At 73.2% G+C, this 228,371-nt stretch carries 215 protein-coding genes, 1 tRNA gene and 1 other RNA gene; 130 read left to right on the top strand and 87 right to left on the bottom strand.

The window, feature by feature from the left end; all coding sequences use genetic code 11:
* Window positions 1-32 precede the first annotated feature (32 nt).
* Together M8C11_RS13825 and M8C11_RS13820 are read right to left on the bottom strand one after the other, a co-directional pair.
* On the bottom strand, window positions 33-845 hold the full coding sequence (locus tag M8C11_RS13825) for an SGNH/GDSL hydrolase family protein (protein WP_120571586.1): 813 nt from the start codon (window positions 843-845) through the stop codon (window positions 33-35).
* 156 nt (window positions 846-1,001) lie between these two features.
* Entirely contained in the window at window positions 1,002-2,048 is a 1,047-nt protein-coding gene (locus M8C11_RS13820; RefSeq protein WP_252449809.1) for an SGNH/GDSL hydrolase family protein, read from the bottom strand.
* A gap of 140 nt (window positions 2,049-2,188) precedes the next feature.
* On the opposite strand from M8C11_RS13820, the gene M8C11_RS13815 reads away from it, so the two are divergent.
* Together M8C11_RS13815 and M8C11_RS13810 are read left to right on the top strand one after the other, a co-directional pair.
* A complete protein-coding gene (locus M8C11_RS13815) occupies window positions 2,189-2,545 on the top strand; it encodes a YkvA family protein (RefSeq protein WP_120571584.1) in 357 nt (118 codons plus the stop codon).
* A 78-nt stretch (window positions 2,546-2,623) separates the two neighbouring features.
* Window positions 2,624-3,994: a cystathionine beta-synthase gene (locus tag M8C11_RS13810; RefSeq protein ID WP_120571583.1), complete on the top strand. Its 1,371-nt coding sequence runs from the start codon at window positions 2,624-2,626 to the stop codon at window positions 3,992-3,994.
* Between the two features lie 37 nt (window positions 3,995-4,031).
* On the opposite strand, the gene M8C11_RS13805 is transcribed toward M8C11_RS13810, so the two are convergent.
* From M8C11_RS13805 to M8C11_RS13785, 5 genes are all read right to left on the bottom strand, one after another.
* Window positions 4,032-4,541 (bottom strand): GNAT family N-acetyltransferase, encoded by a 510-nt coding sequence (locus M8C11_RS13805; RefSeq protein WP_252449808.1) that lies wholly within the window; start codon window positions 4,539-4,541, stop codon window positions 4,032-4,034.
* Window positions 4,538-5,467, bottom strand: a complete 930-nt coding sequence (locus M8C11_RS13800; protein ID WP_252449807.1) for a ribonuclease Z — start codon at window positions 5,465-5,467, stop codon at window positions 4,538-4,540. Before M8C11_RS13800 ends, M8C11_RS13805 begins: the two co-directional genes overlap by 4 nt.
* A gap of 305 nt (window positions 5,468-5,772) precedes the next feature.
* Entirely contained in the window at window positions 5,773-6,957 is a 1,185-nt protein-coding gene (locus tag M8C11_RS13795; protein ID WP_128138800.1) for an osmoprotectant NAGGN system M42 family peptidase, read from the bottom strand.
* Complete coding sequence (gene ngg, locus M8C11_RS13790; protein WP_252449806.1) at window positions 6,954-8,792, bottom strand: N-acetylglutaminylglutamine synthetase; 1,839 nt, start codon at window positions 8,790-8,792, stop codon at window positions 6,954-6,956. The genes M8C11_RS13795 and ngg overlap by 4 nt, the downstream gene beginning before the upstream one ends.
* A 2-nt stretch (window positions 8,793-8,794) precedes the next feature.
* Entirely contained in the window at window positions 8,795-10,585 is a 1,791-nt protein-coding gene (locus M8C11_RS13785; RefSeq protein ID WP_252449805.1) for an N-acetylglutaminylglutamine amidotransferase, read from the bottom strand.
* Between the two features lie 205 nt (window positions 10,586-10,790).
* Here M8C11_RS13785 and M8C11_RS13780 point away from each other — a divergent pair, with 205 nt between their 5' ends.
* The gene (locus tag M8C11_RS13780) at window positions 10,791-11,258 is read left to right on the top strand and encodes a hypothetical protein (protein WP_013474063.1); all 468 of its coding nucleotides are present in this window, start codon (window positions 10,791-10,793) and stop codon (window positions 11,256-11,258) included.
* Window positions 11,255-11,608, top strand: coding sequence for a hypothetical protein (locus M8C11_RS13775; protein ID WP_030271227.1), 354 nt, complete (start codon window positions 11,255-11,257; stop codon window positions 11,606-11,608). Before M8C11_RS13780 ends, M8C11_RS13775 begins: the two co-directional genes overlap by 4 nt.
* Window positions 11,609-11,674: 66 nt before the next feature.
* Here M8C11_RS13775 and msrA read toward each other — a convergent pair whose 3' ends face one another.
* The 4 genes from msrA to M8C11_RS13755 form a co-directional block, all read right to left on the bottom strand.
* Window positions 11,675-12,334, bottom strand: coding sequence for a peptide-methionine (S)-S-oxide reductase MsrA (msrA, locus tag M8C11_RS13770; RefSeq protein WP_013474064.1), 660 nt, complete (start codon window positions 12,332-12,334; stop codon window positions 11,675-11,677).
* Between the two features lie 76 nt (window positions 12,335-12,410).
* Complete coding sequence (locus M8C11_RS13765; RefSeq protein ID WP_013474065.1) at window positions 12,411-12,824, bottom strand: HIT family protein; 414 nt, start codon at window positions 12,822-12,824, stop codon at window positions 12,411-12,413.
* Window positions 12,825-12,946: 122 nt separating this feature from the next.
* A complete protein-coding gene (locus tag M8C11_RS13760; protein ID WP_252449804.1) occupies window positions 12,947-13,642 on the bottom strand; it encodes a nucleotidyl transferase AbiEii/AbiGii toxin family protein in 696 nt (231 codons plus the stop codon).
* Complete coding sequence (locus tag M8C11_RS13755) at window positions 13,639-13,962, bottom strand: hypothetical protein (RefSeq protein ID WP_252449831.1); 324 nt, start codon at window positions 13,960-13,962, stop codon at window positions 13,639-13,641. Before M8C11_RS13755 ends, M8C11_RS13760 begins: the two co-directional genes overlap by 4 nt.
* 106 nt (window positions 13,963-14,068) lie before the next feature.
* Between M8C11_RS13755 and M8C11_RS13750 the strand changes: the two genes are divergently transcribed.
* The 4 genes from M8C11_RS13750 to ilvA all read left to right on the top strand — a co-directional run bounded on the left by M8C11_RS13750 (window position 14,069) and on the right by ilvA (window position 18,812).
* Complete coding sequence (locus M8C11_RS13750) at window positions 14,069-15,211, top strand: cystathionine gamma-synthase (RefSeq protein ID WP_120571574.1); 1,143 nt, start codon at window positions 14,069-14,071, stop codon at window positions 15,209-15,211.
* A gap of 16 nt (window positions 15,212-15,227) precedes the next feature.
* Window positions 15,228-16,640: an amidase gene (locus tag M8C11_RS13745; protein ID WP_121684810.1), complete on the top strand. Its 1,413-nt coding sequence runs from the start codon at window positions 15,228-15,230 to the stop codon at window positions 16,638-16,640.
* Between the two features lie 148 nt (window positions 16,641-16,788).
* Entirely contained in the window at window positions 16,789-17,496 is a 708-nt protein-coding gene (locus M8C11_RS13740; RefSeq protein ID WP_252449803.1) for a DUF4328 domain-containing protein, read from the top strand.
* A gap of 95 nt (window positions 17,497-17,591) precedes the next feature.
* The gene (ilvA, locus tag M8C11_RS13735; protein ID WP_121684808.1) at window positions 17,592-18,812 is read left to right on the top strand and encodes a threonine ammonia-lyase; all 1,221 of its coding nucleotides are present in this window, start codon (window positions 17,592-17,594) and stop codon (window positions 18,810-18,812) included.
* Between the two features lie 173 nt (window positions 18,813-18,985).
* Here ilvA and greA read toward each other — a convergent pair whose 3' ends face one another.
* Window positions 18,986-19,486, bottom strand: coding sequence for a transcription elongation factor GreA (gene greA / locus M8C11_RS13730; RefSeq protein WP_013284133.1), 501 nt, complete (start codon window positions 19,484-19,486; stop codon window positions 18,986-18,988).
* A gap of 144 nt (window positions 19,487-19,630) precedes the next feature.
* On the bottom strand, window positions 19,631-20,065 hold the full coding sequence (locus M8C11_RS13725) for a DUF4307 domain-containing protein (RefSeq protein ID WP_121684807.1): 435 nt from the start codon (window positions 20,063-20,065) through the stop codon (window positions 19,631-19,633).
* A gap of 242 nt (window positions 20,066-20,307) precedes the next feature.
* Here M8C11_RS13725 and mca point away from each other — a divergent pair, with 242 nt between their 5' ends.
* The 6 genes from mca (at window position 20,308) to purE (ending at window position 28,034) form a co-directional block, all read left to right on the top strand.
* Window positions 20,308-21,189, top strand: coding sequence for a mycothiol conjugate amidase Mca (gene mca / locus M8C11_RS13720; protein WP_252449802.1), 882 nt, complete (start codon window positions 20,308-20,310; stop codon window positions 21,187-21,189).
* 48 nt (window positions 21,190-21,237) lie between these two features.
* Window positions 21,238-21,522 carry a hypothetical protein gene (locus tag M8C11_RS13715; protein WP_120571568.1) on the top strand — a complete coding sequence of 95 codons (285 nt, stop codon included), beginning with the start codon at window positions 21,238-21,240 and terminating at the stop codon, window positions 21,520-21,522.
* Window positions 21,523-21,738: 216 nt separating this feature from the next.
* A complete protein-coding gene (locus tag M8C11_RS13710; protein ID WP_252449830.1) occupies window positions 21,739-24,234 on the top strand; it encodes an EAL domain-containing protein in 2,496 nt (831 codons plus the stop codon).
* A 50-nt stretch (window positions 24,235-24,284) separates the two neighbouring features.
* A complete protein-coding gene (locus M8C11_RS13705) occupies window positions 24,285-26,321 on the top strand; it encodes a thioredoxin domain-containing protein (protein ID WP_252449801.1) in 2,037 nt (678 codons plus the stop codon).
* Between the two features lie 64 nt (window positions 26,322-26,385).
* Window positions 26,386-27,543, top strand: a complete 1,158-nt coding sequence (locus M8C11_RS13700; RefSeq protein WP_252449800.1) for a 5-(carboxyamino)imidazole ribonucleotide synthase — start codon at window positions 26,386-26,388, stop codon at window positions 27,541-27,543.
* Window positions 27,543-28,034 carry a 5-(carboxyamino)imidazole ribonucleotide mutase gene (gene purE / locus M8C11_RS13695; protein WP_252449799.1) on the top strand — a complete coding sequence of 164 codons (492 nt, stop codon included), beginning with the start codon at window positions 27,543-27,545 and terminating at the stop codon, window positions 28,032-28,034. Before M8C11_RS13700 ends, purE begins: the two co-directional genes overlap by 1 nt.
* A 386-nt stretch (window positions 28,035-28,420) precedes the next feature.
* Here purE and M8C11_RS13690 read toward each other — a convergent pair whose 3' ends face one another.
* The gene (locus M8C11_RS13690) at window positions 28,421-33,334 is read right to left on the bottom strand and encodes an SCO7613 C-terminal domain-containing membrane protein (RefSeq protein WP_252449798.1); all 4,914 of its coding nucleotides are present in this window, start codon (window positions 33,332-33,334) and stop codon (window positions 28,421-28,423) included.
* Window positions 33,335-33,496: 162 nt separating this feature from the next.
* Window positions 33,497-34,924 (bottom strand): UDP-glucose/GDP-mannose dehydrogenase family protein, encoded by a 1,428-nt coding sequence (locus M8C11_RS13685; RefSeq protein WP_252449796.1) that lies wholly within the window; start codon window positions 34,922-34,924, stop codon window positions 33,497-33,499.
* 246 nt (window positions 34,925-35,170) lie between these two features.
* Between M8C11_RS13685 and M8C11_RS13680 the strand changes: the two genes are divergently transcribed.
* Window positions 35,171-36,334, top strand: coding sequence for an acyl-CoA dehydrogenase family protein (locus M8C11_RS13680; protein WP_252449795.1), 1,164 nt, complete (start codon window positions 35,171-35,173; stop codon window positions 36,332-36,334).
* Between the two features lie 54 nt (window positions 36,335-36,388).
* Here M8C11_RS13680 and M8C11_RS13675 read toward each other — a convergent pair whose 3' ends face one another.
* The gene (locus M8C11_RS13675) at window positions 36,389-37,042 is read right to left on the bottom strand and encodes a hypothetical protein (protein WP_252449794.1); all 654 of its coding nucleotides are present in this window, start codon (window positions 37,040-37,042) and stop codon (window positions 36,389-36,391) included.
* 23 nt (window positions 37,043-37,065) lie between these two features.
* Between M8C11_RS13675 and M8C11_RS13670 the strand changes: the two genes are divergently transcribed.
* Together M8C11_RS13670 and M8C11_RS13665 are read left to right on the top strand one after the other, a co-directional pair.
* Window positions 37,066-37,581 (top strand): acyl-CoA thioesterase, encoded by a 516-nt coding sequence (locus tag M8C11_RS13670; RefSeq protein WP_091418577.1) that lies wholly within the window; start codon window positions 37,066-37,068, stop codon window positions 37,579-37,581.
* Window positions 37,582-37,734: 153 nt separating this feature from the next.
* Window positions 37,735-39,726 carry an acetoacetate--CoA ligase gene (locus M8C11_RS13665; protein WP_252449793.1) on the top strand — a complete coding sequence of 664 codons (1,992 nt, stop codon included), beginning with the start codon at window positions 37,735-37,737 and terminating at the stop codon, window positions 39,724-39,726.
* Between the two features lie 89 nt (window positions 39,727-39,815).
* On the opposite strand, the gene M8C11_RS13660 is transcribed toward M8C11_RS13665, so the two are convergent.
* The gene (locus tag M8C11_RS13660) at window positions 39,816-40,505 is read right to left on the bottom strand and encodes a TIGR03089 family protein (protein ID WP_252449792.1); all 690 of its coding nucleotides are present in this window, start codon (window positions 40,503-40,505) and stop codon (window positions 39,816-39,818) included.
* A gap of 150 nt (window positions 40,506-40,655) precedes the next feature.
* On the opposite strand from M8C11_RS13660, the gene M8C11_RS13655 reads away from it, so the two are divergent.
* Both M8C11_RS13655 and M8C11_RS13650 read left to right on the top strand, forming a co-directional pair.
* The gene (locus M8C11_RS13655; protein WP_091418585.1) at window positions 40,656-41,801 is read left to right on the top strand and encodes a glycosyltransferase family 1 protein; all 1,146 of its coding nucleotides are present in this window, start codon (window positions 40,656-40,658) and stop codon (window positions 41,799-41,801) included.
* A 64-nt stretch (window positions 41,802-41,865) separates the two neighbouring features.
* Window positions 41,866-42,957, top strand: coding sequence for a mannose-1-phosphate guanylyltransferase (locus tag M8C11_RS13650; protein ID WP_252449791.1), 1,092 nt, complete (start codon window positions 41,866-41,868; stop codon window positions 42,955-42,957).
* A 55-nt stretch (window positions 42,958-43,012) separates the two neighbouring features.
* Here the strand turns inward: M8C11_RS13650 and M8C11_RS13645 are convergent, their stop codons facing one another.
* Entirely contained in the window at window positions 43,013-43,582 is a 570-nt protein-coding gene (locus tag M8C11_RS13645; protein ID WP_121683628.1) for an NUDIX hydrolase, read from the bottom strand.
* A 39-nt stretch (window positions 43,583-43,621) separates the two neighbouring features.
* Between M8C11_RS13645 and M8C11_RS13640 the strand changes: the two genes are divergently transcribed.
* Complete coding sequence (locus tag M8C11_RS13640; protein WP_252449790.1) at window positions 43,622-44,665, top strand: DUF4185 domain-containing protein; 1,044 nt, start codon at window positions 43,622-43,624, stop codon at window positions 44,663-44,665.
* Between the two features lie 245 nt (window positions 44,666-44,910).
* A complete protein-coding gene (locus tag M8C11_RS13635) occupies window positions 44,911-45,900 on the top strand; it encodes a helix-turn-helix transcriptional regulator (RefSeq protein WP_120571556.1) in 990 nt (329 codons plus the stop codon).
* A gap of 16 nt (window positions 45,901-45,916) precedes the next feature.
* Here the strand turns inward: M8C11_RS13635 and M8C11_RS13630 are convergent, their stop codons facing one another.
* Both M8C11_RS13630 and cofD read right to left on the bottom strand, forming a co-directional pair.
* Entirely contained in the window at window positions 45,917-47,002 is a 1,086-nt protein-coding gene (locus M8C11_RS13630; protein ID WP_252449789.1) for a coenzyme F420-0:L-glutamate ligase, read from the bottom strand.
* A complete protein-coding gene (gene cofD, locus M8C11_RS13625; RefSeq protein WP_252449788.1) occupies window positions 46,999-47,946 on the bottom strand; it encodes a 2-phospho-L-lactate transferase in 948 nt (315 codons plus the stop codon). Before cofD ends, M8C11_RS13630 begins: the two co-directional genes overlap by 4 nt.
* Window positions 47,947-48,045: 99 nt before the next feature.
* Here cofD and M8C11_RS13620 point away from each other — a divergent pair, with 99 nt between their 5' ends.
* The 6 genes from M8C11_RS13620 (at window position 48,046) to M8C11_RS13595 (ending at window position 54,657) form a co-directional block, all read left to right on the top strand.
* Window positions 48,046-48,987 (top strand): hypothetical protein, encoded by a 942-nt coding sequence (locus M8C11_RS13620; protein ID WP_252449787.1) that lies wholly within the window; start codon window positions 48,046-48,048, stop codon window positions 48,985-48,987.
* A gap of 158 nt (window positions 48,988-49,145) precedes the next feature.
* Complete coding sequence (locus M8C11_RS13615) at window positions 49,146-51,671, top strand: bifunctional FO biosynthesis protein CofGH (protein ID WP_252449786.1); 2,526 nt, start codon at window positions 49,146-49,148, stop codon at window positions 51,669-51,671.
* Between the two features lie 150 nt (window positions 51,672-51,821).
* Window positions 51,822-52,115, top strand: a complete 294-nt coding sequence (locus tag M8C11_RS13610) for a hypothetical protein (RefSeq protein WP_252449785.1) — start codon at window positions 51,822-51,824, stop codon at window positions 52,113-52,115.
* A 72-nt stretch (window positions 52,116-52,187) separates the two neighbouring features.
* Complete coding sequence (locus M8C11_RS13605; protein ID WP_252449784.1) at window positions 52,188-53,585, top strand: DUF4331 domain-containing protein; 1,398 nt, start codon at window positions 52,188-52,190, stop codon at window positions 53,583-53,585.
* 13 nt (window positions 53,586-53,598) lie between these two features.
* Window positions 53,599-53,937: a phospholipase gene (locus M8C11_RS13600; RefSeq protein WP_252449783.1), complete on the top strand. Its 339-nt coding sequence runs from the start codon at window positions 53,599-53,601 to the stop codon at window positions 53,935-53,937.
* Between the two features lie 459 nt (window positions 53,938-54,396).
* The gene (locus tag M8C11_RS13595) at window positions 54,397-54,657 is read left to right on the top strand and encodes a WhiB family transcriptional regulator (protein WP_013284161.1); all 261 of its coding nucleotides are present in this window, start codon (window positions 54,397-54,399) and stop codon (window positions 54,655-54,657) included.
* A gap of 102 nt (window positions 54,658-54,759) precedes the next feature.
* On the opposite strand, the gene M8C11_RS13590 is transcribed toward M8C11_RS13595, so the two are convergent.
* Complete coding sequence (locus M8C11_RS13590) at window positions 54,760-55,209, bottom strand: metallopeptidase family protein (RefSeq protein ID WP_018787548.1); 450 nt, start codon at window positions 55,207-55,209, stop codon at window positions 54,760-54,762.
* Between the two features lie 153 nt (window positions 55,210-55,362).
* Here M8C11_RS13590 and M8C11_RS13585 point away from each other — a divergent pair, with 153 nt between their 5' ends.
* Window positions 55,363-55,731, top strand: coding sequence for a DUF3499 domain-containing protein (locus M8C11_RS13585; RefSeq protein WP_120571551.1), 369 nt, complete (start codon window positions 55,363-55,365; stop codon window positions 55,729-55,731).
* A 117-nt stretch (window positions 55,732-55,848) separates the two neighbouring features.
* On the opposite strand, the gene M8C11_RS13580 is transcribed toward M8C11_RS13585, so the two are convergent.
* The 3 genes from M8C11_RS13580 to M8C11_RS13570 form a co-directional block, all read right to left on the bottom strand.
* Entirely contained in the window at window positions 55,849-57,228 is a 1,380-nt protein-coding gene (locus M8C11_RS13580; RefSeq protein WP_252449829.1) for an FAD-binding oxidoreductase, read from the bottom strand.
* 5 nt (window positions 57,229-57,233) lie between these two features.
* The gene (locus tag M8C11_RS13575) at window positions 57,234-58,580 is read right to left on the bottom strand and encodes an aspartate aminotransferase family protein (RefSeq protein WP_135243415.1); all 1,347 of its coding nucleotides are present in this window, start codon (window positions 58,578-58,580) and stop codon (window positions 57,234-57,236) included.
* A 148-nt stretch (window positions 58,581-58,728) separates the two neighbouring features.
* Window positions 58,729-59,241, bottom strand: coding sequence for an Lrp/AsnC family transcriptional regulator (locus M8C11_RS13570; RefSeq protein ID WP_018787551.1), 513 nt, complete (start codon window positions 59,239-59,241; stop codon window positions 58,729-58,731).
* Window positions 59,242-59,446: 205 nt separating this feature from the next.
* On the opposite strand from M8C11_RS13570, the gene M8C11_RS13565 reads away from it, so the two are divergent.
* The 8 genes from M8C11_RS13565 to M8C11_RS13530 are packed head-to-tail and all read left to right on the top strand — an operon-like array spanning window position 59,447 to window position 67,554.
* Window positions 59,447-60,631, top strand: a complete 1,185-nt coding sequence (locus M8C11_RS13565; RefSeq protein ID WP_120571549.1) for a spermidine/putrescine ABC transporter substrate-binding protein — start codon at window positions 59,447-59,449, stop codon at window positions 60,629-60,631.
* Window positions 60,628-61,785: an ABC transporter ATP-binding protein gene (locus M8C11_RS13560; protein ID WP_252449782.1), complete on the top strand. Its 1,158-nt coding sequence runs from the start codon at window positions 60,628-60,630 to the stop codon at window positions 61,783-61,785. Before M8C11_RS13565 ends, M8C11_RS13560 begins: the two co-directional genes overlap by 4 nt.
* Complete coding sequence (locus tag M8C11_RS13555) at window positions 61,782-62,690, top strand: ABC transporter permease (RefSeq protein ID WP_135243417.1); 909 nt, start codon at window positions 61,782-61,784, stop codon at window positions 62,688-62,690. Before M8C11_RS13560 ends, M8C11_RS13555 begins: the two co-directional genes overlap by 4 nt.
* Window positions 62,691-62,748: 58 nt before the next feature.
* Window positions 62,749-63,573 (top strand): ABC transporter permease, encoded by an 825-nt coding sequence (locus M8C11_RS13550; RefSeq protein ID WP_135243418.1) that lies wholly within the window; start codon window positions 62,749-62,751, stop codon window positions 63,571-63,573.
* The gene (locus M8C11_RS13545) at window positions 63,570-64,991 is read left to right on the top strand and encodes an FAD-binding oxidoreductase (protein ID WP_135243419.1); all 1,422 of its coding nucleotides are present in this window, start codon (window positions 63,570-63,572) and stop codon (window positions 64,989-64,991) included. Before M8C11_RS13550 ends, M8C11_RS13545 begins: the two co-directional genes overlap by 4 nt.
* Entirely contained in the window at window positions 64,991-66,193 is a 1,203-nt protein-coding gene (locus tag M8C11_RS13540; RefSeq protein ID WP_252449781.1) for a saccharopine dehydrogenase family protein, read from the top strand. The genes M8C11_RS13545 and M8C11_RS13540 overlap by 1 nt, the downstream gene beginning before the upstream one ends.
* The gene (gene speB / locus M8C11_RS13535; RefSeq protein ID WP_252449780.1) at window positions 66,190-67,203 is read left to right on the top strand and encodes an agmatinase; all 1,014 of its coding nucleotides are present in this window, start codon (window positions 66,190-66,192) and stop codon (window positions 67,201-67,203) included. Before M8C11_RS13540 ends, speB begins: the two co-directional genes overlap by 4 nt.
* 39 nt (window positions 67,204-67,242) lie before the next feature.
* On the top strand, window positions 67,243-67,554 hold the full coding sequence (locus M8C11_RS13530) for a helix-turn-helix domain-containing protein (protein WP_252449779.1): 312 nt from the start codon (window positions 67,243-67,245) through the stop codon (window positions 67,552-67,554).
* A gap of 19 nt (window positions 67,555-67,573) precedes the next feature.
* Here the strand turns inward: M8C11_RS13530 and M8C11_RS13525 are convergent, their stop codons facing one another.
* The 4 genes from M8C11_RS13525 to M8C11_RS13510 form a co-directional block, all read right to left on the bottom strand.
* Complete coding sequence (locus tag M8C11_RS13525) at window positions 67,574-68,023, bottom strand: hypothetical protein (RefSeq protein WP_252449778.1); 450 nt, start codon at window positions 68,021-68,023, stop codon at window positions 67,574-67,576.
* A 101-nt stretch (window positions 68,024-68,124) separates the two neighbouring features.
* Window positions 68,125-68,472, bottom strand: a complete 348-nt coding sequence (locus M8C11_RS13520; RefSeq protein WP_121685212.1) for a DUF779 domain-containing protein — start codon at window positions 68,470-68,472, stop codon at window positions 68,125-68,127.
* Entirely contained in the window at window positions 68,472-69,977 is a 1,506-nt protein-coding gene (gene adh / locus M8C11_RS13515) for an aldehyde dehydrogenase (RefSeq protein WP_252449777.1), read from the bottom strand. The genes M8C11_RS13520 and adh overlap by 1 nt, the downstream gene beginning before the upstream one ends.
* A 40-nt stretch (window positions 69,978-70,017) precedes the next feature.
* Window positions 70,018-71,298, bottom strand: a complete 1,281-nt coding sequence (locus tag M8C11_RS13510) for a transcriptional regulator (RefSeq protein ID WP_252449776.1) — start codon at window positions 71,296-71,298, stop codon at window positions 70,018-70,020.
* A 237-nt stretch (window positions 71,299-71,535) separates the two neighbouring features.
* Here M8C11_RS13510 and M8C11_RS13505 point away from each other — a divergent pair, with 237 nt between their 5' ends.
* From M8C11_RS13505 to M8C11_RS13480, 6 genes are all read left to right on the top strand, one after another.
* Entirely contained in the window at window positions 71,536-72,201 is a 666-nt protein-coding gene (locus tag M8C11_RS13505; protein ID WP_120571538.1) for a response regulator transcription factor, read from the top strand.
* Complete coding sequence (locus tag M8C11_RS13500; RefSeq protein ID WP_252449775.1) at window positions 72,198-73,250, top strand: HAMP domain-containing sensor histidine kinase; 1,053 nt, start codon at window positions 72,198-72,200, stop codon at window positions 73,248-73,250. The genes M8C11_RS13505 and M8C11_RS13500 overlap by 4 nt, the downstream gene beginning before the upstream one ends.
* 114 nt (window positions 73,251-73,364) lie before the next feature.
* The gene (locus M8C11_RS13495) at window positions 73,365-75,464 is read left to right on the top strand and encodes a pyridoxal-phosphate dependent enzyme (protein ID WP_252449774.1); all 2,100 of its coding nucleotides are present in this window, start codon (window positions 73,365-73,367) and stop codon (window positions 75,462-75,464) included.
* A complete protein-coding gene (locus M8C11_RS13490) occupies window positions 75,461-76,594 on the top strand; it encodes a D-alanine--D-alanine ligase family protein (protein ID WP_252449773.1) in 1,134 nt (377 codons plus the stop codon). The genes M8C11_RS13495 and M8C11_RS13490 overlap by 4 nt, the downstream gene beginning before the upstream one ends.
* Entirely contained in the window at window positions 76,591-77,226 is a 636-nt protein-coding gene (locus tag M8C11_RS13485; protein ID WP_252449772.1) for a M15 family metallopeptidase, read from the top strand. The genes M8C11_RS13490 and M8C11_RS13485 overlap by 4 nt, the downstream gene beginning before the upstream one ends.
* Window positions 77,227-77,301: 75 nt before the next feature.
* Entirely contained in the window at window positions 77,302-77,961 is a 660-nt protein-coding gene (locus M8C11_RS13480; protein WP_252449771.1) for a septal ring lytic transglycosylase RlpA family protein, read from the top strand.
* A 67-nt stretch (window positions 77,962-78,028) separates the two neighbouring features.
* On the opposite strand, the gene gabT is transcribed toward M8C11_RS13480, so the two are convergent.
* Both gabT and M8C11_RS13470 read right to left on the bottom strand, forming a co-directional pair.
* Window positions 78,029-79,300, bottom strand: a complete 1,272-nt coding sequence (gene gabT / locus M8C11_RS13475) for a 4-aminobutyrate--2-oxoglutarate transaminase (RefSeq protein WP_252449770.1) — start codon at window positions 79,298-79,300, stop codon at window positions 78,029-78,031.
* Between the two features lie 6 nt (window positions 79,301-79,306).
* Entirely contained in the window at window positions 79,307-80,743 is a 1,437-nt protein-coding gene (locus M8C11_RS13470) for a gamma-aminobutyraldehyde dehydrogenase (RefSeq protein WP_252449769.1), read from the bottom strand.
* 142 nt (window positions 80,744-80,885) lie between these two features.
* On the opposite strand from M8C11_RS13470, the gene M8C11_RS13465 reads away from it, so the two are divergent.
* A complete protein-coding gene (locus M8C11_RS13465) occupies window positions 80,886-82,325 on the top strand; it encodes an aldehyde dehydrogenase family protein (RefSeq protein ID WP_252449768.1) in 1,440 nt (479 codons plus the stop codon).
* Window positions 82,326-82,355: 30 nt separating this feature from the next.
* Here M8C11_RS13465 and M8C11_RS13460 read toward each other — a convergent pair whose 3' ends face one another.
* Window positions 82,356-83,591, bottom strand: coding sequence for an SUKH-3 domain-containing protein (locus M8C11_RS13460; RefSeq protein ID WP_374668089.1), 1,236 nt, complete (start codon window positions 83,589-83,591; stop codon window positions 82,356-82,358).
* A 156-nt stretch (window positions 83,592-83,747) separates the two neighbouring features.
* Here M8C11_RS13460 and M8C11_RS13455 point away from each other — a divergent pair, with 156 nt between their 5' ends.
* The 14 genes from M8C11_RS13455 to efeB all read left to right on the top strand — a co-directional run bounded on the left by M8C11_RS13455 (window position 83,748) and on the right by efeB (window position 100,126).
* Window positions 83,748-84,083 (top strand): YbaB/EbfC family nucleoid-associated protein, encoded by a 336-nt coding sequence (locus M8C11_RS13455; RefSeq protein WP_252449766.1) that lies wholly within the window; start codon window positions 83,748-83,750, stop codon window positions 84,081-84,083.
* Window positions 84,080-84,442: a hypothetical protein gene (locus M8C11_RS13450; protein WP_252449765.1), complete on the top strand. Its 363-nt coding sequence runs from the start codon at window positions 84,080-84,082 to the stop codon at window positions 84,440-84,442. Before M8C11_RS13455 ends, M8C11_RS13450 begins: the two co-directional genes overlap by 4 nt.
* A gap of 174 nt (window positions 84,443-84,616) precedes the next feature.
* A complete protein-coding gene (locus tag M8C11_RS13445) occupies window positions 84,617-88,693 on the top strand; it encodes a toxin glutamine deamidase domain-containing protein (RefSeq protein WP_252449764.1) in 4,077 nt (1,358 codons plus the stop codon).
* A complete protein-coding gene (locus M8C11_RS13440) occupies window positions 88,690-89,133 on the top strand; it encodes a hypothetical protein (RefSeq protein WP_252449763.1) in 444 nt (147 codons plus the stop codon). Before M8C11_RS13445 ends, M8C11_RS13440 begins: the two co-directional genes overlap by 4 nt.
* 17 nt (window positions 89,134-89,150) lie before the next feature.
* Window positions 89,151-89,870 carry a deoxyribonuclease V gene (gene nfi / locus M8C11_RS13435; RefSeq protein WP_252449762.1) on the top strand — a complete coding sequence of 240 codons (720 nt, stop codon included), beginning with the start codon at window positions 89,151-89,153 and terminating at the stop codon, window positions 89,868-89,870.
* Between the two features lie 105 nt (window positions 89,871-89,975).
* Window positions 89,976-90,968 carry a hypothetical protein gene (locus tag M8C11_RS13430; protein ID WP_252449761.1) on the top strand — a complete coding sequence of 331 codons (993 nt, stop codon included), beginning with the start codon at window positions 89,976-89,978 and terminating at the stop codon, window positions 90,966-90,968.
* A gap of 199 nt (window positions 90,969-91,167) precedes the next feature.
* Window positions 91,168-91,374, top strand: coding sequence for a Trm112 family protein (locus M8C11_RS13425; RefSeq protein ID WP_091418686.1), 207 nt, complete (start codon window positions 91,168-91,170; stop codon window positions 91,372-91,374).
* Complete coding sequence (locus M8C11_RS13420; RefSeq protein WP_252449760.1) at window positions 91,371-92,567, top strand: SIS domain-containing protein; 1,197 nt, start codon at window positions 91,371-91,373, stop codon at window positions 92,565-92,567. The genes M8C11_RS13425 and M8C11_RS13420 overlap by 4 nt, the downstream gene beginning before the upstream one ends.
* Window positions 92,568-92,595: 28 nt before the next feature.
* Complete coding sequence (locus M8C11_RS13415; protein WP_252449759.1) at window positions 92,596-93,618, top strand: cation diffusion facilitator family transporter; 1,023 nt, start codon at window positions 92,596-92,598, stop codon at window positions 93,616-93,618.
* A 3-nt stretch (window positions 93,619-93,621) separates the two neighbouring features.
* Complete coding sequence (gene manA, locus M8C11_RS13410) at window positions 93,622-94,782, top strand: mannose-6-phosphate isomerase, class I (protein ID WP_252449758.1); 1,161 nt, start codon at window positions 93,622-93,624, stop codon at window positions 94,780-94,782.
* A 288-nt stretch (window positions 94,783-95,070) separates the two neighbouring features.
* Window positions 95,071-96,570, top strand: a complete 1,500-nt coding sequence (ahcY, locus tag M8C11_RS13405) for an adenosylhomocysteinase (protein ID WP_128137827.1) — start codon at window positions 95,071-95,073, stop codon at window positions 96,568-96,570.
* A 177-nt stretch (window positions 96,571-96,747) separates the two neighbouring features.
* Window positions 96,748-97,647 (top strand): iron uptake transporter permease EfeU, encoded by a 900-nt coding sequence (efeU, locus tag M8C11_RS13400; protein ID WP_252449757.1) that lies wholly within the window; start codon window positions 96,748-96,750, stop codon window positions 97,645-97,647.
* Between the two features lie 29 nt (window positions 97,648-97,676).
* A complete protein-coding gene (gene efeO, locus M8C11_RS13395) occupies window positions 97,677-98,807 on the top strand; it encodes an iron uptake system protein EfeO (protein WP_252449756.1) in 1,131 nt (376 codons plus the stop codon).
* The gene (gene efeB, locus M8C11_RS13390) at window positions 98,804-100,126 is read left to right on the top strand and encodes an iron uptake transporter deferrochelatase/peroxidase subunit (protein ID WP_252449755.1); all 1,323 of its coding nucleotides are present in this window, start codon (window positions 98,804-98,806) and stop codon (window positions 100,124-100,126) included. The genes efeO and efeB overlap by 4 nt, the downstream gene beginning before the upstream one ends.
* A gap of 7 nt (window positions 100,127-100,133) precedes the next feature.
* Here the strand turns inward: efeB and M8C11_RS13385 are convergent, their stop codons facing one another.
* Window positions 100,134-101,102 carry an RDD family protein gene (locus M8C11_RS13385; RefSeq protein ID WP_252449754.1) on the bottom strand — a complete coding sequence of 323 codons (969 nt, stop codon included), beginning with the start codon at window positions 101,100-101,102 and terminating at the stop codon, window positions 100,134-100,136.
* Between the two features lie 41 nt (window positions 101,103-101,143).
* Between M8C11_RS13385 and M8C11_RS13380 the strand changes: the two genes are divergently transcribed.
* The gene (locus M8C11_RS13380) at window positions 101,144-102,097 is read left to right on the top strand and encodes a stage II sporulation protein M (protein ID WP_252449753.1); all 954 of its coding nucleotides are present in this window, start codon (window positions 101,144-101,146) and stop codon (window positions 102,095-102,097) included.
* On the opposite strand, the gene M8C11_RS13375 is transcribed toward M8C11_RS13380, so the two are convergent.
* The 5 genes from M8C11_RS13375 to M8C11_RS13355 are packed head-to-tail and all read right to left on the bottom strand — an operon-like array spanning window position 102,075 to window position 107,098.
* A complete protein-coding gene (locus tag M8C11_RS13375; RefSeq protein WP_121685188.1) occupies window positions 102,075-103,385 on the bottom strand; it encodes a DUF58 domain-containing protein in 1,311 nt (436 codons plus the stop codon). The genes M8C11_RS13380 and M8C11_RS13375 overlap by 23 nt on opposite strands.
* Window positions 103,382-104,359, bottom strand: coding sequence for a MoxR family ATPase (locus M8C11_RS13370; protein ID WP_252449752.1), 978 nt, complete (start codon window positions 104,357-104,359; stop codon window positions 103,382-103,384). The genes M8C11_RS13375 and M8C11_RS13370 overlap by 4 nt, the downstream gene beginning before the upstream one ends.
* Complete coding sequence (locus M8C11_RS13365) at window positions 104,356-105,660, bottom strand: DUF4350 domain-containing protein (protein ID WP_252449751.1); 1,305 nt, start codon at window positions 105,658-105,660, stop codon at window positions 104,356-104,358. The genes M8C11_RS13370 and M8C11_RS13365 overlap by 4 nt, the downstream gene beginning before the upstream one ends.
* Window positions 105,657-106,256, bottom strand: a complete 600-nt coding sequence (locus M8C11_RS13360; RefSeq protein ID WP_252449750.1) for a DUF4129 domain-containing protein — start codon at window positions 106,254-106,256, stop codon at window positions 105,657-105,659. The genes M8C11_RS13365 and M8C11_RS13360 overlap by 4 nt, the downstream gene beginning before the upstream one ends.
* On the bottom strand, window positions 106,253-107,098 hold the full coding sequence (locus M8C11_RS13355; protein ID WP_121685185.1) for a hypothetical protein: 846 nt from the start codon (window positions 107,096-107,098) through the stop codon (window positions 106,253-106,255). Before M8C11_RS13355 ends, M8C11_RS13360 begins: the two co-directional genes overlap by 4 nt.
* Window positions 107,099-107,313: 215 nt before the next feature.
* Here M8C11_RS13355 and mtrA point away from each other — a divergent pair, with 215 nt between their 5' ends.
* From mtrA to hpf, 5 genes are all read left to right on the top strand, one after another.
* A complete protein-coding gene (mtrA, locus tag M8C11_RS13350; protein ID WP_013284210.1) occupies window positions 107,314-108,003 on the top strand; it encodes an MtrAB system response regulator MtrA in 690 nt (229 codons plus the stop codon).
* 16 nt (window positions 108,004-108,019) lie between these two features.
* On the top strand, window positions 108,020-109,765 hold the full coding sequence (gene mtrB / locus M8C11_RS13345) for an MtrAB system histidine kinase MtrB (protein ID WP_374668075.1): 1,746 nt from the start codon (window positions 108,020-108,022) through the stop codon (window positions 109,763-109,765).
* On the top strand, window positions 109,762-111,561 hold the full coding sequence (locus tag M8C11_RS13340; protein WP_252449748.1) for an LpqB family beta-propeller domain-containing protein: 1,800 nt from the start codon (window positions 109,762-109,764) through the stop codon (window positions 111,559-111,561). Before mtrB ends, M8C11_RS13340 begins: the two co-directional genes overlap by 4 nt.
* A 4-nt stretch (window positions 111,562-111,565) precedes the next feature.
* Window positions 111,566-112,270 carry a ComF family protein gene (locus tag M8C11_RS13335; RefSeq protein WP_252449747.1) on the top strand — a complete coding sequence of 235 codons (705 nt, stop codon included), beginning with the start codon at window positions 111,566-111,568 and terminating at the stop codon, window positions 112,268-112,270.
* 251 nt (window positions 112,271-112,521) lie between these two features.
* Window positions 112,522-113,166 carry a ribosome hibernation-promoting factor, HPF/YfiA family gene (gene hpf, locus M8C11_RS13330; protein ID WP_120571508.1) on the top strand — a complete coding sequence of 215 codons (645 nt, stop codon included), beginning with the start codon at window positions 112,522-112,524 and terminating at the stop codon, window positions 113,164-113,166.
* Between the two features lie 42 nt (window positions 113,167-113,208).
* Here hpf and M8C11_RS13325 read toward each other — a convergent pair whose 3' ends face one another.
* Both M8C11_RS13325 and M8C11_RS13320 read right to left on the bottom strand, forming a co-directional pair.
* Entirely contained in the window at window positions 113,209-114,315 is a 1,107-nt protein-coding gene (locus tag M8C11_RS13325; RefSeq protein WP_252449746.1) for a GNAT family N-acetyltransferase, read from the bottom strand.
* A complete protein-coding gene (locus tag M8C11_RS13320; RefSeq protein ID WP_121686372.1) occupies window positions 114,312-115,469 on the bottom strand; it encodes a GNAT family N-acetyltransferase in 1,158 nt (385 codons plus the stop codon). The genes M8C11_RS13325 and M8C11_RS13320 overlap by 4 nt, the downstream gene beginning before the upstream one ends.
* 169 nt (window positions 115,470-115,638) lie before the next feature.
* Here M8C11_RS13320 and secA point away from each other — a divergent pair, with 169 nt between their 5' ends.
* On the top strand, window positions 115,639-118,548 hold the full coding sequence (secA, locus tag M8C11_RS13315) for a preprotein translocase subunit SecA (protein ID WP_252449745.1): 2,910 nt from the start codon (window positions 115,639-115,641) through the stop codon (window positions 118,546-118,548).
* A gap of 458 nt (window positions 118,549-119,006) precedes the next feature.
* On the opposite strand, the gene M8C11_RS13310 is transcribed toward secA, so the two are convergent.
* Together M8C11_RS13310 and M8C11_RS13305 are read right to left on the bottom strand one after the other, a co-directional pair.
* Window positions 119,007-119,585 (bottom strand): Rv3235 family protein, encoded by a 579-nt coding sequence (locus M8C11_RS13310; protein WP_120571504.1) that lies wholly within the window; start codon window positions 119,583-119,585, stop codon window positions 119,007-119,009.
* A 95-nt stretch (window positions 119,586-119,680) separates the two neighbouring features.
* The gene (locus M8C11_RS13305; RefSeq protein WP_256486374.1) at window positions 119,681-119,962 is read right to left on the bottom strand and encodes a helix-turn-helix domain-containing protein; all 282 of its coding nucleotides are present in this window, start codon (window positions 119,960-119,962) and stop codon (window positions 119,681-119,683) included.
* Window positions 119,963-120,103: 141 nt separating this feature from the next.
* On the opposite strand from M8C11_RS13305, the gene M8C11_RS13300 reads away from it, so the two are divergent.
* Window positions 120,104-120,613, top strand: coding sequence for a hypothetical protein (locus M8C11_RS13300; RefSeq protein ID WP_120571502.1), 510 nt, complete (start codon window positions 120,104-120,106; stop codon window positions 120,611-120,613).
* 7 nt (window positions 120,614-120,620) lie between these two features.
* Here the strand turns inward: M8C11_RS13300 and M8C11_RS13295 are convergent, their stop codons facing one another.
* Window positions 120,621-121,646: a hypothetical protein gene (locus tag M8C11_RS13295; protein ID WP_120573960.1), complete on the bottom strand. Its 1,026-nt coding sequence runs from the start codon at window positions 121,644-121,646 to the stop codon at window positions 120,621-120,623.
* A 542-nt stretch (window positions 121,647-122,188) separates the two neighbouring features.
* On the opposite strand from M8C11_RS13295, the gene pruA reads away from it, so the two are divergent.
* The 9 genes from pruA (at window position 122,189) to M8C11_RS13250 (ending at window position 130,059) form a co-directional block, all read left to right on the top strand.
* Window positions 122,189-123,817, top strand: a complete 1,629-nt coding sequence (gene pruA / locus M8C11_RS13290) for an L-glutamate gamma-semialdehyde dehydrogenase (RefSeq protein WP_252449744.1) — start codon at window positions 122,189-122,191, stop codon at window positions 123,815-123,817.
* A 134-nt stretch (window positions 123,818-123,951) separates the two neighbouring features.
* Window positions 123,952-124,467 carry a PadR family transcriptional regulator gene (locus M8C11_RS13285; protein ID WP_120571501.1) on the top strand — a complete coding sequence of 172 codons (516 nt, stop codon included), beginning with the start codon at window positions 123,952-123,954 and terminating at the stop codon, window positions 124,465-124,467.
* Window positions 124,468-124,512: 45 nt separating this feature from the next.
* Window positions 124,513-125,634 (top strand): peptide chain release factor 2, encoded by a 1,122-nt coding sequence (gene prfB / locus M8C11_RS13280; protein WP_252449743.1) that lies wholly within the window; start codon window positions 124,513-124,515, stop codon window positions 125,632-125,634.
* Window positions 125,635-125,752: 118 nt separating this feature from the next.
* Window positions 125,753-126,433 (top strand): cell division ATP-binding protein FtsE, encoded by a 681-nt coding sequence (gene ftsE / locus M8C11_RS13275; protein ID WP_013284225.1) that lies wholly within the window; start codon window positions 125,753-125,755, stop codon window positions 126,431-126,433.
* Between the two features lie 65 nt (window positions 126,434-126,498).
* Window positions 126,499-127,374, top strand: a complete 876-nt coding sequence (gene ftsX / locus M8C11_RS13270) for a permease-like cell division protein FtsX (RefSeq protein ID WP_091418746.1) — start codon at window positions 126,499-126,501, stop codon at window positions 127,372-127,374.
* 133 nt (window positions 127,375-127,507) lie between these two features.
* On the top strand, window positions 127,508-127,987 hold the full coding sequence (gene smpB / locus M8C11_RS13265) for an SsrA-binding protein SmpB (protein ID WP_030271124.1): 480 nt from the start codon (window positions 127,508-127,510) through the stop codon (window positions 127,985-127,987).
* 103 nt (window positions 127,988-128,090) lie between these two features.
* Window positions 128,091-128,466, top strand: a transfer-messenger RNA (tmRNA) gene (ssrA, locus tag M8C11_RS13260).
* A gap of 180 nt (window positions 128,467-128,646) precedes the next feature.
* Window positions 128,647-129,072, top strand: coding sequence for a hypothetical protein (locus M8C11_RS13255; RefSeq protein ID WP_252449742.1), 426 nt, complete (start codon window positions 128,647-128,649; stop codon window positions 129,070-129,072).
* Between the two features lie 42 nt (window positions 129,073-129,114).
* Window positions 129,115-130,059 carry a hypothetical protein gene (locus M8C11_RS13250; protein ID WP_252449741.1) on the top strand — a complete coding sequence of 315 codons (945 nt, stop codon included), beginning with the start codon at window positions 129,115-129,117 and terminating at the stop codon, window positions 130,057-130,059.
* A gap of 3 nt (window positions 130,060-130,062) precedes the next feature.
* Here the strand turns inward: M8C11_RS13250 and mdlC are convergent, their stop codons facing one another.
* On the bottom strand, window positions 130,063-131,655 hold the full coding sequence (gene mdlC / locus M8C11_RS13245; protein WP_252449740.1) for a benzoylformate decarboxylase: 1,593 nt from the start codon (window positions 131,653-131,655) through the stop codon (window positions 130,063-130,065).
* 109 nt (window positions 131,656-131,764) lie between these two features.
* Window positions 131,765-132,565: an S-methyl-5'-thioadenosine phosphorylase gene (locus M8C11_RS13240; protein WP_121683839.1), complete on the bottom strand. Its 801-nt coding sequence runs from the start codon at window positions 132,563-132,565 to the stop codon at window positions 131,765-131,767.
* A 149-nt stretch (window positions 132,566-132,714) separates the two neighbouring features.
* Between M8C11_RS13240 and M8C11_RS13235 the strand changes: the two genes are divergently transcribed.
* Together M8C11_RS13235 and M8C11_RS13230 are read left to right on the top strand one after the other, a co-directional pair.
* Complete coding sequence (locus M8C11_RS13235; protein ID WP_091418814.1) at window positions 132,715-133,305, top strand: YqgE/AlgH family protein; 591 nt, start codon at window positions 132,715-132,717, stop codon at window positions 133,303-133,305.
* Window positions 133,306-133,394: 89 nt separating this feature from the next.
* Window positions 133,395-133,467 (top strand) — tRNA-Ala (locus tag M8C11_RS13230).
* Window positions 133,468-134,133: 666 nt separating this feature from the next.
* On the opposite strand, the gene M8C11_RS13225 is transcribed toward M8C11_RS13230, so the two are convergent.
* Window positions 134,134-135,180: an ice-binding family protein gene (locus M8C11_RS13225; protein WP_252449739.1), complete on the bottom strand. Its 1,047-nt coding sequence runs from the start codon at window positions 135,178-135,180 to the stop codon at window positions 134,134-134,136.
* 264 nt (window positions 135,181-135,444) lie between these two features.
* Complete coding sequence (locus M8C11_RS13220; protein ID WP_252449738.1) at window positions 135,445-135,945, bottom strand: DUF1772 domain-containing protein; 501 nt, start codon at window positions 135,943-135,945, stop codon at window positions 135,445-135,447.
* Window positions 135,946-136,016: 71 nt separating this feature from the next.
* Here M8C11_RS13220 and M8C11_RS13215 point away from each other — a divergent pair, with 71 nt between their 5' ends.
* Complete coding sequence (locus M8C11_RS13215) at window positions 136,017-136,961, top strand: AraC family transcriptional regulator (protein WP_252449737.1); 945 nt, start codon at window positions 136,017-136,019, stop codon at window positions 136,959-136,961.
* Window positions 136,958-137,299 carry a VOC family protein gene (locus tag M8C11_RS13210; protein WP_252449736.1) on the top strand — a complete coding sequence of 114 codons (342 nt, stop codon included), beginning with the start codon at window positions 136,958-136,960 and terminating at the stop codon, window positions 137,297-137,299. The genes M8C11_RS13215 and M8C11_RS13210 overlap by 4 nt, the downstream gene beginning before the upstream one ends.
* 43 nt (window positions 137,300-137,342) lie before the next feature.
* Here the strand turns inward: M8C11_RS13210 and M8C11_RS13205 are convergent, their stop codons facing one another.
* Window positions 137,343-138,857, bottom strand: coding sequence for a DUF4173 domain-containing protein (locus M8C11_RS13205; RefSeq protein WP_252449735.1), 1,515 nt, complete (start codon window positions 138,855-138,857; stop codon window positions 137,343-137,345).
* A gap of 1,175 nt (window positions 138,858-140,032) precedes the next feature.
* Between M8C11_RS13205 and M8C11_RS13200 the strand changes: the two genes are divergently transcribed.
* A complete protein-coding gene (locus M8C11_RS13200; RefSeq protein WP_252449734.1) occupies window positions 140,033-140,938 on the top strand; it encodes a lytic polysaccharide monooxygenase in 906 nt (301 codons plus the stop codon).
* 1 nt (window position 140,939) lies between these two features.
* Here the strand turns inward: M8C11_RS13200 and mgrA are convergent, their stop codons facing one another.
* A complete protein-coding gene (mgrA, locus tag M8C11_RS13195) occupies window positions 140,940-141,929 on the bottom strand; it encodes an L-glyceraldehyde 3-phosphate reductase (RefSeq protein WP_252449733.1) in 990 nt (329 codons plus the stop codon).
* 57 nt (window positions 141,930-141,986) lie between these two features.
* Here mgrA and M8C11_RS13190 point away from each other — a divergent pair, with 57 nt between their 5' ends.
* From M8C11_RS13190 to M8C11_RS13170, 5 genes are all read left to right on the top strand, one after another.
* On the top strand, window positions 141,987-142,955 hold the full coding sequence (locus M8C11_RS13190) for an aldo/keto reductase (protein ID WP_252449732.1): 969 nt from the start codon (window positions 141,987-141,989) through the stop codon (window positions 142,953-142,955).
* Between the two features lie 70 nt (window positions 142,956-143,025).
* A complete protein-coding gene (locus tag M8C11_RS13185) occupies window positions 143,026-144,531 on the top strand; it encodes a magnesium chelatase (protein ID WP_252449731.1) in 1,506 nt (501 codons plus the stop codon).
* Window positions 144,532-144,533: 2 nt separating this feature from the next.
* Window positions 144,534-146,489, top strand: coding sequence for a VWA domain-containing protein (locus M8C11_RS13180; RefSeq protein WP_252449730.1), 1,956 nt, complete (start codon window positions 144,534-144,536; stop codon window positions 146,487-146,489).
* Window positions 146,490-147,363: 874 nt separating this feature from the next.
* A complete protein-coding gene (locus tag M8C11_RS13175) occupies window positions 147,364-147,939 on the top strand; it encodes a hypothetical protein (RefSeq protein ID WP_252449729.1) in 576 nt (191 codons plus the stop codon).
* A 104-nt stretch (window positions 147,940-148,043) separates the two neighbouring features.
* Window positions 148,044-148,538, top strand: a complete 495-nt coding sequence (locus M8C11_RS13170) for a hypothetical protein (RefSeq protein ID WP_013284249.1) — start codon at window positions 148,044-148,046, stop codon at window positions 148,536-148,538.
* A gap of 23 nt (window positions 148,539-148,561) precedes the next feature.
* Here the strand turns inward: M8C11_RS13170 and M8C11_RS13165 are convergent, their stop codons facing one another.
* The gene (locus M8C11_RS13165; RefSeq protein ID WP_252449728.1) at window positions 148,562-149,617 is read right to left on the bottom strand and encodes a GlxA family transcriptional regulator; all 1,056 of its coding nucleotides are present in this window, start codon (window positions 149,615-149,617) and stop codon (window positions 148,562-148,564) included.
* Between the two features lie 70 nt (window positions 149,618-149,687).
* On the opposite strand from M8C11_RS13165, the gene M8C11_RS13160 reads away from it, so the two are divergent.
* Complete coding sequence (locus M8C11_RS13160; RefSeq protein ID WP_252449727.1) at window positions 149,688-150,986, top strand: MFS transporter; 1,299 nt, start codon at window positions 149,688-149,690, stop codon at window positions 150,984-150,986.
* A 41-nt stretch (window positions 150,987-151,027) separates the two neighbouring features.
* Here the strand turns inward: M8C11_RS13160 and M8C11_RS13155 are convergent, their stop codons facing one another.
* Genes M8C11_RS13155 through M8C11_RS13145 form a run of 3 tightly spaced genes read right to left on the bottom strand, consistent with a single transcriptional unit; the run spans window position 151,028 to window position 152,604 of the window.
* A complete protein-coding gene (locus M8C11_RS13155; RefSeq protein WP_252449726.1) occupies window positions 151,028-151,750 on the bottom strand; it encodes an RICIN domain-containing protein in 723 nt (240 codons plus the stop codon).
* A 58-nt stretch (window positions 151,751-151,808) separates the two neighbouring features.
* A complete protein-coding gene (locus M8C11_RS13150; RefSeq protein WP_120573956.1) occupies window positions 151,809-152,093 on the bottom strand; it encodes a DUF427 domain-containing protein in 285 nt (94 codons plus the stop codon).
* A 40-nt stretch (window positions 152,094-152,133) separates the two neighbouring features.
* On the bottom strand, window positions 152,134-152,604 hold the full coding sequence (locus M8C11_RS13145) for an aminoacyl-tRNA deacylase (RefSeq protein WP_120571486.1): 471 nt from the start codon (window positions 152,602-152,604) through the stop codon (window positions 152,134-152,136).
* Between the two features lie 91 nt (window positions 152,605-152,695).
* Between M8C11_RS13145 and M8C11_RS13140 the strand changes: the two genes are divergently transcribed.
* The 7 genes from M8C11_RS13140 to M8C11_RS13110 all read left to right on the top strand — a co-directional run bounded on the left by M8C11_RS13140 (window position 152,696) and on the right by M8C11_RS13110 (window position 159,998).
* Entirely contained in the window at window positions 152,696-154,081 is a 1,386-nt protein-coding gene (locus tag M8C11_RS13140) for an FAD-binding oxidoreductase (RefSeq protein ID WP_252449725.1), read from the top strand.
* Window positions 154,078-155,421 (top strand): class I SAM-dependent methyltransferase, encoded by a 1,344-nt coding sequence (locus M8C11_RS13135; RefSeq protein WP_252449724.1) that lies wholly within the window; start codon window positions 154,078-154,080, stop codon window positions 155,419-155,421. The genes M8C11_RS13140 and M8C11_RS13135 overlap by 4 nt, the downstream gene beginning before the upstream one ends.
* A gap of 91 nt (window positions 155,422-155,512) precedes the next feature.
* On the top strand, window positions 155,513-156,073 hold the full coding sequence (locus tag M8C11_RS13130; protein ID WP_252449723.1) for a helix-turn-helix domain-containing protein: 561 nt from the start codon (window positions 155,513-155,515) through the stop codon (window positions 156,071-156,073).
* Entirely contained in the window at window positions 156,066-156,911 is an 846-nt protein-coding gene (locus M8C11_RS13125) for an SRPBCC family protein (RefSeq protein ID WP_252449722.1), read from the top strand. Before M8C11_RS13130 ends, M8C11_RS13125 begins: the two co-directional genes overlap by 8 nt.
* A gap of 60 nt (window positions 156,912-156,971) precedes the next feature.
* On the top strand, window positions 156,972-157,205 hold the full coding sequence (locus tag M8C11_RS13120) for a zinc-ribbon domain-containing protein (protein WP_120571482.1): 234 nt from the start codon (window positions 156,972-156,974) through the stop codon (window positions 157,203-157,205).
* A 211-nt stretch (window positions 157,206-157,416) separates the two neighbouring features.
* The gene (locus tag M8C11_RS13115; RefSeq protein WP_256486363.1) at window positions 157,417-158,496 is read left to right on the top strand and encodes a hypothetical protein; all 1,080 of its coding nucleotides are present in this window, start codon (window positions 157,417-157,419) and stop codon (window positions 158,494-158,496) included.
* A complete protein-coding gene (locus M8C11_RS13110; protein ID WP_252449721.1) occupies window positions 158,493-159,998 on the top strand; it encodes a hypothetical protein in 1,506 nt (501 codons plus the stop codon). The genes M8C11_RS13115 and M8C11_RS13110 overlap by 4 nt, the downstream gene beginning before the upstream one ends.
* Window positions 159,999-160,008: 10 nt before the next feature.
* Here the strand turns inward: M8C11_RS13110 and M8C11_RS13105 are convergent, their stop codons facing one another.
* Window positions 160,009-160,962: a S41 family peptidase gene (locus M8C11_RS13105; protein WP_252449720.1), complete on the bottom strand. Its 954-nt coding sequence runs from the start codon at window positions 160,960-160,962 to the stop codon at window positions 160,009-160,011.
* A 77-nt stretch (window positions 160,963-161,039) separates the two neighbouring features.
* On the opposite strand from M8C11_RS13105, the gene M8C11_RS13100 reads away from it, so the two are divergent.
* The 5 genes from M8C11_RS13100 to M8C11_RS13080 all read left to right on the top strand — a co-directional run bounded on the left by M8C11_RS13100 (window position 161,040) and on the right by M8C11_RS13080 (window position 165,884).
* Window positions 161,040-161,534 (top strand): transcriptional regulator, encoded by a 495-nt coding sequence (locus M8C11_RS13100; RefSeq protein WP_252449719.1) that lies wholly within the window; start codon window positions 161,040-161,042, stop codon window positions 161,532-161,534.
* A gap of 129 nt (window positions 161,535-161,663) precedes the next feature.
* On the top strand, window positions 161,664-163,943 hold the full coding sequence (locus tag M8C11_RS13095) for an EAL domain-containing protein (RefSeq protein WP_252449718.1): 2,280 nt from the start codon (window positions 161,664-161,666) through the stop codon (window positions 163,941-163,943).
* 130 nt (window positions 163,944-164,073) lie between these two features.
* Window positions 164,074-164,706, top strand: coding sequence for a hypothetical protein (locus M8C11_RS13090; protein WP_252449717.1), 633 nt, complete (start codon window positions 164,074-164,076; stop codon window positions 164,704-164,706).
* 107 nt (window positions 164,707-164,813) lie between these two features.
* Complete coding sequence (locus M8C11_RS13085; RefSeq protein WP_252449716.1) at window positions 164,814-165,572, top strand: MerR family transcriptional regulator; 759 nt, start codon at window positions 164,814-164,816, stop codon at window positions 165,570-165,572.
* Between the two features lie 27 nt (window positions 165,573-165,599).
* Window positions 165,600-165,884, top strand: coding sequence for a putative quinol monooxygenase (locus tag M8C11_RS13080; protein ID WP_091418876.1), 285 nt, complete (start codon window positions 165,600-165,602; stop codon window positions 165,882-165,884).
* Between the two features lie 6 nt (window positions 165,885-165,890).
* On the opposite strand, the gene M8C11_RS13075 is transcribed toward M8C11_RS13080, so the two are convergent.
* Entirely contained in the window at window positions 165,891-167,402 is a 1,512-nt protein-coding gene (locus M8C11_RS13075) for an SLC13 family permease (RefSeq protein WP_252449715.1), read from the bottom strand.
* Window positions 167,403-167,423: 21 nt separating this feature from the next.
* On the bottom strand, window positions 167,424-168,965 hold the full coding sequence (locus M8C11_RS13070; RefSeq protein WP_252449714.1) for a gluconokinase: 1,542 nt from the start codon (window positions 168,963-168,965) through the stop codon (window positions 167,424-167,426).
* A gap of 266 nt (window positions 168,966-169,231) precedes the next feature.
* Here M8C11_RS13070 and M8C11_RS13065 point away from each other — a divergent pair, with 266 nt between their 5' ends.
* A complete protein-coding gene (locus M8C11_RS13065) occupies window positions 169,232-170,389 on the top strand; it encodes a hypothetical protein (protein ID WP_252449713.1) in 1,158 nt (385 codons plus the stop codon).
* A 6-nt stretch (window positions 170,390-170,395) separates the two neighbouring features.
* Here the strand turns inward: M8C11_RS13065 and M8C11_RS13060 are convergent, their stop codons facing one another.
* Window positions 170,396-170,968 (bottom strand): hypothetical protein, encoded by a 573-nt coding sequence (locus tag M8C11_RS13060; protein WP_252449712.1) that lies wholly within the window; start codon window positions 170,966-170,968, stop codon window positions 170,396-170,398.
* A 108-nt stretch (window positions 170,969-171,076) separates the two neighbouring features.
* Here M8C11_RS13060 and M8C11_RS13055 point away from each other — a divergent pair, with 108 nt between their 5' ends.
* Window positions 171,077-172,291 carry a phosphotransferase gene (locus tag M8C11_RS13055; protein ID WP_252449711.1) on the top strand — a complete coding sequence of 405 codons (1,215 nt, stop codon included), beginning with the start codon at window positions 171,077-171,079 and terminating at the stop codon, window positions 172,289-172,291.
* On the opposite strand, the gene M8C11_RS13050 is transcribed toward M8C11_RS13055, so the two are convergent.
* A complete protein-coding gene (locus M8C11_RS13050; RefSeq protein ID WP_252449710.1) occupies window positions 172,288-173,148 on the bottom strand; it encodes an AraC family transcriptional regulator in 861 nt (286 codons plus the stop codon). The genes M8C11_RS13055 and M8C11_RS13050 overlap by 4 nt on opposite strands.
* A gap of 121 nt (window positions 173,149-173,269) precedes the next feature.
* Between M8C11_RS13050 and yidD the strand changes: the two genes are divergently transcribed.
* On the top strand, window positions 173,270-173,641 hold the full coding sequence (gene yidD / locus M8C11_RS13045; protein ID WP_252449709.1) for a membrane protein insertion efficiency factor YidD: 372 nt from the start codon (window positions 173,270-173,272) through the stop codon (window positions 173,639-173,641).
* Between the two features lie 110 nt (window positions 173,642-173,751).
* Here the strand turns inward: yidD and M8C11_RS13040 are convergent, their stop codons facing one another.
* The 4 genes from M8C11_RS13040 to M8C11_RS13025 are packed head-to-tail and all read right to left on the bottom strand — an operon-like array spanning window position 173,752 to window position 176,275.
* Window positions 173,752-174,486: a YqjF family protein gene (locus tag M8C11_RS13040; RefSeq protein WP_252449708.1), complete on the bottom strand. Its 735-nt coding sequence runs from the start codon at window positions 174,484-174,486 to the stop codon at window positions 173,752-173,754.
* A 31-nt stretch (window positions 174,487-174,517) separates the two neighbouring features.
* Window positions 174,518-174,883: a VOC family protein gene (locus M8C11_RS13035; RefSeq protein ID WP_252449707.1), complete on the bottom strand. Its 366-nt coding sequence runs from the start codon at window positions 174,881-174,883 to the stop codon at window positions 174,518-174,520.
* A 46-nt stretch (window positions 174,884-174,929) separates the two neighbouring features.
* A complete protein-coding gene (locus M8C11_RS13030) occupies window positions 174,930-175,328 on the bottom strand; it encodes a hypothetical protein (RefSeq protein ID WP_120571469.1) in 399 nt (132 codons plus the stop codon).
* Window positions 175,325-176,275 carry a hypothetical protein gene (locus tag M8C11_RS13025; RefSeq protein WP_252449706.1) on the bottom strand — a complete coding sequence of 317 codons (951 nt, stop codon included), beginning with the start codon at window positions 176,273-176,275 and terminating at the stop codon, window positions 175,325-175,327. The genes M8C11_RS13030 and M8C11_RS13025 overlap by 4 nt, the downstream gene beginning before the upstream one ends.
* 112 nt (window positions 176,276-176,387) lie before the next feature.
* Between M8C11_RS13025 and M8C11_RS13020 the strand changes: the two genes are divergently transcribed.
* On the top strand, window positions 176,388-178,547 hold the full coding sequence (locus M8C11_RS13020; RefSeq protein WP_252449705.1) for an MMPL family transporter: 2,160 nt from the start codon (window positions 176,388-176,390) through the stop codon (window positions 178,545-178,547).
* A 22-nt stretch (window positions 178,548-178,569) separates the two neighbouring features.
* Here M8C11_RS13020 and M8C11_RS13015 read toward each other — a convergent pair whose 3' ends face one another.
* Together M8C11_RS13015 and M8C11_RS13010 are read right to left on the bottom strand one after the other, a co-directional pair.
* Complete coding sequence (locus M8C11_RS13015; protein ID WP_120571467.1) at window positions 178,570-179,232, bottom strand: response regulator transcription factor; 663 nt, start codon at window positions 179,230-179,232, stop codon at window positions 178,570-178,572.
* Complete coding sequence (locus tag M8C11_RS13010) at window positions 179,229-180,476, bottom strand: sensor histidine kinase (RefSeq protein WP_252449704.1); 1,248 nt, start codon at window positions 180,474-180,476, stop codon at window positions 179,229-179,231. Before M8C11_RS13010 ends, M8C11_RS13015 begins: the two co-directional genes overlap by 4 nt.
* A 209-nt stretch (window positions 180,477-180,685) precedes the next feature.
* Between M8C11_RS13010 and M8C11_RS13005 the strand changes: the two genes are divergently transcribed.
* Both M8C11_RS13005 and M8C11_RS13000 read left to right on the top strand, forming a co-directional pair.
* Window positions 180,686-181,201, top strand: coding sequence for a DUF1772 domain-containing protein (locus tag M8C11_RS13005; RefSeq protein WP_252449703.1), 516 nt, complete (start codon window positions 180,686-180,688; stop codon window positions 181,199-181,201).
* On the top strand, window positions 181,198-181,671 hold the full coding sequence (locus tag M8C11_RS13000) for a hypothetical protein (RefSeq protein ID WP_252449702.1): 474 nt from the start codon (window positions 181,198-181,200) through the stop codon (window positions 181,669-181,671). The genes M8C11_RS13005 and M8C11_RS13000 overlap by 4 nt, the downstream gene beginning before the upstream one ends.
* Before the next feature lie 50 nt (window positions 181,672-181,721).
* Here the strand turns inward: M8C11_RS13000 and M8C11_RS12995 are convergent, their stop codons facing one another.
* The 5 genes from M8C11_RS12995 to M8C11_RS12975 all read right to left on the bottom strand — a co-directional run bounded on the left by M8C11_RS12995 (window position 181,722) and on the right by M8C11_RS12975 (window position 185,732).
* A complete protein-coding gene (locus tag M8C11_RS12995; RefSeq protein WP_252449701.1) occupies window positions 181,722-182,270 on the bottom strand; it encodes a GNAT family N-acetyltransferase in 549 nt (182 codons plus the stop codon).
* A 26-nt stretch (window positions 182,271-182,296) separates the two neighbouring features.
* Window positions 182,297-183,100: an inositol monophosphatase family protein gene (locus M8C11_RS12990; protein ID WP_308212740.1), complete on the bottom strand. Its 804-nt coding sequence runs from the start codon at window positions 183,098-183,100 to the stop codon at window positions 182,297-182,299.
* Window positions 183,097-183,300: a DUF5919 domain-containing protein gene (locus M8C11_RS12985; protein WP_252449699.1), complete on the bottom strand. Its 204-nt coding sequence runs from the start codon at window positions 183,298-183,300 to the stop codon at window positions 183,097-183,099. Before M8C11_RS12985 ends, M8C11_RS12990 begins: the two co-directional genes overlap by 4 nt.
* Window positions 183,301-183,399: 99 nt before the next feature.
* Window positions 183,400-184,299, bottom strand: coding sequence for a phosphotransferase family protein (locus M8C11_RS12980; RefSeq protein WP_252449698.1), 900 nt, complete (start codon window positions 184,297-184,299; stop codon window positions 183,400-183,402).
* Window positions 184,296-185,732, bottom strand: a complete 1,437-nt coding sequence (locus M8C11_RS12975; protein ID WP_252449697.1) for a helix-turn-helix domain-containing protein — start codon at window positions 185,730-185,732, stop codon at window positions 184,296-184,298. The genes M8C11_RS12980 and M8C11_RS12975 overlap by 4 nt, the downstream gene beginning before the upstream one ends.
* A 311-nt stretch (window positions 185,733-186,043) precedes the next feature.
* Here M8C11_RS12975 and M8C11_RS12970 point away from each other — a divergent pair, with 311 nt between their 5' ends.
* The 9 genes from M8C11_RS12970 (at window position 186,044) to M8C11_RS12930 (ending at window position 192,166) form a co-directional block, all read left to right on the top strand.
* A complete protein-coding gene (locus M8C11_RS12970) occupies window positions 186,044-186,274 on the top strand; it encodes a hypothetical protein (protein ID WP_252449696.1) in 231 nt (76 codons plus the stop codon).
* Window positions 186,271-186,513: a DivIVA domain-containing protein gene (locus M8C11_RS12965; RefSeq protein WP_091418926.1), complete on the top strand. Its 243-nt coding sequence runs from the start codon at window positions 186,271-186,273 to the stop codon at window positions 186,511-186,513. Before M8C11_RS12970 ends, M8C11_RS12965 begins: the two co-directional genes overlap by 4 nt.
* Window positions 186,506-186,760, top strand: coding sequence for a hypothetical protein (locus M8C11_RS12960; protein ID WP_252449695.1), 255 nt, complete (start codon window positions 186,506-186,508; stop codon window positions 186,758-186,760). The genes M8C11_RS12965 and M8C11_RS12960 overlap by 8 nt, the downstream gene beginning before the upstream one ends.
* Before the next feature lie 150 nt (window positions 186,761-186,910).
* A complete protein-coding gene (locus tag M8C11_RS12955; RefSeq protein ID WP_121684531.1) occupies window positions 186,911-187,738 on the top strand; it encodes an SAM-dependent methyltransferase in 828 nt (275 codons plus the stop codon).
* Between the two features lie 121 nt (window positions 187,739-187,859).
* The gene (locus M8C11_RS12950; protein WP_252449693.1) at window positions 187,860-189,152 is read left to right on the top strand and encodes an AAA family ATPase; all 1,293 of its coding nucleotides are present in this window, start codon (window positions 187,860-187,862) and stop codon (window positions 189,150-189,152) included.
* Between the two features lie 75 nt (window positions 189,153-189,227).
* Window positions 189,228-189,482, top strand: coding sequence for a hypothetical protein (locus tag M8C11_RS12945; protein WP_120571454.1), 255 nt, complete (start codon window positions 189,228-189,230; stop codon window positions 189,480-189,482).
* Window positions 189,483-189,537: 55 nt separating this feature from the next.
* Window positions 189,538-189,843 (top strand): DUF6403 family protein, encoded by a 306-nt coding sequence (locus M8C11_RS12940; protein WP_252449692.1) that lies wholly within the window; start codon window positions 189,538-189,540, stop codon window positions 189,841-189,843.
* Window positions 189,840-191,189, top strand: coding sequence for a hypothetical protein (locus M8C11_RS12935; protein ID WP_120573949.1), 1,350 nt, complete (start codon window positions 189,840-189,842; stop codon window positions 191,187-191,189). The genes M8C11_RS12940 and M8C11_RS12935 overlap by 4 nt, the downstream gene beginning before the upstream one ends.
* Window positions 191,186-192,166, top strand: coding sequence for a hypothetical protein (locus tag M8C11_RS12930; RefSeq protein ID WP_252449691.1), 981 nt, complete (start codon window positions 191,186-191,188; stop codon window positions 192,164-192,166). Before M8C11_RS12935 ends, M8C11_RS12930 begins: the two co-directional genes overlap by 4 nt.
* 27 nt (window positions 192,167-192,193) lie before the next feature.
* On the opposite strand, the gene M8C11_RS12925 is transcribed toward M8C11_RS12930, so the two are convergent.
* Window positions 192,194-192,760, bottom strand: a complete 567-nt coding sequence (locus tag M8C11_RS12925) for a snapalysin family zinc-dependent metalloprotease (protein ID WP_091418947.1) — start codon at window positions 192,758-192,760, stop codon at window positions 192,194-192,196.
* Between the two features lie 67 nt (window positions 192,761-192,827).
* Window positions 192,828-193,598: an SDR family oxidoreductase gene (locus tag M8C11_RS12920; RefSeq protein WP_252449690.1), complete on the bottom strand. Its 771-nt coding sequence runs from the start codon at window positions 193,596-193,598 to the stop codon at window positions 192,828-192,830.
* A gap of 99 nt (window positions 193,599-193,697) precedes the next feature.
* On the opposite strand from M8C11_RS12920, the gene M8C11_RS12915 reads away from it, so the two are divergent.
* From M8C11_RS12915 to M8C11_RS12895, 5 genes are all read left to right on the top strand, one after another.
* Window positions 193,698-194,546 carry a helix-turn-helix transcriptional regulator gene (locus tag M8C11_RS12915; RefSeq protein WP_252449689.1) on the top strand — a complete coding sequence of 283 codons (849 nt, stop codon included), beginning with the start codon at window positions 193,698-193,700 and terminating at the stop codon, window positions 194,544-194,546.
* Window positions 194,547-194,679: 133 nt separating this feature from the next.
* A complete protein-coding gene (locus M8C11_RS12910; RefSeq protein WP_252449688.1) occupies window positions 194,680-195,393 on the top strand; it encodes a hypothetical protein in 714 nt (237 codons plus the stop codon).
* Window positions 195,394-195,406: 13 nt separating this feature from the next.
* On the top strand, window positions 195,407-195,667 hold the full coding sequence (locus M8C11_RS12905; protein ID WP_091418956.1) for a hypothetical protein: 261 nt from the start codon (window positions 195,407-195,409) through the stop codon (window positions 195,665-195,667).
* A complete protein-coding gene (locus M8C11_RS12900; protein ID WP_091418959.1) occupies window positions 195,664-196,071 on the top strand; it encodes a hypothetical protein in 408 nt (135 codons plus the stop codon). The genes M8C11_RS12905 and M8C11_RS12900 overlap by 4 nt, the downstream gene beginning before the upstream one ends.
* 44 nt (window positions 196,072-196,115) lie before the next feature.
* A complete protein-coding gene (locus tag M8C11_RS12895) occupies window positions 196,116-199,496 on the top strand; it encodes an AAA family ATPase (RefSeq protein WP_252449687.1) in 3,381 nt (1,126 codons plus the stop codon).
* Window positions 199,497-199,541: 45 nt separating this feature from the next.
* Here the strand turns inward: M8C11_RS12895 and M8C11_RS12890 are convergent, their stop codons facing one another.
* The 3 genes from M8C11_RS12890 to M8C11_RS12880 all read right to left on the bottom strand — a co-directional run bounded on the left by M8C11_RS12890 (window position 199,542) and on the right by M8C11_RS12880 (window position 201,765).
* Window positions 199,542-200,396: an ABC transporter permease gene (locus M8C11_RS12890; RefSeq protein ID WP_252449686.1), complete on the bottom strand. Its 855-nt coding sequence runs from the start codon at window positions 200,394-200,396 to the stop codon at window positions 199,542-199,544.
* Window positions 200,393-201,406, bottom strand: a complete 1,014-nt coding sequence (locus M8C11_RS12885) for an ATP-binding cassette domain-containing protein (protein WP_120571448.1) — start codon at window positions 201,404-201,406, stop codon at window positions 200,393-200,395. The genes M8C11_RS12890 and M8C11_RS12885 overlap by 4 nt, the downstream gene beginning before the upstream one ends.
* A 185-nt stretch (window positions 201,407-201,591) precedes the next feature.
* Window positions 201,592-201,765, bottom strand: coding sequence for a hypothetical protein (locus tag M8C11_RS12880; RefSeq protein WP_252449827.1), 174 nt, complete (start codon window positions 201,763-201,765; stop codon window positions 201,592-201,594).
* Window positions 201,766-202,430: 665 nt separating this feature from the next.
* On the opposite strand from M8C11_RS12880, the gene M8C11_RS12875 reads away from it, so the two are divergent.
* On the top strand, window positions 202,431-204,215 hold the full coding sequence (locus M8C11_RS12875; protein WP_252449685.1) for a hypothetical protein: 1,785 nt from the start codon (window positions 202,431-202,433) through the stop codon (window positions 204,213-204,215).
* The gene (locus tag M8C11_RS12870) at window positions 204,206-204,676 is read left to right on the top strand and encodes a hypothetical protein (protein WP_252449684.1); all 471 of its coding nucleotides are present in this window, start codon (window positions 204,206-204,208) and stop codon (window positions 204,674-204,676) included. Before M8C11_RS12875 ends, M8C11_RS12870 begins: the two co-directional genes overlap by 10 nt.
* Window positions 204,677-204,727: 51 nt before the next feature.
* On the opposite strand, the gene M8C11_RS12865 is transcribed toward M8C11_RS12870, so the two are convergent.
* The 4 genes from M8C11_RS12865 to M8C11_RS12850 form a co-directional block, all read right to left on the bottom strand.
* Window positions 204,728-205,711 (bottom strand): aldo/keto reductase, encoded by a 984-nt coding sequence (locus M8C11_RS12865; RefSeq protein WP_252449683.1) that lies wholly within the window; start codon window positions 205,709-205,711, stop codon window positions 204,728-204,730.
* 109 nt (window positions 205,712-205,820) lie between these two features.
* Window positions 205,821-206,675 (bottom strand): aldo/keto reductase, encoded by an 855-nt coding sequence (locus M8C11_RS12860; protein WP_252449682.1) that lies wholly within the window; start codon window positions 206,673-206,675, stop codon window positions 205,821-205,823.
* Between the two features lie 118 nt (window positions 206,676-206,793).
* The gene (locus tag M8C11_RS12855) at window positions 206,794-207,969 is read right to left on the bottom strand and encodes an endonuclease (RefSeq protein ID WP_252449681.1); all 1,176 of its coding nucleotides are present in this window, start codon (window positions 207,967-207,969) and stop codon (window positions 206,794-206,796) included.
* 40 nt (window positions 207,970-208,009) lie between these two features.
* Window positions 208,010-208,987: a LysR substrate-binding domain-containing protein gene (locus M8C11_RS12850; protein WP_252449680.1), complete on the bottom strand. Its 978-nt coding sequence runs from the start codon at window positions 208,985-208,987 to the stop codon at window positions 208,010-208,012.
* 38 nt (window positions 208,988-209,025) lie between these two features.
* On the opposite strand from M8C11_RS12850, the gene M8C11_RS12845 reads away from it, so the two are divergent.
* Both M8C11_RS12845 and M8C11_RS12840 read left to right on the top strand, forming a co-directional pair.
* Window positions 209,026-209,907 carry a serine hydrolase gene (locus M8C11_RS12845; RefSeq protein WP_252449679.1) on the top strand — a complete coding sequence of 294 codons (882 nt, stop codon included), beginning with the start codon at window positions 209,026-209,028 and terminating at the stop codon, window positions 209,905-209,907.
* Between the two features lie 141 nt (window positions 209,908-210,048).
* Entirely contained in the window at window positions 210,049-211,050 is a 1,002-nt protein-coding gene (locus tag M8C11_RS12840; RefSeq protein WP_252449678.1) for an MBL fold metallo-hydrolase, read from the top strand.
* 9 nt (window positions 211,051-211,059) lie between these two features.
* Here M8C11_RS12840 and M8C11_RS12835 read toward each other — a convergent pair whose 3' ends face one another.
* From M8C11_RS12835 to M8C11_RS12825, 3 genes are read right to left on the bottom strand one after another with little or no spacing between them, the layout of a single operon-like run.
* Entirely contained in the window at window positions 211,060-211,815 is a 756-nt protein-coding gene (locus M8C11_RS12835; RefSeq protein WP_252449826.1) for an FkbM family methyltransferase, read from the bottom strand.
* Between the two features lie 13 nt (window positions 211,816-211,828).
* Entirely contained in the window at window positions 211,829-213,544 is a 1,716-nt protein-coding gene (locus M8C11_RS12830) for a sulfatase (RefSeq protein ID WP_252449677.1), read from the bottom strand.
* Entirely contained in the window at window positions 213,541-214,356 is an 816-nt protein-coding gene (locus M8C11_RS12825) for a CDP-alcohol phosphatidyltransferase family protein (RefSeq protein WP_252449676.1), read from the bottom strand. The genes M8C11_RS12830 and M8C11_RS12825 overlap by 4 nt, the downstream gene beginning before the upstream one ends.
* Window positions 214,357-214,514: 158 nt before the next feature.
* On the opposite strand from M8C11_RS12825, the gene M8C11_RS12820 reads away from it, so the two are divergent.
* Both M8C11_RS12820 and M8C11_RS12815 read left to right on the top strand, forming a co-directional pair.
* Window positions 214,515-215,027, top strand: a complete 513-nt coding sequence (locus M8C11_RS12820) for a helix-turn-helix transcriptional regulator (protein WP_252449675.1) — start codon at window positions 214,515-214,517, stop codon at window positions 215,025-215,027.
* 32 nt (window positions 215,028-215,059) lie between these two features.
* On the top strand, window positions 215,060-216,151 hold the full coding sequence (locus M8C11_RS12815) for a serine hydrolase (RefSeq protein WP_252449674.1): 1,092 nt from the start codon (window positions 215,060-215,062) through the stop codon (window positions 216,149-216,151).
* Between the two features lie 13 nt (window positions 216,152-216,164).
* Here the strand turns inward: M8C11_RS12815 and M8C11_RS12810 are convergent, their stop codons facing one another.
* The 4 genes from M8C11_RS12810 to M8C11_RS12795 form a co-directional block, all read right to left on the bottom strand.
* The gene (locus M8C11_RS12810) at window positions 216,165-217,586 is read right to left on the bottom strand and encodes an amino acid permease (RefSeq protein WP_252449673.1); all 1,422 of its coding nucleotides are present in this window, start codon (window positions 217,584-217,586) and stop codon (window positions 216,165-216,167) included.
* A 120-nt stretch (window positions 217,587-217,706) separates the two neighbouring features.
* Window positions 217,707-218,411 carry a hypothetical protein gene (locus M8C11_RS12805; protein ID WP_252449672.1) on the bottom strand — a complete coding sequence of 235 codons (705 nt, stop codon included), beginning with the start codon at window positions 218,409-218,411 and terminating at the stop codon, window positions 217,707-217,709.
* 2 nt (window positions 218,412-218,413) lie between these two features.
* Complete coding sequence (locus M8C11_RS12800; RefSeq protein ID WP_252449671.1) at window positions 218,414-219,199, bottom strand: ABC transporter permease; 786 nt, start codon at window positions 219,197-219,199, stop codon at window positions 218,414-218,416.
* A complete protein-coding gene (locus tag M8C11_RS12795; protein ID WP_091419001.1) occupies window positions 219,196-220,095 on the bottom strand; it encodes an ABC transporter ATP-binding protein in 900 nt (299 codons plus the stop codon). Before M8C11_RS12795 ends, M8C11_RS12800 begins: the two co-directional genes overlap by 4 nt.
* 132 nt (window positions 220,096-220,227) lie before the next feature.
* On the opposite strand from M8C11_RS12795, the gene M8C11_RS12790 reads away from it, so the two are divergent.
* From M8C11_RS12790 to M8C11_RS12780, 3 genes are all read left to right on the top strand, one after another.
* Window positions 220,228-221,466, top strand: coding sequence for a sensor histidine kinase (locus M8C11_RS12790; RefSeq protein WP_252449670.1), 1,239 nt, complete (start codon window positions 220,228-220,230; stop codon window positions 221,464-221,466).
* The gene (locus M8C11_RS12785) at window positions 221,463-222,134 is read left to right on the top strand and encodes a response regulator transcription factor (RefSeq protein WP_252449669.1); all 672 of its coding nucleotides are present in this window, start codon (window positions 221,463-221,465) and stop codon (window positions 222,132-222,134) included. The genes M8C11_RS12790 and M8C11_RS12785 overlap by 4 nt, the downstream gene beginning before the upstream one ends.
* Window positions 222,135-222,242: 108 nt before the next feature.
* Window positions 222,243-222,836: a hypothetical protein gene (locus tag M8C11_RS12780; protein ID WP_252449668.1), complete on the top strand. Its 594-nt coding sequence runs from the start codon at window positions 222,243-222,245 to the stop codon at window positions 222,834-222,836.
* Window positions 222,837-223,018: 182 nt separating this feature from the next.
* On the opposite strand, the gene M8C11_RS12775 is transcribed toward M8C11_RS12780, so the two are convergent.
* Window positions 223,019-223,798, bottom strand: coding sequence for a D-Ala-D-Ala carboxypeptidase family metallohydrolase (locus tag M8C11_RS12775; RefSeq protein WP_120571431.1), 780 nt, complete (start codon window positions 223,796-223,798; stop codon window positions 223,019-223,021).
* Window positions 223,799-224,055: 257 nt separating this feature from the next.
* On the opposite strand from M8C11_RS12775, the gene M8C11_RS12770 reads away from it, so the two are divergent.
* Window positions 224,056-224,697: a DUF6642 family protein gene (locus M8C11_RS12770; protein ID WP_091419014.1), complete on the top strand. Its 642-nt coding sequence runs from the start codon at window positions 224,056-224,058 to the stop codon at window positions 224,695-224,697.
* Between the two features lie 32 nt (window positions 224,698-224,729).
* Complete coding sequence (locus tag M8C11_RS12765; protein ID WP_030272926.1) at window positions 224,730-225,194, top strand: PPOX class F420-dependent oxidoreductase; 465 nt, start codon at window positions 224,730-224,732, stop codon at window positions 225,192-225,194.
* A gap of 16 nt (window positions 225,195-225,210) precedes the next feature.
* On the opposite strand, the gene M8C11_RS12760 is transcribed toward M8C11_RS12765, so the two are convergent.
* Both M8C11_RS12760 and M8C11_RS12755 read right to left on the bottom strand, forming a co-directional pair.
* Window positions 225,211-225,852, bottom strand: a complete 642-nt coding sequence (locus M8C11_RS12760) for an NAD(P)-dependent oxidoreductase (RefSeq protein WP_120571428.1) — start codon at window positions 225,850-225,852, stop codon at window positions 225,211-225,213.
* Between the two features lie 55 nt (window positions 225,853-225,907).
* Window positions 225,908-227,140, bottom strand: a complete 1,233-nt coding sequence (locus tag M8C11_RS12755) for a serine hydrolase (protein WP_252449667.1) — start codon at window positions 227,138-227,140, stop codon at window positions 225,908-225,910.
* A 55-nt stretch (window positions 227,141-227,195) separates the two neighbouring features.
* Between M8C11_RS12755 and M8C11_RS12750 the strand changes: the two genes are divergently transcribed.
* Complete coding sequence (locus tag M8C11_RS12750; protein ID WP_252449666.1) at window positions 227,196-227,789, top strand: pentapeptide repeat-containing protein; 594 nt, start codon at window positions 227,196-227,198, stop codon at window positions 227,787-227,789.
* A gap of 54 nt (window positions 227,790-227,843) precedes the next feature.
* Entirely contained in the window at window positions 227,844-228,296 is a 453-nt protein-coding gene (locus M8C11_RS12745) for a pyridoxamine 5'-phosphate oxidase family protein (RefSeq protein ID WP_252449665.1), read from the top strand.
* Window positions 228,297-228,371 lie beyond the last annotated feature (75 nt).

Here is a 228,371-nt window from a genome sequence, read left to right as displayed (position 1 = left end):
TGCCCGGGAAGCCGCGAGGCGGGCGGGAAATGTCACCCCGTGGGCGGCTGCCGGTGGTGCCGGAACGCGACGGCCGCCGCCGCCTCGACCGCGGGGAGCAGGGCGTGCGCCCACACCCGGTAGCCGTCGGCCGACGGGTGGAAGCCGTCGTGGCAGAGCGTCCCCGCGTCCGCGCGGAACACCGGACCGGTCTCGGTGCCCAGGTCGACAACGGTGCCGCCGGCGTCCAGCACGGCGGCCGTCTGGGCCCGCGCCATCCGCCGCCCGGACCAGCCGAGCACCTGGCGCAGCGGCGTGGCGACCGCGCGTACCGCGCCGAGATCCGGACACGTGCCCACGACCACCTCGACGTGCGCCTCCCGCAGCCGGCGTACCGCCGAGCCGAGATAGGCCGCCGCGTCACCGGGCCGCGACATCGCGGTGGCGTCGTTCGCCCCGATCAGCACCACCGCCACGTCCGGCCGCTCGCCCAGCAGCGCCCGGGCCACCTGGGTGGCCAGGTCGGTGGCACGCGAGCCGGAGACCCCCACGCTCGACAACTGCACCCGGCGGCCGGTCGGCCCCTCGGCGAGCAGGTTGGCGAGCTGACCGCCGATGGTGTCCTCGAACCGGTCGACGCCCACGCCGAGCGCCGACGAGTCACCCAGCAGCACCAGCCGCAACGGCGGCGCGTCCGCACGGCCGACCGTCGCGCGCAGCACCAGACCCAGCTCGGGCTGGGCGTACTCGCGGGTGCGGGCGGCGATGGCCTGGCCGGCGAGGACCGCCGCGCCGCCCACCGTGCCGGCCAGCAGCGACAGGGCCGCCGCCCGGCCCCACCGGGCCACCTCGTTCCGCTCGCTCATGACAGCACTCCGCTTCGCTCCGTGCCGTCATGAGGCACCTTTGCGCTGAGCCGGCCGATTCGCTCGCTGCGCTCGCTCATGACGTCACTCCGCTTCGCTCCGTGCCGTCATGAGGCACCTTTGCGCTGAGCCGGCCGATTCGCTCGCTGCGCTCGCTCATGCCGTTCCCTCCAGCGTTGCCGAGTCGGCGGCGCTGCCGGTCGGGGGCACCGCGCCGACGCCGAAGAAGGCCCGCCGGCGAAGCTGCGCCCACCGTCCGCCCGGCCCGCGGTCGCGACCCCGGAGCTGGGCGCCGCTGACCTCCGTGCCGGCGTGCCGGGCCGCCTGGTGGGCGGCCTCCGGGAGCGACCGTACGCCTTCCACGCCGGGCAGGACAGGCCTGCGTTCCGGGACGGCGCCCAGCGCGGACAGCACGGTGGGCAGCAACGCCGCCGCGGCTATCGCGTACCCCTCGGCGGAGGGGTGGAACCGGTCCCAGGCGAACATCCGCCCGGGGTCGGCGGCGAAGCGCGGCCCGAGCATGTCGCCGAGCGAGACGGCACGGCCGCCGGCCTCGACCACGCCCACCGTCTGCGCGGCGGCGAGCTGGCGGCTCCAGCGCCGGGCCAGCCAGCGCAGCGGCGGCTGGATGGGCCGGATGGTGCCCAGGTCGGGACAGGTGCCGACGACCACCTCACAGCCGGCCGCCCGCAGCGTGCGGACCGCGTCGACCAGATAGCGCACCGCCACCGAGAACGGTGAGCGGTTGGTGACGTCGTTGCCGCCGACCAGGATCACCGCGACGTCCGGCTCGACCTCCAGGGCGGACTCGACCTGCGGCTTCAGCCCGGACGACAGCGCGCCGACCACGGCGAACCGGTGCAGCCGGACCGGCCGGTGCAGGCGGCGGGACAGCCCGGTGGCGAGCAGCGAGCCCGGCGTCTCCCGGCGCCTGTGCACGCCGTACCCGGCCGCCGAGGAGTCGCCCAGGATGACCATGGTGATCGGCGGGCCGGGCAGTCTCGCGCCGTAGACGCCGTCGCAGCGCGGAGGCGGGGCCTGAGCCATCGGGATGGTGCGGCGGGCCTGCCGGGCCTGGCCGAGCAGCACCCCGCCGGTGGCGGCGGTGGCCGCCACCGTGGCGCCCGTGCCGATCGCCGCGAGGCGGGCGATCTGCCGGGCGCGCTGCCGGCGGACCGGCGCGACGGAACCAGCGTCCCCCATGAACCGACAGTATCGCGCCGGTACGACCACTGCTGTCCGTGATCGGATGGCTGGGCGGTGCCCGAATCGGGTACCGATGGGGGCAGCGGACGCGGGCTTGCCACCGGGCCGCACCATGTCGGGCGGAGAGGGGCGACATCATGGGGAAGACGTTGAAGCGCAGCGCCGCGTTCGCCGCGCTGGCCCGGGCGCTGGCGGCGGGTACGCGGGGCGGGCCGTCGCTCGGGGCACGGCTGGCGGCGCTGCCGCGGATGATCCGCGCGACCAGCAGGGGCGAGTACGACGGCGGCCTGCGCCTGGCGCTCATGGCCGGGGCGACGGCGTACATCGTCTCGCCGATCGACCTGCTGCCGGAGATCCCGCTGGCGATCTTCGGGCTGGCCGACGACGCGGTCATGGTCACCTGGCTGGCGGGCAGCGTGCTCGCCGAGACCGAGCGGTTCCTGGAGTGGGAGGCACGTCGCAGCTCCGTCATCCCCGGGCATGTGGTGCCCTGACGGCACGTACGCTGGTCGGCGAACTGAGGGCTGACCGGCCGCCGGAACCGACGGCGGCGCGACGAAGGGCACAACGAGGTGCAGTACTACGACAACGTCGTCGAGCTGATCGGCAACACCCCGCTGGTACGCCTGCGCAACGTCACCGAGGGCATCCAGGCCACCGTGCTGGCGAAGGTGGAGTACGTCAACCCGGGCGGCTCGGTCAAGGACCGGATCGCGCTGCGCATGGTCGAGGACGCCGAGAAGGCGGGCATCCTGCGGCCGGGCGGCACGATCGTGGAGCCGACCAGCGGCAACACGGGCGTCGGGCTGGCCCTGGTGGCCCAGCTCAAGGGCTACCGCTGCGTGTTCGTGTGCCCGGACAAGGTCAGCCAGGACAAGCAGGACGTGCTGCGCGCGTACGGCGCCGAGGTGGTGGTCTGCCCGACCGCCGTCGCGCCGGAGGACCCGCGCTCCTACTACAACGTCTCCGACCGGCTGGCCCGGGAGATCCCCGGCGCGTGGAAGCCCAACCAGTACAGCAACCCGGCCAACCCGCGCTCGCACTACGAGACCACCGGCCCGGAGCTGTGGCGGCAGACCGAGGGGAAGATCACCCACTTCGTCACGGGCGTCGGCACCGGCGGCACCATCTCCGGCATCGGCCGCTACCTCAAGGAGGCGTCCGAGGGCCGGGTCAAGGTGATCGGCGCGGACCCGGAGGGCTCGGTCTACTCCGGCGGTACCGGCCGGCCGTACCTGGTCGAGGGCGTCGGTGAGGACTTCTGGCCGGAGACGTACGACCGGTCGGTCGCCGACGAGATCGTCGAGGTGTCGGACAAGGAGTCGTTCGAGATGACCCGCCGGCTGGCCCGCGAGGAGGGGCTGCTGGTCGGCGGCTCCTGCGGCATGGCCGTGGTGGGCGCGCTGGAGGTGGCCCGTAAGGCCGGCCCGGACGACGTGATCGTGGTGCTGCTGCCGGACGGCGGCCGGGGCTACCTGTCGAAGATCTTCAACGACAAGTGGATGGCCCGGTACGGCTTCCTGGACGACTCGGGCACCGAGCCGACGGTCGCCGACGCGCTCGCCGGCAAGCCCGGTGGGCTGCCCGAACTGGTGCACGTGCACCCGACCGAGACGGTCCGCGACGCGATCGACTACATGCGCGAGTACGGCGTCTCCCAGCTCCCGGTGCTCAAGGCCGAGCCGCCGGTGGTGACCGGCGAGGTGGCCGGCTCGATCGCCGAGAAGGACCTGCTCGACGCGCTGTTCACCGGCCAGGCCCACCTGCACGACACGATCGAGCGGCACATGGGCGAGCCGCTGCCGATGATCGGCGGCGGGCAGCCGGTGAGCGAGGCGGTCGGGCTGCTGGAGAAGGCGGACGCGGCGCTGGTGCTGGTCGACGGCAAGCCCAAGGGCGTGCTGACCCGGCAGGACCTGCTCGCCCACCTCGGCGCGCGCTGAGCGGGGCGGGGCCCCGGCACTCCGGGGCCCCGCCCGTTCACAGCTCCCGGCCGTAGCGCAGTTGCGGCACCAGCGCCGAGCCGATGTGCTCGTCCCGCTGCAGACCGGTCAGGACCCAGCCCCCGCGCTCGTAGAACCGGCGCGCGTGGGTGTTCTCCCGCAGCACCCAGAGCGCGGCCCGGGTCCATCCCCGGGCCCGCATCGCGTCCAGCGCGTCCACCATCAGCGCCCGGCCGGTGCCCCGGCCCCGCTCGGACGGCTCCAGGTGGATCGCGTTGAGCAGCCCGGTCGCCGGGTCGCCCTCGTCGTCCGGCCCGAGATAGCTGAAGCCCACCAGCCGGCCGTCCCGCTCGGCCACCGTCATCCGGTGGTCCGCGCCCTCCCAGGTCAGCCGCTCCACCCAGTAACGGCCCATCGCCTCCGGCGTCGGGTCGGCGAGCGCCTCGGGCGGCAGGAACGACGAGTACGCCGCCACCCGTGAGCGCTGGTGCAGGGCGCCGACCGCCATCAGGTCGGCCTCGGTCGCGGAACGTAGGGAGATCGTCACCCGGGCGACGGTACCCGCCGGGGCGGCACCTGCACCGTCTGGAGATCCTCGGCGATCACCAGATCACCGGTGAAGTGCTCCCGGGCCTCGTCGTGGAAGCGGCGCGGGTCGGCGTACCGCTGGGAGAAGTGGGTGAGCACGAGCGTCCGTACCCCCGACTCGGCCGCCACCCGCGCGGCCTGGCCGGCGGTGAGGTGCCCGACCTCGGCGGCGAGCGCCGCCTCCGACTCCAGGAACGTCGACTCGATCACCAGCAGGTCGGCGTGCTCGGCCAGCGCGTACACGCCGTCGCAGAGCCCGGTGTCCATCACGAACGCGAACCGCTGCCCCGGCCGGGTCACGCTCACCTCGTCGCCGGTCACGCGGCGTCCGTCGCGGTCCAGGTGCCCGTCGCGCAGCAGCCGCCCCACGTCCGGACCGGCGATGCCGTACGCGGCCAGCCGCTCCGGCAGCATCCGGCAGCCGTCCGGCTCGACCAGGCGGTATCCGTACGTCTCGATCGGGTGCCGCAGCCGGCGGGCCTCCAGCGTGCCGATGCCCAGCGTGATCCGCTGCCCGTCGGCGTCGATCGGCTCGACGGACAGCTCGGCGGTCTCGTAGAAGCTGGACGCGTGGCGCAGCCGGGCGAAGTACTCGGCGCCGCCGGCCGGGAAGTGCACCGCCACCGGGTGCGGTACGCGGTCCAGCGAGAGCCGCTGGATCGTGCCGGGCAGGCCGAGGCAGTGGTCGCCGTGGAAGTGGGTGACGCAGATCCGGGTCAGGTCGGTGGCGGTGATCCCGGTGTGCAGCATCTGCCGCTGGCTGCCCTCGCCCGGGTCGAAGAGGATCACCTCGTCGTCCCAGCGCAGCAGGTAGCCGTTGTGGTTGCGCTGCCGGGTCGGGGCCTGGCTGGCCGTACCGAGCACCACCAGCTCACGCATGGACACGGCATCCTCCGGAGCGCATAAAGCGACCCCCGGGGCTTCCGCGCTCGCGCGCGGGCCGGCTGGACTGGGCCGGCACCCCGGGGGTCGGGTGGCTGTCGTGGTTTCGCCGCACCGCTGCCACACGGTCTCGACGATCATGCAGTGCCCGCCTCGCGGCGGACGAGTTCTCACTGTCGAGGACAGCGGCTAGCGGACAGCCACCTCACGAGTCCGATTGCTATACAAGTCTGGACCACCTCCTTTCCCGTGTACCGCCACGCTATCCACTTCCCCGCGGCCGCGGCAACGGATTTCGATCACAGGCGTCAGTCCAGGCCGATCGGGCCCTCGCGCGGGCCCTCCTCGTTCGCCGGCTGCACCGCCAGCGACGGGAAGTCGGCCAGGTCGCCCTCCGGCTCGGCGTCCCACTCGGGGAACACCAGCGGGCTCTGGAGGTAGAGGCAGAGCAGCTGGGTGAGCTGGTGCAGGCCGTCGAGGTGGGTGCGCTCGTGGCCGTGCGTGGCGTCCACGCCGAACCCGAGCAGCGCCACCCGGGCGTGCGCCCCGGCCTCGACCGCCGCGGCCACGTCCGAGCGGTAGTAGTCGAACACGTCCCGGACCAGGTCGACGCCGTGCTCCTTGGCGATCGAGGCCAGGTTGCGGGTCAGGTGGTAGTCGAACGGGCCGACCCCGTCGCCCATCGCCAGCGTGGCAGCGGTCTCCCGGGACTGCTGGCCCGGCGCGACCACCGCCGCGTCCACCGAGACGATCTCCGCGACATCCGGGTCCAGCCCGTGGCTGGCGCCGTGGCCGATCTCCTCGGTGACGGTGACCAGCAGGTGCGCGGTGACCGCCGGGGTGACCCCGGCGTCGACCATCGCCTTGAACGCGGTCAGCACCGCCGCCACGCCCGCCTTGTCGTCCAGGTGCCGGGACTTGACGTACCCGTTCGGGGTGATGGTCGGGTTGGGCAGGAACGCGACGAAGTCCCCGGCGTCGATGCCGAGCGCCCGCAGCCCGGCCTCGTCGTGCACCGGCTCGTCCACCCGCACCTCGACCAGTTCCCAGCCGACGCCCTGGAGGTCGACCGCCTCGTTGTAGCGGTGCCCGCTCGCCTTCAGCGGCAGCACCTGGCCGGTGACGACCCGCTCCAGGTCGTCGGTGAAGATCCGCACGTGGGCGCCCTCGGCGAAGCGGGCGCTGTGCGTGCCGATCGGGTTGACCTCCAGCCGGCCGTTCTCCTTCAGCCGCTTCACCATGCCGCCGATGGTGTCGGTGTGCACCACGATCGCCCGGTCGGCGCCGGTCGACCGGGGGCCGGGCAGACAGGCGCTCAGCGCCCCGCGACGGGTCAGCGTGGAGCTGATCCCGATCGCGGAGAGCCGCTCGCCCACGTACTGCTGGATGTGGTCGGTGCGCCCCGACGGGCTGGGGATCTCCAGCAGCTCCACCAGCACCTGGCGGAGGTAGTCGAGGTCGAGCTTGAGCGGTTGGGGTTTGCGTGCGGTCATGCCCCAGAGCCTGCCGCACCGGCAGGCGACCAGAGTCGCTGCGGTGCCCGGGTACCCGGGAAGAGCAGGTCGACGAAGCGTTCGGCGGTCGGCTGCGGCTCGTGGTTGGCCAGTCCGGGGCGCTCGTTCGCCTCGATGAAGACGTGTTCCGGCTGGTCCGGGGCGGGAACCAGCAGGTCCAGCCCGGTGACCGGGATGTCCAGCGCCCGGCTCGCAGTGACGCACGCCTCGGCGATCGCCGGGTGCAGCTCGGCTGTCACGTCGTGGATCGTGCCGCCGGTGTGCAGGTTGGCCGTCCGGCGGACCGCCAGCACCTCGCCCTCCGGCAGCACGTCGTGCATCCGGTACCCGGCCTCCGCCACCACCTCGCGGGTCATGTCGTCGACCGGGATGCGGGACTCGCCGCCGGTGGCTGCCGCCCGCCGCCGGCTCTGCCGCTCGATCAGCTCGGTGATGTCGTGCACACCGTCGCCGGTGATCTGCGCCGGGCGGCGTACCGCGGCGGCGACGACCTCGTGGTCGATCACCACGACCCGCAGGTCCTCGCCCGCGCGCAGCTCCTCGATCAGCACGTCCGGGCAGAACCGGCGGGCCAGCTCGACGGCCGCGGTCAGAGCCTCCGGCGTACGCACGCCGACGGTGATGCCGTTGCCCTGCTCGCCGCGCGCCGGCTTGACCACCACCGGACCCACGTCGTCGAGGAACGCGATGTCGTCGGGCTCGCCGGTCGCGGTGCGCCCGCGCGGCACCGACAGCCCCGCCTCGGTGAGGATGCGCCGGGTCACCCGCTTGTCGTCGCAGCGGCTCATCGCCACCGCCGAGGTCAGCTCCGACAGCGACTCGCGGGTGTGGATGGTCCGGCCGCCGGTGGTCAGCTTCAGCTCACCCCAGTGCGGGTCGGTCACCTCCACCCGGATGCCGCGCCGCATCGCCTCGTCCGCGACGATCTTCGCGTACGGGTTCAGCTCGTCGTACCCCTGCGGCATGGCGGGCAGGAACAGGCGCTCGTTGATCGGGTTCTTCCGCTTCACGCAGAGCGTGCCGGTGCGGTGGAAGCCGAGACGCTCGTACAGCCGGATCGCACCCGAGTTCTCGGCCAGCACGGACAGGTCCACGAACGCCCGGCCGCGCCCGTCGAGCCGGTCGGCGAGCGCGGTGAGCAGCGCCTGGCCGGTGCCGGGCGGGGCGGTGTTGAAGTCCACGGTCAGGCACCACAGGCTGGCGCCGTTCTCCGGGTCGCCGAACACCGCGACGTGGTCCACGCCGGTGATGGTGCCGACCACCTCACCGGTGGCGTCCTCGGCCACCAGGTGCAGGAACCGGTCCGTGCCGGCGTTGTCCACCAGCACCTCGACCGGGGCGGTGACCATGCCGTTGCGCGCGTAGATCCGGTTCACCGCCTCGGCGTCGGCGGCGTCCCGCAACGGCCGGATGGTCAGCCCGGGCACCTCGCCGCCCTCGGTGGCGGCGGGCCGCTTCTCACCCAGCGGCAGCCGGTAGGTCAGCGACGGGTCGATGAACAGCTCGTCCGGCAGCCGGGACACCAGCACGTGCGGGTCACGCAGGTAGATGCAGATGTCCCGGGCGCCGACCGCCTCGGAGCGCAGCACGTCGGCCACGTGCACCTGGTCGTCGAACGTCTGCCCGAACACCAGCCGGCCCCAGCCGCAGTCGAGCACCACGCCCGAGGCGTCGGTGGACGCGGTCTCCGGCTTTCGAGGCTCCGGCGTACCCGGTGCGACCGGGTCACCGCCGGGCCCGATGCGTTCCCGGCGGCGCCCCAGCACCCGTTCCCGGTCGGTACGCGCCGTTCCGGTGGCGAGGGTGTCGGTCACGCTCAGTCGATTCCGTGGCTCTGGAGCCACATTTCCAGGAGTCCCAGTTGCCACAGCTTGTTTCCGTTCAACGGGGTCAGTTCGGCATTCGGGTCGGCGAGCAGCGCGTCGACGTAGTCGGCGCGGAACAGGTCACGGCGGCGGGCCTCCGGCGAGGTGAGCGCGTCGCGTACCCGGTCGAGGAGCTTGCCCTCCAGGTGGGTGAGACCGGGCACCGGGAAGTAGCCCTTGGGCCGGTCGATGACCTCGTGCGGCAGGACGCGGCGGCCGATCTCCTTGAGCACGCCCTTGCCACCCTGGGCCAGCTTCAGCTCCGGCGGGCAGCTCGCGGCCAGCTCGACGAACTCGTGGTCGAGGAACGGCACCCGGGCCTCCAGCCCGTGCGCCATGGTCATGTTGTCGACCCGCTTCACCGGGTCGTCGGTCAGCATGACCTGGGTGTCGATCCGCAGGCCCGCGTCGACGGCGGTCTGCGCCCCCGCGCGGCCCAGGTGCGCGGCCACGAACTCCCGCGCCGGGTCGCCGTCGGCCAGCCACGCCGGGTTGAGCACCCGGGCCAGTCCGGCCGCGTCGCGGTCGAAGAACGCCTTCGCGTACGTCTCGAGCGCCTGCTCCCGGTCCACCCCGGCGAGCGGCGGGTACCAGTGGTAGCCGCCCAGGATCTCGTCCGCGCCCTGGCCCGACTGCACCACCTTGACGTGCTTCGCGACCTCCTGGCTGAGCAGCCAGAACGCCACGCAGTCGTGGCTGACCATGGGCTCGCTCATGGACGCGACGGCGGCCTCCAGCGGCGGCAGCAGGTCGCCGGTGGGCACCCGGATCTGGTGGTGGTCGGTGCCGAACGTCTTCGCCACCAGGTCGGAGTAGACGAACTCGTCGCCCTCCCGGCCACCCACCGCGTCGAAGCCGATGGAGAACGTGGCCAGGCCGGACTGCGCCTGCCCCTCGCCGGCGAGCAGCGCGACCACCAGGCTGGAGTCGAGGCCGCCGGAGAGCAGCACGCCCACCGGCACGTCGGCCACCATGCGGCGGCGTACGGCGGTGGTCAGCGAGTCGAGCAGCGCGTCCTGCCAGTCCCGCTCGGACCAGCCGGCCCGCTCGGCGGCACGGCTGAACGCCGGATCCCAGTACACCCGCTCGTGGGTGGAGCCGTCCGCCTCGTACACCCGGACCGTGGCCGGGGGCAGCTTGGTGACGCCGGCCAGGATGGTGCGCGGCGGCGGCACGATGCTGTGGAAGCTCAGGTAGTGGGCGAGCGCCACCCGGTCGATCGTGGTGTCGACGCCGCCGCCGGCAAGCAGCGCCGGCAGGGTGGAGGCGAACCGCACCACGCCGGGGCTCTCGGCCAGGTAGAGCGGCTTGATGCCGAGGCGGTCCCGGGCCAGCACCAGGCGGCCGGTGTCGCGCTCGCTGATCGCTACGGCGAACATGCCGATCAGGTGGTCGACGAAGTCGAGCCCCCACTCGGCGTACGCCTTGATCACGACCTCGCTGTCGCCGGACGAGAAGAACCGGTGGCCCTTGGCCTGGAGTTCGGCGCGCAGCTCCCGATAGTTGTAGATGCAGCCGTTGAAGACACCGGTGAGCCCGGCGGCGGCGTCCACGATGGGTTGGCCGCTCGCCGCGGACAGGTCGATGATCTTCAGGCGCCGGTGTCCCAGCGCGGTCGGGCCCTGCGACCAGACGCCGCTGTCGTCGGGCCCTCGGTCACTCATCGTGGCCGCCATCCGCTCCACGGCCGAGACGTCGGCGCGTGAACCGTCACGGCGGAACTCTCCCGCAAGTCCGCACATACGAGCCAATGCTGCCAGAGCTTGTTGCAGTTCGCCTGTTGAGACGATGACGAACGTGTGACAGCTTGCTACGATGCGCCGTCACGCAGGGTGGTTGCCTGTCACGCCTTCGGTTCCTGCCTCGCTCCACCCGATGTCGGGATTCGACTCCCGCAAGGGTGTGAGGAACGCCGCAGCGCGACACTTCTGAAGTAGTGTTGATGTCATGTCGATGCCCTTGGAGTCCGTGCCGTTCTCCGAGTTGCTGCGCCAGCCGACGGAAACCGCGGAGCGGCTGGCCCGTACTCGGGCACTGCGGCTACGTCGCCGCGACGCCGCCGACCTGGTGCTGATGTCCGCCGAACGGGCAGAGGCCGAGGGGGAGGTGGTCGACCTGACCGCGCGGCTGCTGGCCGGCCTGGCGCGGCGAGAGCCGGCCCTGGTCCGTGAGACGCTTCCGACCGTGCTGCCCTGGATGCGGTTCCTGCCGCAGGGGGACGCCGAGCAGATGACCGACGAGTTCATCGCCACGGCCGAGGCCGCAGCGGCCGTCGGCAGCACCGCGGCGGTGTCCCAGCTGCTCGCGGAATGGCGGCACACCGCCGAGGTGCACGCCGATCCCGATCTGCATCGGATCCTGGCCGCGCCCAGCGCCGACGACTTCGGGCCGGTCACGCGCCCGACCGACGAGTGAGCGCGAAGCGCGGCGACCGCGCCGCCCCGCCACCCCGGCCAGGTGGGTACACCCTGCGTTTCGCCACCAATGACGCGGCCAAGGGCTGGGAGGAGCTGTGCCGGCAGGCTGCGGCCAACACTCGCGGCGCGTTCGACGCGATCGAGGCGCACCCCTGCCCGTCCCCGCCGACCAGCCGCCAGCACCCCCTCAAGGGTTCCCTCGCCACTGCGGTGCACAACGGCAGAGCCCTGCCGCAGTGGCAGTACGAGGTCACCGCCGGCGGCCGCGTCTGGTACCTGGTCGACGACCAGACCCGGACCTGCTGGATCAAGCACGCAGGCACCGGCCATCCCCGAGCCACCGATTGACCGCAGTGCGTTCGGGCCCTCGTCCCTGGAGGACGAGGGCCCGAGTGGGGCAGTGCTCGGGTCTGGCTACGCGGTGCGGGCCACGCCGACCGGGCAGCTCAGCCCGTTCGGTCCGTGGTTGCAGTAGCCGTTCGGGTTCTTCGTCGGAGCCAGGTACTGCTGGTGGTAGTCCTCGGCGAAGTAGTAGTCGCCGAGCGGCGCGATCTCGGTGGTGATCTCACCCTTGCCGGCCCGCTCCACGATCGGCGCGAACGCGTCCCGCGACGCCTTGGCGGCGGCGAGCTGCTCGTCGGTCGTGGTGTAGATCGCCGAGCGGTACTGGGTGCCCACGTCGTTGCCCTGGCGCATGCCCTGGGTCGGGTCGTGGTTCTCCCAGAAGACCTTGAGCAGGTCCTCGTAGGCGATCTTCGACGGGTCGTAGACCACCTGGACCACCTCGGCGTGCCCGGTCATGCCGGAGCAGACCTCCTCGTACGTCGGGTTGGTGGTGTACCCGCCCGCGTAACCGGCGGACGTGGTGATCACGCCGGGGAGGGTCCAGAACAGCCGCTCGGCGCCCCAGAAGCAGCCCATGCCGAAGACAGCGACCTGCGCGCCCTCGGGGAACGGGCCCTTCAGCGAGGACGGCAGCACCTCGTGCCGGTCGGCGATCGGCATCGCGATCGGACGGCCCGGCAGGGCCTGGTCAGGAGAGATCATTTCGGCCTTCATGCGGCGGAGGAACACGGTGGGACTCCTCTCTTGGCTTTCCCAGCGTGTGCAACAGCGTCGCCCCCCGGTTCCTTACCCGCCCACGCCGGCGTCAGGCCAGCGCCGCCGAGATCCGCCCGGCGAACTCCGTCGCCTCGGCGTCGTCGGCGTACCGGGTACGCGGCCAGAAGAAGCCGCGCAGCCCGTCGCCCTTGGTCCGGGGCACCACGTGGGTGTGCAGGTGCGGTACCGACTGGGACACCCGGTTGTTCATGGCCACGAACGTCCCACCGGAGCCCAGACCGGACTCCACCGCCACGGCGATGCGCTGCACCAGCCGGAAGTAGCCGGGCAGCGCGTCGGCGGGCAGGTCGGACAGGGTGACCAGGTGGGTGCGGGGCACCACCAGCACGTGGCCCTTGAACACCGGCCGGGTGTCGAGGAACGCGACCCCGTCCGGCTCGTCGGTCACCCGGAAGGCCGGCACCTCGCCCGCCACGATCCCGCAGAACACACACCCGCTCACCCGCCCACCCTAGGCCCGGCCCCGCCATCCCAGCTCCGGGCGAGCATGATCATGAGGTTGGCGGCGACAAATCGGACCGCCGGCACCGTCAACCTCATGATCAGCGCAAAACCGGGCGGGGGTCAGGAGCGGTCGAGGTAGGCGTCCCAGTCGTCTTCGGGGATGCCGGTGGGGCCGGTCTCGCCGTTGGCGAGGCGCGCCCGGATGTCCGCCTCCCACCGCAGCGCCCATCCGCGCAACTCGTCGACCTGCTGCTCGGTGAGCCCGTACGAACGGAAGGTCCGACCGTCCCGCTCCGTCACACCACCCAGCCGGTCGGCCAGTTCGTCCAACGAGAACCCGGCGGTGTGACGGGCGCCGAGGTGCTCCAACTCCGACCAGGTGAGCCGCTCGGAGGCCGCGCGGACGTCGATGTAGTCCCGGTGCGCAGCACGGTCGTGTAGCGCGCGGACCTTCAGCCCGACCGCGTCCTCGAAGGCCAGCACCGGGCCCATCGCCATGCGGGCCGGCGGCGCGAGTGCCTCCTTGAGCAGATCGACCTCACATGAAGAGGTGTCGTCCGAGATCAGCAGGCGAGCCATGCGCGGCGTCGACTCGATGATCCGGGCGGAGAACCCGGCCGCGGCGTAGGCGGCGGCGAGGCGATCCGCCACGGCACCGAGCGGAATCGCGGCGGCCGTGGCGAAGTCGAGGTCCTGAGAGGGCCGGTCGACCAGATCGTGGGCACACATGGCGTAGCCACCGGCGAGCATCAGTCCTAGGTCGTCACCAGCGGTGAAACCGATCTCCAGCAGGCGACGGTGCAGTGCGTCCATCATCCGGCGACGAGGTCGGGCAGTTGCCGCTCCCAGAGTCGGGTCACCCGGCGCGCGGTCAAGCGCCGAATACGTGGCCAGTCCTGGCGGAGCAGCGCGGCGTCGACGTATCTGATGATGTCGTCCCGCTGGCCGCAGTCCAGCAGGAGGCAGTAGAGGGTCAGCCGCTCACCCGGGTCACCCACGTCATAGTCGCCGGGGCCCGACCAGGCGAGGCGCACGGGCAGCTTGACCCGCCCCGACCGCGGCCCGCTCAGGAGGCCCAGCGAGACCGGGATCCGGTCGGCGACGCCGTGCAGGCGGGAGGGGAGTGCCTCGGTCATACTCACCGGCCCAGTATGGCCGACCACCCCGACAGACTCCTGGTTGTGACAGGCGCGCCCGGCCTACCGGGAGCAAAGGGGAAGCGGGCGGGCTAACGTCTGCGGCATGAGCCACGGCTTCGAGACACTCGCCATCCACGCCGGTCAGGACCCGGAGGCCCGCACCGGTGCGGTGATCCCGCCGATCTACCAGACCAGCACGTACGCCCAGGACGCCGTCGGAGCGCCCCGCGAGGGCTACGAGTACAGCCGCTCCGGCAACCCGACCCGGGACGCGCTCCAGGAGTGCCTGGCCGCGCTGGAGGGCGGCCCGGTGGCGCTCGCCTTCGCCAGCGGCCTGGCCGCCGAGGACGCGCTGCTGCGGACCGTCTGCAAGCCGGGCGACCACGTGGTGATCCCGGACGACGCGTACGGCGGCACGTACCGGCTGTTCGCCAAGGTGGCCGAGCGCTGGGGCCTGGCGTACACCCCGGCGAAGGTCTCCGACCCGGACGCCGTGCGCGCCGCGATCCGCCCGGGCACCACCCGGATCGTGTGGGTGGAGACGCCGACCAATCCGCTGCTCGGCATCGCCGACATCGCGGCACTGGCCGCTGTGGCGCACGACGCCGGCGCGCTGCTGGTGGTCGACAACACGTTCGCCTCGCCGTACCTCCAGCAGCCGATCGCGTTCGGCGCGGACGTGGTGGTGCACTCCACCACCAAGTACGTCGGCGGGCACTCCGACGTGGTCGGCGGCGCGCTCGTCGCGGCGGACCGCACGCTCGGCGAGGAGCTGCGCTACCACCAGAACGCGATGGGCGCGGTGAACGGCCCGTTCGACGCCTGGCTCACCCTGCGCGGCATCAAGACCCTCGGGGTACGGATGGACCGGCACTGCGACAACGCCGAGCGGATCGCCGCCTACCTGGACGGACACGCCAAGGTCGCCCAGGTTCTCTACCCGGGCCTGCCGTCGCACCCCGGCCACGAGGTGGCCGCCAAGCAGATGCGCCGGTTCGGCGGCATGATCTCGTTCCGCGCGGCGGGCGGCGAGGAGCATGCTGTGGAGATCTGCAACCGGGCCCGGCTGTTCGTGCTCGCCGAGTCGCTGGGCGGCGTGGAGTCCCTGATCGAGCACCCCGGCCGGATGACACACGCGAGCGCCGCGGGCTCGCCGCTTGAAGTTCCCGGCGATCTCGTGCGACTGTCTGTCGGCATCGAGACGGTCGACGACCTGCTCGCCGATCTGGAGCAGGCCCTGGGCTGACCGCTGGCTGGGGAGGGTGGCAGTGCCGGAGATCTTGCCGACGACCTGGGTCGGGACGACCGCGAAACAGATCGCCCGGGCGGTACGCCGTGGCGACGTCTCCGCCACCCAGGTCGTCGCCGACCACCTGGACCACGTCGCCCGGGTCGACGCCGAGCTGGGCGCGTTCCGCACGGTACGCGGCGGCGAGGCGATCACCGAGGCGGAGAAGGTCGACGAGCAGGAGGAACTGGCGAACCTGCCGCTGGCCGGCGTGCCGGTGGCGGTCAAGGAGAACACGCCGGTGGCCGGCCTGCCCACCTGGAACGGGTCGGCGGCGATGCGTACCGAGGTGGCGGAGGCCGACCACGAGGTGGTCCGGCGGCTGCGCGGCGCGGGCGCTGTCATCCTCGGCGTGACCCGGATGCCGGAGCTGGGCCTGTGGGCGCTCACCGACGACGACACCGCCGTCACCCGCAACCCGTGGGACCTGGCGCGTACCCCCGGCGGCTCGTCCGGCGGCGCGGCCGCCGCGGTGGCCGCCGGGCTGGTGCCGATGGCCCACGGCAACGACGGTCTCGGCTCGATCCGCATCCCGGCGGCCTGCTGCGGCCTGGTCGGGCTCAAGCCCGGCCGGGGCGTGGTGCCCTGCCAGCTCGGCGCGGACGACTGGTTCGGGCTCACCGAGCACGGCATGCTGACCAGCACCGTCGCCGACGCGGTGGTCGGCTTCTCGGTGCTGGCCGGCCGCCGGCCGGACAAGCTGGTCCCGCCGGAGCGGCTGCGGGTGGGCGTCTCGCTGCGGTCGCCGGTACGCGGCGTCTCGCCGGACGCGCCGAACCGGGACGCGGTCGCCGCCGCCGGCCGGCTGCTCGCCGCCGCCGGCCACGACACCGTGCCCGCCGACCCGGTCTACCCGACCCGGCTCGGCCTCCAGGGCATCGCAACCTGGTTCGCGGCCGCGGCCGCCGACGTGCGCGCCGCCGGGGTGGCGCCGCGTCAACTCCAGCGACGCAGCCGCCGGCACGTCGCGCTCGGCGAGTGGGCGCAGCGCCGGGGGTACGTGCGGGAGGCCGACCGGGCCGCCTGGCGCGAACGGTCCGTGCACTTCTTCGCGGACAACTCGATCGACCTGCTGCTCACCCCGGCGCTGGCCGGGCCGCCGCCGGAGGCCGCCGGGTGGTCCGGCCGCTCCTGGCTCGCGAACATGTCGACCAACATCAGGTACGCCCCGTACGCGGCGCCGTGGAACATCGCCGGGCTCCCGTCGATCGTGGTGCCGGTCGGGCGCCGCCCGGACGGCCTGCCGGTGGGCGTGCAGTTCGTCGGCCCGCCCGGCTCCGAACTGCTGCTGCTCGGGGTGGCCGGCCAGTTCGAGATGCAGGCGCCGTGGGCCCGGCACGCACCCGGCTATCCCCGCGTCGGAACGGGGTCGCCGGCCACCGCGTGATCGTCTAGCGTGTGCGCACCCCTGTCGCGCACACCACCTCGGACGGTCCCCGATGCACTGCCAGACCTGCGGGGACCCCACGTCCCCGGCCTATGAGGAGTGCCGGCGCTGCGGCACCCGCGTCGGTCAGCCCGCCGTGAGTCCCGGCATGCCCACGTACGGCGTGCGTGGCCTGGCCGTGGCCGGCGCGTTCGCGGTCGGCGCCGCCACCCTGTGCTACCTGCTCACGGCGCTGTTCCCGATCGTGGGTGTGCGGATGGCCCGTTCGGCCGCCGAGCAGCTCGACCGGGACGTGCTGCTCGGCGCGGTGCTGGCCGAGGTGCTGTTCTCGCTGCCCTACCTGCTCGCCCTGCTGACCGCGGGGACGCTCGTGGTGATCTGGACCTGGCGGGCCCGCAAGAACCTGGACGCGTTCCCGGGCGCGGTGCCGAACCTCAGCCCGGCGTGGGCCATCGCCGGCTGGCTGGTGCCGTTCGCCAACTTCGTCGTACCGGCCCGGGTGCTCGCCGACCTGCTCCGCAACAGCGTCTGGCGACGCCGCCAGTCGTGGCTCGTCGGGGTGTGGTGGGCGAGCTGGCTGGTGTTCCTGATCGGTGACCGGTTCGTCGCCCGGGCCGAGCAGCAGCGCTACGACCGGCTGACCGAGCTGCCCCGCAACGACGCGGAGTTCGGCACGTACGTGCGCTTCTACGAGGACGCGCTCGCGCCCCGGCTGGTGCCGGCGGTGGCCTGCCTGGTCGCCGGGATCGCGTTCGTCGTGCTGATCCGCCGGATCTCCGCCGCCCAGCAGGACCGGCTCGCGCGGGCCGTCCCCGCGTGGCCGGGACAGCCGGTCCGGCCCGGCCAGTCCGCCTGACCCGGTCAACCGGGTTGGCCCGCGCCCGCCGCGCCGATGCCGGTCGCGCCGACGTCGCCGCAGGTTCCGCCCGCCCCGGGTGGCACGATCGGGGCATGACGGAACTGGTCGGTCTCGCCGACGTACAGGCCGCGCGGGAACTGCTCGCCGGTGTCACCCGTACCACCCCGCTGGAGCCGTCCCGGCCGCTCAGCGCCGCGCTCGACGGGCCGGTCTGGCTCAAGTGCGAGAACCTCCAGCGCGCCGGGTCGTACAAGGTGCGCGGCGCGTACGTGCGGATCTCCCGGCTCTCGGCCGAGGAGCGGGCCCGCGGCGTGGTCGCGGCGAGCGCCGGCAACCACGCCCAGGGGGTGGCACTCGCCGCCGGGCTGGTCGGCGCGCACGCCACCGTCTTCATGCCGGTGAACGCGCCGCTGCCGAAGGTCGCCGCGACGAAGGGGTACGGCGCGCAGATCGAGCTGGTCGGCAACACGGTGGACGAGTCGCTCGTCGCGGCGCAGACCTTCGCCGAGCGGACCGGCGCGGTGTTCATCCACCCGTTCGACCACGCGGACGTCATCGCCGGGCAGGGCACCGTGGCGCTGGAGATCCTCGAACAGTGCCCGGACGTGCGCACCATCGTGACCGGGGTGGGCGGCGGCGGGCTGGTCTCGGGCATGGCGGTGGCGGCCAAGGCGCTGCGTCCCGACGTACGCGTGATCGGGGTCCAGGCGGCGAGCGCCGCCGCCTTCCCGCCCTCGCTGCGGGCCGGCGAGCCGATGCGGCTGCCCTCGTTCGCGACGATCGCCGACGGGATCGCCGTCGGCCGTCCGGGCGAGCTGACCTTCACCCATGTCCGCAAGCTCGTCGACGAGGTCGTCACGGTCTCCGAGGAGGACATCTCCCGGGCGCTGCTGATGCTGCTGGAACGCGGCAAGCAGGTCGTCGAGCCGGCCGGCGCGGTCGGCGTGGCGGCGCTGCTGGCCGGCGCGGTGGAGGTGACCGCGCCGGTCGTCGCGGTGCTGTCCGGCGGCAACATCGACCCGCTGCTGATGCTCCGGGTGATCGAGCACGGCCTGGCGGCGGCCGGCCGGTTCCTGCGGATCACCGTGCGCTGCACGGACCGGCCCGGCCAGCTCGCCTCCCTGCTCGGCGAGATCGCCGAGCACCGGGCCAACGTGGTGGACGTGGTGCACCAGCGCGCCAACCCGCACCTGCGCCTCGGCGAGGTGGAGGTGGCCCTGTCCGTGGAGACCCGCGGGGTGGAGCACTCGGACACGCTGATCAGCGCGTTGCGTGCGAGCGGCTACCAGGTGGTCTTCACCGGCGAGGGCTGAGCCCTCGGCGGAATCGCGACGCCCGAGCGGAACGGGAACACCACAGCGGAACGCGAACGCCCCGGCCGGATGATCCGGTCGGGGCGTTCGGGTGTGCGGCTCGGGTCCGAGGAGGGCCTGTCAGCCTCGGTCGGGTTCGGGACCCGAGCCATCCGGCGCGGGTCCGGAAGGGGTCAGCCGCTGTACGGCTCGAAGGAGACGATGGTCACCTTGATATCGGCGCCGCTCGGCGCGGTGTAGGTGCAGGTCTGCCCCGCCTTGCCACCGAGGATCGCCTTGCCGAGCGCGGACTCGGGGCTGTAGACCGTGAGGTCGGTGGTGGAGGCGATCTCCCGGGAGCCGAGCAGGAAGGTCTCGCTGTCGTCGGCGTCGTCGTCGAAGTAGATCTTCACGACCATGCCCGGCGACACCGCGTCGGTGTCCGGCGCCTCACCGACCTTGGCGGTGCGCAGCAGCTCCTTGAGGTAGAGAATGCGGCCCTCGGCCTTGCCCTGCTCCTCACGGGCGGCGTGGTAGCCACCGTTCTCCCGCAGGTCGCCCTCCTCGCGACGGGCGTTGATCTCGGCGGCGATGACCGGCCGGTTGGCGATCAGCTCGTCGAGCTCGGCCTGCAGACGGTCGTAGGCGTCCTGGGACAGCCAGGTGGCGGGCGCCTCGTTTCCATTTGTGGACACAGGCGGTCTCCTCGATTGGTGCGGACTGGCTGACAGGTGAACTTGCAAGGCTACCAGTGCGGGTCGCGTCGAGGTGTGATCAATCACCCCGGGTGCCGGTGGCGGGCCGGGGTGCGGTGGCCGGCGACTCGCCGGCGGTCCGGCTCAGCCGGCGGGCCGGCAGCGCAGGACCTCGCCGATGAACGGCCGGGCGCTCGTGGGCACCTCCTGCCGGGTGCGGATGTGGCGCTGGCCGGGCTCCGCGGTCACGGTGGTCTCGGCGCTGCCCACCTGTGCCCCGTCGTGCGAGCGGGCCCGCAGCAGACAGGTGGCGGAGCCGCCCGGCGGCACGGTGACCCGGAAGTCGACCACCACCCGGGAGTCGGTGATGTCGGTGTAGCTGATCATCTCGCCCTGGTACTGCGGGTCGCCGTACTGGTAGTAGAGCTTCGCCGCGCCCAGCCCGAGGACGGCGAGGAGGACCGTCACAGTGAGGGCGAGCAGGAGTGGCCGGCGGCGTCCCGGCTCCCGGCGGCGGCCGTAGCGGCCCGGCGGGAAGGCCGGCGCCTCCGCGGCGACTGTGGCGTGCGTCTCGCTCACCGGCGGGTATCTCCTGGCGTTGTTGTCGGCGGCATCGGCAAGAATGGCTAGGTCCATCTTCCCAGCCCGGCGCTGAGTCAAGGATGGCAGGTCGGCCTGGACCGGCGGGCGTGGCCCTGGCCACTCCGGTGGCGGGCCCGGCCGGCCGTCACGGGGGCTTTCGCGGGCGCGGGGGGAGATTCCGGCAGGTCAGCCGGTCGGCCCGGGGGCCGGTCGGCGGGCACAGACGAGGAGCGCCGAAGGTGGCAGAACAGCTGCGTCTCATGGCGGTGCACGCCCATCCCGACGACGAGTCGAGCAAGGGCGCCGCCATGATGGCGAAATACGTCGCCGAGGGGGTGGACGTCCTGGTCGTCACCGCCACCGGTGGCGAGCGGGGCAGTGTGCTCAACCCCAAGATGGACCGCCCCGACGTCTGGGCGAACATCGGTGACATCCGGCGCGCCGAGATGGACGCCGCCCGGGCCATCCTCGGCGTCGAGCAGGCGTGGCTCGGCTTCGTCGACTCCGGGCTGCCCGAGGGCGACCCGCTGCCGCCGCTGCCCGAGGGCTGCTTCGCCCTCCAGGACGTGGACGTCGCCGCCGCGCCGCTGGTGCGCCTGATGCGGCAGTTCCGCCCGCACGTCGTCACCACGTACGACGAGGAGGGCGGCTACCCGCACCCCGACCACATCATGACCCACAAGATCACCGTGGCGGCGTTCGACGCGGCCGGTGACCCCGAGCGCCACCCCGAGGTGGGCGAGCCGTGGCAGCCGCTGAAGCTCTACTACGACGTGGGCTTCTCCCGCGCCAAGATCATGAGTCTGCACGAGGCGGTGCTCGCCGCCGGGCTCGAATCGCCGTACGGCGAGTGGATGAAGCGCTGGGACGAGCGCCCCGACAAGGGCGCCCGGATCACCACCCGGGTCGAGTGCGCCGACTACTTCCCGGTCCGCGACGACGCGCTGCGCGCGCACGCCACCCAGATCGACCCGGACGGCTTCTGGTTCCAGGTGCCGATGGAGCTGCAGAAGCGCGCCTGGCCGACGGAGGACTTCCAACTCGCCCGTTCGCTGGTCGACAGCCCGCTGCCCGAGTCCGACCTGTTCGCGGGCGTACGTGAGGCGTGCCGTGCCCACTGACCGGGCCGGGGGCTACCCTGGTGCTCAGTCGCACATCGGAGGAACACCATGCTGACCACCGTCGAGGTGCTCGCGCAGAACAACTTCGGTGACACCCGCACGGGTGGTCTGGCCGGTCCGATGGGCCTCTTCCTGATCGTCGCGCTGGCCACCGTCACCGTCCTGCTGATCCGCAACATGAACGCCCGGCTGCGCCGGCTGCCCGACCGCTTCCCGCAGCAGGGCGCCCCGGGCCGGGCCGATTCCGCAGTCGCCGATCCGACAGACGGGCTCGTCGAGCAGGATTCACCGACGAACGCGCCCAACGGCTCCCAGCAGCACCGGAACAGCTGAACACCGCGTGAATCACGTCGAAGCCGGTCGTCGCCCCCTGTTGCGACCACCGGCTTTGGCTTAGCCTTCCGCCGGGGGGACCGTCAGGCCCCGGACCCTGCGCGGAAGGGGGACGCCGATGTCGAAGACAGCACCGGCCCCCGACCATGCCCCGGCCCGACCCGTTGACGGGGCGGCCCCGTGACCACCGAGCCGGCCGACCGTTCCCCCGACCGGATCGGCCTGCGCGGGACACCGGTGGGCGTCGTCCTGCTCACCGTCGCGGTCGCGCTGACCGGTCTGCTCGCCGCCGCGCTCGGCCTCACCGTCCCGTCGCACCTGCCGGCCGGCGAGGCACTGCCCGGTCCGGCGCGCTTCGGCATCGCCGCCGCCGCGTTCGCGGTGGCCCAGCTCGCCCGGCTGCGCTTCCGCAGCGCCTCGGGCATGGTGAGCATCACCTGGGGCGAGGCCGCGCTCGTGGTCTGCCTCTGGCTGGTGCCGGCCGGCTGGCTCCCGGCCGCCGCCCTGCTGGGCGTGGGCGCCGCCTGGACCGCGATGTCGGTGGTCTCCGACCGCCGTCCCGCACTGGAACTGGTCGGGATCGCCGGTACGCTCACCGCCGCCACCGCGCTCGCCGCGGCCGTGGCCACCGCGCTCGGCCCGCCGCTGCTCGCCGCGCCCACCCCGGAGCTGGCGCTCACGCTCACCGCCGCCGCGGTCGCGTACCTGCTGACCACCGCCTTCCTGGGCGCCGTCACGCTCGCCCTGCGGCACGGCATCGCGATCGGGCCGCCGCTGCTCGCCGCGCTGCGCGGCAAGCTGCTCATGTTCGTCGGCAACGTGGCGGTCGGCCTGGTGGTCGTCGCGCTGCTCGAACTCGACGCGCGCTGGCTGCTGCTCCTGCCGCCACCGCTCTGGCTGCTCCAGCAGACCTACCGGCACCGGCTCCGCGCCGACCAGGAGCGGCGCACCTGGCGGGCGTTCGCCGAGGCCACCGCCGCGCTCAACCAGCTCGACGAGCGCGGCGTGGCGACCGCCGCGGTGACCGGCGCGCTCACCCTGTTCGGCGCGGAACTGGTCGAGGTCGACGTGGCCCGGGGCGAGGGCCGCTGGCGCCGCTACCGGGCCGACCGCGGCGGGCAGGTCCGCGACCGGGAGGTGGAGCCGTCCGCCGGCGCCGACCCGGGGGAGCACGAACTGGTGCGGCGCCTCGCGGTGGGATCGGCCGAGGTCGGGCACCTGCGGGTGCGGTTCGCCCGGTCCGCCCCGCCGAGCGCCCGGGAACGCGACGGCGTGGCGGCCTTCGGCGACGCCCTGGCCGCCGCCCTGCACGACGCCGCCACGCACCGGGAGCTTCGTCTGGTCACCGCCCGCTCGTCGTACGACGCGGTGCACGACCAGCTCACCGGACTGCTCAACCGGGCGGCGCTGCTGGCCAAGGGGGACCAGGCGCTGCGGCAGCGCGCGCACGACCACCCGGTGGCCCTGCTGCTGCTCGACGTGAACCAGTTCAAGGAGGTCAACGACACGCTCGGGCACTCGGCGGGCGACCAGTTGCTGCGGCTCACCTCCAACCGTCTCGCCGCGCTGACCCGGCCGGGTGACCTGCTCGGGCGCCTCGGCGGCGACGAGTTCGCCCTGCTGCTGACCTCGGTTCCGCTGGTCGAGGACCGGACGGCCCCGCTGGCGTACGCGCTGCGCCAGGCCCGGGAGGTCGCCGAGCGCCTCGCCGCTCCGACCGAGGTGGCCGGGGTACGGATGTCCGTCGAGGTGGCGGTGGGCGTGGTGGTCGCCGACGCGGGCGCGGCCGACCTGACCGAGCTGCTGCGGCGCGCCGACATCGCCATGTACCAGGCGAAGGAGGGCGGCGGCAGCGTCGCCGCGTACGACAGTTCCCGCGACGCGGCGAGCACCGACCACCTGGCGTTGCTCGCGGAGATGCGGGAGGCCCTGGCCGCCGACGACCAGCTGGTGCTGGCGTTGCAACCGGCGGTGGACCTGGCGACCGGCGCGCCGACCGGGGTGGAGGCGCTGATCCGGTGGCGGCATCCGCGCCGGGGCTGGCTCGGCCCGGCCGACTTCATCCGCCCGGTGGAGAACAGCGAGCAGCTCGGCAGCTTCACCCGGTACGTGCTGGACAAGGCGCTGGCGGTCGCCTCCGGCTGGGCGCGGGACGGCCTGGACGTCCCGATCTCGGTGAACCTGTCCGCGCGCAGCCTGCTCGACCCGCGGCTGCCCGCCGAGATCGAGGAGGCGCTGCGTCGCCACCAGGTGCCGCCGCACCGGCTGGTCCTGGAGATCACCGAGACGGTGGTGATGAGCGAGCTGGAGGTCATCGACGAGGTGCTGGCCACGCTGCGCGGCATGGGCGTGCAGCTCGCCGTGGACGACTTCGGCACCGGGTTCTCGTCGCTGACGTTCCTCACCCGGATCGCCGTGGACGAGTTGAAGGTGGACCGCTCGTTCGTGCTCCGGATGGCCGACTCACCGGAGGCGGCGGCGATCGTCCGGACCACCGTCGGGCTGGCCCACGAGCTGGGGCTGCGGGTGGTGGCCGAGGGCGTGGAGACCGCCGAGCAACGCACCGCGCTGGCCGAGCTGGGCTGCACCGCCGCCCAGGGCTACCACTTCTTCAAGCCGATGCCGGCCGACAAGATCGCCGCGGTGCTGGGGTCGCTGCGCGACGCCGCTCCGGGCAACGTCTTCCCGCTGCGCGCCGACGGCGCCTCCTGACCCCTGCCGCACCGGCGGCGTCGGAAGGCGATGGTGGATAGGGTCGGGTGGTGAACCGACTCGCCAAGGCCACCTCGCCCTATCTGCTCCAGCACGCCGACAACCCGGTCGACTGGTGGCCGTGGTGCGACGAGGCGTTCGCCGAGGCGAAGCGGCGCGACGTGCCGGTGCTGATCTCGGTCGGCTACGCGGCCTGCCACTGGTGCCACGTGATGGCCCACGAGTCGTTCGAGAACGAGGCAGTGGCCCGGCTGATGAACGACGACTTCGTCTGCGTCAAGGTCGACCGCGAGGAGCGCCCCGACGTCGATGCGGTCTACATGACCGCCACCCAGGCGATGACCGGGCAGGGCGGCTGGCCGATGACCGTCTTCGCCACGCCGGACGGCACCCCGTTCTTCTGCGGCACGTACTTCCCCCGCGCCAACTTCGTCCGCCTGCTCGGCTCGGTCGCCACCGCCTGGCGCGACCAGCGCGAGGCGGTGCTGCGGCAGGGTGCCGCCGTGGTCGAGGCGATCGGCGGCGCGCAGGCAGTCGGCGGCGTCACCGCCCCGCTCACCGCCGAACTGCTCGACGCCGCCGCCGGTCAGCTCGCCCGGGAGTACGACGAGACGAACGGCGGTTTCGGCGGCGCGCCGAAGTTCCCGCCGCACATGAACCTGCTGTTCCTGCTCCGGCACCACCAGCGCACCGGCTCGGCGCGCAGCCTGGAGATCGTCCGGCACACCTGCGAGGCGATGGCTCGCGGCGGCCTCAACGACCAGCTCGCGGGCGGCTTCGCCCGCTATTCGGTGGACGGCCACTGGACCGTGCCGCACTTCGAGAAGATGCTCTACGACAACGCGCTGCTGCTGCGGGTCTACACCCAGCTCTGGCGGCTCACCGGCGACCGGCTGGCCCGCCGGGTGGCCCGCGACACCGCCCGGTTCCTCGCCGACGAGCTGCACCGCGCCGGTGAGGGCTTCGCCTCGGCGCTCGACGCGGACACCGAGGGCGTCGAGGGGCTCACCTACGTCTGGACGCCCGACCAGCTCGCCGAGGTGCTGGGGGAGGACGACGGCCGGTTCGCCGCGGACCTGTTCGGCGTCACCGCCGACGGCACGTTCGAGCACGGCACCAGCGTGCTGCGGCTGGCGCGGGACGTCGACGACGCCGACCCCGAGGTGCGGGCCCGCTGGCAGGACGTGGTGGGCCGGCTGCTGGCCGCTCGCGACACCCGCCCTCAGCCGGCCCGCGACGACAAGGTGGTGGCCGCCTGGAACGGGCTCGCGATCACCGCCATCGCGGAGTTCCAGCAGGTCGCCGCGCTGCTCGTGTCGTCCGACGACGAGGACGCGAACCTGATGGACGGCGTCCTCATCGTCTCCGACGGCGCGATGCGGGACGCCGCCGAGCACCTGGCCGCCGCGCACCTGGTGGACGGCCGGCTGCGCCGGGTCTCCCGGGACAAGGTCGTGGGTCAGCCGGCCGGCGTGCTGGAGGACTACGGCTGCGTGGCCGAGGCGTTCTGCGCGATGCACCAGCTCACCGGCGAGGGGCGGTGGCTGAGCCTGGCCGGCGAGCTGCTCGACGTGGCGCTGGCCCGGTTCGCCGGCCCGGACGGCGCCTTCTACGACACCGCCGACGACGCCGAGCGCCTGGTCACCCGGCCCGCCGACCCGACCGACAACGCGACCCCGTCGGGCCGGTCGGCGATCGTCGCGGCGCTCGTGGCGTACGCGGCGCTGACCGGGGAGACCCGCTACCGGGAGGCGGCCGAGAAGACGCTGTCGACTGTCGCGCCGATCGTCGACCGGCACGCCCGGTTCACCGGGTACGCGGCCACCGTCGGCGAGGCGCTGCTGTCCGGGCCGTACGAGATCGCGGTGGCGACCGGCGACCCGGAGGGCGACCCGCTGGTGGCCGCGGCGCGGCGCCACGCCCCGCCCGGCGCGGTGGTGGTGGCCGGCGCCCCGGACCAGCCCGGCGTGCCGCTGCTGGCCGGGCGGCCGTTCGTCGACGGGCGGCCCGCCGCGTACGTCTGCCGGGGCTTCGTCTGCCAGCGGCCGGTGACCGGCGTCGACGAGCTGATCGCGCAGCTCGGCTGAGCGGGGCGGGCCGGGCCGCCCTCACGGTCCGGCCCGGTACCGGCCCTTATAGGCTGGCGGCGCTATGGACTCCCGTACCGGTCTCCCCGTCGTGGGCATGGTGGGTGGCGGCCAGCTCGCCCGGATGACCCACCAGGCCGCCATCGCTCTCGGCCAGTCGCTGCGCGTGCTGGCGCAAGCCCCGGATGACGGCGCCGCGCTGGTCGCCGCCGACGTCCAGTACGGCGACCACACCGACCTGGCCGCGCTGCGTACGTTCGCCAAGGGCTGCGACGTGGTCACCTTCGACCACGAGCACGTCCCCAACGAGCACATCCGCGCCCTGACCGACGAGGGCGTGAAGCTGTTCCCGCCGGCCGAGGCGCTGGTGCACGCGCAGGACAAGCGGGTGATGCGGGAACGGCTCGGCGAGCTGGGCGCGCCGAACCCGGCCTGGCGTCCGGTGGAGTCCCCGGCCGACCTGATCGCCTTCGGCGAGGAGACCGGCTGGCCGGTGGTGCTCAAGGCCGCCCGGGGCGGCTACGACGGTCGCGGCGTCTGGATGGTCGACGACGCCGGCCAGGCCGGCGAGCTGGCCGCCACCCTGCTCGCCGGTGGCACCCCGCTGCTGGTCGAGGAGCGGGTGGCGCTGCGCCGGGAGTTGGCCGTGCAGGTGGCCCGCTCGCCGTTCGGGCAGGTGGCCGCGTACCCGGTGGTGGAGACCGTGCAGCGCGACGGCATCTGCGTCGAGGTGCTGGCGCCCGCGCCCGACCTGCCGGAGGAGCAGGCCGTCGCCGCGCAGCAGCTCGCCATCGACCTGGCCACCGCGCTCGGCGTGGTCGGTCTGCTCGCGGTGGAGCTGTTCGACACGCCCTCCGGGCTGGTCGTCAACGAGCTGGCGATGCGGCCGCACAACTCCGGGCACTGGACCATCGAGGGGGCCCGGACCTCGCAGTTCGAGCAGCACCTGCGGGCGGTGCTCGACTACCCGATGGGGGACACCTCGCTGACCGCGCCGGTCGTGGTGATGGCGAACGTGCTGGGCGGCGAGCCGGGCGGCATGTCCGTCGACGAGCGGCTGCACCACCTGTTCGCCGCCGAGCCCGGGGCCAAGGTCCACCTGTACGGCAAGCAGGTCCGCCCGGGCCGCAAGATCGGGCACGTCACCGTGCTCGGCAACGACCTCGACGACGTACGGGCCCGGGCCGCGCGTGCCGCCCGCTGGCTCCAGGAGGGGCAGTGATGAGCACCGTCGGGCTGATCATGGGCAGCGACTCGGACTGGCCGGTCATGAAGGCCGCCGCCGAGGCGCTCGACGAGTTCGGCGTGCCGTACGAGGTGGGCGTGGTCTCCGCACACCGCACCCCGGACAAGATGATCGAGTACGGCCGCGCCGCCGCCGGCCGTGGTGTCCAGGTGATCATCGCGGGGGCGGGCGGAGCGGCCCACCTGCCCGGCATGGTCGCCTCGGTCACCCCGCTGCCGGTCATCGGCGTCCCGGTGCCGCTGAAGTACCTGGACGGCATGGACTCGCTGCTGTCCATCGTGCAGATGCCGGCGGGCGTGCCGGTCGCCACCGTGTCGATCGGCAACGCCCGCAACGCCGGCCTGCTGGCGGTACGCATCCTGGGCGCTTCCGACCCCGTGCTGCGCGACAGGATGGCCGCCTACCAGGCGAGCCTGGAGGATCTGGTCGCCGAGAAGGAAGCCGCGCTGCGCGCCTCCCTGATCTGACCACTCGTCACCCTGCGTGCTCAACCCCGCTCGGTTGCTCTGCGTGACCAACCTGGTGGGCGAGGGTTGCTGCCCTCCGCCGCCTTTGCTCTGCAGCCATCGACGCACCATGGCCCTGAACTGCGACGCGGCATTTCGACGCCGACGGCTCGGCGACGGCGACTGTCACGTCGGGTAACTGCTGCGTCGGTGGGTGCAGAGCAAAGGCGGCTGAGGGGAATGCTCCCGCCGCGCCCGGCCGGCACGGAGCGTGACCGGGTTGAGGGCGGTCTCGCAGGGTGCCGCAGACCTGGGCGTGAGCCGGCTAGGCCGACCAGTCACAGCCAGGCGGGGTCACAGCCCGGGCCAGTCACAGCCCGGGTCAGTCGCGGCCCGGGCCGGACGGCTCACCGCATGCCGCGCAGCGCGGTCTGGAGGCGTTCCTGGGCGCGACGGCGACGTTCGTTGCTCGCACCGAGCACCAGCAGCACGATGCCGACCGGGATCAGCACCAGCCACGGGCCGAGGCTGAACAACGCGTGCACGGCCGCGATCGCGGTCACCGTCGCGCCGACGATCACCGGGGCCTGCTGCCGGCTGGTCGAGCCGAAGATCAGCACCGCGACGGCGCCGAGCAGCAGCAGCACCTGACGCAGCATGCTCGATTCGGTCGCGATGACGATCGCCAGCGTGGGCAGGAACGCGGTGACCAGCGCCGGCCCGTACGCCACCCAGCTCGACAGGTCGGGCCGGTGCCGCAGTTGCAGGACGCCGACCAGCAGGGCGAGCGCGGCGAACGGCAGCGTGTACGCCTCCGGCAGCGCCACGTCGGCCACCCGCATCAGGATCCACCAGGCGCTGATCTCGCAGGCCACCACCGCCCAGAACAGAAGGTTGCGCTCCATCGGCCGGCGTCCCGGACGGCTGGCCGCCACCCCGAGGACCGCGCCCCATGCGGCCAGCAGCGCGGCGATGTGCCGGGGCGAGTCGTACGCCAGCGCCAGCGCGATGAGCGCCGCCCCGTAGCCGCTCCACTCGACTGTGGCCGCCTCCCGGTACGCCTCGGGGCGGCGCAGCCGGGGCAGCGTGGCGGCGAACACCTGCAACGCCGCGCCGACCGCGAGCACCCCGAACGCGGACCAGACGGCCGCCAGCCCGGACTTCAGGCCGATCGTGAGCACGAACAGCTGAGCCATCACCGAGCCGAACAACCAGCCCAGGATGCGCGCCCGCTGGGTGGTGCCGAACAGCGCGGCGACGGCACCCACGCCGACCGCCCCGCCGAGCGTGAACACGGTCAGGTCGCTCGTGGCGAGGCTGCCGGCGAGCCCGGCGCCACCGGCGGCCAGCCCGAGCGCGAAGACCAGCACCCGGGCCACCCGGATCGACCGGCCCGGCTCGGCGATCGCCGGCGGCGGGGTGAGCGCCAGCCCGAGCATCGAGATGGTGAACACCGCGAGCGCGGCCAGTGCGGTCACCGGCCAGCCCTTGCCGAGCGCCACCGGCGTGATCAGCAGCGTGATCGCCGCGCCGGGCAGGATCACCGGCACCGCCCGGGACCGGCGCCCGCCGCTGAATCCGGTGGCGGCGAGTGCCGCGGTCACTGTCAGCAGCAGTGCGGTGAGCACGTGCGTGGGGTTGACCGCCTCCGGCGGCGGGGTCAGCAACTCCGGTGGCGGGCCCTGCCACACCCGGCTCAGCACCGCGAAGGGCGAGAACAGCGCCACCACGAGCGACGGCGCCAGGGTGGCCAGGGCCAGCGCGGTGGGCAGCGCCGCGGCGGCGAGCGCACCGGCGGCCGGGCTGACCCGCCAGCGCAGCTCGGGGTCGTCCGGGGCACGCCGTAGCGCGCCGTTGAGCAGCACGGTCCAGCGGCGTACCGGCCGACCCGAACCGGCGGGCGGGACGGTGGCGGCCCGCACCAGCTCGGCGAGCACACCGAGCAGCGCGGCGGCGGCGGCGAACACGCCCGCCGGCAGGCCGACAGCGAGCGCCGCGGCGGCGGTGACGGTGGCCGCGCCGACCACCGCGACGCTGGCGTACGGAAGGTACTGCGGCACCTGCCGGCGTACCGCCGCGATCGCGGCCAGACCGATGCTGGCGGCGGCGAGCGCGGCGGTGAGCACCACCTGGGGCGGGCGGCCGTACTCGACTGCCAGCGCGGCCACCGCGCCGGGCAGCGCGAGCACTGCGGCTCCGGCACCCGCGCCGCCCACCTGCACCAGGTACGGCGGCATGCCCTCGGTGCGGATGTCGTCGACGAGCGACGGCGCGAGCGTGCGGGCCACTGCGGCCACCGTCGCGCCGATCAGCGCGATGCTGCCGAGCGCCAGCGCGGTGGTCCACGGCCGTACCAGCCCGGCCCCGGCCGCGTGCAGCGCCACCACCCCGGCCACGGTGGCCCGGGACAGCGCGGCCCGGGGATCGACAGCGGCCGCGGCGGCCATGCCGTAGACGGTGGCGACCATGCAGCCGACCAGCACCGGGGACCACCAGGGCAGGTCGAACGCGGCGGGGGCGCCCACCGTGGCGAGCACGGCGGCCAGGCCGGAGACGTCGTACTTCCACGGTGGCGGCAGCAGGATGGCCGCTGTCACCGCCAGCAGCGCCAGCGCCACCGGGGCCTGCCAGGTCGAGCCGCCGGTCGGCGCGGCCGGCCAGCCGGTCAGGTCGCCGGCCCAGATCGGACCGGGCGTGGCGAGCACGCCGAGCCCGCCGCGCAAGGCGCTCCAGGCGGCGATCAACCCGATCAACGTGCCACCGGCGGCGATGCCGAGGATCGGGCCGCGCCGCCACTCGTCGGGCAGCGCCCGGGCGGCCACCGCGACCAGCAGCACCAGCGCGGAGGCCACCACGAGCTGGCCGCCGGGGGCGAGCACCGCGGCGATCCGGGCCAGCGTGGCGACGAGCGCCACCGTGGTGGCGGCCAGCGCCAGGTCGGACCCGTCGAGAGACATGTCGGCGCGGCGCCCGGCGTCGATGCGCGGAGCGAGCGCCAGCAGCGCGGCGGCGACCAGGAGCAGGCTGCCCACCCAGGCGTCGGCCGAGGTCGCACCAGGCGCGCCGAACGCGGCGGCGGCGACTGCCACCGCACCGAGCACCGTACCGAGCGCGTGCGGCATGCTCAGATGCCGCTGCGCCACCTGCACCAGGGCGGCGTAGCCGAGCGTGACGCAGACGGCGAGGAAGCTCGCCGCGAGGATCGGCACGGTGATCTCGCGCAGGTTCGCCGGTGTGGCGACCGGCGGCGTCGGCACCGTGGCCGCCACGAACGCGGCGACGGCGCCGGGCAGGGCGAACGCCGCGCCACCCGCGGCCCAGGCGCAGACCGTCTCCGTCGCGGCGGCGGCGAGCCGGACCCGTGGGGCGAGGGACACCAGCGCCCCGGCCAGGAACAGCACCGTCAGCGCGGCGGCGGTGAGCGCCGGGCGGGCGAGCGCCGCGCCCGCGCCGATCAGGCCCAGCCCGCCCGCTGTCACGGCGTGCGCCACCGCGGCCCGTTCGGTGCGTGCGGTCAGCCCGAGCACGCCGACCGCGACAGCGGTCAGCAGCATCGGCCAGCAGGCCGCCGCCCAGCCCAGACCGAGCGACGCGGGTACGGCGAGCGCGGTGAGCGCCGCACCGACCACGGCGAACTCGCGCCGGATCTCGGCCGGCAACGCGATCACGGCGGCGACGGTAAGCAGCAACGCGCTGGCCGCGAGCTGCCAGCCGGTCGGGCCGACCGCCCGGGCCAGCTCGGCGTGCCACCCGCTCAGGTCCGCCGACCACGCGGGCAGCGCGGCCCGGACCGGGGCCAGCCCGGCGCGCAGCGCGCCACCGGCCACCACCAGGCCGCTGACCGTGAGCGCCACCGCGGAGGCGATCTGCGGACCACGCCGGGCCGTCTCCGGTACGGCCCGGACGGCGAGCCCGGTCAGCGCTATGACGGCGGAGATGAGCAGCAGGGACCGGCCGGGCAGGGCCACCGAGGCGACCCGCCCGAGCGCGCCGATGACCGCCAGCGTGAGGATGCCGGCGCCCACGTCCGGCAGCGGCGGCCGGCGCAGCACCAGCGTCCCGGCCAGCGCGACCAGGGCGGCGAGCAGCAGCACCGTGCCCGCGGCTGCGGCCGGCGGCACCGTGGTGGCGCGCAGCAGGCCGGTGACCGCGTACGCCAGCGCGAACGCGACCGCCACGCCGTGCAGCAGCCAGGTCAGCTCGGGCAGCCAGGGCACCGGCCGGGCGGTGGCGGTGGCGGCCGGACCCGGCGGCGTCTCACCGCCCAGCACCTCGGCGGACTCCTCCGGCGCCGACTCGGGCCGGTCGTCGTCGGCGCGTTGCCGGGGCGGGACGGGCGGGGCCGGCTCGGTGGCGGGCAGGTCACGCCGGACGGGGCGCTCGCGTACCACCGCCGAGCGGGCGAGCGCCAGGTCGAGCACGGCCACCACGGTCAGCACCAGCGCCCAGCCGACCGGCCCGGTGATCCGCTCGTACGCCAGCAGGGGCAGCACCGGCTGGGCGGCCAGCACAGTGGCGAAGCGCGGTGCGCGCAGACCGGTCCCGTACGCGTACCCGAGGGCGACGAGCGTGGTGACCAGGAAGATCGCCCCGGCGAACGCGGCGCCCGACGAGCCGCCGCCGATCCGGTCCACGGCCCAGAGCGCGTACCCGGCCAGCGGCACCAGCAGCAACCCGACCGCGGCGATGGTCTCGGCGGTGGAGGTGAGCCCGCGCCGGGCCAGCACCGGCGGGGCGAGCAGCATCAGCGCCGTCGCCACGAGCAGTACGCCGAGGCGGGCCAGCGCGTCCATCGAGCTGGTGGCGACCGCGGCGAAGACCACGGCGGCGACGCCGAGCAGGAGCGCGCCCAGCCCGAGCGGGATGTTCTGCACCTCGCGCGAGGACGCCTCGGGCGGGTGCTCCGGGTCGTCCGCGTCGAGCCAGCGCGGGCGACCGCGCGGCGGCGACGGGGGCAGGTCCTCCGGTGGGCCGGGCGGCGGGGTGCCCTGGCGGGGCACCCGGGGCGGCGCGCCGGTGGCGGCGGTGGGCGGGCGGCGGCCGGGCCGGCGGCGCAGGACCCGGCGCGGCCGGGTGGCCTGCCGGATCCGTTCCTCACCGGCGTGCGCCAGGATGTCCCGCTGGAAGAGGGCGGCCTGCATCTTGGCGGCGATCTGCCGCTGTTCCCGGGCGATCTCGGCGTCGCGGGCCTTCATCTCGGCGATCGAGCGCTCGATGTCGGCCAGGTGCTCGGCCCACTGGGGCTGGTGCGCGCCGCAGTGCGGGCAGACGACGGCGGGCTTGATGTCCTGCCCGCACGAGGCGCACCTGAAGCTCTCCACGACAGTCTCCCGTCCGCCCGTGCCCCCGCACTGTGGACCTCCCAGAGGCAGCATGCCTTGAGTGGGCCGGGATTTCGACAGTTGCCGCCGCGTTCCGGACAACAAAAACGGACCGGCCGCCGGGAAGACGTTCCCCGGCGGCCGGTCCGCACGGTCAGCGGGTCAGGGGCGGCCCATGCCGCGGTACTCCCAGCCGGCCTGCGTCCACAGTGTCGAGTCGAGGCAGTTGCGCCCGTCGACCACCTTGCGGCCGTTCGCCAGCTCGCCCAAGGCGACCGGGTCGGCGTTGCGGAACTCGGCCCACTCGGTGAGCACGCAGACCAGGTCGGCGCCGCGGACGGCGTCGTTCATGGTCTCCTCGTACGTCAGCTCGGGCACCGCCCGGCGCGCGTTCTCGATCCCCTGCGGGTCGAACACGTGCACGTCGGCGCCGGCCTTGCCGAGCAGCGAGGCGACCGCGAGCGCCGGCGCGTCGCGTACGTCGTCGGTGTTGGGTTTGAACGTGGCGCCGAGCACCGCGACCCGGGTGCCGGACAGGTCCGGGCCGGCCGGGCCGGAGCGGCGGCCGAGCAGTTCGGCGGCGAGCTGCACCACGCGGCTGCGGCGGCGCTGGTTGATCAGGTCGACCTCGTGCAGGAAGCGCAGCGCCTCACCGGCGCCCAGCTCCTGCGCCCGGGCCTGGAAGGCGCGGATGTCCTTGGGCAGGCAGGCGCCGCCGAAGCCCAGCCCGGCCTGGAGGAAGCGGTTGCCGATACGCGGGTCGTAGCCGATCGAGCGGGCGAGCTGGGTGACGTCGCCGCCGGCCGCCTCGCAGACCTCGGCCATCGCGTTGATGAAGGAGATCTTGGTGGCGAGGAACGCGTTCGCGGCGACCTTGACCAGCTCGGCGGTGGCGAAGTCGGTGACCACCAGCGGCACCTCGCGGTCCTCGGTGGCGGCGAGGTCGAAGACGCCTTTGTGGGCGGCGAAGAGCATGCCGTTGGCCCACTCGCTCTTGACGCCGACCACGATGCGGTTCGGACGGAGCACGTCGTCGACGGCGAAGCCCTCCTGGAGGAACTCGGGGCTCCACGCCACCTCGACGCCGAGATCGGCCGGGGTGTGCTTGCCGACGAGCTGCTCCACCCACTCGGCGGTGCCCACCGGCACGGTGGACTTGCCGACGATCAGCGCCTTGCGGGTCAGGTGCTGGGCGAGGCTGGTCACGGACGCCTCGACGTACGACAGGTCGGCGCCCATCCCGTCGGCCCGCTGCGGGGTGCCGACGCAGATGAAGTGGACGTCGCCGAAGTCGGCGGTCTCCTGGATGTCGGTGCTGAACCGCAGCCGGCCGGCGGCCAGGTTGCGCCGCAGCAGCTCGTCGAGGCCCGGCTCGTGAATCGGCACCTCGCCCGCGTTCAGCTTGGCGATCTTGTCCGTGTCGACGTCGAAGCCGAGCACCTCGTAGCCCAGTTCGGCGTAGCAGATGGCGTAGGTCGCACCGAGGTAGCCGGTGCCGAGGAAGGTCACCCGCGGGCGGGCGGCGCCGGACGGCGGGGTCACCGCGGCGATGGCGGGCATCGGCTGGGTGTTCGGGTACGGAATCGTCACGCCTGTCTTCTCCGCTCGCACTGGCGGCGCTTCCACGCGTCGCATTCTGCTGGGGCGCCGAGCCGGGCACCGAGGGAACTGGATGTCTGCTGTGAGGGTAATCGGGTCGGGCGGGCGAGGCTCGGGCGCGAGCCTACCCGCCGGTAAGGTTCGGCCGGGGCCGGTGGCTATCCTTCAGTTTGCGGCAGTCGTCGGCCCCCGGGCGGCACAGACTGCGCATGATAGCGGTGAAAGGGGAGGGCCGACATGGCCGCAGAGCAGTCGTTCGACGTCTACCGGTTGCCGGAGGAGCACGAGGCGATCCGGGAGGCGGTCCGTGAGGTCTGTGCGGCCAAGGTGGCTCCGCACGCCGCCGAGGCGGACGAGACAGGTGAGTTCCCCAAGGCGTCGTACGAGGCCCTGCGCGCGGCCGACTTCCACGCCCCGCACATCCCGGTCGAGTACGGCGGCGCCGGCGCGGATGCGCTGGCCACGGCCATCGTGATCGAGGAGGTGGCCCGGGCCTGCGCGTCGTCCTCGCTGATCCCGGCGGTGAACAAGCTGGGCACCATGCCGCTGCTGCTGGCCGGCTCCGAGGAGCTGAAGCGCAAGTACCTCACCCCGGTCGCGGCCGGGGAGGGCATGTTCTCCTACTGCCTCTCCGAGCCGGAGGCGGGCAGCGACGCCGCCTCGATGACCACCAAGGCGGTACGTGACGGAGACCACTGGGTGCTCAACGGCGTGAAGCGGTGGATCACCAACGCGGGCGTGTCCGAGTACTACACCGTGTTCGCCGTGACCGATTCCACAGCCCGGTCGAAGGGCATCTCCGCGTTCGTGGTGGAGAAGTCCGACCCGGGCGTCAGCTTCGGCGCCCCGGAGAAGAAGCTCGGCATCAAGGGCTCGCCCACCCGCGAGGTCTACTTCGACAACGTCCGGATCCCGGCCGACCGCATGATCGGCGCCGAGGGCACCGGCTTCGCCACCGCCATGAAGACGCTGGACCACACCCGGGTCACCATCGCCGCCCAGGCGGTCGGCATCGCGCAGGGCGCGCTGGACTACGCCAAGGGCTACGTCCAGGAGCGCAAGCAGTTCGGCAAGGCGGTCGCCGACTTCCAGGGCATCCAGTTCATGCTCGCCGACATGGGCATGAAGCTGGAGGCGGCGCGGCAGCTCACGTACACCGCCGCCGGCAAGTCCGAGCGCGGCGACGCGGATCTGACCTACTTCGGCGCCGCCGCGAAGTGCTTCGCGTCGGACGCCGCCATGGAGATCACCACGGACGCGGTCCAGCTGCTCGGCGGCTACGGCTATACCCGCGACTACCCGGTCGAGCGGATGATGCGGGACGCCAAGATCACCCAGATCTACGAGGGCACCAACCAGGTGCAGCGCATCGTGATGGCGCGTCAGCTGCTCAAGGGCTGACCGCAGGGCGTTCGGGCGGGCGGGCCGGTTGCGTACCGGCCCGCCCGCGCTCGTTCAACGGCTCTCGGTGCCCTCCGGCCGGCCCGCGCCGCGCGGGGGCGCGGACCACGGCGACTCGCCGCCGGTGCGGCGGGGCAGAGGTTCGGTGGGGGCCTCGGGGTACGCCAGCGTGAGCGGCGGCGTGTCCGGGTCCTTCGCCGGCGCCGGGGGCCAGTCGGTGAGCGCCGGCTTGTGCTCCACCGGTGTGACGGCCGGGGTCAGCTCCGCCTCGGCCGTCGCGGGTGTGGCGGGGCGCCGCCAGCGGCTCGTGCTGAACACGGCCATCAGCAGCAGCACGCCGATGAGGAACAGCGTGCCGTTGTCGAGCGGGCCGCGCAGCGGCAGCGGGTCACCGAGCAGCTTCAGGTCGTCCGGCACCCGGTCCCGCACGCTGAACGGCGCGACGAACAGTCCGAGGTACGGGACCGCGAGCAGCAGGCCGGCCACCAGCGGGCCGAACGGCGAGAAGCGCAACGTGCCGAGCAGGCCGAGCAGGATGCCGGCGACGCCCAGATAGACGGCCGGCTCGATCAGGTTCGGCGTGCTGTACGTCCCGATCTCCACCCAGCGGTCGACGGTCCGCTCAGATCCGTCCTGACCGAGCGTGACGAGCACCCAGGTGACGGGTGCCACCGCCAACCCGGCGAGGAAGCTCCAGAGATGTCGCATCCGCGCACCGTACCGTTTCCGGCATGACAGATCATCCCGCGGTCCCGCCGGGTAAGCCGACCTCGTACTCCCGCGTCACGCTCAGTCGCATCATGACCGCGGTCGATGTCAATCTGTACGGGACCGTGCACGGTGGGGTACTGATGAAATTCGTGGACGACGTTGCCGGTGCGGCGGCTGCGCGGCACAGCGGCGGCACCGCGGTGACCGCGTCCATCGACGAGATCGTCTTCTCCGAGCCGGTCCGGGTGGGCGACCTCGTGCACGCGCACGCACAGATCAACTGGACCGGCCAGACCTCGATGGAGGTCGGGGTGCGGGTGGTCGCCGAGCGCTGGGACTCGGCCGAGGAGGAGCCGGTCCGGGTCGCCACCGCGTACCTGGTCTTCGTGGGCGTCGACGTGGGCGGCTCGCCCCGCCCGGTCCGCCCGGTGCTGCCCGAGACGCCGGAGGACGAGCGCCGCTTCCGGGAGGCCGAGATCCGGCGTGCGCACCGGCTCGCCCGGCGCCGCGCGATCCAGGCCCACCGGGCCGGCTGACCGGTGCCCGCCCACACCGGCGCGGGGTGCGGGGTGTGGGCGGGGCACGCCCCGTACGGCGCACCCGGCGCGGACAATGGCGGCACGAGGTAGGGCAAGATGGCGCCACGGCTCCGGCACACCGTCGTGGCGGGCCCAGGGGAGGGTGGAACAGTGGCTGACGTGCTGTGGACGCCGCCGGCGGACGTGCGGGAGCGGTCCCGGATCGGTGACTACCTGCGCTGGCTGGCCGAGCACCGCGGGCTGGAGTTCGCCGACTACGACGCGCTGTGGCAGTGGTCGGTGACCGACCTGGACGCTTTCTGGCGCTCGATCTGGGACTGGTTCGACGTCGTCGCGCACACCCCGCCGAGTGCCACCCTCACCGACCGGGCCATGCCGGGCGCCCGCTGGTTCCCCGGCGCGACGCTCAACTACGCCGAGAACGTGCTGCGGATGCCGGGGCTGGGCGACGAGGACCCGGCGGTGATCGCGCACGGGCAGACCCGCGCACCGGAGACGCTCACCGCGGCCGGGCTGCGTGAGCGGGTCCGCCGGGTGGCCGCCGGGCTGCGCCGCCTCGGCGTGGGGCCGGGCGACCGGGTGGCCGCGTACGCGCCGAACATCCCCGAGACGTACGTGCTGCTGCTCGCCACCGCCAGCCTCGGCGCGATCTTCTCCTCCTGCGCGCCCGAGTTCGGCACCCGCAGCGTCACCGACCGCTGGCAGCAGATCGAGCCCACGGTGCTGGTCGCCGTGGACGGCTACCGGTACGGCGACAAGCCGGTCGACCGGCGCGCCGAGGTGGCCGCGATCCGGGCCGCGCTGCCGTCGCTGCGGCACACGGTCGCCATCGCGTACCTCGATCCGGACGGCCCGGCGCCCGACGGCGCGCTGCCGTGGGCGGAGCTGGCGGCGGACACCGACGAGCCGCTGACGTTCACGCCTGTCGCCTTCGACCACCCGCTGTACGTGCTCTACTCCTCCGGCACCACCGGCCTGCCCAAGCCGATCGTGCACGGCCACGGCGGCATCCTGCTGGAACACCTCAAGATGCTGGCGCTGCACCACGACCTGGGTCCGTCCGACCGGTTCCTGTGGTTCACCACGACCGGCTGGATGATGTGGAACTTCCTGGTCTCCGGCCCGGCGGTGGGCGCGGCGATCGTGCTGTTCGACGGCAACCCGGGCCACCCCGACCTGGGCGCGCTGTGGCGGCTGGCCGCCGACACCGGCACCACGTACTTCGGCACGTCCGCGCCGTTCCTGCTGGCCTGCCGCAAGGCCGGGCTGGTGCCGCGGGACATCGCCGACCTGTCCGCGGTGCGCGGCCTCGGCTCGACCGGCGCGCCGCTGCCGGCCGAGGGCTTCACATGGGTGTACGAAAACGTCAGCGACCGCCTCCAGCTCCAGTCGCTGTCCGGCGGCACTGACGTGTGCACCGGGTTCGTCGGCGGCGTGCCGCTGCTGCCGGTGTACGCCGGTGAGATCGCCTGCCGGGCGCTCGGCGCGAAGGTGGAGGCCCGCTCCGCCGACGGCAGCGCCGTGATCGGGCAGCTCGGCGAGCTGGTGATCACCGAGCCGATGCCGAGCATGCCGGTCGGGTTCTGGAACGACCCGGACGGCGCCCGCTACCGGGAGGCGTACTTCGAGGTCTATCCCGGCGTGTGGCGCCACGGCGACTGGATCACCGTGAACGAGCGCGGCGGGTGCGTGATCACCGGCCGGTCCGACGCCACGCTCAACCGGGGCGGCGTACGGCTGGGCACCGCCGAGTTCTACTCCGTGGTCGAGGGACTGGACGAGGTGGTCGACTCGGTGGTCGTGCACCTGGAGGACGACGAGGGCGGCGCGGGCGAGCTGCTGCTGTTCGTGGTGCTCGCCGACGGCCTGGAACTCGACGACGAGATGCGGCGCAAGATCTGCCGGGAGCTGCGTACCGCCCTGTCGCCGCGGCACGTGCCGGACGAGATCCACCAGGTCCGGGCCGTGCCGCGCACGCTGAGCGCGAAGAAGCTGGAGGTGCCGGTGAAGAAGATCCTGACGGGCACCCCGGTGGACAGCGCGGCGGCCAAGGGCGCCCTCGCCAATCCCGAGTCCCTGACGGCGTTCGCCGCCCTGGCCCAGCGCCGGGCCGCCACCGACAGCCCTGTCTCCCCTCGCTGATCTTGCACTTTCCGCCCCGGCGAAAGGGGCGAATGCCCCGCGCCGAGGACCGAAAGTGCAAGATCGACGGGGAGGGGGAGGGCGGCGGCTCAGGCCAGGGTGTGCGTGGTCTGCTCGGTTGTGGAGCGCGCCTCAAGGCGGGTCGGGTCGGGGTGGGCGCAGGCGACCACGCTGGCTCCTGCGGTGAGCGGGGTGAGCAGCCAGTCGACCGGGTCGGGGTGGGCGGTCACGTCGACCAGGAGGCGGTCGCCCTGAGTCAGGCCCAGCTCGGTGGCGCGGGCCGCCGCCCGGGCCAGCAGCGCCGCGTCCGCCTCGCCGCCGGCCGGGTCCGGCGTGAAGTGGTCGCCGTGCCCGCGTACCGCCGAGACGAAGTCGGTGCAGCCCGCCGGCACCTGCCGCATCGGCAGCGCGAACGGGTCGAGCGCCAGCGCGTACCGCTCGCCGGCCGGCCACCCGGCCGCCTCGTCCACCCGGTCGGTGGCCACGAACAGCGCCTCCACCGGGCCCGGCGTGCCGGCCACCGTCAGCTTCGCCGACCAGCAGCCGAGCAGCACGGCGGCGGTCTGCCAGTGCGGCGGCAGCAGCACCCCGGCCGCGTCGCCGGGCGCGGCGCCCACCTCGTCGGTGAGCAGGTTGGCGGTCTTCGCCACCCAGTTCGCGAGCGTCGCCCCGGACAGTTCGGTGCGCTCGCCGGTGGCGTCGTCGTACCAGGTCAGCAGCGGTCGGGTGGGGTCGGGCGCGATCGCGTCGGCGAACACCCGGGCAATGTTGTCGGCCATCGGCGCGAACGATACGCGCCCCGCGTGCGTACTCGATGACAACGACAAGTCGGCGTACCGTCGGGTCGCGGTCAGCGCCTTGCGTCCGGCCCGGCGTAGGCTTGCCGAGAGTGTTCTTCCCCACAACTGCGCCACCTGAGGAGTCGCCCCGTGACCGCCGGTCGCCCGCCCCGCGTTCTCATCGACGCCACGAGTGTCCCCGCCGACCGTGGCGGCGTCGGTAGATACGTCGACGGACTGCTCGGCGCGCTGGGCCGGGTCTGCGGCACCGGCGTCGACCTGGCCGTGGTGAGTCTCCGCACCGACCTGGAGCGCTACACCCGGATGCTGCCCGGCGCCGAGGTGATCCCCGCCCCGGCGGCGGTGGCGCACCGGCCGGCGCGGCTGGCCTGGGAGCAGACCGGCCTGCCGCTGCTGGCCCAGCAGGTCGGCGCCGAGGTGCTGCACTCGCCGTTCTACACCTGCCCGTTGCGGGCGGGTTGTCCGGTGACTGTCACCGTGCACGACGCGACGTTCTTCACCGAGCCGGAGCACTACGACAAGTCGCGCCGGACGTTCTTCCGCAGCGCGATCAAGACGTCGCTGCGCCGGGCCGGCCGGGTGATCGTGCCGAGCAAGGCCACCCGCGACGAGCTGATCCGGCTGCTGGACGCCGACCCGACCCGGATCGATGTCGCCTACCACGGCGTCGACCAGGACGCGTTCCACGCGCCGGGCGACGAGGAGAAGGCACGTGTCCGGGCCCGGCTGGGTCTCGGCGACAGCAGCTACATCGCGTTCCTCGGGGCCAAGGAGCCGCGCAAGAACGTACCCAACCTGATCCGCGGCTGGGCCCGGGCGGTGGCCGACCGGCCGAACCCGCCCGCGCTGGTGGTGGCCGGCGGCCAGGGGCACGACGACGACATCGACCGCGCGGTGGCCGAGGTCCCGTCGCACCTGCGGCTGCTGCGCCCGGGTTACCTGCGCTACGCCGACCTGCCCGGCTTCCTCGGCGGTGCGCTGGTGGCGGCATACCCGTCCTACGGCGAGGGCTTCGGCCTGCCGATCCTGGAGGCGATGGCGTGCGCCGCCCCGGTGCTCACCACGCCGCGCCTGTCCCTGCCCGAGGTGGGCGGCGACGCGGTCGCCTACACCAGCGAGGACCCGGACCAGATCGCCACCGACCTCGGCGCCCTGCTGGACGACGAGCAGCGGCGGCTGTCCCTGGCCAAGGCCGGTTTCGACCGGGCCAAGGAGTTCACCTGGGAGTCCAGCGCGGAGGTCCACATCGCGGCGTGGCGACGGGCCCGGTCCTGAGCGCCGGTCGCCGGTCCCGGGCGACCGACCGTGACGGCTCGCCCGCTTCGGGCATGATGTGCTGATGTTCTACGCCGTCATCCCGGCGGGCGGCAGCGGCACGAGGTTGTGGCCGTTGTCCCGTGCCGGCCATCCCAAGTTCCTCCACCCGCTGACCGGCACCCCCGCCTCGCTGCTGCAGGCCACTGTCGACCGGTTGTCGCCGTTGACCACCCCGGAGCGCACGCTCGTGGTCACCGGGGCCGCGCACGCCGCGGCGGTGGCTCGGCAACTGGCCGGCCTGCCGGAGGAGAACATCCTGGTCGAGCCGTCGCCGCGGGACTCCTGCGCGGCGATCGCGCTGGCCGCCGCGGTGATCGCCGCCCGGACCCCGGACGCGGTGATGGGCTCGTTCGCCGCCGACCACCTGATCGGCGACCCGGCCCGGCTGGCCGAGGTGGTTCGCCAGGCCATCCGGGGCGCGGAGCAGGGGCTGCTGATGACTGTGGGCATCACCCCGACGCGTCCGGAGACCGGCTACGGCTACCTGGAGACCGGCGACCCGGTGGGTGACGGCCCGCTGCGCCCGGTCCGCGAGTTCAAGGAGAAGCCGGCCGCCGAGGTGGCCGAGGTGTACGTCCGCTCCGGCCGGCACCTCTGGAACGCCAGCATGTTCGTCTGGCGGGTGGACGTCTTCCTGTCCGAGCTGGCCCGCCAGCAGCCGGAGCTGCACGCCGGGATCACCGCCATCGCGGCGGCCTGGGGCACCCCGGAGCAGGACGACGTGCTCGGCCGGATCTGGCCGACGCTGCCCCGGATCTCGGTCGACTACGCGGTGATGGAGGGCGCGGCGACGGCCGGCCGGGTGGCCACGGTGCCCGGCGACTTCGGCTGGAACGACGTGGGCGACTTCCACACGCTCGGCGAGGTGCTGCCCGCCGACGGCGCCGGCAACGTGGTGCTGGGCGGGGACGCGAAGCCGGGCGTGCTGCTGCACGACACCACCGGCACCGTGGTGGTGCCGCACTCCGGCCGGCTGGTGGCGACCGTCGGGGTGCACGACCTGATCGTCGTGGACACCCCTGATGCGCTGCTGGTCTGCCCCCGCGACCGCGCGCAGGACGTGAAGAAGATCGTGGACGAGCTGAAGGAACGCGGCGAGGAGGGCCTGGTCTGATCCGCCGGGCCGCCGGAGTGGCGACGCGTCCGGCGGCGCGGCGTGGTACCGCCGCTCAGCCGCCGGCGTGGCGGGCCAGCACCGCGAGCGCCGGCGGCACGAGCTGGGCGGTGGCGTGGGCGAGCGGCTCGGGCAGCCGGTCCGGCGGGAACCAGCCGAGCGCCTCGGACTCCGCGCTGACCCGCTCGACCGCCCCGGCCGGGGCCAGGACGGCGTACCGGACGTCGTAGTGGAACGACCCGCCCTGGCAGGCGACCTGGTGGATGTCCACGTCGATCGGGTCCGGCTCGACGGTCAGGCCGGTGATGCCGGACTCCTCGGTGGCCTCGCGCAGCGCGGCGGCCACCAGGGTCCGGTCGCCGGGCTCGCAGTGCCCGCCGAGCTGCACCCACCTGCGGATCTTGCCGTGCAGGCAGAGCAGCACCCGGCCGTCCGGGTCGAGCACCAGCGCGCTCGCCGTGACGTGCCCGGCCCGGTGCGTCCGGCTCATCGCCACCGGTCCGTCGGCCAGCAGCGCCAGCGTCCGGTCCCGGGCGGCGTCGGCGGCGGGGCTGGTCGCCGTCCAGCGGCTCAGCGTCGCGACGGCATCGGCGTGCAACTCGGTGTACGGGATGAGATCGGGCACCCGGACACTCTACGAGCGCCGCCTCCGTACCCTGGCGCGGTGACCCTGCGACTCGTCGAGTTCCTGGTGGCCGGTAACGAGGCGAGCGACCTCCTGCCGGTGCGGTCGGCCGCGCTGCTGCGGGCGCACGGCGCGCGCCGCGGCTTCTGGACGGTGCTGGACGAGGGGCCGGTCGAGCAGTGCCTGGCGCTGCTGCTGGAGCGCGACGACGGCCACTGGGAGGCGCACCACGTGGCCGCCGACGCCGGCCGGGAGAACGGCCGGACCGAGGACGGCGAGGCGCTGGCCCACCACGACGGCTGGGTGTACGTCTTCGGCTCGCACTTCGGGTTTAAGGGCGGCCCGCTGCGGCCCCGGCGCGCGTTCGTGGCCCGGTTCCGGGAGGACGACGCGGTGGCCGGGCCGCTGCCGGTACGCGTGGTGCGCAACCGCTTCCGGCTGCACCGGGCGGTGAACGACGCGCTCGCCGCCGCTCCGTTGACGCTGCTGCCGCCCGGTGACCGGGTCCGGCAGCGGTTCATCGTGGAGACGCTGGCCCGGGGCACCGCCCGGGCGAAGAGCTGGGTGACCCGGCTGGCCGCGGACGACCTGCCGATCAACGTCGAGGCGGCGGCGTTCACCCCGGCCGGTACGGCGCTGCTGGGCCTGCGTTTCCCGGTGACCGCCGAGGGAGAGCCGGTCTACGTCGAGCTGGCCGGTGTACCGGAGATGTTCGACGATCCGGAGCGGCCGGGTGAGCTGCTGGCGCTCGGGGCGTACGCGCTGACCGGCGTGACGCCGCCCGGGGCGCTGGCCGGCTTCCGCGCGATCACCCCGACGGGCGACGGCGGCTACGCGGCGGTGACCGGGTCGATCGACGCGCTGGGCAAGGGTTCGGTGCTGCTGGACGACCACCCGCACGGCGGCGAGGTGACCTCCCGGCACGTGCGGTTCCGGCACGACGCGGGCGGGGGTGCGCTGGTGGCCGGGGAGGTGGTGGCGGAGCTGGCGCCGTTCCGTCACGTGGAGGGGCTGGCCGAGCTGGCGGGGCGCTGCTACTACGTCACCGACGAGGACCATCGGGTGGCGCTCTGGATCGGATGAGCGAGGGCCGGGCGGCACCCCTGCGACTGCTGTCGCAGACCCTCGTGGTGCCACCCGGCCACGCCCGTCAGCCGGCGTCCGGGTCGACGTTGCACCCCGGCGTCGGCGGGCAACAGAGAGTTTGCCGAACCGGCCCGTCCAGCGTCGAGGTTTTTCACCTGACGCTTAAAGATGGAGATTAGTACCGGCGGGTACAGTGCGAGGTGTGGCGGGCACCCCCGCCGTCCGCACGGGAGCAGCAACCCATGTTGAAGATCATTTTCTCGGGCGAGGACGTCCTGCGGACCCGGGTCGCACCGGCCGCGGACCCGCTCTGGGAGCTGGTCCTCAGCCTGCACCTGCTCCAGGGGCGCAGCCGGGACCCGATGATGACCACGTGGCGGCGCACCGTGGCGCACGGCCTGCGGACCGACACCGACGCCGAGCAGTACCGTCTGCTGCTCGCGCTCAACCCGCCGCGCGGCTACTTCCCGGACTTCCTCACCCCGTCCGCCAGTCGCGAGGGCATCGAGGCCGGGCTGGACGCGGTCCGGGGCACCCCTGTGGACATGCTGCGCCGCGACCTGACGCGGCTGGCCGGGGAAACAGCGCTGCCGTCGTCGGCCGGCGCGCTCGCACGCGGTGAGCCCGCGACGCTGCACCACCTCACCGACGCCATGGCCCGCTACCAGTCGCTGGCGGTCACGCCCTACTGGGCTCGGGTGCAGGCGGCGGTCGAGGCGGACCGGGCCCGGCGTGCGCGCGCCATGCTCGACGGTGGCGCCGAAGGGCTGCTGGCCAGCCTGCGGCCGAACATGCGCTGGGTCTCGGGCGTGCTGGAGGTGCTCGACTACCCGGACACCCGCGAACTGCACCTGGACGGCCGGGGGCTGCTGCTCGTGCCGTCGTTCTTCTGCTCGCGTACCCCGGTGGCGCTCGTCGACCCGACGCTGCCCCCGGTGCTGGTCTACCCGGTCGACCGGCTGGCCGGCCTGACGCCCGCGTCCGGCCCCGCCGCGTCACCGCAGGGCGAGGCGCTCGCCGCCCTGCTCGGCCGCACCCGCTCCCGGGTGCTCCAGGCCGCCGACGAGGGCTGCACCACCGGCGAGATGGCCCGCCGGCTGCGCATCTCCGCCGCCGCGGCCAGCCAGCACACCACGGTGCTGCGCAACGCGGGACTGCTGGTCAGCCAGCGTGACCGCAACACCGTCCTGCACACGCTGACCCCGCTGGGCCGGGCCGTCCTCGACGCCTGAGCGTCGCCCGCCGGAGTCAGAGCGCCAGCGTGGCGCTCGCGGCGCTGCCGGACGGGGGTGGGAGCAACGTCGAGTCGATCCCCTCCGCGGCCAGCGCGGCGCGCAGGCGTTGCAGGTCCGCGCCGAACCGGACCAGGTCCGCCGGGTCGACCGGGGCGGGCGCCGCGCCGAGCAGCAGGCCGGTGGCCGAGGCGGGCCAGCCGGGCACCGTGGCGGCGAGCCCGGCGCGTACCTCGTCGTCGGTGACGTGGGTGAAGACGGTGCCCGGGGCGACCACCTGGGCGACCGCGTCGATCGCCCGTCGCACCGCGGCCGGGTCGGCGGGCTCGGTGCCGGTCCGGTCCGCCAGCGTCGCCGCCGCCCGCAGACCGGCCGCGTGCGCCTCGGCCGTGCCGAGCGAGAACAGGTCCATCGAGGCGTCGCGCACCAGCGTGCGGGCGCCCTCGTCGTCGTCCCGGGTGGCGGCGAGGTAACCCCGCACCACGGCGACCGGCACCTGGTCGCACTTGCCCTTGATCAGCTCACCGGCGGCGGCGAGTTCGTCGACCACCGCCATCTGGGTGACGAACAGCTCGTTGCCGTACGGGTCGACCTCGCCCCGGTGGTCGCGGATCGCCGGCATGCCGGCCACCCCGAGCGCCACGTCGGTGAGCCCGTTGCGCCACGGGCGGCCCATGGTGTCGCTGACGATCACGGCGACGTCGAGGCCGTACCGCTCGCGCAGATCGGCGCGCAGCGCCCGGGCGGACGCGTCCGGGTCGACCGGCAGCAGCACCAGCCGGGTCTTGTCCACGTTCGAGGCGTCGATGCCGGCGGAGGCCATCACGAACCCGTGGTGGGTCTGCACGATCCGGGTCGCGCCCCGGGTCGCCACCACCCGGGCGGTCTCCCCGGCCAGGATGCGGTCCCGCTCGGCGAGCCGTTCCGGGCCGTCGGCCGGCACGTCGACCAGCCGGCCCTCCGCCTTCGACACGATCTTGCTGGTGACCACGAGCACGTCGTGGTCGCGCAGCCAGGGCGCCGCGCCGGTGATCAGCGCCGCCAGGTCGTCGCCCTCGGTCACGTCGCCGATGCCCGGCACCGGCAGGATCTCCAGCCTCACATCAACTCCAGCGCGGCGCGCACCATCGCGGCGGTCGCCGTCTCGTCGGTCATCCGCAGCGGCGCCGCGCGGACCGTCACGTCCGGCACCACGGTGCCCTCGTCCTCCGGCGCGACCAGCCAGCCGTCGAGCAGCCCGCCCGCCGTCCGGGCGCCGTAGAGGCCGCCCACGCCGGCCGCGCTGCACTCCACGCCGAGCACGGCGAGGCAGCGGTCGGCCATGCCGCGCACCGGCGCGCCGCCGATGATCGGCGACACCCCGACCACCGGGGCCGGGCCGCCGGTCACCGCGTCGCGCAGACCGGGCACGGCCAGCACCGGGGCGATGCTCACCACCGGGTTGCTCGGCGCGATCAGCACCACGTCCGCGGCGGCGATCGCCTCCACCACGCCGGGCGCGGGCTTCGCCGCGTCGGCGCCCACGAAGACGAACCGGTCGGTGGGTACGTCCGCCCGATGGCGCACCCACCACTCCTGGAAGTGGATCGCCCGCCGGCCCTGCTCGTCGGTGACGACGGCATGGGTCTCCAGGCGGTCGTCGGTGGCCGGCAGCAGCCGTACGCCCGGCTGCCAGCGGGCCGCCAGCGCCTCGGTGACCTGGGACAGCGGGTAGCCGGCGTTGATCATCTGGGTGCGCACCAGGTGGGTGGCGACGTCCTTGTCGCCCAGGCCGAACCAGCTCGGCTCCGCGCCGTACGCGGCCAGCTCGTTCTTCACCGTCCAGGTCTCGCCCGCCCGGCCCCAGCCGCGCTCCGGGTCGGCGCCGCCGCCGAGCGTGTAGAGCACGCTGTCCAGGTCGGGGCAGACCTTCAGCCCGTGCAGCAGCAGATCGTCGCCGACGTTGACCACGGCGGTCACCTCGGCGCCCACCTCGCGGGCGTACGCCCGCACGCCGAGCAGGAAACGGGCGCCCCCGATGCCGCCGGTCAGTACCACGATGCGCATGGCGTCCATCCTTCCGCACGCGCCGCCGTCGATCGTCCGGTGGCCGGAGAGACTACGCTCACTTCGGCAACTGTCCGCTTTCGTCCCCTGGGGGAGTCCGTGACCAGCCCCGCCGAGCCCGCGTCCGGCGACGCCACGCAGGCCAGCCAGTTGATCAAGCCGTTGCGCGAACTGGCCGCGCTCGTCCTTCTCGGCGCCAACGCCGTGCTTCTCTTCGTCGGCCTGGTGCGTCTGCTGCCGGTCGACGACTACAGCACGGCCAGCGGCCGGGCCGGGAGCACGTACTTCACCTTCATCGGCCTGGAGTCGACGGTCCTGCCGCTGCTCGCGGTCCTGATCGCCACCGTGATCCTCCCGGTCGTGCCGAAGGCCAAGCTGATCACGCAGGTGGCGCTGGTCGAGTACGCCGTGTCCGCCGTGTTCGGCGCGCTGACGTTCCTGATCTGGCTGGTCGGCCGGCTGGCCGACGGTGAGGTGCTGGACGCGTTCCTCGGCCTGCTGACCCGCGCCGCCTGGCTGGCGATCTTCGCGGTCGCCGCGTTCGTGGTGTTCAAGATCTGGCGCACGCTCTACTACGTGCCGAAGCCCAAGGCGCAGCCCGGCGTGTACGGCCAGGCCCAGCCCGGCTGGCCGCAGCAGCCGGGTCAGCCCGGTGGCTACCCCGGTCCGGGCGGCTACCCGCAGCAGCCCGGCCAGGGCTACCCGCAGGCCGGCTCGCCGCCGCCCGGCTGGCCGCAGCAGCCCGGCCCGTACGGCCAGCCGCAGTCGGCGCCGCCGTTCAACACGGCCCCGCCGCACGCCCCGCAGTCCGGTCCGCCGTCCGTCGACCCGCAGTCGGCGCCGCAGGCCGGCTCGCCGTACGCCGGTCCGCAGCAGGCGCCGCAGTACGGCTCGCCGCAGCCCGCGCCGTTCGGCCAGCCGCCGTCGGCCGACCCGACGCAGGCGATCCCGCGCCAGTCCGCCGAGCCGGGCGCGCCGTCGCCCGCCGACGACGAGCGCACCCAGCGGTTCGACCGCGAGGACCCGAACCAGCCCCGCTGAGACCCGCGCGGCGGGCGACGGAGAGGCGTCGCCCGCCGCCATCTCGGCCCGCTGCCGTCGCGGCGGCCACTGTGCGGCGGCTCACCCGGGCCGTCCCGGTGCCCGGACCGCGACCGGGGGCGGGCATCCTGCGCTCCGGCAGCGCTTAGGCTGGGCGGATGGTTGATCGCAGCGACCCCGAACCGACCGAGGCGAGCATCCGGCGGGCGCTGGGGCGGGCCGCCACCGGCCGGGCGCTCGACGCCGGCGAGGCGGGCGCGCTGCTCGCCGCCCGCGGGCCGATGCTCGACGAGCTGCTCCGGATCGCCTCCGACATCCGCGACGCCGGGCTGCGTGACGCCGGGCGGCCGGGCGTGGTGACGTACTCGAAGAAGGTCTTCATCCCGCTGACCCGGCTCTGCCGGGACCGCTGCCACTACTGCACGTTCGCCACCGTGCCGCACCGGCTGCCCGCCGCCTACCTGGAACGCGACGAGGTGCTGGCGATCGCCCGCGAGGGTGCCGCGCAGGGCTGCAAGGAGGCGCTGTTCACGCTCGGCGACCGGCCCGAGGAGCGGTGGCCGGCGGCCCGCCGGTGGCTGGACGAGCGGGGGTACGACTCGACGCTGGACTACCTGCGCGCCTGCGCGGTGGCGGTGCTGGAGGAGACCGGCCTGCTGCCGCACCTGAACCCGGGCGTGCTCACCTGGTCGGAGTTGCAGCGGCTCAAGCCGGTCGCGCCGAGCATGGGCATGATGCTGGAGACCACAGCCACCCGGCTCTGGTCGGAGCCGGGCGGCCCGCACTTCGGCTCGCCGGACAAGGAACCCGCGGTGCGCCTGCGGGTGCTCGACGACGCCGGCCGGGTCGGGGTGCCGTTCACCACGGGCATCCTGATCGGCATCGGCGAGAACCGGGCCGAGCGGGTCGACGCGATCTTCGCGATCCGCCGGGCGATGCGGGAGTACGGCCACCTCCAGGAGGTGATCGTGCAGAACTTCCGCGCCAAGCCGGACACCGCGATGCGCGGCATGCCCGACGCGGAGCTGCACGACCTGGCCGCCACGGTGGCGGTGGCCCGGGTGCTGCTCGGCCCGAAGGCCCGCATCCAGGCTCCGCCGAACCTCATCGCGGGCGAGTACGACCTGCTGCTGCGCGCCGGCATCGACGACTGGGGCGGCGTCTCCCCGGTCACGCCCGACCACGTCAACCCGGAGCGGCCCTGGCCGCACCTGGACGAGCTGGCCGCGCGTACCGCGAGTGCCGGGTTCACGCTGCGCGAGCGGCTGACCGTCTACCCGGAGTACGTCCGCGCGGGCGAGCCGTGGCTGGACCCGCGCCTGCTGCCGCACGTCACAGCGCTCGCCGACCCGGCCACCGGGCTCGCGGTCGAGGCGGCCCGCCCGGTGGGACGGCCCTGGCAGGAGCCGGAGGAGGTCTACGGCGGCCGCACCGACCTGCACGTCACCATCGACGTCACCGGCCGCACCGACGACCGGCGGGGCGACTTCGACAGCGTCTACGGCGACTGGGCCGAGGTGGCCGGCAAGGTGGCGCCGGAGGCGCGCGCGGGCGTACCCCTGGGTGGTGGCGCGGACGCCGACCTGCGCGCCGGCCTGCGGCTCGCCGCCGACGACCCGGCGGCGCTGCTGACGCCGGCGCACGAGGCGAAGGCGCTGGCGCTGTTCGGCGCGGACGGCCCGGCGCTGGACGAGCTGTGCCGGCTGGCCGACGACGCGCGCCGGGACGCGGTCGGCGACGACGTGACCTACGTGGTCAACCGCAACATCAATTTCACGAACGTCTGCTACGTGGGCTGCCGGTTCTGCGCGTTCGCCCAGCGGGAGAGCGACGCCGACGCGTTCCGGCTCTCGCTTTCGCAGGTGGCCGACCGGGCCGAGGAGGCGTGGACGGCCGGCGCGACCGAGGTCTGCCTCCAGGGCGGCATCGACCCGAAGATGCCGGTCACCGGTTACGCCGACATCGTCCGCGCGATCAAGGCGCGGGTGCCGGACATGCACGTGCACGCGTTCTCCCCGATGGAGATCGTCACCGCCGCGGCGAAGGCCGGCGTGCCGGTGCGGGAGTGGCTGCTCCGGCTGCGCGAGGCCGGGCTGGACACCATCCCGGGCACCGCCGCCGAGATCCTCGACGACGACGTGCGCTGGGTGCTCACCAAGGGCAAGCTGCCGGCCGCCGCCTGGGTCGACGTGGTGAGCACGGCCCACGAGCTGGGCATCCGGTCCAGCTCCACGATGATGTACGGCCACGTGGACCACCCGGGCCAGTGGCTCGCCCACTTCCGGGTGCTGGCCGGCGTGCAGGACCGTACCGGCGGGTTCACCGAGTTCGTGGCGCTGCCGTTCGTGCACACGAACGCGCCGATCTACCTGGCCGGCATCGCCCGCCCGGGCCCGACCTGGCGGGAGAACCGGGCGGTGCACGCGATGGCCCGGCTGCTGCTGCACGGCCGGATCGACAACATCCAGTGCTCCTGGGTGAAGCTCGGCGACGCGGGCACCGTGGAGATGCTGCGCGGCGGCTGCAACGACCTGGGCGGCACGCTGATGGAGGAGACGATCTCCCGGATGGCCGGCTCGGGCAACGGCTCGGCCCGTACCGAGGAGCAGTTGCGGGCCATCGCCACCGCCGCCGGGCGGCCGTTCCGCAAGCGGACGACCGCGTACGGTCACGCCCGCGCCTGAGGTCGAACCTTTCCCGACCGCACGCCGTACCTGTGGATGCCGGCGGCGGTTTCGGCGAGGACCGCCGCCGGTGACCCCGAACCGGGGCCCGGCGGCGTCCGGGCGCCCGGCCCGCTGCGGCGCTGCGGCGCCGGTCCGGAAAGGCTGCCGATGAGCACTGACGAGACCACCGACGCGCCGAAACGGCGGACCTGGCTGCGGTTGACCCGCAGGCAGACGCTCACCGCCGCGGCGAGCGCGACACTGGGCGCCGCCGCCCTCACCGTGCCGGGCCTGTCCGCCGCGCAGAACGCCCCCACGGCGAGCCGGCGCGACGAGCCGATCGTGGTCCACCTCCGCGACGCCGCCACCGGCGTCATGGACGTCTTCGTCGGCACCACCCGGGTCGAGGTACGCGACCGCGGCCTGGCCGACCGCCTGGTGCGCGCCGCCGGCCGGCGCTGACCCAGCCCTCCGCCGGCGCGGGCTCCCGGCGCCGGTTCCGCTTTCCGTTCCCCCGACGAAGGTGCGTCCGCCATGTCCTCTCACCGCGAGGCCCCGGAGATCGCCAAGGATCCGGTCGCCGACAGTTCCGACCTGTACGCGTTCGTCACGCCGAGCCAGCCGGACACGGTCACGTTGATCGCCAACTACGTGCCGGTGCAGCTTCCCTCCGGCGGCCCGAACTTCTTCGAGTTCGGTGACGACGTCCGGTACGAGATTCACATCGACAACGACGGGGACGGTTATCCCGACGTCACCTATCGTTTCGAATTCACTACCGAGATCACGAACCAGAACAGTTTTCTCTACAACACCGGGCCGATCGAGTCGCTGGAGAGCAAGAACTGGAACCGGCGCCAGTTCTACCGGCTGACCCGGATCGCCGACGGCCGAGCCCGTGTGCTGGCGCACAAACTGCCCTGCCCGCCGTGCAACGTCGGGCCGCTGTCCACGCCGAACTACCAGAACCTGGTCCGGCAGGCGACGTTCAAGCTGTCCACCGGCGAGAAGGTCTTCGCGGGGCAACGGGCCGACGGCTTCTTCGTCGACCTGGGCGCGGTGTTCGACCTGGGTACGCTGCGGCCGTTCCAGCAGCTGCACGTCGCCGGCAAGAAGCTGTTCCGGACCGAGGGGGAGCCGGTGAACGCGCTGGACCGGCTCAACGTGCACAGCCTCGCCGTGCAGGTGCCGCTGAACCAGGTGCGCCGCAAGGCGGCCCGCTACGGCTACGCCGACCGCGCCTCCACGATCGGGGTCTGGACCAGCGCGTCCCGCCAGCAGGTGCGGGTGCTCGGCGACCGGGTCGCCGCCGACACCGCCGCCGGGCCCTTCACCCAGGTGTCGCGGCTCGGTAACCCGTTGTTCAACGAGGTCATCGTGCCGATGTCCAGGAAGGACGTCTGGAACACGCTGCCGCCGTCGGAGGACAAGCGGTTCGCCGGGTTCGTCGAGCGGCCCGAGCTGGCCGCCCTGCTGCCCACGCTCTACCCGGGTGTGTTCCCCAATCTGGACGCGCTCAACAAGTCCAAGAAGCCGCGTGCCGACCTGGTGGCCATCCTGCTCACCGGCGTCCCGGCCGGACTGATCGACGGCTTCGCCAACACCACCGGCGACGTCCAGGCGGACATGCTGCGGCTGAACACCGCGATCCGGCCCAGCCCCAAGCCGGACCGGTTCGGCGTGCTCGGCGGCGACCTGGCCGGCTTCCCCAACGGCCGCCGCGTCGCCGACGACGTGGTGACCATCGCGCTGCGCGCCGTCGCCGGGCTGACCGTGCCGCTGGTCGACAAGACGTTCCAGCCGGACGCCGCCGCCGCGGCGGTGACGCCGGGCCTGAGCGCGGCCGACGTGACAGCGCCGTTCCTGGCCGACTTCCCGTTCCTCGGTACGCCGTACGACGGGTTCGGCAACCCGCAGGCGAAGAAGTCCTGACGGGAGGCGGGCGATGTCACGCCATCACGAGCTCGGCCCGTCGGAGGTCGGCAGCGTCGTGCTGGACCTCGGCGGCGACCGGGGCGCACTGATCATCCACACCGGGCGTGACCTGCACGGCCGGGAGATCGAGATCAGCCGCGTGGACCTCGACGGCCCGCGGACCCACTCCGCCGTACGCGAGCGGTACGTCCGGGACGGGGTGTTCCACAGTGCCGTCTACCCGGATCTGGAGGCCGGCGTTTATACCGTCTGGTGGGACGAGAGTACGTCCGCCGGCGCGATCTCGGTCACCGGCGGGTCGGTCGCCGAATTCGTCTGGCCCACCAGCTCACCAGCCCGCTTGGACTGAGCCGTCAGTCGCGCCGCAACCCGCGCCCCGTCCACATGATGGACGGGGCGCGGTCGGCGTTGGACGGCTCGACGGGCGGTACCGCGGGAAGCGGGTTACCCTTTGCCCCACCATTCTGATCTTGGTACGAGCGGCCGGCGGGGGCGTCCGGCCGGCCTGTCGGCGATGCGCCACGGCAGAAAACTTCCGGCAACTCGCCGGGGAGGGCGTTACTCGTCCGGGGTCTGAATCGATAGGGCAGGTTGCGAGGCTACGGGCGACCGCGGCGGTCGTCCCGGACGTGTCGGGAGGGCGACTCCATTATCAAGTTTGGCTTGACGGCGCACGCATTACACGCGTGTAATTTGAATGGGGTTGTTCGCACGGAACGCAACAAATGGTGACCGTACGGACAGGCACGCCTTTCGCGTGGGGGGTTGCAGCGGCGAATGACGCCGGTGCGCGACAAGGAGGCAATCGATGGACGGCCAGCTCGAGGTGGCCGACCTGCTCGGGAACGCGCCGGAGTGGCAGGAGCGAGCGCTCTGCTCGCAGACCGACCCGGAGGCGTTCTTTCCCGAGAAGGGCGGCTCGACCCGCGAGGCGAAGCGCATCTGCTCGCGGTGCGAAGTGAAGACGGAATGCCTGGAGTACGCGCTCGGCCACGACGAGCGGTTCGGAATCTGGGGTGGCCTCTCCGAGCGGGAGCGGCGCAAGCTCAAGCGGCGGGTCGCCGCCTGATCCACGTACGGGTCCACGGGCGGTGGGGGCCGCCCCGGACCCGGGTCGCCGTCCGGCCGGAGGGGTCCGGCCGGGTGGCGGCGTCCTGTCCGGCCGAACCGGTCAGGCCAGCTCGTCCGGGTCGACCCCGAGCAGATTCGCCACCTGCTCGATGATCACGTCGTGCACCAGGTCGGCGAGGTCCTCGCGGTCCATCGCGCGGAACTCCAGCGGCCGCCGGTAGAGCACGATCCGCGGCGGCACCTCCTGGCGGCCGGGCCGCCCCGGCAGCAGCCGGGCGAGCGGCACCTCGCCGTCCTCCAGCACGTCCGAGTCGTAGACGTTCAGATCCGGCGGGACGTCCTCGACCGCGAACTCCACACCGGCCAGCTCCTTGGCGAACCGGCGTTCGAGCGTCTCCACGGTGTCGAGCACCAGATCGTCGAAGACCTCGGCCTTCGTCCGCGCCAGCGGCACCGTGGCCGGCACCAGCCGCCCGCGCAGCCCGCGACCGTGCCGGTCACGGTGGGTGCGCCGGCCGGAGCCGGGGCGGCGGTTCTGGGGGCTCGTCATGACGCACAGGGTAGCCCGGGCCGGCGGTCCACCCGCCGTCGCGCGGCCGTCCGGCGTGCCGGTGCGCCGGTCGGAGGAATTGTGATCACCATGACGGGCGTGTCGTAACGCGAAGCGGTGCGCCGGACCCGGTAATGGGGATACCCTGCCGCCGTGAGGTCACCACGGCGCTGCTCCCGTAACGGCTGCCCCCGGCAAGCGGTCGCCACATTGACCTATGTCTACAACGAGTCGACGGCGGTGGTGGGCCCGCTCGCGGCGTTCGCCGAACCGCACACGTACGACCTGTGTGAGCCGCACGCCCGCAGCCTGACCGCCCCGCGCGGCTGGGACGTGGTGCGGCACGAGGGCGAGTTCGAGCCGCCGCCGCCCACCACCGACGACCTGGTGGCGCTGGCCGAGGCGGTACGCGAGGCCGCCCGCCCGGCCCCGCCCCGTCCCCCGGAGGACGAGCCCACCAAGCCCCAGACCCCCCAGCAGGGCCGCCGGGGCCACCTACGGGTAATCCCACCCCACCACTGACCCGCGCGCCCGCGCCCCCGGCCCTCACCGCGTCGATCATGAACTTGACGGCGTTTTCGATCTCCCTGAGTGCCGCCAACTTCATGATCAACGGGGTGGGGTGGAACGGGGAGTGGGTCAGTGGCCCAGGAAGTGGTTGAAGAGGTCTGCCCGGCGGGACGGGCGATGGGTTCGGTGCTCGGTGTGGTCGGCTGAGGACATGATCTTCAGGCCGGCGTTCATCGCCAGCCAGCGCAGCGGCTCCGGTTCCCAGTGGGGGGAGCGGTGCCCGACCCAGGGCAGCGCCGTGAGGTCGCTCTCCACGCCCCGGATCAGGTCGGCGAGCGTACGCCCGGCGAGGTTGCTGGTGCCGACGCCGTCACCGACGTAGCCGCCCGCCCAGGCCAGCCCGGTACGCCGGTCCAGCCCCACCGACGCGGACCAGTCCCGGGCCACTCCCAGCGGCCCGCCCCAGGCGTGCGTCACCGGCACGTCCGGCCCGAGCACCGGGAACAGTTCCCCGAGCGCCCGGCGCAGCGCCGCGAACACCCGGGGCTCCCGGTCGAAGCCCGGCCGCACCCGGGAGGCGTAGTGGTAGGGCGCGCCCCGCCCGCCGAACGCGAGCCGCCCGTCGGCGGTGCGCTGGCCGTACACGATGACGTGCCGGTAGTCGGAGAACGTCTCCCGCTCCGCCAGCCCGATCCGCGCCCAGGTCTCCTCGGGCAGCGGCGGGGTGGCCACCATCAGCGAGTAGACCGGCGCCACCACACGGCGCTGGCCGGGCAGCCCGGGCGTGTAGCCCTCGGTCGCGCGGACCACCACCGGCGCCCGGACCACGCCCGCCGCCGTCACCGCCGCGCCGGGCCGCAGCGCGGTCACCGCTGTGCGCTCGTGGATGCGTACGCCCCGGCGCTCCACCGCCCGGGCCAGGCCCCGGACCAGCTTCGCCGGGTGCACGGCGGCGCAGTGCGGGGTGTACGTGCCGCCGCGTACCCCCTCGGCGTTGCACCGCGCGGCGGCCTCGTCGGCGTCGAGCAGCGTCAGGTCGTCGTCGGTCAGCCCGTGCGCGTGGGCCTGCGCGACCTCGGCCCGGGCCCGGTGGAGCTGGGCCTCGCCGCGTGCGAGCGTCACGGTGCCGCCGGCCCGCCAGTCGCAGTCGATGCCCTCGACGGCGGCGACCCGGCCAACCTCGCCGACCGTGTCGTGCATGGCCCGCTGCATGGCCAGTGCCCGGTCCCGGCCGTGCCGCCGGGCCAGCGCCGGCAGCGAGGTGGGGAACAGCGCCGAGCACCAGCCGCCGTTGCGCCCTGACGCGCCGTACCCGGCGATCTCCCGCTCCAGCACGACGACGCGCAACGTGGGGTCGGCCTCGGCCAGGTACCAGGCCGTCCACAGCCCGGTGTACCCGGCGCCCACGATCGCCACGTCGGCGTCCGTGTCGCCGGGCAACCCGGGTCGCGGTGTCAGCGGCTCGTCCAGGCCGGACAGCCAGTACGACAGATGCCGGTAGTCGGTCATCGGCGTCAGAGCCGGGACCACGCCTCGGTCAGCACCCCGCGCAGGATCTGCTCGATCTCGTCGAAGTGCTGCTGGTCGGCGATCAGCGGCGGGGCGAGCTGCACCACCGGGTCGCCCCGGTCGTCGGCCCGGCAGTAGAGCCCGGCGTCGAACAGCGCGGTGGACAGGAAGCCGCGCAGCAGCCGCTCGGACTCGGCCTCGTCGAACGTCTCCCGGGTCGTCTTGTCCTTGACCAGCTCGATGCCGTAGAAGTAGCCGTCGCCGCGTACGTCGCCGACGATCGGCAGGTCGTGCAGCTTCTCCAGGGTGGACCGGAACGCGCCCTCGTTGGCCCGGACGTGCCCGATCAGGTCCTCCCGGGCGAACACCTCCAGGTTTGCCAGCGCGACCGCGCAGGAGACCGGGTGGCCGCCGAACGTCACGCCGTGCGCGAACATGCCGGTCTCGGTGAGGAACGGCTCCATCAGCCGCTCGCTGGCGATCATCGCGCCGAGCGGGGCGTAGCCGGAGGTGATGCCCTTGGCGGTGGTGATGATGTCCGGCTGGTAGCCGTAGCGGACGGCGCCGAAGTACTCGCCGAGCCGGCCCCAGGAGCAGATCACCTCGTCGCTGACCAGCAGCACGTCGTACGCGTCGCAGATCTCGCGTACCCGCTCGAAGTAGCCGGGCGGCGGCGGGAAGCAGCCGCCGGAGTTCTGCACCGGCTCCAGGAAGACGGCGGCGACCGTCTCCGGCCCCTCCCGCTCGATGGCCCGGCCGATCTCCTCGGCGGCCCAGCGGCCGAACGCCTCGGCGTCGTCGCCGTGCTCGGGGGCCCGGTAGAAGTTGGTGTTCGGCACCTTGATGCCGCCCGGCACCAGCGGCTCGAAGTCGGTCTTGATGCCGGGCAGGCCGGTGATCGACAGCGCGCCCATCGAGGTGCCGTGGTAGGCGATGTAGCGGCTGACCACCTTGTGCTTGGTGGGCTTGCCGGTGCGCTTGAAGTAGGCCCGGGCCAGCTTCCACGCCGCCTCGACGGCCTCGGAGCCGCCGGTGGTGAAGAAGACCCGGTTCAGGTCGCCGGGGGTGAGCGTGGCGATCTTCTCGGCCAGCTCGACGGCCTTGGGGTGGGCGTACGACCAGAGCGGGAAGTAGGCCAGCTCGCCGGCCTGCTTGGCGGCGGCCTCGGCCAGCTCGGCGCGGCCGTGGCCGGCGTTGACGACGAACAGCCCGGCCAGCCCGTCCAGGTAGCGGCGGCCCTGGGCGTCCCAGACGTACGCGCCCTCGCCCCGGACGATTGTCGGAACCTCGCCGGCGGGGTAGCTCGCCATGCGGGTGAAGTGCATCCACAGGTGGTCGGTGGCGTTGGCCATGTCAGCCCCATCGGGTCTCGGGCCGGTCAGGGGTGACACCGGCCGCTCTGCCCACGGTTATCCCACAGGCGATGCCGATAAGGCAAGCGAACAAGCTTCAACGCGACGGATTCAGCGTTGTATCACTGCGCCGTCAACGGAATCCGCATCAGGCGGTGCCCCAGCTGTAGGTCTGCTTGCGCAGCTTCAGGTAGACGAACGCCTCGGTGGAGAGCACCCCGGGGACGCCGCGCAGCTTCTGGAGGATCTCCAGCAGGTGTGCGTCGTTGCGGCAGACCACCTCGGCCAGCAGGTCGAACGAGCCGGCGGTGATCACCACGTAGTCGATCTCCTCGAACTCGGCCAGCCGGTCCGCGACCGGCTCCAGGTCGCCGTCGGTCCGCAGCCCGATCATGGCCTGGCGGGGGAAGCCGAGCTGGAGCGGATCGGTGACCGCGACGATCTGCATGACGCCCGCGTCGAGCAGCCGCTGCACCCGCTGGCGTACCGCCGCCTCGGAGAGGCCGACCGCCTTGCCGATGCTCGCGTACGGGCGGCGCCCGTCCTCCTGGAGCTGCTCGATGATCTGCTTGGCCACGTCGTCGAGCAGAGCGTGATTGGCGCCTTCACGCACGGTGACCCGGCGGTTGCCGTTCCCGATCTCCTGGTGCCGGTTGACCATCGACGCTCCTCGTGTCCGAATCTCCGTGTTGAGCGTAGTGCCCCGCGCAGTCTGGCGTATTTCGTGGCGACTGGCTATTCCGGCAACGGAATCCCTTGTGAGAGAGGTTTTCTCATGTCAGGATCAGTCGTCCATCGCCACTGACCCTCCCGCCGGCGCGCCGCCCCCGTCCCGCCGCCGACGATGCCCCCCAAGGAGTCGTCACATGCGTAGTCCCCTCCGGACCCTCACCCGGCGTGGCCTGCTCACCGGGACCGTCGGCTCGGCCGCGCTGCTCGCCACCGCGGGCACCCTGGCCGGCTGCGGGACCAAGGGCGCCCAGCAGACCGAAGCCGGCTGCAAGAGCGAGGATCTGTCCGCCACCGAGAAGAAGGTCGCCTTCTCGAACTGGCCGCAGTACATGGACACCGACGAGAAGGACGAGTCCAAGCGCCCCACGCTCGACGCGTTCGTCGCCGCCTCCGGCATCCAGGTGACGTACACAGAGGACGTCAACGACAACAACGAGTTCTTCGGGAAGGTCCGTAACCAGCTCGCCGGGTGTCAGAGCACCGGCCGGGACATCATGGTGCTCACCGACTGGATGGCCGCCCGGATGATCCGCCTCGGCTGGGTGCAGAAGCTGGACAAGTCGAAGATGCCCAACGTCGAGGCGAACCTGCTGCCGTCGCTGCGCGGACGCTCCTTCGACGCCGAGACCCAGCTAGCGGTCCCGTGGCAGTCCGGTCTGGCCGGGCTCGCGTACAACGCGAAGGTCACCAAGGAGATCCGCACCGTCGACGAGCTGCTCACCCGCCCCGATCTCAAGGGCAAGGTGACAGTGCTGTCGGAGATGCGCGACACCATCGGCCTGCTGCTCCAGTCGCTCGGCCACGACCCGGCCAAGTTCACCGCCGCCCAGTTCGACGACGCGCTGAACAAGCTCAAGAAGGCCGTGGACAGCAAGCAGATCCGGCGGTTCACCGGCAACGACTACGCGCCCGACCTGGCCAAGGGCGACATCGCCGCGTGCATCGGCTGGTCCGGCGACGTCGTCCAGCTCGGCTTCGAGGACGAGAAGATCAAGTTCGTGGTGCCCGAATCCGGCGTGATGCTCTGGTCGGACAACATGCTGGTGCCGAACAAGGCCACCCACAAGGCCAACGCCGAGGCGTTGATGAACCACTACTACGACCCGGCGGTGGCCGCGAAGCTGGCCGCGTACGTCAACTACATCTGCCCGGTGCAGGGCGCGCAGGCCGAGATGGAGAAGATCGACCCGGATCTGGCCACCAACCCGCTGATCTTCCCCGACGACGCGATGCTGTCCAAGGCCAAGGTCTTCATGGCGCTCGACGAAGCGCAGGAGAAGGAGTACGAGACCAAGTTCCAGCAGGTGATCGGCGCGTGAAGGGGCAGCAGACCCCGGCCGGCGACCTGCGACTGGTCGACCTGACCAAGCGGTTCGGCGTCTTCACCGCCGTCGACGACCTCACCCTGACCGTCCCGCAGGGCTCGTTCTTCGCCCTGCTCGGCGCGTCCGGCTGCGGCAAGACCACCACGCTGCGGATGATCGCCGGGCTGGAGCAGCCCACCAGCGGGCAGGTGCTGCTCGGCGACCAGGACATCGCCGGGCTGCGGCCGTACAAGCGGCCGGTGAACACCGTCTTCCAGAGCTACGCCCTGTTCCCGCACCTGGACATCCACGAGAACGTGGCGTTCGGGCTGCGCCGCCGCGGCATCCGCAAGGTGGGCGACCAGGTCGAGCGGATGCTCGCGCTGGTGCAGCTCGAAGGGTACGGCCGGCGCCGCCCGGCCCAGCTCTCCGGCGGCCAGCAGCAGCGCGTCGCGCTGGCCCGGGCGCTCATCAACCACCCGCAGGTGCTCCTGCTCGACGAGCCGCTCGGCGCGCTGGACCTGAAGCTGCGCCGGCAGATGCAGATCGAGCTGAAGCGGATCCAGACCGAGGTGGGCATCACGTTCGTGCACGTCACCCACGACCAGGAGGAGGCCATGACGATGGCCGACACGGTCGCGGTGATGAACGCCGGCCGGATCGAGCAACTCGGCGCGCCCGCCGACATCTACGAGTACCCGGCCACCGCGTTCGTGGCGAACTTCCTCGGCCAGTCCAACCTGCTCGCCGCCGAAGCCGGCGGCCGCGCCGCCGACGACGTGCTGGTCACGGCGCACGGCGCGCGCTTCTCGGTGCCCGCCGGCCGGGCCCGGCTCACCGACGGGCCGGCCTTCCTCGGCGTACGTCCCGAGAAGCTGCACCTGGCCGACGGCCCGGACCGGGTGCCGGCCGGGCACCAGCACGTCGGCGGCGTGGTCACCGACGCCTCCTACGTCGGGGTGAGCACCCAGTACCTGGTGCGCACCGCGTGGGGCAGCGAGCTGTCCGCGTTCGCCGCGAACAGCGGGCTGGGCGGCCGGCTCGCCGTCGGTACGGCGGTGACCGCGCACTGGGATCCGCGCCACGCGTTCCTGCTGCCCCGGGCCGCCGGTGCGGACGACCAGACCACGCCGCTGCTCGACGAACCGCCGGTGGGTGCGCTGCCATGAGCGCGCTGGCCCACGTACCGACCTCCGCCGGGAAGCCGGTGCCGCCGCCGGTGCGGCGCGGGCGCAGCCGCCTCCTGCCGTACCTGTTGCTGCTGCCCGGCGCGGTCTGGCTGCTCGTCTTCTTCGCGCTCCCGCTGGTGCAGCTCGCCTCGGCCAGCCTCTACGACCCGGCCGGCTCGCTCTCCACCGGGTACGCGATGACCTGGGCGTTCGGCAACTACCCGGACGCGCTGCAGGCGTACTGGCCGCAGTTCTCCCGGTCGTTCCTCTACTCGGCCATCGCGCTGGTGCTCGCGCTGCTGATGGGCTACCCGCTGGCGTACGCGATCGCGCAGAAGGCCGGCCGGTGGAAGAACCTGCTGCTGGTCGCGGTGGTCGCGCCGATGTTCACCAGCTTCCTGGTGCGCACGCTGGCCTGGAAGACCATCCTGTCGGACAACGGCGCGCTGGTCGGGCTGCTGCGTGACGTGCACCTGCTCGGCCCGGACGGCCGGCTGCTGGCCACTCCGATCGCCGTGGTGCTCGGCCTGACGTACAACTTCCTGCCGTTCCTGGTGCTGCCGCTGTACGCGAGCCTGGAGCGGCTCGATCCCCGGCTGCTGGAGGCGGCGAGCGACCTGTACGCGAGCCCGCTGCGCGCGTTCGCCAAGGTCACGCTGCCGCTGTCGATGCCCGGCCTGATCGCCGGCACGCTGCTGTTCTTCATCCCGGCCACCGGCGACTACATCAACGCCGAGCTGCTCGGTACGCCGAACGAGTACATGATCGGCAACGTCATCGACTCGGCGTTCCTGGTCCGGCTGGACTATCCGCAGGGCGCGGCGCTGTCGTTCCTGCTGATGGCCGCGATCCTGGCGATCGTCTTCGTCTACCTGCGTAAGGCCGGCACGGAGGAGGTGCTGTGATGAGCGCGAGGAGCGCAGCGAAGCGGAGCCCCGCAGTCGCGAATGGAGGCAGGCTCTGATGAGGCGCTGGCTCGCCGACCGGTGGGTGATGGGCGTGGCCCTGCTCGTCCTCGGCTACCTGACGCTGCCGATCATGGTGGTCGCCGGTCTGTCCTTCAACCGGCCCTCCAGCCGGCTCTCCTACGACTTCAACGAGTTCACGCTCGACAACTGGAAGCAGCCCTGCGCCACCTCGGACATGTGCGACGCCGTGGTGCGCAGCATGCAGATCGGGCTCATCGCCACAGTCGTCTCCACGATCCTCGGCACGCTGATGGCGTTCGCGCTGGTCCGGCACAGCTTCCGCGGCCGGTCCGGGCTCAACGGCCTGATCTTCCTGCCGATGGCCACCCCGGAGCTGGTGATGGGCACCTCGCTGCTCGCCCTCTTCGTCGCCGCCGGGGTGCCGCAGGGCTTCTGGACCATCGTCATCGCGCACGTCATGTTCTGCGTGTCGTTCGTGGTGGTCACCGTGAAGGCCCGGCTCGCCGGCATGGACCGGCGGCTGGAGGAGGCCGCCATGGACCTGTACGCCAGCGAGTGGCAGACGTTCCGCCGGATCACGCTGCCGCTGGTGCTGCCCGGCATCGTGGCCGCCTCGCTGCTGGCGTTCTCGCTCAGCTTCGACGACTTCATCATCACGAACTTCAACGCCGGCACCACTGTCACGTTCCCCATGTACGTCTGGGGCGCCTCCCAGCGGGGCATCCCGCCCCAGGTCAACGTCATCGGCACGGCCATGTTCGTGATCGCGTTGCTGCTGGTCGGGGCCACCTCGCTGCGTGGGCGGCGGGCGCGACGGGCCGCCCTCGCGATGGTCGCCACACCGGCGGGCAAGCCATGACACTCCCGCATACCGGCCGGGCGCTGGCCGACGCCGCGCCCGTGTCGTACTGGCTGGACCGTCCGGTTCGCCCCGACCCGCTGCCGCCGCTGGCCGGGTCGCACACCGCCGACCTGCTCGTGGTCGGCGGCGGGTACGCCGGGCTGTGGACCGCGCTGCTGGCCAAGGAGGCCGACCCGGACCGCGACGTCCTGCTCGTCGACGCGGGCACGTGCGGCTGGGCGGCGTCCGGGCGCAACGGCGGGTTCTGCGCCGCGTCGCTGACCCACGGGCTCGCCAACGGCGTCGAACGGTTCCCCGGCGAGATCCGCGAGCTGGAACGGCTGGGCCGGGAGAACCTGGACGCCATCGCCGCCACTGTGGCGAAGTACGACATCGACTGCGACCTCGAACGTACCGGCGAGCTGGCGGTGGCGGTCGAGCCGTACCAGCTCGACGGGCTCGCCACCGACGCCGAGCTGGCCCGCCGGTACGGCCACGACGTGCGGCTGCTCGACCGCGACGAGGTACGCGCCGAGGTGGCGTCGCCGACGTACCTGGGCGGGATGTGGGACGCCGACCGGGTGGCCCTGCTCGACCCGGCGAAGCTCGCCTGGGGACTGCGCCGGGCCGCGCTCGACCTGGGCGTACGCGTGCACGAGCACACCCGCGTCACCGGCCTGGCCCGCGACGGCGCCGGGCTGCGCGCCACCACGGCGGGCGGCGCGGACGCGGCGCCCGGCGCGGTACGGGCGCGGCAGGTCGTGCTGGCCACGAACGCGTTCCCGCCGCTGCTGCGCCGGCTGCGCTCCTGGATCGTGCCGGTCTACGACTACGCGCTGATGACCGAGCCGCTGACCGCCGCGCAGCGCGACGCGATCGGCTGGCGGCACCGGCAGGGGCTCGCCGACACCGGCAACCAGTTCCACTACTACCGGCTCACCGCCGACAACCGGATCCTGTTCGGCGGCTACGACGCGATCTACCACTACGGCAACCGGGTGGCGCCCGCGCTGGAGCAGCGCGAGGCCACCTTCACCACGCTGGCGTCGCACTTCTTCTCCACGTTCCCGCAGCTCGCCGATGTGCGGTTCAGTCACCGCTGGGGTGGCGTCATCGACACCTGCACCCGGTTCTGCGCGTTCTTCGGCACCGCTTACGAAGGGCGCCTGGCGTACGCGGCCGGGTTCACCGGGCTCGGCGTCGGCGCGACCCGGTTCGGCGCCCGCGTCACGCTCGACCTGCTCTCCGGCGCGGACACCCCGCTGACCCGGCTCGACCTGGTGCGCCGCAAGCCGCTGCCGTTCCCGCCGGAACCGGCCCGGTCCGTGGGCATCAACCTCACCCGCTGGTCGCTCGCCCGCGCCGACGCGCGCGACGGACGGCGCAACCTCTGGCTCCGTACTCTCGACCGTCTTGGACTGGGGTTCGACTCCTGATGCGTATCCTCCTCGTCGGCGCCGGTGGCGTCGGCTCCGCCGCCGTATCCATCGCCGTCCGCCGTTCCTTCTTCGAGATCATGGTGGTCGCCGACCACGACCCGGCGCGTGCGGCACGGGCCGTCGCCGGGCACGGCGACCGGTTCGTCGCCGCCACTGTGGACGCCTCCTCCGCCGACGCGGTGGCCGCGCTGTGCCGGGAACACCGCATCACCCACGTGCTCAACGCCGTCGACCCGCGCTTCGTCATGCCGATCTTCGACGGCGCGTTCGCCGCCGGGGCCGACTACCTGGACATGGCCATGTCGCTGTCCCGGCCGCACCCCGAGCGCCCCTACGCCGAGACGGGGGTCAAGCTCGGCGACGAGCAGTTCGCCGTCGCGCAGCGGTGGGCCGCCGCCGGGCGGCTCGCGCTGTGCGGCATCGGCGTCGAACCGGGCCTGTCCGACGTCTTCGCCCGCTACGCCGCCGACGAGCTGTTCGCCGAGATCGACGAGATCGGGGTACGCGACGGCGCGAACCTCACAGTCGCCGGGTACGACTTCGCGCCCTCGTTCTCCATCTGGACCACCATCGAGGAGTGCCTCAACCCGCCGGTGATCTGGGAGGCCGGGCGCGGCTGGTTCACCACCGAACCGTTCAGCGAGCCGGAGGTCTTCGACTTCCCGGCCGGGATCGGCCCGGTCGAGTGCGTCAACGTCGAGCACGAGGAGGTGCTGCTCATCCCGCGCTGGGTGCCGGCGAAGCGGGTCACCTTCAAGTACGGCCTCGGCACCGAGTTCATCGAGGTGCTGCGCACGCTGCACAAACTCGGGCTGGACTCGACCCAGCCGGTGCGCGTACGCGGCGTCGACGTGTCACCGCGCGACCTGGTGGCCGCCGCGCTGCCCGACCCGGCCACGCTCGGCGACCGGATGAGCGGCAAGACCTGCGCCGGCACGTACGTCACCGGCACCGGGCCGGACGGCCGCCCGCGCCGCGTCTACCTCTACCACGTGGTCGACAACGAGTGGTCCATGGCCGAGTACGGCCACCAGGCGGTGGTGTGGCAGACCGCCGTCAACCCGGTCGTCGCGCTGGAACTGCTCGCCACCGGCGCCTGGTCCGGCACGGGCGTGCTCGGCCCGGAGGCGTTCCCGCCGACCCCCTTCCTGGACCTGCTCACCGGCTACGGTTCGCCGTGGGGGATGGAGGAACGATGACCCGGTACGGCCCGATGTACGGCCCCGACATCACGTTCCTCGGTGTGCCGCCGTGCACCGTCGAGGAGCCGGTCACGTACGCCGACGCGGACGTGGTGATCATCGGGGCGCCGTTCGACGGTGGCACCTCGCACCGGCCGGGCACCCGGTTCGGGCCGTCCGCCATCCGGCAGGCCTGCTACCTGCCGCACGACGGTTCCCGCCCGTCGCTGGCGCTGCGCGTGGACGCGCTGAAGGACCTGTGCGTCTACGACGCCGGCGACGTGGAGATGTTCGGCGGCGACATCGAGCGCTCGCTCGCCGCGCTGGAGACCGCCGTGCACGCGGTCGCGTCGGCCGGGGCGATCCCGGTGGTGCTCGGCGGCGACCACTCCATCGCGCTGCCCGACGCGACAGGGGTGGCCCGGCACCACGGGCTCGGCCGGGTGTCGCTGGTGCACTTCGACGCGCACGCCGACACCGGCGACGTCGAGTTCGGCTCGCTGCACGGGCACGGCCAGCCGATGCGCCGACTAATCGAGTCCGGCGCGGTACGCGGCGACCGCTTCCTCCAGATCGGGCTGCGCGGCTACTGGCCCGGCCCGGACACGCTGGCGTGGATGGCCGAGCAGCGGATGCGCTCGTACGAGATGACCGAGATCATGGCGCGCGGGCTGGACACCTGCCTGACCGAGGCGTTCGGCATCGCCACCGACGAGTGCGAGGGCGTGTTCCTCTCCGTCGACGTGGACGTGGTCGACCCGGGCATGGCACCCGGCACCGGCACCCCCGAGCCGGGCGGCTTCACGTCCCGGCAACTGCTCGACGCGGTCCGCCGGGTCTGCTACGAGCTGCCGGTGGTCGGACTGGACGTGGTCGAGGTCGCCCCGCCGTACGACCACGCCGACATCACCGCGTACCTGGGCAACCGGGTGGTGCTGGAGGCGTTGTCCGCGATAGCCCGCCGCCGCCACGACGCCGCCGGCGGCCCCCCGTGGAACCCCACCCAGCCACTGTTGGACAACCGCTGAGCATGGCCTCCGAGTTTAGCTCGGGCTATAGTCGACCAGGTGACGGAGTTCTTTCACTGGGACGAGGTCCGCGCCGAACTCGGCGGTGACGACGAGGCGTACGAGGCGGAGCGCGCCCGGACCGACGCGTGGGTGAGCGCGTTCCACCTGGCCGAGGAGCGCAAGCGGCTGGGGCTCACCCAGCGGCAGGTCGCCGAGATCATGGGGGTCACACCCGGCCGGGTGAGCCAGATCGAGAACGGCGACCTCGACGTCAACGAGGTGGCCACGCTCAGCCGATATGCCAACGCCCTCGGTGCCCGGCTGCGGATCATCTTCGACTACGGCGACGACCTCCGGCAGATCGCCTGACCGGAGGCCGCCGACGCGGTCAGGGGCGGGCGCAGTGGGGGCGCAGGCGTACGCGTTCGGTGGTTTCGGTGAGGGAGTTGGGCTCGACCACCAGGCGCGCGATGGTGGTGGCCGGGCCGGGGCGGAACGCGCCCTGGTCGGCGGGGATCGTCGCGGTCCAGGTGCCGGCGGTGCGCTCGTCGGTGCACGCGCCGATCACGCCGAACCCGAAGCCGGTGACCGTGCCGCGCCGTGCCCGCTGCTCCAGGTGCACCTCGATGTACGCGAGGCCGCGCTCGGCGCCGCAGTCGAACCGGCCGCCCACAGTGGCGGTGTGCGCCCGTACGTCGGCGGCGCCGAACCAGTTGACGGAGATGCGGGGGGAGGCCGCCGGGGCGGCGACGGCGGCGCCCGGCGCGAGCCCGAGCGTGGCGGCGGTGGCGAGGGCGGTGAGGCCGGCGGCGAGCACTGGCTGTCGGACCGGATTCATGCGCGGACTCCTGTCGGGCGGTGGTGGGACGCGGACTCCGAACTGGACGGCGTCAGCATCCCACCGCCGCGATGCCCACGAGCTGCAAGATCTCGGACAGATCAGCGGTTCAGGTGGGAGCGGATGAGGAAGCGCACGCCCTCCGGGGCCTCCAGGGAGAAGCCGCTGCCCCGGCCGGGCACCACGTCGACGGTGAGCCGGGTGTGCTGCCACAGCTCCCACTGGGCCTTCGACATCCAGAACTCCACCGGCTCGGGCACCCCGTCGACGGTGAGCGAGGCGAGGAGCACGTCCGAGCCGCCGGTGCGGAACTCACCGGCCGGGTAGCACATCGGGGCGCTGCCGTCGCAGCAGCCGCCGGACTGGTGGAACATCAGCGGGCCGTGCTGCCCCCGCAGCGACCGGATCAGGTCGGCCGCCGCAGGGGTCAGGGTCACCGGGTCAGCCATCAGAAGAAGCCCAGCTTCTTCGGCGAGTAGCTGACCAGCAGGTTCTTGGTCTGCTGGTAGTGCTCCAGCATCATCTTGTGGTTCTCCCGGCCGATGCCGGACTGCTTGTAGCCGCCGAACGCCGCGTGCGCCGGGTACGCGTGGTAGCAGTTCGTCCACACCCGGCCGGCCTGGATCGCCCGCCCGGCCCGGTACGCGGTGTTGAGGTCCCGGGTCCACACGCCCGCGCCGAGCCCGTACAGCGTGTCGTTGGCGATCTTCACGGCGTCGTCCAGGTCGGCGAACGAGGTCACCGAGACCACCGGGCCGAAGATCTCCTCCTGGAAGATCCGCATCGAGTTGTCGCCCTCGAAGATCGTCGGCTGGACGTAGTAGCCGCCGGACAGCTCGCCGCCGAGGTCGGCCCGCTCGCCGCCGGTCAGCACGCGAGCGCCCTCCTGCCGCCCGATGTCCAGGTAGGACAGGATCTTCTCCAGCTGGTCGTTGGAGGCCTGCGCGCCGACCATCGTGTCGGTGTCCAGCGGGTGCCCCTGCTTGACCGCCTTCGTCCGCTCGACGGCGGCGGCGAGGAAGTCGGAGTAGTGGCCCTGCTGGATGAGCGCCCGGGACGGGCAGGTGCACACCTCGCCCTGGTTGAGCGCGAACATGGTGAAGCCTTCCAGGGCCTTGTCCAGGAAGTCGTCGGAGGCGGCGCTGACGTCGTCGAAGAAGATGTTCGGGCTCTTGCCGCCCAGTTCCAGCGTCACCGGCTTGATGTTCTCGCTGGCGTACTGCATGATCAGCCGCCCGGTGGTGGTCTCGCCGGTGAACGCCACCTTCGCCACCCGCGACGAGGAGGCCAGCGGCTTGCCGGCCTCGACGCCGAAGCCGTTCACCACGTTGAGCACGCCGGCTGGCAGCAGGTCGCCGATCAGCGAGAGCAGGTAGTGGATCGAGGCGGGCGTCTGCTCGGCCGGCTTGAGCACCACCGCGTTGCCGGCGGCGAGCGCCGGGGCGAGCTTCCACACCGCCATGAGGATCGGGAAGTTCCACGGGATGATCTGCCCGACCACACCGAGCGGCTCGTGGAAGTGGTAGGCCACCGTGTCGTCGTCGAGTTCGCCGAGCGAGCCCTCCTGCGCCCGGATCGCCCCGGCGAAGTAGCGGAAGTGGTCGATCGCGAGCGGGATGTCGGCGGCGAGCGTCTCGCGTACCGGCTTGCCGTTCTCCCACGTCTCGGCGATCGCGAGGGACTCCAGGTTGTCCTGCATGCGGTCGGCGATCCGGTTGAGGATCAGCGAACGCTCGGCGACCGATGTGCGGCCCCACGCGTCGGCCGCGCCGTGCGCCGCGTCGAGCGCCTTCTCCACGTCCTCGGCGGTGCCCCGGGCCACCTCGCAGAAGGTCTGCCCGGTCACCGGGGTCGGGTTCTCGAAGTACTTGCCACCGTGCGGCTTCACGTACTCGCCGCCGATGTAGTGGTCGTAGCGGGACTGCCAGTGGGTGGGGGCGTCGTAGCGCGTCATGGGTACCTCCGCCGTCCGTCTGGGGTGGATGGCGGGCAGGCTAGTTTCCGCGACGTTGCAGGAACGTTGCGCGCGGCAGCGCGTACTCCTCGGCGAGCTGGCGGGCCCGCGCGAGGGCGAGCGGCCGGCGGGGCGCGCCCGGCGGCAGCGCCCGGGCCAGGGCCTGCCACGCGGCGAGGTCGTCGGCCCCCGCCGCCGTCGCGGTCCAGGCCGCGATCAGGCCCGGGTCGGCGCCGGCCAGCACCGCGGCGCGCAGCTGGCCGTCGACCAGGCGGCGCAGTCGCGCCACTCCCGGCGCGTCCGACCCGGGCAGCAAAGGCCCGGGGTACGCGCGCAGCGCCGCCGCCGGATCGCCACGTTCGAGCAGTTCGGTGACGGTACGGAAGTCGGCGCGCACAGCCGGCCGCAGCCGGTACGGGCGGGAGTCGAGCAACTCCTCGCCGAGTACGCGGCGCAGCCGGGACAGCTCGGCGCGCAACGTGACCGGGTGCCGCCTGTCGTCGCCGTACAGGTCGAGGCCGAGCTGTTCCCCGGTGCGCCCCTCGGGATGGTCGACGAGCAGCACCAGCAGTTCGCTGTGCCGCCGGCCGAGCCGGATGCGCCGGCCGCCGACGCGCAGCTCCGCCTCGTCGCGCCCGAGCGCCGACACGTACGCCACGTCCGGCGCGGCGGGCGCGGCCCCGGCCAGGAACGCCTCGGCGGCCCGGGCGGTCGCCCGCACCAGCGCGAGGCTCTGCGGGTTGGCCAGGTGGTCCCCGCCGGTGATGTCGACGGCGCCGAGCAGCGCGCCGCTGGCCGGGTCGTGGATCGGCGCGGCGGCGCAGGTCCAGCGCTGCACCGGCCGGACGAAGTGCTCGGTGGCGAAGATCTGCACGCCGTGGTCGACCGCGAGGGCGGTGCCGGGGGCGTTCGTGCCGGCGTGCGCCTCGTCCCAGCGGGCGCCCGGTACGAAGTTCATCCGCTCGGCGTGCCGCAGCACCCCGGGATGGCCCTCCACCCAGAGCAGCCGGCCGGCGGCGTCGCAGACCGCCATCAGGTGCGCGCCGTCCTGCGCGATGCCGCCGAGCAGGTCGCGGAAGAGCGGCATCACCCGGGCCAGCGGGTGCGCGGCGCGGTAGGTCTCCAGCGCGTCGTCGGTGAGGTCGACCGGTGCGGTGGCCTCCGGGTCGAGCAGCGCGGACCGCTCCCAGGAACGGGCGACCACGTCCCGGACGCCGCCGGTGGCGCCCCTGGTGAGGAACGCCTCGTGGGCGGCACCGACCTGCGCGATCCGTTCCGCCGGATCCGCGCCGAACTCCAGGGCGAGCCACGGGTCAGCCACCAGCGCCTCCTTCCACCCATCGTGACCCACCTCACCCCCGAGCGCCAATGCGTGATCCGGGTCACTTCAGCTGTGCTCGCGCCGCCCGAGGACCGGACGAACGGCCCAGACGGCTCTGCGCCGGTTGTCGCAGCCCGGCCCGCGTGGAGGATGGCTGCTGCGGACGCTTACGGAACCCTTAACTCCGGCCTGCGAAGGTGTGCCGGACAACGAGGGAAGACACGGGGGAGCGCAAGGGTGCGGGTGCTGGTGGCGGACGACGAGCGGCTCTTGGCGGACACGGTCGCCGAGGGGTTGCGGCGGTTCTCCATGGCGGTGGACGTCTGCTACGACGGCGACGGCGCGCTGGAACGGATCGGGGTCAACCGGTACGACGTGGCGGTGCTGGACCGGGACATGCCCGGCGCCACCGGCGACGAGGTGTGCCGGAGCCTGGCCGGGTCCGACGCCGGCACCCGCGTGCTGCTGCTCACCGCCGCCGCCGGCATCCGGGACCGGGTCGCCGGTCTCGGGCTGGGCGCCGACGACTACCTGACCAAGCCGTTCGCGTTCGCCGAGCTGGTGGCCCGGGTGCAGGCGCTGGGCCGCCGGTCCACCCCGGCGCTCCCCCCGGTGCTGGAGCGGCACGGCGTGGTGCTCGACGTGGCCCGGCACACCGCCACCCGGGACGGCCGCGCGCTCGGGCTGAGCCCGAAGGAGTTCGGCGTCCTGCACGTGCTGATGCGGGCCGGCGGCCGGGTGGTGAGCGCCGAGGAGCTGCTGGAACAGGCGTGGGACGAGTTCGCCGACCCGTTCACCAACGCGGTCCGGGTGACGGTGATGACCCTGCGCAAGAAGCTCGGCCAGCCGTCGGTCATCCACACCGTGCCGAAGGCCGGCTACCGGATCGGCGCGCCGGAGTGAGCCCCCGCCGTCGCATCCTGCTGGTCGGGGTCCTCGCCCTGCTCGCCGGGTTCTTCGTGCCCAACATGGTCAAGTCGCTGCTCGAACTGGTGTGGGGGCAGGCCCAGTGGTTCTGCGGCCTGGCCACGATCGGCGCGGTGTGCGAGCCGGGCCGTCCGTTCGTGCCGCTGCTGCCGCTGGTGACCCAGTTGCTGGTGCTGGTGGGCGCCGGATTCGCGGTGTGGGGTGCTGCCCGCTGGTGCCTGCGCCCGGTGCACGACCTGGCCGCCCCGATCGCGAACCTGGGGCCGCAGAACCTCGGCTACCGGATCCGCCGCGGCGGCCGGGACGAGCTGGCCGGGCTCAGCCGCGCGATCGACGACATGCTGGACCGGGTCACCGCCGGGTACGAGGGGCAGCGGCGGTTCGCCGCGAACGCCTCGCACGAGCTGCGTACGCCGCTCGCGGTGCAGCGCACGCTGATCGAGGTCGGCATGGCCCAGTCGCTCACCGGCGAGCAACTGGAACTGCTGACCGCCCAACTGCTCGCCACGAACGAACGCAACGAGCGGCTGATCGAAGGGCTGCTCGCGCTCAGCGAGAGCGACCAGGGCCTGCGGTCCTCCACTCCGCAACGCCTCGAACAGATCGTCACCGGGGTGCTGGCCGCGTACGCCGACCGGGCCGCCGAGGCCGGCGTGACAGTGGAGAGCCGGCTGTCGCCCCGGATCGTGACCGGCGAACGGGTACTGCTGGAACGCCTGGTCACGAACCTGGTGGAGAACGGCATCAAATACAACCGCGAGGGCGGACGGCTCGTCGTCACCGTCGGCGGCGACCCCGCGCTGACCGTCACCAACAGCGGGCAGAGCGTCCCCGCCGAAGCGGTCGACGGGCTGTTCGAGCCGTTCCGGCGCCTCGCCCGGGACCGGACCAACCAGGGCGGCGGTGCCGGGCTCGGCCTGGCCATCGCCCGCTCCATCACCCAGGCGCACGGCGGCATCATCGCCGCCCGCCCGGGTGAGGACGGCGGCCTGCGGGTCGACGTCCACCTGCCCTCCGTGGGCTGACATCTCACACACGACCTCCGGGAGCCGCGTCGCGGCGTCCCGCGATGACACCTGCCCGAGGACGGGACCGGCGGCACCGCCGCCCGCCCCGAAGACGGCCGAGAGGAGACCGCCGTGCCGACCCGCACCGAGGGGAACGCGCCGCCCGACGGCCGGGTGGTCTGGGCCGACGTGGCCAAGGGCGCCTGCATCGTGCTCGTGGTGCTCTGGCACGTCGTCGTCAAGGACTACCTGCGCATCGACTGGCGGGTCGGCCTGCCGGTGCCGGGCGCGTGGGGGCTGCTCGGCGAGCAGTTGCTGCCGCTGCGGATGCCGTTGTTCTTCGCGATCTCCGGCGTCTTCGCGGCGAACGCCGTGGCCCGCCCGTGGCGGGTGTCCGGGCGGCCCCGGATCGCCCGGAACCTCTACCTCTACGCGGTCTGGCTGCTCATCCACACCGCCCTGCTGGCGCCGGCGCCCGGTTTCCCGACCGACCGGGCCACCGACCCCGGTGAACTGCTGGCCCAGCTCACCGTGACGCCCTCGAACCTGTGGTACCTGTACGCGCTGGCGCTCTACTTCGCGATCGCGAAGGCGCTGCGCCGGGTGCACCCGGCGGTCCTGCTGACCGCCGCGGGCGCGCTGTCCGCGGTGGCCGCCACCGGGCTGCTGGACAGCCCCGGCAACCGGGGGCAGGTCTACCAGAACCTGGTGTTCTTCCTGGCCGGTGTGCACCTGCGGCCGTATCTCACGCGGTGGGCGGACGGCGCGAGCACCCGGCGGCTCGCCGGCACCGGCGCCGCGTACGCGGTCGGGCTGGCCGTCATGGCGTTCGCCGGTGCGCAGAGGTGGCCCGGCGTGTACCTGCTCGTCTCCGTGCTCGCTGTGGCGTTCGGGCTGACCGCCGCCGCCCGGCTGGCCCGGCACCGCGTGGCCGGTCCGGCACTGGCCCGGCTGGGCCGCCGCACGCTTCCCGTCTACGTGATCCACATGCCGGTGCTGGCGCTGCTGGACCGGCTGCTCGCCGCACCGGTGGCCGGGCTGGGCGGTCCCGCCCGGGCGCTGCTCGTGACCGTCTACCCGGTCCTGCTCACCGCGCTCGTGCTGGCACTGAGCCTCGCCGCGCACCGCTGCCTCACCGCGCTCGGCGCGCACCGGCTGTTCGACCTCCCGCGCCGCCGCGCCCACTCGAATCCCGAAGGAGAGACCATGTCCCGAATCGACGTGCCGGCGCTGCCGGAACGAACACATGTCGAGGAGGCCGCGCGCGCCCTGTCCGGCCGGGTGGTGCGTACTCCCGTGCTGCACAGCCCGGCGATCGACCGCCTGGCCGGCGCCCGCGTCCTGCTCAAGGCGGAGAACCTCCAGGACGGCGGCTCGTACAAGATGCGCGGCGCGATGCTGGCGGTGGGCCGGCTCGCCGCCGCCGGGCACACAGGTGTGGTCGCGCAGAGCACCGGCAACCACGCCGTCGCGGTGGCGCTCGCCGCGCGCCGGCACGGTCTCGCCGCCACTGTCGTGCTGCCGGTGGACGCCGCCCCGGTCAAGGTGGACCGGGCGCGGGCCGCGGGCGCCCGGGTGGTCCGCGCCGGCACCACTGTCGAGGAGCGCCTCGTCGTCGCCCGGCGGATCGGCGAGGTGGAGGGCCACCCGCTGGTCGACGCGTACGACCACCCGGACGTGGTGGCCGGGCAGGGCAGCGCGAGCCTGGAACTGATCGAGGAGGCGGCGCGGCGCGGCACACCGCTGGACGCGCTCGTGGTGCCGGTCGGCGGGGGCGGCGGCATCGCCGGTGCCTGCCTGGCGGCGGCCGGAACCCCGATCGAGGTGTACGGCGTGGAGCCGGCCGGGTGCGACTCGCTGGCGCGCAGCCTGGCCGCCGGCCGGCCCACCCCTGTCGCCCCGGCGCCGAGCCTGGCCGACGGACTCCGTCCCGGCTGCGTCGGCGACCTGCCGTTCGCGGTGGCCCGCACCGGCGTGCGCGGGGTGGTCCGGGTCGACGACGACGCGATCGTCGAGGCGTTCCGGCTGCTCCTGCTGGACCTCAAGGTGCTCGTCGAGCCGTCCGGCGCGGCCGGGCTGGCCGGTGCGCTGCGGCTGGGCGAGATGGTGCCCCGGCCGTCGGACGGCGGGCGGCGACTGACGGTCGGCGTGGTGCTGACCGGCGGAAACGTGGAAGCGGACCTGGTGGCCCGGCTGGCGGGCGACCGGATGACTGTGGGAGTGGCGGCATGAGGTCGACAGTGCGGATCGGTGTCCTGTTCGGAGGCCCGTCGGCGGAACACGAGGTCTCCTGCGCCTCGGCGCTCGGCGTGGCCCGCGCCCTCGCGGAGCAGGGGCACCGGGTGGTGGCGCTCGGCATCACGCGTACCGGCGGGATCCGGCTGCTGCCGGAGCCGGTGCTCGCGCAGCACCTCGGGACGGTGGCGGCCGGTCGGGCGATCGACGACCGCCTGCCGGTCACCGGCGAGGCGGTGGAGCTGCGGCGTGGGGCAGCCGCCGGCACTGTGGCGGTCAGCGCGGCCGACGCCCCGGCCACTGTGCACGCCGAACTGGACGTGGTGTTCCCGGTGCTGCACGGCCCGTACGGCGAGGACGGCGTGGTGCAGGGCCTGCTGGAATCGCTGGGTGTGCCGTACGTCGGGTGCGGCATCCTCGCCTCCGCCGTCGGCATGGACAAGGTGGCGATGAAGCGGGCGCTGCGCGCCGAGGACGTGCCGACCACGCCGTACGTCTGGTTCGACGAACCGACCTGGCGGGCCGCCGACGACCCGGAGAAGCTGGTGGTCGGGCTGCGCGGGCCGCTGTTCGTCAAGCCGGCCCGGATGGGCTCCTCGATCGGCATCTCCCGGGTCGCCGACGGCGACGACCTGGTGGCGGCCGTGGAGGAGGCGTTCCGGCACGACCACGTGGTGCTCATCGAGCAGGGCGTGACCGGCCGGGAGCTGGAGTGCGGCGTGCTCGGCGGCTGGCAGCCGGAGGCGTCGGCGGTCGGCGAGGTCCGGGTCGCGGGCGGCTGGTTCGACTACCGGCAGAAGTACTTCGGCGACGCCGACCCGATGATCGTCCCGGCGCCGCTGCCGGACGAGGTCACCGAGCGGATCCGCGAGCTGTCGGTGCGGGCGTTCACCGCGATCGGCGGCTGGGGCCTGGCCCGGGTCGACTTCCTCTACGACGAGGCCACCGGCGACCTGTTCGTCAACGAGCTGAACACGCTGCCCGGCTTCACCGCGCACTCGATGTACCCGAAGGTGTGGGCCGAGTCCGGCGTCGCGTACCCCGAGGTGGTGGACCGGCTCGTCGCGCTCGCCTTCACCCGGCACGCGGCCCGGCCGTCGCGAGAACACCCCGGGGGTACGCCGTGATCCTGCTCTCCGACCCCCGGGTCGCCGCGGTGTCCAGCCGGGACGACGGCGAACCCCTGGTGGACCTGCGCGAGGTGCCCGGGCTGCGGGTGGACGGGCGGGCCGCCGATCCCGCCGGGGCGTACGCCCGGGTGCGGCTCGGGGTCGCGGACCGGCTGCTGGCCGCGCAGCGCGCGCTGCCGGGCGGGCTGCGCCTGCTCGTGGTGGAGGGTTACCGGCCGTACCGGGCGCAGCTCGACATCTTCACCGGCTACCGGGACGAGCTGCGGCGGCGCCACCCGGACTGGCCGGCGGACCGGCTGCACCGGGAGACGACCAAGTTCGTCTCGCCGGTCGAGGTGGCCCCGCACAGCACCGGCGGAGCAGTCGACCTCACCCTGTGTGACGCCGACGGCGTGGAGCTGGACATGGGCACCGCGCTCGACGCCACCCCGGAGGAGAGCGCCGACGCCTGCTTCACCGCGGCCCGGCACATCCCGGTGAGCGCGTGGCGCAACCGGAACCTGCTGGTGGCGGCGCTGAGCGGAGCGGGATTGGTGAACTACCCGACGGAGTGGTGGCACTGGTCCTACGGCGATCGCTACTGGGCGCTGATGACCGGAGCGCCACACACCCGCTACGGTCCGGTGTAGTCCACGAGTCCGGGTGAACGGTCCGGCCCTCCCGTCCGTACCACGCGTCGAACGACAGCGACGACGGGAGAGAACGTGAGGGTGCAGCGTAAGCACGTGCTGGCGGCCACGGTGGCGGTGACCGCCACGGTGGCGGTCTCGGTGGGCACCGGACTGGGATTCGCGGACACCGCGCCGGCCGCGCGGTCGGTCTGCGCCGGGTCGGTGACCTTCTCGGCCGAGGGTGGGCCACCGGCCGCGACCAGCGACCGGTTCCCGGTGGGCACCCGGCTGCGGGTGACGAACCTGGACAACCGCAAGGTGGCCACTGTGACAGTGACCGGGCCGTCCGGGAGCTGCGTGCTGCTGAACGCCGCCGCCATGGACCTGGTACGCGAGCCGGGCAAGAACGTCATCCGCCGCAACGTGGTGGAACGCCTCGACGGCGCCGGCGCCCCGGCGTCCGGCGCGCAACCGGGGGAGACCCGCCCGGGCGCGGCGCAGCCGATCGGCGGCAGCGTCTGCTCCGGCGCGCTCACGTTCTTCGCCGAAGGCGGGGCACCCGCTGCCACCAGCGGCCAGTTCCCGCTCGGCACCCGGCTGCGGGTGACGAACCTGGACAACGACAAGGCCGTGACCGTGACCGTCACCGGACCGTCGGGCAGTTGCGTGCTGCTGAACACGGCGGCCATGGACGCGATCCGGGAACCCGGCAAGAACCTGGTCCGGCGCAACACCGTCGAGCTGATCCGCTGATCCTCCGGGCGGAACACCATGGGCCGGTCCTGGGGGAGATCGGGCCCATGGTGTTCCACGTCCGGGGTCAGCCGAAGGCGGCCGCCAGGATGTCCAGTCCCCGGCTCAGCTCGTCGTCGGAGATGACCAGCGGAGGCAGGAACCGCAGCACGTTGCCGTAGGTGCCGCAGGTCAGCGTGAGCAGCCCGGCCGCGTGGCAGGCAGCCGAGACCGCCGCCGTGGCGGCCGGGTCCGGGGTCAGCGTGCCCGGCCGCACGATCTCCACGGCGAGCATCGCGCCCCGGCCGCGTACCTCGGCCACGCGCGGGTCACCGGCGGCGATCGCGCGCAGCCGCTCACCCATCACCGCGCCGATCCGCCGCGCGGCGGCGGCCAGGTCCAGCTCCCGCATCGTCTCCATCGCCGCGAGCGCGGCGGCGCAGGCGATGGGGTTGCCGCCGTACGTGCCGCCGAGACCACCGACGTGCACCGCGTCCATCAGCTCCGCCCGGCCCGTGACGGCCGCCAGCGGCAGCCCGCCCGCGATGCCCTTGGCCAGCGTGATCAGATCCGGCTGCACGCCCTCGTGCGCGCAGGCGAACCAGTCGCCGGTGCGGCAGAAACCGGTCTGGATCTCGTCGGCGACGAACACCACCCCGGCCGCCGTCGCCCACTCGCGCAGCGCCGGCAGGAACCCCTCGGCGGGTACGACGAAACCGCCCTCGCCCTGGATCGGCTCGATCAGCAGCGCGGCCACGTTCTCCGCGCCCACCTGCTTCTCGATCATCTCGATCGACCGGGCCGCCGCGGTGGCGCCGTCCAGCCCGCCGTCGCGCAGCGGGTACGACATCGGCACCCGGTAGACCTCACCGGCGAACGGCCCGAACCGGTGCTTGTACGGCATGTTCTTCGCGGTCAGCGCCATGGTCAGGTTGGTCCGGCCGTGGTACGCGTGGTCGAACACCACCACCGCGGGCCGCCCGGTCGCGTGCCGGGCGATCTTCACCGCGTTCTCCACCGCCTCGGCGCCGGAGTTGAACAACGCCGAGCGCTTCTCGAAACCACCCGGGGTCAGCGCGTTGAGCTGCTCGCAGACCGCCACGTACGACTCGTACGGCGCGACCATGAAGCAGGTGTGGGTGAAGCGTTCGACCTGCGCGCGTACCGCCTCGACCACGCGCGGCGCGGAGTTGCCCACGTTGGTGACAGCGATGCCGGCCGCGAAGTCGATCCACTCCCGGCCGTCCACGTCGGTGATCGTGCCGCCGCCCGCCCGGTCCACGTACGCGGGAATCGTGCTGCCCACGCCCCGCGCCACCGCCTCCACCCGGCGCTTGTGCAACTCCTCGCTGGTCGCCATCGCCGATCAGCCCTCGATGTTGTGCATGACGTGCTTGACCCGGGTGTAGTCCTCCAGGCTGTAGACCGACAGGTCCTTGCCGTGGCCGGAGTGCTTGAAGCCGCCGTGCGGCATCTCCGAGACGAACGGGATGTGCGTGTTCACCCAGACGCAGCCGAAGTCCAGCCGCCGCGTCATCCGCATGGCCCGGCCGTGGTCGCGCGTCCACACCGAGGCGGACAGGCCGTAGTCGACGCCGTTCGCCCAGCGCACCGCCTCGTCCTCGTCGGAGAACCGCTGCACGGTGATGACCGGCCCGAACACCTCGTCCTGGATGATCTCGTCGGTCTGCCGTACGCCGGAGACCACAGTCGGGGCGTAGAAGAAGCCGCGCTCGCCCACCCGCGACCCGCCGGTGGTGACGTTCGCGTGGTCCGGCAGGCGGTCCACGAAGCCGCTCACCCGGGCGAGCTGGTTGGCGTTGTTCAGCGGGCCGTAGAGCACGTCGGCGTCGTCCGGCGCCCCGGTGCGGGTGTTACGGGCCTGCTCGGTCAGCGCGGCCACGAAGTCCTCGTGGATGCCCGGCCCGGTGAGCACCCGGGTCGCCGCCGTGCAGTCCTGACCCGCGTTGAAGTAGCCGCCCATCGCGATCGCCTCGGCCGCCGCCGCCAGATCCGCGTCGTCGAAGATCACCACCGGGGCCTTGCCGCCCAGCTCCAGGTGCGTCCGCTTCAGGTCCGGCGCCGCCGCGGCGGCGACCTCCATGCCCGCGCGGGTCGAGCCGGTGATCGACACGAGCTGCGGGGTCGGGTGGGAGACCAGCGTACGGCCGGTGTCGCGGTCGCCGCAGACCACGTTGAACACGCCCGGCGGCAGGTGCTCGGCGGCGATCTCGGCCAGCAGCAGCGTCGACACCGGCGTGGTGTCCGACGGCTTCAGCACCACCGCGTTACCGGCCGCCAGCGCCGGGGCGATCTTCCAGACCGCCATCATCAGCGGGTAGTTCCAGGGCGTCACCTGGGCGCAGACGCCGATCGGCTCGCGCCGCACGTACGAGGTGTGCCCGGCCATGTACTCGCCGGCCGAGCGCCCCTCCAGCAGGCGGGCCGCCCCGGCGAAGAAGCGCAGCTCGTCCACCGCCGGCGGCAGCTCCTCGTCGGCGGTGAGCTGCCGGGGCTTGCCGGTGTTGCGGACCTCCGCGTCGACCAGCTCGGCGGCCCGCGACTCCACCGCGTCGGCGAACTTCAGCAGCGCCCGCTGCCGCTCGGCCGGCGTGGTGTCCCGCCAGGTCTCGAACGCGGCGGCGGCGGCCTTCATCGCCGCGTCCACGTCCGCCGCGCCGGAGACCGGGGCCTGGGCGAAGACCTCGCCCGTGCACGGGTCGATCAGGTCGGCGTAGCCGCCGTCCACCGGGTCGACGTACTCGCCGTTGACGAAGTTGCGCAGCTGCTGCTGGTCGCTCATCAGAAGTCTCCGAGAGGGTGGCCGGGGAGAGGGTTAGCGGAGGTTATCGCAATCTGACTGCCATCTTGGCTACTAAATCCGAGGCAGACAAGGGTTTGAGCAACTGTTTCCGCGTGGGCGCCTGTGGTCTAGGCTGCCCGTCGTGGAGCCGAGAGCCTTCTACGTCGCCGGTCGCCCCGCCCACGGCGAGGACGAGCTGACAGTCACCCACCCGTACGACGGGCAGCCGGTGGGGCGTACCACGCTCGCCACGGCCGACCAGGTCGAAGCCGCCGTCGCGGGCGCCGCCCGGGTGGCCGCGGAGGCCGCGGCCCTGCCCGCGCACGCCCGCGCGGCGGCCCTGGAACACGTCTCCCGGCGGCTCGCCGAGCGGGCCGACGAGGTCGCCGCGCTGATCACCGCCGAGAACGGCAAGCCGGTCAAGTGGGCGAAGGCCGAGGTGGGGCGCGCGGTCTCCACGTTCCGCTGGGCCGCCGAGGAGGCCCGCCGCTTCTCCGGCGAGCTGCAACGGCTCGACACCGACCCCGCCGCCACCGGGCGGATCGCCCTGGTCCGGCGCGTGCCGCGCGGGCCGGTGCTCGGCATCACCCCGTTCAACTTCCCGCTCAACCTGGTCGCCCACAAGGTCGCCCCGGCGCTCGCCGTCGGCACCCCGATCGTGGTCAAGCCCGCACCGGCCACCCCGCTCACCGCGCTGCTGCTCGGCGAGATCCTCGCCGAGACCGACCTGCCCGAGGGCATGTTCTCCGTGCTGCCGCTACCGAACGAGCGCGCCGCCGAACTGGTCACCGACCTGCGGCTGCCGGTGGTGTCGTTCACCGGCTCCGGCCCGGTCGGCGCGGCCATCCGCCGGGCCGCGCCGGACAAGCACGTCACGCTGGAACTCGGCGGCAACGCCGCCGCGGTGATCTGCGAGGACTGGGCGGCGGACGAGGACCTGACCTTCGCCGCGCACCGCATCGCCACGTTCTCCAACTACCAGGCCGGGCAGTCGTGCATCGCGGTGCAGCGGGTCTACGTGCACGAATGGCTCTACGACGGCTTCCTGCCCCGGCTCGTCGCGGCGGTGCAGGCGCTGCGCACCGGCGACCCGCGATCCGAGTCGACCGACGTCGGCCCGCTGGTGTCGGTCGACGCGGCGCAGCGCGTCGAGACCTGGGTGGACGAGGCGGTCGCCGCCGGCGCGGTCATCGAGACCGGCGGTCGGCGCGACGGCGCGACCTACCCGCCCACTGTGCTCAGCGGCGTTCCGGCCGACGCGAAGGTGTGCGCCGAGGAGGTGTTCGGGCCGGTGCTGGTGGTCGCCCCGGTCGCGGACGACCGGGCCGCGTTCGCCGCCGTCAACGACTCCGCGTACGGGCTCCAGGCCGGCGTCTTCACCCACCGGCTCGACGTGGCGTTCGACGCCGCGCGCACGCTCGAAGTGGGCGGCGTGATCGTCGGGGACGTGCCGTCGTACCGGGCCGACCAGATGCCGTACGGCGGCACGAAGGGCTCCGGCGTCGGGCGCGAGGGGCTGCGCAGCGCGATGGACGACTACACCGAGCCGCGTGTCACGGTGCTGACCGGCGTGGCCCTCTGATCACTCGTACTCGGCTCGCTCGCCTTCGGCTCACCAGGTGCCGTCGTCGCGGACCCGGGCGGGGGCGCGGCCGAGCAGCAGGGTGGTGAGGGCGGTGTCGATGTCGGCGCCGAGGAACCACTCGCCGGCCTGGTCGAGGGCGAAGATCCGGCCGTGCTCGTCGACCGCGAGGATGCTCTCCTGACGTTCGCTGCCGAGCGGGAAGAGGCGGGCACCCAGGACGGCGGCGAAGTCGGCGAGAGAGTCGGCGGTGTGTGCGGCCCGCAGCGGATTCGTGGTGAACCGGCTGATCCAGACCTGCTCCCCGGGCCCGCGCCGTCGGCTCAGGACGGCCGGGAACGCGGTGAGCGCCGCCTCGGCGGCGGGGAACGCCTCGTGCCGGTGATGCTGGCCCGCGATCGCCTTCGTCTCGGTCATCGCGCCCATCGCGAGTGCCTCGTTGAACATGCTGATCTGCCAGCCGCCGTCCATGAGGGCGTGGGCGACCTCGTCCGGGAAACGCCCAGGTTCGATGACCTCGCACGGCTCCGGTCGCCATTCCTCCACGAAGGCGAGGTCGGACCACGGCAGCACCGCGAACCGCACCAGGAACCGGACGCACGAGTCACAGGGAAGATCTGCTTGCCCGCCCTGAGGATCGCCCGGTTCGCGACTGCGATAGACCTCGATCCGGCTGGTGCCGAGCAGGTCACGCGCGTCCTCGATGGACAGCGGCGGCAGACCGTCGGCGGCGCGGCGGTGGTCGTGCTCGTAGAGCGCGTCGGAGACGACGATCATCTCGGCGTGCCGCTCGCCGCCGCGTACCAGATGCCCTGCGGGCAGCTCGTCCAGATAGGACTGGACCAGCGGGTGGTGACGCACCTCGACGTCGCCCTTCGCGCCATGCGCTACGTGCTGCCGGCCGTCGAGCGTGAGGTGCGCCGCCGCGCCGGGCGTGGGCAGGCGGGTCAGCTCACGCAGCAACTGGGCGGCCGGATCGACGGTACGCGGCGCACGCGGCTCGGCCGGACGCCGCTGCCGGTACATCCGCTCGACCGCCGCCGCCGGCACCCGGGGCCAGGTGGACACCTCGCCGGTCTCCTTGTCGATGACGGTGGTCGGCAGGTCGCCGGGTAGCGCGCGGGCCTCGGTGGACACGATGGAACTCACCACGTAGCCCAGGTCGAACTCCTCGACCTCCGGCGTGCACGGAAAACCGAGACGGTCGGAGTCCCGCCGGGCCCACACGGAGGCGATCTGCTCGGCCTGCTGTCGCTCGATCACCACCTGAAATTACCGGACCCCACGGATTTCGTGGCACCCGGTATGGTCGGCCCTACCCACGGTGACGGAAGGGGAGCGACGGTGGCCGAGAGTGCGGACCGGGATGCGAACCGTGCACTACGCGCGCGATTCGACGAGGTGTACGGCCAATACCAGCGCTTGCGGTCCGGTCTGGACGAACTCCAGACAAAGCTGGCCGAGCTGCGCGTCACCGAACGCTCCGACGACGGCCAGGTGACCGCCGTCGTCGGCGCGCGGGGCGAGCTGATCAGCGTCGAGGTGAGCCCGGCGGCGTTCCACGACCGGGACGCCCGTGCGCTGAGCCGGAAGATCACCGAGACCGTGCTGCGCGCCTCCACCGCGGCGACCACCGCCACCCGCGAGCTGGTGTCCGGCTACCTGCCGCCGGGTTCGCCGTCGGTCGAGTTCCTGCGTACCAATGACTTCGGCGCGCTGCTCGGCCGGGCCGACTCCGTGCTGGCCCGCGGCGAGTGACAGGTGGCCGGGGAGAGATCTGGCTGGACCCGGACCGGGCCCGGCGCGGCGGCGCTGACCTGGCGCTGTCGGGGCGGGCGGTGAGCGCGGCCCGGCGGGAGACGGGCGAGCCGATCGCCGCCGCCGGCGCCCAGCGGCCCTGGGGCCGGGACGACATCGGCGCCGCGTTCGACAAGCACTACCAGGGTTACGCCGAGACGCTGCTGCGCGCGTGGGAGCTTCTCGGCCGGTCGCTGGAGGTGCTCGGGTCGGACGTCGTCCGCTCGGTCACGGCCACAGTGGAGACGGACCTCAGCAACGCCCGTGACCTCGGGACGATCCCACAGCAAGGGCACAACCCCCATCGGCCCCGGCGCTGACCACCGGAGGACCCGCGCGTGAGCATGCTGCCCAGCCCGATCCCGCACCCGCTCGACTTCTGCCCATGGGACCTGCCCGGCTGGATCTACGAGGCGCTCGACTGGGCGGTCGGCGTCGAATGGCCGGAGGGCAACGAGCGCGCCGTCTGGGATCTGGCCGACCAGTGGTACGGCGTGGCAGGCGTCCTGACCCGCCCGCGCGACGACGCGGTCACCGCCGCCGGTGAGGTGAAGAGCGGGTACGGGGGAGTCGGCCTGGTCGCCGGCGCGTTCGACACGGCTTGGCACAAGCTCGCCGAGGGTGAGGACGCGCCGCTGCACGTCCTCGTCGCGGCCACCGACGAGCTGGCGCGGCTGGTCGACTCCTGCGGCTGCGACATCGAGGGCGCGAAGCTCGAAGCCTGGATCGAGCTGGGCATCCTGGTCATCGAGTTGCTGTCCCTGGCGGTCGCCACAGTGCTCACCCTGGGCGCCGCCTCACCGGCGGCGGCCGCCGCGATCACCGCCACGCGGGTGGTGGTGCAGCAGATCTTCAAGCGGCTGGTGGCCCAGCTCGCCCGCAAGGCGGTCAAGCAGGGCCTCAAGGAGGCTGGCGAACGGGCCGCGAAGGAGGTGGCCAAGTCCGGTGTCCGCACGCTGGCCCGGCGGGCCGCGATCGGCGGGCTGCTGGAGGCCGGTCAGGAGGCCGGCACCAGCCTAGGCACGCAGGCGTACCAGAACTCCACCGGCCGGCGGGACGGCCTCGACCTGACCGACGTGAGCACGTCGGCGCTCGGCGGATTCGCCGGCGGCGCGGTCGCGCCGCTGGCCGGGCTGGGCCGGCACGCCAACGGCCGGTTCGCGGAGGTCGGCGAGCGGTTCGGGCGGGAGATGGCCGGAGAGACGCTCGCCGAGACCGCGGCCGGTCTGGCGACCGGCCAGGGCCCGTCGCTGGAGGACCTGGCGCGCGCGGCTGCCTCCGGCGCGACCGGCTCCGCCACCAACCAGGCGGACTCGGCTCTGCAACGCCGCCTCGACGGGCAGCTGAGCGGGTTGACCGTGTCGCCGGTCGGCCTGGACGCGCCGGTCGCCGCCGATCCCGTCGGGCTGATCCCGGCCCAGCGGGCCCCCGAGCCGATCGTCCAGAGCGGCGGCGACACGATGGCGGGGGTCGTTCCCACGCCACCCACGCTCGTCACGCCTCAGCCCGCGAACTCGCACCCGCTCGCCGTGGACCTGCCCCGCCCGACGCCGGAGTCCATGGCGACGCCGCCGCTCAGCGATGCCATCCCGCACGACGTGGCACGTCCGACGGTCGCCACCAGCCCCACGTTGTCCTCGGTGATCACGGACGCGCCCGTCGCCACGCCCCCGTCGACCGGGCCCGGAGTCCACAGCGGCACGGGCCCGGTGGCGACGCCGATCGACCACCCCACGCCGTCCTCGACCAACCCGATTCAGGCGGCAGCCGCACCGGCGACACTCCCTGCACCGCCTGCCGACCACCCGCAGAGCGCGGCGCCACCAACGGCGGACCGCGCCGTCCCCGTCAGCAATGGAGGTCATGCGGGACCGCCTCCGGTCTCACCGGTCAGCCCGCAGACGGGGCCGCATCCGGGAGCGCCGGCGGTCGGGCCCGAGCCCCGACCGGGGCCGAACCCCCGTTTTCCGCTGCTGGAGTCCTTGGCTCCGCATCGCCCTCCTACCGACTCCCCGGGGCCCCACCCGGGCCCGCCCCATGTCCAGGGGTGGTCCCGTGAGACCGCTGAGCAGCGCGCCGCGCGGCTGAAGGCCGATCGGGAGGGTCTGGACCGGCGGCGCTACCAGGGCTATCTGCAGTCCCAACGTGCCTTGCACGAGGAGAACAGACGGGAGGCGCAGATCAGGGAGCTGCGTGATCTCGCCGAACAGCATTACGAGGCCGCGCGTTGGCTCATCATGCAGGCCCACGAACTGCGCCAAGCCGGACGGCACGAGCTCGCCGACCGGCACGTGTGGGAGGGTCGGCGGCGAGAACGCCTGCACTATCGAGCCGTCGACGAGGTGGAGGCGGTCCGTGCCGGCCAGCGTCTGCCGCGCGAGGTGATGGTCGAGGACGACCTCGACTTCTACCGCATCAACGACGACGTGGCCGACCTGGCCGTCGGCGCGGTGGAGACGGCCGACCACTCGGCGCTCACCGGTCACGGGCACCCCGAGCCGATCGACAGATCCCGGCCCTACGGCCGCAGGGGAGGGCTCCGGCCTCCGCTGGCGCTGCACCAGACCGACCTCGAACGGCAGATGCCCCGCAACCCGGACGGCAGCGTGACGCGTACCGCCGATCCCCGGCGCGGCGGCTGGTTCCGCCTCGCGAACGACGGCGGCCCGGCGGCCGACGCGACCCGGGGGATCAACTGCCTCGACTGCACGCTGTCGCTGTTCGAGACCTGGGTCCACGGACGACCACGAGTCGCGGCGCCGCGTACGTTCGACGGCTATCTGCACGGCGACGTGAACCGGCCGGTGGGCGGCGAGGCGGACGGACCGCTTCGCGTCGAGCAGACGACCGGCGGCCGGTTCCAGAACCTCTGCCCGCCGGACCGGCCCGGTGTCACCGGCCGGGAGCGTCAGCTGTTGGTGGACGGCGGTTACCGCGACCTGTACGCGCAGCTCGCGTCGGGTGGCCACGGCAGCTACGCGTTCCTCATCACCAGCTTCGAAGGCGGCGGCTCACACGCGTGGGTGGCGTTGAACCAGAACGGCACGATCCTCTTCCTCGACCCGCAGACGGGACTGGTAGCGGACCGGCCGATCTACCACCACAGCGGCCGTCCGGCAGCCGGCAACGTGGTCGGCGTCGACGCGCTGGTGCTCGGCCCCGACGGGCGGCCGATGCCGCTCACCGGCCGCCCGCCCGGCACCTACAACGTCCTGCCCGAGCCGCTACCCCGTCCGGCGCCGCCACGGCCGCCGGCCCCGCCGCCGATCGCCGACGGCCACGTCCCGGACTTCAACCACGTCCACCTGCTCGGCGAGTCCACCACCATCCACCGCCGAACTGACGGACCGCTGCCGGGCAGCGCGCCGCCCGTCGAGCCGGAACCCGACCGGGTACGCCAGGATCACCGGCAGGCGCACGCCGACCGGATCGCCGCCGGGCTCTACGTGCGCGACGCGCTCGCGCAGAGCGGGAACCTCGACGCCGCCTTCGCCGCCGGGGTGACGCCCGTCGAGCTGGCGCAGCACGCCGACGTGCCGACGCTACGGCGGCTCGTACCCGGGCTGGACGAGGACGCCGCGGCCGACCTCACCCGGTTGTTCGCCGACCCGCGCGTCCAGCGGATGCTCGACCAGAGCTGGGAGGCTCCGCCGCGACGGGAGGAGTTGCTGGCCGAGACGTTGGTGCGGCAGCTCGCGGAGCGGCCCGACCTGGTCCGGATGCTCCTGGCGACACCGGAACTCGCCAACTCGCTGACCGCCCGGCCGCTGACCCTGCACCACCTGGCCACCCACCAGCAGGCCATCGACGTGCTCGGCGAGGTCATGAACGACATTGCCATCCGCGGGGCCGAGGCGGTGATCGCTCCGAAGCCACTGAAGCCCCACCCGACGCCGATCAGCGAAGAGCAGCGGGAACTCGGCGAGCGAGTTGCGAGGCGCGGCCAACGGCGGTTGCAGCTCGGATTCGACAGAGCCCGACGAGATGACGAGGTGTATTGCCTCGCCTACATCGATCGGCTGTACGCGGACGCGGCGGCAGCCCAACCGGAGTTGAATACGCTTGCTGTTGCGCTGGCTGGCGACCAAGGCAGCCCTGATTGGAGGAAGGAACCCAAGAATCGGGACCGTGTACTGGACAAGCTGATCGAGTACGAGAACGACGCGTCCAAGCTCAAGGACTTGGCGGGCGCCAGAGTGCAATTCGACACTCTCGATGCTGTCTACCAGGCACTCGGACGGCTGGCAGCCGACCCGGATGTGGTGATCCTCCATATCAAGGACCGGTTCCTCGATCCACAGGACAGCGGCTACCGGGACCTCTTACTCAATCTTCGGATGTCGAACGGCCACATGGCAGAACTTCGACTGCAGCTCGCTGCAGTCGAGGAGGTCGCGGAATGGGAGCATGCGCTGTACGAAATCCGACGCGACCTAGAAGCGCTGTCCGAGAGTGAAGGCCGGCCGTTGACACAGACAGAACGCGCCATCCGCGACGGACTCCTCCGGCGAGCGCAGAGCGCCTACTGGAGCAGAGCGCAGGAGAGCATCGGGGAGGTGCCGCCGCAGTGAGGCCGGTGGAGGGCTTGACGCTGCCCAAGTTCTTCAACTATTACGACTCTCCCGTGAAGTTGGTCGCGACCGCAGACGGGGGCGTGGCCGGCTGGAGGCTGGCCAAGGACACTGGGGGCTGGCGTGAGGCCAACAACCTCATCGACAAGGTGCTGTTCGGGGGCGGCGACGAGATCTATGAGGTCTCTCCGGAAGAGTTCGTCCAACTCACCGAGCTTGAGAGAAGCCTCTACCTCCAGGGCGACGGGCCGATCTTCGCTCTCTACGAGACCGTCCGGGCGATCGAGGACACGCTCCAGCAGGAACGCCGGTACCCGACTCCCCAGGAGCAGGCGCTGATCCGGGGAGTCCGGCGGCGGACCTTCGTGATGTTCGAGGAGCAGCTCCAACAGGCCGGCGATCCCGCCGCCGACCCCACCATCGCCTCCACCGCCTCCTGACAGCGGCCGGGAACCTCATGCCCTCCACGGAAGGCCCACCCGTGCCCTACGTGCCGCCCGCCGACGTGGCCGAGGCGAGACGCGTACAGGAGGAGTTGCGGTCCCGGGTGGACCTGACCGGGCCCGGTCCCGCCGCGCCCGCGACGGTGGCCGGGCTGGACGTGGCGTACGCGCCCGACGGTGACCTGCTCGCCGCCGCCGTCACGGTCCTGGACGCGGCCACCCTCGACGTGGTGGACGAGGCGGTGTGCGTGGGGCGGCCCGCCTTCCCCTACGTGCCGGGGCTGTTCGCGTTCCGGGAGATGCCGGCGTTGCTCGCCGCGCTGGACCGGCTCACCACCCGTCCGGAGCTGCTGGTCTGTGACGGGCACGGGCTGGCGCACCCGCGCCGGTTCGGGCTGGCCTGTCACCTGGGCCTGGTGACCGGGCTGCCGACGATCGGGGTGGGTAAGACGCCGCTCGTCGGCTCGTGGACGGGGCCCGGCCCCGAGCGTGGGGACAGCGCCGACCTGTGTGACGAGGGCGACGTGGTCGGGCGGGTGCTGCGGACTCGGGACGGTGTGCGGCCGGTCTTCGTGAGCGTCGGGCACCGGATGGGGTTGGACAACGCGGTGGACCGGGTACTGGCACTGACGCCCCGGTACCGGCTGCCGGAGACCACCCGTACGGCCGACCGGCTGTGCCGGCGGGCGCTCGCCGAGGCAGGCGCATCGGGCGGTGACCTGGGCGGGCGGTGATCGCGTGGCGCGGCACACATGTGGCGTGCTCGATGCGCGGGTGCCCGGAGGGGCCGGTAGTAACCTGACCGGCGGATCCGGTCCGGACGCAACGGTGAGGTGGAGATGTCGGCAGGGCGGCACGCGGCGCGATGGGCCATGGTCGGCGCGCTGCTGGGTGGCCTGATCGCCGTCCCGGCGTCACCGGCGTCGGCCCGCGACGACCGGGTGGGACTGCGCTCGGCGAAGAGCTTCACCGCCGGTGGCCCGCCGGGCACGGTGGCGGTCGAGGTGCGTAAGCGCACCGACGGCTGCGTGCAGTTGCGTACCGCGGTCGGGCTCCGGTTGGAGGGCCTGCGGGCGGACCAGGTCCGGGTGCAGGTGGCGTCCGGGGGCCGATGGGTGCCGGTGCAGGTCTCCGGGGACGGCGCCGTCGCCACCGCTGCGGTCGCGCCGGTCGACCGGCCGTTGTGCAAGGGCAAGGGCGTCACCGTCCGCTACCGGTTGTCCTTCCTGGCCGGGGCCGTCGGCGGGCGGCTGGAACTGGCCGCCGAGGCGAGCGCCGCGAACGGCGACGTGCTCGACCGGGCCGGTGGCTCCGCCCGGCTGGTCGGTGCCCCGCGGACGCCGAGCCCCAGCCCGTCCCGCAAGCCCTCGCCGACGCCCAGCGCGAGCGAGACCACGGCGGCCGAGGTGACCGGCACGTCGCCGGTGGCCGCCGCCGTCGCCCCGGCCACCGCCGCGGTCGACGACTCGTCGTTCGGAGGTTCCATGATCATGTGGTTCGGTATCGGGCTGGTGCTCGTCGGCGCCGCCCTCATCGTCCTGCTGCTGCGCCGCAACCGCGCCGACCGGACCGGCGGCGGGCACTCCGCCGACCTTCCGCCGGTCCCGCTGCCGCGCAGCACCACCACCTACCGCTCCGGCGCGCCCGGACCGGCCCCCACGGTGTACGGGGGCGCGACGCCGCCCCGCCCGGCCGGCAACGTGTACGGCGCGCCCGCGGCCGCCCCCGCATCACCGGCGCCGACGGGCGCGGACGCGACCAGCGTCCTGCCTCCACCCCCGCCCCCGGCGGGCGGGGACGCGACGAGCGTTCTGCCCCGCTTGCCGGACTGAGCCGGAACCCGACCGGCTCCCGGGGTTACCGTGACGGTGGGTGGTCGCGTCGTGGCCCGGTAGCCGCCACCTGCCCGACCGGAGGACGGAACACCGGGGCCGAACGGGGCCCGGTGCCGGGGCCGCTCGGCCGATAAGATCGCGTGCGCCGACCGGCACCGCCGACCGGTGAGACCGCATACGTGGAAGGAGCCGCGCCGTGGCCCTGGACCCGCAGTTGCTCGACATCCTCGCCTGCCCGGACACGCACCACGCCCCGCTCGACTACGACGCGCAGGCGCAGACGCTCACCTGCACCGAGTGCGGTCGCATCTTCGAGGTCCGGGACGACGTCCCGGTGCTCCTGCTGGACGAGGCGCGCGGTGGACCCGCCGCCGACGAGGCGCGGGGCGGGTCGTCGCGGTGATGGAGGGTACGGCCGGGGTCAGCGGCCACCGGCGCGCCGACGAGGCCCTGCTGGACGACGCGGCGCAGCTCTCCGAGCGGGATCCGGGCGGCATGCTCCGGCACACCGCGTCGGCGGGCGCCCAGGTGCGCGAGTCGGCGGCGCTGGCCGCCGAGGCGAACCTGTCCGTGCTCGCCGACGACGGACGGCCCCGCGCGGTGGTCATCGCCGGCATCGGCACCGCCGGGCGTACCGGTGACGTGCTGGCCACCGTCGCCGGGCCGCGCTGCCCGGTGCCGGTCATCCCGCACCGCAGCGCCGGCGTGCCCGGCTGGGTGGGCGCGGCGGACGTGGTCATCGCGGTGAGCGCGTCCGGTCGCAGCCCGGAGGCGCTGGGCGCGGCCGAGGCGGCGCACCGGCGCGGCGCCCGGCTGGTCGCGGTCGGCGCGCCCGACTCGCAGCTCCAGTCGGTGGCGGAGCGGGCCCGTGCGCCGTTCATCCCGGTGCCCCGGCGCGCGCCGGCCCGGGCCAGCCTCTGGGCGCTCACCGTGCCGGTTCTGCTGGCCGCCCGTACCCTCGGGCTCGTGAAGGTCAACGAGGCGGATCTGGCCGAGACGGCGGCCCGGCTGGACGCCGATGCCGATCGATGCCGGCCGACCGCCGAGTCCTTCGTCAACCCGGCGAAGTCGCTGGCGCTCGGGCTGTCCGGTTCGATCCCGATCGTGTGGGGTTCGTCCCCGCTGGCCACCGTGGCCGCCCGGCGGTTCGGTGACACGCTGTCCGCCAACGCCCGCTACCCGGTGGTCGCCGGTGCGCTGGGCGAGGCGGGCCGGGGCCGCGTCGGCCTGCTCGACGGGGTGTTCGGCGGCCTGGCCGAGGGCGAGCGGGACATCTTCGCCGACCCGGGCGTCGACGAGTCCGACGGCACCCGGCTGCGGCTGGTGCTGCTGCGCGACGGCGGGCTCAACGCCGACGACGACACCGACGAGCCGCTGGCGGTCGAGGAGCGCCGCGCGGACGCGGTGCAGACGCTCGCCGAGCGGCGCGGGGTGCGCTGCGACGTGGTGACCGCCGAGGGCGGTTCCGCGCTGGAGCGGCTCGCGTCGCTGGTCGCGGTCCCCGACTTCGCCTCGATCTACCTCGCCCTGGCACACGGGCTGGACCCGATGGCGGTACCGGCCATCACGGAGATGAAGGAGCTGGCGAACCAGTGACCACACGGGGCATCGAGCGAGGCGGGGAATGAGCGCAAACGGGGGCACCAAGGCGATCGTCGCCGCCCTGGCGGCGAACCTCGGCATCGCCGTCACCAAGTTCATCGCGTTCGCCCTGACCGGCTCGTCGTCGATGCTTGCCGAGTCGATCCACTCGGTTGCCGACTCGGGCAACCAGGGTCTGCTGCTGATCGGCGGCCGGCGGGCCAAGCGGCAGGCCACGCCGCAGCACCCGTTCGGGTACGGCCGGGAGCGCTACATCTACGCCTTCATCGTGGCGATCGTGCTGTTCAGCATCGGTGGCCTGTTCGCGCTCTACGAGGCGTACCACAAGGCGTCCGACCCGCACCCGATCGACAGTTGGCAGTGGGTGCCGGTGGCGGTGCTGGTCGCGGCGATCGTGATGGAGAGTTTCTCCTTCCGTACCGCGATCAAGGAGTCCAACCTGGTTCGGGGCAACCAGACCTGGGTCCGGTTCATCCGCCGGGCCAAGGCGCCGGAGCTGCCGGTGGTGCTGCTGGAGGACTTCGGCGCGCTGGTCGGTCTGGTCTTCGCGTTGTTCGGCGTCGGCATGACGCTGATCACCGGCAACGGCATGTGGGACGCGGCGGGCACCGCGATGATCGGCGTCCTGCTCGTGGTCATCGCGGTCACGCTGGCGATCGAGACCAAGAGCCTGCTGCTCGGCGAGGGCGCCGAGGAGGGCGAGCTGACGAAGATCGAGCAGGCCGTGACGAACGGTCCCGAGGTCGAGCGGATCATCCACATGAAGACGCTCTACCTCGGCCCGGAGGAGCTGATGGTGGCCGCGAAGATCGCCGTGCCGGCCTGGGAGACCGCCCAGGACCTGGCGCGCGACATCAACGCGGTCGAGGCGCGGATCCGCCGCGAGGTGCCGACCGCCCGGGTGATCTACCTGGAGCCGGACATCTACTCGCCGGAAGCCGAGCGGGCCGGCACCGGGCAGGCGGCGGACACCGCCGTCCCGGAGGCCGTGACCAGTGGCGGGACGCACGCGGCCGACGAGGTGGCCGGGCGGCCCGGGAGCTGACCGATGGAGTTGTTGCAGGGCCGGATCCGTGACTACGCCTGGGGCTCGCGCACCGCGATCGCCGAGTTGCAGGGGCGGCCGGTGCCGAGCAACGGGCCGGAGGCGGAGCTGTGGCTGGGCGCCCACCCGGGCGCCCCGGCCACCGTGCAGCGCGACGGCCGGCCGGTCAGTCTCACCGAACTGCTGGTGGCCGAGCCGGGCCACTGGCTGGGTGAGCGGCTGGTCGGCCGGTTCGGCACCCGGCTGCCGTTCCTGCTGAAGGTGCTCGCCGCCGACGCGCCGCTGAGCCTCCAGGCCCATCCGGACGCCGAGCAGGCCCGCGCCGGGCACGCCGCCGACGTGGGGCGGGTCAACTACGTCGACCCGTACCACAAGCCGGAGCTGCTGGTGGCGCTCTCGGACTTCGACGCGCTGTGCGGCTTCCGCGACCCGGGGGAGTCGGCGGCGGCGATCGCCGCGTTCGGCGTACCCGCGTTGGAGCCCGTCGTGGCGGCGTTGCGCGACGGGCCGGCGGGGCTGCGGGAGGCGGTACGTCTGCTGTTGAGCTGGCCCCAGGCGGAGCGCGCCGGGCTGGTGGCGGCCGTGCTGGCGGCGGCGGAGGCCGGGCCGGCCTCGGCGGACGCCGAGCTGGTCCGCACGCTGGCGTCGGGCTATCCGGCCGACCCGGGCGTGGTGGTGGCATTGCTGCTGCACCACGTCCGGCTGGCGCCCGGCGAGGGCATCTGGATGCCGGCCGGGAACCTGCACGCCTACCTGCGCGGCACCGGCGTCGAGATCATGGCGGCCAGTGACAACGTGCTGCGCGGTGGGCTGACCCCGAAGCGGGTCGACGTGGCCGAGCTGCTGCGGGTGCTCCGGTTCGAGGTGCTGACCCAGCCGGTGCTGCGGCCCGAGCAGGTGGAGCCGGGGGTGCAGACCTGGCCGGTGCCGGTGGAGGACTTCGCGCTGCACCGGGTCGAGGTGACCGCCGGGTCGCCGGGGGTGCGGCTGACGCTGTCCGGGCCGCGGGTGGTGCTCTGCCGGGCCGGGAAGCTGACCGTGGACGACGGCGTGGGTGTGGTCACGCTGGACGCGGGTCAGGCCGCGGTCGGCACGGCGGCCGGTGGCCCGCTCACGGTGGGCGGGGCGGGCGAGGCGTTCGTCGCCACTTGCGGCATGCACTGATCCGCGCAAGTCCGACTTTTCCGAAATAGCTTGACGGCCACGCTGCGTGGTGTGACTCTATGGGTACGCAGCGTTGTCGCGACGAAGGTCCGGTGACGTGCGGGGGAACCAAACCGGGGGGATGCGCGGGGCGGCCGGGCCGTGAGTGGAAAGTCCGCTCACGACCGACCGCCCCGTGCGCTGTCCGCCGACCGGCCGATTGCGCGGTCGGCCAACCGGGCACGGGCCGAGTGGCCCGCGAGCGTAAGGTGGAAGGCTGCGCACCACCATCGTTCGACAGGAGCTTCCATGACCAGCACCCTCCCGGCGGCCTCCAGCGGCGCGTCGTCGCAGGCCCGGCCGAGCACCCTCGCCGAGGGCGACTACAAGGTGGCGGATCTGTCGCTCGCCGCGTTCGGGCGCAAGGAGATCCGGCTCGCCGAGCACGAGATGCCCGGCCTGATGGCGATCCGGCGTGAGTTCGCCGAGGCCCAGCCGCTGGCCGGCGCCCGCATCACCGGTTCGCTGCACATGACCGTCCAGACCGCCGTCCTGATCGAGACCCTGGTCGCGCTCGGCGCGCAGGTCCGCTGGGCGTCCTGCAACATCTTCTCCACCCAGGACCACGCCGCCGCGGCGATGGTGGTCGGCCCCGAGGGCACCCCGGAGGCCCCGGCCGGCGTGCCGGTCTACGCCTGGAAGGGCGAGACGCTGCCGGAGTACTGGTGGTGCACCGAGCAGGTGCTCAACTGGCCGGACGGCCAGGGCCCGAACATGATCCTCGACGACGGTGGCGACGCCACCCTGCTCGTCCACAAGGGCGCCGAGTTCGAGAAGGCCGGCGTCGTGCCGCCGGTCGAGTCCGCCGACTCCGAGGAGTACGCGGTCATCCTCGAACTGCTGCACCGCTCGCTGGCCGAGGACGGCCGGCGCTGGACCCGGATCGCCGCCGGCATCAAGGGCGTCACCGAGGAGACCACCACCGGTGTGCACCGGCTCTACGAGATGCACCGCGCCGGCACGCTGCTCTTCCCGGCCATCAACGTCAACGACTCGGTGACCAAGAGCAAGTTCGACAACAAGTACGGCTGCCGCCACTCGCTCATCGACGGCATCAACCGCGCCACGGACGTGCTGATCGGCGGCAAGATGGCTGTCGTCATGGGCTACGGCGACGTGGGCAAGGGCTGCGCCGAGTCGCTGCGCGGCCAGGGCGCCCGGGTCGTGGTGACCGAGGTCGACCCGATCTGCGCGCTCCAGGCGGCGATGGACGGCTACCAGGTCGCCACGCTCGACGACGTGGTGGAGCAGGCCGACATCTTCATCACCGCCACCGGCTGCTTCGACGTCATCACCAACGAGCACATGGCCCGGATGAAGCACCAGGCCATCGTGGGCAACATCGGCCACTTCGACAACGAGATCGACATGGCCGGCCTGGCCAAGCGCAGCGACGTGACCCGGGAGAACATCAAGCCGCAGGTCGACGTGTGGCGCTTCGACGACGGCCACGCCATCATCGTGCTCTCCGAGGGCCGCCTGCTGAACCTGGGCAACGCGACCGGCCACCCGAGCTTCGTGATGTCGAACTCGTTCGCCAACCAGACGATCGCCCAGATCGAGCTGTTCACCAAGACCGAGGAATACCCGATCGGCGTCTACGTGCTGCCCAAGCACCTGGACGAGAAGGTCGCCCGGCTGCACCTGGACGCGCTCGGCGCGAAGCTGACCACGCTGACCAAGGAGCAGGCCGCCTACCTGGGCGTCTCCCCGGAGGGCCCGTTCAAGTCGGACCACTACCGCTACTGAGTTCCACGCTCGGAGAAGGGACCGGGTTCGGCCGCCGCGCGGCCGTCCCGGTCCTTTTTCGCGTACGGGGGAAGGCCGGCAGGTGCCGAACCGGGTGACGTTACAGCGATCAGCTTGACGTTTGCTGTGAACAGGAGCAAGGTATGCCTGCCCTAACTAAGCGACGACGGAGTGCTGATGTTCGCCACGTACCTGATCGGCCTGCGCGAGGGCCTGGAAGCGACGCTCGTGGTCAGCATCCTCGTCGCCTTCCTGGTCAAGTCGCAGCGCCGGGACCGGCTGCCGCAGGTGTGGGCCGGCGTCGGCCTGGCCGTGGCGCTCTCCGTCGGCTTCGGCTCCCTGATCCAGTACACGTCCACCTCGCTGCTGCGCACCTCCGAGTCGCGCGAGCTGTTCGAGGCGGTCACCTCGGTCGCCGCGGTGGTCTTCGTGACCTGGATGATCTTCTGGATGCGCCGGGCCGCCCGCACCATCGCCGGTGAGCTGCGCGGCAAGCTCACCGACGCGCTCGCGGTCGGTTCCCTGGCCGTGGCCGGCATGGCGTTCCTCGCCGTGATCCGCGAGGGCCTGGAGACCGCGCTGATCTTCTACGCCGCGGCCGAGAGCGCGGCCGGCGGCACCGGTCCCGGCTCGCTGCTCGCCCTGGCCGGCGGCATCGCCACCGCCGTCGTGATCGGATTCCTGCTCTACCGCAGCGCGGTACGGATCAACCTGAGCCGGTTCTTCACCTGGACCGGCGCGCTGCTCATCCTGGTCGCCGCCGGCATCCTCAAGTACGGCGTGCACGACTTCCAGGAGGCCGGCGTGCTGCCCGGCCTGAACGACCTCGCCTTCGACATCTCCAACACGCTCGACCCGGGCTCCTGGTACGGCGCGCTGCTCGCCGGCATGTTCAACGTCACCGCCGCGCCGACGGTGCTGGAGCTGGTCGCCTGGGTCGCGTACGCGGTGCCCGTGCTCGTCCTCTTCCTGCGCAAGCCGTCCCAGCCCGCGAAGCCCGCCGAGCCCGCTCACCCGACGCCGCCCGCCGAGCCGGTGCCGGCCGACGTCGCCGCCGTCCCGTCCCCCCGCTCCTGACCCGCCCGTCCCCGAGGAGACCCCGCACGATGCGTACCACTCGACTCGTCGCGCCCGCCGTCGCCGGGCTGCTCGCCGTCGCCGGACTGGCCGGCTGCGGGGGCGGTGACGACGCCGACGCCACGAACGGCGGGCCGATCGCCGTCAAGGCCACCGACACCGTCTGCGAGGTCGGCGACACCGAGATCGACGCCGGTCAGGTGACCTTCAAGGTGACGAACACCGGTTCCAAGGTCAACGAGTTCTACGTCTACGCGGCCGGTGACCGGGTGATGGGCGAGGTGGAGAACATCGCCCCCGGCCTCAGCCGCGAGCTGCGGGTCGAGCTGACCGCCGGCACGTACGAGACGGCCTGCAAGCCGGGGATGAGCGGCCGCGGCATCCGGGGCGCGCTGAAGGTCTCCGGCACCGCGGCGACTGTCGCCCCGGACGCCGCGCTGACCCAGGCCACCGAGAGCTACCAGCGGTACGTGCGCAGCCAGACCGCCGCGCTGCTGACGAAGACCGAGGAGTTCGTGGCGGCGGTCAAGGCGAACGACGTGGCGAAGGCCAAGGCGCTGTACCCGGTGGCCCGCACCTACTGGGAGCGGATCGAGCCGGTCGCGGAGAGCTTCGGCGACCTCGACCCGAAGATCGACGGCCGCGAGGAGGTGATCGAGGAGGGCATGGAGTTCACCGGCTTCCACCGGATCGAGAAGGACCTCTGGACCACCGGGGACGTGAGCAGGGACGGCCCGATCGCCGACCGGCTCCTGGTCGACGTGAAGGCGATCGTCGCCAAGGCGGACGCCGAGAAGCTCACCCCGCTCCAGCTCGCCAACGGCGCCAAGGCGCTGCTCGACGAGGTCGCCAGCGGCAAGATCACCGGCGAGGAGGAGCGCTACTCGCACACCGACCTCTGGGACTTCAACGCCAACCTGGAGGGCTCGAAGGCGGCGATCGCCGCGCTGCGCCCGGCGCTGGAGCAGCGCGCACCCGACCTGGTCAAGCAGCTCGACAGCGAGTTCGCGAACGTGGAGACCACCCTCGGCAGGCACCGGGCCGGCGACGGCTGGAAGCTGCACACCCAGCTCGGCAAGGCCGAACTGAAGGAGCTGTCGGACGCGGTGAACGCGCTGGCCGAGCCGGTCAGCAAGGTCGCGGCGGCAGTCGCGCGATGACCGGCCCGGCCGGAGGCGACGCGACGAGCGAGCCGAACAACCGGCGGACCGGCCGCGGCCTGTCCCGGCGCCGCGCGATGACCCTGGCCGGCGTCGGCGTGGCAGGCGTCGCCGGGGTGGCGGGCGCCGCCGGTGCCCTGCTCGCCGGCGGGAACGAGGCCTCCGCCACCGGATCGGCGGCCGGTTCCGTGCCGTTCCTCGGCGAGCACCAGGCCGGCATCACCACCCCGGCCCAGGACCGGCTGCACTTCGTCGCGTTCGACGTGGTCACCAAGGACCGGGACCGGCTGGTCGCGATGCTCCAGGAGTGGACCGCCGCCGCGGCCCGGATGACCGCCGGCAAGGACGCCGGGGTCATCGGCGCGGTCGGCGGCATGCCGGAGGCCCCGCCGGACGACACCGGCGAGGCGCTCGGACTGCCCCCGTCGCAGCTCACCCTCACCGTGGGATTCGGGCCGTCGCTGTTCCGCGACGCGCAGGGCCGCGACCGCTTCGGCATCGCCGCCCGGCGTCCGGCCGCCCTCGCCGACCTGCCGCACTTCGCTGGGGACGCGCTGCGGCCGGAGCTGTCCGGCGGCGACCTCTGCGTCCAGGCCTGCGCCAACGATCCGCAGGTGGCCGTGCACGCCATCCGCAACCTGGCCCGGATCGGCATGGGCGTGGTGAGCGTCCGCTGGTCGCAGCTCGGCTTCGGGCGTACCTCGTCGACGTCGCGGGACCAGGCCACACCCCGCAACCTGTTCGGCTTCAAGGACGGCACCGCCAACCTCAAGGCCGAGGACGCCGGCCTGCTCCGCGATCAGCTCTGGGTGCAGCCCGGCGACGGTCCGGACTGGATGACCGGCGGCTCCTACCTGGTCACCCGGAAGATCCGGATGCTGATCGAGACGTGGGACCGCAGCCCGCTGGCCGAGCAGGAGACGATCGTCGGCCGGACCAAGGGCAGCGGCGCGCCGCTGGGCCGCCGCGACGAGTTCGACGAGCCGGACTTCGCCGCCAAGGGCGACGACGGCGAGCCGCTCATCGCCGACACCGCGCACGTACGGCTGGCCCACCCGGACCAGAACGACGGCGCCCGCCTGCTGCGCCGCGGCTACAACTTCGTGGACGGTTCGGACGGGCTGGGCCGGCTCGACGCCGGCCTGTTCTTCATCGCCTACCAGCGGGATCCGCGCCGGCAGTTCGTGCCGATCCAGACCCGGCTGGCCCGCAACGACGCGATGAACGAGTACCTGCGGCACGTCTCCAGCGGCCTGTTCGCCTGCCCGCCCGGCGTACGCGACGCCGCCGACTGGTGGGGGCGGGCGCTGTTCGCCTGAGCCCGGCTCAGCGGCGTACCGGATCGGGGCCCGCGTCCGGGACGGCGGACCGCAACCGGCCGTCGACCGGCGCGGCGGGACGCAGGGCGGCCGGCGCGACGGCGTGCGGCACCGTGGCCGGGGCCGGGACCAGCTCCGGCCAGAGCGCGGCGGTGACCGCCCGGGTCCGGCCCAGCCGGAGCGCGGCCCGGCGCCCCCGCTCGGCCAGCACCGCCGACAGGTAGACCGAATCCGGCGCGGCCCACGGCGGAGGCGGCGAGGTGACCGCAGCGACCTCCGCCCACAGCGCCCGGCCCAGCCGGAAACGGTCCGGCTCGGCGAGCTGGGGCAGCCGGTCCAGGTACTGCCGGGCGGCCAGCGCCAGCCCGTCGTCCAACCGGGTCAGGTCGAGCGTGGTCGCCCAGGCCAGCAGCGGCGGCGGAGCCGGCGGCAGCGGCCGCCACAGCGCGGCGCCCCGGCTGTGCACCACGAGCGTGCCGGCGACCAGGTCGCCCAGCCGCCGGCCGCGCGGGTCGGTGAGCATCACCGTGACGCTCGCGACCCAGCTCAGCAGCGGCAGCACCAGACCGGGCCACTCCACCGCGACGCCGACGAGCGCCCGGGTCAGCGACTGGCCCACCCCCACCGGGCCGCCGTCGGCCCGCACCACGCGCAGCCCCACGGCCAGCTTGCCCACCGTCCGGCCACCGGCGAAGCGTTCCATCACCACCGGATAGCCGAGCAGGACCAGCACCAGCAGCAGAGTCTGGAGCGCGCCGGCCAGCGCGGTGTCGAGGACGTCGCCCAGCAGGGCGAGCGCGACCATCGCCAGCACCGCGCCGAGCACCAGGAACAGCGCGAGCTGGATCACGGCGTCGATCAGCAGGGCGAGCACCCGGGAGCCCAGCCGGGCCACCCGGACGTCCAGCTCCACCGCCTCGCCGCTGACCAGACCGGCGTCGGCCCAACGGGGCGGTGGGGGAGGTTGCGCGCGCACCCCGACAGTGAACACCATGGACGCCGAACGGGGGAGGGTGAGTGGATCTCGACGCGTACGTGGCCGAGCACGGCGCCGAATGGCGGCGGCTGGAACACCTGACCGGCCGGCGTCGCCTCGACGCGGCCGAGGTCGACGAACTGGTGGCGCTCTACCAGCGCAGTGCCACGCACCTCTCCGCGCTGCGCGCCCGGGCGCCCGAGCCGGCGCTGGTGAACCGCCTGTCCCACCTGGTCCTCGCGGCTCGCGCCCGGGTCACCGGCCGTCCCCGGCCGTCCTGGGCGGCGGTGGGCCGGTTCCTGGCCGCCGACCTGCCCGCCGCCCTCTACCGGGCCTGGCCCTGGTGGTGCGGCGTGGCTACGGCGTTCAGCGCCCTGAGCGCCTTCCTCATCTGGTTCGTCGCGGTCAACCCGGACACCGCCGCCGCGTTCGTCGGCCCCGAGGCGGCGCGGCAGCTCGTGGACTCCGGTTTCGCCGGCTACTACACCGAGTTCGCCGCGCCCACGTTCGCGTTCCACCTGTGGACGCACAACGCCTGGCTGGCCGCCCAGTGCCTGGCCGCCGGCGTGCTCGTGATTCCGGTGCTCTGGCTGCTGTGGCAGAACGCGCTCAACATCGGCGTGGTCGGCGGCGTGATGATCTCCTACGGCCGGGCGGACGTCTTCTTCGGCATGATCACCCCGCACGGGCTGCTGGAGCTGACCGGCATCTTCGTCGCCGCCGGGGTCGGACTGCGGACCGCCTGGGCGTGGATCGCCCCGCCCGCGCACCTCGGGCGCGGCCGGGCGGTCGCCGAGGCGGGGCGGCTCGCCGCCGTGGTCGCGGCCGGCCTGGTCGGCGTCTTCGCGGTCTCCGCGCTGATCGAGGCGTTCGTGACCCCGGCGCCGGTGCCGATCCCGCTGCGGGTGGCCGCCGGCGCCGCCGTGTGGCTGGCGTTCCTGGCGTACGCGCTGGTGCTCGGCCGGCGCGCGGTCAGAGCTGGCCGAGGGACTTGAGCCGCAGATAGGTGTCGGCGACGGCCGGGGCCAGCCGGTGCCCCGGTACGTCCACCACGGTCACCCCGTAGCGCGACAGGGCGGCGCGCACCCGGTCCCGTTCGGCCAGCGCCCGCCACGCCGACGCGGCCGCGTACGGGTCGTCCGGGCCGGCCGGGGTGGCGGTGGCGAGCCGGTTCAGCACCGGGTCACCGGCGGCGGCCAGCACCACCCGGTGCCGGGTCGCCAGCCGGGGCAGCACCGGCAGCAGCCCTTCGCCGATCGCGCCCGCCTCCAGCGCGGTGAACAGCACCACCAGGCTGCGCTGCCGCTCCCGGCGCAGCACCTCGGCGGCGATCAGCTCGAAGTCGGTCTCGGCCAGCGCGGGTTGCAACGGCGCCACCGCGTCGACCAGCCGGGCGAGCAGCGCCGGCCGGCCGCTGCCGGTCACCCGGGCCCGGATCTCGGTGTCCGCCGCCAGCAGGTCCACCCGGTCACCGGCCCGGGCGGCGAGCGCGGTGAGCAGCAGCGCCGCGTCGATGGCGGTGTCGAGCCGGGGCTCGTCGCCGAGGCGTACCGCCGACGTGCGGCCGGTGTCCAGGACGCAGACCAGGCGGCGGTCCCGCTCCGGGCGCCACGTGCGCACCAGCACGTCGGCCCGGCGGGCGCTGCCCCGCCAGTCGATCGAGCGGACGTCGTCGCCCACCGCGTACTCGCGGAGCGTGTCGAACTCGGTGCCGTGACCGCGCCCCCGGGTGACCTGCACACCGTCGATGACCCGCAGCCGGGCCAGCTTCTCCGGCAGGTGCCGGCGCGAGTCGAAGCGCGGCAGCACCCGCAGCGTCCACTGCGGTGTGGCGGGTGCCCCGGCGCGCTGCCGGGCACCCAGGCGCATCGGCCCGAGCGAGCGTACGGTCAGCGCCACCGCCGGCCGGTCGCCGCGCCGGGTCGGGGTGAGCCGGACCGGCAGCGTGGCGGTGCCACCGGGCGGCACGGTGAGCAGGTGATCCGGCGGCACGTCGGGGCGCGCCCCGGCCGAGGGCACCCAGGCGTCGCGTACCTGGGCGTACAGCGTGCGGTCGGTCGGGTTGGCCAGGTGCAGCGTGACGGTGGCGGTGCCGCCGAGGCGGACCGTCCGCTCGCCGGAGCGGGTGACCGTGAGCGCGTCCGGCGGGACCGCCATCGCCCGGTCGAGCAGCACCAGCAGCAGCACCGCCGCGGTCAGCACGGCGACGCCGAGGAACGGCGCCGGCCAGGCCGGCAGGGTCAGCGCGCCCACCCCGAGCAGCAGACCCGCCCGCCAGGTCATCGCGGCGTCGGCACGGTGGCCAGCACCGAGTCCAGCACGGCGTCGACTGTGACGCCCTCCAGCTCCGCCTCCGGACGCGGGCGCAGCCGGTGCCGCAGCGTGGGCCGGGCGACCGCCTTCACGTCGTCCGGGGTGACGTGGCCGCGGCCGGCCAGCCAGGACCACGCCTTCGCGGCGTTGAGCAGCGCGGTGGCGCCCCGCGGGGACGCGCCCAGCTCCAGCGCCGGGGCGGACCGGGTGCCCCGGCACAGGTCCACGATGTAGCCGAGCACCGGCTCGGCCACGTGCACCATCCGCACCTCGGCCCGGGCGGCGGCCAGGTCCGACGCGTCGGCCACCGGGCGTACGCCCGCGGCACGCAGGTCGCGCGGGTCGAAGCCGGCGTGGTGCGCGCGCAGCACGCCCAGCTCCTCCTCCCGCTCCGGCAGCGGCACCGTCAGCTTGAGCAGGAAACGGTCGAGCTGCGCCTCGGGCAGCGGGTAGGTGCCCTCGTACTCGACCGGGTTCTGGGTGGCCGCGACGATGAACGGGTCGGGCAGCGGACGGCGCTCGCCCTCGACGGAGACCTGCCGCTCCTCCATCACCTCCAGCAGCGCCGACTGCGTCTTGGGCGGGGTGCGGTTGATCTCATCGGCGAGCAGCAGGTTGGTGAAGACCGGCCCCTCCCGGAACGTGAACGCGGCGGTGCGCTGGTCGAAGATCAGCGAGCCGGTGACGTCGCCGGGCATCAGGTCGGGGGTGAACTGCACCCGCTTGGCGTCCAGGTCGAGCGCGGCGGCCAGCGTCCGCACCAGCAGAGTCTTGGCCACCCCCGGTACGCCCTCCAGCAGCACGTGCCCCCGGCAGAGCAACGCGATCACCAGGCCGGTGACCACGGCGTCCTGCCCGACGACGGCCTTGGCGACCTCGGCACGCAGCCGGTGCAGGGCGGCGCGGGCGCCGGACGGGGCGGTGGTCGTGACGGGTCCGGTCACCGGGGGTCTCCTTCGCTGGGATGCGGGGCCAGGGTACGGGTCAGGGCGTCCAGTTCGCGGGCCAGCTCCAGCAGCTCGCGGTCCTTCTCCGGGGCGGGGCCGTAGAGCAGGCCGGCCACCCGTTCCGGGTCGGCGCCGGCGCGCTCGGCGACCCGGGCGGCCACCTCGTCGTCGGGCGTGCCCGGGGGCAGGTTGAGCCGGGTCACCAGCCGGTCCAGCGCGGCGGCGCGCAGCGTCCCGGCGACGGTGTCCCGGGCGCCGGCCCGGCGGTAGAGCCGCGCCCGGCCGCGTACCGTCTCGGCGGACCGGACGGTCACCGGCAGCGGCTCCGACACCGGCGGCCCGAGCCGGCGGGCCCGCCACAGCACCACCAGCAGGCCGGCCAGGGCGAGCTGCACCAGGAGCGCCCAGAACCAGGGCGGGAAGGCGCCCCAGAGCGGGTTCTCCCGCGGCGGGTCGGCGCGCTCGGGCGGGTCGGGCCGTTCCGACCCGCCGCTGCCGGCCGGGGCGGGCTCCTCGGTGAACGGTTCCGGGGACCAGCTCGGGCGCGTCGGGGCCGGCGCCGGCTCGGGCAGGTCGAGCCAGACCAGCGGGCGGTCGCCGCCGAGCAGGCCGGTGGCGAGGGCCTCGTTGCCCCACTCGCCGATCCGGTCGTTGCGGAACGGGTCGCTGGCACCGGCCAGCACCGTCTCGACCCGGCCGGGGACGCGCAGCAGCGCGCCGCCGTAGCAGTGGTCCACCTCGGCCGGCCCGGCGTAACGCTGGAGGTCGATCGCGGCCGTGCCGGCCCGGACCGCCTCGGGCAGCGGGCACGGCGTGCCGCCGGCGTCGGGCGGCACCGCCCGGGCGGCCCAGCGCCCGCCGGCCGGTTCGACCGGGGTGTCCAGCTCGGCGAGCACCCGCCGGGAGGGCTCGACGAGCACCAGCCGGCTGCCGGGCGGCAGGGCGGTCAGCCCGTCGAGCAGCTCCGGGTGCACCAGCCCGGGCGCGGGCACGAACAGCGTGCTCGGCTGCGCCCCGGCGGTACGCAGCGCCGCCGTCAGGTCCGTCTCCCGGCGCACCGCGACGCCCTGCGTCCGTAGCGCCTCGGCGAGCCGGCTGGCGCCGTCGTCGTCGGTGGCGACCGGGGACAGGAAACCGGGCTCGTCCGCGTCGGGCCGGTCGGCCGCGCGCAGCACGAGCGTGGTCACGATCAGCAGCACGGCCAGCCCGAGCGGGACGAGCAGCCGGTACGTACGCCGGCGCGGCGCAACGGTGGCCGCCGCCGTCGTCGCGGCCTCCGGTACGGCTGTGGCGGTCACCGCGGCTCCTCCCCGGTCAGCTCGCGACTCAGGTCGGTGGCGAGTTCACGCATCCGCCGGTCGTGCGCGGCGGTCGCGGGGCGCTGGGCGTACCAGAGGTCGGAGAAGATCGCCCCGGCCGCGTGCAGCGTCGGCCCGACCTGCGGCCGGGTGCGGGCCGCCGCCTCGGTCAGCTCGACGACCGTGAGCCCGGGGCGGGGTTCCACCACCTGCCGGACGACCAGCAGCCGGACCATCTCGCGCAGCCGCTCCCGGACCGCCTCGGCGTACCGGCCCTCGGCCGCCAGCCGGTCGGCCGGCCCGGGCCCGCCGGCCGGCGCGGGTTCCGGGGTCCGGGGCGCGGGCAGGCGCACGGCCGGCGGTTCGGTGCGGGCCCGGCGGGCACGCCGCCGGAACCGGGGCAGGCGGAACCGGGGCAGCCGTGGGCGCCGCAGCCGGGGGAGACTGAACCGGGGCAGCCGGCGGGGCACCCAGGCCGGGAAGAAATACCAGCCCAGCGCCACCAGCAGCGCGACCGCCAGCAGGATCAGCGCGGCCAGCGGCAGCGGCACCACGTCACCGAGGGCCGCGACCGCCTCGGTCCACCACCGGCTCACCGGTGGGCCGCCAGCAGGACCGGATCGGGCACGCCGGCCGGCGCGCGGGAGAGCCGGATGTCCAGCCCCTCGGTGCGGATCCGGGTCTCCAGATGCAGCACCGCGTCGAGGCAGGCGAGCGCCGGGTACGCCAGCGCGTTCACCGCGGTGAAGGCGGCGATCGTCACGGGCAGCGCCCAGGCCGAGACGTCGAACAGGCCCAGCATGTTCAGGCCCTGGTAGAGGCCCAGCCCGATGCCGAGCCGGATCAGCCACCAGCCCAGGTAGCCCAGCAGCCGGATCGCGGCGGCCCGCGCGCTGACCCGGCCGGCCAGGCGTACCGCCCGCCAGGGCGCCAGGTGCCCCGGCACCCCGTCCAGCACCAGCACCGGCACCACCAGGCCGAGCAGCGCGTACGCCAGGAACCAGCCCGGCCCGGTCAGCCCGGCGGCGGTGACGGTCAGCCCGACCAGGACGGCGGCCGGCAGTGCCACGCCGAGCCGGGCGCCGCGCAGCAGCTCCCACGGCGCCGGACGGCGCCCCAGCAGCGCCGCGCCGGCGCCACGCGCGGCCGGGGCGCCGAGCAGCGCGACGATCGCGGCCTCGGTGCCGGCACCGGCCGCCAGCAGCAGCCAGTACGCGGGAAGGGAGTCGCCGAACTCCGCCGGCCACCAGTACGGCGGTTCGGTCCCGGCGAGCATCCGCAGCGGGTGGAGCACCGCCTGTTCGGCGAGGGCCAGCAGGAGGGCGAGCGGGACGAGCACCCGGGCCTGGTCGCGCAGCAGCAGCACGGCCGCGTCGAGCAGCTCGCCGACGGTCAGCGGACGGCGCGGCAGCACCGCGGTCGGGCCGGCGTCGGGCACGCGTACTCCTGGGCGGGGCGAGCGGAGGTGGCGGGCGGGGCGACGCCCGGGGGATCATGGTTGCACGGCGGGTCCGCATCCGGTGGACCCGTCCGACCCGGCGCGCCACGCTGGGCGGCCATGCCGACTTGCTGTGGTGCACGGGGCCGCTCGGCGCTACGGTGCCGTGGAGACGCCGAACACTCCAGACGAACGGGGATGGAACGATAAACCCCATGAGAGCCCGGGTACTCGTGGTCGATGACGACCCCGCCCTCGCCGAGATGCTCGGCATCGTGCTGCGCAGCGAGGGCTTCGTGCCGTCCTTCGTCGCGGACGGCGAACGGGCGCTGGCCGCGTTCCGCGACAACCGACCCGACATCGTCCTGCTCGACCTGATGCTGCCGGGCATGAGCGGCATCGACGTGGCCCGCGCCATCCGGGGCGAGTCCGGCGTGCCGATCGTGATGCTGACCGCCAAGAGCGACACCGTCGACGTGGTGCTCGGGCTGGAGTCCGGCGCCGACGACTACGTGGTCAAGCCGTTCAAGCCCAAGGAGCTGGTGGCCCGGATGCGGGCCCGGCTGCGCCGGGGCGAGGACGTGGCGCCGGAGATGCTGACCATCGGTCCGCCCGGCAACCAGATCACCATCGACGTGCCGGCCCACACGGTCAGCCGCGACGGCGAGGAGGTGAAGCTGACGCCGCTGGAGTTCGACCTGCTGGTCGCGCTCGCCCGCAAGCCGCGCCAGGTCTTCACCCGCGAGGTGCTGCTGGAGCAGGTCTGGGGCTACCGCCACGCGGCGGACACCCGCCTGGTGAACGTGCACGTCCAGCGGCTGCGCGCCAAGATCGAGCCGGATCCGGAGCGACCCGAAATCATCCTCACCGTGCGGGGCGTGGGCTATAAGGCAGGCACCGGATAGCCTGGTCAGCACTGTGGTGACCACCCCGCTGCCCGACCCGCCGACCGCCGCGCCCCGCCGGCTCCACGCCGTGCGGGCACTCTGGCTCGCCCTGACCGGCCGGGTCGCCCGGCTGGTGGCCGCGGTGCACCAGGCGTGGCGGCGGTCGCTCCAGGTCCGTGTGGTCACCATCACGCTGGTGGCGTCGAGTCTGCTGGTGGGCGGTTTCGCCTATCTGATCGCCGACAAGATCACGAGCATCCTGCTGGAGAACGCCGAGACCGACGTGCGGCTGCGGCTGAGCAACGGCAGCGAGTACGCGGCCAAGCAGTTCAACCTCTACAGCCAGCCGCAGGAGGCGCAGCTCCAGAACACCATCGACGGCACCGTGAACTACCTGGCCGGCGGGGACCCCGCCCAGACCAGCGGCGTGGTGGTGGCGATCACCGCCGACAACTTCGCCGAGTTCATCGAGCCGCGTACCACGCCGGACGTGCCGGTGGGCGCGGTGATCGGCGACGAGCTGCGGGCCACTGTCGCCTCCGGCAAGGTCGCCCACCAGATCCGTACCGGCTCGCTCGGCGGCGAGCGGACGAAATACCTGGTCTACGGCTCCCCGGTGCCCACCAAGTTCGGGCAGGTCGAGCTCTACTACCTCGTACCCCTGGCCCGGCAGGACGCGACGGCGGCCGACGCCCGGGCCACGGTGGTCGCGACCGGCGTCGCGCTCGTGCTGCTGCTCGGCCTGCTGGCCGCGCTGGTCACCCGCCTGGTGGTGACGCCGGTACGGGTGGCCGCGCGCACCGCGCAGCGGCTCTCCGCCGGCCTGCTCGACCAGCGCATGGTGGTCTCCGGCGAGGACGACCTGGCCCTGCTCGCCGCCTCGTTCAACCAGATGGCGACGAACCTGCAACGGCAGATCCTCCGGCTGGAGGAGATGTCCCGGCTGCAACGCCGGTTCACCTCCGACGTCTCGCACGAGCTGCGGACACCGCTGACCACGGTACGGATGGCCGCCGACCTGATCTTCGCCGAGCGCGACGAGTTCGACCCGGCGGTGGCCCGCAGCGCCGAGCTGCTCCAGGCCGAGCTGGACCGGTTCGAGGAACTGCTCACCGACCTGCTGGAGATCAGCCGGTTCGACGCCGGTTTCGCGGTGCTGGACAGCGAGCCGACCGACCTGGTGCCGGTGGTGCACCGGGTGACCGAGCGGCTGGCCGGGCTGGCCGAGCGGGTCGGGGTGACCATCGAGCTGGACCTGCCGGACACTCCGGTGATCGCCGAGGTCGACCCGCGCCGCGTCGAGCGGGTGCTGCGCAACCTGGTCGGCAACGCGGTCGAGCACGGCGAGGCCAAGCCGGTACGGATCACCCTGGGCCAGGACCAGAGCGCGGTGGCGATCACGGTGCGGGACCACGGTGTCGGCCTCAAGCCGGGGGAGGAGAAGCTGGTGTTCAACCGCTTCTGGCGGGCCGACCCGTCGCGCGCCCGGCAGACCGGCGGCACCGGGCTGGGCCTGTCGATCAGCCTGGAGGACGCCCGCCTGCACGGCGGCTGGCTGGAGGCGTGGGGCGCGCCGGGCCAGGGCGCACAGTTCCGCCTCACCCTGCCGGCCCGGGCCGGGGACCGGCTCACCACCTCCCCGCTGCGGCTGGTGCCGGCCGACGCCACGGTGCCGTTCGGCGGCCCCCGCGACGGCGGGCTGCCCGCCATCGGGCCCGGCGGCGTCGCGGCGCTGACCGCCGGACCGGCCGGCGGCGACCACGCGGAGGCACGGCCGTGAACCGCCGCGTCCTGGCCCTGCTGCTGACCGGCGCGCTGCTGCCGGCCGCGCTCGCCGGATGCGGCATTCCGCACCAGACCGACGTGCAGGTGGACGGCTCGGTGCCGGCCGCCGAGTCCGGGGCGCTCAACGGCAGCCCGGCCCGGCCGCCCGAACCGGCCGACAGCAGCGAGCCGGTGCCGTTCATCGAGAACTACCTGCGGGCCGCCGCCGCCGGGGAACGCGACCAGGCGTACGCCCGGGCCCGGAAGTTCCTCGCCGCGGAGGCCCGCGACCTGCTGCCGGGCAAGCCGCAGACCAGCGAGGTCGAGCTGACAGTGGTCCGGCTGCGGGAGAAGCCGGAGAGCACGCCGCCCAACAACCAGGGCACCAGCACCGTGACGCTCAAGGTGCAGCAGGTGGGCGTGCTGCGCGCCGACGGCACGCTCGGCCCGCCGGTGGCGAGCGAGACGCAGTACGTCTTCGAGCTGCGCCGGGCCGAACCGGCCGGCACCGGCCTGCTGATCACCGAGCTGCCGAACGTGCTGCTGGCCAGCGACTCGGCGATGCGCGAGTACTACCGCCCCCGCACCGTCTACTTCTGGAACACCGACCTGACCCGGCTGGTGCCGGACCAGCGTTACCTGCCCTCGTCCGCGCCGACCGAGCGCCGGATCACCGAGGTGATGAAGTGGTTGGCCGACCGCCCGTCGGACTGGCTGGCCCCCGGCGTGACCGGGCTGCCCGACGGCACCCAGCTGATCAACAACGCGACCGGCGCGGACGGCCACTGGGAGATCAACCTCAACATGCCGGGCGCCAACGAGCAGCGGCTGACCCGGCTCGGCACCCAGCTGGCGTGGTCCCTGTCGGACCTGGACGGCCAGGTCGACCTGAAGATCCAGAACCAGAAGCGGCTCACCGTCGACCTGGGGCGCGAGCGCGTCTCCACCGCCGCCTATCCACGCGGCGGCGACCCGATGCGGTTCGCCGTCTACGACGGCGCCGTCCGTCCCCTGGCGTTCGGCAACGAGTCGCGGGCCGCCGTGCCGCTGCCGCCCGCGGAGAACCGCAACGTGGTCTCCGCGTCGCTCGCCCGCGCCGACGACCAGGTGCTCGCCGCGCTCGTGGTGACCGGGTCGGACAACCGCAGGCGGCTCAAGGTGGGCACCGGCCCGGATCCGGTCACGACCCTCAACCCCGGCGACCGTACGTTCCGGACGATGAGCCGTCCCACCTGGCTGCGGTCGCTGAACAAGGCCCGCCCGGCCGGTCTGGTGGCGGCGGACGGCCGGCTCTACCGGTTCGACGGCGCGGGCCGGACGAGCGAGATCCCGCTGTCCGTTCCCGGGCCGGTGACGGCTGTCGCCGGTTCCCTCGACGGGCACCGGATCGCGCTGGCCTCCGGCGGCGCGGTCTTCGTCGCCGCGGTCAGCGTCGACGGCGGCGTGGTCAGCCTCGGGCAGCCCCGCCGGGTGACCACGCTGCTCACCGGCGTGACGGTGGTGGACTGGGTGGCGGAGAACGAGCTGGCGCTGGCCGGCAACGAGGCGGACCGGCGCTCGGCGATCCACCAGCTCACCGTCGACGGCGCCTGGGAGACCCCGCTGGCGGTGGAGATCGGCGCCCCGGTGACCCAGCTCGCCGGGTATCCGGGCGGCGGCGACCGCGGCCTGGCCGCGTTCTCGTTCATGTTCGAGACGGACGGCGCGGCCTGGCGGAACAACCCGTTCGACTACGTCAAGCGGGAGCAGGTGCTCGACGTTCCGTCGGGCAGCCGGGCGACCAACCCGACCGCACCGTTCTTCCTCTACTGAGCCCGTGCGTGACCTGGGCGGGCTCTGGTCGGACCTGACCGACCTGGTGCTGCCCGCCGGGTGCGCGGGCTGCGGCGCGGGGTCGGTACGGCTGCGGCACGGCTTCTGCCCCGGCTGCGTGCGGGAGCTGGAGTCGCTGCGTCCCGCACCTGCCCGGCCCGATCCGGCCCCGCCCGGCCTGCCACCCTGTCTCGCGCTCGGCCCGTACGGCGGCGCGTTGCGCGAAGGGCTGCTGGCGTACAAGGAACGGGGCCGGCACGGGCTGGCCCGGCCGTTGGGCGCGCTGCTCGCCGAGGTTGTCGCCGCGGCGGCGGGGCCACCCGGACCGGTGGCGCTCGTGGCGGTGCCCGACACCGCCCGCGCCGCCCGGGCCCGCTACGGCGACCACCTGGACCGGCTGGTCCGCCCGGCGGCGGCCCGGTTGCGCGCGGCCGGCTGGCCGGTACGTGTGCTGCGCCCGCTCCGCGCGCTGCCCCGCACCGACTCGGTGGCGCTGGACAGCGCCGGACGGGCCGCCGCGGCCGAGACCGCGTTCCGGTTGCGCCGCCCGCTCACCGGACACCGGCCGGGGGAGAACGTCGTGCTGCTCGACGACATCGTCACCACCGGCGCCACGCTGGCGGCGGTGAGCCGGATGTTGCACCGCGCGGGAATGGCGCCAAAGGCCGCGGCGGTGCTCGCCGCAACGCAAAAGCGGCACCGCCGGTGACGCTTCGTGTATCCGTTTCACCCCATGGTGTATGAGCTGTTAAATTTCGCGACCGCCTTCGGCGACCAGGGGTGACGGTTGGCCGTACAGGAGTTAGCGTTTCGGTGTCGGGGGTAGTGAGGATCCAACCTTCCCCCGGCACTGGAAGGAGGCGTAGCCGAACAACACCGGTCGACGCCGAGCGGGGCCCTCCCGGGTGCGTCGACCGGATCTGATCCGGACCGAACGACCGTCCGAACAAGGGAGGTCACGTGGACATCGTGGTCAAGGGCCGTAACGTCGAAGTGCCGGACCATTACCGGGTGCACGTAGCCGAGAAGCTCGCGAAGATCGAACGCTACGACCAGAAGCTCATTCGCGTGGACGTGGAGTTGTTCCACGAGCGCAATCCACGTCAGGCGGACACCTGCCAGCGGGTGGAGATCACGTGCGTGACGCGCGGCCCGGTGATCCGGGCCGAGGCCTGCACGAACGACTTCTACAGCGCGCTCGACGCCGCAATCGCCAAGTTGGACACGCGATTCCGCCGCGCGGCGGACCGTCGCCGGGTGCACCGCGGGCGGCACGCGCCGATCTCCGTGGCCGCCGCGACAGCCGGCCTGCCGGTGGCCGATCTCGACGGCCCGGGGTTGGCGGCGCTCGACGGCCACGGCACCGCCACAGCGGTCGCCGAACGCCCCGACGAGAGCGGCTACACCGAACCCGACGACCAGCCGTGGCACATCGCCCGGGCGAAGGTCCACCCCGCCGAACCGATGACCGTCGACGACGCGCTGTTCCAGATGGAACTGGTCGGCCACGACTTCTACCTGTTCCAGGACAAGGAGTCCGGCCGCCCGAGCGTGGTCTACCGGCGGCACGCGTACGACTACGGGATCATCCAGCTCGGCACGTGACCCCTTGACCGGTGAGGACGGGCCCCGGGCAGGGGTCCGTCCTCAGTTCTCGTCGGTGGCCAGGCGGCCGTAGACCACCGAGTCGACACGGACGCCGTCCGGGCCGGGCAGCCGGCCGCGCAACAGCCCCTCCCGCCGGAAGCCGGCCCGCTCCAGCACCCGCTGCGAGGCGACGTTGTCCGGCCGGGTGCCGGCCCACAGCCGGACCACCCCGACAGCGAACGCCCACCCCGCGACCAGCCGGACCGTCCGGGCCGCCAGCCCGCGACCGCGCGCCTCGGGCAGCAGGCTGTAGCCGACCATGGCCTGCCCGGTGGCCGGCTCGTCGTAGAACAGCGCGCAGCCGCCGACGACAGCACCGGTGGCCGCGTCGAGGATCGTCAGGTCGGCGGCCTCGCCGGCCAGCCAGCGGCTCGCCGCCAGCCGGCAGCGGCGCGCGAGCGCCGCCCGCTCCGGCGCCACCGGCGGCACCCGGTTCGCCACCACCTCCGGCAGCGAGTGCAGCCGGAACAGCGCGTCCGTGTCCACCGGCTCCACCGGGCGCAGCGTCACCACGCCGTCGGTGAGCCGGCCGTCCGGCAGGTCCGGCAGCAGGCGCGCTACCGGCCCGGGCGGGTCGTCGGCCAGCCGCACCCAGGCGATCAGATCCTGGCGTACGCCGTCGCCGTCCGCGCCGGCCGCCCGGCGTACGCCCTCGTGCCGGTAACCGCAGGCCAGTGCGATGCGCTGGCTCGCCACGTTGTCGACGCGGGTGAGCAGCTCCAGCCGGGCCGCCCCGGCGGCGAACGCCCGCTCGGTCAGCAGCCGTGTGGCGGCGGTCGCCACGCCCCGGCCGCGCGCCGCCGGTCCCACCCAGTAACCGATCTCGTACGTGGCCCGCTCCGCGCTCAGCCGGGTCAGGCCGATGCTGCCGAGCAGCCGGTCGGTCGCCGGGTCGGCGATCGTGTACGCGGCGCCACCGGCCGCCCACGCCGCGGGCGCGCCCTCGGTGATCCACCAGCGGGCGGCGTCGGCGTCGTACGGGTCGGGCAGCAGGGGCATGAACCGGCGGGTCTCCGGATCGGCGCACCCGGCCACCGTCTCGGGCACATCCGCGAGGTGGCACGGCCGCAGCCGTACGCCGTACCCCTCGATCGTCTCCGGCGTCACGTCAGGTCGCCCGGCAGCAGCGCGCCGATCCAGACGTCCTGCCGCTCGCCGCGGTGCTGGACGCCGCCGCGCAGCGTGCCCTCGACGGTGAAGCCGGCCTTCTCGGCGGCCCGCCGGGAGGCGGTGTTGCCCACGTTCGCCCGCCACTCGATCCGGGCCAGGCCGAGCGTGGTGAAGCCCCAGGCGCAGACCGCGGCGAGAGCGGCCGGCAGGTAACCCCGGCCGCGCGCGTACGGCGCGGTCATGTAACCCACGTCGGCCACCAGCGGGTCGTTCGGCAGCAGGCGCAGGTCGACCGAGGCGACGTAGCGGTCGTCCGGATCCGCCACGGCGAACGTCACGGCCGTGCCCCGGGCCCAGGCCGGGCGCACCAGGTCGCGCAGGAAACCCTCGGCGTGCTCCGGCCGGTACGGGTGCGGCACCGTGGTCCAGCGGACGGTCTGCTCGTCCTGGCAGGTGCGGGTCACCTCGGCCAGGTCGCGTTCCTCCAGCGCGCGCAGCCGCAGCTCGGTGTCCCCGGCGGTGGCGAACAGGACCGGCTGCGGGCGGCCGAAGACCGCCGCCCGGCGGGCCTGGAGCGTGTCCGGGCCGTAGGGGACCGGGTCGCCGGGCGCGGCCAGCTCGGCCGGGAGGAGGGAGCCGATCCAGCCCTCCGGGCGGCCGCCGGGGCTGGGGTGGGCCAGCCGCAGCTCACCATCGATCCGGAAGCCGGCGCGCAGCGCGACCAGCCGGGAGGCGTGGTTGCCGATCTCGGCCTGCCAGGTGAGCCGGCACAGCTTGAGCGCGTCGAACGCCCAGCGGGCGAGCGCGCGGGTGGCGCGGACCGCGACGCCCCGGCCCCGTGCCCACGGCGCGGTCCAGTAGCCCACCTCGGCCGAGTCCAGCGCGCGGTCGACGGAGACCAGGCCGATCGAGGCGAGCAGCTCGCCGGTGCCGGCGTCGCAGACCGCGAACTGCGCCGCGGTGCCCTCGGCCCAGGCGGTGGCGCTGATCGTGGTGACGAACTCGGTCGCGTGCTCCGGCAGGTACGGGCGAGGTACGGTGGTCCAGCGCTGGATGTCCGGATCCTGGCAGGCACGGTGCACCGCGTCGGCGTCCTCCGCGCGCCACGGGCGCAGCAGTAGGCCGTCCTCGATGATCTCCACAGGCTCCATTCGAGCCATCGTGCCGGATCGTTCGCGCACGGCGTAACCCGATTAGCGGCCGGTGGCGCACGGTCGCGGCGTTATGTCGGGTTCCGGAGCCCGGACCGCCGCCACCAGTGACCATCGTCGCCTCGGAGCGCCTACGATGGTTCGAGACCGTCTAGGGGAGCGTTGATCCGTGTCGATTCTGGAAAAGTTCCTTCGCGCCGGCGAGGGCCGCATGGTGCGTCGGCTGAAGGCCATCGCTGCCGCCGTCAACTCGATCGAGGACGACTACGTCAACCTCAGCGACGACGAGCTGCGCGGCATGACCGACCAGTTCAAGGAGCGGCTCGAGGATGGCGAGACCCTCGACGACCTGCTGCCCGAGGCGTTCGCGGTGTGCCGGGAAGCCGCCTCGCGGGTGCTCGGCCAGCGCCCCTACGACGTCCAGGTGATGGGTGGCGCGGCGCTGCACTTCGGCAACATCGCCGAGATGAAGACCGGTGAGGGCAAGACGCTCACCTCGGTCATGCCGGTCTACTTGAACGCGCTCGCCGGCAAGGGCGTGCACGTCATCACGGTCAACGACTACCTGGCCGAGCGCGACGCCGCCTGGATGGGCCGCGTCCACGAGTTCCTCGGCCTGCAGGTCGGCGTGGTGCTGCCCAACCGGCCCGCCACCGAGCACCGCGCGGCCTACGAGTGCGACGTCACCTACGGCACCAACAACGAGTTCGGCTTCGACTACCTGCGCGACAACATGGCCTGGTCGAAGGACGAGCTGGTCCAGCGCGGCCACTTCTTCGCCGTGGTCGACGAGGTCGACTCGATCCTGATCGACGAGGCGCGTACCCCGCTGATCATCTCCGGTCCGGCCGAGCACTCCGCCCGGTGGTACCAGGAGTTCGCCACGGTGGTGGCCCGGCTCCAGCCCGGCACCGACGGTGAGGGCGACTACGAGGTCGACTACGCCAAGCGCACCATCGCGATCACCGAGCGCGGCGTGGCCAAGGTGGAGGACCGCCTGGGCATCGACAACCTCTACGAGTCGGTGAACACCCCGCTGGTCGGCTACCTGAACAACGCGATCAAGGCCAAGGAGCTCTACAAGCGCGACAAGGACTACATCGTCAACGACGGTGAGGTCCTGATCGTCGACGAGTTCACCGGCCGCATCCTGCACGGCCGCCGCTACAACGAGGGCATGCACCAGGCGATCGAGGCCAAGGAGGGGGTGGAGATCAAGCAGGAGAACCAGACCCTGGCCACCATCACCCTCCAGAACTACTTCCGCCTCTACGAGAAGCTCTCCGGCATGACCGGTACCGCCCAGACCGAGGCGGGCGAGTTCAACAAGGTCTACAAGGTCGGCGTCGTGACCATCCCGACGCACCGGCCGATGGTCCGGCTCGACCGGCCCGACGTCATCTACAAGACCGAGAAGGCCAAGTTCAACGCCGTCGTCGAGGACATCGCCGAGCGGCACGAGCAGGGCCAGCCGGTGCTGGTCGGCACCGTCTCGGTGGAGAACTCCGAGATCCTGTCGCACATGCTGCGCCGCCGCGGCATCCCGCACTCGGTGCTGAACGCGAAGTTCCACGCCAAGGAGGCGGAGATCGTCGCGCAGGCCGGGCGCAAGGGCGCGGTCACGGTCGCGACCAACATGGCCGGCCGCGGTACGGACATCCTGCTCGGCGGCAACCCCGAGTTCCTCGCCGCGAACGAGCTGCGCCAGCGCGGGCTCGACCCGGTCGAGCAGCCGGAGGAGTACGCCAAGGCGATGGAGGAGATCCTCCCGACCTGGAAGCAGGCGTGCGACGTCGAGGCGGAGGAGGTCGCCGCCGCCGGTGGGCTCTACGTGCTGGGCACCGAGCGGCACGAGTCCCGCCGGATCGACAACCAGCTGCGCGGTCGCGCCGGCCGGCAGGGTGACCCGGGCGAGTCCCGCTTCTACCTGTCGCTCCAGGACGAGCTGATGAAGCGCTTCCGGGCCGGCGCGGTCGAGGCCGTGATGGACCGCTTCAACATCCCGGAGGACGTGCCCATCGAGTCGAAGATGGTCACCCGCCAGATCAGGAGCGCCCAGGCCCAGATCGAGGGCCAGAACGCCGAGATCCGCAAGAACGTCCTCAAGTACGACGAGGTGCTGAACAAGCAGCGCCAGGTGATCTACGCCGAGCGCCTCCGGGTGCTCAACGGCGAGGACCTGTCCGACCAGGTCCGCAATATGATCGACGACGTGGTCACCGCGTACGTGGTCGGCGCGACGAGCGACGGCTACGCCGAGGACTGGGACCTCGACCAGCTCTGGTCCAGCCTGAAGCAGCTCTACCCGGTCGGCATCACCGTCGAGGAGCTGGAGGAGGAGGTCGGTTCCCGCTCCGGCATCGACCAGGACTTCCTGCTCGCCCGCCTGAAGGAGGACGCGCACGCCGCGTACGACAGGCGTGAGGAGACCCTCGGCGAGGAGGCGGTGCGCCAGCTCGAGCGCATGGTGCTGCTCCAGGTGATCGACCGTAAGTGGCGCGAGCACCTCTACGAGATGGACTACCTCCAGGAGGGCATCAGCCTGCGGGCGTACGCCCAGCGCGACCCGGTCATCGAGTACCAGCGCGAGGGCTTCGACATGTTCGCCTCCATGATGGACGGCATCAAGGAGGAGACGGTCGGCTTCCTCTACAACCTGGAGGTGCAGGTCGAGGAGGCGGAGCCGGAGGCCGAAGAGGTGGCGCTGCTGGAGAAGCCGGTGGAGATCCGGGCCAAGGGTCTCAACCGCGCGCCGCAGCAGCAGGGCCTGCAATACTCCGCACCGTCGGTGGACGGCGAGGCCGGCCGGGGCACCCCGGTGATCGAGCGGCCCGAGCAGCAGGCCCCGGCGCTCGGCATCGGCCAGCAGTCCTCGGAGCGTCCGGCCGCCTCCACGCCGCGCCGTACCCCGGGTGCGGCGGCCGGGGCGAGCGGCCAGGCGGTCGCCGCGAGCACCGCCCGGCGGGCCGCGCCGGGCCAGGTCGACGGCGGCGAGGGCCCGTCCCGTAACGCGCCCTGCCCGTGTGGCTCGGGCCGCAAGTACAAGCGCTGCCACGGCTCGCCCAACGGCGGCAACTGACCCCGAACGAGCGCCCCGACGGGCCCCGGCCTTCCGGCCGGGGCCCGTCCCCGTCCCGCCCTCGCCCGTCCCCACCCTCCCTACCTGCCCCGCGATCTTGCAGTTTCGGCCCTCATCGTGCCCGCTTCATGCCGGTATCGGGGGACCGAAAGTGCAAGATCGGCGCCGTGGAGGCGCGGGTGTGGGCCGGAGATCCTCGTTCGGCTGGTTGCTGCGGCGAGCCTCCCGTTCAGCGAGATTGGCGTTCCGCTTGGTGGGAGCGGCGGAGATCTTGGTAGGAAAGGGCCCCTATGAGGGCCGTTTGGTACCAAGATCTCCACGGGAGCCGGGGAGCCGGGGAGCCGGGGAGCCGGGGAGCCGGGGAGCCGGGAGCCGGGAGCTGGTTGACTGCGCCCGGTCACAGGTCGGCGCGGGGGGCTGCGGCGCGTCGAGGCAGGTCGGGGAGGCGGCGGCCGGGCTCAAAGGACGTCGAGGACCAGGCACAGCCAGGTGCCTCGGCGGCGTTCCAGGCGTATTGCGATCGCCCAGCTCGCGCCTGCGGCGCCGGCGAACACGGCGGTGGCCTCGACCGCGCCCGCGCGGGGCTCGCAGACCCGCAGGCGCCGCAGCAGCAGCGCCGGCCGGGCGGTACGGCGGCGGACCGGGGTCACCCGGCGGGCCGCGCGGGTCAGTTCGGCAGCCACCGGGCCGGCCGACTCGGGCAGGCAGAGCGGCCGGAGCTGACCGGGCGGCCGGAAGCCGTTGACGATCTCCAGGAAGGTGCGCACGAACCGGTGTGCCGCGCGCGCTCCCTCGGGTGTGGCGGAGGCGAGGGCTGACGGCTGCGCGCCGGACCAGCGGGGCCAGGCGGGTGCCGGGTCCGGGGCGCGGCCGGCGGGGCGCGCGGCGGCACGGCGGCGCGGGTCGGCGAGGTCGAGCGTGAGCTGACCGACGGGAGTCCAGAGCGGTTCCTCGTCGGTGCAGGGCGGATCGAGGGGCGGGGCGGGCCGGAGACGGACCGGCGGGCGGGGTGCTCGGGGACGGCGGGTGTCGACCATCTCGAATCCTTGCGTTTGCCTTCGTTTGCCTCCGACAGGCTCTCATCTTTCCGGACTGAGGTGACCGTCGTCAATGGCGGGCGGTCCCCGGGCGGTCACTCCTCGTCGCGCTCGCCGAGCGGGTTGCCGCGTACCCACTCGGCGGTCTCGGCGTACTTGCGCTCGATGTATTCCTCCAGCCGGGCGCGCTCGACCCGCCACTGGCCCCGGCCGCCGATCTTGATCGCGGGCAGTTCGCCGCTGCGGACCATGTGGTAGACCTGCGAGTCCGAGACGTTCAGCTCGGCGGCGACGTCGGACAGCAGCAGGAACCTCGACTCCACGGTGACTCCCGGGGTTGGTTGCGTTTGCTTCAGTTTGCCATCAGCTGGTGACATCGCCGCGCGCCCGTTCGGGAGACACACCGGCGGGACGCTTCACCCGCGCGGGTGCCGGGTGTATGACGGTCTCGGCGTACGGCATGATCGGCGCCCGGAGTCGGCGTCCGCCGACGATCGGCCTGAGTGTGGGAGTGACCCGTGACCGACGAGCTTGTCCGGGTGTACCTGCCGGCGACCGTCCCCATGCTCGCCCGGCTGCGCGAGGAGGGGCTGAGCGCCGAGGCGGCGCACGCCGTGACCCCGGAGCTGCGCGAGTGGTACGCCGAGGGCGACGAGGAGGAGCTGGAGTACGTGGCCTTCACCCGGGCCGCCCAGGACGCGCTGCTCCTGCTCCGCAACGACCCCACAGCGCCCCGGCGACGGGTGGTCGTCTCGGCCGACCTGCCGGCCCGCGCGGTCGGCCGGGTCGACGGCGAGCTGGGGTCGAGCGTGGTCCGGCCGGCCGGGCCGGTGCCGGTGAAGTCGATCGCCGCGTTGCACGTGGACGGCGCGGACGCGGTCGAAGACGTGGCCGCTGCCGTCGACGTGGTGGTCGAGGCGCAGGCCGGCGACCCGGACGCCCAGTTCACAGTCGACGGCGCCGAGGACCACGAACTGGAGTGGTACGACGTGACCGAGCTGGACCTGCTGCTGCGCGAGGCCGGCTGACGGCCGGTCAGGCCGCCGGCTCGTCCTCGTCGTCGTCCACCGGGCGCGGGCCGAGCGTGCGTCCGAAGACGATGAGCGTGGTCAGCGCGCCTACGAAGAGCACCCAGATCCCGTTGTCCACCCGTGAGGTGCCCAGCGCGGTCTGCGCCACCTCGTCGGCCTCGCTGAGCGCGGCGGCCAGGTCGAGCAGCCCGCGCCCGCCGATCCGGATGATCACCTCGGTGAGCAGCAGGAGCAGGCCCGCGCCCGCCCCGGCGACCAGGTACGCCGGCCAGCGCAGCGGCGACGCCACGCCGTCGCGGCGCTCCGCCCGGCGGCGGGACCAGGTGAGATAGAGGTACGCGGCCAGGCCGGCGAGCAGCCCGGCGAGTAACGATTCGGTACGCGAGACCCATTTCGCGGCGTCGAGCATCGACTGCTGGGTCTCCCCGGCGCCGAACAGGTCGGAGAGCGGGTCGCGGGCGCGGCTGAACAGCACCACGAAGATCTGCGCGGTGAGCGTCGCGAGGGTGATCGCCCCCACCACCCGGGCCTGGCGCGCGCCCGCCATCGCCCCGCCGATGATCGCTGCCGCCGCCGCGGTGCCGGCGATGGTGTTCGTGGTGGCGTTGTCCGCGTACGTCAGGTTGATCGCCACCGCGGTGACGAGCCCGACCAGGAGGCCGGTGCCGACGGCGGCCAGGAAGCGCAGCGTGGCGCGGCCCAGCCGGTTGGTCGCGAGCAGGGCGACAGTGGCGCCGGTGACCAGTGCCGCGGTGATGACGCCGGGCAGCGCGTACGCGGAGAGGCTGATCGCGGTGACGCCGGCCGCCGTCGAGTGGATCGCCTCGCGGGTGGACCAGAGCATGGCGGCCAGCCACCCGATGGAGAGCAGGGCGAGCACGAGCGCGCCCGGGGCGAACTCCGGCCGCCCGGTCGGGACGGCCTCGTCCGTGGCGGTGGCCTCGTCCGTGCTCGCCTCGCCGGCCGACGGCTCGACGGCCTCGGGCTGGTCCGTCTCCGCGGCCGTGGAGCTGCCGGGCTGGTTGCTCATCGTCTTCCCTTCGACGGTCGCCGGATCGCCCCCCGCCGGGCCGGGCAGGTCACCGGTCATCCAGCCTACGCGGCGCGCCGCCGCTCCTCGGGCGGGCCGTGTGCCGCCTGGGCCTTGATCGACTGCGGTTCGCCGATGTGGTGGCATCCCCGGGGCTCGGACACCGCCGTTTCCCCGAGGTGGTGTGGATCAGTGGCCGATATCCGCGAGCCTGCGGCTCGGGGAGGTGGTGCCGTCCGGGCGCGCGGATACCGCCATCTCCCCGAGGTGGGGTGGGCCGATGCACAGCGGGGTGCCGACGAATCGTCAACAGAAAGAGCTGTGGCCCGATGTTTCGTCGGGATCGGGCGGGTTGGGGCCGACGGTCCGGAGACGGCCGGGCTGTCCGGTGTACCGGGGAGGCACGGTCCGCGGGGGCGTCTCGTGACAGAATCGGGCCAGGTCCCGCCGCCGCTGACCCCGCGGTGTCCGGCGTCCGGCCGCCGGCCGGCGTCCGCGGGTCCGGTTTCGCCGTCGCCGTCGAGATCGCCAGGAGCCTTGTCATGGACGCCGTGTTCTCCGTACCCGAGCCGATCAACGAGCCGGTACACACCTACGAGCCCGGCAGCGCCGACCGGGAACGGCTCCAGCGGCGGCTGGCCGAACTGGCCGCCGAGCGGATCGAGCTGCCGATGACGATCGCCGGCGAGCGCCGGATGGCCGGCGGCGCGTCGATCGACGTGGTGCAGCCGCACAAGCACGCGCACGTCCTCGGCGTGACCGGGCACGCCACACACGACGACGCCCGCGCCGCCGTGCGGGCCGCCAAGGACGCCGCGCCGATGTGGCGGGCGCTGCCGTTCGAGGAGCGGGCCGCGATCTTCCTGCGCGCCGCCGACCTGCTCGCCGGCCCCTGGCGGGACACGCTCAACGCGGCCACCATGCTCGGCCAGTCCAAGACCGCCGTCCAGGCCGAGATCGACTCGGCGTGCGAGCTGATCGACTTCCTCCGGTTCAACGTGCACTTCGCCCGGCGGCTCCTCGCCGAGCAGCCGCTGTCCTCGCCCGGGGTCTGGAACCGCCTCGACCACCGGCCGCTGGAGGGGTTCGTCTACGCGATCACCCCGTTCAACTTCACCGCGATCGCCGGCAACCTGCCGTCCGCGCCGGCCATGCTCGGCAACACGGTGGTCTGGAAGCCGTCCCCGACGCAGCAGTTCGCGGCGCACTTCACCATGCGCCTGTTCGAGGCCGCCGGCCTGCCGCCCGGTGTGATCAACATGGTCACCGGGCGCGGTGAGGAGGTCTCCGAGGTGGTGCTGGCCGACCCGGACCTGGCCGGCATCCACTTCACCGGCTCGACCAAGGTGTTCCAGCACCTGTGGAAGACCGTCGGCGACAACATCGCCGGTTACCGGGGCTACCCCCGGCTGGTCGGCGAGACCGGCGGCAAGGACTTCGTGGTCGCGCACACCAGCGCCGACGTGGACGCGCTGCACACCGCGCTGATCCGGGGCGCCTACGAGTACCAGGGGCAGAAGTGCTCCGCCGCCTCGCGGGCGTACGTCCCGCGGTCCCTCTGGGAGGGTGGGCTGCGCGACCGGCTCGCCGCCACCGCCGACTCGCTGACCTACGGCGACGTGACCGACTTCGGCAACTTCGGCGGCGCGGTGATCGACGACAAGGCGTTCGGCCGACACACCGCCGCGCTGGAGCTGATCAAGGGCGACGACTCCTGCCGCATCCTGGCCGGGGGCACCGCCGACGACTTGGTCGGCTACTTCGTCCGGCCGACGCTGTTCGAGTGCTCCGACGCCGCGCACGAGACGTTCACCACCGAGTACTTCGGGCCGATCCTCGGCGTGCACGTCTTCGACGACGCCCGCTTCGACGAGGTGGTCGCCCAGGCCGAGTCGATCGCGCCGTACGCGCTGACCGGGTCGATCTTCGCGACCGACCGCCGGGTGGTCGACCAGGTGGCGGAGAAGATGCGGTACGCCGCCGGCAACTTCTACATCAACGACAAGCCGACCGGCGCGGTGGTCGGGCAGCAGCCGTTCGGCGGCGCCCGGGCCAGCGGCACCAACGACAAGGCGGGCTCCTGGCACAACCTGGTCCGCTGGATGTCGCCCCGGACGATCAAGGAGACGTTCGTCCCGCCGACCGATCACGCCTACCCGCACATGGGCTGAGACGCTTCGAGAGGGCCCGTCCCGGCCGGGGCGGGCCCTCTTCCTCATCCGACAGTGCACATCGGACCCGTCATCGGGTGCCGAAATGAGCAAATCCTGGACGCCAGAGCCGACAAAGTGGCAGCTTAGAGGGCATGGCGGAATCCGGAGTCAACCCGACGGCAGCAGCTCTGCTCGGTCTGCTGCACGACGGCCCGATGACTGGCGGCCAGTTGATGGCCGCCGCTGAGCGCCGGCTGGCGCCGTACTGGTCGATGACCCGCAGTCAGGTCTACCGGGAGCTGCCGGTCCTGGCCGAGAAGGGTCTGGTGCGACTCGGCAAGCCCGGGCCGCGGATGAGCCAGCCGTACGCGCTGACGGCGGCCGGGAAACGGACATTCTCCCGCTGGCTGGCGGAGAATCCCGGCAAGGACACCATCCGTAACCCGATAGCGCTACGGATCGCGTTCGGTGACCTGCACTCGTCGAGCCAGCTCAAGAACCTGTACGCCACGGCGAACGAGTACCACACCGAGGCGCTGGCGGCGGTGCGGGAACAGGTCAAGAACGCCAAGAAGGAAGGCGACAGCTACGACGCCAGCGCGCTGGAGTTCGCCGTCGCCTACCACAAGGCGGCGCTTTCCTGGCTGAAGAGCGCGCCGGTCGGCTGACCACCTCCGGCGAACCCGCTGGACTAGGCAGTAGTCTTGTCTGTCGTGACCGCTGCCGATTACGCCGAACAGCTCAAGGAACTCGACGCCACGCTGCGCAACATCGAGGCTGTGCTCGACCTCGACAAGCTGCGCGAGCAGAAGGCCCGGCTGGAGCAGGAGGCCTCCGCGCCCGACCTCTGGGACGACCAGGCCCAGGCGCAGCAGGTGACGTCGCAGCTGTCGTACGTCAACGGCGAGATCTCCAAGCTCGGTGACCTGCGCTCCCGGCTCGACGACGCCGGGGTGCTGCTGGAACTGGCCCAGGCGGAGGACGACCCGGGCGTGCTGACCGAGGTCGAGTCGGAGATCACCGGGCTGACCAAGGCCATCCAGGAGATGGAGGTCCGCACGCTGCTCTCCGGTGAGTACGACTCCCGGGAGGCGCTGGTGGCGATCCGGGCCGGCGCCGGTGGCGTGGACGCCGCGGACTTCGCCGAGATGCTGCTGCGGATGTACCTGCGCTGGGCCGAGCGGCACGGCTACCCGACGGAGGTCTACGAGACCTCGTACGCCGAGGAGGCGGGCCTGAAGTCGGCCACCTTCACGGTGAAGGTGCCGTACGCCTACGGCACGCTGAGCGTGGAGTCCGGCACGCACCGGCTGGTGCGGATCAGCCCGTTCGACAACCAGGGCCGCCGGCAGACCAGCTTCGCCGGCGTCGAGGTGCTGCCGGTCACCGAGCAGACCGACCACATCGACATCCCGGAGAACGAGGTCCGGGTGGACGTCTACCGGTCGTCCGGGCCGGGCGGGCAGAGCGTCAACACCACCGACTCGGCGGTGCGGCTGACCCACATCCCCACCGGCATCGTGGTCACCTGCCAGAACGAGAAGTCCCAGTTGCAGAACAAGGCCTCCGCGATGCGGGTGCTCCAGGCCCGCCTGCTGGAGCGCAAGCGGCAGGAGGAGGAGGAGAAGCTCGCCGGCCTCAAGACCGGCGGCACCAGCTCCTGGGGCGACCAGATGCGCTCGTACGTCCTGCACCCGTATCAGATGGTGAAGGATCTGCGTACGGAACAGGAGACGGGCAATCCGTCCTCGGTCTTCGACGGCGACCTGGACAGCTTCATCGAGGCGGGAATCCGCTGGCGGAAGCAGCAGCAGCTCAGCGCTGACGGTGCGTGATCACGGTCGGACTGAGCGCGTCATCGATCTCGGTCTGACCGGGTAAATCGACGACGCGCACCGCTTCGGCGGGGCTGGGGGCTTGGCTCTGCGGTTACACCGCGTAGACTACCGACCCGTGATTCAGCTTGAGCAAGTGACGAAGACGTACCCGAAGGCGTCCCGGCCTTCGCTCGACAACGTGTCCGTCTCGATCGAGAAGGGCGAGTTCGTCTTCTTCATCGGTCCATCCGGCTCCGGCAAGTCCACCATCATCAAGTTGCTGCTGCACGAGGTCACGCCCAACAAGGGCCGGGTCGTCGTCAACGGCAAGGACGTCACGTCGATGCGTTCCTGGAAGCGACCCCACTTCCGGCGTTCCATCGGCTGCGTCTTCCAGGACTTCCGGTTGCTGCCGAACCGCACCGCGTACGAGAACGTGGCGTTCGCGCTGGAGGTGATCGGCAAGACGAAGGCGGTCGCCCGCCGGGTCGTGCCGGAGGTGCTGGAGCTGGTCGGTCTCGGCGGCAAGGAGCACCGCTACCCGCACGAGCTCTCCGGTGGTGAGCAGCAGCGTGTCGCGGTGGCCCGGGCGTTCGTCAACCGGCCGCTGATCCTGCTGGCCGACGAGCCCACCGGAAACCTGGACCCGGACACCTCGATCGAGATCATGCGCCTGCTGGACCGGATCAACCGCACCGGTACGACCGTCGTGATGGTCACGCACGACTCCAACATCGTGAACCAGATGCGGCGCCGGGTCATCGAGATCGAGAGCGGCCGCATCGTGCGCGACCAGGCCCGCGGCGTCTACGGCTGAGCCGGACGACGTTCCGTAGACCCTGACGACGAAACCTCACGCCGGAGAGCCGGAGGAATATCCCGATGCGGATGAAGTACGTCCTGTCCGAAGTACTGGTCGGGCTGTGGCGCAACGTCACCATGACCATCGCCATGATCATCACAATGGCGGTGTCGCTGTTCATGCTGGGCGGCAGCGGCCTTCTCTACCAGAAGGTCGGCGACATGAAGGACCTCTACTACGAGAACGTCGAGGTCTCGATCTTCCTGAAGACCGATGCCACCAAGGAACAGGTCGACGCGCTGGGCCAGCAGCTCGGCCAGGACCCGCTGGTCAAGGACTCGACGTACGTCAACAAGGAGCAGGCGTACGAGCGCTTCCAGCAGATGTACGCCGACGCCCCGGACCTGGTCAGCGCCGTCAAGCCGGACCAGCTTCCCGAGTCGTACCGGGTCAAGCTGAACGACCCGGAGCAGTACAAGGCGATCTACGACAAGTACAAGGCCACCGAGGGCATCGACACGATCGTCGACCAGAGCAAGCTGCTCGACAAGGTCTTCGGCGTGCTGAGCGGCTTCCAGAACGGAGCGCTCGCGATCGCCACCGTCATGGCCATCGCCGCCCTGCTGCTCGTCGCGAACACCATCCAGGTCGCCGCGTACAGCAAGCGGCGTGAGGTGGCGGTCATGAAGCTGGTCGGCGCGTCGAACTGGTTCATCCAGGCGCCGTTCGTGCTGGAGGCGGTGGTGGCCGGTCTGTTCGGCTCCATCCTCGGCCTGCTCGCGTTGATCGGGGTGAAGGTGGTGGCGGCCGGCAGCTCGATGGCCGCCCTGGAGGGCCTGATCACCCCGATCTCCTGGTCCGAGATCTTCCTGACCTTCCCGCTGATGGCCGCCGTCGGTGGCGTGGTCAGCGCGGTCACCGCCTGGGTCACGCTCCGCTTCTACCTGCGGGTCTAGTCGCCCGTACGGCTCTGCCGAGGGCCCTCCCGCGCCGGAATAAACGGCGCGGGAGGGCCCTTGTGGTTCCGGTAGCATGATCTCCGCTCGCCGGCCGGTGGCCGGTGAGTCGATCAGGAAGGGGGTGGCGCCGATGCCACGGGAAAAGGGTCGCAAGGTGGTCGCCTCCAACAAGAAGGCACGCCACGACTACGCCATCCTCGACACGTACGAGGCGGGCATGGCGCTGACCGGCACCGAGGTCAAGTCGCTGCGGGCCGGGCGGGCGTCGCTCGTGGACGCGTTCGCCCAGGAGCGCGACGGCGAGATCTACCTGCACGCCATGCACATCCCGGAGTACGCGCAGGGCACCTGGACCAACCACGAGCCCCGGCGTACCCGCAAGCTGCTGCTCAACCGGCTGGAGATCGACCGGCTGCTGGGCAAGCTCAAGGAGAGCGGCCTGACGCTGGTGCCGTTGCAGGTCTACTTCTCCGACGGCTGGGCCAAGGTGGAGATCGGCCTGGCCCGGGGTAAGAAGTCGTACGACAAGCGCCAGGACCTCGCCAAGCGGGACGCCGACCGGGAGATCGCCCGGGCGGTGGGCCGGCGCGGCAAGGGCATGGGTGAGTGATACGTCCGGTTCGTCCGGCAGTCCGCGTCGAGCGGGCCTCGGGATGAATCCGGTTGCGCCAGGCGTTAGGCTTGGTGTGCTGCCGACAGGGGCAGCGCTACGAGGGGGTGACTGGTTTCGACTTCGTACGCAGCGACAGGGGAAGCGAGCCGAGGAAGCCGACGTCGTCTCGAGAATCGGTCGTCGGAAACCAATAAGCGCCAAGAACAATCGCGCTGACTTCGCTCTCGCCGCCTGAGGCGAGTAGCAAGTCTGTCGGCCTGGGAGCGCCTTCGACCCAGTCTGCCGGCATCAGCTAGAAGGCTGGCCAACCGGACCCGGTCGCGGGGTCCGTGCGGCGAGATCAATCAGCGACTGGGCCCGTCACACCAACTTGCTCGCGTGAGCGGTGGGGCCGAGTAGAGGCATAGCGAGCTGCGCTCGGAGAAGCCCTGACAAACCGGCGAAGGACCCGGGTTCGATTCCCGGCACCTCCACCACACGACCTGTGCGCCTCGGTCCACCCGGACCGGGGCGCACAGTCGTCTCTGGGGTTGTTGAGACCGGCTGGGGCCTCTGTTGCAGACGGGGCAGATGAGGCGGCGCCGACCGCTGGACAGGTCCTCGAACCGGGTCCACCATCGCCATACGGGTTCGCACCCAGCAGCGGGAGGTGTCCCATGGTCACCAGTCCGATCCAGCAGCCGACCGCCGTGCTCCCGAGCGCCGCCGGTGACCTGCGTGCCCTCGGGCGGGCGCCGGCCACCGGGCCGCGCTGGCGGGAGCGACTTCTCACCGATCTGGACCCCGTCCGGCGGGGCTTCACCGAACACGTCCGCGTCACCGAGGGAGCGGGCGGCCACTACGCCGACCTGGTGCGCGCCGCACCCCGGCTGGACCGGGGCGTACGCCTGCTGGTCGGCGAGCACGCCGCGATCAGCGCGGCGCTCGCGGCGCTCCAGCACGCCGTACACCTGCCCGGGGTGTCCGGCGCGGAGGTGCGGGCCCGCACCCGCGACCTGTTGCGCGCGCTCGACCGGCACCGCCGGCTCGGCGCCGACCTGCTCTGGGAGGCGTACCAGGCCGACCTCGGCGGCGAGGACTGAGCCCGGGGGGAACCAGCCGGGACCGGCACGCGTCCAACCGGCATGCGTCGTGTGCTCGCCCTGCTCGGTATCCCGTTGCTGGCCCTCTCCGCCTGCGCCACCCCCGCCGCCGATCCGGGGGTGGCCCCGCCGGCCGGCCCGGACCAGCGGCCCGCGTTCACCGAGCGGGCCGAGGAGGTGGCCGCGGGCTGGCGCCCCGGGCCGGGCTGGCGCGACGGGTACGTGCCGCTCCAGGACGCCACTGTGCTCACCGGCGACCCGGGCTTCACCGAGGAGACGAAGACGGCGTTCGGCGCCGGCTGGTACCGGGACCAGATCCCGATCCCGGCCGCCGTGCCGAAGGACGGCACGATCCGGTTCCCCGACGGCACGCTGCGCGTGCCGCTGGTCAGCGCCGCCGACGCGTACGCCCAGCTCCGCCAGGGCGACCCGCCGCCCTGCGACGGGCGACCGGTCGCACCGGACCCGGCACCCACCGGCCGGCCCGGCCCGAACGACCCGGTGTCGACCTCGGCGCCGACCCCGTGCGTCGCGCTCACCGTGACCGAGGTACGGCTGGGCGCCGCGCCGGTGTGGACCAGCCGGGGCCGCGCCGAGGTGCCCGCCTGGCTGTTCACCGTGGACGAGCTGGCCGTACCCGTGGCGCGGATCGCTGTCGCGCCGCGCGTGACCGGCCGGGTCCCCGGCGGCGCGGTGCCCGGTGAGCCGCTGCCGAACGGTCTGGTGTCCGCGCAGCAGTTGCGGGCGGTCGAGGGCAACCGCGTCGACTACCTGCTCGGCGTCGGCGCCTGTGACGGCCCGCCCACGCCGCTGGTGCTGGAACGGCCGGACGTCGTGGTGATCGGTGGCGCGGTGGTCTCGCCGACCGGTCCCTGCACCGCCCAGCTCGTGCTGAAGCCGGTGAGCGTCACGCTCGACGCGCCGCTCGGCGGCCGGGCCGTGCTGGACGCCGCCAGCGGCGCCCCGCTGACCGTCCGGCCCGGCTGAGGCTCACAGGATCCGCGGCACGTCGGTGCTGATCGGCACCGGCAGCACGGTCGGCCGGTCCGCCGCGAGCGCGGTGGTCAGTGCCGCACCGAGCCCGTCCAGCGTGGTCACCTCACCGGCGCAGCCGTAGCCGTGCGCCACCGCCGTCACGTCCAGCCCGGGCAGGTCCAGCGCGGGCACGCCCGGTGTGTGTTTCAGCTCGGCGAACGCCTTCAGGATCGCGTACTGCTGATTCACCGGGACCACGACGGGGAGCGGCAGCCGCAGCCGCGCCGCCGTCCACAACGCCTGGACCGAGTAGTGGAACGAGCCGTCCCCGACGACCGCGACCACCGGGCGGCCGCGCCCGGTGTCGCGTTCCGCGAGCGCCATGCCGACCGCCGCCGGCAGCCCGAAGCCGAGACCGCCGCTGGCCATTGTCAGGTACGAGCGCGGCCGCTCGATCGGCAGCCGGCGGCGCAGCGCGGCCAGGTTGGACGGCGACTCCTGCACCAGCACCCCGTCCGCCGGCCACGCGTCCGCCAGCGCGGCGAACAACGCGTCGGCGCTCGGCGGGTCGGCCGGTTCGGGCGGGGCCGGCTGTGGGCGCGGTGACGGCGCCGCCCGGCCGGTCGCCGGCAGCAGCTCGCGCAGCGCGGCCATGGTCAGCCCGGCGTCGCCGAGCAGGCTCTCCCCGACCGGGGCGCGAGCCGCCTCGTCCGGGTCGTCGGTGACGTGCAGCAGGCGCGCGTCGCCGGGCAGGTAGTCACCCGGCACGTGCGGGTAGTACCGGAACACCGGCGCGCCTACCACCAGCACCACGTCGTGGCCGCGCAGCGCCTCCGACAGCGGCCCGATCGCGTACGGCAGCACGCCCCGGAAGTGCGGGTGCCGCTCGGGGAACACGGCCCGCTCGGGCGCCGGGGCGGCCCAGACCGGGGCGGCCAGGTGCTCGGCCAGTGCGACCGCGTCCGGCCAGGCGTCCGACCGGTCCACCGCCGCGCCGAGCACCAGCGCCGGGGCGCGGGCGCCGGCCAGCGCCTCGGCAAAGGTCCGCAGCCGGTCCGGGTCCGGCGCGATCCGGGTGGCGACGGTACGCACCTGCGGCGGCGGGTCGGCCGGACGGTCCCAGTCGTCCATCGGCAGGGAGAGGAAGACCGGGCCGGCCGGTGGCTGCACCGCCGAGGCGTACGCCCGCATGAAGGCCGCCGGGATGTCCTGCGCGCGGACCGGCTCGTGGGCCCACTTGACGTACGGCTGGGCCAGCTCGACCGCCCGGGGGCTGGCCAGGCGCGGCTCGATCAGCAGCATCTCGCGGGTCTGCTGGCCCGCGCTGACGATCAGCGGCGTCCGGTTGTGCCAGGCGGTGACCAGGTTGCCCATGCCGTTGCCGGTGCCCGGCGCGGTGTGCAGGTTGACGTGCGCGGGCCGGCCGGTGCCCTGGGCGTAGCCGTCCGCCATCGCGACCGCCGACGCCTCCTGGAGCGCGTGCACGTAGTGGAAGTCGGCCGGGAAATCCTGGAGGAACGGCTCCTCGGTCGAGCCCGGGTTGCCGAAGACAGTGGTCAGGCCGAGCGCGCGCAGCAGGTCGTAGGTCGCCTCCCGCACCGTCGCCATCGCCGGCTGCCTCCGTTCCGCACGCGGATGCCGGAGCCGGCCCGGTGCCCAGTCTCCCGACCAGCCGAATCTATCGGGCCGAAGGCGACTTTTCGGGCGCTTCCCAGGCTCAGGGCAGCGGGAACGGCAGCTTGATCCCGTCCAGCGCGCTTCCGCACTCGCACTCCCGCTCGGCGGGCAGCGCGGCGACGGCCTCCAGCAGCAGCCCGCGCAGCCGGTCGGTGTTCTCCGCGAAGACCCGGAACACCTCCTCGTGGGTGACCGACTCGCCCGCCTCCACACCCGCGTCCAGGTCCGTGACCAGCGCGATGGACGTGTAGCAGAGCGCCAGCTCGCGGGCCAGCACCGCCTCCGGGTGACCGGTCATGTTGACGATCGTGCCGCCCATCGAGGCGAACCAGCGCGACTCCGCCCGGGTCGAGAAGCGCGGACCCTCGACCACGACGACGGTCCCGCCGTCCACCGCCGGCACGCCGCGCCCGGCCGCCGTGTCCAGCAGCGTGCGCCGCCCGGCCGGGCAGTACGGGTCGGCGAACGACACGTGCACCGCGCCCCGGTCGTAGTACGTCTGCGCGCGCCCGCTGGTGCGGTCGATCAACTGGTCCGGCACCACGAACGTCCCCGGGCCCAGCTCCGGCCGCAGGCCGCCGACCGCGCAGGGCGCCAGCACCTGGCGTACGCCCAGCGACCGCAGCGCCCACAGGTTCGCCCGGTACGGGATCAGGTGCGGCGGGTACCGGTGATCGCGCCCGTGGCGGGGCAGGAACGCCACCCGGCGACCGCCCACCTCGGCGACGGTGATCGGGCCCGAAGGCTCGCCGTACGGGGTGTCCACCACGTGCTCCACGCCGTCGAGCAGGGCGTAGAGACCCGACCCGCCGATCACCGCCAGTTCGGCCTGCGCCGCCATCCGGCCCTCCCTCGATCCGTCGTGATCACCCGCCCGTCAGACCTTAACCAGCGGGCCGGGCGCAGGCTATGGTGCGTGACATGGCGTTGACAGGGTGGACGGTCGACGGCCTCGGGCCCGTACGGGCGCACGGCTGACGGGTGTCGGACATGCAGAGTGAGGGGCAGGCGATCGGTGGCCGAGCCATGGAGTCGATGACCGGACGACTGCTGGTCGCGACACCAGGGCTCAAGGATCCGAACTTCGACCGTACGGTCGTGCTGCTCGTCGCCCACGAACCCGGCGGCGCCCTCGGGGTGGTGCTGAACCGGGCCACCGAGGTCTCCGTGGCCGACGTGCTCGGCGACTGGAGCGACCTGGCCCGCGACCCGGCCGTGCTGTTCGAGGGCGGTCCCGTGCAGCCCGACTCCGCCATCTGCCTGGCCCGCATGCGGCACCCCGTACGACCGGTCAAGGGCTTCCACCGCGTCTCCGGCGCGGTCGGCACGATCGACCTCTCCGTTGACCCGGAGAAGCTGCGCGAGGCCGTCGGCGGGATCCGGGTCTTCGCCGGTTACTCCGGCTGGGGCGCCGGGCAGGTGGAGCGCGAGATCGAGGAGGGCTCCTGGTTCGTGTTCGACGCCCTGCCCGGTGACGCCTTCGTCGACCGGCCGGATGATCTCTGGCCGATGGTGCTGCGCCGGCAGGGCGGCATGATGGCGGCGGTGGCCCACTTCCCGCCCGACGTGGCGCTGAACTGACCCCTCGGCGGGGGGACCCCGCGAGATGACCATGCCGGGCGGCGTGTGTATAGTTCTTCCCGTGCCCGGGGGACCGGGGACGACCGCAAGGGGCCGTGGCGCAGCTGGTAGCGCACCACACTGGCAGTGTGGGGGTCAGGGGTTCGAGTCCCCTCGGCTCCACCTTGTGTTTGTGCAGGTCAAGCGGCATTTCTCGTCGAGAAATGCCGCTCTTTGACCTTTTGGTCACAAATCTGTTCAGCGCTCAGGGCCCGGTTGTGGCTGCGGCCTGTACAGCCCTCTGGGCGCGTCTCTGGCAGGACGAGCAACACACCGACGTCTGAAACTCTCCGTAACGCCGCAGCCGGCGACTGGCCGATGCGAACCGAGGCACGAGGAGGGCCGGTAGTGGAGAGCCCGTTCGGCCGGCGAGAGGTGAAGCTGGTCCTCGCGGGACTAACACGTCCGACGGCGCGCGGTACCGGGAGCGGTTCTCCAGCGAACTCGACGAGAGTGGGATCCGCGTCGAGATCCGACTTCTCGCCGCTCCCTGACGGTGGTCGCCCGAGATCATCGGCTCGGTGCCCTTGGACCGGCCACTGAACGGAAAGGGCTTACCGACGATCGTCGTACCGTGGTTCGCATGGTGGTACCTCCGCCCACCCGAGCAGAACACCCTGGCGAGGAATCATTCCTCGCCAGGGTGTTTTTTTTGGCGTCTCGAATGAGGCGCCAACACCGGCGATACGTCCTGTGCCGACCCGGATTCCGTTTCCTCGCTAGCGGGGGGAGCGGCCGGTGGCGAGACGTGGGGGCCCGGCCGGCAGGTCGCCGGCCGGGCCCCTCCGATCAGGACTCCTGTGTCCGGCGACGTCTGGCGAGGAAGAACATGGTTCCGCCCAGGGCGACCAGGACACCGCCTGCACCGGCCACGGCCGGAACCTTCTCGCTACCGGTCACCGGCAGCATGCCGGAGTGGTTGCCGTGACCGCCCGGTCCACCTGGCCCGCCGGGCTTGCCCGGAGCGCCAGGGCTGCCGGGTGCTCCGGGGCTGCCGGGTGCGCCAGGTGCTCCGGGGCTGCCGGGTGCTCCGGGGCTGCCGGGTGCTCCGGGGCTGCCAGGTGCGCCAGGGGCGCCGGGGCTGCCGGGTGCGCCTGGGCTGCCGGGTGCGCCGGGGCTGCCGGGCGGGCCGGAAGGTCCCGGCGGGCCGGAAGGTCCGGGCGGGCCGGTCGGTCCGGCGCACACCGGGGCGGTGATGACGTTGGTGTCGAGGGTGACGGCGGCGGTACGAGCCAGCGCACGGCCCTGGAGATTCGCGCCCGTGGCCATCGTGATCGACGCCTGGGCCATGATGGTGCCCAGGAAGGTGGTGCCCGTACCGAGCGTCGCGGAACTGCCGATCTTCCAGAACACGTTGCACGCCGACGCGCCGTTGATCAGGACAACGCTGCTGTTCGACGCCGTCGTCAACGCGGAGTCGACCTGGAAGATGAACACGGCCTGGGGGTCGCCCTGTCCGTTGAGCGTCAGGGTTCCGGTCAGCTGCGCTGCCCCGATCCGGTAGACGCCGGGGTTGAGCGTGTTGCCGCCGAGTTCCGCGGGCAGGTTGGTGAACGGGGTCCGACCGGCGGCGTCGTTGTAGGCCGTGGTCAGGTCGCTCTGGGCCTGGAGGGCGACCGCGTCGCCGAGGTGGACCTCGCCGCCGATGGTCGCCGTCCCGAAGCCCGACGCGGTGTTCCCCGGATACCTGCCGAGACTCTGCGCCAGGAAGCTCGGGCCGGTGTTGGTGGGCTCGGCGCCGGCCAGGACGGAGAAGTTGCCGGCCGTTCCGAGGTTGACCGGGGCATCCGCCGCGTTGGCCGCGGTCGAGTTGAAGATCAGTATGGTGACGGCCACGGCGGCAGCCGCGCAAGCAGCGAGTACTGACGGCGCCGTCCGCCTCAGGCGATGAACGGTTCGGACTTTCACTGAACACCTTCCGTGGGTACTCCTCGCAGGGGGTGTCACGTGACCGACCCTGCTCAAGTGACAGATGTGACAAGAGGTGTGTAGAACACCAAATCATCTGACAATGGAGACCGAACCACGAATGGGATAATTCGGATATGCTGAGCCGCCTTCATGTGCTGGCGGAGTTACCCCCGTCGCTCGTTGACGGGCTCACCCGGTCGAGCGGCCGACGGCCACCAGCGCCCAGCAGAACGCGCCGAAACCAGCCGTGTTCGCGAGCGCGCGGACGACGTTCCAGGCGATCCAGGTGGACTCGAAGCGCTCCCGTACCGCGGCGAGATCGCCGATCCGGTCCGGGGCGCCGGCCGCCGCGAGTGCATCGTTCAGCGGCACGTTCACCGCGACGGTGACGACGAACATCACCAGGTAGAGAGCGAGCCCGGCGGCGATCCACGGCAGCGCCGGCCGGGCCGCCCCGCGCCACGCCAGGACCGCCGACAGCGCGGCCAGCACCGGCGTACCCAGGAAGGCCAGCAGGAACCAGCCGTTGACGATGGTGACGTTGATGCGCTGCATCGCGTCCACGAACGTGCGGTCGTCCGCGCCGCGAAGCGCCGGCATCACGGCGTACGCGAACGCGGCGAACAGGCCCGCCATCAGCCCGGCCCCGACTGTGGCGCCGACCAGCGTCAGTTGTTGTACGAGTCGCATGTCCTCATCGAACCGCCGCGCGGTGAGACGGCCCATGGTCAGGACGCGCGATCCTGTGTTCAATCGTCTCCGTGGACGCCGTTTCCGGCCTGCTCGACGGCCCTCGGGCGCGGGGCGCCTTCCTGCTGCGCTCGATCCTCACCCCGCCCTGGTCGATGCTGATCCGGGACGAGGCGCCGCTCACGCTCGTCGCCGTGGTGCGCGGGGACGGCTGGATCGTGCCGGAGGAGGGCGAGGCCGCGCGGCTGACCGGAGGTGACGTGGCGATCGTGCGCGGTCCGGCCCCGTACACGGTGGCGGACGACCCGGCCACGGCACCGCAGGTGGTGGTGCACCCGGGCCAGCGCTGCACCACACCGGACGGGCGCGAGCTGTTCGCGATGACGCGCTGGGGCGTACGCACCTGGGGCAACGGGCCGGACGGCCGGACCGTGCTGCTCACCGGCACGTACCCGGTGCGGGGGACTGTCGGGAAGCGTTTGCTGGACGCGCTGCCGCCGCTCGCGGTGGTACGGCGCGAGTCCTGGGACACGCCGCTGGTGCCGCTGCTGGCCGCCGAGATCGTCAAGGACGACCCCGGCCAGGAGGCGGTGCTCGACCGCCTGCTCGACCTGCTGCTCATCGCCGCGCTGCGCGAGTGGTTCGCCCGGCCCGGTGCCGCCGCACCCGCCTGGTACCGGGCGTACGCCGATCCGGTGGTCGGCCGCGCGCTGCGGATGCTGCACCACGACCCGGCCCGGCCGTGGACTGTGGCGTCGCTCGCCGCCGAGGTGGGGATGTCCCGGGCGGCGCTGGCCCGACGCTTCACCGCGCTGGTCGGCGAGCCGCCCGTGGCGTACCTGACGGGCTGGCGGCTGGCGCTCGCGGCCGACCTGCTCCGCGAGCCCGGCGCCACAGTCGGCGCGGTGGCCCGCCGGGTCGGTTACGGCAGCTCGTTCGCCCTGAGCACGGCGTTCAAACGCCGGTACGGCGTGAGCCCGCGCCGGCACGTCGACCCGGATAGATTGGCCGGATGACTGTCGACCTGTTCGCCGGTGTCCCGGTCCGCGACCTCGCGGTGGCGACGGACTGGTACGAGCGGCTGTTCGGCGCCCCGCCGCAGTTCCGGCCGAACGACAGCGAGGCGGTGTGGGAGCTGGCCGAACGCCGCTACCTCTACGTCGACGTGCGGCCCGAGCACGCCGGTCACGCCATGCAGACGGTCTTCGTCGACGACCTCGACACCCGCGTCGCGGCGATCGCCGCCCGTGGTCTGACACCGGCCGCGCGGGAGACCTACGACAACGGCGTCCGCAAAGTGATCTTCCACGACCCGGACGGCAACGAGATCGGCTTCGGCGGCGGCCCGGCCTGACGGTCCGGCCGGGCCGCGTGGATTCGCGGCCCGGCCGGTGGCGTCAGCGGGGACGCCGCGTCTTCGGCAGGTCGAACTGGTCGGCCCGGCGGCAGTCCTTCGGGCCGCCGACCGCCTGGGGGCCGACCTCGTCCAGGGCCTTTCGGGCGCGCTGGCGGCCCAGGTTCCAGGCGTACCAGGGGTCGGGTTCGGCGAGGTCGTCGGCGATCCAGCTCAGCGTGCACCGGCGTACCGGGTCGGGGAGCTTGGCGAGCGCCGGGGTGGCGTCGGCGGACAGCGCCCGCAGGTACCACGCGTCGATCTTGCCGGTCTGCTCGTACCGCAGCGTGTTGCGGCGGGCGACGTAGTCCTCCGGGTTGAGCACGGCCAGGCCCAGCAGCATCGCGACCGCCAGCGCGAGCGTGGTGCCGGGAATCCACCGGCCCTTCCACTTGACGCCGGCCGCGATGATCATCAAGAAGACCGTGCCGAGCAGCATCTCGAACGCCATCACGAAGATCCGCTCGCCGGTGAAGCTGTAGACCTTCTGGTACGTCCACATCCGGGACAGCGCCGACGCCACGATCACCACGCTCAGCGCGCTGATCAGCCCGAGCAGCACGCGCAGCATGACGCGCTCGGCCGGCTGCTCCCGCCGTGCCCAGCGGCTGACCCCGCCGAGCACCGCCACCGTCAGCAGCGTGACGAACAGGAGCTGCCAGAAGCCGCTGCGCGCGTACTCGGCGTAACTGAGCCCGGCGACCCGCTGCACGTGCCGCTGCCCGCCGAAGAGCGTGGTGAACTGCACCACCACGAACCCGGCGAACAGCAGCGCGAGCGCGCCGATGGCCGGCGCCCACTCCAGCAGGCCGAGGCGGCGCTCACCGGCGCGATCCACGGTGGACAGATCCGGCGGCGCGGCGAGCGTGTAGAGCGCGGCGACAGCGATCAGACCGCCCACCACGGCCAGGAACAACCAGCCGAACACCGTGCCGAGGTTGATCTCGGGGACGAGCGAGCCGAGCGCCTCGGAGAACGCCGCGTCGGCCGACGCGAGCAGGCTGCCGAAGACCACGAGCACCACGACCGTGGCGACGACCGAGACGGTCACCTTGCGCACCGTCGCCTCCTGCGGCGAGGCGGTGATGTGCCGGCGCACCCAGGGCAGGCCGCGCAACGCCGCGAACGGCGTCGCCACCAGGCCGAACAGGATCGAGCGCACCAGCCGCCCGCCGATGATCGCGAGGGTGGCGCAGCCGAGCGCGCCGAGCACGCAGAACGTCACGAGCCACCAGGCGTTGCGGAACGCCGGCACGGCGATCAGGGCCAGGGCGGCCGCCGCCCACCCGGCCCGGATGAGCTTGTCGGCGCGCGGCAGGTCCGCGGTCTTCGACCGGACCGCCAGCACCACCGCGAGCGTGAGCGTCAGCCACCCCAGGAACCAGCCGACGCCGACGCGGCCGAGCGGCACGAACACCGCGCTGCCGACCGCGGCGGCCAGCACCGCGAGCGGCGCCGCCCGCCCGGTCGCCGCCTTCGGGCCGGGCCACCGCGCCCCGAGGAACGAGGTTCGTGGCACCGCCGGCCGCGGCGTCCAGGCTGGCGCCTGCGGGTGCCCACCCCAACCCGTGCCGGGGTACGGGGGCGCGGCCATCGGCCCACCGCCGTGCGGAGGCGGCGTGCCCGGAGCGCGCTGGGAACCCGGCGCGGGCGGCGGCCCGGAGGCCGGCTGCGCGCCCGGCGCGGCCCATGCTCCGGAGGCAGGCGGCTGCGTGGCGCCGGACGGGCCGGCAACCGCTGGCGTGCCGAGGGAGCCGGCAGGAGTCTCCGGGCCGGCTGTCGGTGGCGTGCCCGGGGGAGCGGCAGATGTCTGCGAGGCTCCCGACGGGCCGGAAGTCGCGGAAGCGGCCGTCCGCGGAGCACCGTCGCCGGGGCGCGCGCCGGTCCCGGCTCCACCGGAGTCGGCCGTGGCCGCGTCTGCCGGGCCGGCATCCGGGGTGGACGATGCGGCGTCGCCGGTGGCCGAGGACGTTGCGCCAGCCTGCTCCCGGCGAGCCGCCGGAACGGCGTCCGGCGGGGCGGCGACGGGCTCTCCGCCCGTCGGACGGTCGGCGACGGGCTTCCCAGCCTCGGCTGCTGCCGTCGGACCGCCGTCGACCGGTGTGGACCCGGCCGCGGCGGTCGGGCCGCTCGCGCCGGCGGAAGGGGCCGAGCCCTCGGCCGGCGTGGACAGGGCGGTGGCGGTGGTGCCGCTCGCGCCGGTGGCCGGGGCGGCGCCCTTCGCCGGGGAGCGCTCGGCGGCGGGCGCCGTCGCCTGGGCGGGCACCGCCGCCGTCGGCTGGCCGGGCGCCGTCGGCTGGCCGGGCGCGGGGACCAGCGGGAGAAACAACGCGTATCCCTGGGTGCCGGGCGGCACGGTGACCGGAATGGCCCAGCCGGGCTGCCCCTCGGCGCCCGGCCAGGGCACTGGCGCGGGAGCGCCCTCCATGGTGGGCAGCACCAGCAGGTACGGCTGCGCGGGGGCGGGGACGTCACCCGGCGCGGGCCCGGCCGCCGGGGCGGCGCGGGACGGCTCGGGGGACGGGGCCGGTTCGGACAAGGGACGCTCCTCGATCACAGGGTTTCGTCACTGTAGGGCCCACCCGGCGTCCGTCGCCGCCCCGGTTGTCCGTTCGGTCATGTCCCCTGGGCCGATCGGCGCGGATCGAACCTTTCGCGGCTCGCGGCCGTACCAGTGCGCGGGAGGTCGATCACATGGCCGCACGTCGCGCGCTCGCCGCGTCCGCCGCGCTCGCCGCCGTCGCCGCGACGGTGCCGCTGGGCGCCGCGCCGGCCGCGGCGCACGGTGCGCCGACCAGCCCGCTGAGCCGGTCCGCCGCGTGCGGGCCGGAGGGTGGCCGGGCGCAGACGCCCGCCTGCCGGGCCGCGATCGCCGCCGGAGCGGCGGTACGCGAGTGGGACAACATCCGGGTGGCCCGGATCGACGGGCGGGACCGGGAACGCATCCCGGACGGGGAACTGTGCAGCGGCGGGCTGTCCGCGTACCGGGGACTGGACCTGCCGCGCGCCGACTGGCCCGCCACCACGCTCACGGCCGGGGCGCGGCACACCTTCCGCTACCGCACCACCATCCCGCACCGGGGCACGTTCCGGTACTACGTCACCACCGGCTCGTACTCGCCGAAGCGTGCGCTGACCTGGTCGGACCTGGAGAAGAAGCCGTTCCTCCAGGTCACCGACCCGCCGATCCGCGCGGGCGCGTACGAGATGCGGGGACGGCTCCCAGCCGGGCGTACCGGCCGGCACCTCGTCTACGTCATCTGGCAGAACTCGGACACCCAGGACACGTACTACTCCTGCTCGGACGTGATCTTCCGGGCGGCACGCGGTGAGCCGGACGCGTCACCGGCAGCGCCGAAGGCGAGCGCGTCGCCTCCGCGTACCCTCGCCGGCGCGGCGACCGACGAGGAGTCGGCCGTGCCGGTCGCGACGGTGACCGACGGCGGACCGCTGTCCCGGCCGCTCGTGGTCGGCGCGGCGGCGCTCGTCGTCGCGCTGCTCGCGGCGGCGGTGGTCGGACTGCGGCGGACCGGCGGGCCGCCGCCCGGGCGGCCGTGCGGTGTCCGCAACCACCGCGCCGGGCGGCGCCGCATCTGGTGACTCAGCCGAGCAGGCCCTCGATCTCGGCCAGGTCGTTCCCGGCGAGGTCGAGGTTGTCCAGCGCGGCCACGTTGCCCTCCAGCTGCGCCACGCTGCTCGCGCCGATGATGAGGCTGGTCATGCGCGGGTCGCGCAGCGCCCAGGCCAGGGCGAGCTGGGCAAGCGTCTGCCCGCGCCCCTCGGCCACCGCGGCGAGCCCCCGGACCGTCGCCATCGTCTCGTCGTCCAGGTCGCTCTCGTTCAGGAAGACGCTCGTGCGCACCCGCGAGTCGGCCGGGATGCCCTTGAGGTAACGGTCGGTGAGCAGGCCCTGGGCGAGTGGGCTGTACGCGATGCAGCCGGCGCCGACGCGCTCCAGCGTGTCCAGCAGGCCGTCCTCCTCCGTCCAGCGGTTCATCATCGAGTACGACGGCTGGTTGATCAGCAGCGGCGTACCCAGGTCGCGCAGGATCTCGGCGGCCCGCTCGGTCTGCTCCGAGTCGTAGTTGGAGATGCCCACGTAGAGCGCCTTGCCGGAGCGGACGATCGCGTCGAGCGCGCCCATCGTCTCCTCCAGCGGGGTCTCCGGGTCGTACCGGTGCGAGTAGAAGATGTCGACGTAGTCCAGCCCGAGACGGCGCAGCGACTGGTCCAGCGACGAGATCAGGTACTTGCGCGAACCCCACTCGCCGTACGGGCCGGGCCACATCAGATAACCGGCCTTGCTGGAGATCACCAGTTCGTCCCGGTACGGCTTCAGGTCGGTGGCGAGCAGCCGGCCGAAGTTCTCCTCCGCCGAACCAGGCGGCGGGCCGTAGTTGTTGGCCAGGTCGAAGTGGGTGATGCCGAGGTCGAAGGCGCGGCGGACGATGTCCCGCTGTCGCTCGAAGGGGCGGTCCGGTCCGAAGTTGTGCCACAGGCCGAGGGAGATGACAGGCAGCTTCAGCCCGCTCCGGCCGCTGCGCCGGTAGATCATCTCGTGGTAACGGTCGTCGCTGGCGAGGTATGTCACCAGGCCATTCTGTCCGCACCGGAGTGCGCACGCAGCGGCGCGGGTACGTTCGGCCTCATGCGTTACGTGCGGCTCGACACCCCCAAGCCCATTTCCAAGATCGGCCTCGGCACCTGGCAGTTCGGCTCCAAGGAGTGGGGCTACGGCCCTGAGTACGAGCGCCGGGCCGCCGAGATCGTCCGGCGGGCGCTCGACCTGGGCGTGACCCTGTTCGACACCGCCGAGCTGTACGGCTTCGGCCGCAGCGAGCGCATCCTCGGCGCGGCGCTGGGCGACGACCGCGCCAAGGTCGTGGTCGCCAGCAAGATCTTCCCGCTGCTGCCGGTCGCGCCGGTGGTGCAGCAGCGGGCGGTCGCCTCCGCCGCCCGGCTCGGCGTCGACGGCATCGACCTCTACCAGGTGCACCAGGCCAACCCGGTGGTCGCCGACACCACCACCATGCGCGGCATGCGCTCGTTGCAGGACGTCGGACTCGTCGGCGAGGTCGGCGTCAGCAACTACGGCCTGCGCCGCTGGCGGTTCGCCGAGGCCGCGCTGGGCCGCCGGGTGCTGAGCAACCAGGTCCGCTACAGCATGATCGACCGCGGCCCCGAGGAAGACCTCATCCCGTACGCGGAGCAGGCCGGCCGCATCGTCATCGCGTACTCGCCGCTGGCGCAGGGTTTCCTCTCCGGCCGATACGACGCCACGAACCCGCCCGCCGGGGCGGTACGCCGGGCCAACCCGTACTTCCTGCCGGAGAACCTGGAACGCGGCACCCAGCTCATCGCCACGCTGCGCGAGGTCGCCGACGCGCACGACGCCACGCCGAGCCAGATCGCGCTCGCGTACGTGCTGCGGCACCCGAACGTGGTGGCCATCCCGGGCGCCTCCGGGGTCGAGCAGATGGAACGCAACGCGGCCGCCGCCGAGATCGACCTCGCCGACGACGAGTACGCCGCGCTGGTCGCCGCCGCGCACGCGTTCCGCCCGGTCACCGGCCTGGCCGCCGTACCCCGGATGGTCCGCGCCCGCCTCGGTAAGTGAGTGGCGTTCCGGCGGCTTCCCTTGTCGCGACATCGACGACGGAGGCCGCCGGTCATCGGAGCGCGCTAGCGTGGGTCGGGTGACCGCTCCCAACCAGGTTTCCCCGGTCCCGCCCGCCGACCTGCCGAGCACGCTCGGCGAGCTGCGCGCGACCGGCCACCAGTACCGCACGGTCAAACAGGAACTCCGAGACAACCTCCTCGCCCGGATGGGCTCCGGCGAGGAGCGCTTCCCCGGCATCGTGGGCTACGAGGACACGGTGCTGCCCGAGGTCGAGCGCGCGCTGCTCGCCGGGCACGACATGGTGCTGCTCGGCGAGCGCGGGCAGGGCAAGACCCGGCTGATCCGCTCGCTCGGCGGGCTGCTGGACGAGTGGACCCCGGTGATCCCCGGCTCGGTGCTCAACGAGCACCCGATGCACCCGATCGCCCCCGCCTCCCGGGCGCTCGTCGAGTCGGCCGGCGACGACCTGCCGATCGGCTGGCTGCACCGCTCGATGCGGTACGGCGAGAAGCTCGCCACGCCGGACACCAGCGTCGGCGACCTGATCGGCGACGTCGACCCGATCCGCCTCGCCCAGGGGCGCACGCTCGGCGACCCGGAGACCATCCACTTCGGGCTCGTACCGCGCACCAACCGGGGCGTCTTCGCCGTCAACGAGCTGCCCGACCTGGCCGAACGCATCCAGGTGGCGCTGCTCAACGTGCTGGAGGAGCGCGACATCCAGGTTCGCGGCTACCAGCTGCGGCTGCCGCTGGACCTGCTGCTGGTGGCCAGTGCCAACCCGGAGGACTACACCAACCGGGGCCGGATCATCACGCCGCTGAAGGACCGGTTCGGCGCGGAGATCCGTACCCACTACCCGCTCGACCTCGATCTGGAGCTGGCGCTGATCCGGCAGGAGGCCGACCTGGTCGCCGTGGTGCCGGAGCACGTGCTGGAGGTGCTCGCCCGGTTCGCCCGTGACGTGCGGGAATCCCCGTCGGTCGACCCGCGCTCCGGCGTGTCCGCCCGGTTCGCCATCGCCGCCGCGGAGACGGTGGCCGCCGCCGCGTTGCGTCGTTCCGGTCTGCTGGCGGGTGCCGGTGCCGGTGCCGGTGCCGGTGCCGCTGCCTCGGCTTCGGCCGGCGCCGGGTCGGCGTCCCGTCCGGAGGCGCCGGTGGCCCGGATCGGGGACACCGTGTCGGTGACCTCCACGCTGCGCGGCAAGGTCGAGTTCGAGAGCGGCGAGGAGGGGCGCGAGATCGAGGTGCTCGCGCACCTGCTGCGTACCGCCACCGCCGAGACGTTCCGCGCCCGCCTCGCCGGGCTCGACCTGTCCGGCTTCACCGCGATCGTCGCCGAGGGCGGCGCCGTCGAGACCGGCGAGCTGGTCTCCTCGTCCGAGCTGCTGCGCCAGGTCGGCACCGTACCGGGGCTGGCCAAGGTGCTCGACCGGCTCGGGCTCGGTGACGCGCCCAGCCCGGAGGAGGCGGCAGCCGGCATCGAGTTCGTCCTCGAAGGGCTGCACCTGACCCGCCGGCTCGGCAAGGACGTCACCGACTCCGGGCGCACCGTCTACGGGGATCGGGACTGACAGTGGCCGGCGGCAACCGCTTCCGTTACGGGCAGTGGCGCGGCGGACCCGACCCGCTCGCCCCGCCGTACGACGTGCGCGCCGCGGTGGACGCGGTCGGCTCGGACGTGCTCGCCGGCGGCAGCCTGCGCGAATCGCTGCGCGAGCTGCTGCGGCGCGGCCCGCAGGGGCGCGGCGGGCTGGACGACCTGGCCGCCCGCGCCCGTCGCCTGCGCCGGGAGGCGCTGCGCCGCGGCGACCTGGACGGCGCCGTCACCCGGGCCCGGGCCCTGCTCGACCAGGCGCTCGCCGCCGAACGCGACGAGCTGCGCGGCCGCGACGGCGACGACGCGCGGTTCGCCGAGGCCGTGCTCGACAACCTGCCCCGCTCCACCGCCCGCGCGGTGTCGGAGCTCTCCGGGTACGAGTGGGCCAGCGCGGAGGCACGGCAGACGTACCAGCGGATCCTCGACGGGCTGCGCGGCGACGTGCTGGAACAGCGCTTCGCCGGGCTGCGCGACGCGGCCCGGGCCACCGCCGACCCGGCCGTCCAGCGGCAGCTCGCCGAGATGATGCGCGACCTCAACGACCTGCTCGCCCGGCACGACCGCTCCGAGGACACCACCGACGCGTTCGCCGAGTTCATGCGCCGCCACGGGGAGTTCTTCCCGGAACGGCCCAAGGACGTCGACGAGCTGATCGACGTGCTGGCCCGGCGGGCGGCCGCCGGTGAGCGGCTGATGCGGTCGCTGTCGGACCGGCAGCGCGAGGAACTCGCCGGGCTGATGCGCCAGTCGCTCGGCGACCGGCTGTCCGGTGAATTGTCCCAGCTCGACGCACACCTGCGGTCGCTGCGGCCGGACCTGAACTGGCAGCGCGGCGAGCGGGTTCGCGGCGACGAGCCGCTCGGCTACGGCGAGGCCACCGGCGCACTCGACGAGATCGCCGAACTCGACGAGCTGCTGGACTCCCTCGACCAGGACCAGCCCGGTGCCACACTCGACGACGTCGACGTGGAGGCCGTCGCCCGCACGCTGGGCCGGGACGCCGCCGACGACGTACGCCGGTTGCGGGAGCTGGAACGCGAACTGCGCCGCCAGGGCTGGGTCACCCGGGACGCGGAAGGGCTGACGCTCAGCCCGAAGGCGCTGCGCCGGCTCGCCGGCACCGCGCTGCGGCGCGTCTTCGCCGACCTGACGGCCGGCCCGCGCGGCCAGCACGACCTCCGCTCGGCCGGCGCGGCCGGCGAGGTGAGCGGTGCGTCCCGCCCCTGGGAGTACGGCGACGAGCAGCCGCTGGACGTGGTGCGCACGCTCACCCGGGCGGTACGCCGGGCCGGTCCCGGAGTGCCGGTACCGCTCGCGGTCGAGGACTTCGAGGTGATGGAGACCGAACGGCGGGCGTCGGCGGCTGTGGTGCTCTGCGTCGACCTGTCGTACTCGATGATCTCGCAGGGGCGCTGGGGCCCGATGAAGCAGACCGCGCTGGCCCTGTCGCACCTGATGGCGACCCGGTTCCCGCAGGACGCGCTGCAGATCGTGGGCTTCGGCCGGGAGGCGATGCCGCTCACCCAGCAGGAGCTGGCGGCGGTGGAGCCGGACATGCAGCAGGGCACGAACCTCCAGCACGCGCTGCGGATCGCCGGCCGGCACCTGCGTCGGCACCCGGGTGCCGAGCCGGTGGTGCTGGTGGTCACCGACGGCGAGCCGACAGCGCACCTGGACCCGGAGGACGGCGAGGCGTACTTCCACTGGCCGCCGCTGCCGGAGACCATTTCGGCGACGATCCGGGAGGTGGACCGGCTGACCCGGTACGGCGCCACGCTCAACCTGTTCATGCTCGGCGACGACCCGGGTCTGCGCCGGTTCGTGGACGCGGTGGCGCGACGCTCGGGTGGCCGTATGTTCACTCCCGACCTGGACGACCTGGGCGAGTACGTGGTCTCCGACTACTTACGCTCCCGCCACGGCCGCCGCTGAGTTCGCTCCCGGCACCCTCTCTCTCGCCCCTGCTCGCTCTCTCGTCGATCTTGGAGTCGTGGCGCCCAAGATGCCCGGTTCGCGGCGTTCCCGAGGTGCCACAACTCCAAGATCGCCGGGCTGTACCGAGGTCATGGCGGGCTCCTCGTCGGCCCGCGACCGAGAGCTGCCCAAGATCCCCTGGCCGCCCCCCGGCGATCTTGCACTTCGGTGCCCCACAAACTGCGCGAATGGGACGCCCGGAGGGCCCGAACTGCAAGATCGCCGGGCTGGCCGCGTGGCGGCTCGCTTCTTGCGCCCCAGACGGACTGCCCCGGGCCGCCCGCCCGGCTGGGTCCGGCTGGGTCGATCATGAGGTTGACGGTCACTGGCGTCCGTTTTGTCGCCGCTAACCTCATGATCGACGGTGCGGGAGTGGGTGGCCCGTGTGGGTGAGGCTGTTCGGTTCGCGGGTGCCCCGGGGTCGGGGACACCGGTCGTTGGCGGGCTGTGTGGGTGGGGTGTCCGGTTCGGGGGTGGTGGGCGGCACTCTGACGGTGGAATCGCTGGCGGGTGGGTGGCGTTGTAACCGGGTGAACGACCGAGCATCGGCCGTGCCCCGCGAGCGGGGCGGCGCGAGCCCGGGAATGGTCCCGGCGGGCTGGTCGTTGAGCACGGTTCCGACGACGTGAACCCCCGCGCCGCACCTCCGGGTGGTGGCGTGAGGCGCCCGGGAATGATGCCGGGTGGCGGGTCGTTGGACATGCTTCCGGCGCCGCGCCGAGGCACCCCCCGGTGCCCCGCGAGCAGCCGGATCCCCAGACTTTTTGAGCGCCTGACGGTGCCCACGCATCCCGTCCCCCGGGTGCGTCGACCCCCGAATGGAGCATTTCTGATGAACACGATTCTGCGTAAGAGCGTTCTGGGTATTGCTGGTCTGGCCTTCACCGGTGGCGTGTTCGCCGGTCCGGTGGCCGCTCACGCGGCGGACACCACCACGCATGCGAAGCCGGTGAGTGTCACGGTGCAGGGTGACAAGCTGATCCCGCACGGTGTGCAGGGCGCCCAGTCCCGTATCGATCTGAACGACGAGCAGACCAAGAATGTGAAGGCGATCATCGCGGCGACGAAGAAGGCCGGCATGGACGAGCGCGCCGCGGTGGTGTCGATCGCGACGGCGTTGCAGGAGTCGAAGCTGGAGAACCTCGGCCACCTCGGTGACCGTAACGACCACGACTCGCAGGGCCTGTTCCAGCAGCGCCCCTCCTCCGGCTGGGGCACGGTCGAGCAGATCACCGACCCCGAGTACTCCACCACCGCGTTCCTGAAGGGTCTGAAGCAGGTCGACGGCTGGCAGGACATGCCCCTGACCAAGGCCGCCCAGACCGTCCAGGTGTCCGCCTACCCCGACCACTACGCCCAGTGGGAGCAGCAGGCCGCCGACCTGGTCGCCGAGCACTGGAACAAGTAAGAGACACGAAGGCCGGCACCCCGAACACGGGGTGCCGGCCTTTTCACGCGTCCGGGTGAACCGGGCGCGGTAGCAGGGGTGGCCCTGGCCGCGGCGAGGGTTGGATGCGGGGCATGGACGAGGTGGACGCCCCGGCACTGCGGCAGGCGTACGAGGAGTTGTTCGCGGAGATCGACGCGGGCGGGTTCGGGCCGCCGCCGGAAGGGCAGTTGAGCGCCGAGCAGATCGTCGCGCACCTCGCCGCCAACGACGAGCTGATGAGCGAGGCGACCGAGGCGGTGCTGGCCGGCTCGCCGTTCGCCTACTACGACCTGGACACCATCCACCGTCCGCAACTCGACGCGTTGGTCTCCGAGTGTGGCGGGCTGGACGGCCTGGCCGCGTTGTTCCGGGCAACCAGCCAGAAGCTGTGCGCGTTGGCCGAGCGGCTCGGCCCGGCGGCGGAGACACCTGTGGACACGGTGCTGCGCGAGGGCTTCGACCTGGACGTGGACGACTCCCTGCCCTGGGGCAGGGCGCTGGACCTGCACATCCGCGTGCACCTGCCGCTGCACCTGGCGCAGCTCCGCGCCCTGCGCCGCCAGCCCCACCTCGCCTGACCGCCTGACCGCCAGGCCGTCGATCAAGGAGTTGTGGCGGTGGACAACTCGGACACGTCCGGCCTTCCAGGCGCCACAACTCCAAGATCGACGGAAGCGGAGCGCGGGGCAGGAGACGGGCGGAACGTTCGGCGGTAGGCGGTGGGGGATACACCGACCCGGGCGTGGAAGTGCTGGCGCAGCGCGGCTGTGGTGCCGAAACCCGCGTCCCGGGCGATCCGGTCGACGCTCAGATCCGTCGTCTCCAGCAGCACCCGGGCGTGCTCGGTGCGCTGCTGGAGCAGCCACTGGGCCGGGCTGAGCCCGGTCTCCGAGCGGAAGTGCCGGGTGAACGTACGGACGCTCATCCGCGCGTGCGCCGCCATCTCGCGCAGCGCCACCGGCTCGTGCAGCCGCTGCCGCACCCACTCGCGGGTGGCGGCGGTGCCGTTGTCCGCGCCGCGGGGCACCGGCCGTTCGATGTACTGGGCCTGCCCGCCGTCGCGCCACGGCGGCACCACGCAGCGCCGGGCCGCCCGGTTGGCCACCGCGCTGCCGTGGTCGGTGCGGACGACGTGCAGGCACAGGTCGATGCCGGCGGCCACCCCGGCCGAGGTGAGCACGCGACCGTCGTCGACGAACAGCACGTCGGGGTCGAGCCGTACGCCGGGGTGCAGGCGACGGAAGCGCGACGCGTACGCCCAGTGGGTGGTGGCCGGGCGGCCGTCGAGCAGGCCGGCGGCGGCGAGCACGAACGCGCCGGTGCAGATGGACATGACGCGGGCGCCCCTGTCGTACGCCGCCCGCAACGCGCCGGCCACCTCGACCGGAACCGTGCCGTCGGAAAGCGGCGAGCCGGTGTGGATGCCGGGGACGATCACCGTGTCGGCGCTGCCCAGCAGTTCCAGGCCGTGGTCGGGGAGGACCTGGAAGCCGGCGCTGCTGCGTACCGGCAGGCCGCCGGGGGTGCAGGTGTCCACCGCGTACAGCGGGGTGCGGTCGTCGGCGCGGGCGGCGCCGAGGACCTGGGCCGGGGTGCCGAGGTCGAGCGCCACCACGCCGTCGAGGGCGAGGACGGCGACCCGGTGCGGTACGGACATGGCCCGATTATTGCGCACGATGGCTTTCCGGCCACTCGTCGGAGGAGCCGCCCGGCCCGAGACTCGGTTGGTGACCCGATCCCGCCTGCATCCGGCCTGGCTCGTCGCCGCCGTCGCCTTCGTCGCGCTCGTCGGCGCGGCCGGTTTCCGGGCCACCCCCGGCGTGCTGCTGCACCCGCTGCACGGCGAGTTCGGCTGGCCGCTGGCGACCATCTCCGCCGCCGTCTCGGTCAACCTGCTGCTGTACGGCCTCACCGCGCCGTTCGCTGCCGCGCTGATGGACCGGTTCGGCATCCGTCGCGTGGTGGCCGGCGCGTTGGTGCTGGTGGCCGCCGGCAGCGGCCTGACCGTGGGGATGACGCAGAGCTGGCAGCTCATCCTGTGCTGGGGCGTCCTCGTCGGGCTGGGCACCGGCTCGATGGCCCTGGCGTTCGTGGCGACGGTGACCGGGCGCTGGTTCGTCGAGCGCCGCGGCCTGGTGACCGGCGTGCTCACCGCGGGCGGCGCGGCCGGGCAGCTCGTCTTCCTTCCGCTGCTCGCGGTGCTGGTGCGCGACCACGGCTGGCGCACGGCGGCACTCGTCGTGGCCGGGGCCGCTCTGGCGGTCGTACCCCTTGTGGTGTGGTTGTTGCGGGAGCACCCGGCGGACCTGGGGCGGCCCGCCTACGGCGCGACCGAGGTCGTGCCGCCGGCCCGGCCGGAGGGCGGTGCCGCGGCGCGGGCGGTCGGCGCGCTCGCCGCCGCCGCGCGGACGCGGCCGTTCTGGCTGCTCGCCGGCGGGTTCGCGATCTGCGGCGCGACCACGAACGGCCTGGTGGGTACGCACTTCGTGCCCGCCGCGCACGACCACGGCATGCCGGAGACCACAGCCGCCGGGCTGCTCGCCGTGGTCGGGATCTTCGACATCGCCGGCTCGATCGCCTCCGGCTGGCTCACCGACCGGGTCGACCCCCGGCTGCTGCTCGGCGCCTACTACGCGTTGCGCGGGGCGTCGCTGCTGGTGCTGCCGAGCCTGTTCGCCGGGTCGGCCCGGCCGAGCATGCTGGTCTTCATCGTCTTCTACGGGCTGGACTGGGTGGCGACGGTCCCGCCGACTGTCGCGCTGTGCCGGGAGTGGTTCGGCGCGTCCGGTGCCGTGGTGTTCGGCTGGGTGTTCGCCGCGCACCAGTTCGGGGCCGCGCTGGCGGCCACCGGCGCCGGTCTGGTCCGGGACCGGCTCGGTGACTACGCGATGGCCTGGTACGTGGCGGGCGCGCTGTCGATCGGCGCGGCCGGACTGTCGCTGCTGCTGCGCCGCCGTGCCGCCGGCGAGCGCGCGTTCACGCTGCCGGTGGCAGCGGGCCGGCGTGCCTGGAGCTACCGGGGTTGACCGCCGGGGCTGACCGGCCGGTGCTACCCGGGGCCGACCGGTCAGCCGGCCGCCCACTGCTGCTCGGGAGCGCCGCTGCACGGAGCCTGCTCCAGCTCGCGCCCCGGCTCGGTGCCCGCGTCGTCGACCTGCGCGCACTTGCCGCTGTGCACGGCGACCAGCAGCGCCGCACCGTTGCCGGCCGACTGGAACCGCCACTGCTGGTTGGCCTGCCCGTTGCAGGACCACTGCTGCACGTCCGCGCCGTCGTCGGTCTTCGCCTCGTTGACGTCCAGGCACTTGCTGCTGGCCGCGTTCACGAGCAGGTAGGTGTCGTCGGTGACCGGCGTGACCACCCACTGCTGCTCCGGCCCGCCGGTGCAGTCGGCGAGCGCGGCCTGCGCACCCTCGGCCTCGTCGCCGGTCACGCCGAGGCAGCGCCCGGACGGCACGCCCCGGATCACCTTCGGCGTCGCCACCGGCGCGGCGGGTGTGCTCGGCGCGGCGCTCGGCGAGGGCGACGACGACGGCGTGGGCTCCGCCGTCGGTTCCGCGCTCGGCTCGCTCGGCTCCGCTGTGGGCACCGCGGCCGCCGGCACCACCGGCCGGTCGCCGCCGCCGCCGAGCACGCCGGTGGCGAAGAAGGCCCCGAGGAGTACGCCCGTCACGCCGACGCCCAGCGCGACCCGCATCAGCGGGTCCTGGGGCAGCCGGACGCCACGGGCGCGGCGCGCGCCGCGGGCGCCGTAGACGGTGCCGGACGGGTCGGAGTGCGGGTCGGCCATGGGGGCATCCTGACCCACCGGGGCCGCCGGGTGCCAGTCGCCCCGGCGGCACGGTGACTCAGTCGACGACCCGGACGTCCTTCCAGAACGCCACCCGGTCGCGGACCATCTCCGCCTCCGGCTTGGGGTCGGGGTAGTACCAGACGGCGTCCGGGCTGGTGGCGCCGCCGTGTTCGAGCGTGTAGTAGGAGGCCGTGCCCTTCCACGGGCAGACCGTGTGGGTGTCGGACTCCCGGATCAGGTCGTCGCGCAGTGCGGTACGGGGGAAGTAGTGGTTGCCCTCGACCACCACTGTGTCGTCGCTCTCGGCGACGACGAGGTCGTTCCAGACGGCTTTCGGCATGTCCTCCACGCTATGCCCGTGGTCGCGTGCCGGCCACTGCTCAGCGCGTCGGCTCCTCGTCGGTCACGTCGGCGACCGTCGCGCCGAGCGCGGCCAGCACGGTGTCCGCGTCGACAGCGACGGCCAGGCCGTGCTCGCCCGCGCCGAGCGTGATCTCCCGGCCGCGCAGCCGCTCGTCGGCGACCACGGGCCAGGCGGTGGTGGAGCCGAACGGTGTGATGGTGCCGCGCGCGTACCCGGTGGCGGCCTTCGCGGCCTCGGCGTCGGGCATCGACAGCCGGCTCACCCCGAGCAGGGCGCGCAGCTTCGGCCAGGAGATCACCCGGCCGCCGGGCGTCAGCACGAAGAGCAGGTCGCCCTCGCCGCGGCGGACCACGATCGTCTTGACCACGTCGGGCACCTCGACGCCGCGCGCCGCGGCCGCCTCGGCGAGGCTCGCGACCGGACCGTGGCGGATCACCCGGTACGGCAGGCCGGCGTGGTCGAGAGCGGTCAGCGCGGGATTCGCCATGGCGGTCACGGTAACGCGCGAGTCGACCGCGAGTCGGCGAGGCCACCGTGGACGTCCCACGAATTGTCGTACCCGCGCGTAAGGTGATCTCATGCACGCTGTCCGTGATCATGAACGGGCGGTGGACACGCTGCGGCGCTCCTACGCCGCGGTGCCCGCCGGGGAACCCGTACGGCTGGCCAAACACACCTCGAACCTCTTCCGGCCGCGCTCCGCGCCGCGTGCCCCGGGCCTGGACGTGAGCGGCCTGACCGGGGTGCTCGCCGTCGACCCGGCGGCCCGCACCGCCGACGTGCAGGGCATGTGCACGTACGAGGATCTGGTCGACGCGACGCTGCCGCACGGCCTGATGCCGCTGGTCGTGCCGCAGTTGCGCACCATCACGCTGGGCGGCGCGGTGACCGGGCTGGGCATCGAGTCCACCTCCTTCCGCAACGGTCTGCCGCACGAGTCGGTGCTGGAGATGGACGTGCTCACCGGCGCGGGTGAGATCGTCACGACCCGGCCGCGGGGCGAGCACGCCGACCTGCACCGGGCCTTCCCGAACTCGCTCGGCAGCCTCGGCTACGCCACCCGGCTGCGCATCGAGCTGCAACCGATCCGCCGGTACGTGTCGCTGCGCAACATCCGGTTCACCCGGCTGGAGGAGTTGGTCGACGCGATCGGCGAGGTGGTCGCCAAGGGTGCCTGGGGTGGTGAGCCGGTCGACGCCATGGACGGGGTGGTGTTCAGCCCCGGCGAGGCATACCTGGTGCTCGGCACGTTCACCGACGAGGCCGACGAGCGTCCGTCCGACTACACCGGCCAGGAGATCTACTACCGCTCACTGCGCCGGCGCACCCGGGACACGCTCACCGCGTACGACTATCTCTGGCGCTGGGACACCGACTGGTTCTGGTGTTCGGCGGCGTTCGGGGTGCAGCACCCGGTGGTGCGGCGGCTGTGGCCGCGGCGCTACCGGCGCAGCGACGTCTACCACCGGATCGTGCGGCTGGAGCACCGGCACCAGGTGGCCGCCCGCGTCGACAGGTGGCGGGGCCGCCCGGCCCGCGAGCGCGTGGTGCAGGACGTGGAGGTCCCGCTCGACCGCACGCCCGAGTTCCTGCGCTGGTTCGCGGCGAACGTGGGCATGACGCCGGTGTGGCTGTGCCCGCTGCGGCTGCGGGAACCCTCCGGTCCCGGGTCGGCGAAGGCGTGGCCGCTGTATCCGCTCCAACCGGGCGAAACGTATGTGAACATCGGCTTCTGGGGAAGCGTGCCCATCGCGGCCGGCGCCGCCGACGGCGACGTCAACCGCCAGATCGAGCGCATGGTGTCGGAGGTGGGCGGCCACAAGTCGCTCTACTCCGACGCGTACTACGACCGGGGCGAGTTCGACCGCCTCTACGGCGGGGACACCTGGCGTGCCGTGAAGGACCGCTACGACCCGGACCACCGACTCACCGGACTGTACGAGAAGGCGGTATCCCGAGCATGAGTCTGACCGACCGAACACCGGGGGCGGCGAGCGCCCCGGCCGGCCCGCCGGCGGGCGGGCGGCGTACCGGACCCACAGTCGCGGACGTGGTCCGCGCGGTCACCACCGGCGCCCTGCCCGTCCGGGTCACCGGCTACGACGGCAGCGCGCTGGGCCCGGCCGACGCCGGGATCACCCTGGCGATCCGCACCGAGCGGGGCCTGTCCTACCTGCTCACCGCGCCGGGCGACCTGGGCATGGCCCGGGCCTACGTCAGCGGCGACCTGGGACTGGAGGGCGTGCACCCGGGTGACCCGTACGAGGCGCTGCGGGTGATCAAGGACGAGGTGCCGCTGCGGCTCCCGGCGATGAGCGAGGCGCTCGCGCTGGTCCGTGGGCTGGGCTGGGAACGGCTGCGTCCGCCGCCGCCCCCGCCGCAGGAGGCGGCGCCGCGCTGGCGGCGGCTGATGACCGGCCTGCGTCACTCGCGTACCCGGGACAGCAGCGCGATCTCCCACCACTACGACGTGTCGAACGCCTTCTACGAGAAGGTGCTCGGGCCGTCCATGACGTACACCTGCGCGGTCTTCCGCAGCCCCGGCGACACGCTCGAAGAGGCGCAGCGGAACAAGTACGACCTGGTCGCCGGCAAGCTGGCGCTCAAGCCGGGGATGCGGCTGCTGGACGTCGGCTGCGGCTGGGGCGGCATGGTCCGGCACGCGGCCCGCGAGTACGGCGTCAAGGCGCTCGGTGTGACGCTGTCGAAGGCGCAGGCCGACTGGGCGCGCGCCGCGATCGAGCGGGAGGGGCTGAGCGAGCTGGCCGAGGTGCGCCACCTGGACTACCGGGACGCGCCGCGCGAGCAGTTCGACGCGATCTCCTCGATCGGGCTGACCGAGCACATCGGGGTGCGCAACTACCCGGCCTACTTCGGTGCGCTGCGCTCCCGGCTCAAGCCGGGCGGGCGGCTGCTCAACCACTGCATCACCCGCGCCGACAACCGGGCGCCGCACCGCTCCGGCGCGTTCATCGACAGGTACGTCTTCCCCGACGGCGAGCTGGCCGGTCCGGGCCGGCTGATCAGCGAGATCCACGACGCCGGGTTCGAGGTGCACCACGAGGAGAACCTGCGCCAGCACTACGCGCTGACGCTCGCCGGCTGGTGCCGCAACCTGGTCGAGCACTGGGACTTCTGCGTCGGCGAGGTCGGGCCGGGCACCGCGAAGGTGTGGGGGCTCTACATGGCCGGCTCCCGGCTGGCGTTCGAGCGCAACGGCATCCAGTTGCACCACGTGCTCGCCACGCACAACGGTCCGGACGGGGTGAACGGGTACCCGCTGCGTCCGGACTGGACGCCCTGACCGGTCGTACCGACGAAAGGCCGCGCGGACCGCGCGGCCTTTCGTCGAAGCCATTGACAAAGAAGTTTTGTACGTACAAACTGATTTTGCCATGAGAGACGTCCTGTATCTGGAACAGCGCGAGCAGGCCGAAGTCCTGCTCAAGCCGCAGCGCATCGAGGTGCTGCGGCAACTCGCCGAGCCCCGCACCTGCACCGAGGTCGCGGCCCGGCTGAGGCAGACGCCGCAGCGCGTCTACTACCACGTCAAGCAGCTCGTCTCGGCCGGGCTGGCCGAGCAGGTGGCGCAGCGGCAGGTACGCGGCATCACCGAGGGCATCTACCAGGCCGTCGCCCGGTCGTACTGGCTCTCGCCCCGCCTGGTCGGCCGCATCGGCGGCACCCGCCGGGCCCGCGACGAGCTGAGCCTGGGTTACCTGCTCGACCTCATGGAGGAGGTCCAGGCCGACATCGCCGCGCTGGACCGCACCGCCCCCGAACTTCCGTCCATCGGCGTCTCCGGCGAGATCCGGGTGCCCGCCGAACGGCGGCAGGAGTTCCTGCACGACCTGCAGACGACGCTGCAGGACCTGTTCACGCGCTACGGCGGCGCCGAGGGGGACGCCTTCAAGCTCGCCGTGGCCTGTTACCCGAAAGGCGACAAGCATGACTGAGCCGATGACCATCCGCGCCCGCCTCGCCGCCCCGGTGGCGACCGTCCGCCGGGCCCTGACCGACCCCGCCGAACTGCGCGTGTGGCTCGCCGAGCACGCCGAGGTCGAGCTTCCCCGGCGGTACGAGTTCTGGGGCCGCTACACGCCCGAGGGCGACGCGCCACACCAGCGGCTGCTGCACGTCGACGACCGGACGCTGCGCTTCGCGTGGACACTCGACGGGGTGGAGACCACCACCGAGTTCGAGCTGGAGCCCGACGGTGACGGCACCATACTCACGCTGCGGCAGAGCCACTTCAGCTTCGAGGAGGCGATGAGCGGCAGCAGCATCCGCGGCGTGCTCCAGACGTACTGGTACCTGGCGCTCGCCAACCTCAACGACCACCTGGACGGCCGGCCGCTGCTGCCGCGTACCGACTTCACCTCCGCCGACCTGCGCGGCGAGCTGCTGATCGACGCGCCGATGGACAAGGTGTGGACGTCGCTCACCGACTCGGAGCAGGCCGGCGCCTGGTTCGGCTACCCGATCGGCATCGAGCCCTGGGAGGGCGGCCGGTACGCGATGGGCGGCTTCGACGCCGGTCAGGCCGCGAAGGTGTTCGACGTGACGCCGGGGCGGGGGCTCTCCATCGACTGGGGACCGACCGGCGTGACCTCCTGGGAGCTGGACGAGTCCGAGGGCCGGACGAAGCTGACGTTCGTGCAGTCCGGCTTCGACGAGGGCAACCCGCCGTACGGCGCCTGGACCGGCATCGTCTCCGGGTTCGCCGAGCTGCGGCGCTTCCACGAGGTGCCCGACTGGCGACCGATCTGGCTGACCGACGAGGTTCCCGCCTGACCTTCCGGTGACCCGCCCGGGGCCCGCTTAACCCGGGCCCCGGGTGGGTAATGCCGGGCGATGTTCTTCATCTTCGGGCTGCGGACCAAGGTCGACAGGTCCGGCGTCGTCACCCAGGTCTGCCGTAACTGCGGCAACCAGGCCGCCCAGGTGATCACCCGCCGGGTCACCAGGTTCAGCCTCTTCTTCATCCCGCTGATCCCGCTGCGCACCCGGTACGCGCAGCAGTGCACGTTCTGCGGCGCCCAGTACGACATCTCGCGGGCCGAGGCCGAGCGCCTCCCGGTCGGCTGACCGGTGACCCGCTTCCTCTGCTGGCTGATCGGCCGGCAGCCGGTCACCCCGCCCACCGTGCCGGTGCACACCGCCGCCCGACCGCCCTGCACCCCCGGGCGCCGGCACCGTCGCCGCAGCCGCCGGGTCGCGGGCGCGCAGTCGCCCCGCTCGCCCTGGAACCGCTCAGCCGGCCGCTGAGTCCCCGGGTGCGCACACCTATTCTGGGATCATGGGTGGCGTGGAGGAGCGGCTGGCGCAGATCCGGGGTGGTGGGCCGCCCCGGCGGCACAACGCCCGCACCATCGCCGCGCTGACCGGCAACCCCGGCTGCACCCGGCGGGCCGTGCTGGACAGCGCGGGCGCGGACAAGCCGGCGCTCGCCGAGCAGCTCGGCTTCCCGGCCCGGTTCGGCCAGTCCCGCTTCGCGATCACCCGGGGCAACGCCTTCGAGGCCCAGGTCAAGGCCGACGGCGGGAAGGAACTGCTGCGCCTGGTCGCGGAGCGGCTCGGCGTACCGGTTCCGACCGATGCCACCTGGACCGACCTCGGCGCCGACGAAGACCGGCCGGAACGGTCGCGGGCGGCGCTCACCGCGGGCGGCGACGGCCCGGCGCTGTTCGACCATCCGCTGCTCGGCTTGGACGTGGCTGGTACCCGGGTGCACCTGGAGCCGGACCTGGTCGCCGCCCGGCTGGCCGGCCGGTTCCACGTCGTGGAGATCAAGTCGTTTCCGGTGATCGACGGGCAGGCCGACCCGGGCAAGGTGGCCGCCGCCGCGATCCAGTCCGCCGTCTACGTGCTGGCGCTGCGCGAGCTGCTCGCCGCCGAGGGACGCGACCCGGAGCTGGTGTCGCACGAGGTGGTGCTGGTCTGCCCGCGCGACTTCGCCAACCAGCCGGTGGCCAGCCTGCTCGACGTGCGCCGGCAACTGCTGGTGCTGCGCCGCCAGCTGGCCCGGATGGCCCGGGTCGAGGAGCTGCTCGCCGCCGTGCCGGCCGGGTTCACAGTCGACCCGGCGGCCGATCCGGCCACGCTCGCCGCCGCGCTGCACCAGGTGCCCGCGCGCTACGCGCCCGACTGCCTGGCCGCCTGCGAGCTGGCGTACTTCTGCCGGCACGAGGCGCGCGGCCGGACCGGCGCGCTGGGCCGGCCGGTCCGCGAGGCGCTGGGTGGCGTCGAGGACGTGGCCGACGTGCTGGCGCTCGCCGAGGGAGTGGCCGCGCCCGAGCCGGAGCAGGCGGAGGCCGCCGCGCTGCTGCGGGCCGCCGCGCGCCTGCGCGCCGACGCCCTCGCCGGACACCCCGCGTGAGTACGCTTCGCGCGCTCGCCCGGGCGCAGGCGGTCGCCGCCGGGCGGGCCCAGCCGGTGGCCACGGTCCGCCACCTGCACCTGTCGGAGCGGCCGCTGGTGCTGGTGCCGCTCGCGCTGGCCGGTGAGGCGAACGCCCCGCTGGCCGCGATGGTGGGCGCCGCGCCCGACGAGGCCCGGCTGCTGGTGGTGCCGCAGCCACGCAACCGGGACCAGCGGTTCGCGTTCGCCGCCGAGCTGGCCGGGATCGTGCTGCCGTACCTGGACGAGTTCCGTGACCTGACCGAGGCGGTGCCGGTGGACCGGGGCCGCGACGTCCGCCACCGGTACGTGGACGCGCCGCAACTGCTGGTGCCGAACCCGGCCGGGATCACGTTCCTGCGGTTGTTCGGCCGTTCCACCCGGTTCCGCCGGACCGACGGCGAGTATCCGGTGCACCCGTCGGTGCCGCTGCTCGGCCGCTGGCTGACGTTCTTCGCCGAGCGCGCCGAGCAACCCGGCTCGTCGGCCCTGCTGGCGCTCACCGACGCGCTGGCGCTGCACTGGGCGACCGGGCAGAGCGTGGTCGAGGATCTGCACCTGCCGGCGGTGCTGGGCTGGCTGGACCCGCCGGCCGGGCTGACCGGCGCCGAGGCGGCGGCCCGCGCCGAGGATCCGGCGCACTGTCCGCCGGCCGGGCCGGCCACCGACCCGGACTTCGACAACCGCCGGCTCGCCCCGGCGATCGAGGCGTACACCCGGGCCGAGGACGACCCGGCGGCCCGCGCGGCCGCGTACGACGAGCTTGCCGGCCTGTTGCGCGACCAGCTCGCGCCCACCTGGGAGCTGATGTGGCGCGGCGTCGGACTGCTGCGGACGCTGCCGGCCGGCACGCGGGTGACCGGCCGGTGGGCCGGTGACCGGGACGCGTTCACCGCGCACGCCGAGCACGTCGACGCCGGGGGCGGCCCGCAGCCGCGCCGCGACGGCGCGGTGGCGGCGGCGCTGCGGTTGCAGCGGCTGGAACGGGCGTCGACGGCGTGGGCGGTGCAGCGCGCCTACGACGATCCGCTGGTGATGGCCGAGCACCGGCTGTCCGGGGAGGCGTTCGTCGGCGAGGTGACGCTCGCCGACCCGGCGCGGGTGGACGACTCCGGCAAGCGGCCGGTGCTGCGCCCGCGCATCCAGGTGGTCACCACCGAGCCGGTGCCGATGCCGGTGGGCGCGACGCTGTACTCCCCGGCCCGCCCGGGCCAGAAGGCGAAGGTCGTGTTCGTGACGCCCGGCGGCGACGGCAAGACCGAGGTGGTGCTGGAACTGTCCGGCGGGATGGGCCGGGGGTTGACCGCGCCGCCCGGCAGCGTCCCCGAGGTGGGCGAGCGGATCTGCCTGACCGGCCTGTCCGACGGCTTCCTGCCGGGTGGCGCGTTCCCCGCGCCGGAGGAGACGCCGTGGACGCACGGCGGGCCGCCCGGCACGGCCGTCGCGCCGCAGGACCCGGCCCCGGCGGAGGAGTGGTCCTGACCGGCGCGGCTCAGCCCAGGGCGGCGAGGGCCGTCCGCGCCTCGGCCGCCGTCGGCCGGTCCGGGTCCGCCGCCAGCAGCGCCTCCAGGCTCCGGCGGTACGCGACGTCGTGTGCCCGGTCGGCCGGTGTCGCCACGTCCGGGGCGACGCCGCAGCCCTCCCAGTTCGTGCCGCTCGCCGCGTGCACGGGCCGGGCCACCGGCACCGTCAGTTCCAGGTGCGGGTGCAGTCGGTGCCCGATCCGGGGGTGCGCGCCACCCCGGGTCGGCTCGCCGACCACAGTGGCCCGGCCGAACTGCTGAAGGTCGTACGCCAGCTCCTCGCCGCCGGAGAACGTCGCCGGACCGGTGAGCACGTGGACCGGCTTGTCCGGCGCGTACCGGGGGACCGGCAGCCAGGCGGCGCTCCAGAACTGCCGGGTGGCGCCGGAGCGCTCGTGCATGGTGTGCAGGTGCGTCGGCTCGGCGAAGAACCAGCCGCAGAGCAGCGCCACCCCGTCCGGGCTGCCGCCCTCGGTGCCGCGCAGGTCGAGCAGGAGCGCGTCGGTGCCGGCGAGCAGCCGCAGCGCGGCGGTCAGCGCGTCGCCGGCCAGGTCGGGCGGGAACACGTACGGCTGGATCTCCAGCAGCCCGACGTTGCCCGGTAGCCGCTGCACCCGGGTCACGCCGCCCATGCCGAGCGCGGCGAGCCGCTCGAAGTGCTCCCCGGTCGGGTCGTCTGCCTTGTCGGACAGCGGCTGCTCGTGGTGCTTGAGCCGCAGGTGCAGGTCGCCGTTGACCGACTGGAGGTCGGCGGTGACGAGCGCGCCGAGCGTGGCGGCGTCGTCCGCACCGGCGTACGCCCCGGCGCGCAGGCGCCCACGCAGGTGGCCGGCGATCCGGTCGGCCACGTCGGGAAAGACGTACTCCTCGGTGACCAGGCCGGCGGCCCGCTCGACGATGCTCGTGATCTCGTGCGAATCCATTGATTCCCCGTTCTCGTGGTGGAGGAGAAGTAGAGCAGCCGGTTGACAAAGCGTCAAGAGAATTAGACGCTTTCGTGGTGACCGACGACCTGGAGATCCACAGCCCGGCACACTTCAAGGCGCTGGCCCACCCGTTCCGGCACCGGCTGCTGTTCGCGCTCGGGGCCGGTCCCGCCACGATCAGCCAGCTCGCCGCCCGCCTCGGCGCGGCCAAGGGCACAGTGGCCCACCACCTCGGGGTGCTGACCGAGGCCGGCATGGTCCGCCCGGCGCACAGCCGCCAGGTCCGGGGCGGCACCGAGCGCTACCACGAACGTACGTTCCGCCGCCTCGGCGGCGTCGACACGGACGGCGCTGCCACGGCGGCCCTGCTGGGCGCGTTCGCCGAGGAACTCGCCGGTGACCCCGACCCGCTGATGCACCTGCGGCACCTGCGGCTCACCCCGGCCCAGGCGCAGCGCCTGCGGTCCACGCTGGACGAACTGGTGGGCGAAGCCGAGGAGGCGCCACCGGGACAGGCGCGCTACGGCGTCCTGGTCTCCCTCTACCGGCACCCGCCCGCGGTCCGCTGACCGACAGTCGTCGACTCTGGCGGCCGTCCCCGGCGCTGACTAGGCTTGCGCCGTCCGTCGTCCGGTCCTCGTCGCCGAGGGTGCACGTCTGGAAGAGAGCCGGAGCGCATCGTTGTATCCCAGCACGACGTGAGCCTCGCCGCCGCGGCACCGGCCCGTCATCCGCTCGTCGGCCGTGTCGGACTCGTCGCGGCCGCTGTCGTCGTACTCGGCGAGATGGCCTGGCTGGCCGCCCGGCTGCCCGGCGCGGCACTGGTGAGCGACCTCGGCGCGATGGCGGTGTCGAGCTGGGCGGCGGTGCTCTGCGCCGGCGCGGCGCGACGACAGCCGGCCGTGCTGCGCCGGTTCTGGGAACTGCTCGCCGCCACCATGGCCCTCGCCGCGCTCGGCCGTGCGGTGTGGACCGTGGAACGGCTCGGCGGTCTCGGCCTGCCCCACACGCCGCTGGTGGCGGGCCTGTTCGCCGCCGGCATCGTCACCGGCACCGCCGCGCTGCTCTGCTCCCGCACCGGCCCGCGCAGCGTGATCGGCCGGGCCCGCACCCTGCTCGACGGGGTGATCGTCGGGCTGGCCCTCATCCCGATCGGCTGGGTGGTGGTGTTCCACCGGATCACCGACGCCGAGCTGGCCGACCCCATGCGGACGTTCGGGCTGCTCTACCCGATGTTCGACCTGATGCAGCTCACCATCCTGGTGGCGGTCGCCGGTCCGGGCCGGCCGATGTGGCGGGCGCTCACCGTGATCGGTGCGGGCCTGGCGATCCGGTCCGGTGCGGACGCCGTCTACGTCTCGCTGGTCGCGCGCGGCGACTACACGCCGGGTCACCCGGTCGACGTCTGCTGGCCGCTGAGCTACCTGCTGGTCGGTCTGGCCACCCGTTACCCGCCGCCGAACGACGGTGACGGCGAGGACGACCTGGTCGACTCGCCGCTGCCGCCGTGGTGGCGGGTCGCGCTGCCGTACCTGCCCGTGGGCGGCGCGATCGTCGCGGTCCTGCTGTCCCGGCAGCCCAGCGGGCAGACCCCGCAGGTGGTCTTCGTCGGCATGATGGGCCTGCTCGGAGTGCTGGCGCTGCGCCAAGGGCTGGCCGCGAACGAGAACCTGCGGCTGGTCGGCCGGCTGCGCCGGCTCGCGTACTCCGACCAGCTCACCGGCCTGCCCAACCGGCTGACGTTCGTACGGCGGCTGCGGCGGGCGCTGCGCAGTGGCGGGCCGGTCGCCGTGGTGCTGCTCGACCTGGACGGCTTCAAGCAGGTGAACGACAGGTTCGGGCACGCCGCCGGGGACCGGCTGCTGACCGCCACCGCGGAGCGCATGCGGAACGCGGTCGGCCCGGACGGGATGATCGCCCGGCTCGGCGGCGACGAGTTCGCGGTGCTCGTCGCGGGGGAGCGCCAGGTGTCGCCCGAAGGGCTCGCGGTCCGGCTGCTCGCAGCCCTGGAACCGCTGCCCGGCGAGGAGGATCTCGGCGTCCACCCGTCGGCGAGCATCGGCATCGCCGAGTACGGGCCGCAGCACACCTCGCACACCGACCTGCTCCGCGACGCCGACATCGCCATGTACGCGGCGAAGGCGGCCGGCAAGGCCGCGTACCGCACGTGCACGCCGGAGCTGCGCGAGTCGGCGGTCAGCCGGGCCGAACTGATCGCCGACCTGCGGCGCGCGGTGGACGAGGGTCAGTTGCTGATGGAGTTCCAGCCCATCGTCGACCTGGACACCGGCACGGTACGCAGCGCCGAGGCGCTGGTGCGCTGGCGGCATCCCCGGCTGGGCGTGCTGACCCCGGCGCGGTTCCTGCCGCTGGCCGAGGAGACCGGGCTGATCGTGGCGATCGACAGGTGGGTCATCCACGAGGCGTGCCGGGCCGCGGCCACCTGGCGGGAGCACGCGCCGGACGTGACAGTCGCGGTGAACATCGCCGCCGCCCACCTGTGCCGGCCGGACCTGATCGCCACCGTCACCGGCGCGGTCGGCGCGGCCGGTCTGCCGCCCCGCGCGCTCACCCTGGAACTGACCGAGTCGGCGCTGATCGAGGGCAGCGAGTCGGTGCTCGACCGGTTGTCCCAGCTACGTGACCTCGGCATCCGCATCGCCATCGACGACTTCGGCACCGGGTACTCGTCGCTGAGCTACCTGCACCGCATCCCGGCCACCGAGCTGAAGATCGACAGGTCGTTCGTGTCCCGGCTGGACGCCGGCGACGCCCGCGCGTACGCCACGGTTGAGATGGTGAACCGGCTGGCCGGCGCGTTCGACCTGGCCGTGGTGGCCGAGGGCGTGGAGACGGTCGCGCAGCACGCGGCGGTCACCGCGATCGGCTGCCGGCAGGGCCAGGGCTGGCGGTACGGCCGTCCGGCCGCCCTGCCGGACCTGCTCCCCGCGTTGTCCGGAGCCGGCGCCGAGCGCTGACCGGCCCGGGTCCACGGGGGCCGAAGGTCCCGGACCAGACAGGGGATTCGACCCTGCTCACCGGCGGCCCGCCGCGGCCATGATGGTTCTCGTCAACAAGACGAACACACCCTCCACACGGGAGTTTGATATGAAGCGACGGACGCTCGATCTGCTGTTCAGCATCGGTGGGCTGGGCCTGGCGGTCCTGCTGCTCGTCGTCGGCGTCGTCCTCACGACGAACGCCAACTTCGCCAACGACTACGTACGCGACCAGCTCGGCGCGCAGCACATCACCTTCACCCCGGCGGACAAGCTCTCCGACGAGGAGAAGAAGTCGGACTGCCTGCGCGAGTACGCCGGCCAGAACATGACCACCGGCAAGCAGGCCGAGTGCTACGCCAACGAGTACATCGGCCTGCACCTGAAGAACATGGCCGGTGGCAAGACCTACGCCGACCTGGGCGAGCCGCAGACCGCGCTGCGTGAGCAGGTGGCCCAGGCCGAGCAGAGCAACGCCGCCAACCTGGCCGACCTGCAGAAGCAGCTCGCCGAGGTGACCGCCCAGCGGGAGACGGTGTTCAAGGGCGAGACGCTGCGCGGCCTGCTGCTCACCTCGTACGGCTTCAGCGAGTTCGGCCGCAAGGCCGAGCAGGGCGCCCTGGCCCTGTACCTCGGCGCGGGTCTGCTCCTGCTGCTCTCGGCCGCCGGCCTGGTGCACGCCTTCCGGACTCCGGCCAACGCGACCTTCGCCGCCCCGGAGAAGGAGAAGGTCACCAACTGACCGCACCGGCGACGCCCCCGGCCGATCATGGTCGGGGGCGTCGTGCTGTCCGGCTTGACCCTCACGCAGCGGGAGGCGGGAGTCTTGGTCGCGGAAGGGAGGGAACCATGGCGTACACGGTGGGACAGGTGGCGCGGGCGGCCCGGGTGACGGTCCGGACGCTGCACCACTACGACGAGATCGGGCTGCTGCGGCCCAGCGGGCGCACGTCGGCGGGCTACCGCCGCTACGACGAGGCCGACCTGGACCGGTTGCAGCTCATCCGTTACTACCGCGAGCTGGGGTTCCCGCTGGAGGAGATCGCCGAGATCCTGGACGATCCGGACGCCGACCCGGCGGCGCACCTGCGCCGGCAGCACGAGTTGCTGTCCGGGCGGATCGGGAAGCTCCAGGAGATGGTCGCGGCGATCGAACACGCGATGGAGGCGAGGACGTTGGGGATCCAGTTGACGCCGGAGGAGCGGTTCGAGGTGTTCGGTGACTTCGAGCCGGACGAGCACGCCGAGGAGGTCGAGCAGCGCTGGGGTGACACCGAGGCGTACCGGCAGTCGCAGGAACGCGCGGGCCGCTACTCGAAGGAGGACTGGCTGCGCAACAAGGCGGAGAACGAGGACTGGGGGCGGCGGTTCGCCGCGCTCATGGAATCGGGCGCGCCTGCCGACGGCCCGGAGGCGATGGCGCTGGCCGAGGAGCACCGGCAGCTCATCACCAAGTGGTGGTACGACTGCCCGTACGAGATGCACACCTGCCTGGCGGACATGTACGTGGCGGACCCGCGGTTCACCGCGTACTTCGAGACGCTGCGGCCCGGGATGGCGGCGTACCTGAGCGAGGCGATCCACGCCAACGCGATCACCCGGTCCTGACCCGGAGCCGGTGGCAGGATGGCCGGCATGCTCATCGTCGCCGGCACCCTCTACGTCGATCCGGCCCGGCGGGACGCCTACCTGGCGTCCTGCGAGGCCGCCGTCCGCGCGGCCCGCGCCGCGCCCGGCTGTGTGGACTTCGCGGTCAGCGCGGACCTGGTCGAGCCGGGCCGGATCAACGTCTACGAGCGGTGGGAGTCGGACGAGCAGTTGCTGGCGTTCCGGGGCTCCGGACCGGAGGCCGAGCAGGTGACGGAGATCCTCGGCGCCGAGGTGCACAAGTTTCGCATCTCCGGCGTCGAGGCTCCCTGACCGTCGCTAGATGAAGACGTCGAGCAGCAGGACGCCGAGGAAACCGACCACCGAGATGATGGTCTCCATCACCGACCAGCTCTTGATGGTCTGCCCGACGGTCAGCCCGAAGTACTCCTTCACCAGCCAGAAGCCGGCGTCGTTGACGTGCGAGAAGAACAGCGACCCGCAGCCGATGGCCAGCGCCAGCAGCGCCACCTCGGGGCCGGCGAGCGTGGCGGCCAGCGGCGCGACGATGCCGGCGGCGGTGATCGTGGCGACGGTGGCCGAGCCGGTGGCGACCCGGATGCCGACCGCGACCAGCCAGCCGAGCAGCAGCGGGGAGAGGTTCGCGCCCTCGGCGGCGTCCGCGACCAGGTTGCCCACGCCGGCGTCGACCAGGACCTGCTTGAAACCGCCGCCGGCCGCGACGATCAGCAGGATGCCGGCGATCGGCGGCAGCGAGCCGCCGAGGAAGCCGGAGACCTGGGTACGGCTGAAGCCGGACCGGTAGCCCAGGAAGATCATGGCGAAGATGACGCCTGCCAGCAGGGCGATGATCGGGGTGCCGACGATGTCCAGCGCCTTGCGGCCGGCGGTGCCCTCGCCGAGCGTCAGCTCGCCGATGGCCCGCAGCAGCATCAGCACCACAGGCAGCAGCACCGTGACCACAGCCGCCCACAGCGCCGGGGCGCGGCGCGAGCGCCGTCCGGCCGGCTCGTCGATCGCGCCGCCGGGCCGTCCGGTGCCCGGGTTGACCAGGTCGTCGTCGGTGACCAGGTCGCCGTCGGCGTCGAGCCGTCCGTCACCGGGCCGGGTCGGGCTGCGGTCGTCGGCGGCGTCGCGCCGGGTCGGCAGCAGCGCGGCCGGGGCGGTGGCCGGCACGTACCGGGCGATGAAGTTGCCGAAGACCGGACCGGCGATGATCACCGTGGGGATCGCCACCAGCAGGCCCAGCGCCAGCGTCTGACCCAGGTTGGCGCCGAGCGCGTCGATCGCCACCAGCGGTCCGGGGTGCGGCGGCACCAGGCCGTGCAGCACCGACAGGCCGGCGAGCGCGGGAATGCCGATCTTGATCAGCGGGACATTGACCCGCAGCGAGACGAGCAACACGATCGGCACCAGCAGCACCACGCCGACCTCGAAGAACAGCGGGAGGCCGATGAGCGCGGCCACACCGGCCATCGCCCACGGCAGCGCGGTGCCGGAGACCCGGCCGACCACCCGTTCGACGATGCCGTCCGCCCCGCCGGACTCGGCCAGCAGACCGCCGATCATCGCGCCGAGCGCGATCAGCAGGCCCACGCCACCCACTGTGGAGCCGACGCCGCCGCTGAACGAGGTGACGATCTTGTCGACGGGTACGGCGGCGACCACGCCGAGCACCGCGGCACCCAGGATCAGCGCCAGGAAGGGGTGCACCTTGCCCCAGGCGATGAGCACCACCACGGCGGCGATGCCGAGCAGGGCGGCGGCGACGAGCTGGGCGTCACCGGCGTTCGTGAGCGGTTCCGCCGGTGCGGCGAGCAGTGTGACCACGGCTATCACGCCCTTCGGTCGTCAGCGGGGTGGTGCGGTGGGTGGTGGTTCCGGCGGAAGGCTCGGGGCCATCCGCCGCAGGGACGCGAACGTGGGCACGAGCGCGTCGTACAGCTCGGAGAAGAGGGGGAGCAGCGCGGCGTACGTGGCGGCGGAGGCGGGATCCGGGCGGACCGTCTCCTCGATCCGGACCAGGTCGGCGGCGACCTCGATCGACTCGATGAGGCCGAGTGCCTGCATGCCGAGCAGGGCCGCGCCGAAGCCGGAACCCTCGTGCCCGGCCGGGAAGCGCACTGGCATGCCGAGCGCGTCGGCGAGGATCTGCCGCCACAGCGGGCTGCGGGCGAAGCCGCCGCTGGCGCGGATCTCGCGTACCTCGTTGCCGGCCGCCCGGACCGAGGCGAGGACCAGGGCGAGCTGCTGGCAGACCCCCTCCAGCGCGGCCCGGACCAGGTGCGCCCGGCCGTGCCCGTGGGTCAGCCCGACGTACGCGCCGCGGGGCAGCGCGCTCCAGTGCGGCGCCCGCTCGCTGAGCAGGTACGGCAGCATGATCAGCCCGCCGGAGCCGACCGGCGCCGTGGCGGCCAGGTCGAGCAGCTCCTCCTCGGCGTGCTCGCCCAGTTCGGGGGCGAGCGCGTCGCCTGCCCACTGGAGCACGATCCCGCCGTTGTTTATGGCGCCGCCGACCACCCAGCGGTCCTCGGTGAGGGCGTAGCAGAAGACGCCGCCGAGGGGGTCGACGCCGGGGCGTTCCACCATCACCCGCATCGCGCCGCTGGTGCCGATCGAGCAGGCCACCACGCCGGGGCGTACCGCGCCGAGCCCGAGGTTCGCCAGCGGCCCGTCGCCGGCGCCGACCACGAGCGGGGTGTCCGCCGGCAGCCCGGTGGCACGCGCCGCCTCGGCGGTGAGCCCGGGCAGCACGTGGGTGGTGGGTACGAGCTGGGGAAGCTGCTCCTCGGTGATGCCGGCGACGCGGAGCGCCTCGGTGTCCCAGGCCAGCTTGTGGATGTCCATCAGACCGGTGGCGGAGGCGACCGAGTGGTCGGTGACGAGCGCGTCGGCGAGCCGCCGCAGCACCAGATCCTTGATGCCGACCCAGTGCGCGACCCGCTCGTGCAGTTTCGGTTCCTGCTCGGCGAACCAGACGAGCTTGGGCAGCGGCGCCATCGGGTGCACCGGGGTGCCGGTGCGCCGGTGCAGGGCGAGCCCGGACGGCGCGGCGCGCAGGCGTTCGGCCTGCGCGCTGGCCCGTGAGTCGGCCCAGGTGATCGACGGGGTGAGTGGGGTGCCGTCGGCGTCCAGCCCGATCAGGCTGTGCATGGCGGTGCTGAACGACAGTCCGGCGATCGGCCGGCCCAGCTCGTCGGCCACCGCACGGATCACGCCGAGGACGGCCTGGTAGATCACGTCCGGATCCTGCTCGGCCCAGCCCGGGTTCGGCTCCTCCAGCGGGTAGCCGATCGAGTGGCTGGCCAGTTGCCGGCCGGTGGTGTCGAACGCGACGGCCTTGGAACTGGTGGTGCCGATGTCCACTCCCACCACCACGGCCGGGTCGCCCACCGGTGCACCTCCTCGCCGCCCGGGGGCCGCGGTCCGCCCCGCCGTTGCGGCTGACGTTACCGACGTGTCCACGCGTGCGCATGACGAAGCGGGACCACCGGGAGCCGGTGGCACGGAACGTGAATCGACGCGCGAGTTTCCGCCGATTGTGTAGGTCAATCAGCCGATCGGTCTAATTGGCGACTTTCGCGTGTCTTCGTACCCCTGCCGCACCGTTGACATGAATGACACCCCGATTGGTGGGCTCGCGCGGCGGAGGAGTCGGCGTGGCGAAGACTGATTCGACGGGTTCCACATGGCGGTACCGGTGGGCGCACCGGCAGAACGAGCGGCGGCAGCGGGCCTTCCGCGCGGCCGACGAGGCGTGGCGACGCCGCGACGAGGAGCTGCGTCGCCTGCGTACGCTCGCGGTGTCCTTCCACGGCTCGGCCCAGGCGGGCGTCGGCCTGCCGATGGAGCTGGCCCCCGGTGAAGTGGTCTTCTGGACGCTTCCCGCCGCGCAACTGGTGGAGGTGCGGCACACCGCCGTGCTGCCCGCCCCCGAACTGACTGTCGACCCCGACCCACCCGTGTTGCGCCCGCGCCGCCCCGAGGGCGTCAAGGTGGTCGACGCCGGGCTCGCCGTGCTCACCAACCGCCGTCTGGTGCTGCTCGGCGGACGCGGCCGGCGCGACTGGGCGTACGGCCGGATGACCGGCCTGTCCCACGACCCCGGCACCCCGGTCACCCTGATCCAGGTGCTGGACCGGCGGCGTACCTCCGGGTTGCTGCTGCCCACCGGTGCGGCGGCCGACTTCCGGTTCACGCTCACGCTGGCGTTCGCCGACGCGATCGAGCAGCGCGCCGCGGTCGTGGCCGAGCTGGACGAGCTGATCGCGGAGCACACCGCCGCGCGGCCCGAACGCCCCGCGGTGCTCACCCCCGCCCAGGCCCGCGTCACCGCCCTGGTGCCCGGCGGCCGGCGGACGGTGGCGGTCGGCGCGGCGCTCGCGCTGATCGTGCCGGCGATGCTCATCGAGTCCAACCCGCCCACCCGGGCCGGCTCGGAGCGGGCCGCCGCCGCGACCCCGGCGGCCAGCGTCACCCCCGCCCCACCGCAGCACGTCGCGCCCGCCGTCCAGGTCCGGCCCACCACGAGCCCGGAGCCGTCCCGCGCCCGTCCCGCCCCGCCGCGCGGCACGCCGCAGCCGCCGCCCGAGCGCCGCTGCGGCGCCCCGGCGAACCCCTTCGGGTACGACTTCTGCGGCGGCCAGCGGATCCGCAGACCGGCCGCCGGGGTCTGCGAGTGGTTCGAGTGCGTGCCCGGGTTCTGGTCCGACCGCGGCTGGCTGGTGCAGTGCCGCGACGGCTCGGTCAGCCGCACCGGCGGCCAGCGCGACGTGTGCGCCGGCCACAAGGGGTTCCGCCGTACCGTCTGGCGGTGACGCCGGTCAGGCCACCGGGCGGGGCGTGACGCGCAGCGGCAGCAGCCCGGCCAGCACCAGCGCGGCGCCCACCGGCAGCAGGTTCAGGTTCACCGCGATCGCCAGGAACCCGGCCAGCACCAGCACCGGCGCCCACACCGGCAGCAGCCGTGCCGCCGCCGCCCGGTACAGCAGCACCAGCAGGCCCACCTCGAACAGCAGCGGTCCGCCGAACAACACCAGGCCGGGCGTGCGCACCGCTTCGGCGAAGCTCGGGAACAGGTCGCCGAGGATCACCCAGACGAAGGCGGCGGCGCCGACCAGGCCGGCCAGCGCGGCCACGTCGTCGAGCGTCCGCAACCGCGACGACCGGGTACGCAGCAGGCCGTGCAGCCCGACGATCAGCGCGGCGAAGCCGAGGACGCCGAGCAGGAACAGGGTGTGGCCGGTGTCCCACGCCCAGGCGCCCTTGTCGCTGTGCCCGTCCAGGCGGTCGATCAGGCGCAGCAGGCCGTAGCCGAGCAGCAGCACCGCCGACGCCACGGCGACCGGGCGCAACCACTGGTACGCGGGACGTGTGCGGGAATCGAGAAGGCTCATCGCCTCAGCGTTCCGGGTGCCCCTGCGCGGGACATCGGGGAGCGGTCCCGAACCGGACCCGGATCAATCCGCTCGCCTCCCGTAGGGGTGCCCGGATACCGTCCGGCCGTGTCCCGCACCGTCACGCTGGTCCTGCTCGACTCCGCCGGCCGCCCGCTCGGCGCGCTGCCGCCGTTCGGCGTACCGGAGCCGTGGTGGCAGGAGGCCGGCTCGATCGTCGCCGCCGTCCGGCAGCGCCACGGTCTGGAGGTCGCCGTGCTGCGGCTGCTCGACGCCGACCGCCCTGCGCCGCCGGGCGGTCACGTCCGCTACCTGGCCCAGGTCGTCGACGCGCCCGCCGTACCCCTGGAACCGGTGGCAGTGGACCTCGCGCCGCATCCGCTGCGCCAGCCGTGGGCGGAGGCGGGCGGTCCGGCCGACAGCGTCGCGTGGGCGACCGGCGAGCTGCGCCGGCTCGGCCACCGGGTGACGGCCGTGGCGCAGCAGCGCACCTGGAACCTCTCCGCCATCTGGCGCCTGGACACCGACCAAGGCCCGGCGTGGCTGAAGCAGCTCCCCCCTTTCGCCCGCCACGAGCCCACGGTCCTGGCCTTCCCCGATGATCAAGGAGTTGGTGTCGGTGTCGATCTCCCTGGTGACCCGAACTCCTTGATCAACGGGCCGGTGGTGCTCGCCGCCGACGGGGAGGGGCGGATGCTGCTGGCGGACGTGCCGGGGGAGGACCGGTACGGGGCCGGGGAAGGGGAGCGGGCTGCCATCGCAGCGGAGCATCACGCGGTGCAACTGCGGGCCTGTGGGGTCGTCGGTGAGCTGGTCGCGGCCGGGGCGCCCGACCTGCGCGGGGCGAGGCTGGCGGGCTGGATCCGGGAGCGGCTGGCCGGGCACGACGTGTCGGCCGCCGCTGGTCTGCTCGACGGGCTCGACCGTCGGTTGCGGCAGGTCGGCGACTGCGGCCTGCCCGACACGCTCGTGCACGGTGACCTGCACCCCGGCAACGTGCGCGGTGACGACGGGCGCCGGACGGTGATCGACTGGGCGGACTCGTTCGCCGGCCACCCCGCCTTCGACATCCTGCGCCTCACCGAGGACGTCGACGCGGACGCCGCCGCCCGGCTGATCGACGCGTGGGCACGGCGGTGGCGGGCCGACGTGCCGGGCAGCGACCCGCACCGGGCCGTCGACCTGCTCCGGCCGGTCGCGCCGCTGCGGCTGGCCGCCGTGTACGCGATGTTCCTCGCCGCGATCGAGCCGAGCGAACACCCGTATCATGTACACGACGTGCCGGCCGCGTTGGCGCGAGCGGCGGCGGTGGCGCGACCCTAGATGCGGCGGACCGGGATCCACAGCTCGGCGTCGGCGGTGCCGCCGCCCTCGGCGACCCGCACCCGCGAGATCTCCGGCCCCGGACGGGCCTCGTACGGGTTGGACGGGAACCAAGACGTGAACACCGCCCGCCACAGGTGTTGCACCGCCACCGGGAACGCGCCGGAGCTGGAGAACACCGCCCAGTCGCCGGCCTCGACCGGCAGGCTGCGCAGGTCGTCCGGCACGTCCGCACCGGTCACCGCCGCGTACCAGTAGTCCAGCTCGGCGCCCTCGTCACGGGAACCGGTCAGCTCGGCGCTGACGTTGACGATCCCGCGCGGCTCCTGGTCGGACAGCGCCTCGATGCGGCGCACGGTGGCCGGGTCGATGCCCCTGACGAACGCCACGATGTGCGGGTTCATCCCCTCGTGCACGAGCGGCACCCGGGCCGTCAACCCGGCGAGCCGGAAGGCGTCCTTGGTCACGATCCGGTAGTCCATGCTGGTGTTCCCTTCGACGACGAGCCGGAAGGACATCCGGGGCTGGGACCGCAGCACCGCACCGGCCTGCCGGGCCTGTGTCGGCCCGACGCCGTGCACGGCGCGGAACGCGCGGGCGAACGCCTCGTTCGAGCCGTACCCCCACCGGACCGCCACGTCGAGCAGCGACTGCCGGCCGGCGAGCACGTCGGCGCCGGCCAGCGTCATCCGGCGACGGCGCACGTACTCCGACAGCGGCATTCCGGCCAGCGCCGAGAACAGCCGGCCGAAGTGGTGTTCCGACACGCCCGCGATCCGGGCCAGCGCGGCCACGTCGAGCGGCTGGTCGAGCCGCTGTTCGAGGTGGTCCAACGCGGCGTTGAGCCGATCCAGCACCCGATGTTCCTTCCTGGTGACGACCTCGACGCTAGGTTTCCGGCCGCCCACCGACCCGATCACACCGGACCCGATCCGGTCGCCTCGTTCGACACTGGCGGGCGTGTCGCATCATGACGTGGTGATCTTTCGGAAGCGGCACCACAACAAGAAGAAGAGCCGGGACTGGTGCAACTGCGACGTGCCCACCTGCGACGGGCCGGGCTGCTGCGACCTGGGCCTCTTCTCGATGCTGCTCACCCTCGGTTCGGTGACCGCCGGCGTCGTGCGCCGGCCCGCCGTGGACCGCGTCGGCCGGGCCGCCATCCTCGGTTACCGGCGCTGGCTGTCGCACCGCTGGCCGGCGACCTGCCGCTACACGCCCACGTGCAGCGCGTACGGGCTCGCCGCGGTCGAGCGGTACGGGCTGGCGGTGGGCGGTCGGATGGCCGCCGACCGGGTACGCCGATGCCGTCCCGACGTGCCGCACGGCACCCACGACCCGGTGCGCTGACGCCAACCGCCTCCGCGCGCGGAGGTGCCGGCGCCACCTCGGGGAAGTGGCGGTGTTCCGGTGTGCCGGATGCCGCCACTCCAGCGACCTGGCGTCGACCGACGTGGCGGTCACCCGACCGACGTGGGGCCGCCGAAGACGACCGGGACGCCGGGGGAGTAGAGCACGCTCACCGGCGGCCCGTCCGGTGCCGGCAGGCCACCGGCGGTGACCAGCTCGTCGTCCAGGTGCAGCAGCTCGGCGCGGTGCAGCGGCCACTGTGGATGCCAGTTCGGCACGTGGAGGGTGCGGCCGTACGCGCGGGTGTGCAGGCCCCAGCGGGCGGTGAGGAAGTGTTCCAGCGGCGTCGGCTCGGGGATCGGCGCGCCGACGCGGACCGTCATCCGGTTGGTCGCGCCCGCCGGACCGGGCCAGCGGCGGCGGCACCGGTGGGTGAGCGTGTCACCGGATCGGTCCAGCCGCATCGCCGACCACTTGTAGGGCAGGCGCAGGCTCAGTTGCGCCACCAGCACGGGCACCAGCCGGGACGCGTCGAGCGAGCGGAACACCACAGCGCGCCGCCCCGAGCCGTCGACCGAGTAGAGCCGGACGTTCGTCTCCCAGAACGTGCCGAAGTAGGGCACGCCCGGGCCACGCCCGAGCCCCAGCCCGACCATCTGGAACCCGATCAGCCCGACGTAGGTGAGCCCGTCGAACGTGTCCGGCCGGGTGCCGGCGGGCAGCAGCGGCGCCACCCGCTCCGGCGGGACCGCCCAGTGGAGAAAGGTGAGGTCGTGCCAGCGCTGGACCAGCCAGGCCCGGCGGATGGCGCGTACCGGGGCGTGCTCGACCGGCTCGATCTCCACCGGCCCATCCTGCCTCCCGGACGCAACCGACTCACTCCGGGCGGTGGCAGACCGCCTCGACGTTGTTGCCGTCCGGGTCGCGGACGAACGCGCCGTAGTAGCCGGCGTGGTATTCCGGCCACTCCTTCGGCGCGTGCAGCACCTCCGCGCCGGCCGCGACAGCCGCGTCGTGGAACGCCCGGACCGTGGCGCGGTCGGCGGCGGTGAACGCGATGTGCACCGGCACCGGTGTGGCACCGGCCGGGGCGGGCTCCACCCAGAAGTCGGGCGCGTCGACGCCGTAGCCGATCGGGCCGGGCTCCATCAGCCGCCGCCCGCCCAGCGGGGCGAGGACGGCGTCGTAGAAGGCGCCGCTGGCCGCCAGATCGCGCACCGCTACGGAGAAGTGGTCGAGCACGTCGCCTCCCTGCGAACGTCGATGACCGCCTCAGGCTACGAAACCCCTACGACAATCCGCCGTGGTATTCGACGTACCAGCGAGACCGCTCGGCCACGTCGAACGCCGCCACGTCCTCGGGATCGACAGCCGACAGGTAGGCGAGAACCTCGGCCGCCTCCGCCGTGCCGAGGGTCCGCAGGTGAGCGAGCGTCTGCTCCCGCCCCGCCCCGCACAGCAACTGCCACTCCACCGAGCACGCGGCGTCGAAGCTGGAGTGCTTGGCCTGCCAGATCAGCAGTACGTCGGCCAGGTCACCGTGCAGGAACAACTGCTCGCAGCCCAGGTGGATGAGGGCGCTGTCGTTGTCGGCACCGAGGCGGATCTGCTCGCGCAGCATCGACCGCACCGGCTCGACGTCCGCCGGACGCAGTCCGTGCCGCTCGTACCATTCCTCGTCGTTCACGCGGTCATCCTGCCGGACACCGCGACCATCGGACCGGCTCGCCGTCGCCGGGCGGCGTCCGCGACGATCAGCAGGCCGGGCACCGCGCCGAGCAGCCAGATCACGCCCACCGGCCAGTGGATCACCTCGCCCACCGCGCCCCGGATCTCCGGCACGTCACCCACCACGTAGGACGCCTCCGGGTCGGTCGTGCGGCAGTCGAGCGTCCACGAACCCGGCGTCGGCACCCGCACGGTCGCCACCCAGGAGTAGGCGGCGGCGTCGCTGCCGTAGTCGCCCGGCGGGACGGAGACCGGCTCGGCCGCCCGGACCGTCGAGCCGTCGCCGGTGAGGCGGCAGTCGGGGTCCGCCGGGGAGAAACCCAGCGCGAAGATCCCGTACGCCCCGGCGGCCGGCGCCGTGAACCGGCTCGCCGACGTCACGTAAGGGCCCACGCCGCCGTACTCGTGCGGGGGGTGTCCGATCGTGCTGTCCTCGGCGCCGAGCCGTACCGCGGACTGCGCCAGCAGCGCGCCGAACACGACGGCGAGCCCGCCGACCAGATAGCCGCGCCGCGACGCCGGGCGGTCCCGGCGGGGCAGGCGCCCGCCCACGGCGTACCCGATCAGCGCTCCGGCCACCGCGAGCGCCGCGCCGCCGAGCAGTGCCCGCCCCCAGCGGGCCTCGCCGGTCAGCGGCACGACCCACCGGAAGAAGGCCAGCGACGCCGTGAGAAGCACGGTCGTGACCAGCGTGGACACGCCCACGGCCGCCGCGGGGCGCCGGGGTTGCCGGGCCGCCAGCACGGCGGCGAGCACGGGCGACGCGAGCACGGGCCACCACAGCGCGGTGGAGACCGGCTGCTCCTCCTCCCACCTGTGGGTCCACTCGTAGACGACGAGCGGGGCCGGCACCGTCGCCGCCAGCCAGGCCGCGAGCACTCCGGGACCGGGCAGCCGCACGCTCATCAGTCGATCCTCGGCCACCCGGATCATCGAGGGAAGTCCGCGAGCCGTCCGAAAGGGATTGCTCACACAGCGTAGGATCGCGTGCGACACAGCCGAACACACGGGGGAAACGATGTTCGAGCGCCTGGGCAGATTCGTCGTGGGCAAGGCCTGGTGGGTGATCGGCGGCTGGGTAGTCGCCGCAATCGCGATCATCGCCGCCAGTCCTTCGCTGAGCGACATCACCTCCGCGGACCAGGAGAGCTTTCTGCCGCGTTCCTACGAGTCGGTGCAGGCCACCGAGCTGGCCGCGAAGTCGTTCCCGCAGGCCGCCACCGCCACCGCCACGGTCGTGGTCAAGCGCAGCGACGGCAAGCCGCTGACCCCGGCCGACGAGGCGCGCGTGGGGCAGCTCGCCACCGCGCTCAAGGCCCGGAACATCCCGCAGACATCCGGCTACCTGACCGGCCCGCAGGCCGTCGCGCCGGACAAGTCGGTGCAGGTGGTCACCGTCGGTCTCGACGCCGACAGCCCCGACGACCCGGGCCTGCTCGACGCGGTACGCGACCTGCGCGCCGCCCTCGGGCCGGACCTGGCCGGCAGCGGCCTGACCGCAGGGGTGGCCGGCGACGTGGCGAGCTTCGTCGACAACGAGGACACGTTCAACGAGGCGTTCGCTGTCGTCGGCGTCGCCACCATCGTCCTCATCATCGGGCTGATTCTGATCATCTTCCGCAGTCCGATCGCCGCGCTGCTGCCGGTGGTGGTCATCAGCGTGGTCATGTCCGTCACCACCGGGCTGGTCGCCGCCGCCGGCAAGGCGTTCGACCTCAACGTCAGCCAGGACCTGCAGACCATCCTGCTGATCGTGCTGTTCGGCATCGGCACCGACTACATCCTGTTCCTGCTGTTCCGCTACCGGGAGCGGCTGCGCGCCGGCGACGACAAGCGCACCGCGATGATCGTCTCGGTGCAGCGGGTCGGCGAGGTCATCACGTCCGCCGCCGGTGCGGTGATCGTGGCGTTCCTGGTGCTGCTGCTCGCCTCGCTCGGCTTCTTCGGCTCACTCGGTCCGGCGCTCGCCATCGCCGTCGGCGTCATGCTCGTCACCTCGCTGACGCTGATCCCGGCGATCGTGTCGCTGCTCGGCCGGTGGGTGTTCTGGCCGTCGAAGGCGTGGCAGCGTCAGCCCAAGGCCACCCTGTCCCGGCGGCTCGGCGCCGTCGTGGGCCGCCGTCCGGCCGTCGTGGCCGCAGCCTCGGGCGCGCTGCTCGTGGCGCTCGCCGCCGGGGTGCTCGGCTACAAGGCCGACTACGACTTCAGCGCCGGCTTCCCGCAGGACACCGAGTCGGCACGGGCCGCCCAGGATCTCCAGCGCGGGTTCGCCGCCGGGGCGCTCGCGCCCACCGAGGTCTACCTGACCACCGGCAACGGCACCCCGCTCACCGAGCAGCAGGTGAACGACTTCGCCGCCGCGGCGGCAAGCGCTCCGGGCGTCGGGCAGGCGCAGCCGCCGGAGCGCAGCACCACCGACCCGAGCGTCGTCCGGATCAACCTGTTGCTGGACGAGAACCCGATGTCCAACGAGGCGATCACGCTCGTGCGCGACGACCTGCGGGACGCGGTGCACGAGGCGGCTCCGCCCGGCACCAAGGCGCTCGTGGGTGGCGCCACGGCGATCTTCGCGGACATCAACTCGGCGAACAACAGGGACCTGTCGGTGATCCTCCCGGTCGCCGCCCTCCTGATCGCGATCATCCTGGCGCTGCTGCTGCGCAGCCTCGTCGCGCCGGTCTACCTGGTGATCGCGGTGCTGCTCAACTTCGCCGCCACGCTCGGCGCCACCGTCTACGTGTTCCAGGGGCTCCAGGGCAACCCCGGCGTGACGTTCCAGTTGCCGATCATCCTCTACCTGTTCGTGGTGGCGATCGGCACCGACTACAACATCCTGATGATCGCCCGGCTCCGCGAGGAGGCGCGCGAAGGCCACGAACCGCATCAGGCCGCCGCGATCGGGGTGGAACACGCCGGCCCGACAGTCGCCGCGGCCGGGCTGATCCTGGCCGGCACGTTCGGGGTGCTGATGCTCGCGCCGATCTCGTTCCTCCAGCAGATGGGCTTCGCGGTGGCGATCGGGATCGTGCTGTCCGCGTTCGTCATGTCGATGTTCTTCGTACCGGCACTGACCGGGCTGATCGGCCACAAGGCATGGTGGCCGGGGCACGGCGACGAACGGCGCAACGGCGGCGGCCGGCACGCGGCACCCGAGCCGGCGGACGCGGCGTCGGCCTGACTGCGACCCGCCCCGGCGCGGCTCAGCCCTCGCCGGGGCGGACCAGCCCGCTCTCGTACGCGATCACGACGAGCTGCGCCCGGTCGCGGGCGTTCAGCTTCTGGAGCAGCCGGCTCACGTAGGTGCGGGCGGTGTCCGGGCTCAGGAACAACGCCTGCCCGATCTCCGTGTTGGACCGTCCGGCGCCCACCTGGGCGAGCACGTCCCGTTCCCGGGCGGTCAGTCCGGCCAGCCGCGCCGGGTCGGCCACCGGTGAGCGGGCCGCCGCGGCCAGCACCCGGCGGGTCACGGCGGGGGAGAGCAGCGCGTCGCCACCGGCCACCGTCCGGACCGCGTCCCGCAGCGCGTCGGGCGGGGTGTCCTTGAGCAGGAAACCGGCCGCCCCGGCGCGGATCGCCTCGAACAGGTACTCGTCGTCGTCGAACGTGGTCAGCATGACCACCTGCACGCCGTCCAGCGTCGGGTCGGTCAGGATCCGCCGGGTCGCCTCCAGCCCGTCCCCGCCGGGCATCCGGACGTCCATCAGCACGATGTCGGGCCGCTGCTCCCGTACCACGGAGAGGCCGCTGCCGCCGTCGCCGGCCTCGCCCACGACCTCGATGTCCGGCGCCCGGTCGAGCAGCGCGCGCAGGCCGGTGCGGACCAGGTGCTGGTCGTCGACGAGGACGACGCGGATCGGGCTCACGCGGCCACCCCCGCCAGCGGCAGGTGGACCGACACCCGGAAGCCGCCGCTGCCGCTCGTGCCGGTTGTGCCGGTGCTGCCGGTTGCCTTGGTGCCGCCGGTTGCGGCGGTGCCGGTCTGGACGGTGGCGGTTGCGGCGGTGCCGGTCTGGACGGTGCCGGTTTCGACGGTGCCGCCCAGCAGGGCCACCCGCTCGGCCATGCCGCGCAGGCCCTGGCCCTTCCCGCTCGTCGGCCCGCCGGGTGGGCCGCCGCGGCCGTCGTCCACCACCTCCAGCGCGAGCCGGCCGGGCGTGGCGCGGACCGTCACGGTGACCCGGGTGGCCCCGGCGTGGCGCAGGACGTTCGTCAACGCCTCCTGCACGACCCGGTAGACGGTGCTGCCCACCACCGCCGGCAGCGCGTCCACCGGACCCTCGATCCGCAGGTCGACGGCCAGCCCTCCCCGGCGCACGCCGTCCACGAGCGCCGGGAGCTGGTCGAAGCCGGGAACCGGTTCGCGCGGCCCGGGCTCGCGGCGCAGCGTGCCGAGCGTCGCCCGCAACTCCGCCATCGCGCTGCCGCTCACCGACCGGATCGCGACCAGGGCGTTCTCCGCCTGCACCGGATCGCTGTCCGCGAGCGCCTCCCGGGCGACTGCCGACTGCAACGTGATCACCGACATGGTGTGCCCGAGCGTGTCGTGCACCTCCCGGGCGATGCGCAGCCGTTCCGCCTCGACCTGACGGGCCGCCTCCCGATGGCGCTCCTCGTCGGCCGCGATCGCCTGCCGGACCAGCGCCGCCCGCAGCGACCTGCGGTTGCGTACCGCGTCGCCGAGGGCGATCACGGCGAGCAGCAACGCCCCCTCGGAGCCGAGTTCCGTACCGACGACCACCGCGATGTCGTCGCCCTCGGCCAGCCGGGCGACCACCGACACGGCCAGCAGGCTCCCGGCGACCACGGCGGCCGGGACGACACGCCCGCGCTCGGACACCCGGTAGAGGACTGCGGCGGCCGGGGCGGCCACCCCGACGGGCGGCAGGTCCAGCGCGTAGTACCCGAGGATGACGACAGCCGTCGCCAGCAGGGCCGGCAGCGGCCACCGCCTGGCGCACAGCACCAGACCGCCGAGCACCGCGCCGACCACGACGGCGAGCGCCGCGCCGCCGGGCGCGGGCCGGTCGGCCGCCACGGCCACCGCGACCAGGCCGAGCGTGGCCGCCGCGAGCAGCGCGTCGGCGCGGGTGGGCGAGGTGTCGGGCACGCCTTCGAGCCTAGGTCCGCGCGGACCCTCACCGCTGTCGTCCGCAGGCGTCAGGGTCGACCCCGAGGCGTACGCCGAGAAGCGACATCCGGTCGCGCGGCCACGCGGACGACGGCCGAGGGCAGCCGACCTAGCGTCGATGGCGTCCCCGAAACGTGAGGAGAACCCTCGTGGTACGCACAAGACTGACCTGGCTCGCCCTTATTGTCATGGTATGGGCGACAATGATGTCGTTCGGCGGGGTCGCCGCCGAGACCGTCATGCTCTACCCGAACATCTTCAGCGACGCGCCCGCCTCGCTCGACCGGGCCCGTGAGTTCCTCGTCCACGGCGGCCCGCACGACTACTTCCCGCCGCTCGGCGCGTCGGTGATCCTGAGCAGCGTCGCCGCCACGCTGCTCACCTGGCGCGACCGGCGGCTGCGCTGGTGGGTCGCCGGCGCCACGGCCGTGTTCGTCGTCTGCGAGTTCCTGTTCTCCGCTGTCTTCTTCTGGCCGCGCAACGAGATCATGTTCGTCGACCCGCCCGGTACGCACTCCGCCGAGTACCTGCGTCAGGTCGCCGCCGAGTTCGTCGCCGGTCACTGGGTGCGCTTCGCCGGAGGTGCGGTGACGGCCGTCCTGGCGTTCGTCGCGCTGCTGAAGTTCGTGCGCTCGACCGCGCCGGGCTCGGTGTCGGCTCCCGCACCGACGTCGGCTTCGGCCTCGCCGGAGGTGACGCGATGAGCGCGGGTCGCCGTACCCTCGGGTTCCCCTGGCCGGCGTTGGTCGCGCTGGCCGCGTTGGCAGCCCCGCGCGTGGTCCTGCACGACCTGGATGTGGTGCCGGATGGCACCGTTGTGGCCGCGCTGCTCGCGGTCGGGCCGCCGCTGTGCTGGGTGGCCGCCGTGCTGTGGCGGCGACCGCCGCGTCCGTTCCTGACGATGGTGGTGATCGGGGCGCTGTACGGGGTGTTCCTGGCGGTCGGTCACCAGGTGTTCTGGGACTCGTCGCTGGGGATGGACGCGCCGGGGCTGGCCGGGCTGGAGCCGGGGGCGCGGGAGGCGTTGTTGCGAGGTGCGGCGGTGATGTCGAGCCTGGTCACCGGGACGATGGTCGGAGTGATCGCGGGTGGGGTGGCGGTGCTGCTGGGCCGGGTGCTGCCCGCACCCGCTCGACGTCCTGAACAGGCCGGTAGTTCCAGCCCGGGCGCCTGAGCCAGCCGAGCAGTCTCGACATCAGAATGCAGCGGATTCCGTGTTGTCAATCACCGGCTCGACGCAATGGCTTTGATGCGGACCTCGAACAGCGGTGCTCCCTCCCGCGTGGGCCGGAGCCATCCGGCCGGTTGCCAACCCCAGGAGTCATACGCCTGCTGGGCGGCAACGTTGTCGGGCCGTACGAGCAGCGTGGCCCTTTCCTCCCGCCGCGTGCTCAGGAGCCGATCGTGGAGCGCCCGCGCGATCCCCCGGCGTTGCCATGATCGCCGCACCAGCAGTTCGCAGACCGCGTATGTCCGTTGCCCGTCTTCGTCAGTGAAGCCGTCCGGTGCCGGGTCGTGGATGCCGTCCCACCAATGCGAATCGGATCCGAGCGGGAAGCCGTACACGTAGCCGACCAACTCGTCATCGACCCTGGCCGCCACCAGCTCCCAGCCTTCCCGGGGCATGTGCGCGGCGAGCTGCTGTTGGTACCGCTCGGCCGTGTAGCGCGGGCCGTCGTCGGTGTGCGCGTCGAGGTACACGTCCACAAGTTGCTTCACCAGACCGTCGGCCTCTACAGACGTGTGGTGGCGAAGTCGAAGATTCTCCCGCACGAAGCGAGGATTCCATTAAGAACCCCTCAGGCGGCAGCCGCTTCCGCTGCTGCGCTTCGATACAGGTCGAGTATTGCCGGCATGAGCAGCGGAGACGCGGCCAGTGTTTCCTGAGATGTGCTGTCGTGGGCGTTGCCGTGCCGGTCCACCACTGATGCCCCAGCTTCCCGCGCGATGACGACGCCGGATGCCATGTCCCACAGGTGGTTCGAGAGGGTGATCGCGGCGTCCAGCCGTCCCTCAGCGAGCCATGCGAGGTCGAGTGCGGCGCTGCCCATCATGCGTACGCGTTGGGACCGTGCAGCGAGCTGGGCGGCCAGGGCAAGTCTCATCGCGTTCTTGGCATCGGCGCCAGGCCCGACTGCGTAATCACCGACGGCGACGATCGCGTCTTTCAAGACGCTGACCCCGCCGACCGTTATCCGCTGCCCGTTAGCGTGTGCGCCGCAGCCTTCCACAGCGGTATAGAGCGAGCTCAGGAACGGCAGCTCGATCACGCCCAGCACTGGATTGTTCTGATGCACGAGTGCCAGCGAGACGGCGCACATCGGCAACCGGCGGAGGAAGTTCGCGGTGCCGTCGATAGGGTCGAGTACCCAACGGAGGTCGGCTCGGCCGGAGTCCCCTTCCTCCTCACCGAGGAAGCCGATATCGGGCGTCTCCGCTGCCAGGAAGGCGCGGACATCCCGCTCGATCGCGAAGTCGAGTTCGGAGGCGACGTCGCGGTCGCCCTTGAGGGTGAGTACGCCGGGAGATCCCTGCCGCATGGCCCGAGCAGCTCGCCTAACGGCCTCGGTCGCGACGGCTAGGAGGTCTTGGTAGGTGCTCACAGCGCCTTGCCACGCTGCCAATGCGACTCGAAGAACTGCTCGAACACCTGGTAGAGCCCGGATCGGTGCACGTCGCGCCGAATGACGAAGGCGGGTGAGTCCACCCCTCGACTGTCGGTCAGGTAGGGCTGCGCCACGCACTGATCATCCACGAGCACGATGTTGAAGCGAAGCGTTTCGTCATGGGTCGCCAACGCCATGCGGGTCCCGAGTTCGACGGGTAGACACAGGCCCGCGTTTGTTGATCATGGCGCGACGGCACTCGGATCCATCCACATGCCGGTAAACCCTTTCTAGTCTCAAACAAGATCAGCGAATGGGATCCATCTCGCAGTACGATCGCCGTCCGTTACTGACCGCAGCCGGAAAGCGAATTCGGCGGCGACACGCGCCGAAGTTGCGAGAAGCGGCGTGGCGGCAGCGATCATTTTGAGCTCGCGGGCTTCCCGCAGCAGCGGCCAGTCGCGGTCGGACATCACGTCGTACCCGTACGCCTCTGCGAGCGCCCGATGCGCCCCGGTCTTTCCGAAGCGGGCCTCGCCCACAGCGACCGCTGCCAGGTCCACCTGCCAAGGCCCGAGACAAGTGGCGTCGAAGTCGCAGAGCAGGATGCCGCCCGATGCATCCCGGAGCAGGTTGCCGACGTGTGCGTCCCCGTGGATGAGCGACTGCTCCACGCGTCGGTTGAGATCGGCGACCTGCGGCTCCAAGCGGTCGCACCACGTCATCAGATAGTCGTGGTCCTCTGCGCTCAAGCCGTCGGCATCCGCCAGGCGTCGGCGCGCATCCCCGATCGGATCCCAGGCGGTCAGCGGGAAGGACGGGGGTCCGAGCGCATGAAACCGCCGCAGCGCCGAGCCGAGGTCATCCACCGTCGGAGTAGGCCCAGTGGGTGGCACGTAGGTCCATACAGAGGCGGCCAAGTCACCGACCGCAACCGGCTGCGCCACGCCAGGCGCCAGCCGGATCGTGGGCGCGTCCAGCTCGGCGAACCATCGCGCGAGCTGAACGACCTTCGTCACCCGATCCCGGAGCCGGTGCGTCCGCGCGATGCGGATGACGAGCCCGGAATCCGGCAACGCGAACACGGCGTTGTTGGTCAGCCGCAGGAGGCGGGCATCCTCGGTCGGCACCTCAAGCCCGCTGGCGATCTCCCGCATGGCGCGGGTCATCGCCTCTTCCGAGAACCGTCCGCTCATACCGTGGCAGCAGCTCGTGCGGTGAGTGTCCGATCGAATTCGGCAACGACGGGAAGGTGGCGGTGCCGTCCGAGATCGCGCCGCAGGTTGAGTACTCGATCAACCACTCGACTGGAACTCAGCGCACGCGACTGCTCGACCACGCGCGTGCCGACAGCGACCGCCCGCTCGGGGTCATCGGTGAGGAAGAGCGCGCTGCACAAGCCGACCTCGTTCAGGACCATGCTGCGGACGTTCGCCGGGCCGAAGGCGACGATCGCCTCTTCGACGCTCCGCACCGCCTGTGCCGCGTGCGTGCCGGCCTGCCGGGCCATGTCGCGGTACACGCGGCCGTACTGGGCTAGCAGTTCGCCACGGTCGTAGAAGGCCATCCAGGTCGGCTCGCGTTCGGGATCCACCCGCTCGAACTGGTCACTCGCGCGACCGAGGAGGGTCAGCGCGCTTCGGTGGTCGCCGAGTGCGGCCGTCGAGGCGGCCTCCGCGCCCCAGAGCAGCGCCCTCACCGCCGGGGTCGCCCGCGATCCCAGCTCTGAGTGGGCCAGCCTCAGCGCGGCCAGAGCATCGTGGTTGTGCCGAAGGTGTTGTAGCTGCTTGGCCTGCGAGTAGCGGATCAGGGCCGCCAGCGGGGCATCGTCAGCGGACATCGCGGCCCGCTCGCCCGCGGCGAAATGCCGCTGGGCGTCCGCGTGCCGGCCGGCGTCCAGCGCGGTCCAGCCGGCCAACTGACGCGCCGCCGCGACCGCCGCGAAGAGGCGGGGTGTCAGCCCGGGCGCGTGTGACCAGTCGAGCATCCCGTACACCGACTCCGCGAACCGCGCGACCTCCCGATAGAGCAGGCCGCCACCGCATTCGTAGTCGACCGACCGGTAGAGCTCCAGGACCGCGTTCAGCCGAGAGACGTCCGCACTGCCGATACGGCGGGGCCGTGGCTGCTCGGCGACCCCGACCAGCCCGGCTCCTGCGGACACCGCGGCGATGCCGGCCAGGAGGGTTCGCCGGCCCAGGTCTGGTGTTGCGCGGATCCCGTCGGCCGGAGCGCTGGCCGGAGAGTCTGGACCGACTGAGAACCAGAGAGACCCCGGCGGGATGCGGAGCACGGTCGCCCAATGCGTCAGCCGGTCGAGATGCACCAGGGCTGGCCCGTTCTCGATCCGGCTCAACTGTGCCTGCGTGATCCCCAGCCACCCCGCGACGACGCTCTGCGGCAGCGGGCTCCGCCCGTGGTACGGGTGGTGGCGGTACGCCCGGATCACCTGCCCGAGATGTCGCCGGGCCAACGCCGTCCGTACCGGTTCATGGTCCCAGAACGAGTCGGGCACCCCGGGCGGCGTGCTGAGGCGGTCGCGTTCGGCGGCCTGGCAGGGCGCGCAGCGCCCCGTGCCGTTGTCGCGCGCCAGGCGGCCGCCGCAGCGGGGGCAGTTCGCAGGTGTCACCGGCAACCTCGCCGTTCGCGGAGAACCTGTGTCCGAAGTCGAGCCTAGCCATTCAACCCGTTCCGGAGCGGCCCGGTATACGCGCTGTGCATATCGCCGGATGTCTCGTGACGGTGACCGAGCGTATGCGGGGCGTGTATGGCGGCCACGATCATCAGGGCATGCGCCTCCTGCCGAGAGGGACTGAAGGTCAGCGCATGGCCCGGGGCGGGTGCTGGGCTCCGGTGGCACCGCGTCCCCCGATCGCGGCTCCCGCCGTCCCCGCCCGCCCCGGCGCCACTCCACCAGATCCAACCCGGAGGCGCCTGCCGATGTCCGTCGTACTCGCCGACTTCCCCGTCCTCACCCCGGTCACCGACGAGGACGTGCTCGTCGCCGCGCTGGCCGTGCGCGTACACGTGCCCGAGCACTGGCCGCAGGGACCGCTGTGCCGCAGCGAGCGCGTCCCGAACCCCTGCCGGCTGGCCCGGTGGGGGAGGGCGACGCTCGCCGCGGCCGGGCTGCCCGACGAGGCCGTGGCGGCCGGGGCGGCGGCGTCGTGATCTACGTGACCGGCGAGCGGGTGCAGGCGTACCAGGTGCGCAGCGCCTTCTTCGACACCCGCTGGCGTGGCCTGGACCCGGCGCAGGTGCACGACTACCTGTGCCGGGTCGCCGACGAGATGGATCGTCTGCACCGGGAGCTGACCACGGCGCGCACCGAGTCGGAGCGGGTCCGCCAGGCGCTGCGGCAGTGGCAGTCCCGCCACAACGGCTGCCGGCGACGCGGCCACGATGGCTGAGCCGCGCTGGATCATCCATCTGCCGACCAGACTGACCAGCCGGGACGCCGCCGTCGAACTGGCCGCCGCGCTCGCCCGGTCGCTCGGGCACCTGGATGCCGTCGACTTCGGTGAGACGACGCTCAGCGAGGAGGATGCGCAGCACCTGCGGTACCGGGTCTGGTGTGACATGCGGTTGCCCGGCGGCGGGCGCTGCGGACACCGGGATGGTCACGACGGGTCGTGCGGGGCGGCGGAGCCGCGGTGACCTCGGCGTGTTTCGACGTGCCGATCGATGAACGTCCTGGTGGCGGGCTGGCCCGCTGGGAGCGGTCCCAAACGGGGCGACCATCCACCCTGTACGGTCGCTACACTCCCCGAAACGCCCGGAAACGCCACACGGAGTCTGGAGACGCCTGTGACCCGCGACAAGGCCGCACCGCCCGGAATCGACGTCACCATTCCCAGCGTGGCCCGGGTCTATGACTACTTCCTGGGCGGTAAGGACAACTTCGAGGTCGACCGGAAGGTCGCCGAGCACGCCCTGCGGATCACGCCGGACGGGCCGGCCGCCGGTCAGGCGAACCGGGCCTTCCTGCGCCGGGTGATCCGCCACCTCGTGACCGAGGAGGGCATCGACCAGTTCCTCGACATCGGGTCGGGCCTGCCCACCCAGGGCAACGTGCACGAGGTCGCCGTCGAGCACAACCCGGCGGCCCGGGTGGTGTACGTGGACAACGACCCGATCGTCCTGGCGCACGGGCGCGCGCTGCTCGCGGCGGAGGGCACCGCGACGGTGATCCAGGCCGACATCCGGGAACCGGAGGAGATCCTCAACGACCCGGACGTCCGCCGGTTCCTCGACTTCGACCGCCCGATCGGGCTGCTGCTGTTCGCGATCCTGCACCACATCGGCGACGACGAGGACCCGCGATCGGTTGCTGCGGCGCTGATCGACGCGCTGCCGTCGGGCAGCTACGTCGCGATCTCGCACTTCCGTGACCCGGGTGAGCGGGATCCGGAAGGCTCCCGCAAGGCCCGCGAGGTCGAGCGGGTGTTCAACGAGTCGCTCGGTACCGGCCGCTGGCGTACCGACGAGGAGATCCTCGCCTTCGCCGACGGGCTGACGGTGCTGGAGCCGGGCCTGGTGCCGCTGGCCGAGTGGCGTCCGGACCCGGACGCGCCCGCCCAGCAGCAGACCGACACCTACCACACGTTCGTCGGACTGCTCGCCCGCAAGCCGTAGGCGCCTGCCCGCGGGCACCGCGGGCCCCGGGGTGCGAAGGAAGCGCAGGTGCCGGAGTCGCGCCGAGGTGGCGCGTGCTAAGAAAGGGCCCCGCCTTCTTCGAACCCAGGAAGGGCCCGCCGTGCACGAAGCCGAGCAGGTGATCCAGCGTGTGCTGCGGGATCTGCGCGACGGCGCGCACCGTGGCGTCGTGGTGGACTCGCCTCCCGGTGCCGGGAAGTCGACCCTCGTCGTCCGCGCCGCGATCGAGACCGCCGCCACCGGCGATCCGCTGATGATCGTGGCGCAGACCAACGAGCAGGTCGACGACCTCATCGACCGGCTCGGCCGCAGGGCGCCGGAGCTGCGCGTCGGGCGGCTCTCCGCGACCGACTACCGGCCGACCGAGCGGGTCACCGCCCACCCGGCGGTCCGCGTCGCCGCGAAGGCCGCCGACCTGGGCGGGCCGGCGGTCACCATCGGTACGGCGGCCAAGTGGGCCACTGTCACCGAGGGGAGCTGGCCCTGGGCGATCGTGGACGAGGCGTACCAGATGCGCGCCGACGCGCTGCTGCGCGTGGCGGGACGGTTCGAGCGGGCGCTGTTCGTCGGCGACCCCGGTCAGCTCGATCCGTTCAGCACCGTCGAGACGTTCCGCTGGACCGGCCTGACCTGGGATCCGATGCAGTCGGCGGTGGCCACGCTGCTGCGGCACAACCCGGAGCTGCCGGTGCACCGGTTGCCGGTGTCGTGGCGGCTGCCCGACTCGGCCGCCCCTGTCGTCTCCGCCGCGTTCTACCCGTTCACCGGGTTCCGCGCCGGGACCGGGCCGGCCGACCGGGCGCTGACGTTCACCGAGCCCGGCGCGGGTGACCCCTACGACGCCTCGGTGGAGGTGGCCGCCGCCACCGGCTGGGCGTTGCACGAGCTGCCGGCCCGGCACACCGTGCGTACCGATGGAGAAGCCGCCGCGGCCTGCGCGGAGCTGGCCCTGCGGGTGCTGCGACGCGGCGCGGTCGCGGTCAGCGAGGCCGCGCCCGGCGGCGCGCCGGTCACCGCGGACCGGATCGCCGTCGGGGCCGCGCACCGCGACCAGGTCGCGGCCATCCGGTCCCGGCTGGGCGCGGCCGGGGCGGGCATCACCGTGGACACCGCCAACCGGCTCCAGGGCCGGGAGTACGACGTGACGATCGTGCTGCACCCGCTCTCCGGCCGGCGCGACGCCACCGCGTTCCACCTGGAGTCGGGGCGGCTGTGCGTGCTGGCGTCACGGCACCGGCACGCCTGCGTGGTGGTGGCGCGGGCCGGGATCGGTGAGCTGCTCGACGCGTATCCGTCGACCGAGCGGGTGCACCTGGACGTGCCGGTGAAGTTCCCCGACGGGTGGGAGGCCAACCAGACGGTGCTGACCCACCTCGATGCCCACCGGGCGTGACGAGGGGCCGTCGCGGCAGGATCGGCGGACCGTTCGGATCTTCCGGCGTTCGCGGCCGGTGGGCACGATGGCCGGATGCATCCTCACGATCCCTATCAGCAGGATCCGTACCAGCACCAGGCGTACCAACAGCAGGCGTACCCGCAACAGCCGTACTATCCGCCGCCGGCGTACGTGGAGCAGCCGAGCGAGGGGATGGGCCGGTGGGCGATCGTCCTGTGGGTCACCGTGCCGGCGCTGCTGGTGATCCTGTGCTGTGCCGGATGCGTCGTCTCCGGGTTCGCGGGCGGGTTCATGGAGGGCTTCAACGAGGGCTACGAGTCGTCGTAGGTCGCACCGCCGCCCTCGGCGCGCGGCGCTGGCGGCGGTGCGTTAGACAGGGATCATGACCGCGAGCGTGCTGCCCTGGCTGGGCGGGGGTGTGGTGGCGGTGGCCGCCGGTTTCCTCGCCGCGTTGCTGCCCCGGCGCCGCGCCCGGGCCGAGGGCCGGCGGGTCGCCTGGTCGTCGGCGCGGGCGGCGATCCACGACGCCACCGTCAGCCGGGACGCGTCCCCGGCGACGGTGCCGGAGGCCGAGCGGCTGCTGGCCCACGCCGAGATGCTCGCCGCCGGACGCGGCGGCGCCGGCGCGGCCCGCGCGGCGGCCGAGCACGCCCGCCGCGCCGACGAGCTGTGGCGGGCCGGGCGATGACGAGGGTACGCCGGGAGCTGCTGCGCTGGTCGCTGCTGGCCGCCGCGGCGGCCGTGCTCGTGGTGTTCCTGGTGGCGCAGCGGCAGAGCGTGGAGGTCAGCTACGGGCGTTCCCCGTCGACGGCCGCGCTGCCCGAGGGCTCGGCCGGGGAGCTGAGCGACGCGAGCGTGCCCTCGGTCGAGGAGATGACCGCGCTGGTCGCCGCCGATCCGGTGGTCCGGCTGCCGGGTGCTGTCGCGCGCTGGGACGAGCAGCGGGTCCGGGCCGCCATCGGTGACCGGGGCACGCGCATCCTGGTCGCCCCGCCCGGTCTGGACGAGGCCGAACGCCGGCGGGTGAAGGACGTGGAGAACGCCGAGATCCGGATCGTCGGCACCGAGGTCAGCGGCGGGCTCTACGTGGCCTCGCCGGACGACCTGCCGGGCTGGCGGGCCCGGTTCGCCACCGGCGACGTGACCGGCTCGGTGCTCGCGCTGCTGGCCGCGCTGCACGACCAGCCGACCCCGCCGGACGGCGACGACCTGCGCTGGCGGGAGCCGACCGGCCCGGAGCTGGCCCCGGTGGTCGCGGCGCTGCGCGCCACCGGCCGGTACGTGGGCACCGGCGCCACGCTGCCCGAGCTGCCGGAGAAGGCGGCGAGCGCCGCGTTCCCGGACGGCGCCTGGTTCGTGGTGCTGCCCGCCCAGCCGTACGGGGAGCCGCTGCCCGCGTACGGGCCGGCGCTGCACCGGCTCGCCCCGGACCAGCCGCTCGTGGTGATGTACGGCGACTGGATCGAGTACCACGGTCCGGGCGCGGCGTCGTTCGCCGAGGTGGCCGGCGCGAGCTTCTACGCCCAGTTCGGCAGCCGGCTCGGCCGTTACACCTATCCGCAGCAGAACGTGCTCGGCGCGTATCTGGCCCAGGTCACCGACGTGCGGTACGCGGGGCTGTTCGACCGTCCGCTGCCGTACCGGCCGTTCGACCCGCTGCGGGTGGCGTTGCCGGCGCTGCCCTGGATCTTCGCCGGCTGCGTGGCGGGTTTCGTGGTGCTGTCGATCCGTACCGTGCGGGCCTCCGGCCGCCGTCCGGCCGACGTCGGTCCCGGTGGCACGCCGGCCCGGCTGGCCGGGCTCTCCGCGCTGGCTGTGGAGTTGTCGCTGCTCACCGACGCGCGCAGCGACCCGGCGCTGGTCCGGGGCGTGGGCCGGTTGCGGGCGGCCCGGGACGCGTTCGACGAGGGGCTGCCCGACCGGCACGTACGCGAACTGCTCGCCGACGCGGCGGCCGAGCTGGACGACGTGGCCCGGGACGTGCGGATGCCCGGCTACCGGCCGGACGTCTACCTGCGGGCGAGGCTGTCGTGAGCCGCGTCGCGACCCGTCCCGAGCGGGCGGCGGCCGGTCGAGGCGTGGTGGCGACCGGCCCGCGCCGGCTGCTCGGACGCCTGGTCGGTACCGCGTTCGGCCGCGCGGTGCTCGCCTGCCTGGCGCTGGCCGGCTGGGCGCTGTGGACCGGCGGGATCCTGGACGGGCCGATCGCGCGGCAGGTGCGCGTCTCGTCGGTCTACGCGGCGCCCGGGGTGGACCTGGACCGGGCGGCCGCCGAGCGGGTCATCGGCAACCGGCGGCTGGTGGTGCTGATCATGGAGCCGGGCGCCGACCTGCGGGAGGCGTGCGACGACACCGAGCGCGCCGCCCGGGGCACGCTGGTGCTGGCGATGAGCCGCGACGGCGAGGACTGGGACACGTACGGCTGCTCCCGCCTCGGCGGCGACGGCGCGCGTGACCTCGGGCGGGCCATGGTCGCCGAGACCACGATCAGCCGGGGCGCCGACGCGTTCGTGGACCGGCCGGTCGAGGCGCTGAAGGTGATCGTGCTGAACTACGACCGGCTGGTCCGGGCCGGTCTGGTGCCGGACGGTGCTCGTACCATCAGCCCGTCGCTGCCCCGGTACCTGCTGGCCGGCGGCGCGGTGGCCGGGGTCGTGGCCGGTGCGGCGGTGCTCTGGTTCGGTGGGCGGCGGGCCGGTCGGCTGGCCGACGCCCGGCGGGCCGGGCGGGACGCGCGCGCCGACGAACGGGCCGCGCTCGGCGCCGCCACCGCGGCTCTCGCCCAGCAGATCATCGACCTGGACGGACGCGTCGGGCCGGTCGCCCCGGCGTACCGGCGGCTGGCCGCCGACTACGTCGGCCTGCTCGACGAGGTGTCCGAGAAGGACGGGAACGCCGAGGCGCTGCGCCGGCTCCGCGAGCGGGTCGAGGAGCTGAGCCGCCGCGCGGCGGACCTCGCCGACGACGCCGCGTCCGGCCGGCGCGGGACGCGCGGACGGGGCCGGCGGTGAGCCGCCGACCCCGTCGTCAGTGCGTCGTCAGCGCTGGGCGCCCACCGTCGAGGCGGCCGGCCAGCTGCCGGTGAAGACCTGGGCGGGCGTCGCGCTGCGGGCGGCGAAGCCGAACAGCGAGTCGACCCGGGCGGCCTCGGTGGAGCTGGGGTACGGGTTGGTGCAGCTCGTGCCGGCGCTGCCACCGGACATCAGGATGGCGCAGTTGCCGTTGTAGTTGTCCGGCAGGCCGAGGATGTGGCCGATCTCGTGCGTCATGATGCGCAGCGCCGAGTACTGCTGGGCCTGGTTGTAGTCGATCACCACGCGGCCGTTGCCGAGGCTGGTGCGCTGGGCGTAAGAGCCGCCGCCGTAGGTGTAGGTGATCCGCAGGTTGGACCCGCACTGGGCCATGTTGATGTTGTTCGTGTAGTTGTTCCAGATCGCCGCCGCCTGCACCGCCGTGTTGGCGAACGGGCCGGCCTGGCTGATGTTGTAGCAGACGTTGCGGACGGCGGCGGAGGCCGGAGCCGGGTTGACGGCTACCGCACCGAGCGCTGCCAGCGTCGCGGCCGCGAGGGTGGCGAGGATCCGGGACAGCTTGGGGTGACGCATGGTTCACACTCCTTGGGATGGGGGGTGAGCGGAACGCCGCCAGCCTATAGATAGCCGTCGATCGATATCAAGAGGTGGACGCGTGCGGATCGGACGCGTTCACGGCGGCGACGACCTGGTCGTAGTCGCCGCGCGCCTCCGCGTGGCGGAGGAACTTCACCTGCTCTACCTGGATCTCCGTCGCCTCCGGCTGCGCCTCCAGCAGCGCCACCACCTCGCTCACGAACTCGTCCAGCGGCATGGCAGTCTCGTTGTTCTCGTGGCCGGGCAGGAGTTCGGTGCGCACCGCGGGCGGCACCAGTTCCAGCACCCGTACGCCGGTGTCGGCCAGGTTCAGCCGGATCGACTCGCTGAGCATGTGCACCGCGGCCTTGGAGGCGTTGTAGCTCGGCGTGACCCGCAGCGGCACGAACGCCAGGCCGGACGAGACGGTGACGATCGTGGCGTTCCCGCGCCGCCGCAGGTGTTCGACGAAGGCGGCGATCAGCCGGATCGGGCCGAGCACGTTCGTGGTCACCACCTCCTCGGCCGAGGCGAGGAACGTGTCCGGCGAACGCCAGTCCTCGATCCGCATCACGCCCGCCATCGTCACCAGGATGTTGAGATCCGGGTGCTTCGCCAGCACCTGGTCCGCGGCGGCGGCGATGCTCGCCGGGTCGGCGGTGTCGATCGTGACGGTGGCCAGGCCCGGGTTGGCGGCGGCGATCTCGTCGAGCAACTCGGTACGCCGGCCCCCGACGATCACCGTGTTGCCCCGGTCCCGCAGGGCGAGCGCCAGGGCCAGGCCGATCCCGCTGGTGGCGCCGGGAATGAAGATCGTGTTTCCGGAGATGTCCATGCGGCAAGCCTGCGGCGTCCGGCGTGGCGGGTGAAGAGACCGCTGATCGGGGGATCGCGGATCCCTGGTTCCCGGCGGAGCGCGGCGGATACTCGGATCATGGACCGCCAAGCCCTGGCCGAATTCCTGCGCCGCCGCCGCGAGGCGCTGCGCCCCGGCGACGTCGGACTGCCGGAGGGCGCCCGCCGCCGGGCGCCCGGCCTGCGGCGGGAGGAGGTCGCGTCGCTCGCCACCATGTCCACCGACTACTACACCCGGCTGGAGCAGCGGCGCGGCCCGCAGCCGAGTCCGTACATGCTCGGCGAGCTGGCCCGGGCGCTGCGGCTCACCGCGCACGAGCGCGCCTACCTGTTCCGGGTCGCCGGGCACAGCCCGCCCGAGACGGTCGCCACCAGCGGGCACGTCGCGCCGGCACTGCTGCGGGTGCTGGACCGGCTGGCCGACACGCCGGCGCTCATCCTGTCCGACCTCGGCGAGACGCTGGTCCAGAACCGGTTGGCGGCCGCGCTGTTCGGGGACCGCTCCGGCCACACCGGGCTCGCCCGCAGCGAGGTGTACCGCTGGTTCACCGACCCGGCCGAGCGGGAGCACTATCCGGTGGAGGACCGTGACCGGCAGAGCCGGGCTCAGGTCGCCAACCTGCGGGCCGCGTACGGATCGATGGGGCCGCGGTCCCGCGCGGGCGAGCTGGTGCGAGCGCTGCGTGCGGCCAGCGGCGAGTTCGCCGAGTTGTGGGAGCGGCACGAGGTGGCGCAACGCTTCGCCGACCACAAGACGCTGATCCACCCGGAACTCGGACCGATCGAGCTGGACTGCCAGGTGCTGTTCACCGAGGACCAGTCGCAGGCGCTGCTGGTGCTCACCGCCGCGCCGCGCAGCGAGGCCGAGGAGAAGCTGCGGCTGCTCGCCGTGCTCGGACACGAACGGTTCCCGTCCACCACCGCGTGAACGCGGCACAGGAACCGTCGTTCACGCCGCCGGGTATCCCCGGCTTTCCTGTCAACCTCCCGTCACGCAGGGTGTTTTTCTGATCCCTTCCGGTCGATAGCGTCGGTCCACTGCCGTCGACGAAGGGCCGACGATGAACGACAACGGACAACCGCTCGACCGTCGGCGACTGCTCGCCGGCGCGGCGGCGGCCTCGGCGGTCACAGTGACCGGCCTGGCCGTCGCCTCCACCACCGGCGCCGCGGCGGCCGCACCGGGCCGCCCCGCGACGCCGCTCATCACCCGGGACCGCATCGCCACCGCCGCGCTGCGCGCACCCGACGGGTCCGCGCTCCCGGTCGCAGTCCAGGCCGACTTCCACGCCCGGCTCGCCGCCTGGCTGGCGTTCTGGTCGGCGAACTCGCCGTCGGCCTGGAGCGTGCCGGTGCAGGTGGTCGCCCGGATCGAGGCGGGCGGCGACGCGCTGGTGCTGCACGGGATCCGGCACCGCCGCGACGACGAGCTGCGCGCCGGCTTCGCCGCCGGCCGGCGCGACGCCACCCACCTGGCCACGCTGGCCAGCCTGCACCACCACTTCCCGAGCGTGCGGGTCCGCCCGGACGGCACGATCCGGGTCGCCGACGGACCCGCCGGGTTCACCGGCGCGCCGGAACAGGTCGCCTTCGCGGTCGCGGCCTGCCGCGGGCTGTGGGGCGACGCGGCGGCGACCGCCGACCGCTGGGCGGAGCACGCCGCCCGGGTGCTCGCCCGCGCCGGGCACCGCACCGACGCCGCCTCGCACGCCGGCTGGGCGGCCTTCACCCGCACCAGCCTGCGTCGCGGGCTGGGCACCGAATCGTACGAGTGACCGGAGGTAGCACATGGCCCGCAACGAGTTCCGCTTCGTGGTCGACGGCGTCGACCTGAGCCCCGAGCAGCAGACCCTGATCGCCGCGGAGATCCAGAAGGCCGGCCTGGCCGCGCTGCGTACCGCCGACGCCAGGCTGACCAACCCGCTGACCGTCGGCCACGGCAACATCAAGCTGCGTCCCGAGTGGTACGGGCTCTGGGTCATCGACGGCCCGTTCGCCCAGGACCTCGGGCAGAAGATCAACGACATCGGGTTCTGGATCCAGCGGTGACCGACGCCGCCCGGCCGGCCGGCACGCCGGAGCGGATGTGCCCGAGCACCCCGGCGTCCAACGCCACCGTGTTCCTCGGCATGATCACTCCGGCGGGCCGGGTGGCCTACGTGACTCCGGCCGTACCGGCCGAGGTGGCGCTCGCCGGGCTCGGTGACTCCGATGAGCCGATCGAGTCGCGGGCCCGGCTCGCCGGCCCGTGCGTCACCTCGTCCTGCGGCTTCTGGACCGGCTCGCACTGCGGGCTGGGCGCCCGGATGGCCGCCTCGTACGCCGAGACCGCCCCGCCCGCCGAGGAGACGCTGCCGAAGTGCGCGATCCGGCGTACCTGCCGGTGGTTCGCCGAGCAGGGACCGGCCGCCTGCCCGGCGTGCGCGCACGTCGTGACCGACGCGCGGCTCTGAACGCGTCCCCGTTTGTCGGACCCTTCGACTAGCGTCGTGAGGTCATGGAGCCGAGGTTCGGCGAACACATCATCGGGCGGGAGCATCCCGCTGCGCTGCTGCGCGCCGAGGTGGCCCGGCTGGTCGACAGCCACGGCGGTCTCGTCCTGGTCACCGGCGAGCCGGGCATCGGCAAGACCACACTGGTCTCGGCCGCCGCCGACGAGGCCCGCCGCAGCGGAGCGCTGGTGCTCGGCGCCGCCTGCTGGGACTCCGACACCGCCCCCGACTACTGGCCCTGGGTGCAGGTGCTGCGCCGCCTGGCCCGGTCCGCCGACGACCCGCGCGCGGTGCGGGAGGCAGCCGACGCGGGCCTGGCGGCGCTGCTGGGCGAACGCACGGCGGGCGACCGTCGTCGCGGCGGGCCGGCACCGGCAGGCGACGTGGCGGCCGAGCCGGGCGACGCGGCCGAACCCGGTGACGCCGACGCGCCGGGTGACGCGGGCCGGGCCGAGTTCGACAGGCACGACGCGGTGACCGCCGCCCTGGTCGCCGTCGCCCAGCACCGGCCGGTCGCCGTGATCCTCGACGACCTGCACTGGGCCGACCCGGCGTCGCTGCGGCTGCTCCAGTTCGTCACCCAGCACGCCTGGTTCGAACGGTTGCTGCTGATCGGCACCTACCGGGACGCCGAAGTCGAATCCGGCGAGCATCCGCTGCGGCCGTTGCTGCTGCCGCTGACCGCCAAGGCCACCACAGTCACGCTCGCCGGGCTGGGCCGCGCCGAGGTGGCCGCGCTGATGGCTCGCACCGCCGGCCGGGAGCCCGCTCCGAGCCTGGTCGACGAGGTGCACCGGCGCACCGGCGGTAACCCGTTCTTCGTGGAGCAGACCGCCCGGCTCTGGCACACCCACGGCCTCACCGACACCGTCGCCCCGGGCGTGCGGGAGGTGGTGCGCCGCCGGCTCGACCAACTGCCCGCCCCGGTGGTCGAGGCGCTCACAGTGGCCGCGGTGCTCGGCCGCGAGTTCGACAGGGGGACGCTCGCCGCCGGCGTACCCGCTCCCGTCGCGCAGATCGACCGGCTGCTCGGTCGCGCCGCCGCGGCCCGGCTGGTGCTGCCCCGCAGTGACGGCCGGTTCGTCTTCGTGCACGACCTGGTCCGCGAGACGCTCTACGACGGGCTCGCCGAGGACGAGCGGCGGGCCCGGCACGCGGCTGTGGTCCGGGCCGTCGACCGGTCGGACGCGCTCGCCGGCCCGCTCGGCCCGGCCCACCTGGCCCGGCACGCCTGGCTGGCCGGCGCCGAGCTGGAGCCGGAACGCGCCGGTGACCTGCTGCTGGCCGCCGCCCGCGACGCCGGAGGCCGGATCGCGATGGACGAGTCGGTCCGGCACTACCGGCGCGCGCTGGAACTGACCGGCGAGCCCGGCCGCCGGGTCCGGGTGCTGCTGGAACTGGCCGGGCTGCTGTACCACGCCGGCCCGCCGGCCGAGGTCGAGCGGCTGCTGGCCGAGGCCGCCGCGCTGGCCCGCGAGCTGCCCGATCCCGGCGTGCTGACCCGGGTGGCGCTCATCGCGCACCGGCAGCACTCCGCCACCCGCCGCCGGCTCGACGCCGCCGAACTGGTCCGCGAGGCGTACCGGCGGTTGATCGCGGAACCGGAGCCGGAGCGGCCGGTACGCGCGCTGGTCACCGACCTGATCACCGCCACCGAGACGCTGGCCCGGCACGGCCGCGACGACGAGGCGCTCACCTTCAGCCTGTGGGCCCGACACGACACCACCTGGGGGCTCGGCACCGCGCAGGAGCGGGCCGTGGTCACCGCCGAGATCCGGGAGGTGGCCCGCCGCAGCGGCGACCGGGAGACCGAGCTGTGGGCCACGGCGCTGCGCTGGGTCGCGCTGCTGGAGCTGGGCGATCCGGGCTACCGGCAGGAGCTGACCGCGTTCGTGACCGGCGCGCGACGCGACGACGTGGCCCGGCAGCGGGTGGCGGCGATCGCGGACACCGCCATCATCGCCGCCTTCCAGGGCGACCTCGCCGCCGCCGAGGCGGGCTTCGCCGAGGCGGAGAGCTACCGCGAGCCGGGGCACTCCGACCACGCGTTCATGACGCACCACATGCGCTGGTCGATTCTGCTGCTGTACGGCCGCCTCGCCGAGGCCGAGGCGGTGCTCGACCGGGTGGGCACCGGGCACCCGCAGGCCGAGCTGCTCCGGGCGATCACCGCGGCCGAGCGCGGCGACGCGGCCACTGTGCTGCGGCTCACCGCCGCGATCGAGGCCGCGGGCACCGCGTACCCCCGGTCGGTGTCGCCGCTGTGGCTGCGCCTGCGGGCGCAGGCGGCGGCGGTGGACGGCGACCCGGCGCGGTGCGCGGCGGTGCGGGCCGACCTGGCCCCGCACCGCGGGCAGTGGGCGGCGGCGTTGTTCGGCTGCGACATCGGCGGCCCGGTCGACTTGTGGCTGGGCGGTGTGGACGCGGCCGAGGGCCGGTGGGACGCGGCGGTCGACTGCTACGCGGCGGCCCGGGAGGCCGCCGACCGGCTGGGCGCCCGGCCCTGGTCGGTGCTGGCCCGGGCCGGTCTGGTGGGCGCCCTCGCCGGACGGGACGGGCCGGGCGACGCGGCCGAGGCGCGGCGACTGCGGGCCGAGACGGTGGCCGAGGCGCGGGCGCTGGGAATGGTCCAGGTGGTGGACCGGCTGGGCGCGGCCGGTCCGGTCCCGGCGGCGGCGACCGCAGTGGTCCCGCCCGCGGCGGCCCGGCTCGGCGCGGGCGCCCCGGCCCTGGTCGCCGCGTCGTCGCAGCCCGGCCGCCGGACCGCGTCGGGTCTGTCCCGGGCGGGTGTGGTCCACGGGCGGTCGCCCGACCCCGGCGCGGGCGGTGCGGACGTGGTCCGGCCCGAGTTCCGGCCGGACGGGCCGGTGTGGCGCCTCGCGTACGACGGTGTCGTGGTGCACCTGCCCGACGCCAAAGGGCTGCACGACCTGCGCCTGCTGCTGAGCCGGCCCGGCGCGGACGTGCCCGCCGTCGAACTGCTCGACCCGGCGGCCGGTCCGGAACTCGTCGCCGCGCGCCGCCTCGGGGCCGATCCGGTGCTCGACGACGAGGCGAAGGCCCGCTACCGCCGGCACCTGCGGCGGCTCGACGACGAGATCGACCGCGCGGCGGCCCGCGACGACGGGCGGCGGCTGGCCGAGCTGGACGCCGAGCGCGCGGCGCTGCTCGACCAGTTGCGGGCCGCGGCCGGGCTGGCCGGGCGCACCAGGCGTCTCGGTGACCAGGCGGAACGGGCGCGCAAGGCGGTGACCGGCCGGATCCGGGACACCCTGCGCCGCATCGACGAGCGGCATCCGGCGCTCGCCGCCCACCTGCGCGAGTCGGTCACCACCGGCGGCGCCTGCCGCTACCGGCCGGCCGAGCCGGTGCCCTGGCGGCTCTGACCGGCGAGGTGGCGGGGCCGCGCGGACCCCGCCACCGTCGTCACGTCAGCGGCGGTTGTAGCGGTACATCGTCAGCGTGCCGAACACGACCACGAAGACGGCGCTCCAGAGCAGCATCCACATGGTGCTCGGGCCGTCCATCGAGCCGGCCATCGCCGCGCGGACCGAGGTCACGAGCTGGGTGATCGGGTTGACCTTGACGAACGCCTGCAGCCAACCGGGCATGGTGGACGGGTCGACGAACACGTTGCTCAGGAACGTCAGCGGGAACAGCACCATCATGCTGGTCCCCATCACCGACTTCTCGCTGCGCAGCACCAGGCCGAAGAACGTCCACACCCAGGAGAACGCGAACGAGAAGACCACCAGCAGCCCGATCCCGGCCAGCACCCCGAGCAGCCCGCCGTCGGGACGGAAGCCGAGCACCACGCCCACGGTCAGGATGACCACGGCGGCCAGGACGTAGCGCAGCACGTCGCCGAAGATCATCCCGACCAGCGCCGCGGGCCGCCAGACCGGCAGCGTACGGATCCGGTCGAAGACGCCCTTCTCGATGTCGCTGTTCAGCCCGACCCCGGTGTACATGGTGATCATCACGACGCTCGTGACCATGATGCCGGGCAGGAAGAACTGGAGGTACGCACGCGGGCTGTCGGCGAGCGCGCCACCGAACAGGTACGTGAACATCAGCACCATGATGATCGGGAACGCGGTCACGTCGAACAGCTGCTCCGGCACGTGCTTGATCTTCAGCAGCGCGCGCCAGCCGAACGTCAGCGACGCCGACAGCGCGCTGGGCCGGGCCGGCCGCTCCGCCGGGGCGAGGACAGTGGCCAGCGCCTCGGCGGACGGCATGTAGACGGACGGCGCCCGCCCGGTGGTGATCGCGGTGTCGCTCATCGCGCCGCCTCCAGTTCGTCGTCCCGCTCGTCCGCCGGGACGGCCGGGTGGTCGGTCAGAGCCAGGAAGACCTCGTCCAGGCTGGGCTGGCCGAGGGAGAAGTCGTCCACCACGATGCCGGCGGCGGCCAGCTCGCCGAGCGCCCGCGCGGCCTGCGTACCGGCCTCCAGGTCGGTGCCGTGCTCGCCGACACGAGCGGTCAGCGCCGCCGGGTCCGCGGCGAGCTGCACCGGTACGCCGAGCGACGTCCGCAGCACCTGCTCGGCCTGCGGACGCTGCCCCGGATCACGCAGCCGGATGTGGACGCTGCCCGCGCCGATCGACGCCTTCAACTCGCCCGGGGTGCCCTCCGCGATCACCCGGCCGTGGTCGACCACAGCGATCCGGCCGGCGAGCTGGTCCGCCTCGTCCAGGTACTGCGTGGTCAGCAGCACAGTGGTGCCGTACGCGACCACCGCCCGCACGATCGCCCACACCTGGTTGCGGCTGCGCGGGTCCAGCCCGGTGGTCGGCTCGTCGAGGAACAGCAGATCCGGGGTGTTGAGGATGCTCGCGGCGATATCGATGCGCCGCCGCATCCCGCCGGAGTACTTCTTCACCTGCCGTCCCGCCGCCTCGGTCAGCCCGAACGCGGCCAGCAACTGCTCGGCCCGGTCCCGGGCGCCTGCCCGGCCCAGCCCGAGCAGCCGGCCCAGCAGGACCAGGTTCTCCGCCCCGGTCAGGTCCTCGTCCAGCGAGGCGTACTGGCCGGTCAGGCTCACCCGGGCACGCACCGCGTCGGCGTCACGCACCACGTCGTGCCCGAAGACCCGGGCCGTGCCGCCGTCCGGGCGCAACAGCGTCGCCAGCACCCGTACGGCGGTGGTCTTCCCGGCGCCGTTCGGGCCCAGCACGCCGTAGACGGTGCCGGCGGGAACCCGCAGGTCCAGCCCGTCGAGTGCCCGGGTCGAACCGAAGGACCGGACCAGGCCCTCGGCCTCGACGGCCAGGCCGGTGTTCCGGTTGCTCATGAATCGCTACCTCTTTCGTCGGTGTGGTGTCAGCAGGCGTACGGGCGCGCCGCACCAGCCCTCGCGCAATGCGAATCCCAGTAAGCACAGCCCGTCGAGGAGCAGTCGGACGTCCTGTCCGATCCGTTACCCAGAGTGGGCGAGGGCTTGCCGTTGAGCAGGCCAATGCCGACACCCCCGTACCGTCATCGCGGTGCAGCGCGGCGAAGACCGTCCGAAGTTGGTCGACCGCGTGCGCGCCGGTTGACCGGCAGCTGTACGAGACAAAGCCGACCGGCGTGGTCCTGCCATTCGTCGTACGCGACGCCTATCGCCTGTTTCAACGAGGCCGGGAAGCTGTGGTTGCACGCCGGTGTCACCACCACGAACGCTTCCGCGAGCGCCCTTTGCTCCGCGAACTCCCGCACGCCATGCGTGGGCTCGGGGGCAGGATGGCCGAGAGGTCGTATGGGTCCCGTCGACTTCGCGTACGTCGAGCCCGCGTGGCGGGGCGCCTGAGCGAGGAATCAGAAGCTTTTCCCGGGCGCTGCCGATGATGACGGCAAGCCGTAACAGCGTCATGCTGTCCTCCTTCGCTTCCGGCCTCACTCCTCAGGCGCCAGACGAGCCGCTAGATCAGATCTGGCGCGGCATCCCACGCGAGGATCGCCGGTGGACAACCGGCATTGGTCGATTCTCCCCTTGGTCGCCTGAACCGCCGATTCGCCTCCTTCGTACTACCGGATGGTGTGGGCGTTGGCCGAGTGGAGACTGGTGCTGCCCAAAAAAGGGATTCATCGAAGAGTGCCGATAACGATACGGTAACGACTGCGGTGGGACATGGATGGTCAATGTCCGGAGGGGCGGCTGGTCGGGTGCTCCTGAGGTGCGCAGATCTCATCGCGCGTGGCGTTTGTGGTCCGTCCTGGTGTGCCCTCGGGGCCTCGACAGGTGGCAGACCCTGTAGCAGGGTGTTGCTCTCTGCATACGGTGTGCTCTTGGTTGGGGGCGGAATTTCATGGGTCACCGCTGGGCGAGGACGGCAATGAACCTGATCATTTGCGTCGTGGCCGCACCTCTGGTGATCCTTGCCGGCAGCACGGGATGGCTGCGCCACCAGTTCGACGCGCAGGGCGGCTGGCTGGCCACCCATGGCGATTGGCTGGAAGGGACGGCGCGCCTGTTCTTCCTCGTATTGGCTGTGGGAATTGCACTCCTCATGTTTGGCCGGCTGCGTGAGCGGTTGGCAGGGGAAACCAAGGTCGTGGAGACGCCAGTGCTGCCGTCGATCTCCACGCTCCGGCGGCTGCAGGCCGCTGCGGTGGACGGCTACCAGCAGGACGCGGATGCCGTTGCCTTGTTCGTCGAGCTAATAGTCGATCCGGGAAAATTCCGGTCCCGATTGACTGAGGCGATCGATCATGACGAACGTGCGGTAGTGCAGCAAGTAACCGTCTCGTTCTCGCTGCCTCTGCTGGACGCCGACGGTCCCCTCTACCTGCCGGTCCTCCAGCCACTCAAGGGTGAACTCGTGGACAACTTCCATATCCGCTCGGCGGCAGGTGATTCTCTGACCACCTTGTCCTACGAAGAGTCAGTTCAGTTGGCGGCTGCGGGCCTTCGCCTGTTGTTGGCGCGGATGGCCCCCAAGGCAACAGAGCTGGACGAGGCCCTGCGACTCGCGGAGTGGGCGTTGCTACAGATCATCGCCACCCGGGGTCCTCAGGTCTCACCGAGCGAGGCCGCAGCTGCCAACGGCAACATCTGGGATCTCTGTGCGGAGGTGGCCGAGGAGAAAATGGACGCGATCCTGGACGGCATCGCCTTCCCCGATGACGAAAGTCAGCGTTGCGTTCGTAAGTACGTCGCGGCGCTCAGCTCGTCTTACCCCATCATCGCTGTCGTTCCGCCGGCAGAACTTGTCAGTCGTCGGGTTCTCGTGAAGTACGAGCGCACTTACATCCCGTCCTCGCTTACCGCCACATGGCGGGGCTTGCTGCGGCTTGGCCTCGGCTTGAGGCCCGATCAAGTTGCCGTCCCGCTCGACCTGGCGCTGACGGCGGACAGCTACCACCTGCGGGTAAATGCGCCGGCGAACAAGTACGTTTTGAAGCAGGTTTTGCAGTGTCGACACTGCGAATCATTGGTTGAGCGGAATTGGCGAGGGAGGCGGCCCATCGGCAAGACGGACAGATGTGCGCATGAATCCGGCCATGCCACCCAGTCCGGCCACCACTTCCGGGTGCGTCGGAAGCGTGGACAGAACTTTGTTCACGTCTATCTACGTGGGTATGCTCGCCAGTCGCCGAAGATGCGAGACCTCGCGTTGTTAGCTCGCTTCAAAGAGACGCCGCCCGGCGCACGTGGCCGCGCGGCCGTGACAGCTCTCGCGACCACCCTATTGGTGGCAGTCGTTGGAAATCTCGTCAACACGCCTCAGGGTGCACAGGTGGGCGGCCTGCCGGCGCTGATGCTGGCGTTGCCGGCGATCGCGGCCTCCTGGTTCGGCATGACCGGGGATCGTGAGACGCTGGTCGGCGGTTCTCTCCTGGCGCGTCTTTCTCTGATCACCAGTGGCATCGTTTCCGTGGCGGCCGTGGTCCTGTATCTGGGCACCTCGTCGACGGGTGCCACCACGACTACCCAAAACGACGACGTCCCCGCCCCGCTTACTTTCGTTGGAATCACTGACTGGCGCTGGATCACGTTGTGTGCCCTGTCGGCTCTCAACCTGATCTACATCTCCTATCGGTTCTCTCTGAAGCTCGTGCACTACAACGACCTGATCAAGCGCAAGGATCTCGGTGCGGGGGAGTTCGCATGGAGATGATGAGAACAGGAGTGAAAGTGGACCCTTCGCACGAACCAGAGCCGAACGAGGACAGTCCTGGTGACGGCGAGCAGGCTGACCGAGGGGGGCAACCCGAGAAGTACGTCGTTGACGACGCGCTGTGGGTGGTGCCGTCCAGCAACTACGTCGACCCCGGACCGCCGCTTGAGACCAGTCTGTTCGACGACCGCGGACGGCTCGATGATGCTTGGCGGTTGGCCATAGACAGCCTCCAAGCCGAAGCCGACGAGTCGGAGGAGCGCCGAAAGGAGATGGAGACGAAGGCGCAGAAGCTGATCGACGAGGCCGAGCGCTCGGCTCAGGATTTTGTGGACCGCCGACTCAAGCGCCCGACGTCAGACACGGAGGCCGCGCCTCCCGGTATCACCGGCCACCCGGTGCGGGCCGGGGTCGGTCGGGTAGCGAAAATTACCCGGCGGCTTGTGCTCCGGCACGGATGAGTCGCATCGATCGGGAGCGTCGGCCAGTTCTGCGCCCTCGTCTATTAACGGTCAGGCTGCCGAGTCCAGCCGGGTCCGCTGCTCGGCGGTCAGCTCCAGGTCGACAGCGGCCAGGCTCTCCTCCAACTGCGCCACCGAGGAGAAACCGACCAGCGGGATCGACGGCTGGTCCCCGCCCATCAGCCAGGCCAGCACCACCTGGTTCACTGTGGCGCCGGTCTCGGCGGCGACCGCCCGAAGCGCCGCCAGCCGGGCCGGGGTGGCGGGCACCACGTACTCCTCGCCGAGCCGCTCCGGCCGGACGTACGCGCCCTTCAGCAGCGGCGAGTACGCGACCAGCGTGAGCTGCGGCTCCGTACGCAGGTAGCTGAGCAGGTCGGGGCCGACCCAGCCGACGTCGCCGTCCGGATCCAGCTCGCTCGGCACGTCCAGCCGCCGGGGCAGGTAGCTGCGGTGGTACTGGAGCACCTCGTACCCGGGCAGGCCGGCCGCGGCGGCGAGCGCGCGGGCCCGCTCGACCCGCCAGGCGCGGTGGTTGCTGGCGCCCAGCAGCCCGACCGTGCCCTCGGCGACCAGCTCGGCGAAGCCCTCCACGGTCTCCTGTATCGGGATCGTCCGGTCCTCGATGTGGGCGTAGAGCAGGTCGATCCGCTCGACGCCGAGGCGCTCCCGGCTGCGTTCGGCGGACTCGCGGATCACCTTGGCCGACAGCCCTTCCGGGTTGTCGACATAGCTGGTGCCCGGCGCGAGCGGGCGGGCACCCAGCTTCGTGGCGATGACCACCTCGCCGCCGATGCCGCGGCTGCGCCGCCAGCGGCCGAGCAGCTCCTCGCTCTCGCCACCCTGGCCCCCGTTGTGCCAGAAGGCGTAGTTGTCCGAGGTGTCGATGAAGGTGCCGCCCGCCTCGACGTACCGGTCGAGGACGGCGAACGAGGTGGCCTCGTCGGTGGCGGTGCCGAACAGCATCGCGCCGAGACTGAGCACACTGACCTCGCGGCGGGTGGCCGGGTCCGTGCCGATGGTGCGGTAGCGCATGTCTTCCTCCCCGTCGGAGCTTTGCCGGTCACCCTGCCCCTTCGAGTGCGCGCGAAGTCAACAAGCGGAGGGGCCCCGGTCTCCCGGGGCCCCTCCGACGTGTGACTGCTCAGTTCGGGATGTAGTCGAACTCGTCCGGGTTCGGGCCCGTCCGGCCGGCCTCGCCCCGGTCCAGCGAGGTGAGCCGCTCCATCGCGGCGTCGTCGAGCGTGAAGTCGAAGATCGCGAAGTTCTCCTCGATCCGCTTCGGGGTGGTCGACTTCGGGAAGACGATGTCGCCGCGCTGCACGTGCCAGCGCAGCACCACCTGGGCCGGGGTCCGGCCGACCTGCTCGGCCACGTCGACGACTGTCGGATCGTCGAGCACCTTGCCCTGCGCGATCGGCGACCAAGCCTCGGTGAGGATGCCGTGCGCCTTGTCGTACGCCCGCACCTCCTCGTTGCCGAGGTAGGGGTGCGCCTCGATCTGGTTGACCGCCGGCACCACGTCCGCCTCGGCGGCCAGCCGCTCCAGGTGCGCGACCTGGAAGTTGGACACGCCGATCGACCGTACGGTGCCCTCGCGCCGCAGGTCTTCGAGCACCTTCCAGGTGGAGACGAAGTCGCCGTCGTAGCGGGTGGGCAGCGGCCAGTGGATCAGGAACAGGTCGAGGTAGTCGAACTTCAGCTCCCGCAGCGACTGCTCGAACGCCTTGCGGGCGTCGTCCGGGCGGTGGAAGCCGTTGTTCAGCTTGCTGGTGACGAAGACCTCGCCGCGGTCCAGCCCGGAGGCGCGCAGCGCCTGGCCCACCTCCGCCTCGTTGCCGTACATCTGGGCGGTGTCGATGTGCCGGTAGCCGACCTCCAGCGCGGTGCCGACCGCCCGCACGGTGTCCTTCGGCTCGATCTGGAAGACGCCGAAGCCGAGCTGCGGGATGGTGTTGCCGTCATTGAGTGCGATGTCCGGAATGGTGTTCTGGGCCATGAGAGCCTCATCTCCGATCGTGCGATGCCCGGGGGCGCGTCCGTGCCGACTGCCCCCCGGCCGTGCCAACCGGATGTCTCTACCCGCTCGCCACGCTTCCTCACATCGGGGACGAGCGTCAACCCCAGATCGAGCGCGCCCACTCGGGGTGGTCGACGAACGGGTTCCGGTTGCCCTGCCAGCGCTCGTAGATGCGCTGGTTGCGGCGCTTCTCGAAGGCGTCCGGCGGATCCTGGTCGTTCCAGGCCAGCAGCTTCGACAGCCGCCCGAGCCGGGGCGCGGAGCCGTTGGAGACCGAGTCGTTCGGTTCCAGGTCCGGCCAGCCGTCGCCGCCCTCGTACCGGATCGCCATGTAGAGGATCATGCGGGCCACGTCGCCCTTCACCGCGTCGCGCGGCTCGAACGAGTCGGCGTCGGTGTAGCAGCCGGGCGCCTCGGCCACCGTGCCGCCGCCGGCGTCGAAGTCCTTGTTGCCGCGCAGCGAGTTGACCGACACGTCCTCCGGCCGCAGGTGGTGCACGTCGGTGCCGGGGCCGGTGGCGGTGCCGAAGTCGCCATGCGACTTGGCCCAGACGTGCTCGCGGTTCCAGTCGTTCGCGCCGCCGCCGTTGCTGGTCTTGCTCTGCGAGCGTCCGCTGTAGAGCAGGATCACGTTGGCCGGGTTGGCCGGATCCTGGTCGGTGTCCTTGAGCGCGTCCCACACCTGGTCGTAGCTGAGCTTCGTCTGCACCTTGATGATGCCGTGCAGCGCGGTGCGCAGCGCCGGCCCGGTCCGGCCGACCGCGGCCGCGTAGTATGCGTCCGGCACGGCGGTGCCGGTCGGGCTCGGGGTCGGCGTGGGGCTCGGCGTGGCGCCGCCGCCGAGGCTCATCGCGGTCGGGTTCTTCAGCCCGCCGTGGCTGAAGTACGCGGTGAGCGCGCCGGTCGCGGTCACCTGCCGCCCGCGCAGCGACGGGTTGGTGAGCAGCCCGAAGGTGCTCCGCCAGGCGGCCGTCACCTGCACGTAGAGCATCCGGCTCGTGCCGGTCTCGCCGGCCTGGTCGGCGAGGGCGATCGCGGTGTCCGCGGTGAAGCCGGAGGTGAGCACCGTGGTGGTGGCGGTGGGCTGGCCGATGACGTAGCCGGTGACGGTGGCCGTCCGGCCGTCCTGGGCGGCGAGCGCCTGCGCCACGGTCAGGGGCGTCGCGGCCGACGCGGCGCCGGTCACGCCGAGCGGGATCCCGACCGCGACGGCGAGCACGACCGCCGCGATCAACCGCCCGGGTCGCGAGCGGGTGACGCGCTTCATATTCATGATCAGCGATGCTAGTCGGAATGTGGTCAACTGCGGGAGGTCAGCGGGCCGACTTTTCGTCCCGGCCGGCCTCGAACAGCACCGGCCACGGCCGGGCCGCCGGGGCGAGGAGCGCCGGTCCGCCCTGTTCGTCGGGCGCGGCGAGCGTCTCGGTGGCGAGGTGGCCGAACATCGGCGCGGCCGGGTGCGCCGCCCGGATCGGCCAGGCCGCGGAGATCCGCCGGACCAGCGGCGCGCCGGCGATCGGTCGCCAGGCGATACGCGGTTCCCGGCGGGCCAGCACGGCGGGCTCGACGGCGACCGCGCCGCCGGCCAGGAGCAGACCGAACAGGAACTCCGGGTTGCGCGCGGGGCGGACCCGGGCCGGGGCGAAACCGTGCTGCCGGCACACGGTCAGCAGATGCTCGTGCCAGCCGGGCGCGGTGACCGGCGGCGCGGTGACCAGATCCATGCCGGCCAGGTCGGCGAGCGCGATCTCCCGCGGCCGGGCCAGCGGAGAGGCCCGGGGCAGCAGCACACCCACCGGTACGTCCACCGGCTCGCCGAAGCGCAGCCCGGCCCCGTCGACCGGATGGTGCAGCAGGCCGACGTCCAGCCGCCCGTCCGCGAGCATCCGGTGCTGCTCGGCGCTCGTCAGTTCGTGCAGGTCGAGGGCGAGCCCGGGTGCGCGGGCCGCGAGCGCGTCGAGCAGCGCGCGCAACGTCACGGCCGGGGTCTCCGGGGGTACGCCGGCGCGCAGCACCCCGAGCGCGCCCCGCCGGACCCGCTCGGCGAGGTGACGCAGCCGGCGTTCACCGGCCAGCAGTTCGTCGGCCTCGCCGAGCAGCAACTGGCCGGCGGTGGTGAGGCCGACCTGGCGCTGCGACCTGTCGAACAGGGTGACGCCCAGCTCCCGTTCCAACCGCTGGATCGACTGGCTCAGCGGTGGCTGCGCCATGCCCAGCGTCTCGGCGGCCCGGCCGAAGTGCAGTTCCCGGGCGACCACCACGAAATGCCGCAGGTGCCGCAGCAGATCCATCCGGGCACCCTAGCGTCGCCGCTGGTTACCGTGTCGGCGTGGATGCGGGGGAGCGGGTCGCGGAGATCTTCGGGCGGGCCGGGTTGCGAGGTTGCCTGCACGTCGTGGACGTGGACGACCCGGCCGGCGGTGACGTGGCGCTGCGCGCCGACGAGCAGATCGTCATCGCGTCCATCTTCAAGATCATGCTGGTGCTGGAGTTCGCCCGGCAGGCCGCCGCCGGGCAGCTCGACCCGACCGAACGGGTGGTGGTCGGTCCCGCCGACCGGCTCGGCGGCTGGGGTGTGGCCGGCTGCGCCGACGACGTCGAGATCTCCCTGCGTGACCTCGCGTACCTGGCCATGTCGGTGAGTGACAACACGGCGGCCGACCTGCTGCTGCGCCGGGTCGGCGCGGACGTGCTGCCGATGCTGGCCGCGGAGCTGGACCTGCCGCGCACCCGGATCGTCGGCGGCCCCCGGCAACTCGTCGAGACGATGCTCTCCGACGTGGGCGCACGTACCGAGGCGGACTTCGCGCGGATCTTCCCCACCCTGTCGCCCGAACGGATCCGCGCGATGCGGGTCTTCGACCCCGAGCACACCAGCTCCAGCACCGCCCGCGAGCTGACCCGGCTGCTCCGTCTGGTGTGGCGGGACGAGGCCGGGCCGGCGCCCGCGTACGCCATGGTCCGGGAGCTGATGGCACGGCAACTCTTCTGGACCCGGCTGGCCGCCGGCTTCCCACCCGGGGTCCGGGTCGCCGGGAAGACCGGCACCCTGCCGGGACTGCACCTCGAAGCCGGCGTCGCGGAGTACCCCGACGGTCGCAGGTATGCGATCGCGGTGGCGGTACGCACGCAACGGCTGGCCGCCCGCCGGATCGACGTGGACCTGGCGATGGGGGAGGCGGCCCGCACCGCTGTCGAATCGTTGCGCTGATCCAGCTCGGCGCATCGGCGTTGACCTGCGGTGATATCGGTCCGGATATCGGTCGTTGCGCTCGTCGATCTTGGACACCGGCGTCAGTCGGGTGGTGGGCTGGGCCTACCGATCACCGATCCCGAACGGGGAGGACGACACATGCCCGAGAACCGGCCGTCCGGCTACGCCCGCCGTCGATTCCTGCGCGACACCGCCGTCGGCGCCGCCGCCGTCTCCACCGCCGGACTCGTCACCGCCGCCCCGGCGGAAGCCGCCGGGCCGAGCCCTGCCGCCGCGCCGAGCCGCGCCGCCGGCGGTACGCGACGCGGCGGCGCGGTGAGCTTCCGCTGGTGGGGCACCTCCGGCTGGCGCATCGACATCGGGGACCGGACGGTGCTCGTCGACCCGTACCTGAGCCGGTACGACACCGGGCTGTTCCGCAAGGCGTTCGACCCCGGCACCCCGCTGACCGTGGCCGCCGACGTGGTCGACCGGCTCGCCGACCGGGCCGAGAACATCCTCGTCACCCACACCCACTGGGACCACTTCAACGACGTGCCGCACATCGCCGCCCGGACCGGCGCCCGGGTCTTCGGCACGCTCACCGCCTACCACCTCGGCCTGGCGTACGGGCTGCCGGCCGGGCAACTGGCCCCGGTCAAGGGCGGCGAGGTGCTCGACTTCGACGGGTACACGGTGGCGGTGGTCGGCTCGCTGCACAGCCGCAACGCCACCTGGTCGATGGCCTTCCCCGGGGTACGGGTCAGCCGGCCGCCCCGTCCGGAGACGATCGCCGACCTGCCCGAGGGCGACACGCTGGCGTACCAGATCCGGATCGACGGCGGGCCGTCCGTGTTCTTCATGGGCGCAAGCGACTTCGACGAGCGCAAGCTGAGCGGGCTCGCCCCGGACGTGGCGATGGTCGCGTCGGCGTCCACCACGGCCACCGCCGACTACGTGCCCCGGCTGATGGCCGCGCTGGATCACCCGAAGGTCGTGGTGCCGGTGCACTGGGACAACTTCGAGACGCCGCTCACCAACCCGCCGACTGTCGCCGCGAACGACCGGGAACGCCTCGACGCCCTCGTCGCCGAGGTGCGCCGGGTCTCGCCGCGCAGCCGCGTGCTGGTGCCCGAGTACCACACCGCGTACCGGTTCTGACGGCGTCGCTCAGGAGGCCGCCAGCCGGGCGTAGACGTCGCCGGAGCGACCGGCCGGGCGGTACGTCTCCAGCAGACGTACCAGCTCGGCCGCGTCCAGCCACCGGTCGCTCGCGAACCGCATGGTCTCCACCGGCGAGTAGTTGTAGCGGTAGCCGCCCGCCGTCACGCCCAGCCGTTCCACCAGCTCCAACGCGGCCAGCGCGGCGTCGTGCGCGGGCGGCAGGTACTCGAAGGACAGCCCGCGCACCGGGTGACTCAGGCCGGACAGCACGTCGACCTCGAAGCCCTCGACGTCGACCTTGCAGAACGCCGGTACGCCGTGCCGCTCGATCAGGTCGTCCAGCGTCACCACCGGCACCTCGACCGACCGGTCCCACCGGACCCCGGCGAAGCTCGGGTCGGCGGTGACCGACTCGATCCACGACGACGACATGGTGGACACCGTCGGCGTCGCGCTGGACAGCTCCAGCCGCGCGCTCCCGGACCGCGCACCGACCGCCGTCGGCTCGATCGTCACGTCGGCGTCCCGCCCGAAGCCCAGGCGCAGCACCCGCAGGCAGTCCGGCTGCGGCTCGACAGCGACCACCCGCGCGCCCAGCCGCCGCCAGGTACGCACCCGGCCGCCCACGTGGGCGCCGATGTCGAAGCCGAGGTCGCCGGGGGAGAGGAACTGCCCGTAGAGCTGCCGGGCACGCCGGTGCTTGGCCGGCTGACCGTGGTAGACGGCCAGGGAACGGGTGATCCCCCAGGCCCGAGCGAGCATCGTCACGACATCCCTAACTGTGAGTGGTGGACTTCGGTCCGAAAGCGTTCAGGAACCGGTCGCGGAACGACTCCATCGGCCAGACCGGGGCCTGCGGGCCGGGGTTGAGGCCGTCCTGCCACCCCCACCCGGCGATCCGGTCGAGCACGGCCGGGTCCTTCGCGACGACGGTGATCGGCACGTCCTTGCCGGCGCCCTCGCCGGTGACCGCCCGGGCCGGCTGGTGGTCGCCGAGGAACACGAGCACCAGGTTCTCGTCGCCGTACCGCTGGACGTAGGAGATGAGCGTGCGCAGCGAGTAGACAACCGCGCGCCGGTACGCCTCCCGGGTGCCCTCCGCCGAGCGGTCGGCGCGTGCGGTCCCCTTGTACACCGAGCCGTCGCCGACGTCGTCCCAGTCGACGAGCGGCGGTACCGGCGTCCACGGCACGTGGCTGGACAGCAACGGGATCTCGGCCATCACCGGGGCGTGCCCGGGTCCGCGCTCGCGGCGCTGGAACGTCGACAGCGTGTACTGGTCCGGCGGTGAGGAGAAGCTGAACAGCGGCCCCCGGTAGCCGAGTTCCTTCATGCCGTACACCTGGTCGGGGGAGAAGAAGTCGGCCTCCGGCCAGGCGCGGGTGAGCGCCGGCATGACCAGCGTGGTCCGCCAGCCGGCGCGCTTGAACGCGCCGTTGAGGGTCAGGTGGTCGCTGCGGACCAGGTTGGTGTAGCGCAGCTGGTTGTCCGCCCGGATGCCGCTCATCAGCGTGGCGTGCGCGAGCCAGCTCCCGCCGCCGGTGGTGGACGAGGTGAGGAACGCGCTGCGGCTGCCGTACCCCGCCGCGCGCAACTGCCGGGTGCCCTCGTCCAGGACGGCGTCCACCTCCGGCGCGAGGTCCGGATCCTCCAGCGCGACCCGGCCGTAGCTCTCCACGAACGTGAACAGGACGTCCTTGCCGCGCAACGCGGTCAGCAACTGCTCGCCCGGCACGTCCTGGAACGGGTCGCCGGCGAGCTGCGTGTTCAGCGTCTCCTGGTCGTTGAGGCCCGCCCGTACCTGCCGGGCCCGGTCGTGGAGACCGGCCGCCACCGTGTCGGCGGCGACCGGGACGCCCGGCACGATCTGCGCGCCGAGCACGGCGCAGACCACCCAGGCGGCGGCGAACGCGGTGGTCGCGCGCGCGGTCACCACCCGGTGGCCGGCCACGACCCGGGTCAGCCGCCGCACCGACAGCGTCACCAGCAGCGGTACGGCGAGGACCGCGACCACTGCCAGCGCCACCGCGCCCACCTCGGCGGCGCGACCGTACGACTCGGACAGGAACTCCGCACCTGCGCCGAGGAACGTCCAGTCGGCGATCAGGTCGAAGGGGCGGTCCAGGACCAGCGAGAACCCGAGGTCGGTGACCTTGAGGACGAGGACCAGGCCGAGTAGCGCGCCGAGAACCGTGGCCACGACCCGGCGCGGACGTGCCGGCAGGACCAGCAGCAGGGCGACGGCGATCAGCCCTTCCACCGGGATGCGCAGGAACGCGCCCGGGCTGAACTCGTTGACGTCGCTCGGCGCGACGAGCGCCACCAGCACGAGCGCGGCGGCCAGCGCGGTGACCGTAGCGGCGAGCACCCGCCGGGTGCGCCGCCTCGCCGGCACCGGCGCGTCGCCGGTCGTGGTGCGGGTCTCGTTGTCGTCGGTCGTGGTGGCGTCCGGGGCGTCGTCGCCGTCCGCCGGGCGGGGCAGGTCGGTCACCGGTGCCGACCGCCGACCTCGGCGGGCTGGCGCGCGATCCGCACGCCCGGCGTCCACTCGGGCCGGTGACCCGCCGGGGCGGGGGAGACCGGCGCGGCCGGGAGCGCGCGCGGCGCCGGGCGTACGCGGTGCCGCCACAGCCAGCCGACGTCACGGCCGAACGACTCGACCAGCAGCGCGAGCGCGCCGAGAAGCACCGCGACGGCGAGCGGCCGGGGCAGGACGCCCGCCGCCACCACCGCCAGCGCGATGCCCTGCGTGGCGGCGACCACCTTGCGCCAGTAGCGCGGCGGCAGCGACCCGCGCATCCACGGCAGCACCCAGCCGGCGGCGACGAAGACGTACCGCATCGCGCCGATCACCAGCACCCAGGCGCCCACCTGGTCGGCGACGTACCCGCAGAGGACCAGGACGAGGAAGGAGTCGACCTCCATGTCGAACCGGGCGCCCAGCGCGCTCACCGTGCCGGTACGGCGGGCCACCTGCCCGTCGACCCAGTCGAGTGACAGCGCCACGGCGCTCAGCGCGACCAGGACCGGCACCACGATCGGCTCGCGGAACGAGTCGACAGTCAACGCGGCCACACCGCCGGTGAGCGTCGCCCGGGTGAGCGTCACCCAGTCCGCCGGCCCGAGCCGGTCCGCGCCCGAACGGCGCAGCCCGTATCCGAGCGCCGCGACCGTCACCACCCCGAAGAGCAGACCGGCCAGCCAGCCGTACGCGCTCAGGCCGACCGTGCCGGTCAGGGCCGCGAGTACGCCGACCTGGAGAATCGCCCCCGCGAATGGATCAGTTCGAAGTGCGGACACCATGCCTCCGAGGTAGACGTCACGAACCACACCTGTGTACGGAGAACATGCCCGAACAGTTCGTTCTGATACCGGAAACGCGCCAGCAGAAGCAGCGGCATCAGCGGCTCCGCGCGCTTGTTCGCTTGCACGTAAGTACGTACTTCCGTACTATCGCTGCCGTGGCAAGCGTGGAGGAACGGCTCGCGGCCCTGGAGGCGCAGGTGGCCCGGCTGGCCGGCGAGCGGGACGCCGGAGCCGGCACGCCGGCCGGCGAGGCCGCGCCGACCGACGCCCTCTGGGCACTCGGCGGCCTGAAGCAGCGAATTCCCGCCGACGGTGCCGGCGCGGTGCTCTACACCGGCACCGTCCGCACCGGGGACCGGAACTACGACTGGCAGTACGGCGCCACAGTCGACGACCTGCTCGACGACGACTGGCCGGCACTGGCCGGCACGCTCACCGCGCTGGCGCATCCGGTGCGGCTGCGGCTGCTGCGCGAGATCCTCGGCGGGCGGCGCGGCACCGCCGAACTGGCCGGCCTCGACGGGATCGGCACCACCGGTCAGCTCCATCACCACCTGCGGCAACTCGCCGCCGCCGGCTGGCTGCGCAGCGGCGCCCGCGGGCGCTACGACATACCGCCCGAGCGGGCGGTGCCGCTGCTGGCCATCCTCACCGCCGCCCGCCGCTGACCCGGCCGGCCACTTCGACGGAAGGCAGCGCCATGCGTACCCCGATCGTTCTCGCCGTCGCCGCCGGCCTCGCCGCCTCGGCCGTGGCGGCGGTCCGGAAGCCCCGGCCGCCCCGCCTGGGCCCGCAGCGGACCGGCGACGCGGACCTGGCTGCGACCGTCCGCGCCGCCGTCGACGACCCCGAGGGACTGCGCGGCCTCGCGGTGGCGGTGGTCGAGGGCGACCGGGTCCGCGTCGCGGGCCTCGGCGACCGGGCTCGCGGCGGGCCGGCCGTCGAACCGGGCACACCGTTCGAGATCGGCTCGCTCGCCAAGGCGCTCACCGGAATGCTCCTGGCCCGGCAGGTGGCGGCCGACGTGGTCGACCCCGACGACCGGCTGGCCGCCGTCCTGCCCGGCGTGACCGGTCCGGCCGGTGAGGTCACGCTCGCCGAACTGGCCAGTCACCGGGCCGGGCTGCCCCGGCTGGCGCTCGGCTCCGCGGGCGCGATGGTCCGCACCTGGTGGGCGGCGTCCACGGCCGGAAACCCGTACGCCGGTTACGACGTGGACCGGATCGTCGCCGTCGCCGCGAACACCGAGCCGGGCGGAGACCGCGGCGCCGTCTCCTACTCGAACTTCGGCGCGGCGCTGCTCGGCCAGGCGCTGGCGGCCCGGGCCGGCGTCGGCTATCCGGAACTGATGCGCCGGGACGTGCTGCGTCCACTGGAGATGAACGCCACGCTGGCCGCCACCGAGGCCGGGCACCTGCCGGGCGGGCGGGCCGAGGGCGCCACCGCCGCCGGCCGGGCCGCCGACCCGTGGCTGGGCGCGGGTTACGCGCCGGCCGGCATCGGAATCTGGTCCACGGCCGAGGACCTGGCCCGGCTCACCGCCGCGATGCTCGCCGGCACCGCCCCCGGCGCCGACGCCGCCACGCCCCGCTTCGACGCCGGGGAGGACCGCCGCGTCGGGTACGGCTGGTTCACCAGCCGGTACGGCGACCGGGAGATCGTCTGGCACAACGGGGGCACCAGTGGCTTCCGGGCCTTCCTGGGCTTCGACCGGGCCGCCGACCGAGGTGTGGTGGTGCTCGGCAACACCACACGCGACGTGGACCCGATCGGCCTGCGACTGCTCGTCTGAGGTGACGCGGCGGTCACCGCGTCCGGTCGGCGGTGTCCTGCTCGCGCCGGGCCAGCGCCGAACGGCGGTAGCCGTACAGCGCGTAGACGATCGCGCCGAGCAGGAACCAGGCGCCGAACCGCAGCCACGTCACCGGGTCGAGGAACGTGATCAGCCAGATCGAGAAGATCACGCCGAGTGCCGGCACCACGGGCATACCGGGGAGCCGGAACGTACGCGGCGCGTCCGGGCGGCGGTAGCGCAGCACGATCACCGCCACGCACACCACCACGAACGCCAGCAGGATGCCGATGTTCGTCAGCTCGGCGGCCTGCCGGATCGGCAGGAAACCGGCGATCAGCGCCGAGCCGACGCCGACGATCCAGGTGACCCGGGTCGGTACCCGGCGGACCGGGTGGACCTTGGCGAACCAGCCGGGCAGCAGCCCGTCCCGGCTCATCGAGAACCACACCCGGGTCACGCCGAGCATGAACGTGAACATCACGGTGAGGATGCCGATGATCGCCCCGACCGCGATCACACTGGCCAGCCCGGAGAGCCCGACCGAGGCGAACGCGGAGGAGAAGCCGCTCTCCGGGTCGATGTCCCGGTAGTTCTGCATGCCGGTGAGCACCAGCGTGGCCAGCACGTACAGCACCATCGAGATGACCAGCGACCAGATGATCGCCTTGGGCATGTGCCGGCGGGCGTCCCGTGACTCCTCCGCGGCGGTGCTCATCGCGTCGTACCCGAAGACCGCGAAGAAGACGGTGGCCGCGCCGGTGATCGCGCCGCCGACGCCGAACGGGAAGAACGGCGAGTAGTTGGCGGTCTTCACGTGGAAGAAGCCGACCACGATCACCAGCAGCACGACGGCGACCTTGAGGCCCACCACGAACGTCTCGAACCGCGCGGCGGCCTTGATGCCCCGGGTCAGCAGGAACGCGATGAGCAGGCAGAGCACCACCGCGAACAGGTCCACCCGGTGCCCGTCGCCGGTGCCCGGCGCGCCGAGCATCCACGCCGGCAGGTCCGCGCCCAGCTCGTTGACGAGGAAGCCGAAGTAGCCGGAGATGCCGATGGCCACGACGGCGACGATCGCCGTGTACTCCAGCAGCAGGTCCCAGCCGATGAACCAGCCGACCGCCTCGCCCAGCACCGCGTACCCGTAGGTGTAGGCCGACCCGGCCTTAGGGATCATGCCGGCGAACTCCGCGTACGACAGTGCGGCGGCGGCGCTGGCCAGACCGGCGATCAGGAACGACACCAGCACGGCCGGGCCGGCGGTCTCGTTCGCCACCGCCCCGGCCAGCGCGAAGATGCCCGCGCCGATGATGCCGCCGACCCCGATCGCGGTGAGCTGCCACAACCCCAGTTCACGGGAGAGGCCCTCGTCGGTCTCGTCGGCGATCTGCTCGACCGGCTTGCGCCGTAAGATGCCCTGTCCCACCGCCATGCCGGCCCCTCCCCGTCGCCCGCGTCGTACCGCCCCGGGGCCACCGCGTCCGACGAGCCGCGACCCCGCCATGGAAGAACGTAAATCCTCGGCGCGAAGATCGCAGCGCGACGGCGGCGATCACCCCGCAGGTGGGCCGGCGACCAGCCGCCAGTACTGCCGTTTGCCCTCGTCGCGGACCACGACGCCGAGCCGGGCCAGCTCCCCGTGCAGCTCCCGGGTCTCGGCGTCGTGGCCGCCGTCGAGCGCCCGCTGCCGGGCGCGCAGCAGGGCGTCCGCGCCGGGCGGCAGGCCGGGCAGCCCTTCCACCCAGCGCCGGTACGCGTCCCGGTGCGGGTCCTGGCCGGTCCACGGCCAGCCCTGCCGGGTGAACGCCGCGCGCAACCGTTCGGCGTCCAGGTCGGACTTCTCCCGGGCCAGCTCGCCGCCGGCGGTGTCCAGCAGCACCAGTGCCCTGCCGTCGACGAACACCCCGGCCACGTCGGCGCGGGCGAGGTCACGGCCGTGCCCGTCGCGGTGCAGCCGTACCGACCGGTGGCCGACCGTGACGGTCAGCCGCTCGCGGACCGCCACCACCGCCAGGATCAGGCCGCCGAGCACGCCCATCCCGATCCCGATCGGGTACGACCGCTCGTCCGGCCACCGGGCGAGCAGCTCGAACAGGCCCTGGAACGGGAACCAGGCCAGCCCGGCGATCCAGCCGGACAGCGCGGTCAGCCCGGCTGCCAGCCCCGCCCCGAACAGCGGGAATCCCGCCCAGAACAGCACCAGCTCGCCGCGTCCGCCGTCGACGACGACGTCCTCCCCGGGTTGCCAGGCGGCCACGGTCAGGACACCTCCCGGCGCATGGTGCGGACCAGGCCGGCAGCCAGCGGCAGGAGCACCCAGACGGCCAGCGATACGCCGAGCCGGCCCCACTGCCCGCCGGTCATCTCGGCGCCGAGCAGCGGCTCCATCGTGTACGAGGTGTCCAGCCAGCGGGCCGGCTCCCGCAGCGCGGAGATCATCGCGGCGAGCAGGCTCCACACCGTGGGAAGCAGCAGGTAGGCGACGATCGCCAGCGGCGTGTTCAGCAGCAACAGGCCGAAGGCGGCGCCCATCAGCACGTTCACCACCTGGAACACGGCCGCGTGCGGCAGCAGTTGCCAGTCGAACGTCCAGGTGCCCGCCCCGCCGGTGGCGCCGGCGGCGAGCGTGCCGACGGCGGCGACAGCCAGGCTGACGAGCACCGAGGCGAGCGCGGCGAGCACCACCGCGGCGAGTTTGGCGACGATCACCCGCTCCCGGCGGGGCACCAGCGCGAACGTGGTGAGCGCGCTGCGCTGCGACCACTCGCCGGTGATGGAGAGGATGCCGAGCACCGGCAGGAGCAGCCCGACCGGCAGCAGCGACGGCGTGAAGAACGCGGTGAACGTCTGGTCCGGCGCGTCGAGGACGAACAGCTGCACCACCACGATCACGGCCGCGATCAGGCCGATCGTGATCAGCAACCAGCGTCCGGCCCGGGTGTCGGCCAGCTTGCGCAGCTCCACGGCGGTCAGCCGGGCCAGCGAGGGACCGGCGGTGGCCGGCTCGTGCCTCGGCGGGGCGGTCGGAACGGCAGTGGTGGTCATCGGACGGCCTCCTTGGTCGACGCGCCGGCGGTGAGGGTGAGGAAGAGCTGTTCCAGGCCGCCGCTGCCGGCCGGGCGCAGCTCGGTGAGGACCAGTCCGGCGTCCGCCGCGGCCTGGCCGACCTCGCCCGGCTCGGCCCGGACGACGAAGCCGCCGTCGGTGCCGGCGGTGGCCGGCAGCGCGGCCCGCTCCAGCGTCAGGCGCAGGGCGTGCGCGTCGCGGGCGCGGACGAGCGTGCCGGCACCCGCGAGCAGCTCGTCCTTGCCGCCCTGGGCGACCACCCGGCCGCCGCCGATCACCACCAGCCGGTCGGCCACCGCCTCCACCTCGCGCAGCAGGTGCGAGGAGAGCAGCACCGTGCCGCCCCGGTCGGCGAAGTCGCGCAGCAGGCCGCGCATCCAGAAGATCCCCTCCGGGTCGAGGCCGTTGGCCGGCTCGTCCAGGATCAGGACCCGGGGGTCGCCCAGCAGCGCCAGCGCCAGGCCGAGCCGCTGCCGCATGCCCAGGGAGTACGCGCCGACGCGGCGCCGGGCCGCGGTGTCGTTCAGGCCGACCTGGTCGAGTGCCGCCGCCACCCGCCCCCGGTCGACGCCCATGGTGCGGGCGGCGAGCGTGAGCGTCTCCCGCCCGGTCCGCCCGGCGTGCTGCGCCGAGGCGTCGAGCAGCACGCCGATCTCTCGCCCCGGGTTGGGCAGCTGCCGGTACGGGCGGCCGCCGACCGTCGCGCCACCCGAGGTGGGCGGTGTCATCCCGCAGATCATCCGCATCGTGGTGGACTTCCCGGCGCCGTTCGGCCCGAGGAAACCGGTCACCGAACCCGGTTCGCACCGGAACGTGACGTCCTCGACGGCGGTGTGCGGGCCGTACCGCTTGGTGAGCTGGTCGACTTCGATCATGCCGTCGAGCCTGCCGGGGTCACCCGGTCACGCGCTGCGGCCGGCGGTCGGCGTCACCGTCGACCTCCGTTCACCGCAGGCGTCGACTTTGGTAGCTGGTAGCCGGTCCGGACGGCTTCCTAGCATGGACGGGTGACCAGCGCCGCCGTACCCGACCATCCCTGGCTCCTGCCGGGTTCCCTGGTGCCCGCCCGGGCCGCCCGGCGGACGCCCCGGGACTGGTTCGTGGACGGCGTGCTGTTCGTGGCCTCACTGCTCTGGGTGCTGATCACGCACGCCGACGTCACCAGCGCCACCCCGGAGTTCGGGCTCAACGCCGGTCCGGCCTGGCTGGAGGAGGCCGACCTGCTCATCGGCCTGCTCGTCAGCGGCGCGCTCTGGCTGCGCCGGCGCTGGCCGGTCGGGCTGGCGGTGGCCACCGCGCCGCTCGTGTTCTTCTCGGTCACCTCCGGCGTCGCGTTGCTCGTCATCACGTTCACCGTGCTCGTGCACCGGCCGCTGCCGGTGGGTCTGGCCCTGGCGGCGTGGAACGTGCTGAGCCTGCCGGTCTACCTCGCCGTCCGGCCCGACCCGACGATGCCGTTCTGGGGTTCGGTGATCTGGACCGCGCTGTTCATCGGCGCGGTGGTGGCCTGGGCGCTGTTCGTCCGGGCCCGCCGCCAGCTGGTGCTGTCGCTGCGTGACCGTGCCGAACGGGCCGAGGCCGAGCAGCAGCTCCGGCTCGACCAGGCCCGGCAGCTCGAACGCGGCCGGATCGCCCGCGAGATGCACGACGTGCTCGCGCACCGGATCTCCCTGCTCAGCCTGCACGCCGGCGCGCTGGAGTTCCGGCCGGACGCGCCGCCGGAGGAGGTGGCGCGGGCGGCCGGGGTGATCCGGGCCAGCGCGCACGCCGCGCTCCAGGACCTGCGCGAGGTGATCGGCGTGCTGCGGGCCGAGGTCGGCTCCGAGGCCACGCCGGAACGGCCGCAGCCCACCCTCGCCGACGTGCCCGCGCTCGTCGCCGAGAGCCGCGACGCCGGGGTACGGGTCGGCGTGGTCGACGAGGTGGCCGAGCCGGAGGCGGTGCCGGCGGCGATCGGGCGCAACGCGTACCGGATCGTGCAGGAAGGGCTGACCAACGCCCGCAAGCACGCACCGGGCGCGGTGGTGACGGTCCGGCTCGCCGGCGGCCCGGGGGAAGGGCTGGCGGTGGAGATCGTCAACCCGTGGCCCGTCGGTGCGCCCGCGACCGCCATCCCGGGCACCGGCACCGGGCTGGTCGGGATCGCGGAGCGGGTCACGCTCGCCGGTGGCCGCCTCGAACACGGGCGGGACGCCGACGGCGCGTTCCGGCTGACCGCCTGGCTGCCCTGGGCGGCGGCTCAGTGAGCGCCCCGGTGCGGGTGCTCATCGTCGACGACGACCCGCTGGTCCGCGGCGCGCTGTCGATGATCCTCGGCGGCGTACCCGACCTGGCGGTGGTCGGCGAGGCCGCCGACGGTGCCGAGGTGCCGGCGGCAGTCGCCGCACACACCCCGGACGTGGTGCTGATGGACATCCGCATGCCCCGCGTCGACGGGCTGGCCGCCACCGAGGCGCTGCGTGCCACAGCCGACCCGCCCGAGGTGCTGGTGCTGACCACCTTCGACGCCGACGAGCAGGTGCTGCGGGCGCTGCGCGCCGGGGCGAGCGGATTCCTGCTCAAGGACACCCCGCCGGCCGAGATCGTGGCCGCGGTACGCCGGGTCGCGGCGGGGGAGGCCACGCTGTCCCCGGCGGTGACCCGCAAGCTCATCGCGCACGTCACCGGCACCGCGCCGGTGCCCGGCGCGGACCCGAAGCGGGAGCGTGCGGTACGGCTGCTCGACGGGCTCTCCGAACGGGAACGGGAGGTCGCGGTGCTGCTCGGCCGGGGCCGGACCAACGCGGAGATCTCCGCCGAGCTGTTCATGAGCGTGGCGACCGTGAAGGCGTACGTGTCGCGGCTGCTGACGAAGCTCGATCTGAACAACCGCGTGCAGGTGGCCCTGCTGGTCCAGGACGCCGGCCTGGTCTGACTCGCCGCACGGCGGGATTGAACTGCTGCCGTTCTCCGGCCGTACCAGTGGTCGAGGATGTGGTGCGGCCGTTCCGCCGTACCGCTGCCGAGCTGCGGGAGGCCTGCCGTGCGAGTTGGTGAGCAGTCGACGGACCCCATCGACCAGATCCTGGGCGAGGTGCCGGTACCGGCGCCGTTGACCCCCGAGGACGTCCGCCTCGCGGTCCGGGCGGTGGTGGTGCACGCCGCCGAGGAGTGGCCCGCGGGGCCGAAGTGCCGCAACGACGGGTCGTCGTTCCCCTGCCGGTTGCATCGCTGGGGCCGGCGGGTGCTGGAGACACACGGTCTCAACGACCGTCAGATCGACGCGCTGATCCGGCACGGCAACCCGTTCGTGCACGTGCCCTTCCCGTTCGTGCTGACCGGCCCGTCCGGCGCCCGTCCGGCCGCCGGTCAGGTCGCCCGTCCGGCCGGTCAGGCGGGCCGGCCGGGCGTACCCGCTCAGGTCGCGCGTCCCGGCGTACCCGGTCCGGCCGGCCGCCCGGTGCCGGGACAGCCGGCCCGGGCGGTGCCGGGTCAGGCCGCCCGTCCCGCCGCCGCGGCCCAGGCGGCGCGCGGTCCGGTCCCGCGGGTCGCGACGCCGCCGGTGCGGCCCGGTCTGCGCCCTGTCGCCGGGCGGCCGGCTCCCGCCGCCCGGCCCCGCTGGCCCCGGGCGAGCTGACTCCCGCCGCCCGGTTCCGGGCCGACCGCCCCCGGGCCCGCCGGCCCGGGTGAGCTGACGCCCGGCGCCCGGTTCCGGTCGCGTCGACGCCCCGTCGCGGAGCGGCGTCGGTCGTGCCGGAGCATGCCGGCGGCGGCCCGGCCGGGGAGCCCCCACCCCCGTGCCGGGCCGCCGTCACCGTGTCACTTGACGCCGCAGTCCGGCGCGGACCAGTCCCTGGTGTTCGGCGCCTTGTCCCGGTTGTTCTCCCGCCGCGAGTCCACGTGCGTGTGGTCGTCGTGGTCCGGGTAGCCGGGCCCGTAGATGCCGCTGAAGCCCTGGTCGCGGGCGGATCGGGCGATGTCGCAGAGGCTGCGGTGCTTGGCGATCAGGTCGGCCGCGTTGCCGTAGAGGTGCTGGCTGTCCGCGGCGCCGCCGACCTGCCGGTTGCAGGCGATGCTGCGGAACCCGCTGGTCACGTAGAGCGGCTTGTCGCCGAGGCTGCGCCGCAGCGCCTCCAGCTTCCACATGGTGCGCAGCGCGTTCTCCCGGGTGGCCGACGAGGAGAGCGGACCTCCGGCCCACCCGCCCTTGCCGCAGCCGTTGTCCAGCTCGGCGTAGCTGAAGTGCTTGGGCGTGCAGTCGCTGTCCTTCTGCAGGTCGTAGATCTTGGCGAACGTCTGCGGCCCGGCCACGCCGTCGGCGCGCAGCCCGTACGCGGCCTGGAAGCGCTTGACCGCGGCGGCCGTCTCCGGGCCGTACACACCGTCGACCCGGACGATGCCGCCGTACGCGGCCCAGCCGGCCACCCGGATCTGGAGCTGCCGGACCTCGGCGCCGGAGCTTCCCTGGGACAGCGTCCGCTTCCAGGTGTAGCAGCCGTCGGCGTGCGCCGGTGGCGCGGCCACGACTGTCGCCACGGCGGCCCCGGGCAGGGCCAGCGCGAACGCGACCGCCGCCCGCTTCAGGGTGTTGACGCGCACAGAGTCCTCCCGATGTCAGAGCGGAACTGGGATGGGACGGGCACATCGACCGGTACGTCCCGTCTCTCTCACCGTGACAGGTGCGAGGATTCTTCGTGGTGATTAGCCGAAATTGTTCTCACTTCGGCCGTTTGCTGGATATTGCCTGTGAATAGTGCCCGTTTGCGTACGCGCCGCCGGGTGTCGCCCGTCGGAGGTGAGCGGTAACGTCTGCTCCCGGACCCGGGCGGCGACCTCGACGGGCGGGGAGGTGGGCGTTGGCGCGTGGCGGCGTGTTCTGCGTCGAGGGGCAGTGGCACCGCGACCTCAACGAACGAGGATCCGTCCTGCCCACGCTCGACCTGCTCGAACGGCTCGGCCGGATCCGCTACATCCACAAGGACGCGGCCACCCGCGACGAGCTGTTCTACTTCGTCGACCGGTGGCTGCTCAAGCAGTACGCGGATCACCGGGTGGGCTTCTTCGCCATGCACGGCGAGCCGAGCCGGCTCTGCCTCACCGACTGGGACTCGGTCGAGCTGTCGGACGTGGCCGAGCGGATGGCCGGCCGCTGCGAGGGCCGCCGCCTCTACTTCGGCAGCTGCTCGGTGCTGCGCGCCTCCGACGCCACGCTGCGCGAGTTCCTCGACGTCACCGGCGCGGCGCTGATCTGCGGCTTCACCCGCGAGGTGGACTGGGTCGAGTCGGCCGCCTTCGAGACCGTGCTGCTCGACGTGCTGGCCAACGGTCAGCGGCACAACGCCGCCGAGGTGCGGATGCGCTCGGCACACTGGGCGCCGCTCGCCGCGTACCTCGGTTTCCGGGTCATCTACGCGAACGGCCGTGCCTGGCGGCCCTCGGCCCGCCCGCGCGTGCCGGAGCAGGTCACCGCGCAGCGGGCCGCCGGACGTCCGCGCTGAGATCGACCGGCGGGCCTGGTAGAACCGAGGGCATGGCACGCAGCATCGCGAAGAACACCCGGGTCGACCGGGACGCCCTGATCGAGTTCCTCCGCCCCCGCCACCACGTCGTGCTCATGACCACCCGCTCCGACGGTCGTCCGCAGTCCTCCCCGGTGGCCTGCGGCGTGGACGCCGAGGGCCGCCTGGTGATCTCCACCTATCCCGAGCGCGCCAAGGTCGCCAACATCCGCCGCGACCCGCGCGTCTCCGCGTGCGTGCTCTCCGACGACTGGAACGGCCCGTGGGTGCAGGTCGACGGCGTGGCCGAGGTGCTCGACCTGCCCGAGGCGCTGGAGCCGCTGGTCGAGTACTTCCGCAGCATCTCCGGCGAGCACCCGGACTGGGACGAGTACCGGTCGGCGATGGTCGCGCAGGGCAAGTCGCTGATCCGCGTCACGATCGAGTCCTGGGGCCCGATCGCCACCGGCGGCTTCCCCGCCCGGCTGGCCGACTGAATCGGTACGCGCCGGATCAGTACGCGACGGTGAACCGGGTGTTGCCGAACCGGGGATTCTCGATCTCGTCGACGATCGCCACCGCCAGGTCCTCGTAGGTGAGCACCGAACGGCCCTGCGCGTCGGTCACCGGGTGGTCGGTGCCGGTGCGGTAGTGACCGGTCCGCTCGCCCGGGTGGAACTCCAGCGGCGGCGGGGAGACGTACGTCCAGGTCACCCCGTCGGCGCTGGAGCGGTAGAACTCCAGCGCGTCGGCCTGGCCGTGCGCCGAGTCCCGGTACTCCTCCGGGAAGTCCGGCTCGTCCAGGTAGCGGGTGCCCTTCGGGGTGAGCAGCGTCGAGCCGCCGCCGACGTGGATCACCCGCGGCGGATCCGGCACCTCACGCAGCGTGTCGACCAGCGTCCGCGCGGCGTCGCGCCACAGGTCCCGCTCGCCGCCGCCGATGGCCACCACCAGCACATCCGCATCCTCGGCCAGTTCGCGTACGCTCCGCGCCGAGGTCGCGTCGCCGGTCACAGTGCGCACGCCGGTGGGAAGGTAGCCGACCGCCTCCGGACGCCGCACCGCCGCTGTCACCCGGTGCCCCCGCTCGACCGCCTCGGCGGCGATCCGCGAGCCCGCCGTCCCGCCGGCGCCGAACACGACGATGTCGCTCATGCCTCACAGGCTAGGCAGCCCACCGGCGGGTGGCGGGGAGTTCCGCCGAACCGGCTCAGTCGACGATCGCCGAGTAGACGAGCTGGCGAAGCTGGCTGCGCAGCGGGTACGTGCTCGACGGCATCAACTGGGTGAACAGCAGCGCGGTGACCTCCTCCACCGGGTCCACCCAGAACGCGGTGCTGGCCAGGCCGCCCCAGTAGAACTCGCCGACGCTGCTCGGCACGCGCGACGGCACCGGGTCCAGCACCACCGCGAAGCCCAGCCCGAAGCCGATCCCGTCGAGGACCGTCTCGGCGAAGCCCTCCGGCGAGAACGAGGCCAGATCCCGGTCGCCCGGCAGATGGTTGCGGGTCATGAAGCGCACCGTGCGGGGGCCGAGCAGGCGCACCCCGTCCAGCTCGCCGCCGCGCAGCAGGAACTGGGTGAACCGGTGATAGTCCGCCGCGGTGGAGACCAGCCCGCCGCCGCCGGAGTGCCAGGTCGGCTCCGCCAGCGCGGCCCGGCCCACCCCGTCGGCGCGTACCGCCTGGCCGGTGGCCGGGTGCGGCGCGTAGAGGGCGGCCAGGCGCTTCGCGTCCGCCGCGTCCACCCACCAGCGCGTGTCGGTCATCCCCAGCGGGCCGAGGATCCGCTCGGCGAAGAACGCGTCCAGCGACTGCCCGGAGATCACCTCGACCAGGCGGCCCAGCACGTCGGTGGAGACGCCGTAGTTCCAGCTCGTGCCCGGCTGGAACAGCAGCGGCAGCCGGGCCAGCCCGGCCGACGCCGCCGCCAGGTCCGCGCCCGCCGGCACGCCGAGGTCGAAACCCGCCGCCCGGTACAGGCCGTCGACCACCGAGACCTGGGCGAAGCCGTACGTCAGGCCCGCCGTGTGGGTGAGCAGGTGCCAGATCCGGATCGGCTCGACCGCCGGCACCGTGTACGGCTTGAGCACCGAACCCCGGTCGTAGACGCGTACGTCGGCGAACTCCGGCAGCCAGCGGCTGACCGGGTCGTTCAGCTCGAACCGGCCCTCCTCCCAGAGCATCATCGCCGCGACCGAGGTGATCGGCTTGGTCATCGAGTAGATGCGCCAGAGCGTGTCCGGCTCGACCGGCGTACCGGCCTCCCGGTCGCGCAGCCCGTACGTCGAGGAGTGGGCGACCTCGCCGCGGCGGCTGACGACGATCTGCCAGCCGGCGAGCCGGCCGTCGTCGACGTACCGGGCGAAGTGCTCGTCGATCCGCGCCAGCCGGGCGGGATCGAATCCGACACGGCCGGGGTCGGTGCTCACGGTGACACTCACGACGCGAACCTACCCGCAGGTACCGCGGCCGGGAAGTGTCACTAGGGTCGGTGGCATGCCCGAGCCGGTCGAGGACGTCACCTACCGCCAGCAGGACTGGTACGCCGAGGAGCTGGCCGACCGGCACTTCGTGCGGTGCGAGTTCTTCCACGTCGACCTGACCGAGGCGGTCAGCCGGGGCGCGGTCTTCACCGACTGCGTGTTCGGCAACGTCGCGTTCAACGCCTCCCGGCACACCGACTCGGCGTTCACCAGGTGCTCGTTCAGCAAGTGCAACCTCTTCGAGGCCGAGTTCACCGGCTGCAAGCTGGTCGGCAGCACGTTCGACCGCTGCGACCTGCGCCCGCTGCGGATCGACCGGGGCGACTGGTCGTTCGTCACGCTCGCCGGGGCCGACCTGCGCGGGGCGCGGATCACCGACGTACGCATGCGGGAGGTCGACCTGACCGGCGCCGACCTCACCGGCGCGACGCTGACCGGCGTGGACCTGTCCGGCGCCCAGTTGCACGCCGCCAAGCTGATCCGGGCCGACCTGCGCGGCAGCGACCTGTCCTCGCTCGACCCGACGGCGGTGCAGCGTGCCGACGCACGGATCGACGCCGAGCAGGCCGTGGTGCTGGCGCAGGCGCTCGGTTTCCAGGTCGGCTGAGTCCGCCGGGAAATGTGCCGCGGGTTGTCAGGTTTTCCGGACACACTCGGGCGCATGACATGGTGGTCCGACCTGGTGGCGGCCGAGCCCGAGTTCGCGGCGCGGGTGCGCGCCCGCTTCGCGGTCCGCAAGCACGGCACGATGGCGACAGTGCGGCGGGACGGCTCGCCGCGGATCAGCGGCACCGAGTTCGACTTCGGTGACGACGGGCAGCTGCGGCTGGGCAGCATGGCCGGCGCGGTCAAGGCGCTCGACCTGCGCCGCGATCCCCGGGTGGCGCTGCACAGCCCGACCGAGGACGCCCCGCCGGACGACCCGTCCACCTGGGACGGGGACGCGAAGATCGCCGGCCGGGCGCACGAGGAGCCGCCCGCCGAGGACGGCTCGCACCGCTTCCGGATCGAGCTGACCGAGGTGGTGCTCACCCGAGTAGGCAACCCGCCCGACCACCTCCTGATTGAGAGCTGGCACCCCGACCGAGGCCTACAGCAACGCACCCGCCACTGACCACAACCCCCGCAACCCCCCGCCCCGCACCCCCCCGGCCCCGCACCCCGCCGACCCCGCACCCGACCGACCCCG

Source organism: Micromonospora sp. CPM1 (genome assembly GCF_023896895.1).
GTDB lineage: Bacteria > Actinomycetota > Actinomycetes > Mycobacteriales > Micromonosporaceae > Micromonospora > Micromonospora tulbaghiae.
Note: the sequence above shows the minus strand (reverse complement) of the source record. Positions and strands in the feature narration are given on the sequence as shown.

Bases quoted from the DNA above. Each gene is read 5' to 3' on its own strand.
- M8C11_RS13825 (WP_120571586.1), bottom strand. From the start codon at position 845: ATGAGCGAGCGGAACGAGGTGGCCCGGTGGGGCCGGGCGGCGGCCCTG.
- M8C11_RS13820 (WP_252449809.1), bottom strand. From the start codon at position 2,048: ATGGGGGACGCTGGTTCCGTCGCGCCGGTCCGCCGGCAGCGCGCCCGG.
- M8C11_RS13815 (WP_120571584.1), top strand. From the start codon at position 2,189: ATGGGGAAGACGTTGAAGCGCAGCGCCGCGTTCGCCGCGCTGGCCCGG.
- M8C11_RS13795 (WP_128138800.1), bottom strand. From the start codon at position 6,957: ATGACCGCACGCAAACCCCAACCGCTCAAGCTCGACCTCGACTACCTC.
- M8C11_RS13785 (WP_252449805.1), bottom strand. From the start codon at position 10,585: ATGTGCGGACTTGCGGGAGAGTTCCGCCGTGACGGTTCACGCGCCGAC.
- M8C11_RS13780 (WP_013474063.1), top strand. From the start codon at position 10,791: ATGTCGATGCCCTTGGAGTCCGTGCCGTTCTCCGAGTTGCTGCGCCAG.
- M8C11_RS13760 (WP_252449804.1), bottom strand. From the start codon at position 13,642: ATGATGGACGCACTGCACCGTCGCCTGCTGGAGATCGGTTTCACCGCT.
- M8C11_RS13755 (WP_252449831.1), bottom strand. From the start codon at position 13,962: ATGACCGAGGCACTCCCCTCCCGCCTGCACGGCGTCGCCGACCGGATC.
- M8C11_RS13750 (WP_120571574.1), top strand. From the start codon at position 14,069: ATGAGCCACGGCTTCGAGACACTCGCCATCCACGCCGGTCAGGACCCG.
- M8C11_RS13740 (WP_252449803.1), top strand. From the start codon at position 16,789: ATGCCCACGTACGGCGTGCGTGGCCTGGCCGTGGCCGGCGCGTTCGCG.
- ilvA (WP_121684808.1), top strand. From the start codon at position 17,592: ATGACGGAACTGGTCGGTCTCGCCGACGTACAGGCCGCGCGGGAACTG.
- M8C11_RS13715 (WP_120571568.1), top strand. From the start codon at position 21,238: ATGCTGACCACCGTCGAGGTGCTCGCGCAGAACAACTTCGGTGACACC.
- M8C11_RS13700 (WP_252449800.1), top strand. From the start codon at position 26,386: ATGGACTCCCGTACCGGTCTCCCCGTCGTGGGCATGGTGGGTGGCGGC.
- purE (WP_252449799.1), top strand. From the start codon at position 27,543: ATGAGCACCGTCGGGCTGATCATGGGCAGCGACTCGGACTGGCCGGTC.
- M8C11_RS13680 (WP_252449795.1), top strand. From the start codon at position 35,171: ATGGCCGCAGAGCAGTCGTTCGACGTCTACCGGTTGCCGGAGGAGCAC.
- M8C11_RS13675 (WP_252449794.1), bottom strand. From the start codon at position 37,042: ATGCGACATCTCTGGAGCTTCCTCGCCGGGTTGGCGGTGGCACCCGTC.
- M8C11_RS13670 (WP_091418577.1), top strand. From the start codon at position 37,066: ATGACAGATCATCCCGCGGTCCCGCCGGGTAAGCCGACCTCGTACTCC.
- M8C11_RS13660 (WP_252449792.1), bottom strand. From the start codon at position 40,505: ATGGCCGACAACATTGCCCGGGTGTTCGCCGACGCGATCGCGCCCGAC.
- M8C11_RS13650 (WP_252449791.1), top strand. From the start codon at position 41,866: ATGTTCTACGCCGTCATCCCGGCGGGCGGCAGCGGCACGAGGTTGTGG.
- M8C11_RS13635 (WP_120571556.1), top strand. From the start codon at position 44,911: ATGTTGAAGATCATTTTCTCGGGCGAGGACGTCCTGCGGACCCGGGTC.
- cofD (WP_252449788.1), bottom strand. From the start codon at position 47,946: ATGCGCATCGTGGTACTGACCGGCGGCATCGGGGGCGCCCGTTTCCTG.
- M8C11_RS13615 (WP_252449786.1), top strand. From the start codon at position 49,146: ATGGTTGATCGCAGCGACCCCGAACCGACCGAGGCGAGCATCCGGCGG.
- M8C11_RS13610 (WP_252449785.1), top strand. From the start codon at position 51,822: ATGAGCACTGACGAGACCACCGACGCGCCGAAACGGCGGACCTGGCTG.
- M8C11_RS13605 (WP_252449784.1), top strand. From the start codon at position 52,188: ATGTCCTCTCACCGCGAGGCCCCGGAGATCGCCAAGGATCCGGTCGCC.
- M8C11_RS13600 (WP_252449783.1), top strand. From the start codon at position 53,599: ATGTCACGCCATCACGAGCTCGGCCCGTCGGAGGTCGGCAGCGTCGTG.
- M8C11_RS13595 (WP_013284161.1), top strand. From the start codon at position 54,397: ATGGACGGCCAGCTCGAGGTGGCCGACCTGCTCGGGAACGCGCCGGAG.
- M8C11_RS13590 (WP_018787548.1), bottom strand. From the start codon at position 55,209: ATGACGAGCCCCCAGAACCGCCGCCCCGGCTCCGGCCGGCGCACCCAC.
- M8C11_RS13580 (WP_252449829.1), bottom strand. From the start codon at position 57,228: ATGACCGACTACCGGCATCTGTCGTACTGGCTGTCCGGCCTGGACGAG.
- M8C11_RS13575 (WP_135243415.1), bottom strand. From the start codon at position 58,580: ATGGCCAACGCCACCGACCACCTGTGGATGCACTTCACCCGCATGGCG.
- M8C11_RS13570 (WP_018787551.1), bottom strand. From the start codon at position 59,241: ATGGTCAACCGGCACCAGGAGATCGGGAACGGCAACCGCCGGGTCACC.
- M8C11_RS13565 (WP_120571549.1), top strand. From the start codon at position 59,447: ATGCGTAGTCCCCTCCGGACCCTCACCCGGCGTGGCCTGCTCACCGGG.
- M8C11_RS13555 (WP_135243417.1), top strand. From the start codon at position 61,782: ATGAGCGCGCTGGCCCACGTACCGACCTCCGCCGGGAAGCCGGTGCCG.
- M8C11_RS13550 (WP_135243418.1), top strand. From the start codon at position 62,749: ATGAGGCGCTGGCTCGCCGACCGGTGGGTGATGGGCGTGGCCCTGCTC.
- M8C11_RS13545 (WP_135243419.1), top strand. From the start codon at position 63,570: ATGACACTCCCGCATACCGGCCGGGCGCTGGCCGACGCCGCGCCCGTG.
- M8C11_RS13540 (WP_252449781.1), top strand. From the start codon at position 64,991: ATGCGTATCCTCCTCGTCGGCGCCGGTGGCGTCGGCTCCGCCGCCGTA.
- speB (WP_252449780.1), top strand. From the start codon at position 66,190: ATGACCCGGTACGGCCCGATGTACGGCCCCGACATCACGTTCCTCGGT.
- M8C11_RS13525 (WP_252449778.1), bottom strand. From the start codon at position 68,023: ATGAATCCGGTCCGACAGCCAGTGCTCGCCGCCGGCCTCACCGCCCTC.
- M8C11_RS13520 (WP_121685212.1), bottom strand. From the start codon at position 68,472: ATGGCTGACCCGGTGACCCTGACCCCTGCGGCGGCCGACCTGATCCGG.
- adh (WP_252449777.1), bottom strand. From the start codon at position 69,977: ATGACGCGCTACGACGCCCCCACCCACTGGCAGTCCCGCTACGACCAC.
- M8C11_RS13490 (WP_252449773.1), top strand. From the start codon at position 75,461: ATGAGGTCGACAGTGCGGATCGGTGTCCTGTTCGGAGGCCCGTCGGCG.
- gabT (WP_252449770.1), bottom strand. From the start codon at position 79,300: ATGGCGACCAGCGAGGAGTTGCACAAGCGCCGGGTGGAGGCGGTGGCG.
- M8C11_RS13470 (WP_252449769.1), bottom strand. From the start codon at position 80,743: ATGAGCGACCAGCAGCAGCTGCGCAACTTCGTCAACGGCGAGTACGTC.
- nfi (WP_252449762.1), top strand. From the start codon at position 89,151: ATGCCCTCCACGGAAGGCCCACCCGTGCCCTACGTGCCGCCCGCCGAC.
- M8C11_RS13430 (WP_252449761.1), top strand. From the start codon at position 89,976: ATGTCGGCAGGGCGGCACGCGGCGCGATGGGCCATGGTCGGCGCGCTG.
- M8C11_RS13415 (WP_252449759.1), top strand. From the start codon at position 92,596: ATGAGCGCAAACGGGGGCACCAAGGCGATCGTCGCCGCCCTGGCGGCG.
- manA (WP_252449758.1), top strand. From the start codon at position 93,622: ATGGAGTTGTTGCAGGGCCGGATCCGTGACTACGCCTGGGGCTCGCGC.
- ahcY (WP_128137827.1), top strand. From the start codon at position 95,071: ATGACCAGCACCCTCCCGGCGGCCTCCAGCGGCGCGTCGTCGCAGGCC.
- efeU (WP_252449757.1), top strand. From the start codon at position 96,748: ATGTTCGCCACGTACCTGATCGGCCTGCGCGAGGGCCTGGAAGCGACG.
- efeO (WP_252449756.1), top strand. From the start codon at position 97,677: ATGCGTACCACTCGACTCGTCGCGCCCGCCGTCGCCGGGCTGCTCGCC.
- efeB (WP_252449755.1), top strand. From the start codon at position 98,804: ATGACCGGCCCGGCCGGAGGCGACGCGACGAGCGAGCCGAACAACCGG.
- M8C11_RS13375 (WP_121685188.1), bottom strand. From the start codon at position 103,385: ATGACCTGGCGGGCGGGTCTGCTGCTCGGGGTGGGCGCGCTGACCCTG.
- mtrA (WP_013284210.1), top strand. From the start codon at position 107,314: ATGAGAGCCCGGGTACTCGTGGTCGATGACGACCCCGCCCTCGCCGAG.
- M8C11_RS13320 (WP_121686372.1), bottom strand. From the start codon at position 115,469: ATGGAGCCTGTGGAGATCATCGAGGACGGCCTACTGCTGCGCCCGTGG.
- M8C11_RS13310 (WP_120571504.1), bottom strand. From the start codon at position 119,585: ATGGTCGACACCCGCCGTCCCCGAGCACCCCGCCCGCCGGTCCGTCTC.
- M8C11_RS13305 (WP_256486374.1), bottom strand. From the start codon at position 119,962: ATGTCACCAGCTGATGGCAAACTGAAGCAAACGCAACCAACCCCGGGA.
- M8C11_RS13295 (WP_120573960.1), bottom strand. From the start codon at position 121,646: ATGAGCAACCAGCCCGGCAGCTCCACGGCCGCGGAGACGGACCAGCCC.
- pruA (WP_252449744.1), top strand. From the start codon at position 122,189: ATGGACGCCGTGTTCTCCGTACCCGAGCCGATCAACGAGCCGGTACAC.
- M8C11_RS13285 (WP_120571501.1), top strand. From the start codon at position 123,952: ATGGCGGAATCCGGAGTCAACCCGACGGCAGCAGCTCTGCTCGGTCTG.
- ftsX (WP_091418746.1), top strand. From the start codon at position 126,499: ATGCGGATGAAGTACGTCCTGTCCGAAGTACTGGTCGGGCTGTGGCGC.
- smpB (WP_030271124.1), top strand. From the start codon at position 127,508: ATGCCACGGGAAAAGGGTCGCAAGGTGGTCGCCTCCAACAAGAAGGCA.
- M8C11_RS13255 (WP_252449742.1), top strand. From the start codon at position 128,647: ATGGTCACCAGTCCGATCCAGCAGCCGACCGCCGTGCTCCCGAGCGCC.
- M8C11_RS13250 (WP_252449741.1), top strand. From the start codon at position 129,115: ATGCGTCGTGTGCTCGCCCTGCTCGGTATCCCGTTGCTGGCCCTCTCC.
- mdlC (WP_252449740.1), bottom strand. From the start codon at position 131,655: ATGGCGACGGTGCGGGAGGCGACCTACGACCTGCTGCGCGCGCTCGGC.
- M8C11_RS13240 (WP_121683839.1), bottom strand. From the start codon at position 132,565: ATGGCGGCGCAGGCCGAACTGGCGGTGATCGGCGGGTCGGGTCTCTAC.
- M8C11_RS13235 (WP_091418814.1), top strand. From the start codon at position 132,715: ATGCAGAGTGAGGGGCAGGCGATCGGTGGCCGAGCCATGGAGTCGATG.
- M8C11_RS13220 (WP_252449738.1), bottom strand. From the start codon at position 135,945: ATGCGACTCGTACAACAACTGACGCTGGTCGGCGCCACAGTCGGGGCC.
- M8C11_RS13210 (WP_252449736.1), top strand. From the start codon at position 136,958: ATGACTGTCGACCTGTTCGCCGGTGTCCCGGTCCGCGACCTCGCGGTG.
- M8C11_RS13200 (WP_252449734.1), top strand. From the start codon at position 140,033: ATGGCCGCACGTCGCGCGCTCGCCGCGTCCGCCGCGCTCGCCGCCGTC.
- M8C11_RS13190 (WP_252449732.1), top strand. From the start codon at position 141,987: ATGCGTTACGTGCGGCTCGACACCCCCAAGCCCATTTCCAAGATCGGC.
- M8C11_RS13175 (WP_252449729.1), top strand. From the start codon at position 147,364: ATGAACACGATTCTGCGTAAGAGCGTTCTGGGTATTGCTGGTCTGGCC.
- M8C11_RS13170 (WP_013284249.1), top strand. From the start codon at position 148,044: ATGCGGGGCATGGACGAGGTGGACGCCCCGGCACTGCGGCAGGCGTAC.
- M8C11_RS13165 (WP_252449728.1), bottom strand. From the start codon at position 149,617: ATGTCCGTACCGCACCGGGTCGCCGTCCTCGCCCTCGACGGCGTGGTG.
- M8C11_RS13155 (WP_252449726.1), bottom strand. From the start codon at position 151,750: ATGGCCGACCCGCACTCCGACCCGTCCGGCACCGTCTACGGCGCCCGC.
- M8C11_RS13150 (WP_120573956.1), bottom strand. From the start codon at position 152,093: ATGCCGAAAGCCGTCTGGAACGACCTCGTCGTCGCCGAGAGCGACGAC.
- M8C11_RS13145 (WP_120571486.1), bottom strand. From the start codon at position 152,604: ATGGCGAATCCCGCGCTGACCGCTCTCGACCACGCCGGCCTGCCGTAC.
- M8C11_RS13140 (WP_252449725.1), top strand. From the start codon at position 152,696: ATGCACGCTGTCCGTGATCATGAACGGGCGGTGGACACGCTGCGGCGC.
- M8C11_RS13135 (WP_252449724.1), top strand. From the start codon at position 154,078: ATGAGTCTGACCGACCGAACACCGGGGGCGGCGAGCGCCCCGGCCGGC.
- M8C11_RS13130 (WP_252449723.1), top strand. From the start codon at position 155,513: ATGAGAGACGTCCTGTATCTGGAACAGCGCGAGCAGGCCGAAGTCCTG.
- M8C11_RS13125 (WP_252449722.1), top strand. From the start codon at position 156,066: ATGACTGAGCCGATGACCATCCGCGCCCGCCTCGCCGCCCCGGTGGCG.
- M8C11_RS13120 (WP_120571482.1), top strand. From the start codon at position 156,972: ATGTTCTTCATCTTCGGGCTGCGGACCAAGGTCGACAGGTCCGGCGTC.
- M8C11_RS13115 (WP_256486363.1), top strand. From the start codon at position 157,417: ATGGGTGGCGTGGAGGAGCGGCTGGCGCAGATCCGGGGTGGTGGGCCG.
- M8C11_RS13105 (WP_252449720.1), bottom strand. From the start codon at position 160,962: ATGGATTCGCACGAGATCACGAGCATCGTCGAGCGGGCCGCCGGCCTG.
- M8C11_RS13090 (WP_252449717.1), top strand. From the start codon at position 164,074: ATGAAGCGACGGACGCTCGATCTGCTGTTCAGCATCGGTGGGCTGGGC.
- M8C11_RS13085 (WP_252449716.1), top strand. From the start codon at position 164,814: ATGGCGTACACGGTGGGACAGGTGGCGCGGGCGGCCCGGGTGACGGTC.
- M8C11_RS13080 (WP_091418876.1), top strand. From the start codon at position 165,600: ATGCTCATCGTCGCCGGCACCCTCTACGTCGATCCGGCCCGGCGGGAC.
- M8C11_RS13060 (WP_252449712.1), bottom strand. From the start codon at position 170,968: ATGAGCCTTCTCGATTCCCGCACACGTCCCGCGTACCAGTGGTTGCGC.
- M8C11_RS13025 (WP_252449706.1), bottom strand. From the start codon at position 176,275: ATGAGCGTGCGGCTGCCCGGTCCCGGAGTGCTCGCGGCCTGGCTGGCG.
- M8C11_RS13020 (WP_252449705.1), top strand. From the start codon at position 176,388: ATGTTCGAGCGCCTGGGCAGATTCGTCGTGGGCAAGGCCTGGTGGGTG.
- M8C11_RS13005 (WP_252449703.1), top strand. From the start codon at position 180,686: ATGGTATGGGCGACAATGATGTCGTTCGGCGGGGTCGCCGCCGAGACC.
- M8C11_RS13000 (WP_252449702.1), top strand. From the start codon at position 181,198: ATGAGCGCGGGTCGCCGTACCCTCGGGTTCCCCTGGCCGGCGTTGGTC.
- M8C11_RS12985 (WP_252449699.1), bottom strand. From the start codon at position 183,300: ATGGCGTTGGCGACCCATGACGAAACGCTTCGCTTCAACATCGTGCTC.
- M8C11_RS12980 (WP_252449698.1), bottom strand. From the start codon at position 184,299: ATGAGCGGACGGTTCTCGGAAGAGGCGATGACCCGCGCCATGCGGGAG.
- M8C11_RS12970 (WP_252449696.1), top strand. From the start codon at position 186,044: ATGTCCGTCGTACTCGCCGACTTCCCCGTCCTCACCCCGGTCACCGAC.
- M8C11_RS12960 (WP_252449695.1), top strand. From the start codon at position 186,506: ATGGCTGAGCCGCGCTGGATCATCCATCTGCCGACCAGACTGACCAGC.
- M8C11_RS12945 (WP_120571454.1), top strand. From the start codon at position 189,228: ATGCATCCTCACGATCCCTATCAGCAGGATCCGTACCAGCACCAGGCG.
- M8C11_RS12940 (WP_252449692.1), top strand. From the start codon at position 189,538: ATGACCGCGAGCGTGCTGCCCTGGCTGGGCGGGGGTGTGGTGGCGGTG.
- M8C11_RS12935 (WP_120573949.1), top strand. From the start codon at position 189,840: ATGACGAGGGTACGCCGGGAGCTGCTGCGCTGGTCGCTGCTGGCCGCC.
- M8C11_RS12925 (WP_091418947.1), bottom strand. From the start codon at position 192,760: ATGCGTCACCCCAAGCTGTCCCGGATCCTCGCCACCCTCGCGGCCGCG.
- M8C11_RS12920 (WP_252449690.1), bottom strand. From the start codon at position 193,598: ATGGACATCTCCGGAAACACGATCTTCATTCCCGGCGCCACCAGCGGG.
- M8C11_RS12915 (WP_252449689.1), top strand. From the start codon at position 193,698: ATGGACCGCCAAGCCCTGGCCGAATTCCTGCGCCGCCGCCGCGAGGCG.
- M8C11_RS12910 (WP_252449688.1), top strand. From the start codon at position 194,680: ATGAACGACAACGGACAACCGCTCGACCGTCGGCGACTGCTCGCCGGC.
- M8C11_RS12905 (WP_091418956.1), top strand. From the start codon at position 195,407: ATGGCCCGCAACGAGTTCCGCTTCGTGGTCGACGGCGTCGACCTGAGC.
- M8C11_RS12895 (WP_252449687.1), top strand. From the start codon at position 196,116: ATGGAGCCGAGGTTCGGCGAACACATCATCGGGCGGGAGCATCCCGCT.
- M8C11_RS12890 (WP_252449686.1), bottom strand. From the start codon at position 200,396: ATGAGCGACACCGCGATCACCACCGGGCGGGCGCCGTCCGTCTACATG.
- M8C11_RS12885 (WP_120571448.1), bottom strand. From the start codon at position 201,406: ATGAGCAACCGGAACACCGGCCTGGCCGTCGAGGCCGAGGGCCTGGTC.
- M8C11_RS12875 (WP_252449685.1), top strand. From the start codon at position 202,431: ATGAACCTGATCATTTGCGTCGTGGCCGCACCTCTGGTGATCCTTGCC.
- M8C11_RS12870 (WP_252449684.1), top strand. From the start codon at position 204,206: ATGGAGATGATGAGAACAGGAGTGAAAGTGGACCCTTCGCACGAACCA.
- M8C11_RS12865 (WP_252449683.1), bottom strand. From the start codon at position 205,711: ATGCGCTACCGCACCATCGGCACGGACCCGGCCACCCGCCGCGAGGTC.
- M8C11_RS12860 (WP_252449682.1), bottom strand. From the start codon at position 206,675: ATGGCCCAGAACACCATTCCGGACATCGCACTCAATGACGGCAACACC.
- M8C11_RS12855 (WP_252449681.1), bottom strand. From the start codon at position 207,969: ATGAATATGAAGCGCGTCACCCGCTCGCGACCCGGGCGGTTGATCGCG.
- M8C11_RS12850 (WP_252449680.1), bottom strand. From the start codon at position 208,987: ATGGATCTGCTGCGGCACCTGCGGCATTTCGTGGTGGTCGCCCGGGAA.
- M8C11_RS12840 (WP_252449678.1), top strand. From the start codon at position 210,049: ATGCCCGAGAACCGGCCGTCCGGCTACGCCCGCCGTCGATTCCTGCGC.
- M8C11_RS12835 (WP_252449826.1), bottom strand. From the start codon at position 211,815: ATGCTCGCTCGGGCCTGGGGGATCACCCGTTCCCTGGCCGTCTACCAC.
- M8C11_RS12825 (WP_252449676.1), bottom strand. From the start codon at position 214,356: ATGGTGTCCGCACTTCGAACTGATCCATTCGCGGGGGCGATTCTCCAG.
- M8C11_RS12815 (WP_252449674.1), top strand. From the start codon at position 215,060: ATGCGTACCCCGATCGTTCTCGCCGTCGCCGCCGGCCTCGCCGCCTCG.
- M8C11_RS12810 (WP_252449673.1), bottom strand. From the start codon at position 217,586: ATGGCGGTGGGACAGGGCATCTTACGGCGCAAGCCGGTCGAGCAGATC.
- M8C11_RS12800 (WP_252449671.1), bottom strand. From the start codon at position 219,199: ATGACCACCACTGCCGTTCCGACCGCCCCGCCGAGGCACGAGCCGGCC.
- M8C11_RS12795 (WP_091419001.1), bottom strand. From the start codon at position 220,095: ATGATCGAAGTCGACCAGCTCACCAAGCGGTACGGCCCGCACACCGCC.
- M8C11_RS12765 (WP_030272926.1), top strand. From the start codon at position 224,730: ATGGCACGCAGCATCGCGAAGAACACCCGGGTCGACCGGGACGCCCTG.
- M8C11_RS12760 (WP_120571428.1), bottom strand. From the start codon at position 225,852: ATGAGCGACATCGTCGTGTTCGGCGCCGGCGGGACGGCGGGCTCGCGG.
- M8C11_RS12750 (WP_252449666.1), top strand. From the start codon at position 227,196: ATGCCCGAGCCGGTCGAGGACGTCACCTACCGCCAGCAGGACTGGTAC.
- M8C11_RS12745 (WP_252449665.1), top strand. From the start codon at position 227,844: ATGACATGGTGGTCCGACCTGGTGGCGGCCGAGCCCGAGTTCGCGGCG.